We start from the raw sequence: 174020 nt of genomic DNA, 5'->3' as shown, positions 1-174020 counted from the left end.
TATAAAATTCTTGTTTCTAAAGTACCTCTTATAATATTTACTTACTTTAGAAATTATGAAACTTAAAGTTTAAAACTTTTATAAAATACCTCTTAATTTGGAGGAATCCATGTAGAACTTATATTCATATCTTCGATGCTCGTACCGAATAGACTCTATCTTACCATTCGCTCATCATTTAAATTCGTTATTTGCGAACGAAAAGGTATTATTATTCTGAACAAACTTCCGCTATTTTCTTCGCTATCTAATATAATTCTTGCATTATGCATTTCTAATATCGTTTTTACAATATAAAGTCCTAAACCTAAACCCGGCACTTGCCTTGTTCTTGATTTATCGACTCTATAAAACATATTAAAAATCTTTTTTAACTCTTTAGAAGGAATTCCAATTCCTGTATCTTCTATTTCTAATATAACGTCTTCATTTTCTCTGTACAACCTTAACCAAACAGTTTTTTCACCAGCTTCTTTTAAGCTTGTAAATTTGAAAGCATTATCTAAAAGATTATATACTGCTTGCAATAATCTGTCTTCATTTCCATATATATAAATATTGTCCGATATTTCTGAATTAAATTCAATTTTAGTTTTCTCTGCTACTATCTTAAAAAAATCATAAGCCTTTTTAATTGTTTTGGATAAGTTAAAAGAAGAAAACTTTTTCTCTTCGGCTATATTTTTCTCCATTCTTGCTATATCTAATAAATCATTGAACATCCTCGTAAGCCGAGAAGTTTCCTCTTCAATTTTTTTTAGCAGGATATAAATATCTTCACTTAAATTTTCTTCGCTTAATATAGTTTCTAAATATCCATTTATTATTGATAAAGGAGTCCTCATTTCATGAGACATAATAGTGAGAAATTCTTTTCTAAGATCTTCCAAATTTCTTTCTTTCGTAATATCTGTCAAAATAATGACTCTATAATTTTCAATATTTATAGATTTTATTTTACATTTAAAATATCTTTTCTCTGGATAATAAAAAGGTATTTCTTCCTCCATATCTTCATCTGATTTAAAACTTTTTATTGCTAAATCTATTAAATTATGATTATCCATAACCTCTGTTAAAGATCTTCCTACAAAATCCTCTGTTGTGAATATATTTATAGCCGTGAGATTTGCAAAATCTATTCTAATTGTATCAGATTGATGAAATGATACTAAAATTACCCCTTCTGAAAGCGTATCTAATATTGAAAATACATTTCTTCTTCTATACTTCTCAAATTTATACTTTTCCTCTAAATTTTTTATATAAGTATTTAATTGAAGTAATAAGAAATCATCTAAAGGATTTTTTATATTCAAGTTTAAAATTTTCAATAACTCGCTTTTTAGATTTTGATAGGATTTTTCTAATCTTTTTTTTCTTAAGTAAAGAAAGAAAACCACAATGATTAGCAAAATGATAATACCTATATATAAAGCATTCAAAAAAATTCACCTTTCTAAAAAATAATTAAAACATCCAAATACCTATTTAGCAATATTTATTTTATATTAAAGTAATTTTTGATTAACTTTAAAAAACGGCAGAGAAGATTATCCTCTGCCGAATTTTTTAAATATCTCTTTCCTTTCCAGGATCTCTGAATTTATAACCTTTTCCTCTGACAGTTATTATATATTTTGGATTAGAAGGATCTTCTTCAATTTTGGTTCTTAATCTTCTAATATGCACATCAACGGTTCTTGTGTCTCCATAATAATCATAACCCCATAATTTATCTAAAAGAACGTCTCTGCTAAAAACTTTACCTTCATTTTTTGCTAGGAAAACTAATAAATCGAACTCAAGGGGTGTAAGGCTAACCGGTTGATTCCTTACCCATACTTCTAATCTTTCAGTATCTATAACTAAGTCTTTAGCAGTTATTTTCTTGGGTCCTTCTTCTTTCATTTGTGCAGAAGCTGCTTGTCTCCTGAAAATACTTTTTATCCTTGCGATTAACTCTCTAACATTAAAAGGTTTCGTTACATAATCATCGCTTCCTAATTCCAAGCCAGCAACTTTATCAGCTGCATCATCTTTAGCACTTAGAATCAATACAGGTGTATTTTTATAATTTTCGTTGGATTTCAAAATTCTAATTAAATCAAATCCATCCATTGAACCAGGAAGCATTATGTCTACAATAAAGAAATCAGCATCTTTTTCCTCTAACTTCTTTAAAGCTTCATCTGCAGAAATAGCAGTGATTACTTCATAACCTTCTTTTGATAAATTTAAGGATAACATTTCAGAGATCGCTGGATCGTCTTCAACTATCATAAGAGTTTTTTTTGCCACTTTCTTTCCCCCCTTTGGGATGCAATATTTATAAATCTTTGGAATTTTCAAACACATTTAATCCTTTTAATTGTTGATTTATATATTTTCTTAACATTTTTTTGGAAACGATGTTTCTTGTTACTTCAAATTCAGCTATTTTATTTAATTCATCAAAAGCTTCTCCTTTAAAAAAAACTTTATTTGCAACTACCTCTGTAATCTTTAATTTTATAAATACCTTAAAAGAATACGGCGTAGGTGAAAGATGATCAATACTACTGTGTGAAACTACCGAAACATGTTCATCGTCTAAGACATCTTTTAACGTATAAAAACAGCATTTGTGGATTTCTCCAATTAATGCAGTAGTACTTAAAACATGAAAATTTTTTACCTCTTCATCTTCTTGCCACAAAAAACTGTCATCTTTTACTTTAAAAGAATAGTTAAACTCTTTATCTTTAAGCAAACTTATTCTTTCGAGCAATATATTCATACGTTACCACCTTCTCAGAAAGAGTGGTTTCATCCTCATTAGAATTTTCTACCGAATCTTTCAAATCTTCAATATCTTTATTTAAAAGGTCTTTTAATTCTTGACCAGAGATGGTTTCTTTCTTGAGTAAATATTTAGCAATTAGATGCAACTTTTCTTTATTTTCTAAAAGAATAGATTTAGCTTTTTCATAACTTTCGTTAATCAACCTCTTCACTTCAGAATCTAATTCTTTTGCTGTTTCATCGGAATAGTTTTTTTCTCTAAACAGTTCACGCGCTAAAAAAGTTTCTTCACTTTCTTCACTCCAAACAACAGGTCCTATTTTTTCACTCATACCTAATTCTGCAACCATTTTTCTTGCGAGGTCTGTGGCTCTTTTTAAATCATTCTCAGCTCCAGTCGTAATCTCGTTAAATACTATGTCTTCGGCTGCTCTGCCACCTAACATTATAGTTATTTCATCCAATATTTGTGATTTGCTCATGAGATACCTATCTTCAGTTGGCAATTGAAGTGTATAACCCAATGCAACGTATCCTCTTGGAATTATAGTAACTTTATGAACAGGATCAGCATTCGGTAAAAAGGAACCTATTATTGCATGACCAAGTTCATGATAAGCTACAACAGCTTTTTCTTCTTCAGATAATACTCTCGTTTTTCTCTCAGGGCCTGCAATGACTCTTTCAATAGCTTCTTCACAATCACTCATCGTAATATATTTTTTACCGTTTCTTGCAGCTAAAAAAGCAGCTTCATTAACTAAATTTTCCAAATCCGCCCCTGCAAAACCAGGTGTTGATCTTGCTAATACGTCTAAGTCTACATCATGAGATATTTTTTTCCCTCTAAAGTGTATTTTTAAAATCTCTTTTCTACCTTCAGCGTCAGGCAAGTCTATTACAACTTTTTTATCGAATCTACCAGGTCTTAGTAACGCTTTGTCTAAAACATCTGGCCTATTTGTTGCAGCCATAACAATTATACCTATACTCGGATCAAAACCATCCATTTCTACTAATATAGCATTTAAAGTTTGTTCTCTTTCATCATGCCCACCACCAAGACCCGCACCTCTTTGCCTTCCAACCGCATCTATTTCATCTATAAAAATTATAGCCGGTGCAGCTGATTTAGCTTGATTAAAAAGATCTCTTACTCTTGCAGCACCAACTCCTACGAATAGTTCTACAAAATCAGAACCACTTATATAAAAAAAAGGTACATCAGCTTCTCCCGCAACGGCACGTGCAAGCAATGTTTTTCCAGTACCCGGAGGACCAACCAAAAGTATTCCCTTTGGCATTCGCGCCCCTAACTTATTGAACGCTTTTGGATCCTTTAAAAATTTCACTATATCTATCAATTCTTCTTTTGCTTCTTTAACTCCAGCTACATCGTTAAAAGTAACTTTGGTTTTTTTAACATCGTACTTTTTAGCAGGACTTCTTATAAAACTCATTCCTTGATTTCCTGTACCTCTTGCCGGTCGAAGAAGTAGTGAGAATAACACTATAAGTAAAATTACGGGTAAAAGTATGGATAGAATAGAAACCCACCAACTGTTACCTATACTTGTTACATAATTAATTTTCACACCCTGACTCGCTAAACCATAGACAAATTGTTGATCTGTCAACAAATTTGGAGCATACGCTTTATAAAATAAACCCTTAATATCTTCTGCTCGAACATACCCAGAATCATCTATTTCTAAAGAGATGATTTCTTTGTTTTCAATTTTTTGCAAAAGGTCACTATATTGTATTTCCATGACGTTTTGGTTAACGATCAAACTACTAATACCAAAATATATGAACAACCCTATAATTATATAAATTATTAATAATCCAAAAATTCGCACACGGCTATTTTTTTGCAACTTAAAACCTCCTTATGTTTTGCTTATACTCACTTTAGAAATTATGAAACTTAAAGTTTAAATTTTTTATAAAATATCTCCCTGATTCTAATCCTCATTAATTGCTAATTTTTTACCTTTTTCGGTAATTGTACCGAAGGGAGGGGGAGAGGGCTCCGCCCTAGACCCATTGTAAACTCAAATGCTTATTTTTCAAAAATTCTCATTTCTAAAGTTCTTATTCTGCTTATTACGCCTTTGCTCCCAAACCATCGTAAAATAAAACGCTTATTTTCTGAAATTTTCTGTTCTCATTATGATTATGATTTTTTAATTATCAATAAATTATCCTTTTTTATTACTATAAATTTACTCAATCTCATTTTACCATCTTTTTTCATTTTGAGGGCCTTTTCTGTTTCTTCCATGTTTGGAGGATATTTATATGATTTTAAAAAAATCATTCTAAAAACTTCAACATCAAAAAAATCATGTTCCAATTTTTGAATAATTTCCTCTTTTTTAAAAATAACTCTTTCATGATATTTATTTTCAACATCTTTTCTATAATTCCAAGACAATTTAGCCAATCTAAAAAAACTTTCTTCATATTTTGGGTTTATTCCTTTTATTTTGGGAAGAATTTCATGTCTAATTTTATTTCGGGAATAGTCAAGTGAATAATTAAACACGTCTTCTACGAAATCTATACTATTAATTGTAACATAATTTGTTATTTCTTCCAAATCTACACACAACATTGGTTTTGCCAGATTTTCTTCTATGGGGGTTAATCCACCTATTCCATAAAAACCTGTACCACGTATAATCCTATACAAAATTGTTTCTGCTAAATCATTTTTATGATGAGCTGTTGCAATTTTATTATAATTAAGATCCCTTAATTTTTTATAAAAGAATTCGTATCTTAATGTTCTCCCCGCAACTTCTACACTTATTTTTTCTCTTTTAGCATATTCAAAAACATTTTTTCTTTCAGAAAAGAAGGGTATATTCAACTCTTCACATTTTTGTCTCACAAAAATCTCATCTTCTAAAGCTTCTTCTCTCATACCATGATTTAAATGGGCCACAGTTATTTCTAAGTCCATTATCTTTGAGATTTTGTTCATAGTATTTAATAACGACATTGAATCTTTACCACCAGAAATTCCTAATAGTATTTTATCATATTTGTTAAAAATTTTATAGTCTTTAATAAACTTCAAAATTTTTTTATCAAAACTTTGTAAAATCATAAAGTTCGCCTCTTTAATAAAAAACAAAAACGTCTTTATGGCGTTTTTTTATAATTTATTTAAAATTGGAGCCGGCGAAGGGATTTGAACCCCCAACCTACTCATTACGAATGAGCCGCTCTACCGTTGAGCTACGCCGGCAAAACAATCTTTAAAAAATCCTATACTTATTATACTACATAAATTTTTATTGTCAATTGGATACTTTACAAAAATGAATTTTTGTGATAAAATACTTTTGCATTGAACGTTGGGGACGTGGTGAAGTTGGTTATCATGCCGGTCTGTCACACCGGTGGCCGCGGGTTCGAGTCCCGTCGTCCCCGCCAAAAAAGGCGAACTAAATTTAGTTCGCCTTTTTTAAGTTTAATTTAATGTATGAATAATATTATTTTAATTAATCTAACATTTTTTATTATAAAATCATTTAAATATAACTTTGACTAAAATATGATATAATTAAATAACATAAATTTTACACTAATATTGTGTAAATTTATAAAGTTTAAATTTTAAAGTATTTAAATAACGGTTTAGATAGTTTAGAAAGAATTATTTTTTAAAAAATTTCAAATCTAAAAGATTGGTAAAGTTTTGACTTTAAAATTTTTAAAGCGAGCACAAATAATAATAATGATGAGTTAAAGGAGGATTAATATAAATGCAAAAACCAATTAATCATGATTTTTACATAGAGAGTTTTAATGAAATGGCTCAACTCTTTCAGGAAATAAATTGGAATGAAAGTGAAAAAGATTTCTTAGGTAAATTACTGAAAATAGCTATACGAATTATTCCGGAAGCTGAATGTGGTTCGATATGGTTAATTGAAGGTACTTTGTATAAAGCTGTAGTTGGGGAAGGATACGACGAAAATTTGATTATTAACATGGTGGTACCTTTCAATGAATCTTATATAAGTAAACACCTGGGTAAAGATATATTAGAAGTCCAAAATATTATTGATTATAACTCACCTGAAACAGGTTTGTATAAAATTAGTAAAATAATACACGAAAACAAAACTAATATGGTAACTTTAATAGCTGCTTTAAAAAATAAAGACGAAGTTATAGGACACATTTATATTGATAGTTTTAACATACCTTCTTTTGATGAAAGTTCTAAAAAATTATTAGAAATGTTTAGTAATTTAGCTTCAATCTTTTTAACTTTGAAGTTCCTTCGAGACTCCGAGAAAGAAAATAACGAGTTAAATGCTAACTATCTGAGTTTTATTAGCCATGAATTAAGAACGCCGCTGACTTCTATCATAGGTTTTGCAGAAACAATTTTAGAAAATGAGGATTTAGATAAAAAACAATTAAGAAATCTGATAAAAAAAATATTACTCTCCGCCAAACACATGAATTCCTTAATTAACGATATATCTACATATAATAAATTAAGCAGAGAAAGTAAACTGGAATTAGAAAAAGCAAATTTAAAAAGAATTATTTATGAAGTTTTGTCTATGCTGGAAGCATCTTCTTCACCAAACATCGAGATAGCTTTTGATTACCCAATAGATATACCTACCGATATTACTACAGACGTTACAAAGTTAAAACAAATTTTAGTAAATATCATTGAAAATGCTTTAAAATATACAAACAAAGGGCATGTAAAAATATATGTAAGGTATGACCCCCATACAAAACATTTTTTAATTGAAGTACAAGATACAGGACCAGGAATCCCTCAGGAAAATTTAAAAGATATATTTAAACCATTTGTTAGACTTTCAAAAGATAAACCTGGTAGTGGACTGGGGTTAGCTATTGTGAAAAGAAATATTGAAATTTTAAAGGGAAGTATAGAAGTAACTTCCGAAGTTGGCAAAGGAACTAATTTCAAAATAAAAATACCCCAATCTTTAGATCATATTTCAAAAAATAAAATTTAAAAATTATAGCTATTGCATAACTCTTCGAAGAAGTTTACAAATAAAACTTTTGAATTCTCACCTATCTTTAAAAGTCTATCCAAATTCTCAACTTTAATAAGTATCTTCTCTAAATATTCAATATCATACATTTTTTGTAGATTTAACTTATTTCCTTTATCTGTTTTAAAAGAAAAACCCAAAAAATTTGCTACTCGTTGTGAAGAAACCTCTGTTTTTTGACTTATTTTCATAATTTCTGGCCAAGTGTATTTTAATTTTTTTTCGGTGTTTAATATAACAGCATATAAATCCAAGAAATATCTAAAAATATAATTCGCTAAAGATATAGGAGAAAAATTAGGCATATTTATCACGGATTTAAATTTTTCAATTGTTATTGAAAAATTTTTTCTCGCCAAATCATAACAAAGTTCTTCATAAGAAGTTGTTGGAAAATAAGAGCATATATCTGTAACTTCTTTTAAACTGATAATATTATTATCTGAAAATATAAATAATTTTTTGATCTCTTCATACAAAAGTTCTTCTTTTTTCCCAATTAATTCTATTAATTTAACCGCTGCTTCTTTTTCTATTTTTTTATTAAAAACAGATGAAATCTCTTCAATATACTTTATCCATAATTCTTCTTGCCACGGTAGAGGCAAAATAAGTTCGTATTTTTCGTCAAAACTAATATTTTTTAGATACTTATTTTCTTTTTCAGCATCCAAAACAACAATTATTGGTAAAGAAGAATCTGCTTTTGAAATTAAATTTGAAATCCTTTCCTGTTGAGATAGTGGTAGATTATTGAACCCAGAAATAACTATCATCTTTTTCTCGAAAAAAAGTCCCAACATAGAGAAATGTTTATTAATATCTTCATCAGAATAAGTTTCTGAAGTTATTTTTATCTTTTCTATATTTTCACGATTTTTAAAAATTTCTTCTATTTTTATTTCTTTTTTTACTTTTGAATCACCTAATAATAATATCTTCTCCATTAATATTCATCTCACTTCCCCTAATAAATGTTAATAATTACCAATTTTAGAAATTTTAAAATTGTCTTTATATAAATCAAAATATTAGTCTTCAAAAATCTTTATTTTTAAAGTACTTAAATTATTATTTTAAGGTGTGAAGGTAGATAATATCTGATTCTTTTAAGCTTGTGAACGGATCTTTTGATTGAGTTATGATTCTGTCTCCATTTCCTGTTATTATTATATTTTTACTATCTATTCCTAAATTTAAAAGAACGTTAACGGCTTCAACGACCGAAAAATCCGTTAAATCAGGCATTATCCCTTCATAAAAAACTATCTTATTTTTGTTATCCACATATTCACTATCTTTGTAATATCTGTAAAAAATATTGGTAAGTATAGGTGCAGCTACTTCTCCTCCATAATATTCTTTTTGAGGATTGTCTATTATTACTAAAGCAGTATACTGAGGATTTGTTGCAGGTATAAAACCAGAAAATAAGGAATAATAACTTCCTTCAACATAACCTATTCCACTTTGGGCTTTTTGTGCAGTTCCTGTCTTTCCTGCTAATTTTAATCCCTCTTTATAAGCTTTTCGAGCCGTTCCATTTATAACTGTATAAGCCAACCAATCCTTAACTAAGTTTGAAGACGTTTCAGAAAATATTTGCTTACTTTTAACTTCTTTTTTTTCTAAAAATGTAGGACTAACATACTTACCATTGTTTGCAAGTGCATTAAAAGAAGCTACCAGCTGAATAGGCGTTACACCAATCCCTTGACCTAAAGCAATTTGATAAGGAGTAATTTCATACCAATTATTTGGAGAAGGTAAAACACCATTTATCTCGCCTTTAAACTCTATACCTGTCTTATTTCCAAAGCCTAAGTTTAATAGTTTTTCATATAACCACACATTTGAAAATTCTTCAAGAACTTGCTTCATTATTTTTGTTATAGCAACGTTTGAGGAATAAACTAAAGTTTCTTTTAATCCTATTTCTCCAAAACCATATCCTTGAGATTCTGTAACTCTAAAATTATTTTTACCTGTAGGATAATATTCATAACCCGAATAGTATCTATCGTTAGGTGTAATAATATTTTCATCAATCGCTAAGGCAACTAACAAGGGTTTTAAAGTAGAACCGGGTTCTATATAACCCATATAACCAATATTCCAAGGATATATAGATACGCTCGCTCTAATCTTACCTGTACTTGTTTCCATTATTATTACAATACCACCTTCAGCTGACTCTTCTATCACTGTCTTCATCAATTCTTCATAAGCAATTTGTTGCATTTTTAAGTCTATACTTAAAATTATCTCTTCATTGTTTTGTAGTGCACCAGATTCAAATAAAAAAGGTTCTATACCATAAACAGTTTTACCAAATTTACCTGTAACCTGGCCAAGAGTAAAAAGTTCGTTATATAAACGTTCAGTTACAGGATATATTCTTGAAAATTTGTTTAGTACACCTAAGCTCAAATAAGCTTCTTCATAAGAGTTATATGATCCCCATTTAATAAATTTTTTATTCTGCAATTCTTCGTCACCAAATTTTCTGTTTAAAATATATTTGTTTTCATCGTACTTACCACGCCTTTTCATATATTCTAAATCAATCCATGCTTCATATTTTTGTTGATTTGAAACAATAAAATGACCCTTGCTATCAACAAGGGTCGCATATTTATTGTTTTCTAAAAGACTGGATGAAAGTTCTCTAAAATCTGATTCTAAAGAATTGTTATATATGAAAGTTACTATCAATAAAAAAATGTATCCTGATATTAAAAGAAAACTAATAAGCTTTAATTTCAAATCCACTGTAATTCCTACTCCATAATATCTAAAATTTCAAGATACTTATCTATTTGATTGTCCATGGTATTTAAATGTTCTTCCAAAGACTTTATTTCCATCTGAGATTTAGAAATTATAGATTTGTAGTTTTCAATATTCTTTCCAAAATTCATAAAGATGGTAAGCCAGACACTTACCGTTAAAAATACTAAAAATACTAATATTATAAGAGCAATGTTAATAACTTTAACTTTTGATTTCGATCTTTCTAATCCCTGAGATTTTTCCAAATCTATCCTTTCCATATAAAATCCCCCATTCTATAATATTTCAAAGAGATTAAACATATTCAGCTACTCTTAATTTAGCGCTTCTACTACGAGGATTCGATTTCACTTCTTCATTAGAAGGACTAATAGGTTTAGGAGTTAAAAATTTGTATTTATTGTTATTTTTAAAATAATTTTTCACTATCCTATCTTCTAAAGAATGAAAACTTATAATAGCCACTCTTCCACCACTTTTTAAAAGTTCTTCAAATTTTTTAATAGTTTCTTCTACATTCTTTAGTTCATTATTTACTTCTATTCTAATTGCTTGGAAAGTTTTTGTCGCAAAATGTGTTTTTCTATTGTATATTTCTGAATTAGGAAGAGCTTTTTTTATAACGTTAACAAGATCCAGAGTTGTATTTATAGGCCTACTTCTTACTATACTTTTGGCAATAGCATGTGCAAAACGTTTTTCTTCTCCATATTCAAAAATTATTCTGCGTAATTCTTCTTCTTTATAATTATTAACTACATAATAAGCGTCTTTAGAGGATTCTGTATCCATTCTCATATCTAAAGGTTCATCTTTTAAAAAAGAAAAACCTCTATCTTCTCCTTTTAACTGAAAAGTAGAAACACCTAAATCCATCAAAAAACCATCAACTTTATTTATTCCTAATCCTTTTAAAATAATATCTATATCTTGATAAGATGACTTTATGAGAGTTATATTATTAAATTCTTTCAATCTTTGCTCTGCTATTTGAAGAACTTCGTAGTCGACATCTATACCAATAATTTTTGCTTTATTTTCACAAAAATCATTTAAAACTTTAATGTGTCCACCCTCGCCAGCGGTACAATCGACATAGATTCCATCCTTTTTTGTAACTAAAAATTTTATAGTTTCTTCAACCATGACACTTTTATGAAAATCTTCATATTTTCTAGTAATATTATTATACACCTTTTTTCTAAAAAACCTCCTCTTTAAAATTATTCCATCTCTTTAAAATTCTAAAACTTACTTTTCATTAATATTTTAGCCCCAAAATTTATATTTTAGCAAAAAAAAGTAATTCTTCTTCTAAAAATTCATCTATTTCACCATCTAATACAGCGTCTGCATTAGATGTTTCATAATTGGTTCTATGATCTTTGACTAACGTATAAGGATATAAAACGTATGATCTAATTTGATTACCCCACGATATATCTTTTACATCGCCTCTAATTTTTATCTTTTCTTCCAACATTTTTTGGTGTTCTATTTCATAAAGTTTGGCTTTTAAAATCTTTAAAGCTGTAGCTTTATTTTGATGTTGAGATCTTTCATTTTGAACAGCGACTACTATTCCTGTTGGTATATGCGTAATTCTAACTGCAGAATCTGTTTTATTTACATGCTGTCCACCTGCTCCACCAGCTCTATAGGTATCTATTTTTAAGTCTTCAAGTTTTATTTCGATGTTAATTTCTTCATCTATTTCTGGCATCACAGAAACTGAAGCAAAAGAAGTGTGCCTTCTTCCATTAGCATCGAAAGGAGATATCCTAACTAATCTATGAACACCTGTTTCGTATTTCAATTTTCCATAAACAAATGACCCCGAAATTTTAATGGTCACATTCTTTATACCTGCTTCTTCTCCTTCTTGAAAATCCAAAGTTTCAACTGGATAATCATGTTTTTCAGCCCATCTTGTATACATTCTTAAAAGCATAGAAGCCCAATCTTGAGATTCCGTTCCACCAGCACCAGGGTGAATTGTTAAAAAAGCGTTAGCATTATCATATTCATCAGATAACAACATTTTAAGTTCAAATTCATTTATCTTTTTTTCAACATCTTTTAGTATTTCTTCTACTTGTTCTATCATTTGTGGGTCTTCATCATAAAGAGCTATAGCTATTTCCAAATCTTCAAAAGAGTTTCGTAATTTTTTAAACTCTTCTACTTCGTCTTTTAAATTTTGTGATTTTTTCGATATTTTTTTCGCTTCTTCCTGATCCCCCCAAAATTCAGGCTTCATCATTATGGTATCTAATTCCTTTATTTCTTTTTCTTTTTTTTCTAAATTAAAAATTTCTATTAAATCTTCATATTTTTCTTTTAAATCATCTATTTTAACTTTTAATTCATATTCTATCAATCAGACCACCTCTTTTAATCTAGTCACTTATATTGTAAAAACTTTTATCTTTTTACTTTATATCTTTTTTTAATTTTATTAGACGAAGATTTCTGTTTTTCGTTCTGCGTATTTTTACTTTCCCCTACAGCAGAGAGATCATTGTGTACAAAATTTAAACTTGCGTAAACCTTTCTTGCTTCTTTCTCTTCTTTTTCTGGAGCCACTTTTATGATTCTCATTAGATAAGTTACTATATCTTCATATATATTATCAACCATTTCATCAAAAAGTAGGTAAGATTCTTTTTTAAATTCCATAACAGGATCTTTTTGCCCATAAGATCTAAGGCTAACAGCTTCTTTTAGTGCTTCAATAGAGTCAAGATGATGTCTCCATTTTTCATCTATTATTCTAAGCATTACAAATTTAGCTATTTTATTAAAATCTGATCCAAATTCTTCTTTTTTCTGTAGATATCTTTGCCAGAAAACTTTAAAAACTTCTTCTTTAATTTCTTCAGGCGTATTCCCTTTCAAATCTGCTATAATCATATATTGATGGAGTCTTTCAGAAAGGGTCTTTTTATCTACTTTTTCTTCTTCTTCATTCCAAGCATTATCAACCATTCTTTCTACAACATCATTTATAATTTCTTTAATGTGATCATCATAATTGTCAAGACTCAAAATCCAATCCCTGTGATTGTAAATAACTGAACGTTGCTTATCCATGACAGAATCGAATTCGTACAATCTTTTTCTTATTGAAAAATGAATACCTTCTACCTTTTTTTGAGCATCTCTTATAACATTACTCAGTAATTTATGTTCTATAGATTGACCTTCTTCTATTTTTAAAGTAGCCATAATGTTCTTCATTCGGTCGCCACCGAATAATCTTAAGATATCATCTTCAAAAGATAAAATAAATCTTGTTTCTCCAGGGTCCCCTTGTCTTCCTGATCTTCCTATAAGTTGATTGTCTATACGTCTACTTTCGTGTCTTTCTGTTCCTAAAACAAATAATCCTCCTAATTCTTTTACACCCTCACCTAATTTAATATCAGTTCCTCTACCAGCCATATTGGTAGCTATAGTTACAGCATTTTTTTCGCCAGCTTTTGCGATTATTTCTGCTTCTCTTTCATGATATTTGGCATTTAACACCTCATGAGGAATTCCTCTTTTTTTGAGTAAATTGCTTATTAATTCACTATTTTCTATGGAAGTAGTTCCCACCAAGACGGGTTGTCCTTTATTATACCTTTTTTCAATCTCATCTACTATTGCTTTATACTTTTCTTGCTTAGTTTTAAAAATAAGGTCATTTTTATCTTCTCTTATTACTGGTTCATTGGTAGGAATAACAACAACTTCTGTATTATAGATGGATTTAAATTCATCTTCTTCTGTCTTTGCAGTACCTGTCATTCCTGCTAACTTTTCATACATTCTAAAATAATTCTGAAAAGTTATTGTAGCAAAAGTTATACTTTCTTCTTTTATTTTTACTCCTTCTTTAGCTTCTATAGCTTGATGTAATCCTTCAGAATATCTTCTTCCTGGCAGTAGCCTTCCTGTAAATTCATCAACAATTATTACTTCCCCATCCTGAAGTATGTAATCTTTGTCCTTTTTGAAAAAAATTAAAGCTTTTAGAGCATTCAAAAGGTGAAACAAATATTTTATATTATTAGGATCGTATAAGTTCTCAATAGACAATAATTTTTCCGCCTTGCTTATACCTTCTTCTGTTAGCACCACTGTCTTTTGTTTTTCGTCTATTGTATAATCTTTATCTGGTATAAATCTTTTAGATAAGGATGCAAATCTTCTGTAAAGTTCAGAAGGCGTGTCTGAAGGTCCAGATATTATTAGAGGAGTCCTTGCTTCGTCTATAAGTATAGAGTCTGCTTCATCAACAATAACGTAATAATGATCTCTTTGAACCTTTTCGGAAATATCGTAAACAAGATTATCTCTTAAATAATCAAATCCAAATTCATTAGCAGTACCATAAGTTATATCCGCTTGGTAAGCCTTTTTTCTTTCTTCTTTATCCATATTTGCTTGAATATAACCAACTGTCAGCCCCAAGTATTCATAAACTGGCCCCATCCAATTAGCGTCTCTTTTCGCCAAATAGTCATTATGGGTCGCCAAATGAACGTTTTTACCAGTTAAAGCATTTAAATAAATAGGAAGAGTGGCAACAAGAGTTTTTCCTTCACCTGTTTTCATTTCGGTTATTTTTCCTTCATGAAGAGCCATACCTCCCATTATTTGAACGTCAAAATGTCTCATATTTATGGTTCTTCTTGCCGCTTCTCTTACTACTGCAAAAGCTTCTGGCAGAATATCATCTAACGTTTCACCTTGTTTTACCCTGTTTTTAAATTCTTCTGTTTTACCTTTTAATTCTATATCACTAAGTGATTTTATTCCCTTTTCTAAATCATTTATAATTTTCGTTTTCTTTTCATATTTTTTGAGCAGACTTTTATTTTTATCAATTAATCCAAAAAGCATAATCAAGTCACTCCTTTTTTAATATTACATATTATTAACATTCTATCGTATTTTAATTTTTATTTTATAAACATCGTTTTGCAAATACTCTTCTATTATTACCCAACTTTCTAAAGATCCATAGAAATTTTGATAAATATAATTGGAAAGATCCAAAACAGTTAAACTTAAAATTTCATCTTTATTATCAATATTTTTATAATATATAGAATTCTTAAATCTCGGTTTTTCAGATAAATACACATTCATACTATTTGGTTCAATGTTTGAAATTATAAATTCTTCATTTTGAGTATATAAATATAATTGCTCTCCAGATCTTTCATGAGTGAAAAGATAATAGTTGTATGTTCCTATCTTTCCTCGAGGTAAATTTCTTTGAATTATATAAGTACTTAACTTACTTTGATCTAAGGGGCTTTGAAAAAATAATGCAATTTCATTGTTTGTTATTCCAGTACTGCTCACTGCTACAAACTCTTCATAAACTATAATTTGCTTTAGATAATCTATAAAATATTCACTTTCTTCATCCACCGGAAGAAAAAAATTCCTAAAATACTGAGTAAAATCATCTTTTCTTACCAATTCAACCTTTAATGACTCTCCAAAAATCTTTTTATCTTCTAAAGAAGTAACACTAAATGTTTTATAATTTTTCCTATATTCTTTAGACTCAAATGTAGCTATTAAGGTTCGCGCTTCAGAAATAATAAAAAAATCCCAAAGATTATTTTGGCCCATCAAATTAATTGTTGAACCAGTTATAGTAAAATCAGGATTCATTTCGACATTAACAGGTGCCATATTTAAAAATATACCTTTTCCATCTTTTTCTATTAGAAATCTTTTACTCTCTAACGTATATATATTATCACTTATTTGTTTAGCTCCAAAGACTTTTTTGAAAATTTCGTCAAAAACTTCGTACTCCGTCGAATATATAGCTATACTACTTGAATCCATAATCAGGTTGTAGAGTAAATTAAAATAATTCGGATTAAAAATATCCTCAAAGGATATATTATTATCCATATAAATAACTATCGAGGAATTTAGGAAATTTTGAATATTATTACTCTTAGATTCCAAAGTCAAAGAAAAAAAATCCTTTATGAAATCTTGACCCAATCCTTCTTGCGAATTTATAAAACGAAAAACAGGAACTGTAGTATATATTTCATTGTATACATCAAATAAATTATTTACTTTAATTGTCGAAATTGAAAAAGATGAGATAAAAATAATTGTTGAATAAAATATAAAAAGAATTTTTTTTATATGTTATCGCCTCCCGGATTATTTCCTAACTTGAATCTTTCAACAAGTGAATGAAGTTTTGCTGATAATTTTTCTAATTCTTCCGCATTGCTATTAAGTCTTTTAGCTTCTTCAGCTTGTTTCTCCATGAACACCTTAATTTCTTTAAGCTTATCGTTAATTTCATTAGCGGATCTTGCAATTCTCTCCATCGCTGAACTCATTTCTTGTGTACTTGCACTTTGTTCCTGTGAACTCGCCGTAATGTTTTCTACGTTAGAGATCATATTATTGACTTCATCTTGTATCAAGTGAAATTGATCTTTTATACTTTCCGCTTCATGTGAAATATTAGTTATTGTGTTCACCGTTTTCTCAGTAGATTTATTAACTTCATTAGTTCCTTCTTTTACTTCTTCTAATATTCTTTCTATTTCTTTTGTCGCAACACTGCTATCTTCTGCCAGTTTTCTTATTTCATCTGCTACTACTGCAAATCCTCTTCCCGCTTCTCCGGCTCGAGCAGCTTCTATTGCTGCATTTAAAGCCAATAGATTTGTTTGCTCTGTTATTGAATTTATAGAATCAATTATTTTACCGATATTATCAACTTTTTCTAAAAGTTTTTTGACATTTTCTTTGGTATCTTCAGATTGTTCAGCACCTATTTCAATCTTCTCGAATATATTATTTATGTTTTTCATCCCTTTATTTACTTCATTTCGAGTTTTTTCTCCAGAATCTGATAACTCTTGTGCACCATTTGATAAACTTTGAGCAGAGGAAGCAACTTCTTCAATCCCTGAGGTTACCTCTTGTACAGAAGAAGCACTTTCTTCAGTTGATATCTCAATTTTTTCAATTTCTTCTAAAATTTTAACACTGTTTTTTCGGGATTCCATAGAAGTTTCCCCTAAAATTTTAGAAGACGCTTGTATTTCGTTTGAAGCATCTTTCAGTGTTTCAATAGTTCCTTTGTAACTATTAACAACTTTGTTGAAAGACTTAGCCATTTCACCGACTTCATCTTTAGAATTAGTTTCAAATTTCACGTCTAAATTACCCTCACCGAACTCAGCCAAAACTTTTGAAAATTCTTTTATAGGTTTAGATATACCATTACCTACCAAATAAGCTACTATTATCGCTATAATTATACCAATTATAGTTAATATAATTATCAATAAAGTAAGTTCGTTAATATCTTTGTACAACTCACTTTTAGGTAGATTTAAGAACATATTCCATCCATTAGCTAATTTTACATAATTTACAAGATAATTTTCTTCGTTTAAACTTTCTGAAAAATTACCATGTAAGTTTGTTTCTATTGAGTCTAAATATGGTAAAAGTTCTTCTTTTATATTTTGACCTGCCTCATAATTTGGATGATATATAATATCATAATTTTCATTAACTAAATACAAATTTGCACTTTCATATCCTAAATCTCTCTTAACCAAACTTTCAAAATATTCAACTGGAAAACTCATTCCAGCAACTCCCACAAAAGTTCCTCTTCCAGGGTCAAAATATGGTTCAGAATATGTTATGACGTTCATTTTTAAGTAATCGTCATAATAAATATCGCTCCAAATTCCTTCAGCTTTATCTCGAGCTTCAAAGAACCATTGATATTTTTTATTTTCAGGAACAAATATATCGTCCAATTTAACATATTCGTTTTTTATACTTTTATCTTCACTTTCCACGTAAAAAAGAGAATACAAGACTTTTGTACTTAGCATATCCGGATTAAAAACGATGAATGAATTTACATTTCCGTCGACCTTTAAAGAGAAATTTTTAGGAACATCTTTGGCTCTATCTAAGAACCTTATTACCTCACTATTTGAAAAACTAGCTAAAAAAACATCAAAACCCAGAAAAGCCGAATCAGCATAATTATCGACAATTGTTTCAATAATTTTTATTTGTGAATTAAGATCCGAAGCAATACTATTGCTCAAGTTTTGAGCGTTACTTAATACATGTTCCTCCAACAATATTGTGGACCTAAAAATTGAAATAAAGCTAATAACAGAAACTAATACAATAACTAACACGATGGATGTTAAAATTATTTTCGTACTTATCTTTTTCAATTTTTTGACCTCCTTTGAATTTAAATTACTCACTTTAGAAATTTCAAAATCTACCCTGAACCCACTTTAAATTCAAAAGTTTATTTTTAAAAAATTCTTATTTTTAAAATACCTAATTAAATGGAAACTCCCAAAGTTATCCTAACAAGGAACCCAATAAAAAATGTTAGACCAGCAACTCCTAAACTAATCCCAGCCATTTCCAAAAAACGGCTTTTAAAAGGCAACCCTTTAGCGACAGATATGTAAAAATTAAAAATTAAAATAATAAGTACAGCAATTATTAATGTTATGATTAAACTTATAAAATATTTATTGGGCATCAATAAGTATGGAAGTATTAAAAGAGCTACTGTGACTAAATAAGTAATGCCTGTATATAACGCTGACTTTAAAGCCCTCTCATCATTTTCTGCCCTTTTGGATAAATATTCAGAAGCTGCCATAGATAAAGAAGCGGCGATTCCTGTTATTAAACCTGAAGTTGCTATTAAAACGCCATTTTGAAGAGCAAAAGTTAATCCTGCCAAGGCTCCTGTTAATTCAACTAAGGCATCGTTTAATCCTAAAACAATAGAACCCACGTAATTTAGTCTTTCTTCTTCTATCATTTCTAATAATTCACGTTCATGCTTATCTTCATCTTCTTCTATTTTTTTTACTTCGGGGATAATGCCTGAAATTACATCATAAAAATATTGTGCATTTTTTTCTCCTGTTTCCATTAACTTCAAACTAAAAGTTAATCCGAAAATTTTTGACAATAAAAAATAAAATATGACTTTAAAAGAGTTGGGTTTGACCTCTCTTTTTGTATAACTTTTCCAAAAATTATAATGCTTTAATTCTTCTTGAGAAATAGTTTCTAAAACTTTTTTATTCTTTTCATCTTTTATAGAGTCAGATAATTTTTTATATATTAAATGCTCCGTTAATTCAACTTTTTGAAATCTTAACATTAACTTATTTAGTTTTGTGTTATCTTTAACTTTTTCTACCATATAGATCCCCTCTTTTACTATTTTATATACTATCTTTAGAAATCCTAAATCTTTTTTCAAAAATCCTTATTTTTAAAGTTCTCAAAATTTACAGTTATAAATAATTATAGCTTAATTTTTAGTTTTTTCATTAAAGTTTTCATATATTTTTTCAATCTCTTTTTCATATTCTTTAAAAATTTTTAATAATTTGGGATTGAATTGATCAGGTTGAGTTCTTGAATCACCATGTAGCAATATTTCTAAGGCTTGTTCATGCGAAAAAGCTTCCTTGTAACTTCTTTTTGATCTTAGCGCATCATATACATCAACAAGACCTACAATTTGAGCTTCAAGAGGTATTTGACCATTTCTTAATCTAAAAGGATAACCACTACCATCGTAACGTTCGTGATGATAGAGAGCAATTTTTTTGGCTGTTTCAAAGTATTCTCCTTCTAACAAATTTTCTGCATATAACGGATGTCTTCTTATTTCTTCCCATTCTTCCTCAGTTAATCCTCCATTTTTATTTAGTATTGAAGGTGAAATAAAAAGCTTTCCTACGTCATGTAGAGGAGCATAAATACGTATATTTTCTACTTCCTCAGAAGTAAACCCCATTTTCTCAGCCAAAAATGCCGACAATTCACTTACGCGATAAATGTGCATATAGCTATTTTCATCATGAGAATCAATAATAGTAGCTAATTTACTTGCAAAAGTTATATACGCTTTTTTAACTTCTTCAGTCTTTATTTTATTTATCAAAAAAGCTTTAGCCAAATTTATAATAGAGTCAAAAAAGCGCACAGATTCTTCCGTAAAAATTTTATCATTCTCTTGTTTAATGTCAAGCGATATATCTAAATAACTATCTCTACCTATTTTTAATGCTTTTAGCATGGTAGCTTTAATTGGTTTAGTGTATTGTTCCATTAAATCAACTATCTCTTGCGGCATCTTATTCTCATTAATAGACATTATGTTATAAATTATCTTTACTTCTTCTGTAAAAGCAGCATATTCTCTTTTCAAAGGCAAACTTTTTAACCCTTCTATATTATAGCCTACAGCTGCTAAAAATTTCCACGACTCCCCTTCTATAATAGATATACTTCCATAATCTGCTTCAGGAATTTCTGCTATCAACGTTTTCAAAAATTCTTCAAAAAATATTTCTATACCTAAGGATTCATTCCCAAGTTCGGAAATGATATTCAACAAATTTTGGATTCTGTAGTTCAAGCTTTCTATTTCTTTATAATTATTAGCAATTTCTTCATTTTGAGCAATCAGTTGTTCATTTGCTGAAGTTAATTGTTCGTTTGATGCTAACAACTCTTCATTAAAACTTTGAAGTTCTTCTTCTTTTTCTTCTACTTTTTTAAGCAGCACATTGAGCTTAACGTTCTGATACCTTATAATAAATATTATTACGGCTAAAAAGATTATAGAAATTATCATGCTAAAAAACAAAATAGGATAATTTTCAACTATGGAAGATGGTTTATTTAAAATGATAGAATCTTTAGGTAAAAAATTAATAGGTATGTTAAACTTTTGCAGTTCAGAATAATTAAATATATATTTATTTTCTGGTAAATAATATCTTTCTAAATCTTGTACTTTAGTCCCAGATAATAATTTTAAGGCAATTTTTCCTGCTTTACGACCTTGATCATAAGCATCTACAATTTTTCCTCCGATAACATTATAATTCATATAAACACTGGTGGTAGTATATATAGGAATACTTTGAAACTGTTCCATATACTTACCAATATAATCATTAGAATAATAATTTCCGTATGCATCTTTATTGAAACTAAGAAAAAGAACGATTGAATTTTCCGCAGGATTTTTAAGATTTTCTTCTATTTCCTCTAAAGAATTAGAAAGAAAAATAAAATTAATGTTTGGAAAATTAGGAATAATATCGTTTTTTAGCTCCTTTTGAAAAAGTAGGCTAGTTTTTGTATAACCATCAACTACTACATAAACATTTTGAATGTCTTTATGGAGTTTTAAAGCTAAGTTTAATGTTTCTTCAATTTCATGAACTTCAACAACACCACTTACATACTCTAATTTTTGTAATTCATATTCTTGATAATAATTTATTCCTGCAAATACTATAGGAGTTCCATCAAAAAATGAATTATAATTTTCTAATACAAAATCAAAAGCTGCATTATCTAAAGTAATAACAATATCAAACTTTGTATCTTTGTATTTTTTAGAAAAATATTCTCCAAATATAAAAACATTATTATTATATTCAAACCTTTTAGAATCCATATATTCTATATAAATATCTAAGTCTCTTTCGTTGTCTAAAATCGAAAATATACCTTTTAATTCTTGATCTGACCATGATAAACCTGTGCTATAAGAATTTAAAATAAGAACATTTTTATTAGCAAATATAAAGCGAACGTTGATAAGTAAAATCAATAAAAAAAGGATTCCAAGGTATTTTTTCACTTTTTATCCCCCTTCTTTAAACTTTTTATCTATTTTAATTATTATAACATTAAACATGGCTCTCAAACAAAAGAAATTTTTTATTATATTTTTATTCAAGGTATTTAACACAAAAATAATTAAATTTTAGTTTTTATGTAATGTATCTTTTTTATCATATAAGTAAAGTTGATAAAATTTATAGAGTTTAAAAAACACCGTAGTAAAAGTTTATGTTTTATGTATTTTAAGACTTTTCAACTTACTAATGTAAGGAGGGGGTAATATGTCTAAACCATGGTTGATAGTTGCCGGGATTTATCTTGTTATAATGGCTATTGCAGGATTTAGTGTGGCATCAATGCCAAATTGGCATGCATGGATAGATCTCATTGTAGGTATAATTTCCCTAGCTGTTGGTTTCATGGATAAAGGGAAGAAAAATTCAGCTACTTAGAATTAAGATTATTATAGATATTAAAAACAAGAAGGGCATATTAGGAAATGCCCTTCTTGTTTTGTGTTAAAATAAAGATGGAAGGAGTGATTTTTTTGCCATTTGATGGAATAGTTATGTATAAAATTTTAAACGAGATAAGGCCTAATATTATTGGAGATCGAATAAAAAATATATATCAGCCTGTAAACTATCAAGTATTGCTTCAATTTTCCCATTATTTCGTTTTATTTTCATTACAGAATCCTTCTTATCTCATTTTACTCTCTGAGAAACCAGATATTCCTATGCAACCAGGTAATTATGCGCAATATTTAAGAAAAAAACTAAGAAATGGAAAAGTATTGGACATTAAACAATTTGGATTAGACAGATTAGGTTTTTTCGAAATAGAAAGTTATGATGAAGAAACTTCTCAAAAAAGAAATTATAAACTTTTCTTTGAATTGATGGGAAGAAATTCTAATTTGATTTTGGTAAACCAAGAAGGAAAAATAGAAGAACCTTTTAGAAAAATTTATGATGAGTTTAGACCTTTAACACCTGGAATAAAATATATTCCATATTATGATGATTCTAAAATAAATCTTTTAGAAAAACAAATACAAGACATAGATATAAACTCTAATGATTTAATGGGATTTTCAAAAAAATCTTTAGAATTTCTTAAAATTGTAGGTGTTGAAAGATCACTAAAGGACCTTAAAGATCCTTATCTTTTTTTCTATATTGATGAAAATAAGTATGATATATCTGCGATAACTCCTGATAGTTTTAAATATATAAAATTAAATCCATCTGAAGCGTTACTCAAAGTCTTTCAAGAAAGAGCAAATCAGTCGAGAGTTTTAGAAACAAAAAAAGATTTAGAAAGACGAGTCAAAAGCCAAATTGAAAAATTAGAAAAAACAAAACAATTAATTTTAGAGGATATTTTAAAAGAGAATCAGTTAGAAGAATTAGAAAAAAATGGGCAGTTATTACAAACCTATCTTTACAAAATTAAAAAAGGCGAAAGATATGTAATAGTAAATGATTGGAGTAGCGGCAAAGAAGTTACTATCGAAGTAGATCCTCTTCTTTCGCCTCCTCAAAATTTAGAAAGATACTATAAGGAAATAAAAAGAACAAAGAAAAGGATAGAATTTGCTAAGAAAAGATTAAACGAGTTAGAATCAGAACTTAAATATTTATATCAACTTTTAGAAACTGTGGAATCTGCCGAAGATATAGGAACTTTAACAGAAATAAAAGAAGAAATGAGAGAGGTTGGTTTAATAGGAGAAACAAAAAAAAGCCAAAGAGAGAAAAGAGTTAAAACAACATACAGAAAATTTGAATACAATGGTTTTGAAATATTGATAGGCAAAAACAACAAACAAAATGATGAACTAACTCGAAGTGCAGCTAAAGAGGACCTTTGGTTACATACCCACGAAGTTCCAGGTTCTCATGTAATAATAAAATCTGCAGGAAAAAACATACCTGCAGAAGCTATCAGTTATGCTGCAAGATTGGCAGCAACTTTTTCACAGGCAAAAATGTCTTCTAATGTAGCAGTTGATTACACTCAAAAGAAAAATGTTTGGAAACCTAAAGGTGCAAAACCAGGTATGTGGCTTTATAAAAACTATGAAACTATAATAGTTGAACCGTTAAGAGATATACCATAATTGGACTTTAATCTTTGTATCCCAAAAGTTTTGAAATCTTTTTTGCACAATCTTTCACATAAAATATATATTTTTCTATTACCGGATCTTCTTTTTTAGAAGCACTCATTGAGATGCTAACAGCTGCATTTACCTTTTTATTATAATCAAATATGGGAGCGCCTATACAAAAAATACCATTTTCATTTTCTTCATTATCTATTGCGTAGCCCATTTTTTTTATCTGATTTAATTGCTTTTTTAATTCTAACGGAGCCGTCACTGTGTTTTTTCCTCTTTTTTCTAACTTTACTGTTTTTAAATACTCTTCTAATTCTTGTTCAGATAAATTGGCTAAAATTGCTTTCCCAAATCCAGTTGCATATAAATTCATTCTCATACCAATCCTGGAAAGCATAGGTAAACTGTTTGGCCCTTCTATCTTTTCTATATATACCCCTTCGTTACCATCTTTTACCACAAGATGAACGGTCTGACCTGTCTTAACCATTAAATCAACTAAATGGGGTTGGGACAGATCTCTAATATTTATCCTTTTTAAGATTATGCTCCCATATTCCACCAATTTAAAACTGGGAACATAAGTTCTATCTTTGTTTTTAGTTAAAAGTCCTCCTCGGTACAAATCATCCAAGTATTTATAGGCATTAGAAATCGACATATCAAATTCGCGAGTAATTTCTGTCGCACTTACTGGAGTGGGAGAATTAACAATATAATCAAGTATGGCTATAACATTTTTAATAGTTTGAATTAATATTCACCTACCTAAAAAATTATCTAAACATAATTATACTATATATTTTTAAATTAATAGAAAAAATTAATATTATTTATCTTGTAAATTCTTCATCATTTCCCAAAAAAGAATGAAGATCTTCCCACGTAGGTAGCCCTTCTACATCTCCCTTAACGGTCAGCGCAAAAGCGCCAGCAGCATTTGCTAATGTAACAGCATCTTTTAACGTATATCCCTTTATTAAACTTGCTAAAAACCCTGCAGCAAAAGCATCTCCTGCACCAATTGGATCCACTATTCTTTCAACCCTATATCCAGGAACATGAGTTATTTCATCTCTTGTTCCTAAATAAGCACCTTCCTTTCCAACTTTTAAAACAACTATCTTAGGACCAAGTAATAAAAATTTATTTAATATCTCTATTTCGTCGGACATTTCCAATAAGATTTTTGCCTCACTTAACCCTGGAAGTAATATATCTGATTTACTAACGATATCTAAAATAGTTTTTTTCATTTGTTCTTTATTGTTCCATACTTTTAACCTTATGTTTGGATCAAATACTATTTTTAAACCGTATTTTTTTGCTATTTCTACAGCTTTATAAACAGCCTTACAACAAGATTCACTTAAACCTGGAGTAATACCTGTTAAATGTAGATATTTTGCTTGAGCAATATAATCTTCGTTTAAATCATCTGGTGCTACAAAACTTGCAGCAGATCCTTTCCTGTAATAATAAATTTTACTTTCACCTACTTCTACTCTCTCTTTGAAGAAAACACCAGTTGGATGTTCTTCATCTCTTTTTACTTGTGAAACATCAACTCCTTCTCCCTTAATAAAAGATTCTACATAATCCCCAAACCCATCTTTACCTAATTTGCTTATCCAACCAACCTTTATTCCCAATCTTGAAAGCCCTATGGCCACATTTGATTCTGCACCACCAATGTGCTTATTAAATTGATAAATATATTTCAAAGGCCCTGTTTCAGTAGGAACAAAAAGAACCATGGTTTCTCCCAAAGTTACTACATCCATTATAATCACCCATTTCATTATTTATTTCAAATTCTATATTCTTGCTTTTTTAATTTTTTCAACAAATTTTCTCGCTGTTTCTTGAACTTCTTCATAATTACCATTTTGAACACCTTTTGTTAATTCCCCTCCAACTCCAACTGCTAAACAGCCAGCCTTAATCCAATCACCCACATTTTCAAGATTTACTCCTCCTGTTGGAATAATAGGAGCATACGGAAGAGGCCCTAAAATAGCTTTAACTACAGATGGACCAAAGGCACTACCAGGAAAAAGTTTTACAAAATCCGAACCTGATTCCATCGCTTCTATCACTTCTTTTATAGACATTGCACCCATCATTGTAACTTTTTGGTATCTATTACATAATTTGACGATTTCTGCGTTAAAATAAGGACTTACAAAAAATTCTGCTCCTGCCAACATAGCTATTCTTGCAGTCTCTGAATCAAGCACAGTACCTGCTCCAATAAGAATTTCATCATTTTGATAAGTCCTTTTAAGTTCTTCAATAACTTCTATAACTCCAGGCACAGTCATCGTTATTTCGACAACATCTATCCCTCCCCTTTTCACTGCATTCGCTATATTAAGGGCTTGTTCGGGAGAATTTGCTCTAATCACTGAAATTATTCCTGTATCAATTATCCGCTGCATCACTTTTAATTTTTTCATATGTACCTCCCATCAACAAAAACTTTTATTATTTTTATAAATTTTAAAAACTCAGCCTTATCAAAGTTTTAGTTTTAAACCTTTTTTAAAACACCTAAACAATTCTAATCTTGAACAAAATTTTATTTATTTAATTCAATCATTATTTTGACAGAAAAATGGGAGAAGGCTACACCCTCGACTCAATTTAAATTAAAACAATATTTTTACATATTGACGTGTTTTTTCTCTAAATGAAAGTTATTTTCTTATAATAAAATCGGTAAAATTATAAATAATGCAAGTTTATTTGTCAACATTAATTTGGGTTGATTAAAATAGTTTACAAACAATTATTTATGATTAATCATAAATAATTCCTTTTTCCCTAATTTTAGATATTAGATTTTTCCGGAATTTTAAGTCCTTTAACATGTCTTTCAATATATTTAGCAACTTCCATGTGATATTCACTTTCGTATTTAGTTAATATTTCAAAGAATCTGTTTCTAAAATCATACTTAGGATTCAACACAAATATATAAGAAACATGTAGAGTTTGTCTTGCATCATGATTATTTAAATATTCAATGGGTTTTAAATCTTTTGGTACTGAAAAAGGATCACACGAAAGGTGATAATATTTATCCATTTCTTCTCTCTTTTCAAGACATATTTTCCAAATTTCTTTAAAAAAGGCGGCATCTTTTTGCGCAATTATTTTAATAGCTTCTAAATAGCTTGTCCCAGAAGTTTTAAGATGATAGCTTCCCTTCGTTATTTCTCCTATATATGGGTAAATAGAAAATTTATCACTACCCGAATGAATCGAAAGCCTGTATCCAAAGTATTTAGCTATCTTATCGTGCTTTTTTATCGCTTTTTTGAATTCTTCAATATCACCTATATAATCAATTCCTTTTTGAAACTCTCCTGGAAATTTCGGCGCTAAAGTATCTATTGTAATTCCTTCATCATACAAATACTTAGAGATTAAAAAATGAGTTTTATCATCTGAAGGCATATCCGTTTCGTCTATTGAAATTTCAAAAGAGACTTCTTTTTTATTAACTTTTTCAAACTTCTTCCACACATCCACGACTCTTTCAATAACTCCCGAATAAGTAGCAACAATTTTTTCTAATTCTTCTTTGTCGTTATATTCTATCGCCATATCGCCTGCATAAAAAGACTTATTGTAAAATATCTCCAATAGCTGCTCTTTTAAAGGAGACTTACTATTATTCATATATTCTGAACAATCCAATGTCAACATCTTTATTCCTGAATCTAATGCATATTGTATTTCTTCATCGCTTTTTAAATGATCCCCGTCAAATCCACTATTTCCAACATAATTTTCCTCTACAAGAGCAAGCAAAACATCCTTTCTTACATCTTGAAAAGTCCTTCCAGTAAAGTTCAATTCTCTAATACTTTGTTGAGCGAAAACTGGAAAAAAGTCATAACTTTTAGCAACTTTAATATGTCCATTTGTTGCTAATCCTATTCTATCCCCTAATCCTAAAGAAACACCTTTTTTTGGTAATTTAGTAAACATTTCTATTATCCTCCTTAATCACAACTTCTTTGAAATCAATTCTTCTTTTATATATTTTTCAAAGGCAAAGGTAGCTGCGCCTGAAGCTGTTATATATTCACCTATTGAAGGTAATTCTAATTTAACCTCTCTGTTTGCATAGAATATGTTTTCTCTATAACTTCTTTCAACAGAGGTTTTTAGATATTTCCAGCCATAAGATACTCCTCCAGCAATATATACCTTTTCTGGATTTAAAATATTCACTAAAGAAGCGATCCCTATCCCCAAATAATAACCTGCTCTTTCAAAGGTTCTTATAGCATTTTCATCGCCATTTTCCGCTAATTTATACACAATACTTGAATCACAATTTCCTTCACAATTTAATTCTTTCCCAGATAACTCTTCATAAGTTTTCACTATAGCTTTACTAGAACTCTCTGTTTCTAAACATCCTTTTTTTCCACAATTACACTTTCTTCCATCAGAGTTAACAGTTATATGTCCCAACTCTCCTGCAGCATTTCTATAACCTCTCAATATTTTTCCATCACCAACAATACCAACTCCGATTCCTGGCCCAATATTAATAACACAAAAATCCTTTTCTTTGTAAGAATTATTAGAAATTAAACTTCTCGCCATCATAATAGTATTGTGATCTACATATGCGGGTAATTTAAATTCTTTTTTCATTATTTTTTTAACTTCAAAATTTTCGATATCTAAATTATGCGATCTTCTAACTACACCTCTTTCATAATCAATGTATCCGGGAAATGCCATACCTATTCCTTTGATATTAAATTTCCCAACAACAACTTGAATATTTTCATTTATTTGTTTTAGCAATAAATTATTTTTTTCTGATTTAAATCTTTTTGAATAAAGAATATCTCCCTTACCGTTTGAAACAATTACCCTTGAATAAGCAGAACCTACATCATAACCAAGAAACAAAAAATCTTCATAGTTAATATCCAGCAATACTCCTTTTTTACCAACTCGAGAAACTTCTTCACTCCCTACTTCCTTTAACACATTTTTTCTTATTAATAGATTAGTTATATAACTCACCGTTGAAGGCATTAGATTAGTTTCTCTTGCTATATTGGCCCTTGTCATAGGACCGTTGATTCTTAAGGATTCAAAAATTAATGCGGCATTATTTTCTTTCAAGGAAGACAACGATGCTTTTTTCATCTTTTATTTCCTCCAAATTCTACAATTGTTATTTGGTATTTTATCAAATAATTCTTCTTGAACCTAACATCTAATTTTTTTCAAAAAATAATTTCTTTGGCCTTTCGTAACAAATTTCTCTTACCAAATCAAACGCTTCTCGTGTTGGTATTTGACCTTTTTCGACCATTTCTCCAATAACGTTAGATAATTCCCTTCTAAACATTTCTGTTCTTGAACCGTAAGATATAAGTTTTCTGGAATCTGTTACCCATCCTGCTAAATCACTTAATAAATCAACTGTAGCAATATATTTTAGATACATTTCCATTCCAAAAGGACTATCGTTAAACCACCATGGAGTACCCAAACTAACATTTGGAAAAGCCCTTGCTATGCTAGATACAGTCGAAAATAAAGAAGGATCCAAACAATATATAACTATTTTGAGTTTTTCATCGTATTGATTTAGAAAGTATCTCAAGCCTTTTACCAAATCTACATTATTAGTTGAAATATCTCCACCTGCATCAGGACCTAACATACTGTACAATTTATCCCTATAATCTCTTACAGCTCCAATATGTAACTGCATGACCCAATTACTTTCGGCATTCATTTTTCCAAATTCGTGAAAAATAAAAGACTTAAAATCTGAAATTTCTTGACCTGTTAACTCTTTTCTTGAAATAGCTTTTTGATAAACCTCTTCTACTTTTGTTTTTTCTACCGGATAAGAAACAGGCTGAAATATTCCATGATCACTTGCAACGCAACCAAGATCTTCAAAATTTCTATGGCTTGTGTACAACGCTTTTAAAAAACCTTCAAATGTACCAACATCTTCTTTTGTTACCTCTCCTAATTTTTCTATAAACTCGGGCCACCCGTCTTTATCAATATTCATAACCTTATCTGGGCGCCAGGTCGGAAGAATTTTAATGCCTTCTATTTTTTTTGCTTTCTCATGATAAGAAAGATCTTCAGTAGGATCGTTTGTAGTACACATTACTTCTACATTCATCTTTTTCAAAAGTTGTTGAGGTTTCATACTCTCACTTTTTAACAATAAAGAAGTATCTTCCCATATTTTTTCAGCAGTATATTTTGAAATATTAACTTCAATTTTAAACATTCTTTTTAAATCAAGATGTATCCATTCGTAAGTAGGGTTTCCAACAAATTTAGGAAAAACTGTAGCCAAAGCCTTCCATTTTTCTTTATTAGAAGCTTTTCCTGTTATTTTATCTTCAGGAACTCCGGCTTTTCTCATTAATTCCCAAACATAATGATCAGTAGCTCCTTCTACCTGCCAAATATCTTGCCAACCTTTATTTTCTACTATTTCTTTAACATCTCCATGATTGTGTGCATCTAATATAGGCAGATCTTTTACTGATTCATATAATAATTTTGAAGTTTTATTTTGCAATAAATAATTTTCATCTAAAAATGCCAAAGTTATTCCTCCCATAATTAATAAATTTACTTATAATGTTCTTTCATTTCTTTATTAAATGGCAAATTGAATATTTCATCCCATAATTTAGGAATAGCATCGTAATCTTTTGTCCTTGGATCTCTTACTAAAACTTCTTCTAATATTTTTCTATCTCCAGTAATAAATGCCTCTAATGCCATTTCCATTCTTGTTATTCTTGGAATTAGATAATATTTTTTTATTTTTTCTGGTAAATCTGGTTCTATTTTTTCAGGAGTTATTCCACTTTTGTTAACTTTTACTGGAACTTCAACAACGACATCATTCGAAATACTCTTAATTGTCCCATTATTTAAAATATTTAAAAATAGTCTTGCTTCTACATTGTTTGTTAAAGCATTTATAAAAGGTATCTGTTGCTCTCCACTCATCTTTTCTTTAGGAAATTCCTCCGGCCATCCTTCAGTAATTTTTATCTTTGGATCTTTCGAAACTTGTATAATTAGTCTTTTTATTTGTCTTAATTCTTCATAGAATTTAGGTCTCTCTACTTCATTGTCTATACCCCCAAATTTTCCATACCATCTCTTTTTTGCTTCCAAACTATGATGATGTTTCCAAGTGCTATTTCTGGTTGTGTCTCCTATAGGTAATAATCCATAAAATTTGTACATGTCTATAACTGCAGGAGCTAAGTGAGTATCCCATGGATCTTTTGGTTCCCAGCTTTTTGATTTCTCTTCTATCCATTTGTCTAATATAGGGTACCCATCTTCACCTTTGTATATGAACCTATTCAACCAAATACCATGGTTTACTCCTGCTACTTGCCAATCTATTTCTTTTTCATCTAATCCTAACGTTTTAAAAATTTCATGAACTCCTCCAACTCCATGACAAAATCCTACAACTTTAACGTTTGTCAATCTTTTAATTAACTGCGTAATTTCCATAACAGGATTAGCTGTTTGTATAAGCCAAGCATTCGGACACACTTTTTCAACAGATTTGGCTATATCAAGCGACATCTTTAAATGATTATAATTCGTAAATGTATAATAATCAGAAACCATATTAAATTCCTGACTATCTATCCCTCTGTAATAACCATACTTTTCTGCAACATCTCTCATTATTTCATAATTAACGTATCCATCTTCATGACCAGATGCTCTATACAATGCAGTATTTATAACAAAATCAGCATCTTTAAGTGACTTTTCTCTATTAGTGGTTTTTTCAAATTTTAAATCCCCACCTATTTCTTGGGTATATCTTTTAGCTAAATTATCTACAGCATTTAATCTTTCTTCATCTATATCCATAAAAGACACTAAGCTTCCGTTTAACTCTTTTGTTTTAGCTAAATCTCCTACTAATTTAACTGTGTATCTTACACTACCTGCTCCTATAAAAGATATTTTGATTGACATCCGAACACCTCCAAATTTTACAAAATATAGTTTATTAAAATAGTTAAATTTTTAATTTTTTAAATTATTGCTTTTATTTTAGATTCATCACTATTTAATACTTTAATCCCCCTCCCATTAATCCTTTCATAAATAAGTTTTGAAAAAGCAAAAATATTATTAGAGTGGGAATTATAGAAAGAACAGCTAATGCTAAGACTTCATTCCATGCGACTCCATATTGACCTTGTAAACTTGAAAGAGCTAATTGAATAGTATAAAATTTACTTTCATTTATAACTATTAATGGCAGAATAAAATCATTCCATCTCCAAGTGAATGAAAATATCGATAAAGCAGCAATTAAAGGTTTTGAAAGAGGGACAACAATTCGGTTAAATATTTGGAATTCTGTCGCTCCATCAATTTTAGCGCTTTCTAAAAATTCATTAGGTATATCTTTCATGTACTGTACAGCGGCAAATGTACCTGTTGGAGTAAAGATTGCAGGAATGATCAAACCCCAAAGCGAATTCATTAACCCTAGTTTTCTAATAATAACAAACAATGGAACCATAGTGATTTGCGTCGTTATAAAAAGAGTAAGCATAATAGTATTTGATAAAAGATTTCTACCTTTAAATGAACCTTTGGCTAAACTGTATCCAATAGTTAAGCAAAGAATCACAGTAAAGATAGTGGAAATAATGGCTACAAATAATGTATTCCATAAATATCTCATAAAATCCATATTTTTAAAAATGTTAATATATCCTTCCAATGAAAAATCTTTTGGAAATATTGTAGGTGGATATTGATAAATTTCTCCAAGGGTTTTGAAAGACGACAATACTGTCCAAAATATGGGTATCATAAAAATAACAGCTAATATTATTACTATTATTTTACGTATCAAATAGTATCACCACTTTCTGTACTTTGTGCCTTTAGAGCAAAAACAGAAATCACGAAGACGATCATCAAAAAAACGAAACTTGCCGCAGATGCGTATCCAATTCTATAACTTGAAAAAGCTTGCTGATAAATATATAACGGTGTTACTGTGGTTGCATAACCAGGTCCGCCTGTGGTCATAATATATACTATAGTAAAATCTCTAAAACAATATGCAGTTGACAAAATTAAAACCAAAATATTTGTATTTTTTAGTAAAGGAAACGTTATTTTCCAAAACAATTGGATTTTATTTGCACCATCGACTATTGCCGCTTCATGGAGCTCTTGAGGAATATTTTGTAACCCTGTAATAAAAAGCATCATCATAAACCCAGTTAGCGTCCAAACTTGTACCAAGACTACAGAAAAAAGAGCAAAATTTGGATTTTCAAGCCATGATACAAGAGGCAAGCCTATTCTTATAAATATAGAATTTATTAATCCTGTATCAGTAGATAATAACCATTTCCACATAGTACCTCCAGCAACCATAGGTATCATATATGGCCAATAAAAAAAAGCTCTAAATATTTTGGAAAATTTATCTTCATTCTGTAAAAATGCTCCTAAAAGAAGAGATAATAAAAAGGTTATAGGAACAGATAAAAGAGTAAACTTAAAAGAGACGTATAGAGAATTCCAAAACCATTTATCCACAAATAAATGCTTAAAATTTTGGAATCCTACAAACTTCATTGGTCTCAACAAATCCCAAGAATAAAAAGATAGAATGATAATCAAAACTATTGGAACAAATGTAAATATTATAAAAAATATAAGGGAAGGTATCGAAAAAATAAATCTGTTTTTAATCCATTTTTGCACTCTTTAAAACCTCCGTTATAAAAGGAATTATTTATTTTCTTTAAAAATTAGAAAATCCACAATTTATATATGTTTTGTTAAATTTTTTCAAAAATACCTACTCGATTCTAATATTCACAAAATATGAATTCCTTTAACTTTTTCAATACACATCTCGAAGGAAAGAAAGAAGGTTTCAACCTGGACCTATTATAAATTCAAAAGCTTATTTTAAAGAATTTCTCATTTCTAAAGTCCCTAAAAAGAATATATACTTACTTTCAAAATTCTATAAGATTTATTGAAAATTAGTTCTATTCTTTGAATAAAGACATAATTACAAGTTAATCATAATCTTGTAAAAATAAACTATATGTAACCTCAAGATTTAACTCCTCTTCTACAAAAGAATCAATAATTTCTTCTTTATGTTAAATAAATGATAATTTAAAATTTTTCATTTTCACTTTTCAAATAGCTGTACGAATCTGTCTTTTATCCTTTCAGAAAAAATCATTTCTAAAATATCTACAAAATTTTAATAATTAAATTTTATGCTTTTGAAAAGATGACGATACTATGATTTTTCTTATAAAATATAGTCATTTGAATATAACATCTCTCAAGGCAAAGAGCCTTGAGAGATAATCCCTTACAGTCCTAAATCCTCCATGATTCTTTCATATTCTATTTTTATATTTGTTATTATCTCTTTTGCTGTTACATTTCCAGCAATTCCCAAAGATAATTGCTTTCTTATGGGTTCAGTTAATCTGCTCCACACTTCATTTGCTCTAGAAGTAGCTGTCCATACAGGTGCTCTTTCACCTAATTTTGCAAAAGTTTGAGCCCATTCATTCATCTGTTCATTTTCATAATCTATATAATGGTCTTCATATGCAGTTAAATAATATCCTGTTTTCATTAAACTAAGATATCCTTCTTCTTTATCAGCCATCCACATGATGAAATCAATGGCAGCATTCTCTTTTTCTGATTTCCCTGTTTGAAATGCGCCTAAGAAACTTCCTCCAGGTATGCCAAACCAATCTCTTATTTTAGGAAAAAAGGCAACATCATATTCTTTACCAGTAGTTTTGGAAATATCTATCGCATTTGACGCTTGCCAACTTCCTGACCAGTATGCAGCAGTTCTACCAGAATAAAAATCTTGATCAGCTGCTTGACCACTTAACCATTCAGCTTTTGGAATATAATTTTCTCTAAATAAATTAAGGAATTCATCAATTGCTTTTTCAGAATCTTCATAAGTGTCTAAAACAAAATTTAGATTTTCATCTAAAACTTTAATATTCCACAATGATAGATAACTAAAAAAACGGTCAGCTGAATAATCATAAGAAAGTGCATAAGGTATTTTATTAGTCTTTTTCAAATTGTCTAAAATTGATTTAAATTCGTCCCAAGTCCATGGTTCTTCTCTTTCCTCAGAAGGAGGATAGGATATACCAGCTTTTTTAAACATTTCTTTATTTACCCACAAGCCGTGAATGGTAAATTCTAAGGGAACTGCATGTACAACGTCTCCACTTCCTAAATAGACATTGGTAACATCATATATTGAATCTTTATATTCTTGTGGATCTAATCCGTACTTTTCCTTAATATATGGAGAAAGATTTATTAAGTATGGAGCGACTTGTGGAATATAAGCAGTAGTGACTTGAATCAAATCAGGTACTTCCCCGCTCATAATAGAAAGTGCTACCTTTTGCATGAAACCTCCATAATAAGGTAATACAACAACATCAATGTTAATTCCCGGATTTTCTTTTTCATAAATCTCAACAACTTTAGACATGTTCCTTCCCATTGTTGCGTCTCCAACATACATAGTTAAATCTACAGCCAAAGAAATAGATACGATAAAAACAGTTAGAATAATAAAACTAAATACTTTTTTCATACTTTCACCTCCAAAATCAAAAAATTTATTAATTCATTCTAAAATCGAATATATTTATAACCATTTTAAATCAATATAAATAAATAGTCAACTTTGATTTTACCTAATTAGAAATGATGATATGCAATTAAGATGAAATATTTTTGATTATTTTGACTTTCCTTACTTTTTATAAATTTTTCTAAAAGAAGTATAATTTAATTAGAGGTGATCAATATGAAATTAATATTATCCTTAATAATAAGCTATTTTATTGGTTCCATCCCATGGAGTTTTATATTTACAAAGATTTTTTCTGGCAAAGATTTAAGAAAGGTGGGAACAAAAAATGTTGGTGCAACAAACGCTTGGAAAGAAGCGGGACCTGTAGCTGGGATTTTATCTTTCGTTGGAGATTCCACAAAAGGCATTTTGGCAATTTTAATTGGGATGTTACTCGGTATAAGCAAAACTTGGTGGCCTTTATTCGCTTTAATAGCTATAATTGGGCATTCCTTTCCCATATGGTTAAAAGGTAAAGGTGGGGTTGGTGTAGCAGCTGCAGTAGGATCGTTTGTTATTTTATTTCCCTTAGAATCTGCTGCTTTTGGTATTTTAGCTGGAACATTATGGCTGACTTTTAAAAAAGGTATTATATTTATCTTGTCTTTGCTATGGCCGTTTGTTATTTTAATAGGATATTTGAGGGGAACTTTAGATCTGATAGGAACACTTTTAAGTATTATAATGGTATTATTTTTGTTCCTTAGAGGGATGGACAATTTAATAAAAAGCTTTGAAGAAGCTAAAGAACCTCTTAAAGATAACTTTGTTAGAAGAAAATTGTGGAGATACATGGGACTTTTATTTCCAACATTAGCTTATCCTCTGTGGGGAGCGATTGTTTTTAGATATATAGTTATTATAGCTGGCTTAATAGCTTTAATTTTGGAACTTCTGAGAAAATATTCAAAAGGAATAAATAATGTTTTGAAAAAGGTTTTTAAACCTGTTAGTAAAAGTGAAGAAGATTATAAAATTTCTGGAACAAGTTATTTCCTTATGGGTTGTGCGATAGCTGGGCTTTTCCCTATACCTTATTCTTTAATTTCTATAGTTATGTTGGTACTGGGTGATTCTTGGGCAGTTTTAGTTGGTAAGAAGTGGGGAAAGCATCAATGGTTACAAGGAAAATCAATTGAAGGAAGTATTGTTTGCTTTTTGATTTGTTTGGCATCAGGTGCGGTTTATATGAATTTGATAGGATCCCCTGTTAGTTATTTTATTTTAATTGTGGGTGCTCTATCTGCTACCATGGTTGAAGGCTTAGGTAATTGGTTAAACGATAATTTGACTATGGCTCCGATTTCGGCTCTTTGTATGTGGCTTTTTTCTTTACTTTAAAAATTCCCCGCGTTTTTTATAGCGGGGGAAACTTAACAAGGGGAGATTTAGAAGTTTTCGGTGTTTTCGGGAGGAAATATTTCATCCATAGGAGTTTCTTCTTCAGTAGGAGCCTCCAATGGTGTCGATGGTTCTAAAGGCATTTCAAAAAAATCTTCTATGAGAGTCTCTTGTGGCGTAGGCGCTACTCCTTCAGGAAATATGATTTGACCTGTTGAAGCATCTACTTGGACATTTATGTTGTCAAATTCTATTTCATAAATGGGGTTGCCCAGCTCATTTACTTTTAGTGTAACTGATATTAATTTGTTATCCGGAAAAGCCTCTGAACTCGTTTTTACAGCATCTTCTAAAGGTACTGTTACTATAGCTAAAATTCCTAAAGTTTCTTCGTCAAGTCCTTTCCCTTCTTTTGTATTTAATATTTCTCCTGTTACTTTATCTATTGTAATTTCGGTCCCATCATCAAGTATAAAAGTATAAGAACCTTTATCTCTTCCAAATACCCCTTTGTCACTCTTTATCGATACAATAGAATAACCAAGCCTTGTACTCTTAACAATTTCTATGAGTTGATCAATGGGCAATTTTGAAACTTCTTTTATAGGAGCTGGGACTTCTGGCGACATAGGAGGTTCTCCTACTGGAGGTTGTTCTGGTAGCTGTGCAAAAATAAAACTACCTGCCAAAAGAACTACGAGTATCATGATACCTAATGTCTTCTTTTGCATCTGTTTCACCTCCTTCCGTGAAAAATTTATAAGTTTTTATTTGCTTTCACTAAAAGTTTATTTTATTCAAATGAAATTGTTCTGAAATATCAATTAATCTATGATGAAAACTAAAAAATTTTTAAATAGGAAAAATTCGGTTTTTCATTAAATTTTAATTTTATTTTCATAAAATAAATTGGAGGTGATAATAATGAAAATTTTGGTGGTTGAAGATGAAGAAAAGCTTGCCAATATAATAAAAAGAGGCCTTACAGAGGAAGGATATTGTGTAGATGTTGCTTATGATGGAGAATCAGGAGAAGATTACGCAAAATTTGCTCCATATGACTTAATTATTTTAGATATTATGTTACCAAAAAAAGATGGAATAACTTTATGTAAAAATTTAAGAGAAGAAGGAATAAATGTTCCGATATTAATGCTCACAGCAAAAGATAGTATAGAAGACAGAGTAAAAGGACTTGATTCTGGTGCAGATGATTATCTCGTAAAACCATTTGATTTTAATGAATTATTCGCACGTGTAAGATCTTTACTAAGGAGGGAATCTTTTACTAAAAATCCAAAATTGCAAGTTGGAGACTTAGTTTTGGATACTTTAACCAGAGAAGTATGGAAAGGAGATAAGAAGATAAAATTGACACCTAAAGAGTATAATATATTAGAATATTTTATGAGAAATCCAAAAATAGTTGTAACTAGAACTATGTTGGAAGAAAAGATGTGGGATCTTGACTTTGAAGGTAGTTCAAACGTTATAGATGTGTATATACGAAGATTAAGGAAAAAGATTGATGACAAAGATGGAAGTATTATAGAAACTGTAAGAGGAGCTGGTTACAGGTTAAGAGCATCCTAAAATTTTTTAAAAGTATTAAATTTAAGTTGACTATTTGGTATATTTTTATCATGTTAATATTACTGCTTATATTTGGGCTGACTTCTTATTATGCCTTAAGTCATAGTCTTTTTGACAATATAGACAATTTGCTGTTAAATCGTATGGAAGATTTAAAAAATATTTTAGGCAACGCTGATAATATAGAAAATATAGAAAGTATAAGTCGTCTTCCAAATGAAATGATATATATATATAATTTAAATGGTAATTTAATAAGATTTTATGGCTTTTTTGTAGAATTAAAGAATGTATCACAGATTATTCAGAAAGTTGCTAACGGGGAAAGTTTTTTCTTTACCACAACTACTAATTTTAATTGGACTGGAAGATTTTATGCATCGGGAATAGAAATAGAAGATGGTTCATCGATAGTTATAATCATTGGAAGATTCATAGACGAAATAAACGATGTTTTATCTCGTTTGCAAATGATTTTGATATCAACAGGAGTTTTAGTAACATTATTGGGGGGAATAGGAGGATTATTTTTCGCAAATCGTTCTTTAAAACCTGTCGATAAGATCATAAATATCGCTCAAAATATAGAAGAGAATAATTTGAATGAAAGAATAGAGATAAAGAGCGAAGATGAATTGGGAAGATTGGCTGCCACTCTTAATCAAATGATTTCAAGGTTAGAAAAAGCTTTTGAGCAACAAAAACAATTTACAGCAGATGTTTCTCATGATTTAAGAACTCCTCTTTCTATAATTCAAGCTGAAGCGAGTTTATCTTTAAACAAAGATAGATCTGCACAAGAATATAGGAAATCTTTGGAACTAATTCAAGAAGAAGTATTATATATGTCTAATATTATAGACAAATTGCTTTTTTTGGCAAGAAGCGACAATAAAACTCAATTATATAATTTTGCACAGACGGAATTGAAAGATTTGATCTTAGAAGTTATGAGGAAAGTCGAACCTTTATATAAAAAAAAGGGCTTAGATTTGAAAATCAATAAATTAGAGGATTTAGTTGTAAAAGGCGATAGGGAAAAATTAAAAGAAGCGCTTTTGAATATTCTTGATAATTCGTTAAAATATACCGAAAAAGGAACAGTTTCTATTTCACTTTTTAAGAAAAGTGCGTTTGCGGTGCTATCTATTTCAGATACAGGTCAAGGAATACCAGAGCAAAATTTACCACATATATTTGATCGTTTCTATCGTGTTGATAAAGCTCGCACTCACAGTGAGAAAAGTACGGGGTTGGGATTAGCAATAGTTAAGGAGATTGTTGAAGCTCACGGAGGAAAAATAAAAGTTGAAAGCAAAGTCGGTGAAGGAAGTACGTTCTCAATATTTTTACCATTATTAAAATAAAAAGGCCTATAAAGGCCTTTTTAACTTCTTGCTACATATGTAGTATGTAATAACTCGTGTGACTTCTCACTTAGAGGTTCTCCTAAAAATTCTTCATATAATGCTTTAACAGCTGGATTTTCGTGAGACTTTCGTATAGGAAGAGATTTGTCAACTTCATATATTGCTTCCATTCTCTTTAAGAGTATTTCGTTGTTTGTCGGGATAGGCTGTCCTCCGCCTCCTATACATCCACCTGGACAAGCCATGAATTCAACAAAATGATATTCTTTTTCTCCATTTTTAATCATTTCAAGAACTTTCCTCGCATTCCCTAAGCCATTTACTACGGCTACGTTTACTTTTATACCATCTATTGCAATCGTTGCTTCTTTTATCCCTTTAATGCCTCTTACCGATTCAAAATCTAACTTTTCTAATTCTTTGCCGGTTATTGCTTCATAAGCCGTTCTTAAAGCTGCTTCCATAACACCTCCGGTGGCACCAAAAATCGCAGCTGCTCCTGAAGATATTCCTAATGGAATATCGTAATCTTCGGCTGGAAGATTCAGCAAATCTATTCCTGCTAATTTGAACATCTTTGCGAGTTCTCTTGTAGTTAGAACGTAATCAACATCACCCTTCATTTCGGGTCTTACTCTTTCAAATTTTTTTGCTGTACAAGGCATTATTGAAACAACAACCATTTTTTCTCTTGGCACTCCTATCTTATTTGCGTAATATGTTTTGGCAATCGCACCGAACATTTGTTGAGGAGATTTGCAAGTTGAAAGATTATCTATAAACTCAGGATAATTGTGTTCTATAAATTTTATCCATCCAGGACTACAAGATGTGAAAAGCGGAAGTTTACCACCATCTTTAAATCTTTCTATAAATTCATTTGCTTCTTCCATAATAGTAAGATCGGCTGAAAAATTAGTATCAAAAACTTTATCGAATCCCAACAGTCTCAATCCAGCAACCATCTGTTTTGTAGTAATACGACCTGGTTCAGCTCCAAACTCTTCAGCAATTGCGACTCTTACAGCAGGAGCTGTTTGTACAATAACAAATTTGTCTTTGTCAGAGAGTACATTCCATACTTGTTCTGTATGGTATACCTCGTGTAAAGCTCCTGTAGGACATTCTAATATGCATTGACCACAATTTGTACAATCAACGTTTCCCATACCTTTATCCATGAACGTTGTTACATAAGTATTAGGACCTCTGTTAGCAATTGTTAATATATTAACTGACTGAACTTCTGCACATTTTCTCACACATCTATTACAAACAATACATTTTTGAGGCTCCCGCACTATTGAATAGCTACTTTTATCTTCTGCAAGCCCATTAGAAATTGGCGGTACCCTTATTTCTGTTATACCAATTTCTCCCGCTATTTCTTTTATTTCACAACTGTTAGACTTTGAACAAGTCAAACAATTCAAATTACAAGTGATACCATGTGAAGCAACTATTAATTCCATGATTGTCTTCCTTGTTTTTCTAACTTTTTCTGAATGCGTAAAAATTTCCATTCCATCTGTTATTTTTGTAACACATGCGGGTTTTAATGTTCTTTCACCTTTCACTTCTACGGAACATAATCGACAACTACCAAAAGGTTCGAGTTTTTCTGAATAACAAAGCGTCGGAATTTTTATGTGGGCACTTTTTACTGCATCTAAAATACTCATTTCCTTGTCAAATTCATATTCTCTATTATTTATTTTAACTTTCATACAGTCACCTTCTTGTTATAGAATTTGTCAAAGAGTGATAAAATTAGGTTTAATGATGATTCTCCAAAACCACAACGTGCGGCAGAACTTACAGCTCCTTTAATATCTGAGATTATTTCTATTTCTTTGGAAGTTGGATATCCTCGTCTGTATATATCTGTTACAATTTTATTTATATTTTTATTACCTTCTCTACATGGAAAACAAGTTCCACAAGTTTCATCTCTAAAAAAATCAGATACATTTTTAGCTATTTCTAAGTAGTTTCTATCTTTTGAAACAACAATCATGCCTCCAGATCCAACATTACTCCCAATTTTTTGTAAATTTTCGTAAGTATAAGGAACGTCAATTTCTTCTTCTGTTAAAACTTCGGTAGATATACCTCCTGGTATAACAAAACCTAAACCACTTCCTTTAACTCCCCCAGCTAATTCGTTTATTATTTCTTTAACACTTAACTCTCCAAATTCTACCTCGTATACACCGGGTTTATTAACATCTCCGCTTATAGAAATTAACTTAGTTCCTCTGCTTCTTTCTGTACCCATTTCAGAATATATATTATCTTCATATTTCATAATTTCTGCTGCAGCAGCTAAAGTTTCTACGTTATTTACAACTGTGGGCTTACCAAAAAGTCCCTCAAAAACAGGCAATGGTGGCTTTATTCTTGATTTTCCTCTTTCACCTTCAATAGAATTTATTAACGATGTTTCATCCCCACAAACATAAGCGCCAGCACCTCTGACAAGTTTCAAATCAAATGAAAAATCTGAATTTAAAATGTTTTTGCCGAGAATATTTTTTTCATATAATTTTTCTATGGCGTTTCTCATAATCTTTATCGATTTAACGTATTCTCCTCTTATATATATGTAACCATACTTCGATCCTGTAGCATACGCACTAATTATGATGCCTTCTAAAACTTTAAAAGACAGATTTTCCATCAAAAACCTGTCTTTGAAAGTCCCAGGTTCTCCTTCATCGGCATTACAAATAACAAACTTTTCTTCATCTTGGATATTGTAAACTGTTTCCCACTTTATACCAGTTGGAAACCCTGCTCCGCCTCTTCCTCTTAAGCCACTTTCTTTTATTTTACTGATAACTTGTTGAGGTGTCATGTTCAAAGTTCTTTTTAAACCAGGAAAATCATAATTTTCTAAACTTTTTCCTAAATCAGTTTTTAAAAATATTTTTTCCATTGTTTGTCTATCCTCCTATTCCAGAGAATCAAGTATTTTTATAACTTTATTAGTAGTTAAGTGGGTATAATAAGTATCATTTACCATCATAACTGGACCTTCATCACAATGACCTAAACATTCAACAACCTCTAATGTAAATTTTTTGTCTTTCGTTGTTTGATTCTCTTCTACGTTAAGATATTCTTTAAGAGTTTTTAGCAATTCTACAGAATTATTCAATCTACAAGATACACTGTCACATATTCGAATAATGTACTTACCTGTAGGCTCTAAATGAAACATGGAGTAGAAACTTATAACGCCGTATAAATGGGCTTTTGGTATGTTCCTTTTTTTGGAAATTCTTAAAATGTCTTCTTCAGAAATAAAACCGTACGTTTCCTGAACATCATGCAATTCCTCAAGTAACTCTTTTTCATAATATTTTTCCACAAAAACACCTCCTAATATAAAATATTTTACTTACTTTAGAAATTCCAAAACCTAAGTTTTGCCAATATTTTAGTTTTAAATTTTTTCAAAAATACCTCCATAGCTCTAATCTTTACTAATTCTTAATTCTTTTAACTTTTTCGGTACTTGTACCGAGAGAGGGAAGGGGGCTCCGCCCTGGACCCATTTTAAATTCAAAAACTTATTTTTAAAAAATTTTCATTTCTAAAGTCCCTATAGAATATTTTACTGTCTTGAACCCATTATAAATTCAAATGCTTATTTTGTGAAAATCTTCATTTTTATTTTTTCGTTCTGGACTTTGATATTAAATAAGCTCCTATTCCAATTAATAAAACGCTCAAAACAATTTTGACAAAATTCCTAAAAAAGAAAGTTGAAGAAATTACCATACTTAGCACAATAAGTATTCCTACGACAATAAGTAGAGCTGCAATTAAAATCAAAATTGTTTTTCTGTCTGAATCTTCTAATTCCTGAATATGTTTATGATGTTCGGTTTCTGTATTATCATTTTGTTGTTCATTTTCAGAATAAACAGAATCTTTAGGTTCTAAGGGAATAACAAGAATAGCGATTATATATAACAAAATTCCAAAACCCCAAAGTAAAGAAAATACGATCCAAATAAGCCTAACAAGAACGGGATCAATTTCAAAATATTCTCCAATTCCTCCGCAAACTCCGGCTAATACTTTGTTTTTTCTTGATCTATACAGTCTTTTCATATTGTTCTCCTCTCTATATTTTTAACTTTCTTTAGAAATTATAAAAACCTATTTTTATATATGTTTTAAAATTAAATTTTTATAAAATGCCTCCTTAACTTTAATCCTTTTTACTCACTTTAGAAATTCCAAAATCCTTATTATATGTATATTTTAGCGTTGATTTTTTTACAAAATACCTCCCCGCCTCTAATCCTTACTAATTCTTAATTTCTTTGCCTTTTTCGGTACTTGTACCAAAGGAAGGGGGGAGAGGGCTCCGCCCTGGACCCATTTTAAATTCAAAAGCTTATTTTTAAAAAATTTTCATTTCTAAAGTCCCTATTTAATCCTTATCAGCTATGAATTTTTTCAATTTTTCGCTCCATTATCGAAGAAGAAGGAGTAGAGAGAGTTTCGTTTTCTATATTTCTTGACACTTGTACAAACATAAATTTAAACAGCAAAAAACATGTTTAGCTGATTTTATGAATCAATAAACCACTCCTTAATTTTGGTTCAAACCATGTGGATTTTGGAGGCATTATCTTGTTAGAATCTGCTACTTCAAAAAGCTGGTTCATTTGAGTTGGGTACATAGAAAATGCCACTTTCCAACCTTTTTCATCCACCCATTTCTCCAATTCTCCTATACCTTTTATACCACCAATGAAATATATTTTTGGGTCACTACGAGGATCTTCTATTGAAAGTACAGGTTCTAATATATATTTTTGCAGTATTTGTACATCAAGGTTTTCAACGGGATCGTTGCTTAATTGTCCTTTAAAGGTAAGTTTATACCATTCTTTTCTTAAATACATGCCGAAAGTATGCATTTCTTCAGGAGAATAATGAGGATGGGGTGCTTTTTCAATTTTAAAATATGTTTCTAATTTTTTCAAAAATTCTTCTTCTTTCAGTCCATTTAGATCTTTTACTATTCTATGGTAAGGAAGGATTCGCAGTTCGTCATGAGGAAAGATGGCGGCCATAAAGAAATTATACGGTTCATTTTCATCGTAGGAAGGATCTTTTTCTCTCATTATTTCTTGTACTCGGGAAGCTGCTGCAGCTCTATGATGTCCATCAACGATATATAAATAATCTATCTCTTCGAAAGATTTTTTCAATTTTTCAATGTTTTCTTTTTCTGATATTTTCCAGAGTTTATGATTTATGTTATTTTCATCACAAAAATTATAAAGTGGTTGCTTATTTTGAATAAGAGAATTTATTAAGTTCTTTATTTCTATTTTACTTTTGAAAGATAAAAAGACAGGTCCTGTTTGGGCTTTTAAATTCAGTATATGATTTGTTCTATCATCTTCTTTATCTTTCCTTGTTAACTCGTGTTTTTTTATTATTCCTTTTTTATATTCTTCAACACTCACTGTCGCAAAAAATCCCGTCTGGGAAATGCCTTGCCATATCTCTTGATAAATATAAAATGCTTCTTCATCGTCTTGTACTATAGAACCTCTTTCTAAAAAAGACTGAAAATTCTCTTTGGCTTTTTCGTAAGGATCTTCTTTAGGATTATCTTTTACTTCAACTTCAGCCCTCGTTACTTTTAGAAACGAATTGGGGTTTCTTTTTATAATTTCTTTTACTTCATCTTCTTCAAGAACATCGTATGGAGGACACGAAAAACATTGTTCTATTCCTTTAAAAGGTCGTAAAGCTTTAAAAGGTCTAATAATTGCCACAGTTACTACCTCCTCTTTACTAATCTTTCAAAATATTCATCCTGAATTTTAAACATTTTTTTTGCCTCTTCTTCAGAAACTTCATGATCGTAACCTATAATATGAAGAACTCCATGAATGAGTATGTAGAAAAATTCTTCTTCAAAGGTATTACCAAAATCACCTGCTTGCCTTTCTATACTTTCAACAGATATAACTATATCTCCTATGATAGATTGGCTTAATCCATAAGCAAAAGATAATACATCTGTAGGTTCATCTTTTCCTCTATACTTATTATAATTTTTAATCGTTTCATCGTCAGCTATTAATATATTTATTTCTGATTTTTTATCTCCAATTTCTTTTATTAAAATTGATTTTACTATTTCTTTGATTTTTTTTGAATTTATTTTTTTGATCTCTTGCTGATTAATTATATTTACCCTCATTCACGAACACCTTTTCATTCTTTTAATTCTTCTACGTCAATTTTTGGATAACTTATCCTTTTATGATTCATTTCTAAAATAGTTTTAACTATTCTTCCTTTAATCTTTTTTATTTCCCGTAATGTTAGCCCACAATCATCCAACTGGCCTTCTAAAAACAACGAATTAATTATTTCATCCAGTTTCTGATTAATTTCTATAGGATTTATCTCCTGCATAGAACGAGTTACCGCTTCTGACACATCACATATCATAAGGACAGCAGATTCTTTAAATTGGGGTATAGGACCTGGATATCTAAACATTGATGAATCCTTTATTCCTGTTTCTTGATAATATTCATTATAAAAAAACTGTTTTACTCTTGTTCCCTGGTGTTGAGAAATTATATCTTCTATCAAAACAGGTAAACGATATTTTTTTGCTAATTCTATTCCATATGTAACATGATTATTAAGAATAAGCGAGCTGAGTTTGGGACTTATATTAACATGTGGATTTTTAACTTTTTGGTTTTCTGAAAAAAATTGTGGCCTCCATATTTTTCCAATATCGTGAAAATACGCTGAAACTCTCGCTAAAGTACTATTCCCATTTATTGTTTCGGTGGCACTTTCAGCAAGATTTGAAATGATCATACTATGATAATAAGTACCAGGTGCTTTTAAAGATAATTCCTTTAAAAGAGGATTACTTAAATTTCCCAGTTCTAATAACCCTATTTCAGAGTAAACACGGGTCATGTATTCAAAAAAAGGAAGTATTCCCATTGTTATTAGAACACTAAAGAAATTAATTTCCAAAATTATTAAATAATCAAATACAGAATAATTAATATTAATTATATAAGAAAAAATCATTTGGGTTAACGAGGCTAAGATAAAAGGTAAAATAATTTCTATTCTCCTTTTTATTTTTCTTGAAAAAAAAGCTACGATAAATGCGGGCAAAAATAAAAAAAGCATGAATTTTAAATCAAAGCCAAATAAAATCCCAAAATATACAGAAAATATAAATCCTGCTAAAATTCCGACCTCATAATTTATAAGCAAAGTTACTATTAAAGTACTTAATATGGTTGATATAGCTACTATGTTTATGTATTTGTACACCAATAAGTTTAGAATAATATTTAAAAAAAGAGGCGTTAAAAAAGCCGCCCAATAATTTTTAGAATGTAATTTAAACAATTGGTTTTTTCTTAAAGCAAGTTCTACTATAAAAAACCATAGCGGTAAAAAAACTAAATTAAAAGAAATTTGAAAATAAAAAGTTATTCTATTATAAACTAAAATTTCTGTAAAAATAGATAACAAAATGAACAAAAATATTCTTAAAACAACTCCGCTATATTTATTATGAATATTATTCTTTTCATTATTGGATCTATTTTTTATACGTCTTTTTATAAATGAATATTTATTTTTCATTTTTTTCATACTTTTCATAAGCTTTTATTATATTTTTCACCAAAGGGTTTCTAACAACGTCGTCTTCTTTCAATTCAATAAATGTAATTCCTTTAATGTTCTCTCCTAAAATCTCTTTAACTGATAAGAGTCCAGAATCTTTCTTTTTTTCTAAATCTATTTGGGTAATATCTCCTGTAATAACCACCCTTGAATTGAATCCGATTCTTGTTAAAAACATTTTCATTTGTTGATAAGTAGTATTTTGAGCTTCATCTAATATGATAAAAGAATTATTTAAGGTTCTACCTCTCATATAAGCTAATGGTAATATTTCTATAATACCTCTTTCCCTATAAGAAATTAACCTATCAGAATCCATGAAATCTAAGAGAGCATCAAACAAAGGCTTAAGATAAGGATCTACTTTTTCGTATAATGTTCCTGGCAAAAATCCCAATTTCTCTCCAGCTTCTACCGCGGGTCGCGTTAAAATTAAACGTTGTACTTTACCTGCCCTTAAATAATCGACAGCCATTGCTACTGCCAAATAAGTTTTCCCCGTCCCAGCAGGGCCTATGCTGAAAACTATATCATTATTTTTTAATAATTCTATGTAATTAGCTTGTCCTTCTGTCTTTGCAAAGATTTTTGTTCCTACTATCTGAGTATTAACTACTTCTTTCATTGATTTTTGCTTTTTCTCGCTATTCTCTCCATTGCCATTGTTTTTATACCGAGAAACTATATATTGAAATTGATCCCAATCAAGCAATTGTCCTTCATCTAAAATTTCTAATAGTTCAGAAAATATTTTATAAGTCTTATCTACGGAATCTACATCTTTTCCTTCAATGTATATTTTTCTATCTTTGTAATGAATATCTACATTTAACTCTTTTTTCAAATACTTGGTCCTGCTATCATAAGCTCCAAATATTTCTATCGGTTCCACATTGTTAGGAATTGAAATCGTGTTTCTCAATATTTAATGTCCCTCCTTACACTTATAAAGTTTTACGAAACGTTAATTTACATATTTCCTAATTATTGTATAATACAATTCAATAATATTATATCACACAATTTATCAAAAATATTTTCTATGAAAAACTCTCTTTAAAAGGGGTTATAAGCATGTGGTATCCCGGTCATATTGAGAAAGCCAAAAAGATAATAAAAAATAATTTAAGTATAGTAAATGCTGTGATTGAAATTTTAGATGCACGAGCTCCTTATGCAAGTAGAGCTTATGAAGAAGAGCAACTTTTCAGGAATAAAAATAGAATAATTGTTCTGAACAAATACGATTTATGTGATAAGAAAAAAACTAAAGAATGGGAAAATTATTATAAGGCTAATGGAAATGAAGTTTTTTCACTAAGTCTTAAAAATCTAAATTTAAGAGAATTTTTTTTAAAAAAAATTGATCCTCTCATCCCAGAAAAATTTAATGAAAAGCGAATAATGATTGTCGGAATACCAAATGTAGGAAAATCAACTTTTATAAATAGACTAAAAGGTAAAAAAGCCGCAGCGGTTGGAAATGAGCCAGGAATTACAAGAGGCATTCAGTGGATAAATATCGGAGAAAAACTAAGAGTTTTAGATACTCCCGGAGTATTGTACCCAAAACTCTACAATAAAAATATTGTGAACAAATTGATTTTGATAGGTTCTTTAAAATCGGAGGATCATGAATTAGAAGAAGCTTTTAACTACGCATTTAATTTTTTGAGAATTGAGTATCCAGAAATTTTAAGCAAAGTACTCCTTAATTGGGAAGGCTGCAAAAATTCGTACGAGTTCATAGAACTTTTTTCTTTAAAAAGAAATTTCATAAAAAAAGGTGGAATCTTTGATTATGAAAGAGGCAGAAATATTTTTTTAAAGGAATTATCAGATGGTAAGTACGGTTGCATTACATATGAAACTCCTTCAGATTTTTAAAATAAAAATGCTGGTAAGAAATTACCAGCATTTTAAAACCTTTCAATAATTTTTATGTAGTCACCACTGTTTAATAAAGCTGCATTTGCTTCATCTATATCTACATGAAATTCTAATGCGAACTTCTCACTAACTCTTATTAAAACATCTTGAAAAATCAGTCTTCTTCCTTCTTTATTGCAATAAACTGATACTATATCTTTATCTTTTACTCCATAGTGTTCTGCATCAATTGGAAGCATATGTATATGCCTTTTAGCTATGATAACACCCTTATCTAAAACAACTTCTCCCTTTGGACCTTTTAGAGTAATTCCTGGAGTACCTTGTATATCTCCAGAGTCTCTTACTGGTGGAGTTATTCCTAATTTAAAGGAATCTGTTCGAGATATTTCAACTTGTGATTCTTTTCTTACAGGGCCTAATATTCTTACTTTTTGAAAAATACCCTTAGGTCCTATTAAATCAACACATTCATCACAAGCATACTGCCCCGGCTGACCAAGAGGTTTTATAGGTGTTAATTCATAATTTTCCCCAAAAAGTACCTCCAAGTGTTCTTGTGACAGATGAACATGTCTATTAGATACTCCAACTATTATACCTGGTTCTTTTAATTGCAAAATATACACCTCCACATTGATATTTTTACTCACTTAATAGACTTTCTAATAATAACTTTAAGCTCTTTCGGTTTTATTATTTCTGCTATTAAAGGCCCTCTTTTTATAGAAATCCAACCTCCCCCTGCTATTGCTATATCATTACCTTTATCTACTCTTAATACAATATTTTCAAAGTTAACTTTTTCATATTTAAAACTTGAATAATAAGGCGGAAACAGCACATCTCTATTTGTTAATAATTCATCTACTCTTTCTTGCTTTGCTCTATGTGTAGAGACACCTTCTGGATGGAATACTGTCATAATAGGGGGTAAATCGTTTATTCCATTTTCTATAACTTTTATCCAAAATAAACCGCTAATAAAAAGTACATTTCCTTTATTAACAGTAAAAGTTTTAGAAATAATCTTTTTGGAAGGTATCATTTTGACTTGAGAATAAATATCGAAAAAATCGCACAGCCGATCTTTTGTAAAAATTCCTGGGGTATCATAAAATTCTAAATCCATGTTATTTATTTTTGTTCTTAATACATTAAGTGTGGTTCCGGGATAAGAACTAACAGTTAAATTTTCTGCACCTAATTTTTTTAAAAAAGAAGATTTACCAACATTGACAACTCCTATTATTAAAGCTTTCTCCCTTTCTGATTTTATTAAAAGTTTTTTTGTTCTTTCCATTCCCACTCCATTTTTTACACTAATCATTCTAATATGTTCCTTAGGTATTTTTAAATCCGAATCTTTTATTCTTTCATACAACCATTCCTTCAATTGGGTGTAAGAAGTACTTCTTGGTAAAAGATCTATTTTGTTTACAACAAGAAAGACATTTTTCCCCTTTAATTTATCTAATATTTCTTTTCTAAAAGTACCTTCAAAATCAATAACATCGACAAGCCATATAACGGTTTTAAAATCTTTCAAGATTTTATCAATTTGACAAGAAAAATCCGAATCAATGTTTATAGGAAGCAGTTGATTATAATGCCTTAATTTAAAACATCTTTGACAAACTATTGGTTCATCATTTGCCAATTTTTCTATAATCACATTTTCAGGCACATAACCCGCTTTGTTGGGATCTTTACTTTGGATTTCTATGCCGCAACCTTCACATTTCATATAACAATCTTTCAACTCCTTGCGACTCTTTAGGTTTTACTTTGTAAAATAATTTTCTCATAAAATCATTGCTTATTATTGAAGACTATTTAAAAAATTAATCCCATTATCAATCCTATTTCTAAGGTAATGTTTTCTGGTTCCCAAACTTCTGCTACAATCTCATCACCATATTTAAGAAAGCTTATTTCAGATTTTTTAATATACCAAAAATTACTAAACAATGCCCCCAAAAATTCATATTTATCAAGTTCCTTTTCAATAAAAACCCGTGATTTTATACCAAAACCACTGTTTTGAACGTTCACTACATCGTTATAATAAGGGTTAAAATCACTTAAATGGCTTTTCTGCAACCCTTTTAAAAAGTAGTCAAATTCTAAGTTAAATCCATAAGTTTTACTACTTGAGAAATTGATGTTTGTTTCAAAGTTCAAGGGAATATACCAATATCTCGATTCTCTTTCGTATCCTCCATAATATACTTTTCCAAGATCGTCATTTAAATAGCGATATCCTATCCCCACCGAAGGTGTAAAACCAATTTTTGAATTTAACAAAAATTTCTTTCCTAAGGTAGCTTTTGTTTCCCATGCACAGTTAAAAATATTTTCTAAATATAGAGGTCTTCCATTCATAGTTCTTCCATTATAATTAACTTTTCCACAAGATATCCGCCCTAAATAATTGAATAAGAAATCATTAACATTATAAACATATGAATAAGATATACTTGTTATAAGTCCATATTCTTGCATAAATAACTTCCCTTCTTCATCGAATTCTTTATAATGAAAATGATATGATTCTATCGAAAGCTCAATATCAATATCTTCAAAAGATAAATTTTTAGAAAAAATTGAAGAAGGAGGGAAATAATAAAAAGATAAAAATATAATAAAAATAATTTTTATGATGAAATTAATTTTTATATATTCTATAATTATCACTTCCAAACTGGGTTTCACCCTGAATCAAACTTAAATTCAAAACATTGTTTTTCTAAAATCTTTATTTCTAAGCAGATATTTAAAAAAGGATCAAAATCTCATTATGCAATTTTATCATAAATTGCAACCGTAGCTTGTCAACTAATTTTTTTTATGTTATAATTAATACTACCAAATGGGGGATCGTCTAACGGCAGGACAGCGGACTCTGACTCCGCGAGTAGAGGTTCGAATCCTCTTCCCCCAGCCTACTACGAAAGGGATCTTTTTTAGATCCCTTTTTTTACATTTTCTTTTTTATTTCTTAATTTTTAGGCTTGTCTAACTTTTTTAAGAGTAGTATAATAGCAAAAGAGACAGTAAATTTTTTTCAGTGGGGACTTTAGAAATGAGAATTTTTTAAAAATAAGTATTTGAATTTACAACGGGTTCAGGGTGGAGCCCTCTCCCCCTCCCTTCGGTACAAGTACCGAAAAACTAAAGAAATTCATATTTTGCAAGGATTAGATAGAGATTTTATAAACGAAGATTTTCAGAAAATAAGCATTTGAGTTTACAATGGGTTCAGGGCGGAGCCCTCCCCTCTCTCCTTAGCTACATGTAGCGAAAAAGTTAAAAAATTAGGAATTAATTAGGACTAAAATATTGGCAAAATTTAAATTTTGAAATTTCTAAAGGCAGTAAAATTTTTTCAAATTTAGGAGGAAAAGTGATTATACCATTAAGCAAATTATTTATAGGTCAAAAAGGGAAAATACATAAACTATCTCTAAAAAGCGAAGATTTAAACAATCGTTTTATTTCTATGGGAATGATTCCTGGTAAAATGATTGAATTGGTTCATATTTCTCCTTTTGGAGATCCTTTAGTATTTAAAACAGGAGAAAGGAAACTTGTTTTAAGAAAATCTGAAGCAGCTAATATATTTGTAGAAGTAGAATACATAATAGAAAACTTGTTTGAAATAGAATCTGGTGATTATGAAGTTATTCATTTAGAGGGTGGAAGAACTTTTTATAAGGAAATGAAAAAAATGGGGATTTTGGAAGGAATTAAAATAAAAAAGGTAAACAAATATGGTAACAAAATTAGTGTAGAAATAAAAGGAGACACTTTCGAAATTGGAAGAGGAAAGGCTGAAAAAATCTTTTGTAAAAAGGTGGCATAGAAGATGAATTTTTTAGCTATAACAGAATATGCGCAAAAGAACAAAGAGGTTACATTTTCTGAAATTAAAGAGGAGTTTAACTTAACTGAAAGTGAAATCAATATTTTGATTCCCTTTTTTAGAACCATGGATGTTGGTATTCAAAATATAAATAAAATAGAGCCGGCATGTAATAAATGTCCCCTAATTGATGAGTGTAAAAAAGGTTTTTTTAAAAAATGTGAGTAGTAAAATATTTGTTTATTTAAAGGTACCCCTTTTAAAAATCCTATTCTTTAATAAGGATAATGTTGGGAGGAAATCCTATGGGCCATCATCATGATCACGTTGAAAATACTGTATTAACCGAAGACTCAGAATCAGAAATCTCAATAATTGGTAATCCGAATGTCGGAAAAACTTCTTTATTTAATGCTTTAACGGGAGCAAAACAATATGTTGCAAACTGGCCAGGAGTTACTGTTGAAAAAAAGGTTGGGACCTTCAAATATAAAGGAAAATCTTTTAAATTAGTTGATCTTCCTGGAGTATATACTCTTTCATCAAAAAGTGAAGATGAAAAAGTAGCTAAAGATTATATATTGAGCAAAGAATCTGAAATTGTTATTTTGGTTGCAGATGCACTGAACTTAGAGAGTTCTATGTTTTTATTGTTTCAATTAATTGAAATGGAAGTTAAAATTATCTTAGTGATAAATGCTATAGATGAAGCAAAAGAAAAAGGCAGAGTTATAGATACATCTCCCATTTCCAAAACTTTAAATATTCCTGTAATTCTTACTTCGGCAAGAACAGGTGAAGGCATAGAAAAATTGTTAGAAGAGGTATACAGCCTTTCAGGAACCAAGAATATAATAAAAAATAAAATCAAATATCCAGAACCTATAGAAAAATTTGTATATTATTTTCAAGAAAAAGCTTTTCAATATAAAGATATTGAAGCTAAGTACTATGGAGATCGCGAAAATAGATGGTTACCTATTTATTTGTTGGAGTTTGGAAACAATGATTTAGAACTACCAGAAACATTTATGGAAGATATCAGCGAAAAATTTGATTTAGCCGCTTTAAAAAATGAGTACCTGAATTGGAAATTCAACTTCATCTCTTACTTAGTAACTTCCTCAATAATAAAAGAGGGAATCGATTGGTCTTTAAGAGATATTTTAGATCATGTGTTTACTCACAAGGTTTTAGGAATATTGATATATATCTTTGCCTTATTTTCTGTATTTTCTTTAACTTTTAGCGTAGCTCAACCTTTGTCCGACTTATTAGAGAGTTCGTTTAATTTCTTAGGAAACTTTGCTTCTAATTATATAAATATTCCTTGGCTAAATTCTTTGATTGTAGATGGCATAATTGCAGGTGTTGGAGGTGTTTTAATTTTCTTACCTCAGATTTTTATTTTGTTTTTCTTTTTAGGATTCTTGGAAGAATCAGGATATTTGCCCAGAGCTGCTTTCCTTGTAGACAGAATTGCAAGAAACTTTGGTTTGAGTGGTAGATCTTTTATGTCTATAATTTTAGGCTTTGGATGTAATGTTCCGGCTATTATTTCTACAAAAACTATCGCTAACAAAAAAGAAAGATTAGCTCTTATACTTAGTCTTCCTTTTTCTTCATGTAGCGCAAGATTACCCGTGTATATAGTATTTATAAGTGCCTTTTTTTCAGCACATGCTGCAACTATCATGATGTTAGTATATTTGTCAAGTATAGCGTTAGTCTTAATATCCTCAAAATTCTTACAGATTTTCATAACACAAGCTGATGATATTCCTTTTACAATAGAATTACCAAGATTTAGAATGCCTACATTGAAAAATTTATCAATTTATACGTGGAACAGAGGTAAGCACTTTTTACAAAAGGCTGGGGGAGTAATATTTGTTGCCACTATTATTATCTGGACACTGTCTTTTTTCCCAAATTTTGGAGAAGATATAAACAATAGTTACGCAGCAGTCATAGGAAAGATTTTCGAACCGTTGACCCGTCATTTGGGTTGGGATTGGAGAATAAATACAGGCTTAGTTTTTGGTGTTGCAGCAAAGGAAATAGTCGTTTCTTCTTATTCTACCTTGTTTAATGTAGGTGAAGAGTCGTTAAGTTTTGCTTTGCAAAATTCTATTACCCCCGTTTCTGCTTTATCCTTGATATTCTTCGTTTTAACATATATTCCATGTTTTGCAACTTTAGCCACTATAAAGGCGGAAACTAACGGTTGGAAGTGGATGATTTTCAGCTTCTTCTACACCATTATAGTAGCTTATTTAATTGCAAATATCGTTTTCTTTATTGGAGGCATATTCCTATGAAAAATAAAAATTTGACTCTTTTTACAATTTCTATTTTATCCCTTATATTTTTAATTTTGAGTATCTCTAAAAATTTTTTTTATGTGTTTTCTTTTTTTGTTATATTTTTAACTTCTATATATGGTTTTTCAAGTAATTCAAAAATATGGTATCATAAATCGGCTCATATAATTGTATCTTCATTAATAGGTATTTTTTTGATGGCCTACGAAATTTTAAACATATTGTTTTCTTTAATTTCAGGAGAGCTTTTAAATATAAAATTAAATTTTTATGTTATAATATTTGGAGTTTTTAGCATTTTTATTGTTTATTTTGAACTGAGAGATTTAAACAAACAGCATAACCAGGAGGTTCAATAGCTGATGAAATATTTATCATCGCATGAAATTAGAGAAATGTTTTTGGCATTTTTTGAAAGTAAAGGACATAAAAGGTTTCCAAGTGCATCTTTGATACCGAACGATCCACAATTAATGTTTACAGTTGCTGGGATGGTACCTTTTAAGCCTATATTTTGGGGAAAAGTAGAGCCTACTTATACAAGAATTACTACGTGTCAAAAATGTATAAGAACGAATGATATAGAGAATGTGGGTAGAACTCCAAGACATCACACTTTTTTTGAGATGCTTGGAAATTTTTCTTTTGGAGATTATTTTAAAGAAGAAGCTATTGAATGGGCTTGGGAATTTTTAACTAAAGAATTAGAAATGCCAATTGAAAAATTATGGGTCTCTGTTTATGAAACAGATGAAGAGTCTTTTAATATTTGGAAATATAAAATAGGTGTTCCTGAAAACAAAATAATGAAGTTTGGTAAAGAAGACAATTGGTGGGGACCAGTTGGACCTACAGGCCCTTGTGGCCCGTGCTCTGAAATTTATTTTGACACAGGAAATTCTAAAAACTGTCAAGATCACGAAAACTGCACACCAGCTTGTGATTGTGGACGTTTTGTTGAAATATGGAATATCGTTTTCACAGAGTATTATAGTGATGAAAACGGCAATCTATCTCCTCTTCCTCGAAAGAATATAGACACCGGAGCAGGTTTTGAGAGAATCTGTGCAGCAGTTCAAGATGTTTATGATAATTTTAAGTCTGATTTGTTTAAAGAAATTATTGAAAAAATAGAAAAAACTTTTTCTGTAAAATTTGGCGAAGATTCTAATACAGACGTATCTATAAAAGTTATTGCCGATCATGTTAGAGCCATTGCTTTTTTGATCGCAGATGGGGTTATTCCTTCGAACGAGGCAAGAGGATATGTATTAAGAAGAATAATACGAAGAGCGGTTAGACATGGCACTCTTTTAGGATCGAAAGGTCCTTTTTTAAAAGATATACTTGAAACTGTTATTTGGAAAATGAGTGATGTTTATCCCGAACTTCTTGAAAAACGTGATTTGATTGAAAAAATTTCTAAAATAGAAGAAGAAAAGTTTTTTTCAACCTTAGAAAAAGGGGTTGAAAGGTTAAACACTATAATTTCTAACTTTGATAAAGGAAATACATTGCCCGGAAGCGTTGCTTTCGAACTTTACGATACGTATGGGTTCCCTGTGGATATTACAAAAGAAATCTTAGAAGAAAAAGGAATTAAGGTTAATGAAAAAGAATTCGAAGAACTTATGAACAAACAAAAAGAAATGGCAAGAGAAGCTTTAGGAAAAGTGGAATATGATGAATCAAATCCTGTTTACAAAAGATTATCAAAAATACTGTCAAAAACAGAGTTTATTGGTTATGAAGCTTTGCGCATCGAAGAAGAACTCAAAGCAATAATTAACAATGGGAATATTATTAATGAAGCTTTTGAGGGCGAAGAAGTTGAATTATTCTTTGCAAGATCTCCTTTTTATTCAGAAAAGGGAGGCCAAGTTTCAGACAAAGGCGTAATCGTCAACGATAAATTCATGGCTGAAGTAAATGATGTTCAAATGATTTCGGGTGAAATAATATCTCACTTTGTCAAGATAAAAAAAGGTAGTATAAAAACGGGAGAAAAAGTAGTTTTAGAGGTTAATGAAACTTTAAGAAAAGCTACTGAAAAAAATCATACTGCAACGCATCTTCTACATGCAGCATTGAGAAAAATTTTAGGTAATCATGTAAAACAAGCTGGTTCATATGTAGGACCTGAAAGGTTGAGATTTGATTTTTCACATTTTGAACCTTTAAGCAGGGAACAGATGTACCATATCGAATATTTGGTTAATGAACAGATTCAAAAAGCTATTCCTGTTGTTACTTATGTAAAAAGTTTAGAAGAAGCAAGAAATATGGATGTAGTAGCTTTATTTGAAGAAAAGTATGGAGATGTTGTAAGAGTCGTAGAAATTGGAGATTTTTCAAGAGAATTTTGTGGTGGAACCCATGTCTCTAATACAGGAGAAATAGGGATATTTAAAATCATTTCAGAATCCTCCGTATCTTCTGGGGTCAGGAGAATAGAAGCTTTAACTGGCATGGAAGGTTTAAATTTTGTAAATGGTCTTCAGGATACTATTGTTAAGATATCACAGATGTTAGACATACCGATATATAAAATTCAAGAAAAAATAGAAGATATTCTTCAAATATTGAAAACTCAAGAAAAGGAAATCAAGAAATTACAGTCCCAGTTAGCAACTAAGACTATTGAAAAATTAGTTGATAATCCAAAAATTATAAAGGGAGAAAAGGTAGTTGTTGGTATTTTAGAAAATTTAGAAAAAGATGTGCATGCTAATACAGCAGATGTTTTAATTCAAAAGTTAGGAAGAGGAGTCGTAATCCTTTTTAACAAAAATGAAGAAAACAACGTAAGTTTCATAGTTAAAGTTTCCAAAGAATTGACAAATAAATTCCATGCTGGAAATATAGCAAAAAAAATAGCTTTTTATTTAGGTGGTGGGGGTGGTGGAAGCCCTACTTTTGCTCAAGCTGGAGGTAAAAAAGTAAAAAAATTAGAAGAAGTTATCGATAATTTGGAAAATATTTTGGAGGAATAATTTTGCTTGCAATTTGTTTGTCTGGAGGTGGAGCTAAAGGAGCTGCACATGTAGGCGCTCTACTTGAATTAGAAAAAATGGGTTTAAAATTCGATATGATAGTAGGAAGTAGTATAGGTGCTTTAGTAGGAGCAGGTTATGCTATTTTGGGTAATGCTAAAGCATTGCATGAATATGCTTTAAGATTGCAAAAATTGACTTTTTTGAAAAAAACACCCTCTTCAAGGCAAATACCCTCTTTTATCGAATGTTTTGGAGCTAATTTGTTACCATCGACTTTGCCATCTTTCATATATTTTTGGCCTCTAAAAAGATTTTTAAAAGATTGGAAGTTCGAAAACTTGAAAATTAGATTTGCATGTACCGCAGTAGACATAGAAAATGGGGAATTAAAAATTTTTTTTGACGAAGGATATGTGCTGCCTGCTTTAAAAGCAAGCATGGCTATTCCAGGAGCTTTTAAACCCGTAAAGATTAATGGAAAAAAATACATAGATGGAGGAACTTTGGAAAACCTTCCCATATTGCCTGCTAAAATGTTAGGAGCAAAAAAGATAATAGGATTGAAACTTTTAGCCAAAAAGATCAAATATAATGAAATTAAAAGCGCTGCACAAGCGTTTGAAAGAATAGACAATATAAGGGAAAATATTATGGAAGATATATCTAAAGAAGATAATATAATTATTGAATTACCTACACAAGACTTCAACACATTAGACTTTACGCAAACTGAAAAATTAATAGAAATTGGTCAAAAAACAATTTTTGAAAATAAAGAATATATATTGGAGAATCTTTAATGATTTTAGTTACAGGTGGGTTTGGATGGAAAGGTATAGAGATAGTAGAAAAAATTAAAAATTTGAATTTTGAAAAATATGATAAAATAATAACAAATGGTTTTAGTGGGTTTGGTATATCTTGTATATTATTAAAAAAATTAAATGTTTTAGAAAATACGATCAAATATTTAAAACCTTATCTTAATATAATTGATAAAGATTATTTCTTCATAGGAAATATAAAAAATTGTATGAAACTTTCTCACAATTACGGAAATTTAGCCTATGAATTAAAAGAAGATAACGAATTAAAAATAGATTTGGAAATAGAATTGATAAATTTAAAAACAGAAGAAATAATTCTAAAAAAAGTTGGTAGTTTAAAAGAGGCTTTTTTTTATTCGACCCTTGTGCCTGGTTTGAGACCCCCTTTTAATGATTTTTATAATACAGCTTCTTTTACAAGAACCCCTTGTTATTCTTTATTAGAAATGAAAGACGAAGAAATAGAAATATACGAGATACCCTATGAGTATTATAAACATTCAACTATACAAAGATTGTATAAATCTATTCAAGTTATAAGAAGCAAATACTTTTATGAATTAGGAATTAATAAAGTTAAATCTAAAAATAGAGTAAGGGTCTTTGATTTAGGGGGAAATAATGAAAAAACTATTCAGAGTTAGAGTTGAAGATATTACTTTAAATAAATTCTATAACTGTTATCTTCTTTTGGATAATGAGGATGAAGTATATAGTTTTTTAAATAGTCTGAAAATAAAAGTTATCAACATTAATGTTGATAACTTTTATTTTTCATCAAAAAAATTAAATGTTGATAAAATGATAGTAATTGTTGATAACTTATACTTACTTGTAAACTCTGGATTAACTGTATTGGATGCTCTAAATTTTCTAGTTTTCAACGAAGAAGTTGATAAGTTCATAAAAGGTGTATTGTTCAAAAGTTATTTTCTATTGAGAGAAGGATTTGACTATAATAAAGCTTTTGATTTTTATGAACTTGATCAATATTTTATATACACGTTAAACATATCTAAAACAGAGGATTCCTTGAGAAAAAATCTTTCATATTTAAAAGATTATTATGAAAATGTAAAACTCTCAAAACTTTCTGCAGAAAAATCACTTATTTATCCCTTTATGGTGCTTTGTTCTATTATGATTTTATTAATTTTTTTAAATTTTTTAATTATTCCTCAGTTTTCTTCAATGCTTGATTATGAAATAAAAATTGAGTTATCAACATATTTGTTGATATTTATGTTTATAACTTTTTCGAATGGGTTGATAATTTTTTTATTAGGGAAAAAAAATGACATTATGTGGACAAAAGTTCCTATTTTAAAATTATTATACAAAAATTATATATTATATAAATTTACTCGAGATATTAACTTGCTATTGAAAAGTGGTTTAACAATTTACAATTCCTTAGAACTTGTTCTTTCTAACACAAAATCTCAATATATATTATCAAGGTTTTTAGGAGCGTCTATAGAAATAGAAAGCGGAAAAGATCTAAACGAAGTTTTTTCAAAAATAAAAGATATCAAAGAGTTTTCTTTGACAATGAGCCTTTCAAAATGGAAAGGAGATTACAAAGAGGTTTTCGATTTTTTAGAAAAGTTTTATTATGCATCTTTTAAAAACGCTGTAGAAAAAATTATGAAAATGCTTGAACCAACTCTAATTATATTTTTATCTATAATTGTGTTAAGCCTTGCATTTGAAATTTATTCAAATGTTTATTTAGGGGGAATTGGGTTTGAAATTTCATAATTCTAAGCAACTAAAAGAAGGATTTTTACTAATGGAATTGATAACAAATTTAGCTGTAGAAATACTGTTTTTTAGTACTATAGGCTTTTTTACAATATATCCTTTGCAAAGTTATTTTAATGCCCTTACAGAAAAATTCATTGCATCTGAAGTAGTTTATAAAACTCGAAGCGCTTCTATGCATTATGGAGACGATTACAATCTAAACGGTATATATTATACTCAAATAGTTCAGGGGAAAGTTAAATTTGTCACAATGGATATAACATACGAAATTGAGGGTTCACAAGCAAAAACTTTATTTTGGAGATATGGAAGGATAACGGGTCCAGGTGGAAGATTGGTAAACAAAGATAAAAAAACTATTTTCAATGTTGTGCCAGTTACAGGGGCTTTAACAAACCCGTAATATAGTGTTTTAGTAGACAAATATGAGAGAAAGAGGAAATATGATTAAATTCAATTATAAAGGAAAAAAAGTCTGTATAAATCATTTAGATTTATTCATAAAACCTTTCAAGAATGACTTTCAGTTAAGAAAGATTTACTTTGAAGAAATAAAAAATAAACTTATTGAGTTTAAAAAACTTTATTCCTCGGATACGAATTATTACCTTGTAATGTCGAAAAGAGATTATAGAAGATGTAAGTATTCTTTATTATATGATATATATCTTCCCGTTCAATCTATCATCTTGAAAAAGGTTTTAGAGTTGCCCGAAGGTAACTATATTGTTGGTACACCTTTCAACAATTATGAGTTTATAAGAAACAAAGAATTCGCCTTTTCTGGCTTACCTTCTAAAGAAGCAGCAACTTTTTTTATTGATAACGATGAATTGATTATTATCGCTAAAAGAAGCTTACAGGAGAAGAAAAATGTTTTTAATCGAATCTAATTTGAGAAAGATTATAAATTATTTATTGATAACAATTTTGGTAATTTTTTCTTTTATTTTGATACTCCGAATATATGATAAGTATAGTGAGTATTTAAATAATAAAAAATTTAAAGAATATGAACAACTTTCATATTTTAATTACTTATCTCAGTCAAAAAATCAAAGAAATGAAATACAAGAATTTTTAACTTTTTTAATAGAAAATGAATTTTATTTAATAGAATTCGATTATTCTTACTCCAATGGCCCAACTGCAAAAGTATCGGCACTTTTAGAATTAAATGAAAAAATTATTTCTAAATATTCAATCAATGAAATTTCAAAGTTAAAAATAGGCGAAAAATTTTACGTCGTTTTAGAAATCAAAAGGTAGACAACTAAAATGATTAGACATTATATAACAATAATATTTTTTTTGATCATCGCCATAATTTTTATATCAGACTATCAAATAGAGAGTCCTATGGAAAAATATACCTTATTAACAGAGAATCCTATAAGTAAGGACTGTGATTCTGAAAATCTGGTAAAGGAATTAGAAAAAATATTAAACACCGAGATGATTATAGAAAAATTATCCATTAAACGTAAAAATTACAGTTTGCTCGAGTTAAAAGATGAATTCGTTATCTCCTCCTCTTTTTCTTATCCACAATTTAACTATATTGCAGAAAATATCGATTCTTTAGAAGTTACAAAATATATAGCACTTAATAACTCAAACCTTTTTTCTTACTTTGAGATAGAATTAAACGAGCTCTGGAAATATAAAGATTCCTTACCAAAGTATGAAACTCAAGGAATCGAATTTGCAGGATATTTTAAAGACTCAAAAGGCGAGATTATAAGCTTTATATATTTTTATGATAGCCTTTTAAAACTTGCCATAGGAGACAAGCTTGGAGAAAATAAGGTAATTGCAGCTTTTAAAGATGGAATTTTATTAATAGATGAAGATGGCCAAATAAAAGCACTATATAAATAAAGTCTAAAGTAAGGTTTTAAATTTAAAAAGTAAAGATAACAAATTTGGACATCTGTTATTGAAAATTAAAGGAGAGGTTTTATGAACAAAAAATTAATATCTTTTTTGGTTTTACTAATTTATTCATCTATATTTTTTGGATTTTATATAGATTACGATTCTTCCAAAAATGCAAACTTTATTTCTTTCGAAACTGAAAGTAATTTTCAGTATTATTCTAATGATACTAAGACTATTTATAAAATTGTATTTATGGAAAATCTATTCGAAGACCAAAACATAAAAATAAAAAAAGGTCCCATTAAAGAAATTGTAACTTCTAAGAATACAGTTACCATAAAGTTGCTTTATCCTGCTAAAAGCGTTGAATTAAATGACGATAAAATTATTTTTTATGGATATTCACCTTATCAATTTCAAAATATAAATTTTGAAAAGTTAAAACTAAAAGATGCGATAGAAATGATTTTCAATTATGCAGGTTGGAATTGGATTAAAACAAGTGATGTACCTGATGTTGAATTGTCATTTAATACAAACGAAATTCATATTGAATATTTTTTAAGAATGTTGGAAGATATTTATAAGTTAAATATTATATTTTATGATAAAAAAACTGTACTTGTTGGAAAATCTAATGAGGCTTTTGAAAATGATCTGCCAATAATAGTTGAAAGTAAAACGGAAAAACAAGAAGAATTTGCCTTAGAAAGTTCTCCCATTTCTATAACTAAGTTAGAAATGCCCAACGAAAAAGTAGAAACTAAAGAAGAAGAACAATTATTATTTATTGAATCAGATTACGATTTAAATATTATTAAAGGACTTTTTAATTGTAAGGTCGCATCCTTTGGAGAAAGTTATTACGCCATTTTAGCAAAAGAAAGAGAGGCAAAACAAATTATAGAATTAGTGAATTTTCTTGACAATATATCCAAAAGCAATAAAGGAGAAATATCTCAACAAAATTTGGATTTATTTACATCTACATCAGTAAATCAAAATCTAAGTGAAAACACAAAAAATTTGAATCAGGTTAATTATATAATCGTAAAGTCAAATTATGATTTATCTTTTTTAACCCGAGTTATGGAAATAGATATCTATAATTTAGGGAACAATCTATTTTTTTTAAATGGAAATTTTGAATCTCTTCAAGCTTCTAAAGAGATAATTGAACTACTTAACAATGAGAATAAAGACATTGAAAGAACCTTTGATGAAGGTTCAAAAAATGAATCTGTACCCTTTATAAAAAAAGAACTTGTAGTTGTACCTTTTAAAATATCTGAAATTTTTGATAAAATATTAGTGAACCAAAAAATTACTTTTCAAAAAATCGATAATTATAAAGAAAAAGTTTTATATAGTTTGGAATTCGAAGAAGACAAACAAGATTTAATAGAAAATATTATAAAAACACTTTCATTAGAAGAAATACAGGGTGAAATTTATTTAAAAGATTTACTATTTTATGTGGGAAAATCCGAAAAAATAAATGTTATTTGTGACTTTGAAGAAAATAAAAAAGTGATGATTAATAATTTTAATTTAAATATGTCAACATTGATGCCTTATTTAGTTTCTCAAGGAATAATTTATGATTATATAGAAGAAAATACGATCAGATTCTTTGAAAACAAAAAATTATTAAAGTATGAAACCTTTGTCTTTTCTGGTCAAAACATAGATAAATTATCCATAGAAGAATTATATCTATTAATTAAGCAAAGAAATGGTATAATAGAGAGTAGCAAAGATAGTGCTTTTTTAGTTTCAAACCCCGTAGTATATGTAAATGAAGGTGAAACTGCATCTATAAGATCTGTATTGTCTGTTCCAATTTTCGACGAAGAAGGTAAGATTTCTTCTAAGATAGAATCTGGGTTTAAAATAGATGTAAAAGGCGATTATAATCATATTACTAAAATGGTAGATACCACTTTAGAAGTGAGTATTAGTGAATTGAAAAATCAAGAGAAGAATATTGTAGATGAAAGAAGTATTAAAAGTAATTTTATAATTCCAAATAGTGGTTTCATAAAATTAGGTGGTTTGAATTTTACAAATACAATAAAAAGTGAGAAAGGCATTCCTATTTTAAAGAATATACCAGTAATAGGAAAACTTTTCTCAACATATGATACAACTGAAAATATCTATGACTTAGTAATTCTTATTCATGTAGAGGTTTTAAATCAACCAGACGTGAAGGATCATTATTAAAAATTGTAAGCATCTACAAGAAAAGAAGGGATAAATTGTGAAGAGAAAAGCAGTAGTGGCAGGCACTTTTTATCCTTCAAACCCGCAAAAGTTAAAAAATACCCTTAAAAATTTTTACGGTGAAAATTTCAGTCCTGACACAAATCATATAATTTCACCGATGGGAATTATAACTCCCCATGCTGGTTATATATATTCTGGTGAAACAGCTGTGAAAGCCTATAAAAGAGTTTTTGAACAAGGTATTGCTAAAAGAGTAATTTTAATTGGCCCAAATCATACTGGATTAGGATCACCAATATCTTTGTTTGAAGAAGGAAGTTGGGAAACACCCCTTGGAACAATTGATGTAGATGATAAGGCTTGCCAAAAGATTATAAAAGATTTGAATTTAAGCAACGACCCATTCGCGCATTTTAAAGAACATAGTTTGGAAGTGCAATTACCTTTTTTACAATTTGTACTGAGCAATAATTTCAAAATAGTTCCTATATGCTTAATGGATCAGAGATTAGAAACTGCAAAAAAAATAGCGTATGTTATAAGAAACTTGCTGAAAGAAGGAGATTTAGTAATTGCTTCCACAGATATGAATCATTATGAGAATCATTTAACAACTATAGAAAAAGATAATAAAGTTATACAAGCAATTCAAAACATGGATGTAGAAGCAATGTATGATACAATAAAAAGATACAATATCACTATGTGTGGTTTTGGAGCAGTCGCTGCCCTACTAAATATAGGCTTTAAAAAAGTTGAAATAATTGATCATACTACAAGTGGTGACAAAAGTGGGGATTATAATGCCGTTGTGGGGTATTTATCAGCGGTTTTTGAAGGCTTCTGATTGAGTGTTTTAAAAACTTAAATAAAATAACGGAGGTGGACCTCATGTTAATAGAAACAGAATTAGGAACTATCGATATTAAAAATGAAGTGATTAAAGATTTAGTTTACAAGGCCGTTATAGAATCTTATGGAGCTGTTGAGATGTCGGGAAAACAGGGTTTTTTTGATAAAATATCAAGCTTATGGGCAAGAAGTGAAGATAAGGGAATTGATGTTACTGAAAGTGAAAATGGTTTGATAATAGATCTTTATTTGATCTTGGAACATGGACTTCCTATAAAAAAAGTAGCTATGAATATTCAAGAAAATGTTCATCACAGAATCAGTTCCATGATAAATTTTGGAAATATAAAGGTGAATGTAAATATAGCTGGCTTGAAGTATTGAGAGAAGGTGCTTTTTCATGAAAAGATATTTGAATGCTAAAGATTTATATATAGCTCTAAAAAAAGGTACTGAAGAATTGTCTAAAAACAAAGATGAAATTAATGCATTAAATGTTTTTCCAGTACCAGATGGTGATACCGGTAATAATATGTTGGCAGGAATGCTGGAAGCTTGCAAATGGATGGATGAAGTTGAAGATAAGAACAATATGAAAGAAATGATGGAAGCTTTGAGAAAGGGCTTATTGTTAGGTGCTCGAGGAAATTCGGGAGTAATACTATCACAGATTTTTAGAGGCATTACTGAAGTGTTTGAAAAAAAAAGCAGGATAAATACTCAGGATTTTATCAAAGCTTTTAACAATGCTAAGGAAAAAGCGTATAATGCTGTTATGAAACCTGTTGAAGGAACTATGTTAACGCTCATAAGAAGACTTTCAGAAAAGACACAGGAAACGATGCATGTGGAGAAAGATTTTTTGATTTTCTTCGATTACGTTGTTAAATATTCTTTTGAAATAGTTGAAGAAACTCCTAAGTATTTAAAGAAGTTACGTGATGCTAATGTAGTAGATGCTGGCGCAAAAGGACTTGCGTATATATTTAAAGGTATGAGAGATGCTATACATGGTGACACGGAAATATCCTTAACTGAATTGGAAGAAGCTTCTCCCGAACGTCTCGCTCAAATAGCATATGAAGAACTAGCTTTTCAGTATTGCACAGAAGCTATAGTTAAATTTAACAAAGTCCCGATAAAAAAAAGTGATTTAGAAGAAATTAGAGCTTTCTTAGAAAATATAGGTGATTCTATCGTTTTAGTTAATCAAGATGATATTTTAAAAACTCATGTTCATACTAATCATCCGGGGAGTGTTTTCGAAAAATTTCTTGAATATGGAGAATTGGTTAAAGTTAAAGTGGATAATATGAAAACTCAACATGAACACGTAATTGAAGAACAAAAAGCAGCTTCTCAAGAAATTATACATGCAACAGTTGCAGAAAATAACGATTCAAGAAACAAAAGGTGGGGTATAATTGCTGTTTCGCCCGGTAAAGGCATTTCCAAAATTTTTAAGAACTTGGGAGTAGACCAAATAATATTTGGTGGTCAAACAACCAATCCGAGTGTAAAAGATTTTGCAGATGCAATTAATAAGCTCCCTCAAAAAAAGGTTATTATTCTTCCTAACAATGCAAATATAATATTAGCAGCCGAAAAAGCCAGCGAATTGACAGATAAGGAAGTTATAGTTTTTCCTACTAAATATGTCCAAGAAGGCATAAGTGCCATGTTAGGTTTTGATGATAATCTTGAAAAAGAATATCTAATAGAATCTATGATGCAATATATTAAATCCGTAGTACCTATAGAAGTAACTTATGCAGTGAGAGATTCACAAATCAACGGAGAAAAAATAAAAAAAGGGGAATACTTAATTTTTGTAGGTAAAGAATTGAAGGCACATAGTAAAAACGTTTATAAGGAAACTGAAAAAGTAATAGAAGAACTTATAAAAAAAGGTTATGAAATTGTTACAATCATTTACGGTGACGGCGCTAAAAAAGAAAAAATAGATCAACTAATAAAAAATTTGAACAAAAAATATCCTAATATCGAAATTGAAGTTCATGAAGGCGGACAAATGCACTATCCTTTACTTATTTCGGTTGAATAACGGGGGTTATAAACTTTGTATATTCAAGATGTGATAATAACATTAGAAAAATTTTGGGCTGATCAGGGTTGTGTAATAGATCAGCCCTATGATTTAGAAATGGGGGCTGGAACTTACAGCCCTTCTACTTTTTTTCGTTCTTTAGGAAATACCCCATGGAAAGTGGCATATGCTCAGCCATGCCGTAGACCTACCGATGGGAGGTATGGAGAAAATCCTAATAGAATGCAAAGATTTTATCAGTATCAAGTAATTTTGAAACCATCACCAGAGGATGTTCAAGAAATATATTTAAATTCTTTAAATTCATTAGGTCTTAGTCCAAAAGATCATGATATAAGGTTTGTTGAGGACAATTGGGAATCTCCGACGCTTGGTGCGTGGGGAGTCGGTTGGGAGGTTTGGCTTGATGGTATGGAAATAACCCAATTTACTTATTTTCAGCAAATGGGAGGAATTACTTTACAATTTATCCCTGTAGAACTAACTTATGGTGTAGAAAGAATAGCTATGTATCTACAAGGTCTTGACAACGTCTACGAAACAAAGTGGAACAAAAATGTTAAGTACAAAGAAATATACAAAGAAAATGAAAGGCAGTTTTCAATATATAATTTTGAAGAGGCTGATGTTGATATGCTTCATTCTCTCTATGAAATGTACAAAAAAGAGTTTAAAAGATTAATCGTTAAAGATTTATATTTACCTGCTTACGATTATTTAGCTAAATCGGCGCATGTTTTTAACTTGTTAGATGCAAGAAATGCTATTAGCACAAATGAAAGACAGAAATATATTTTGGAAATAAGAAATATGGCAAAAAATTGTGCAGAACTTTACCAAAGAAGTTTAAAATTGGAGGTTATAAACGTTGAATAAAGCTTTATTCGAAATAGGTGTCGAAGATTTACCGCCAAGTGAATATGATAACATAATATATCAGTTAGAAGATAACCTCAAAAGGTCTTTTGAGAAAAATAAAATTACTTTTACACATTTTAAAACTTTTATCTCTCCAAGACGTTTTGGAATCTACATTGAAGGACTACCTGATAAGCAACCAGATCAAAAAGAAGAAAGAAAAGGACCACCAAAAAAGATATGCTTTGATGAAAAAAACAATCCCACTAACGCTCTTGAAGGTTTTTCGAAAAGTTTAGGGATAGATTTAGAAGAAATAAAATTTAAAAATATAAATGGTGTTGAATATGCCTTTGCTGAATTAATAAAAAAAGGTGAATTTATCAAAGATTTATTAAAAAGAATTTTTGCCGAGATTATAAACAATATGAATTTTAAAAAACCGATGAGATGGGGAAAAGGAGAATTTAGTTTTGTTAGACCAGTTCATTGGATTTTAGCTTTATACAACAAAGAAATCATAGATTTTGAACTTTTTGGAAAAAAATCAAGTAATGTAACAATTGGTCACCGTTTTTTTGGTAAAAAAATAGAGATAAAAGACATAGATAGTTTTTTTGACATTTTGAAAGAAAACTATGTGATTCCAACGCTGAATGAAAGACAAGAAAGGATAAAAAATCAAATAAACACGATAGAGAAAACTAACAATTTCACGGTACAATTGGAAAACCACGAAGACTTAGTGGAAGAAATTTCCAAGTTAACAGAATATCCTTCAGCTGTTTTAGGGAAATTTGATGAGAAGTACTTATTCTTACCCCAGGAAATAGCTACAATAGCTATAAAACATCATCAAAGAAGTTTTATTGCCAAAAAAAACAATAAACTTACGAATTATTTCATATCTTTTCAAGATGGTTTTGGAAGAGAGCAAAATGTAATTAAAGGTTACACTAGAGTAATTAATGCTCGTTTAGATGACGCTGCTTTTTACTACGAAGACGATTTAAAAGTTGATATAGAAAAGAGATTGGCTGAACTTAAAGATATAGTATATCAACAGGGACTCGGAAATTATAAAGAAAAAGTCGAAAGAATTTCTAAATTATCTATAGAAATAGCACAAAAACTTAACTTCAAAAAATTAGAAATTATAGAAAGAGCTGCAATGCTGTGCAAAATAGATATACCCTCGAAAATTGTTTATGAATTTCCTGAACTACAAGGTATCATGGGTAAAATTTATTTAAAATACAAAGGTGAAAATGAAGACGTTTATCAAACTGTTCAAGAACATTATAAACCTATTTCAGAAAATGGAGAAGTTTCAAATAATATAGTTGCTAATATTGTGTCTTTGGCTGATAAAATTGATGATTTGGTTGGATATTTTGGAATGAATAAAATTCCTTCCGGTTCAAAAGACCCTTTTGGTTTAAGAAGGAAAACTTTTGGAATCCTTAGAATATTAATTACATATGAGTGGGATCTTGATTTAAAAGAGCTTTTAATTCTTGCAGAGAAAAATTATTTTGATGCGGGTAAATCTGACGTTTCATTAGATGGAAAAGAAGAAATATTAAAAGATTTTATAAGTAGTAGATTAGAAACAATATTAGAAAAGGAAAACATTCCCAAAGAAGCTTCAAACGCTGTTTTGATAAACTGCTTTAGACCTTTGAGATCTTATCTATCAGCTAAAGCAATAAGCAAATATATAGACAAGGAAGAGTTTAAAAATTTTATAATCGCATTTCAAAGGATTAATAATATCTCTAAAAATCATTCGAGTTACGATTATGAAGGGCGTCTTTTTGTTGAAAAGGAAGAAAAATTATTGTTTCAAAGATATTTGGAAGTTAAAGCTGAATTTGAGAAATATATAAAACAATTGGATTATGAAAGCGCTATATTGACTCTTGTTTCTTTAAAAGAAGATATAGATAGATATTTTGATAATGTTTTTGTTATGTCACAAGATGAAGCTATTAGAATTAATAGGTTAAGTTTTTTAAAGAATTTATCGAGCCTTTTTTATGAAATCGGAGATATTGAAAAACTTTACAAAGGTTGAATATAAAGATAAGGTGTGTATAAATAAGATGGATTTGTTATACTATGAAAACTATAAAAATTGTAGTTATTTTGTACCTACGTATAAAAGAAAAGGAACATATTTTACGACTAGTATAGATGGTCTCCAAATCGAAGCAAATTATGAACCCTTGGAAAACGGTGTAATTAAGATAAGCAGATTTGGTAAAAATTTCAAAAAATCATATTGGCTTCACATATATGCCGCTTATTATCATTTCAAAGAAAAAGATGAAAATTTAAAAAGAATAATATTAGAAACTTTAAATGCTACTTACGAAGTAAACTATAGTGACATCTTACTTAGAGAAAAATGGATAAAAAAGGAACTCAATAACCTCAAAAATACCAGAAAAACTCATGGAAGCCATTGTAAATTTTGTAAAATAAAAAAATCTTGTCACTTGGAATTTCTAAAGCAAGGAGATTTTTCTGTAGTTCCAAACTTCAGCCAGCAAGTAGTTGAACAACTAAATAAAATGAATTTAGATCCTATAACTGTTATAGCTACTGATCAAATAGAAAAGTTAGACAAAAAATTTAGGAAACCTTTATATAACTTAAGATCTTTGATAAAAGATGAAACTTTTGTTGTTGGCAAGTACATTTTTCCGAATGATTATATTGTTTTTGACGTTGAAACTTATATGAACAAGGACTTTTTATTTGGATTTTTAGATAATGATGATTATTATCCTTTTTTTATAGGAAATAATGGTGCTAAAACTATTCATAAGATGATAGATTTTCTTTATTCGAAAGATAAGTTCCTGATTCATTACGACAAGAATGATATAAAAGCTTTAAATAAGTTTACATTTAATTATCCGGACCTTAAAGGTAAAATTAGGAAAATAATCTCAAAATCTGTAGATTTATTTGAGATTGTCAATGAAAATTATACTTTGCCTGTGGTTTCTTATTCATTAAAGGATATAAGCAAATATTTTGGTTTTGAATGGAAAACCGAATTAAATGGTTTTGCAGTTATTATTGAATATCGAGCTTATTTAAAAGGAGACAAAGAAGCTTTAAAAAGAATTTTTAAATATAATGAGCAAGATTGTAGAGCTACTAAATTAGTAATAGAAAAGTTAAAAAATATTACAAATAATGAAAATGCTTAAGTGAGGTTGCCGTTTTCTATGATTTTATTAGATATATTTACAACGTTTGCTCGCATTGGGAGTTTGACTTTTGGTGGTGGATATGCTATGCTCCCTATGATGCAAGAAGAATTAGTTAAAAAAAGAAAATGGGTTAGTGAAGAAGAGATAATAGATTATTACGCTATAGGTCAAAGTACTCCGGGAATAATAGCTATAAATACTGCAACGTTTGTGGGATATAAATTAAAAGGAGTTATAGGAGCCATTGTAGCCAGCTTAGGGATGGTATTTCCGTCTTTGGTTATAATTAGCATTATAGCTGCCTTTTTTCAGAAGTTTCAAGATTATACAATAGTTCAAAATGCATTTGGAGGAATACGCGTAGCTGTAATAGCTTTAATTCTAAATACAATAATTAATATGTGGAAAAAATCGGTTAAAGATTATATTGGTGTTATAGTATTTTTAATTTCTTTTTTAGGAGTTGCTCTTATTGACATTTCACCAGTTATAGTTATAATAATATCTTTTGCAGTTGGAAATATAATTAAATTAAACAAGGCTGATAGTAAATGATTTACTTAACTTTATTTTTTGAATTCTTCAAAATAGGTTTATTTTCTATAGGTGGGGGATTAGCAACTCTTCCTTTTCTGCAAGATCTTGTCGATAAGTATGGTTGGATAACCTCTCAAGAGCTTGCCGATATGATAGCAATATCGGAATCAACCCCTGGACCTATTGGTATAAATACAGCTACTTTTGTTGGCTTTAAGACTGCAGGTGTGTTTGGAGGGATATTGGCAACAATTGGGATAGTTACACCTTCAATAATAATAATTAGTTTGATAGCAAAATATTTTGGTAAAATAAATGAAAAACCACTTATAAAAAATGGCTTTTATACATTAAGGCCTGCTGTTATTGGATTAATTGGTGCTGCTGCTTATGAAGTTGCTAAAGTTTCTCTTTTAAATCTTAATCTTTTTTTAGAAACGAGCAAATTTTTTTCTCTATTTAATTACAAGGCGATTATTTTATTTGTAGTCATTATTTTTTTAATGAAGAAATTTAAGTTCCATCCTGTAATATATCTTGGAATAGCTGCTGTTATAGGTATTATATTTAAGTTCTAATTAAAAAAATATTTAATCTGCTAAAACCAAGACAAGGTGTATCATATCCTTGACTAAAAGTACCGAAAGTATTAATGTAATTACATGTAAAAACATTCTCCATGAGAGTTTCCAAATGAGAAGACACTTTATAAAAAATTTAACTCTACCACATATATAAATGAGATTTCAAGATTTCTAAAATGAGTAAAAATTTAACCATAGGGAGTTTATAAAATATGAAAAAAGGAAAGTTAATTGTTATTGAATCAGGTACCGATGCTAGCGGCAAAGCCACTCAAATCGAATTACTCTATAATCGATTAAAAAATGAAAACTTTCCCATCTTAAAGGCTGAATTTCCAAACTATAAAAGTGAATCTTCAAGCCTCATAAAAATGTACCTTAGAGGAGAATTTGGAGAAGATCCTGAATCAGTAAATCCCTATGCCGCTTCCACTTTTTTTGCTGTTGATAGGTTTGCAACTTATACGAAAGAATTAAAACAGTTTTATGAATCTGGAGTTACTATATTGTGTGACAGATATACTACTTCAAATATGATTTATCAGTCTTCAAAATTTGAAAATGAAAAAGATAAAGATAATTTTTTGGATTGGTTATGGGATTTAGAATTTAATAAATTTAATCTTCCTATTCCTTCTTATGTTATATTTTTGGATATTCCTCCGGAAATTAGTATTAACTTACTTAAAAAAAGAGTACAAAAAGTTGAGGGATTGGGAAAGTTAGACATACATGAAAACGATCTTAATTACATAAATAAAACATACAAAAACGCTAAATATATTGCTTATAAATATAATTGGAAGATAATAGATTGTTTAAAAAACAATAGAGAGTTAAAAACAATAGAAAAAATACACGAAGAAATATACTCGTTTTGGAAACAAATAAAAGATTAGGTGAGAAATATATGGCATTTGCTTTAGTTTACAAATTTGGATACTGGACGTTTCTTGTTTTAATCTATGCTGTTATAGCAATAACAATAGTTATATTAGAAAGGAAAAGGCCCGAAAAAACTATTAGTTGGCTTTTAGTATTTGCGGTATTTCCGTTAATAGGTTTTGGAGTTTATCTTTTTTTTGGAAGAAATTGGAAAAAGAAAAAGTTAACAAGTAATCTTTATTTAGATTATAATCATAGCATAACCGATAAAGAAAAAGAAAAACTTATGGAAGCGTTTGGTGAAAATATACCTGTAGAATATTTACAACTAATAACACTTCTAAAAAAGAATTCAAGATCTCCTTTGTTTTCTAACAATGAAGTAACAATTTTTAAGGATGGCAGGGAAAAATTTGGTTCTTTTTTTAAAGACATTGAAAATGCAAAAGAAAGTATACATTTAGAATACTATATCGTAAAAAGTGACGAAACAGGCGAAAAATTGAAAAATCTTCTTATAAAAAAAGCTATAGAAGGCGTAGAAATAAAGTTTATTATGGATAAAATCGGATCTGGCAGACTTAAAAAAAGTTATATTCAAGATTTAAAAAAAGCCGGTATAGATGTTGCTTTTTACACTTATTTTCTTTCTCCCGTTTTAAAATTTATAAATACGCAAGTAAATTATAGAAATCATAGAAAGATAGCTGTTATAGATGGCGAAATTGCTTATGTAGGCGGTATAAATATAGGAGATGAGTATATTGGAAATAGTGATCTTGGATATTGGAGAGATTTACATTTGAAAGTAATAGGTGAAGCAGTAAATGGGCTTCAAAAAGTTTTTTTAGAAGATTATTACAAAATAAAACAAATCGAGAGAAAAAATGAAAACCCTGAAGATTTAAAAAAATATTTCAAAAAACAAGAAAATATAGGAAATTCTTTATTACAAATAGCTGTGAGCGGACCAGAATCCGAATCTTCATCCATAATGCAAATGATCCATAAGATGATATCAATTGCAACAGATCATATTTATTTAGCTTCTCCTTATTTTATTCCAAATGAAAGTATTATTACTGATTTAAAAGTAGCTTCTCTTTCTGGAGTAAATGTAAAAATATTGTTCCCCGAAAAAGGAGATCATTTTTTAGTCTATTATGCTTCAAGAACTTATTTGGAAGAACTTGTAAAATATGGAGCAGAAGTATTTCTTTATCCTAAAGATAGATTTACGCATTCAAAGTTTGTGTCAATAGATGGTACAATATCCACTGTAGGAACAGCTAACTTAGATATTAGGAGCATGGATTTGAACTATGAAACAAATTTATTAATATTTGACAAAGAAAAAACTCAGGAAATTGAAAAAATTTTTTTTGACGATTTAAGTATAAGTACGAAAGTTTCTTTTGATTATTTTGATAAATTACCGTTACCAATTAAATTTACCGAAGCTTTTTGCAGAATCTTTTCAAATCTTTTGTAAAATTTTTATCTATTGACAAATCTAAGTTATTGGTGGTATAATTAAAAAAATTAATTTTAGTTGAATAGGAGATTACTATGAAAAAAATTTCATATGTACAAATCTTTAAGAATATTGATAATTTAAAGTTTGAAAATAAAAAACATTTTTACTTTTGGTATTGGAAAGACACCCAATTTGGTGCCTTCTGATACCTTTTCAGAAATTACAAGCAGAGGCTAAACAAATTGGGTGTCTACAAAAAGTAGACACCTTTTTTTATAAACGTAAGTTGACAAATCGGGGTCATAAAAAATTCAGGAGGTGTAACGATATGAAAAAAGTTGGAGTGATGTTGATAGTATTGTTATTATTCTCGATGGCATTTTCTGTAAAAATAGGTATTACCCAAATTGTTGATCATCCCGCTTTAAACAAAATCTATGACGGTATAGTAGACTATTTAAATGAATCTGGAGTAAAATTTGAAGTTGACCACCAAAGTGCTCAAAATAATTTTCAAAATGCAATTGCAATAGCCAATAAATTTAAAACAGATGTGGATATAATCGTTGCTATAGCAACTCCTTCTGCCCAAGCAGCGGCAACAACTATAAAAGATAAACCAGTTGTATTTAGTGCCGTTACAGATCCGATAAGTGCCGGGTTAATTCCAAAATGGGGTAAAAATCCTGGAAACGTCGTAGGAATAAGCGATATGGTACCAGTAGAAACACACGTTAACTTAATGAGAACCATATTTCCAGAAGCCAAAAATTTAGCGATACTTTACAATCCTGGTGAAGCCAATTCGGTATTTTTAGCTCAGGAAACGAAAAGAATTGCTCCAGCACTTAATTTTAAAGTTATAGAAATTACCGGAACAACTGTGAATGAACTTGTTACTTCGTTGAATGCTAACGCTAATAGAATAGATATTGCTTATCTATATACAGATAACCTTGTAGCCTCTTCAGCAGAAATTTTAGGTCAAATTTTTGATAAATTGGGTATCCCCGTTATTGCAGGAGATATAGACATAGCTAAAAATACTTCGGTTATAGGTTTCGGATTTAATTATTATCAAGTAGGTATAGAAACAGGAAAAATCGTGTTAGATCTTATAAACGGAAAGAAACCTTCTGAAATTGAATCAAGAATAGTTGGAGCAAACGCTTTAACTTTTTATATAAATTTAGATAGAGCAAAAAAACTTAATGTAAAGGTTCCTCAAGAATTTATAGATATAGCAGATGAAGTGGTAGGTAGTTTGTGAAAATCTAAATATTAATTATAATTCATAAAGCTTGCTCATAGGTTTTAAAATATGCAATTACCAAAGATTAGAATTGAGATTGATAAAACGAATTTTAGAATTTCTAAAGACAGTAACTGTAAAAGTTCTTTTTTTGGAGGAAAATTATGGATTTGATAGGAATTTTAGAACAAGGTCTCATAGCATCTCTTGTCGCAATGGGAGTCTTTATAAGTTTTAGAGTAATAGATCTTCCAGATTTAACCCCCGACGGTTCTTATGTTTTGGGTGGAGCCGTAACTGTCGCTTTTATGTATGCGGGATTGCCATGGATATTGTGTATGATTCTTGGAGGAATAATGGCAGGATTTTTTGGAATAATTACTGCTTTGATATATAACAAATTAAAAGTAAACGTGTTACTCGCAAGTATTCTTGTTATGACTATGCTTTATTCCATAAATATAAGAGTAATGAACGGTCCAAATATTTCCACTCCCAAAGAAATTAAGTCACAGCAAACAGCTTATTATACAGAAAAAACAAAATTAGACGATCTTTTAGGTATGAGTACTAACAAAGATTCTCAACAGACTATTCAAAACGATGAAAACAAAAGGACCCTCTCGCCATTTAGGGATAATTCTGGCTATAATTCAACTACTTTACTACTTTCTATTGTATTGATTTCATTTTTTATTACTATTATTTTTTTAAGGACAGAGTTTGGAATAGCTTTAAGAGGATATGGAAGTAATAAGTTAGGTATAAAAAACTTAGGCATAAATCCTGAAATGATGAGTATTATAGGTCTTTTTTTAGGAAACTTTTTTGCTGGTATATCCGGATCTTTATTTTCTATGTACGCAGGATTTTCTGATGTAAACATGGGTCAAGGAATCGTTGTTACTTCTTTAGCTGCCGTTATTCTTGGAGAAATAATATTTGGAAAAATGCATTTATTCTACAATATGTTGTGTCCATTAATAGGAGCCGTAGTTTATCAATTTTTATTAGCTTTAGCTATGAGATATGGTTATGTAATCGGATTCCAATCAAGCGATATGAAATTGATAACTTCTTTGTTTATTATTATAGTGATTGGTTTAAGGAGGGTTGAATTAAAAAAATGGTTGAGCTTAAGAACATCCGAGTAATTTATAATAAAAACAAAAATAATGAAAAAAGAGCTTTAGATGGCTTGAACCTAACTATAAAAAAAGGTGAATTTGTTACTATCATAGGACCAAATGGCGCGGGAAAAACCACTTTACTGAAGCTTCTAACAGGTGAAGTAGAATTAGAAAGCGGCCAATATACTCTGGGCACCAAAAACATAAAGAAGACCAAACCATATAAATTATTTAGAAATGTTGGAATAGTATATCAAGAACCTGATAGAGGTGTTTTCCCAGATCTTACTCTTGAAGAAAATCTTATTCTTGGTTCCAAAAAAGGAAACAGATTTTTTTCTTTTGGAAAATACCAAGGACTTGAGTTGATAAAATCTTTGAATATGGGTTTAGAAAATAGGCTAAAAACAAAGGTTAGTGAATTTTCCGGAGGTCAAAAACAAGCTCTTGCTATGATCCTTGCTTCGATAACAAAACCAGATCTACTTTTATTAGATGAACACACCGCTGCTTTAGATCCTAAAAATGTGGAAAAAGTGATGGACTTAACTTTGAAAATAAATAAAGAGTTAGGTTTGACAATTATTATGGTAACTCACAATATGAAAATAGTTGAAAAATATGCAAGTAGAATTGTCGAAATAAAAGATGGTAAAGTTACTAAAGATTTTGTATACGAAAGAACAGAAGAAAGCGGCTTAAAAGAAGAAGTGGTAGCTAATTAACAATCCTCATAAAAAGTTATGTGAGCACATTATCCCTATATAGGGATAATGTGTTTTTTTACATAAGTCAAACATTAATACAGTTTCACAATTTTTATATGATATAATAATAAAAACATAAAATTAAATTTTCTAAACCTTAGGGACTTTAGAAATAAGTTTTTGGATTTAGAGAGGGCCCAGCAGGAGCCGCATTTCTCTTTCTACAGGGATGTCATGCTTTCAACCTGAGAGCGTGTGACATATCTGTTGTTATACTTAGTTAAGATATAGTAATCATATTTTGGAATTTCCTAAGACAGTTTTTTTTAAATATTTATGCGAGGCTTGAACTATGAGTGTTAAAAAAATAGATGTTTACAAAGAGATAAATAATCCCAACAGAAATTTTTTTATTTCTGCGTCAGCAGGAACGGGGAAAACATATTTACTTACCCAATATTACATAAAAATCCTCGAAAAAAATTACCCCAATTCAGAAATTGTAGATAGAATTTTAGCTGTTACGTTTACCAACAAAGCTGCTTTAGAAATGAAAAGCCGGATAGTTGAGGCGCTTACTCAAAAATTGGAAGAAAAAGTCCCTTCTAATTATACTGCCTTGGAATGGTATAAATATTGGAATGAAATAAAAATAAATATGTCAAGATCGTGGATAAAAACCATAGATAGTTTTTGCTCCCGTATAATAAGAGAAAACAATGTCTCTATTGGTGTAGATCCTAATTTTTCTATCATTAGCGATTTTCAAAGGGATAGAGAAATTGAGAGATCGGTTAACTCTTCTGTAAGAGTGGCTTTAGAACTGTATCAGGATCAAGAGATTGATTGGATCAATCTTGTTTCAAAAAAAAGAAATGAGAATATTGAAAACTACATCAAAGAGTTATTAAAAGATAAGGAAAGATTTAAAGATACTTTTAAAAAGATTCTAAAAGAAAAAAGTATAGATGAAATAAGAGAAATGTTAAGCATAATCGTTCGTAATTGGAGACTGGAAATGTCGAGAGCAAAAATAGCAGATGAAATTGAATTAGCCGATGAAAATCTTTCTGCTATTTATGCTAATTTTTTATGGTTTATTAAGATAGTATCACTTATAGCTTCAGAGTTTTATATAGGATTGACTATCGATCTTTTTATGTATGATTTTAAAGGTGTTCTGGAAAAGGTTCTTGAGATATTAAACGATGATACTATACTCAAAAAATATCAAAATAAATTTAAGTATATCATAGTAGACGAATTTCAAGATACAAATTATTTACAAAAAGAGATTTTTGATAAACTTCATACTTCTAATAATTACTTTTTTTATGTAGGAGATAGGAAACAATCCATATATAGATTTAGAGGAGCAGATGTTTCGGTTTTTTCAAAAACTTTAACCCAAATAGAAAATTCAAGCGAAGAAGTAGCTGTAGGAGAATTGAAAACAAACAGAAGGTCTCACAGAGAAATAGTGGATTTTTCAAACTTTTTATCAAAAGAAGTGCTCTTCAAAAAAGAGAATATACAAATTGAAGAAATTGAGCCCATTTTATTAGACAACCTTTCTTTTAAAGAAGAGGATATATCTGAAGCAGAGTTAGCTCCTATGCAAGATGAAAAAATCCCCTCTCTGACTGATAACGATAAAAAAAGGGTTAAATTTATCTTGGTAGAAGATGACGAAGAGTTACATTTAGGAAATGCAGAGGAACGCATAAATATTGAAACGGAAGTAGTAGCTAAAGCAATAACAAGATTATTAGGTCAAGAACATGATTTTAGAATACGCAAAGATGGAAAAGCTACATACGAAAGAAGGAAAATCGAACCAAAAGATATCGCTATTCTTACTCGAGATATGAAAAATATAGAAGAACCACTCAGAAAAATTTTATCTAAATATGCAATTCCATTTTACATTGTAGGTAGTAAATCCTTTTATAATAAACCAGAAATTCAAGCTATATTTGCAGCCATGAGCTGTGTTCAAAACCCATATAACGACTATGAATTCGTAAAATATATGATGTCTGCGTTGGTAGGTTTGAGTTTGCAAGATTTATCAAAATTAATAAAAAATCGAAGCGGTAGTTTATTTGAAACTTTTGAAAAAATAAAAGAAAATTACTCTAAGGATATAGTAAATAGCTACGAAGTAATTAAAAAATATTCTGACCTTAAGTACTATCTACCTCCTTCAACAATTTTTAAAGGTATTATAAATGAAAATAATTATTTTCTAAAACTTTCTCTAACTAATGAACCTGAAAGTTCAATATCAAATGTCAGAAAACTTATAAATCAAGCTGAAGAATACAATAGAATAGCTAATTCTTTTTCTGAATTAATAAGATTTTTAAAAAAGGCTTCTGTTATCTCAGAAGAAGAAGCTTCTTTAGAAGACGAAACTTCTAACAGTGTCAAAGTAATGACCATTCATAAGTCTAAAGGTTTGGAATTTCCTATAGTCTTTTTAATTGGATTACATGATTCTTTAGAAAAAAAAATTAAAAAGCCTTATATAGAATTTTCTTTACCGGATACTGAAGGTAACAGATACTATATTTTGAAAAACATTTTCAAAGATACTTTAGAAAACACAGATAATTGGTTATTTAAATGGTTTAGAAATAACGATTTTTTGGAAAGAACAGAAACCCATAGAATCGCTTACGTTGGAATTACCAGAGCAAAAGATTTATTGATCCCCATTTTATTGAAAAATAGCAGGGCTTCTTCTATGACGGACCTTTTTTTAAATGCTTTAGATTCAGAAATAGATATAATCAACTTCAGAGATATTAAAGAAAAAAGTCTTGAAAAAAGTTATTTTAACGAGAACACTTTTAAAGAAATCCCCACACAAAACTTTGAAGATTTTAATTATCTTTCCTATAAAAAATACATAGCTCCTACTTATCTGATAAATGAATTAAAACCCTCTGAAGCGAAGTTAATTGAAGATATAGAAAATACAAATGAAGTCAAAACGTTATTCTCTGAACCAAAGAATATCTTCTCAGATGAAGAACGTTTATTTAAGGGATCCGAACTACATGATAAACTCCAAAGTGCTCAGAACTTAAGCCAAATTAGAAATATGACTGAAAATGGTGAATTACCCAAAGGATTTGATCAAATAGAGATAGTGAAAAAGGCTTTTACTCGAAATGCAAATACAATAATAAAGAACGAATGGCGGTTAATGAAATGTTTTTATTTCGAAGGTAAAAATTATATGCTTTTTGGCATACCCGATAAAGTAATAATTAAAAATAATGAAATAGAGATACTAGATTACAAGTACTCTGATTTAAAAGATAAAAAAAAGATAAATGATTATAAATTTCAAATTTTGTTTTATTTATACTTATTATCTGATTTTGGTATCCCTAAAGCTGGATACATATTGAGTATAAAAACTTTGAAAGAGCCCATAAAGATTGAATATGAACCAGATTTTGAAAAAGAATTAATAATAAGAATAACCAATCAATTGAAAGAAGGACATCAAAAATGAGAAACAACACACAAAAAATTAGAAGTAAACTTGGAAAAGCACCCGGAGAGTTAATATATACAGGTGAATTGAAACCTACTAAAGCTATTATAAATGTGGTTTCCTATAATCAATCACTTTACAAAGAAAGTGAAAATGTTGATGCTGAATCATTGAAAAATCTCGAACAAGATAGAATTCATTGGATAAACTTTCTTCATATTTCAGATTCTCAGAAACTCCAAGAAATAGGAACGATTTTTGGTATTCATAAATTAACCCTTGAAGATATAGTTAATATTAACCAAAGAACAAAGACAGAGTTTTATGAAAATTATATATATATCGTTATAAAAATATTATCAGGATTGAAGAAAGAAGATGAAGGATTAAAGCAATTAAGTATTGTTGTGAGAGATAATATTTTGATAACATTTTTTGAAGAAGAAAACTATATCGTTTCTCTACTTAAGAACAATTTAAAATCAAATGCAGGCAATATAAGAAATAAGGATATTGGATACTTAGTTTTTTCTTTATTAGACATAGTTGTGGATAGTTATTTTTCAAAGCTAAATTATTTTTCCATAGATATTGAAGAGGTAGATGAAAAAATTCCTGAAGACGTGACAGAGGATCTTTTTGTTAAACTAAAACAATTAAAAAAAGATATACTTAACTTTAGAAGGTATATAATTCCAATGAAAGACCTTATTTTTCAATTTCAACGAAAAGAAAAAGGTTTTATAAACGAAACAAATCAGATCTATTTTTTGGATTTATACGATCATACGATAAGAATAAATGAATCACTTGATTCCATGAGAGAAAGTTTATCTAATATGACTGACATTTATCTTTCAATAGTAAACAATCGATTAAACGAAATAATGAGAATATTGACGATCATTTCAACCATTTTTATTCCGCTTTCATTCATTGCGGGAATATATGGAATGAATTTTACTTACATGCCTGAATTAACCTTTAAATATGGATATTTCATAGTTTTGGGAGTTATGGCAACTATTGCTATAATAATGATCATTCTATTTAAAAGGAATAAATGGTTTTAGGATTTCTAAGTGAGTAAAAATTAGTTATAGGAGCTTTAGAATTAAAGATTTTTGAAAAATAAGCATTTGAATTTATAACGGGTCCAGGGCGGAACCCTCCCCCCTCTTTCGCTACACGTAGCAAAGAAATACAGAAATTAAGGATTAGTGGGAGAATTTTGGGATTTCTAAAGTGAGTAAAAATTAGTTAATCAAGGAGGAATTTTATATGAAAGAATCTATATTAAGAAGAATAGAAGACTTAAAAAATGAGATAATAGAAAGTTCTAAGAAGTTCATATCAATTAATTCGGTTAATCCGCGAGCTGGGGGCCCTGGTGAAAAAGAAGCCGCTGAGTGGTTAGAATCACTAATGAAAACTTGGAGATTTGATGAAATTAAAAGATATGACGCACCTGATGATGCCGTTGAAGAAGGTTATAGGCCAAATATTGTTTGCATATACAAAGGCAGTGAACCGAAAAGAACAATTTGGTTTATCACTCACATGGATAAAGTCCCAGCAGGAGATATAAGTTTATGGGAAACAGATCCGTTTGAACCTGTCGAAAAAGACGGAAAAATTTATGGTAGAGGTAGCGAAGATAACGGAGCTTCTTTAATTTCAACTATATTTGCCATTAAAAGCTTGATGGATTTAAAAATTAAACCAAAAGATAACATAGCTATAGCGTTAGTATCAGATGAAGAAACGGGATCTGAATACGGAATAAAATATTTGTTGAAGCAAGGTTTATTCAAAGAAGGAGATTGGTTCTATGTTCCCGATGCGGGAGAAAGCGACGGAAGTTTTATTGAAATTGCAGAAAAATCAATTATTTGGTTAAAGATTACCACCTTTGGCAAACAAGGACATGCTTCAATGCCAGATATTTCGATAAACGCTCATAGAGCAGGAATGGATTTTGCTTTGGCAGCTGATAAGTATGTTCATGAAAATTATAATTTGAAGGACGATTTATTTAACTTCCCTTACTCTTCTTTTGAACCTACCAAAAAAATAACTAACGTTGAAAATATAAATACAATCCCTGGAACGGATGTTGTATACTTTGATGGAAGAATTTTACCTAACTATGATGTAGAAGAAATCATCGAGAATTTAAGAACCCTTTCCAAAGAATATGAAAAAAAATGGAATGTGAAAATTAAAATAGAGGCAGAACATTTTGAGAAAGCTACTAAACCTACTCCAAAAGATCACCCAGCAGTAAATAAATTGATAGAGTCTATTCAAGAACTTAGAAGAATTGATGTGAAAGTTGGGGGAATTGGTGGTGGAACGTGTGCAGCTATAGTTAGAGCAGCGGGTTTTCCCGCCGTTGTTTGGTCAACTATAGATGGAACAGCTCATCAACCTAATGAATATGTAAAAATAGCTAATCTGATAAATGACACAAATGTTTTTGCTTATTTAATGTCAAAGTTATAATATTTATTTTTCTATTCTCATACACATATTGGGGGTTATAAGATGTACGTAAAGATTTGGCAGGATACTCACTTTGATACTATAGACTACAATGAAAAAGTAGAAAAAGCTATAGCAAAGTTAAAACAAGGTAGTGAAAATTTAATTATAATACGAAGAGACGGTACTCTTTATAATTTACTTACTCAAGGGGATTTGCCCATACTTGATACAATGGATCCATCTAAATCTCTTTTGGAAGTTTTAGATCCTACTGATAATTTTCTATTTGATGATGACCTTTTAGAAGATGCCTTACTTTTAATGATGGATAGCAAAATAAAAGTAGTACCCGTTGTTGATATAGAACTTTATCCTGTTGGCATTTTTGGATTCTTTCAAGTGTTGAAAGCTTTTAAAACTATCTCTGCTATGGATGAATCAGGTACAAGAGCAATTATTATCATAAGCGATTCACCAGGAGAATTGAACAAAGTACTCAATGTGTTTGCCTTGAAGAAAATCAATGTTTTATCCCTAATGACCGCAAAAATAAGTAAAGATAAAAGAATGGTCAGCTTAAAATTAGGTATAACAGATATTAACTATGTTTCAGATATATTGGACGAACAAAATATTGAGTATGAAGGTGTATATGAAGAGAAAGGAGGTCAAGAAAATTGAAAATTTCATTTGTATCTTTTGAAGTTTCTCCCTTCGTAAAGGTTGGAGGCTTAGCAGACGTTGCTGGAGCTCTACCAAAATATTTAAAAAAATTGGGTGAAGAATGCTATGTAATAATGCCTTTTCACAAAAATATAGAGGACAATTTCGATACTTCAAAATTCGAAATTGTAAAAAAAGATTTAGTTCCTGATTCACATAAATATAAAGCTCCTTTTTCTATATATAAGAGTTTTTTACCTGATTCCGACGTTAAAATCTATTTTCTAAAGACAGAAGGTTTATTTGATTCAGAAAATGTATACGAAGAAGAAAATATTTTTTTAAAAACCTCTTATTTTAGCGACATTGCTTTGAAAACCATAAAAGAAATTGAACCTGATACAAATATCGTTCATATTAATGATTGGCATACTTCACTTATTCCCGTTTACTTGAAAACAAATTATTTTGAAGATAAAGCACTTGGTAAGCTATCAACTCTTTTGACCATACACAATATTGGATATCAAGGAGTATTTGCACCAGAATTTATATTTCAGGCAGGTTTACCTGGCTATCTTTTTAATATCGATGCTTTGGAGTTCTATGGAAAAATCAATGTATTAAAAGGTGGCTTAATGTTTAGTGACATAATAAATACAGTTAGTCCCACATATGCAAAAGAAATACAAACAAGTGAATATGGCTATGGATTAGAAGGTATTTTAAAAATACGATCTGAAGATTTATACGGTGTAATTAATGGGATAGATTATAACATTTACAATCCCGAAACAGATCCCCATATATTTTATCCAATACGTACATATGAAGATAAACTTAATAATAAAATAAAATTGCAAGAATATTTGGAGCTTCCAATTAAAAAATATTCTACCCTAATTTCTTTTATTGGAAGATTGTTCGACCAAAAAGGATTAGACTTGATTTCAAATGTAATTAACTATTTTCTTCTTGCAGATGTTCAATTCGTGATGCTTGGAACAGGAGACAAAAAATACGAACGATTTTTAATTTCTTTAGAGGATTCTTTTCCAGAAAAAGTTTCTATTAACATTAAGTTCGATGCTGACCTTGCACAAAAAATTTATGCGGGTTCAGATATTTTTTTGATGCCCTCCCGGTATGAACCATGTGGACTTGGCCAGATGTATGCAATGAGATACGGCACTATTCCTGTGGTAAGATATACTGGAGGATTAGTAGATACAGTGCAAGAATATGACTCTGAAACAAAAAAAGGTACAGGCTTTGGATTTTATGATTATAGTGAAACAGATTTATTGTACACAATTTTAAAAGCTACCTACTACAATCAAAAGAAAGAAGAAGAATGGAAGATAATTTTTAAAAATTGCATGCAAGCTGATTTCTCTTATGAAAAAACTGCTAAAAGTTATGTAGAATTATATAAAAAAGCTATAGCAAAAAAATTTAATTGATTTTGCTTAAAAGAGTTAATTGATAATTGTACTACTAAATCTCATATAATAGACAACCTATATATACGATTGTCTCTAAATATAAGCGCTTTAGAAATGATGATTTTCAAAAAATAAAAATGAGGGTAAAAATATGATTGAATTAAGAAAAGATCCCATCACAAAAAGATGGGTTATAGTTTCCTCAGAACGATCAAAAAGACCCATGGACTTTAAAAAATCCCGAGAAGTACCTGACAACAATTTTTGTCCTTTTGATTATGGAAATGAATTTAGTACCCCACCGGAAGTTTTGGCTTTTAGAGAACCTTCTTCTCCTCCTAATTCTCCTGGTTGGTGGCTGAGAGTGGTTCCTAATAAATTCCCCGCATTAAGCCCTGATAATAGTTTAAAAAAACAAGGATTAGGCATATACGACCAGATATCTGGATATGGATATCATGAAGTAATCATAGAAACCCCGGAGCACAACGCATCTTGGGCTAAAATTTCTGAAAATCAAATTAGAGAAATAATTTGGGCTTACATTAAAAGATTCCAAGATATAAGAAAAGATAATAATATTAAGTACATTCAAATATTTAAAAACAAAGGAAAAGAAGCTGGAGCTTCGTTATCTCACCCACATTCTCAATTGATAGCTACACCTATAGTTCCTATAACTATAAGATCAGAAATAGAAGGTTCAAAGGCTTATTACGATTTTAGAGAAAGATGTGTATATTGTGATATTATAAATCAAGAATTAAAAGATAAAACAAGAATAGTTCTAAAAACAGATGACTTTATCGTAATGGAACCTTATGCTTCCCGATTCCCATATGAAACTTGGATTTTACCTACAAAACATTCTCATGATTTTGGTTCTTTAGAAACAAAACCTATATTAGTTGAAGAATTATCTAAAACCCTTTCCTGTATAGCAGAAAAATTTGAAAGAAGAATAGGGGATCCTCCATTTAATTTGTTTATACATACTTCCCCCTTCATTGAGGGTTTAGATGCTTATTATCATTGGCATATAGAAATAATTCCAAGGTTAACCAATATTGCAGGATTTGAATGGGGAACGGGATTTTATATCAATCATATATCCCCTGAACAGGCTTGCATCGACTTAACCGAAGAAAAAGATAAGCTTTATGCCAACTTTAAAAACGAAGGGTGGAAATAAAATGTTTAATTTAGAAGAAATATTTTATGAGTTTTCAGAAAAAAACGTTATTGAATTAATAGGAAAGATATCTTCTTTTCACAGAGCTAAAGGAAGTTTAGAATATTCACAAACTGTAAAAACAATAAGAAATTTTGTAGGATCATCTAATCTTTTTCTTTTTCCAATAGATAAAACATATAATAGCTGGAAGAGTCCTTTCAGTTGGAATTTAAAAGGAGGCTTCTTGAAATATTATAATGGTAAATATATAGTCTCTAATCTTTATTTAACCCCCATTTCTGCTATATTTTTATCAGATAAAACCAATGGAGTTGAAAAATTAAAAGTTTTTGATGTAGGAAGCGGGGAAAATGAAGAAGATTATAAGGACTTTGAAGAGGGTAACGCTGTTTTAGCTGAAGGGAATCCTCGAATAGTATATCATTACGCTGTAGAAAAGTTTGGAGCTAAATGTATATTAAATCATTACATGAGAAGTCAAGAAAAATCTATAGATCGAACTCCAGAATTATTGCCAGATACTGTTAATTACACTTCTTTTCCAGATTTCAAGAAAAAATATGCGTATGGTTATGCTCTCCCATACAATGAATTTCTAGAATTAAAAGAATCTATATCTAAAAAAGAAACGTATATAGAAGCATTCTTAGATTCCGACGAAGGCACAAATAATATAGAGGTTATCGAAAAAACATTGGGTAAACATACTGATAAACAGTCAATATTGCTAACTGCTCACTTGTGCCATCCAAAACCCGGTGCAAACGATAATGCAAGTGGTTCCGCTCTTTTAGCAGAAATAATGAGAGTATTAGAAAAATTTGAAGATACTTTGGATAGGCAAATAATTGGATTATGGGTACCCGAAATGTTTGGTACAGCAGCATACCTAACTAAAAAAGTCCCCAAAAATGCTTACGTTATAAACTTAGATATGGTAGGAGAGGATCAATTTAAGACAGGATCAACCTTGAATTTAACTCCATCACCTTGGTCGATACCTTCATTTTTAGCAGAATTACTTTTTATAAATTTAGAAAATCATTTTTTCAGATTATCCTTAGAAAAATACTCAGGAGGTTCTGATCACTATATCTTTTCTGATCCTAACATGAACATTCCAGCAGTGTCTTTGACAAATTGGCCTGATAGATACTATCATTCAAGTGAAGACACGGTAGACAAATGTTCAAAAGAAACAATAGAATGGATAGGAAAAGCCGTTCTGAAAACAATATACGATCTTTCCAACATGACAAAGGAAGTTTCAGCGCAAGTAGAAGGTAAGATAATTAACAATCATTTTAAATTTATTGCAGAAAAAAATAGCATAGTTGCAAATTATATAAATTATATAACCTATACAAAACTAAATCAACTATCAAAATATGCTGAAGTAGAAAAAGAATTACTTGACTTTTTTAAAGAAAAAGTTGATTTTGTTTTGATTCCTACTGAAAAAAGAAAAATAAGAAAAAACAAAGGTTCTATTTCAAACTCATGGCAAACAATCGAGGATATATTGTGGTTTAAATCGTCTAAAAACAAGGTCCCCAATTTAGATGACTTTTTTGATGAATTTTTAAACCTTTTTGAGCTTGGTTTTGCAAAAGAAGATGCTATCAATATTGCCAAATCTGAATTAAATATCAAAGAAGATGTACAATATGAATTAGAATATTATCTAAAGAGATTAAAAGAAGAAAATTTGATAGAAAATTCATATTTCTAAGAAAATTATAGCTAAATGAATTTAATTGCCTTTAAATATCCCTAATTCATAATAACTTTCTATAAATCCGCTTGATTATTTTATAAGTTTAATTTGTAATTATTTTATACTTACTTTTCTTAGTAAAGAAAGAAAGATAAACATCATTAAAGAGGCAAAAAATAGCTATATTAGGTAACAAACAATTAATGAGAAATATAAATGAAAAAACAATATTGAAAGAAATATTCTTAGAACAAAAGATTGATAGGGCTTCACTATCTAGGAAAACAGGATTAAGCGGTGGAACAGTGACTAAGATAGTCTCCGAACTTATACAAAAAGGTTTGATCAATGTGTTTGCGCCCCAGGATATATTAATAGGAGGAGAAGCAATAGAATTCTCTGACTACTTTTTAGAAAAAGCTGTAAACTTTGCAAAGGAAAATGCTTTTGGAAATTTAGGAGAACGTGTAATCTTTGATGTCGATGCTTTTGTACCAGAAGCTTGGACATTAGAAGGTGTATATCAAGTAATTCAAGAGGAGTTGTTCGATATTAAGGTTTAACATATGAATCGAAAAGATTTAGTAGTGACTTTAGAAATGAGAATTTTCTAAAAACGAAGTTTTGAAGCATATTCTAAATTATTCAACTTCTTTCCTTTCGGTAAAGCTTTTTTAAATAGTATTATAGTTTCTATTTCTATAACATTTATAAGTGTTCTTTCAGCGAGTATGGCAGCTTATGTATTTGCAAAGATTCCTTTTAAGAGTAGAGAATTCTTGTTCGGTTTATTTATTATCACTATGATGATACCTGGTAGTGTTACACTTATTACCAATTAATACTACGGAATATAAAATTGCTAAATACCTACGTAGGAATAGTGTTATATTCATTTTTTAATATCTTTGGTATTCTTTTATTGCGTCAGCATATTAAGAAAATACCTGACGATTCTTACGAAGCCTTAAAGGCCTGTATTATAGCTGGTCTCAATGTTTCTCTTTCAGGAAATCCTTTTTGGGGTTGGGATATTGCAGGTTTTAGTGGAGATCTTCCAGAAATTGATCTCTACAAGAGATCTTGTGAATTGGCAATTTTTACCCCTATATTTCAATTTCATTCTGAACATTCTGGAGATCCTGTTCCAAGTGCGGAAAGGTCACCTTGGAATATAGCGAAATATTATAATGATATAATCAAATACTCGATTTTTATAGATTTTGTGCTTCTTTAAGAATGAATTTGTCTCCCTATATTTTTCGAGAAGCAAAGTATAGTGTAGAAAATAGTGGGCCTCTTACTTATCCAACATGGTTGGAAAACTTTACGTTTTACGATCAGCCTTTATCATATTTTTTTGGAAGAGATATCATAGTTTTTCCAATGCTCGATAAAGAAAAAGAAGATAGAATAAAAATACCAAAAGGAGAATGACTAAGCTTATGGGATGGAAAATGGATTAATAGCGATGGTTCTCCTTTTACATATAAATGTTGTACTTATCATCCAGTATTTTTAAGAAAAGGAGCTATCATCCCTCTAAGTATAGAAAAATTTAAGGCTTTAGGAGAATCTCATTGTAATCAAGAATTTAATTCCATTTTAATAATCGATAAATTTGAAACATTCCGAATTAGTTTTAAAGAATTATTCTCAAAGAATAAAAAAGTTAAAAGAAGAATTTAATAAAGAAGACGCTTTGATAGGTATTGCAAAAAAAGGTAGAAAAGGTATTATTGGAATTGATTGGATAATTAAATAGCTTATTTTTGTTTTTTATTTTATAGCTTATAAATTTATTGTTTTAAATGATATAATATCTTTGATTTATTATTAAATTTTATATAAGAACTTTAGAAATGAAGAAATTTCTAAAAATAAGACTTTGAATTTAGAGTGGTTCAGGATGGAACCCTGTCGTTTTAGAATTCTTAAAGTAAGTAAATTTTATATTTTTAGGAGGAAATTTACGTGTTTAAAAAGATGCAAATCTCTAATATGACTACATTATACAAAAGTGGAACTCCTTTTAATACAGGTGCCGTTATTGTAGATATGGATAACAATAATTTTGAGCAGGTTTCAAATGTTACTTTTTTTACAATAGAAGAAGGAAGTAACGAAATAAGTTTTATTTATGAAATGGCAAAAGATGATGTTGTATATGGACTTGGTGAAACCTTAGGGGCTTTGAATAAAAGAGGTAAGCGTTACAGATTTTACGCTACAGATGACCCTGAACATACGCCTGAAAAGGAATCTTTGTACGGATCTCATCCTTTTATGATATTAGATGGAGAAAAGACTTTTGGAATATTTATCGATTACCCTTCAGAAATAATCTTTGATATTGGTTTTACTCACAAAGATATTTTGAAAATAACTATTTTTTCTAAAGATTTTGATTTATATATTTTTGACTGTGATGAAAAATTAACTATAATAAAAGAGTATTTCAATTTGACGGGTAAGCCATATATACCTCCAAAATGGGCTTTTGGGTATCAACAATCGAGATGGAGTTATTTTAGTGAGAAAGAAGTTAGAGAAGTTGCAAATAAATATAGAGAATTAGGAATCCCTTTGGATGTAATATATACAGATATAGATTATATGGATAGTTATAAAGTATTTACGATCAATAAAGAAACGTTTCCTAACTACGAAGGTATGGTAAAAGATTTAAAAGAAAAAGGAATAAAAGTCATTCCTATATTGGATCCTGGAGTGAAAATTGAAGAAGGTTACGAAGTATACGAAGAAGGAAAGAAAAACGGATACTTTTGTGTTGATAAAGATGGAAAGCCTTTTGTAACTGCTGTTTGGCCGGGATTAACACACTTCCCTGATTTTTTAAATTCGAAAGTTAGAAAGTGGTGGGGGCAAAAATATAAAGTATTTACAGATATGGGAATAAAAGGATTCTGGAACGATATGAACGAACCGTCTATATTTTATACCCCAAAAAGTTTAGATAAACTTTTTGACTTACTCAAAGATTTAGAAAAAAATAAAGAAGAGTTAGGAATTGAAGTATTCTTAGCAAAAGAGAGTTTCGCTAAAATTTCTAACAACAGAGAAGATTATAGAAGCTTTTATCATAAATTAGACGATGGAACCTTGATTAACCATGATTTAGTACATAATTTATATGGATTTAAAAATACTCAAGCAACTGCTGATGAAATGAAAGAATTATTACCCAATCAAAGAACATTATTACTATCAAGAAGTAGCTACCCAGGACTTCACAGAATAGCGTCAATTTGGATGGGAGATAATAAGTCTTGGTGGGAACATATTTTAGTCAATATAAGAATGCTACAATCATTAAACATGATGGGATTTTTTTATACAGGAGCTGATATAGGGGGATTTGGTGCAGATGCTTCTGCTGAATTAGTTGTAAGATGGATGGAACTCGGCGCATTCACACCATTTTTTAGAAATCACACAGCTCTTAATACAAGGCCACAAGAACCTTGGCAATTCGACGAAGAATCTCTGAATATTATGAGAGATATAGTAAGATTAAGGTATGCATTTTTACCTTACACTTATTCTGAATATATGAACTCGGTTAAAGATTCTAATCCATTTGTAAAACCGATATCATTTGTTTTCGAAAACCCAAGGTCAAAAGATATTGAAGATCAATATATGTATGGAGAATCCTTAATGGTAGCACCTGTTTATGAGCAAAACAAAAAAGGTAGATATGTACATTTACCCCAAGTAAAATGGTTAAATTGGACTGCTTCAAAGTATGAGGAAAGAAAGATGAAAGTATATGAACCTGGAGATTACTATATAAAAGCTGATTTATCGGAAATTCCACTCTTCATAAAAGAAAATAGTTTGATTGTTCTTTCTGAACCGATGAATTTTGTTGGAGAAAAAGATATAACTGAATTAACTGTTGCAGGTTTGGTTACAGATCACGCACTTTACAATTATTATGACGATGATGGGACAACCTACAATTTTGTTAAAGGTGACTTTGGAACTATAAAAATAGATGTCACAAAAGAAAGAAATGATTTCAAAATAGCTATAAAAAAGGACGACAAAAACAATATGTTAAAAATTAAAACTATTCATTTTGAAATATATGACAGTGACGGAAGTGTGGTCAAAAAAGATATGTTAATTTAATATAAAAACTTGGGATCTAATCCCAAGTTTTTATTTTTTATTCATTTATCCACTGATAAACTTCATCTTTACTTATAGTTGCCAATGCAATGTAGTTATCAGCTGCTCCATAATAGATATAATATTGATTTTTATATTCAACTAAAGCATCAGAAAAGACAACATTTGGCACTCCACCGAATACCTCCCAACTTTCTTTAGGTTCTAAAATAGGTTCTTCGCTTCTTTTTAAAACTTTTGATGGATCTTTTAAATCTAAGAGCATAAAACCAAGTCTATATATTGGTCTAATGTCATCTTGAACACCATGGTATAAAAACAACCATCCATAAGGTGTCTTTAAAGGAGGACCACCTGCACCAATCTTCAAATTATCCCAATACTTTTCACGTGGTGAGGCAACTTTTTTGTAATTATTCCAATGTATTAAATCATCTGAATATGCAAACCAAATATCGGGTTCTAATCTGTGGATTAATACATACTTTCCTTCGACTTTTTCTGGAAACAATGCGGCATCTTTGTTAGGACTTTCTGGTAAAACTATTCCATATCTTTCCCAGGTTATAAAGTTTTTTGTTGAAGCCATAGCAATACTAATGTTTTTTGGAGAGTAAGCTGTGTAACACATATAATATTTTCCTTTTAAATAAGTTATCCTGGGATCTTCTACTCCATACAATTCTGTTTGATCGGATGGTTCAAAAGCGGGTTTTTCCATTCTGTTAAAATGCACCCCATCTGCGCTTACAGCATATCCTATTCTTGAAACCATATCTTCTCCTTGAGCTCTGTACAACATATGAAAAATTTCTCCGTCGTATACTACAGCAGGATTAAAAACAAACCTTGATTCCCAAAGATGCATAGGGTTAGGCCCAAACAGAGGGTTTGCAGTATGTCTTTTTAATTTTAAGTTCAACATAAATCCCTTCCTTTCATATCTTGATTACTTTTATTTTAAAGACATTGAGATACCTTGCAAAAATGCTTTTCTAAATATTATAAATATTAAAACCATCGGTATAGTTTGAATAACTGAACCTGCCATTACAGGACCTATATATGCTCCATACTCATGATTGAAAGTAGCAAGCAAAACAGATAATGGCATTTTATAGTAATCTTGTATTACTATAAGAGGCCACATAAAATTATCCCATATTCCAATAAAAGTAAATAAACCTACAATTGCCATAACAGAATTATTTAAAGGAAGCATTATCCTAAAAATGATGAATAAATCTGAAGCTCCGTCTATTTTTGCTGCTTCTATATAATCATTAGGAGTGCCTTTAAAACTTTGAGTCATCATAAAAATACCCCAGCTGCTCATTATAAAAGGTATTATTAAAGCTCCATAAGAATTTAATAAATGTAAATTTCTTACAAGTATATACATGGGGATTGTAAACATAAAACCGGGAAAAACCATTTGAAAAATAAGAAAATTAAATATTCCCTCCCTTGCTTTAAATCTATATTTTGATAATGCAAATGCAATTATCGCAGAACTTATTAGAACACATACAGTTACAGTCACAGATACAAATAAACTGTTAAAAAATGCTCTTATAAAAGGTCTATTCATCCTTTCGGCACTTTCCAATATAAATTTAAAATGTTCCAAAGTAAATTTAGAAGGTAAAAACCTTGTGTAAATTTCCGCCGATGGCTTTACTGAAGCTAAAAATAGCCATAAATATGGATACAACCAAATTAGAGCTAAACCAAACATAACAATATGCAAAATAATATTACTTGTCTTTATTTTTTGATTTTTCATACTAAATCAACTTCTCTTTCCATAATTTTCCTCACAACCCAAATCATTCCAAAACTTATACCTGCTACAAATACAGCCATTGTTGCTGCATAAGTTGGATCCATTCTTTGAAAAGCAGTTGTTATCATATGCATCATGGGAGTCAGAGTACTTCTCATAGGACCTCCTCCTGTTATCATATAAGGTTCTGTAAATATTCCAAAGGCTAAAGTTATAGCTAAAACCATAACCATCACTATAGATGGATTTAATAGAGGAAGCGTAATTCTAAAAAATTTTGTTAAATTTCCGGCTCCATCTAACTCCGCTGCTTCGTACAAAGATTTTGGAATAGCAGTAAGACCCGCATATAATATCAATCCATAATATCCTATGAACTTCCAAATAACTATCAATGAAATTGAAAACATTGCCAATTGTGGACTTGTGAACCAAGGTATGGTTATTCCAAAAAGATTGTAAAGAGTTCTATTTATAGGACCATTTACAGAAAATAAATTTGAAAACATAATAGAATAGGCGACTCCTGATGACACATTTGCAACTAAGAAAGACAAAGCAACAAAGGTTTTACCAACTTTAAGTTTATTAAGAGCTATAGCAAAAAGTAAAGAACCCAGTAAAACAAGAGGAATATAATAGAGCATGAATCGGAACACATTACCAACAGTTTTCCAAAAAAGAGGGTCTGTTAAGACCCTCTGAATATTATATAAACCAGCAAATTTAGGAGTACCTACAAATTTCCATCTCGAAAAAAGGAGGATAAACAACCATACAAATGGATAACCCCAAAATATTGCAGTATATACAAGATATATCGAAGATATGCCTAAACCTTTTCTCGCTTCCCTTTTCGCTAAATTTGTCAACTTTTTAGCCATTATCTTCTCCTACCTTTACCAAAGGATTCTATTTATTGCCTTAACCGCATCATCCAAAGCCTTTTGCGGGCTTTTAAATCCATACATTAAGGGTTCCACTAACTCAACGGTCATTAAATCTTGTACATCAACTGTCATTGAAATTGTTGCTGGTGGAATAGCATAAGGAACGTATTTAGCATATTGAGCTGCTAAGGGGTTTTGATCCCAGAAATCTTTAAAAATATCGTTTGTGAGTAAGTCTTCTCTTGCAGGCGGCATCTTTGTGTATTCAAGCCATTTTAGATCGAAATCTTCTCTTGAAAAAACCCATTTTACAAAATCCCAAGCTTCTTTTGGATGTTTAGTTGTTTTAAAAATTACAAGTCCCTTTGCATCTGCAAAAGTGTAAATAGGTTCATCTTGAGGATAACTGTCAGGAACAGGTGGAGCAGAAATAACAATATCACTTACTATATCTGGAAATTGAGTTTGAGCAAAAGATATTTCCCAAGGACCTCTTAAACCTCCAGCTATAGCACCAATGTAGAAAGGATTAGAGCCAAGATCAACAGCTGTCCATTCGTTTCTAAACATAGTATTTATAAACTCTGCAACTTGCTTTCCAGCTTCATCGTTAAATGTTGCTCTACCCTTTGATGTATCTACATATGATTTTCCTCCACTTGCTGCGTAATAATAAGTAATAAAATCAAACCATCTATCCCACCAATTTCTTCCTTGAATAATTTGAACTGAATACCTTTCCTTTGGTATAACAAAATTTTTAGAAAATTCGTATATTTCACTGTAGGTTCTTGGTGGGTTTTCAAATCCAGCTTCCTTTAATAGAGAAGACCGCCACCACATCAAAATGGGATTTGAATAAATAGGTATTACATAATTCTTGCCATTTATTTGCCATCCTTCAATGATACTTCTCATCTTTCTTGTTTCAACCAATTCATCAAAGCCCTCAAGTTTATCTAATTCCATGAGCTGATCTATTTCAACTAATTGTGCAGCAAATCCTGAAAAAATATTTGTAGAAATATCAGGAGCTCTTCCAGATGCAATTGCTGTCAATATCGCTTCTTCAGAACTACCAGCTGCTGGAATAGTAGACCATTCAATATCTATTTCAGGATGTAAAGATTCATATTCCGCTACAACTTCTTTCCAAAAAGCTTCTTGCTGTGGATTTGGCGCTGTCCAGAACACAAGTTTTGTTTGAGACAAAGCAAATGTTGATATTAAAACTATTAACAATAATACTGATAACTTTTTCATACCATCTAACCTCCTTCTAAAAATTTTACTACCGTATCACTACACACTCATTTACTACTTTTGAATAGTACTTTCTCTTTCTACAAAAGTAGTAAAAAGAGATATGACAGCCGGATGAGGATTTTTACCGTTGATCAAATCTATCAACCTACTTACTGCAATGTTTCCCATTTCATATTTGAACACTTTTAAAGTAGATAATTTTGGCTCAGAAATAGAAGATGATATTATGTCATCGAATCCTATCAATTGAATATCATCTGGAACTTTAATTTTCATTTTTTTCAATTCGTCTAGAATTATTAAAGCTATTACATCATTTGAAGCAAAAATTATTTCTGGATTTTTTGACAAAGCTAAATTAAGAGCATAAAAAATTCCGTCTCGTGTTTCGTCACACTCGAATGTTTGAGGTAATAATCCTTTTTCAGACATAGCAGCGACATATCCTTCGTATCTATTTCTAAAACCATAAAAAGTTAAAGAACCATGTATATGAGCGATTTTTTTATAGCCTCTTTCTATTATTTTTTTAATTGCATAATAAGCTCCATCAAAACCATTAGAGATAATTGAATCCACCTTCATACTTGGAATATAATTATCCACCAAGACTTTAGGAATTTCCATGTTTTTTATACAACTTGGTAACTTATCTCCACCAATTATTAAAAGCCCCTCCGTTGATCGAATAAAATTTTTTTCACAGTTTTCAAAGGTTTTCAAACTTAAATTAATATTATTTTCTTTTGCGTAAGACTCTATTCCTGTTAAAACAGTTGAGTAGAATTCTCTAATTCCAAAAAGATCTTTCGTATTCAGAATCCTTTCGATTCTTTGACTAATTAAAATACCTATATTAAATGAGCTTCTTTTGTTGGCTAAATTTCTGGCAATTCCAGAAGGCTTATAATCCAATTCTTCTATAGCTCGAAGAACCGCTTCTTTTGCTTTATCGGACACACCATTTTTCCCATTTAAAACCCTTGAGACAGTTGCAATAGAGACTCCAGATAATTTTGCTACGTCATCTATTGTAGGCAATTTTTATTCCTCCTATCTGTAAGCGCTTACATAAAATTATATCATGAGACGAACAAAATATCAAGGGTAAATATAAGCAATTAAACGTAGTTATAGTAATTTATTTGTGTTTAGGTATAAATATCTAATTTTTAAATAAAAAAATAATTCTTACAACCAAACATGATTTTTTAAATTTGAATTTTGAAAGATTTTTTAAATTATATCTTTGTAATTCTTTTAAATTGTCTTTATTCCATTATAATCGTCTATAATCACATTTTGTTATTTTTTATATTTGTATTAAAATAAATATGAAAGCGCTTACAAATAAGATAAAATTTTAAAAGGGGGTAATAAAATGAGAAACCTAAGAGTACTTTTAGTAGTTTGTGTAACACTTTTATTAGCCATGTCAATTTTTTCAGCCGAAAAGATTGTAACAATAACTACTGAACAAAAAACAGGATTAGAAATACCTTACGTAATAACTTTTTCCGAATTATTGGATATAGTTGGAGAAGATTTCGATGCAAATTGGTATTCTATAAGAGTTAAAGATGCGACTAACAAAGATATTCCATATCAAATTGTTGATATTGACAAAAATGGAAAGATTTCTTCAAGCGATAAACTATTGTTCACTTTCAAAAAAGAAGCAAAGATCATTATCTCTGATGACTGGGATTTGGAATTGCTACAATTCGCTCCTGTTTTTACAATTGAAGAAAAAGATGGTGAGTATATAGTATCTGCTGACAATTTTACAGTAAAGGTAAATAACCATGGATTGGTTAGCTTTACTAAATTTAATAATGCAGAAGGAAATTTGTATAATGAACTGGGAACTGCGAGAATTGCTGGATGGTCTGGAAGCACTTACTATGTTGATGGAAAATTAGGTAAACATGTTGAAACTACTTCTGCAGGATTAAATGTAAAAGATTTAAAAATTTATGAGGCAGGTCCTGTCGCAGTATGTGTTCAATCTTTGCTATATTATGAAAATCTACCAGGGTTTAATCAAAAAATAACATCTTATATTTTTAAAACAGGAGATATCCTTGTAGAAAACGAATTTTCTTTTACTAATTATGTTGATATAATGAAGCTACAAGTCATGGCAACTGCTCCCCTCACAAGTTTAGATGACAGCTCTTTTCATATTCTTCCCATGTTTAGAAGAATGATTTGGGCGGAACAATTGGGAATCTCTCCTTATGAGTACTGGAAAGAAAGAGATGCAGTTAATATAGTTGGAGAAAATGCTTATATAGTTTTCCCAGCCATCGAGTCAATGAGACCTTTATGGTGGGGAGCAACCTATTGCTACGTTTCTATGGAAAATTGGAGAGCAAACTTCTCCGATAAATACGATCTGATAGCAGCAGAAATATTGCCCGAAAAACCTATTATTTATTCAGATCTTCAAAAATTTGTGTACGGAGATTTTTGGTTCTATGAAAGCAGAGAGTTCAGAGACGGAATATTTAGATGGGTACCTGGAGAACTAAACATTTATGAAGCCACAAAAGGTATCTTTGAAGATACCAACGAAGCCGATTGGATGATGAAGTTTAAGGCGGGAGATAAACTCACTTACACAAGATATTTTTCAATGTACTCAGCTAAAAATACTGAAGAAGCTATCAAACTTCTTGAAAATAGAACACATGAAATTCAAAGCTTAAAATTACTCATTAAATAATTAACGGAAAATATTTTATAAAAGGATAAAAACTTGTGATTAATTAATTAGGGTTTAGAGAGAAAACTCTCTAAACTCTTTCTTTAAATTAGATACTTTGGAAATAGTGTTTTGAATTTATAGTAGGTACGGGGCGAAGCCTTCCCCTAAATTCAAAGGAGGTTCAAAAGTGAAGAAGGAGTTATTAATCATGTTTTCATTGATATTTTTGTCCCTAATTTCTTTTGCTTTACCCGAAATAAATTTTAATCATTTGGAATTTTTAAGAGATGAATTTCAAGTAGAAGGGCAAACAAAAATAGGTTACTGGATTTATGCAGAAAAATTTGGTGATAAATATATCCATACAGAAGCTAAAGGAGAAGGAGTTACCTGTGTGGATGATGTAGCACGTGTCGCTATATTATACACAGAACTTTACAAAATCGACAATAAAGCGTTTTATTTGCAAAGAGCGAAAGAAGCTTTAGATTTTGTCATGGCTTTTCAAGATACAGACGGAGATTTTTATAATTTTGTTTTTTCAGATGGAAAAATAAACAAGCAAGGAATAACAAGTAGAAAATCAGCCAATTGGTGGGCGGCAAGAGCGTTTTGGTCTATTGCAAATGCCATAGAGATATTCGAAGTAGATAAAGAATTTCAAGAGCAACTGATAAATTCTGCAAAGTTATCGTACAATTTTTTGTCAAAAAGTTTAGACGAAAATTACTTTTTAAACCATAATTCAGATGTCTCATCGGTATTTTTACTGGGAGTTATAGAATATTATAAATATACGAAAGATGAAAAAGTTAAAGAATTAGCTGTTAAGGTAGGAGATTCTATTTTAAAAACACAAATATTAGAAGGATTTTTAACAGGTGCTTATAACGAAGGTGAAAATATTTTATTATGGCATAGTTGGGGCAGTAGGCAAGCAGAAGCTTTATTAGAGCTTTATAAAATTACTCAGGACCAGAGATACTTGGATTCTGCCGAAATTATTGCAGATGAATTTTATCCAGTATTACTTTCTTTGGGACCTATTTATGAAATAACCGAGTATATTAGATTATACCCTCAAATAGCTTATGCAGTCGAACCAATCATCTCTACTTTGACAAAATTATACGAAGTTACAAATGAAGAACAATACGCGTCTATGGCTGCCCTTTTTGGTGGGTTCTATGAAAGAAATAATCATTTGAATACTCCTATGTACGGACCGAACGGAGAAGGATACGATTCTTTGCATTCTGTATATATAAATAGTAATGCCGGTGCAGAGTCAACAATTTGTGCATTATTAAGTTTAGCAAGAATCAAAACTCTTCCTTCAGAGTTCCAAGAATTAACGCAAGCAATAATAATCTCTGGAAGGAAAGCCCATCTATTTGAGGTTGAAAAAATGAATACAGGAATATACAGTTTTACTCTCGAAAACATAAATAATGTGGTTCTGAAAACTGACGAAAGTATTAGAGTCAGACAAACTATAGATAACTTTTACCCGGGTACTTATGAAATATTTGTTAGTGGCATTTTTGAACCTAATACAAATTTTAAAGTAACATCGGGAGATCATTCCATCGAAGGAACTATAAAATCATCAAAAGACATAAATAGCTTGGGAGTAATAAACATGAATAAAAATGAGATAATATTATATTTCAAACCAGACAACGGCCACATATACATAGATCAAGTTATTTTAAAACCTATCGATCCTCTTTTTGTTTACAAGTTCAAAGATAATTACTATGAATTTACAAAAGAAGGCACAATACAAGTAGAATATGAACCAACGGAGATAAAAAGCCAGTATGTTCAAAAAGTAGAAGTATCTACCGAGAAAATAAATGAAAGCTATGTATTGAATTTAGATGAATTATTTAATAATGACGGGATAGTTAATTTCTCAAACAGGAAGTCAGGAAATTTTGATAACTTTGAGGGAGTTATAGGTGCAAAATATCCCGCAGAAGAGATTCAAAAATTATTAGAAAAGGATATTTATTATTTTGAAAATGAAGATGTTTATTTTAAGTTTAAAATCGAGGGTAAAGATAACTTAATTTGTACTTCTCAGGAAATATATTTAAAAGATTTTGAACAAATAGTAAATTACTTATATATAGTAGGTTCCAGTGATCACGGAAATTATGAAGGTACCTTGACAATAGTCTATGAAGACGAATTAATTGAAGAGCAACAGATATATTTTTCAGATTGGTGTCAACAACCATTTTATGGTGAAGAAGTGTTGATGGAATTAAGTTATAGATACGATAGCTTAGGAAATAAAGAAAATATTAATCCCAAACTTTACTTATTGAAAATTCCACTAAGAAACGTGCCGATAAATTCAATATATTTGCCTCAAATACCTACAATGCATATATTTGCGATTTCTGCAAAATAATAAGGTTACCAAAAATCTTTAAAACAGAGACTTCTTAAGTAGAAGAAGTCTCTGTTTTTGTATACAGTTAGGCAAATATGAAAATATGATATAATTGTAGCAAATATTAAATGTACATAAAAAATGTTAAAAAAAATAAATAATAAAAATTCGCGTTAAGTATAGGAGTTGATAGGGTAAAGAGGAGGAACTTTGATGGAAAAAAGAATGCTTGGAAAAACTAAAGAAGAATTGTCTATAATAGGATTAGATTTGAAAGAATTAATAAAGTTTGATGACTCTCAAGCAGTTAAAAATATTATAGAAAAGTTTATTCTAAACGGGGTAAATTTTTTTGAAATTTCTCCGGCATATAAAGAGTTAGATGAAAAAATAGTTTTTTGTATAAATCATCATAGAGACAAGCTTTTTATTTCTGGCAGAACAAAAGCACGTAATAGAAATGATGCTATAGAAGATATAAAACTTCTTTTAAATGAATTTAATTTGCAATACCTTGATCTTATTCAATTAGATGATGTCAAAAATGGCGAAGAAATTCAGACAATTTTTGGACCTGAAGGTGCGTTGGAGTTTTTGTTTGAAGCTAAGAATCAAGGGTTAATAAAATATGTAGGATTTTCTACTAATAAAGAAGAAATTGGTCTTAAACTTATTGACAGTTATGATTTTGATGTAGTTACTTTTCCCTTAGATTGGAAAAAATGGTATCTTGGAATTGGAGGAAGCTTATTATCAAAATCAAAGGAAAAAGAAATCGGAATAATCATTTATCAGAACTTTATAAAAAGGTTGTCTAAAGTAAATCATGAGAAAAAGATCTCTGAATTTGTATATATTCCTCAAGAATCCTACGAAGAAGTAGAAACACAACTTCGATTTTCTTTATCTAAACCTATTACGTCAGTATTATGTGCAAGTCATATCTCTATTTTAGAATGGCTTTTGAAAGCTGTCGATAACTTTACAACTTTAACTTTGTCTGAAGAAGAATTGCTAAGAAGAAACTGTCAGAGAATAGAATCAGCAATTAACTTTGGAGATGAAAATTTATAAAATGAAGAGAACAGAGTTTGTATCTGTGATGGGTGGAATAAATATTGATGTAAAAGGATATCCTTATGAATCCTTAGAACTAAGAACATCTAACCCAGGAACTGTGTTCTACTCTTCTGGTGGAGTGGCTCGAAATATTGCTCATAATTTATCAAAGTTGAGTATACCTGTAAAAATTTTTGGAGCTATTGGGAAAGATACTTTTGGAGAAATAATTTCAAAAGAATTAGAAAAATTAGGCATAATAACTAAAGGTATAAAAGTTTCAAACTCTTTTAAAACAGGAAGTTATTTAGCTATACTAAACGAAAAAAGAGATATGTATGTTTCCATTTCAGACATGGAAATATTAAGCGATGTTAATGAAGTATATATCGAGAAATGCAAGGACGACATATTAGAATCTAAAATATTATTTTTGGACACTAATTTAAATGTATCAGTTATTAATTATGCATTAAATTTAGTAAAAAGTAAAAATATACAAACAATTATAAATGCAGTATCAATAAAAAAAGCGAAAAAATTATTGCATGTGACTGAAAATATTGATTTTTTAACCATGAATTTTATAGAATTAGAATCTATTATGGGAAAAAATTTAGATTTCTACGAAAAAGATACTATAAAAGATAAATTAAAAGATACCTTTCCAAATGTATCAAATATAATAATTACAAACGGAGAATTAGGTATTTATTTTGTTGATAATTTTAAAAGAGAAATAGCATTTTTTCAAGTTGATGAATTAAGTGAAACAGAAATAGTTGATTCCAACGGAGCAGGGGATGCTTTTACAGCTGGAGTTATATACGGTCTTTATAAAAATGAAAGTATAGAAAATTGCATAACTTATGGTATTAATGCGTCAAGAATAACCCTAAAAAGTTTAAAAACCGTAGCCGATGAACTAAGTGAAACGTTAATAAAAAATAAAAATTAAATTAAAATTAAAATCATTTAATGGGTGTCGAAATATGGAAATTATGAATTTTGTTTTAAAACCACCAATAATAAAGTCTGATTACGTTTATCGTGAAAATCTTATAAATGAGATGCTTGAGAATAAAGAAAAAAAAGTGCTTCTTTTGAAAGCACCTTTTGGTTTTGGAAAAACAATTTCCTTAGGTATGTATTATGAAAAATTGAAAGAAAATAAGTTATGGATAAGTTGTCCAGAAAATTGTTTTGATTTCAATCAGTTATTGAATCATTTAATGCTTGGTTTAACTAAAATTGAAGATATTAAATTTAAGTGGGATTATTATGCTTACGATTATTTTAATGAAGAAGAAAAAGTAGGAATGTTATTAAGTGTTTTTTCCAAAATAAAAAGAAATGTGTATATTTTTTTTGATGGATTTGAAAATATTAAGATAACTGATGAGCTAAAGCCCATTTTAAATTTGCTAATTAATTTTTCGAATGAAAACATACACTTTATTTTTTCTTCTAAAGAAAGCCTTCCTATCTCTCTTTTAAAACTTGAAATGAACGATAATGTCTGTGTTTTTGAAGAAAATGATCTCAAATTTACTTTTGAAGAATTTGAAGAGTTTCTAAATAAGAGAAAAATAAAAATTAATAAAGAGACTCTTTTAAAATTATATTCAATATTTGATGGTTGGCCAGGTTTAATAATGATTTTTTCCGCTGCTATTTCGGAAAACAAACTATCTTTGGATAAATTAGATAAATACGAATTACCAATTACATATGATTTGACTTTATACCTGGATACTTTATTTAATACCCTTGATAAAAATTTATTAAAATTTTTATGTTTTATAAGTTTACTTAATAACATCGATATAAACATTTGCAAAAAATATTTTAACTTCAAAGATGAGATTGTAATTTTAGAATATTTAGAAAAACTGGTAGATTTACATTTTTTGGAAAAATTAGATGATCAAAATTATTATATTCCTGAAATTATAAAAAACTATCTAAGAAGTAAAATGCAAGATTCGGAAAAGGAAAAAATATATGAGGAACTCCAAAATATTTATAGAAAAGAAAATAATTTTATAGAACAATTTTACTGTATAATGCAGTTAGGAAATATAGAAGAAACTATAATTTTTTTTATGCAGCATTCAGAAGAGTTAATAAAAGATTTTCCATTTATTGAAAGTTGGTTGGATTCACTCCCACAATCAACTTTTGATAAATATTATATTTTACATTATTATAGAGGACTTGTAAAAGAGAAATACTCTAAATTTGATGAAGCACTTAATGATTACATTATTGCAAAACAAAATTTTGACAAGATTAATGAAAAAAACTTCTCTCTAATTGATATCGAAATTCAAATAATAGGTATTTATTGGCATAAGGAAGAATATGAAAAAGTTCGAGATTTGTGTATGGAATTACTGAAAAAAATCCGCCAGGAAAATGAGAATTATAAAATACCTTTGTATAATCTATTGGGGACAAGCTTATCTTATTTATCTAATTTAGATGATAGTGAAAAATATTTAAACGAGGCACTATTATTATGCGAAAAATATAAAAATACCGATATGAAACCTTGGATTTTAAATAATTTAGCTTATAATGTTTACCTGGTTAAAGGAGATCTTAAAAAAGCTGAAGAAAGTTACAATACTTCACTTGAAATTTTTAAAAATACAGAAGATATTTATGGAAAAGCCTTATTGTATGCTAACCTTACAGATTTTTATTTGGAAATTAATAATAAATCTAAAGCTCAACAAATGCTCAATTTCTTTAAGGAAATTTATTTAAAAACCCAAAATATTGCTTATTTACCTATAGAAAATATATTACAAGCAAAGATAGATCTTAGAAGCGGTAGTTTAAAAGAAGCAGATAAGCATTTAAAAGAAGCTGAAAGTTTCTCTTATCGATCAAAATTCTTAATGTCAAATTATCTTTCAGTACTGGCAGATTACTTATTTAAAGTGGGTAAAAGTGAAGAATCTCTATCGACCATCGATAAAGCAATAAAAATTGGCAGCACTTTCTTTAACAAATACCAAATACTGGATTTTGAACTACAAAAAGTTAATATACTGCTTTTTAGCGAGAAATATGAAAGCGCTCTGCCGATAATTGATAAAATTATTAAAACATCTTCCGAAGGGCAAACAAAATTAATATTAGCAGAAGCTTTATTCTATAAGATAGCTTTAAGTTATTTTCTAAGATTTTTAATGGTAGAAGAAGAACAAAACCTTTTCTTAGAACTTATTAAAAACAATGACTACTATTTTATATTTGACAAAAATCCTTATCTTTCAAAATATGTTCACAAAATTTTAGATGAAAAAATAGAAATGGATAGTATCAAAGAAGAAACTAAAAAAATTATTAATTCAGATAGTTTTATTGGAACCTTCTCAGAAAAAGAAAAATATTCGTATTTTCCGAAAGTATATCTTTTTGGAGAGTTCAAATTAGTCTTCGGTAATAACTTGTTGAGTATAAAAGATATAAAAAACAAGAAAGCTCTTGATCTCTTTAAATTTATTGTCTTGAATTTTGACAAATGGCTTTCTCAAGATATGATAATAGAATACTTCTGGAAAGATTTACCTTTCGATAAAGCACGTCAAACGTTATATGTTGCTCTTCACGACATTAGGAAAAAATTAAAAGAAATAGGATTAGAAGAAGAACTCATTATTTCTCAAAATAAAAACTATAAATTTAATAATCAAACCCCTTATTATTTAGATTACGAAGAGTTCCTAAATTCTTTTAAAGAAGCTACAAAATTATTCAATAATAAACTGTATCTTAAAGCAAAAGAAAAATATATATTAGCTAAAAACTTATATAATGTCGGTCTTTTACCTTCTAATATTTATGACGATTGGGCAATATCAAAAATTAATCATGCTCAAGAAATCTATCTACAAATATTATCAAAATTATATACTATCGAAAAAGGAAGCGATATAGAAAAATCTCGTATATTTTTAGAAGAATATCTAAACATTGATCCTTATTCATATGAAATGAATACAGAATATATTAAACTATTACTTATTGAAAGAGATGTTAAACGGGCTGTAAATTATTATAACTATGTAAAAGAACTATATTCAAAAGATTTAGGAATGGAGTTCCCTTCAAAAGAAATTTTGAATTTTATAAGTGAATTTCAAATATAAATTTCTAATAAAATTTTTAGTTTTAGATTTTTTTTAGATCCCCTTTATATAATGAAAATAAATTTATATAAAGGGGTGGTTATTATGAAAAAGAGGTTTATCTATTTTACTTTATTGTTTACCTGCGTCATTTTTATTTTGAGTGGATGTTCTTTGTTAGATTTTGGAGGATTATTTGGAGGAACAACAGGAACTGTTACTGGTATAGTTACAGATGCAACAAACGGTCAGCCTATTAATGGTGCAACTGTGAAGTCTGGAGATATTTCAGCAACAACAGGTGCAGATGGAAAGTATACTCTCAATAAAGTACCCACATCAAATACTACTATCCAAGCTTCTAAAAGTGGTTATATAGCATTATCTTATCCATTAAGTTTAGCAGAAAACGAACAAAAGGTTGTTAATTTTGCTCTTTCACCAGCGCTTAGTGCAAATGAGACGTTTAGAATCGTATTAACTTGGGGTCAAGATCCTCGTGATTTAGACAGTCATTTGCTTGTTCCAACTTCTGACTCAAATGCAAGTCAAGGGTATCATATCTATTATAACAACCGAGGAACAAATAATTCAGACCAGTATCCATATGCATATCTTGATATAGATGATACTACAAGCTTTGGTCCTGAAACAGTAACCATATATAGAAGATTGAATCAACCTTACAAATATTATGTACACCATTATGCGGGTACGGGGCAACTTAATACATCTTCAGCTGTAGTAAGTATTTATAATCAAAATGGATTAGTTAAAACATATAATGTTCCGAGTTCTGGCACGGGACTTTACTGGTATGTATTTGATATAACTGCAAACGGACAAATTGTTGATAGAAACGTAATTCAAGAAAATGCACCGACTTTATAACATTTTAGGGAACGAAAAAACCTCCAAAAACACCCTTATAGGGTGTTTTTGGTTTTTACTTTGCTAATTTCAATATATTTAAAACATCTTCTTTATAGAGTTTCACAAAATTTCCTAAAGGCCCCTTTTCTGTTGCTCTTTGTGCCATTTCTTCAAACCTGTCATCTGGTACTTTTAAGCCACTTAAAGTTATAGGTAAGTTTAACTCTTCGCTATAAAACTTCTCTAATCTTTTTATGCCTTCAAGAGCTGTTTTCTCAAGATTGAAAAAATCTGGCTCAACGTTCCAAACCCTGTTGGCATATTGAGCGAATCTATCTATATCATGCCTATATACATATTTCATCCAAGCTGGAAACAACACAGCAAGTCCAGCTCCATGAGCTACATCGTATAAACCACTAACTTCATGCTCTATATCATGTGTTGCCCAATCCTCTTCTCTACCTGTTCCCAAAAGTCCATTATGAGCAACTGTACCTGACCACATAATCTGGGCTCTTACCTCATAATTATATGGATCTTTTATAGCTAAAGGTGCATACTTTATTATTGTTTTCATAGTTGCTTCACTTAATCTATCAGTTAATTCAACATTCTTTGTATTAGTAAAGTAACGTTCCATAACATGAGTTAACATATCCACTGCACCAACAGCCGTTTGAAAAGGGGGCAGAGTATATGTCAATTCTGGATTCATTATAGCAAATACAGGTCTTAATATGTCATAATTTATGGCCTTTTTATACCATCCATCCTCATTTGTTATAACCGAACCCATGCTTGCTTCGCTGCCTGCAGCTGGTATTGTCAAAATAACTCCAACAGGGAGTGCTTCTTCCAACGTTCCTTTTCCTTCATACAATTCCCAAACATCACCTTTATATTTGACCCCAGCAGCTATAGCTTTTGCAGAATCTATTACACTTCCTCCCCCAACAGCAAGAATAAAATTAATATTTTCCTTCTTACATATATCTATACCTTTTCTGACTAAACTTAGTCTCGGATTTGGTTGAACACCACCAAGTTCAACAAATTCAACATCAGCCTTTTTCAAAGAATCAACAACTTTATCGTACAAGCCTATTTTTTTGATACTTTCTTGACCGTAATGAAACAAAACCTTATTAGAATATTTCTTAACTAATTCACCAACCTTTAATTCGGAGTTTTTCCCAAAAATTATCTTTGTAGGACTTACAAATTCAAAATCTAACATATTAACGACCTCCTTCGTCATATTTTTTACGCTTATTTACTATAGGGGAGTATTCATGAAAATTATACCATATAAAAAGAAAAATTTTTAATTAGTTGACAAGAAAAAGTATTAATTAAACTTTATATTTTATTTGATTTATACTCACTTTAGAAATTTCAAACTTGCTTTTATAAACGTTTTGGATTTTGCTTTTTCAAAAATACCTCATAGTGATTCGAACTTGCAGGTGTAAAGAAGAATCGAGAGTATTCCGTCACAAACCATTTTAAATTCAAAAGTTCATCTTTAAAAAGTTATCATTTCTAAAGTCTATATATTTGATTTAAATCTTTAAAAATGTTATAATATATATGAACAATTATTCAAATATTATATTGTGTTGGTGATTAAAATGGTTAAAAATATAAAAAAAGAAAAAAAATTAGATGTTTGTCAAACTCTTGAAATACATGAAGATGTTATAAAAAAGGTTAAAGAAAATACACCAAACGAAGAAGCTTTGAACATGCTATCAGAATTTTTTAAAATAATGGGGGATCAAACCCGAATAAAAATACTATATGCTTTATTTATTGCCAATGAGATGTGTGTTTGTGATATTTCAAATGTTCTTGATAAAACTCCCTCTGCAATTTCTCATCAATTAAGAATTTTAAGACAAGCTAAATTAGTTAAGTTTAGAAAAGAGGGAAAAGTCGTATACTATTCTCTGAGTGACGAACATGTAAAAGAAATCCTTGATGTAGGATTTTCACATATTAGAGAAAGCTAATTTATTTTTTATTTTATATGAACAGTTGAATAATTGTTCATATATTTTGTATTTATAGCGATTAAACTAAGGTTTTGAATTTAAAATGGGTCCAGGGCGAAGCCCTCCCCCTCTTTCTCGCTACACGTAACGAAAAAGTTAAAAAAATTAGGAATTAATAAGGATTAGAACTGAGGAGATACTTTTGAAAAAATTAAACATCAAAATATTTATAGAATATAAGTTTCATAATTTCTAAAGTGGGAAAAGTTTATAAGAAGGAGGAAACTCATGGAAAAGAAAGAGTTTTTACTTGAAGGCTTAAATTGTGCTAATTGTGCGACAAAAATAGAAGAAAACGTTAAAAAATTAGAAGGTGTTAACGAAGCGAACATAAATTTTGTTAATAAAACATTGACACTTAAAATAAGTAGCGAAATAAAACCCGAAGAAATAGAAAAAATAGTAAAAAAAGTTGAACCAGATGTAAAAATTTACGATAAAAATATACCAAAAAATAAATCTCAAAACGAAATTGAACAAAAAAATAATGCCTCAAAGGAATATGAAGATGAAGATGAAGTTGATAAAGCTGAAATAAGAAGACTACTTTTCAGTTTAACGTTCTTTATCTTAGCTTTACTGATTAAAGAACCTTTTGCTTTGAAACTATCTTTGTTTATTGTATCTTACTTAGTTTCTGGTTGGAAAGTTTTATTTCGTTCTTTTAAGAACATTTTAAATGGTACGATTTTTGATGAAACCTTTTTAATGAGTATAGCAACAATAGGTGCTTTCACCATAGGAGAATTCCCAGAAGCAGTGGGAGTTATGCTATTTTATGAATTTGGTGATTTTCTTCAAGATAAAGCTGTTGATAATTCAAGAAAATCCATAAAATCTTTATTAAATATGAGACCAACTTATGCCAATCTTTTGAAAGGAGATAAAGTATTAAAAGTATCTCCGGAAGAAGTGAAAGTAGGGCATCTCCTTTTAATTAATCCGGGAGAAAAAGTCCCTCTTGATGGAATCGTTGTAAAAGGCATATCTACTGTAGACACATCTGCTTTGACTGGAGAATCTGTTCCAAAAAGAGTTAAAGAAAATGATGAAGTTTTGAGTGGTTTTATAAATCTCAACGGCACTATTACAATAAGAGTTCAAAATGAATACAGTGAGTCAACATTCTCTAAAATTTTAGATATAGTAGAAAACGCTTCAAATAAAAAGGCTAAAACAGAAAAATTCATCACAAAATTTGCTAAATATTATACACCTGTCATTGTATTTTCAGCTATTGCTTTAGCCTTTATACCCCCTTTAATAGTTGGAGGAGCTTTTAGTCAGTGGTTGTATAGAGCCTTGATTTTTCTTGTAATATCTTGTCCATGTGCATTGGTTATTTCTATTCCTTTGATCTATTTCGCAGGAATTGGTAAACTTTCCAAGAAAGGCGTTCTTGTTAAAGGAGGAAACTACCTTGAAACTTTAAAAAATGTGGACACTATAATCTTTGATAAAACAGGGACATTAACAAAAGGACTATTTGAAGTATCCGAGATTAAACCTTTAAATGGTTTAAATGAAGAAGCTTTATTAAAAATAGCAGCCTATGCCGAAAGTCATTCTAATCATCCTATTGCAAAGTCCATTAAGGAATATTTTCATCATGAAATTGATGAAAATCTTATAAAAGAACATGAGGAAATAGCAGGGAAAGGTGTTATATCAAAAATAAACAATGATGATATATTAATTGGAAACAAAGAATTATTAGAAAAATACGGAATTGAAGTTCCTTCTTTTGATAGTTACGAGACTATAGTATATATAGCCATTAATAAAAATCTAGCAGGATATATAAAAATATCAGATAAAATTAAACCTATGGCAAAGGAAACAATTAAAGAATTAAAAAAATTGGGAATAAAAAAGACTGTCCTATTAACAGGAGATAATGAAAAAATTGGTAGGAACATCGCTTTAAACCTTGAAATAGACGAATATTATGCTAAACTCCTTCCAGAAGATAAAGTAAAACTATTAGAAAAATATTTGAAAGAAAAACCCTCAGTTGCCTTTATTGGAGATGGAATAAATGATGCACCCGTATTAGCAAGGGCTGATGTAGGAATAGCAATGGGAGGCTTGGGATCTGACGCCGCAATAGAAGCCTCAGATATTGTAATAATGGACGATGATCTTTCAAAATTAATAGATTTAATAAATGTTTCAAAAAAAACTGCAAGAATCTCTTGGCAAAATTTATCTTTTATTTTAACAATAAAGTTTTTGTTCCTTATTTTAGGGGCTTTAGGACTAACAAACATGTGGGGAGCGGTATTTGCTGATGTGGGTGTTACTCTACTAACTATTTTTAACTCTTTAAGAATTTTAAGATGATTATTTATTATCTATAAATCTTCAGAAATTTTGGCAATGACTTAACGGAATGTGATAAAATATTAATCCGTAAAGAAAAGAGCAAACTAAACCAAAAGAAAGAAAAATTTGCAAAAAAATTCTGTTTGAACTTATACTATGAAGTACCAAAAATAGAATAAACGAAAAGAGTGGAATGAACAGAGTGATAAAGTTATATTTAGCATACTATTTAGATGTTTTAAACGATAATCAATTGGAAGTAATAAGACATTTGGGTTTTGAAACTTATGAAAGAGAAGATATAAACAGATTTAGAAAAGAAGTAAAAAATAAAAGAGAAATTCTTGACGTTTTAAACGTTTTAAAAAATTTTGAAATAGTTCCTGGCTATTCTGTCCAGAAAAATGAAATTTATTACGACTTCGACGAAAACTCTTCTGAAAAAAATGAAATTATCTCGAATGAAGTGGGAAAAGAGTTTCTATTTTTTTTGCTCACATTATTAGAAAAAGAAAAAGAATCCATAGCAAAAAGTAGAGAAAAGTTGGGAAATATTATAGAATCTTTATCATATGATTATATGGTTCAAATGAATATATGGAATAAATACGGTTTTGCAAGGTTATATATTAAACAAGAAGATAAAGATATAGGTTTTCTTGATTTAATAAATAATTGGTACAAAACAGAACCAGAACAAGAAACATTCTTTAAAGACTTATTACAAGACAATAGAATAAAGACACTATCTAAATATTTCCAGAAAAAAGAAGGGTATGCTGCTATATAAATAAAAAATATTGTCAGAAAAACCATGTTTAAAGCGTTTAATCGCATTTCAGAGCGGTTAAACGCTTTTATTCTATTGTAATCATGAATAATAAGGTTTGAAGATTTTTGCAAAACGTTATAATATATTTATATACATGAAAAAAAATTCATAGGGAGGTTTTAAGATGTATAGAGTTGCAATATGGGGCTTCGGAGCTATGGGAAGTGGAATTGCACGAAATATCTTGAGCAAATATGAATTACAATTGGTTGGAGTTCACGATGTTAGAACAGAATATATAGGAAAAGATGTAGGAAATTTATTGGGATTGGAAAAAACAGGCGTAAAGGTCTACGATAATCCAATAGAAATGATTAAAAAAACTAATCCAGATCTTGTCGTTATAGCTACAAATTCCTTTATCTCTGTTGTAAAAGATCAGATTATTTCGATTTTAAAAGAAAACATAAATGTTATCACTATAGCTGAAGAAATGGCTCATCCTTTCTACACAAATTTTGAAGCAGCTAACGAGATCAATAACATAGCTATAAGACATAATGTATCTGTTTTGGGTACAGGAATAAACCCTGGTTTTGTTCTTGATACGTTGATTATAGCTTTAACCGGGGCATGCTTAAATGTTAAAAAAATAAAAGCTGCTCGAATAAACGATCTTTCACCTTTTGGGCCTACTGTTATGGAAACACAGGGAGTTGGAACTACCCCCGAAGAATTTGAAGAAGGATTAAAAAACGGAAAAATTGTGGGGCATATTGGTTTTGAACAATCCATACATATGATAGCTGAAGCATTGGGATGGAAGATAGATAATATTGAACAGGTCAGAGAACCAATAATTTCAAAGGCATTAAGAGAAACAAAATATGTCAAAGTTCAACCAGGAAATGTAGCAGGTTGCAGACATATAGCAAGAGCATATTCAAACGGTGAACTTGTAATAGAACTCGAACACCCTCAACAAGTACTCCCAGAAATTGAAAATGTTCAAACTGGAGATTATATAAATATTGAAGGGAATCCAAATATTTCGATGTCTATAAAACCAGAAATTCCTGGTGGAAAAGGTACTATAGCCATTGCAACAAATATGATTCCTTTAGTTGTTGAAGCTGATCCAGGACTTTTAACGATGGCCGATTTACCTGTTCCTAGATCACTGATCGGAGAAATTTATTAAAGGAGGAGCATATAAAATGCAAGCAAAAAAAGGTGATTGGGTACAAATCCACTTTATTGCTTTAAATCCAGAAGAAAGATCAGAGCATCTACCAGATGATACTAAGAAACTTCCACTTGAAATTAGAATTAAAGGTTTCCTAGAAGATAAAGAAGCCGAATTAAATGAAATTGTTACAATAAAAACACCAATTGGAAGATTAATTAAAGGAAGATTAGAAAAGATAAATCCAAGATATGAACATAATTTTGGAGAGCCTATACCAGAACTTTTGCATATTAATAGCGATATCTTAAAAATAGGTGATGTAGATGAGTAAATCTTACGAATCAATAATGCAAAGACAAGTAGAAATAATTAAAAAATCTGTGGGAGTTGATTATAACCAATACGAAATAGAAGGGATTGCTTTCGACTATGAAAGAATGATGCAAGACGCAGGTTACTCTATTGAAGAAATACAAAAAATACAACAAGAAACTGGAGTAGGTCAAACTCCATTGATAGAATTGAAAAACATAAACAAACTTGTAAAAAAACTATCTGAAAAAGGGAAAGGCGCAAGAATTTTTATAAAAGATGAGCAAACTAATCCTTCGGGTTCTTTTAAGGACAGAAGAGCCTCTATAAGCGTTTATAAAGCTAAAGAAATGGGATACAAAGGGGTTATAGCTGCAACAAGCGGAAATTATGGTGCTGCAGTAGCTTCTCAAGCTGCCAAAAGAGGATTAAAATCGATTATTGTTCAAGAATGTTTTGATTCAAAAGGTATTGGGCAACCAGAAATCTTAGAAAAAGAAAGAGCTTGTGCAGCTTATGGAAGTGAAGTGGTTCAAGTAAGTGTCGGTCCAGAACTTTTTTATTATACGTTGTTGTTACTTGATGAAACAGGTTTTTTCAATGCTTCTTTGTATTCTCCGTTTGGTATAGCAGGTATCGAAACCTTAGGCTGGGAGATAGCTTCACAGACCAAAAAAATGATTGGTAAATTCCCAGAAGTTGTGGTTAGTACACATGCAGGAGGAGGTTTAACAACAGGAACAGCAAGAGGATTGAGAAAAGCCGGTGCAACAAATACAAAAATAATTGGAGCAAGTGTAGATTTAAGAGGGCTTCACATGGCTTCAGATAGAGACTTTAATAGAAAATCCTTTACGACTGGGCATACTGGTTTTGGAATACCTTTTGCGGTATTCCCAGATAGATCAGATGTACCCAGAAACGCTGCACGTGTATTAAGATATATGGATCGATACGTACTCGTTACCCAAGGAGAGGTTTTTTATATTACTGAGCTACTTGCAAAACTTGAAGGTATTCAAAGAGGTCCTGCAGGTAATACTTCTTTAGCTGCTGCTTTCGCAATAGCAAAGGAAATGAACGAAGACGAAGTTATAGTTGTAAATGAAACCGAATATACCGGAGCAGGAAAACTACCAAGTGCGCAGCTGACGTTTGCAAAACAAAACGGGATAGAAATAAAAATAGGAGATCCAATAAAAGAAGATAAACCTGGTAAAAGAATAGTAATACCAAAACACCCTTCACAAATAGGTTATATAGAAATTCCTATGTTTCAATTAAAAGAATCTTATGTAAAAGAAATTGTTAAAAGATGGAATAAAAATACTTTCACCCAAAAAGAAATTGATTTTATAGCTGAGGATATAAGGGAAAATAAAAAAATTGTAAAGGATTTAATAGATAAAGTCCTTTTGGATTAAAAACATAATAATATGTCCTTTAGGAATAAGAATTTTATAAAAAATAAGCTTTTGAATTTATAACGGGTTCAGGGCAGAGCCCTCTCTCCCTTCCTTTGTTACGCGTAGCTAAAAAATTAAAAAATTCATAGTTAGTAAGGATTAGAGTCATTGAGGCGTTTTATAAAAAATTTAACAATAAAATATACAGAAAAAACAGTTTTTAAAATTTCTAAAGTGAGTAAAAAAATTAGAATTAAGGAGGTTTTTATGAAAGAGAGAATTGATGATTTTAAAGAAAGATCAATAAAGTTACAAAATATGACGAACGAAGAACTCGATGAATATTTTTGGAAATTGGTTGCTCAAGTAGTTGATCCTCTAATTGAATTAGCCAAAACACATACTTCTCCCTCTATTGAAAGATCTGTTTTATTAAGAATGGGATTTAACTCATTACAAGCAAAGGCTCTTGTAGATAAAATTTTAGAAGTAGGACTCTTATCAAAAGGAGCCGGAAATATTGTATACCAAATAGCCAAATTGAAAAATATTGACGTCATGAAAGCAGGAGAAGAACTATTAAAAGGTAACTATTGGGATGAAGCACAAAGTATCTTTAAAGGTGGCGATGCTCATGAAATTAAATCCGAATGAGAAGATTAAAATCGAAGAAATATTAAAAGACTTAAAAAATTACGTACCTAAAAGGAAGGGATGGACATGGAGAAAAAAACTTCCAGAAGGTACTAAAAAAAGCGATTTTGAATATTATCAAATAAGCGAAGATTTAAAAAACTCCGTTCCTTTACCTGCTTCACATTATTTTGACAACATAGACCCTCAACCCGAAACCATAATTACCTCAGAAATTGCTTCCGGAAGATTTGAAGAAGATATTAGAAGAATGAGAATGGCAGCATGGCATGGAGCTGACCACATAATGGTTATAAGAACTTTAGGACAAAGCCACATTGACGGACTAATTGAAGGAACTCCAGAAGGAATCGGAGGAATTCCTATAACAAGAAAACAACTAAGAGCTACAAGAAAAGCTCTCGATTTAATAGAAGAAGAAGTAGGAAGAGAAATTAATTTTCATAGCTATGTGTCAGGTGTTGCTGGACCTGAAATAGCCGTTTTATTTGCCGAAGAAGGAGTAAATGGAGCTCATCAAGACCCTCAGTACAACATTCTTTACAGAGGAATCAACCCTATTCGTTCTTTTGTAGATGCGGCTGTTGCAAAAAAAATAATGGCATCGGTAAATATGCTTCAAATTGATGGAGCACACAACGCAAATGCATCTGCTAAAAAATCAAGAAACGTGATGCCCGAACTTCTTGTTCAACATGCTATAAACTCACTTTATTCTGTTAAAGTAGGAATGAAAAAAGAAAATATTGCTTTATCTACTGTTCCTCCTGTTGTATCCCCTGCACCTGAATTTAGAATAAATTTGGTTTATGCTGTAACTTTAAGAGAACTATTTAAAGACTACAAATTTAGATCTCAAATGAACACAAGATACATTGAATCAGATTTATTTGATGCAACAAGAATACATGTTTTAAACACCGCAATTTCAAGATTAACTTCTGCAGATATTCAATCAACTATAACTCCAGATGAAGGACGTAACGTACCTTGGCATATTAATTCAATACGAGGTATTGAAACTGCAAAACATACTTTAATATCAATGGATGGAATTAAAAATTACGTAAAAATTAACGAAGAAAATATAAAAAAAGAAGTAAGAGAGCTTAAAATGAGAGCAATCCTTATGTTAGAAGAGATAATTGAAATGGGAGGATATTTTGAGGCTCTTGAAAATGGAATGTTTGTTGATAACGGATACTACCCGGAAAGAGCGGGAGACGGAATTGCAAGACCGAAAAATGGAGGAATTGCAGCTGCAACTGTTGTCCCTAGAGATAACGATTATATGGCACCAGTTTGTGAACATTTTGGATACAACAATTTACCTAAAGACATAGAAAAACCTTGCGACTTAATCGATGGTTGCACTTTACACAATAGAGAAAAGATACAATTTATAGATGAATTAGATGAAAATGATAATGTTGAAAAAAGACTTTCAGAAGTTAAAGAATATAAGGAACAAAACCTTATAAAGCCAGAAGTTGAATGGAGCTATGATGGATGGATACAATTGGATATGACCATACCAGAACCGCAAGCATATGCAGAAGCAGCCGCTATAGAAATATGTAATAAAATGGGTTTGGAAGAAATCCAAGTTATAGGAAAAAGTATTTTACACCCTTCAGAAGGTACTTACCTTGAATTGAAAGCAAAGGTTCCATTTTTTATAAAAAAAGATGAATTAGAATTGCCGAAGAAAACAGAAGTTATGAGCGATGAAGAACTTTTTGAATTCTTTAGTAAACAGAAAGTTAAAATCGTTGCGGGAACTATTGGTAATGATGAACACAACATAGGGATAAGGGAAATCCTCGATATAAAACATGGAGGTATTGAAAAATATGGAATATCTTACGTTTATCTTGGTACCTCTGTTCCACCAGAAAAAATTATAGATGCAGCAATAGAAGTTGGTGCACAAGCAGTTTTAGCTTCCATGATAGTAACGCATAACGACGTTCATATAGAAAATATGAAGAAGCTACACGAAATAGCTGTTGAAAAAGGTGTAAGGGATAAATTATTATTAATCGTAGGTGGTACGCAGATAACAAATGATTTAGCTGTAAGTAATTATATGGATGCGGGATTTGGAAGAGGAACAAAAGGAAATCATGTAGCGACTTTTCTAGCAAAAAAGTTAAAAGAGAAATTAGAATAACCAGGAAGAAATTCTTCCTGGTTATTTTTGGTTATTCTTTAACTTGACTTTGATATTTATTTTTAGGTTATAGTTAATTAAGCGTTTAAATTCAACTCTAAAAATATCTTAGTACTTCCTATTATTATCATCGTATTGATTATGAATTTCACAATTGTTCCTATAGGTATAACATTATTTAAATTATCTAAATACTCTTTTCTAAAAATAATTAAAGAATTTGTTTATACTTTCATAGGGGCAATATTACTTATAGCAGGAGCTCATGGAGGATTTATGGATATTGGTGCAAAGATTGGAACCTCTAAAATTAAACTAACAATCACTAATGGAACAAAAGTCCCAATTGTAAATATTCCTGTTGCTTTCAGTGAATTCCAATAGGTTTAGCTAACGAAAGTATATCCTTTTTATAAAAGCTTGTCCAAAAAGCATTTATAATAGGATAAAAACTAAAGATGTCAAAAAAATAATTGCAGGAATGGTAAAAATGAATCCCCAAATAGCTTTCTTTTTTTCTAAATTTATTGACTTTTTCAAGGAATCTCCCTCCAAAAAACAAGCGAGCTTTGCTCGCCTGATGAGAATTTTGAGCTAAATTTATTATTTATTTTTGTAGAAGCTCATTAGCTTTTCTTTTAAGAACATTTAATGCTTGCTCCGGAGTCGTAGTAGTTAACATAACTGATTCAATAGTTTCCCTAATTAGTTGCTCAAATTGAGGTCCCTTCAGATGAAGAGGAACCGAATGGGATTTCTCTAAATCAGACAAAAATACATCCGCATATGGATAATTTTTGAAAACCTCAGACTCCAAAAGAGTTTTCTTCGGTTGTATTAATCCACAGTTCATCAAATACTCATCAGAATGGCTAAGCATGAAATTAATAAATTTCCAAGCATATTCTTGTTTTTCCTTAGAACTTTCTGCATTCACCATATAATAATGTCCATAATAGTTACATTTAACTTCATTAACAGCATTTTCAAACACTGGGAAGGGTACTACCATCCATTCTTTGCTCTCATAAAAATCCGGATTTTGAGCTTTGATTCTATCTATTTGATATAAACCCAACATGCACATAGTAACTGTATTATTATCTCTATTGAATTTATTTCTTGCTGGCTGGTATGTTGGAGAACCCAAATTTTTGCCATTTAGGTCCCATTCTTTCATGAACTTAAGTGCTTTTAATCATGCATCATCATTTATTATGGCAGTTTGACCGTCTTCACTAAATAAGACCCCTCCGAGTTGTTCAACTAAAGGAAACCATTCCGTTTATATAGACTGGTAACTGATTAAATTGTTTTAATCAAGATTATAGGCAAATATATAAATATTTTAATGTATTTGGATGTTTTAAAAAGAAATTTGTTATTTATAAATGTTTTATGAAAATATAAAACTTTAATTTAAAAACTTTCTAAATTAATAATATTTTCTTTAAATGATTCTAATTTTATTTTATTCTTGTTTTTGTTTAATTTTTAGTGTAAAATAATAATGATATTCTTAGATTCTTTAGGACTTTATAGAAATTTTCAGAAAATGATCTTTTGAACTTTAAGGGTTCACGGCGGAGTGTTTCCCTTTGTTGGGACGAGTACCAAAAAGGTATTTTGTAAAAAATCAAAACTAAAATATATAATAAGGATTATGGAATTTCTAAAGTAAGTAATTAGATTCTCCAAAAGGAGGAAGACAAATGGAAATCGAAGTAGATATTAAAGCTTTAAAAAATGCTGTAGAACTAACGAACAACGCTGTATCAAAAAAGACCACAAATCCTATCTTATCTGGAGTAAAATTAGAAACCAAAGAAAATTTTTTACATATATATGCCACTGATTTACAAACCGGATTTCATAAATGGTTGAAAGTAGAAAATACTGATGGCGCTTTTGGTTGTGTTGTTGAACAAAGAATTTTTTTAGAAATATTGTCTAACCTTTCAGCTGAAAAGGCAAAGCTTTCTTTAGATAGTGTGTTAAAAATAAGTGCAGATAATTCAAACTTTAAACTCCCCATTATGGATCCAGAAGAATACCCCTCTTTAGTTTTCGATGTTCTTGGAAATTCTATAGTTATAGAAAGAAATATTATTTCAAACATGATAGATAAAGTAATATTTTGTGCTCAAAAAGATTCTTCCTCTCTTTCAAGAAACTTAAATGCAGTTTATTGGGATTTTAGAAAAGGCGGATTTTTGAATTTAGTTGCTTCAGATGGTTATAGATTAGCTCTCTCTGAAAAACAACTGGAAAATGAAAGTGTACTCTCTTCCTTTCTTTTATCTCTAAAAAGTATGGATGAATTGAGATCTATTTTGTCTTCTGCAAAAAGCGAAAAAATAAAGATCATTCAAAGTGGTTCTCAGGTACTTTTTGAATTTGAAGATGATGAAATAGAAGTGCTTTTTAATGTAGTAGAAGCTGAATATCCTGACTATTTAAAAATAATTCCGGGAAGTTTTATCACAAAGATTAAAACAAAAACATCCGATTTTTTAAATATCATGAAAAGGCTGTCAATAGCAGCAGGAAAGGATGAATATGCATTGTTAAACATAGAAGAAGGACATATTATATTTTATGCAAGTTCTCCGGATGTAGGAGAAGCAAGAGAAGAAATAGATGTAGAACAAGAAGGCAAAAACATTGAGATCGCATATTCTCCAAGATATTTTAGAGAGGCTTTAGAAAGAATAGAAACGGTTGAATTTGAATTTAATATCTCAGGAGAAGAAACGCCTACTATATTAAAGCCTTTCCAGGATGATAGTTATATGTTCATAATCATGCCAAAAAGGAAAGCCTAACATGTTAAAAATTGGGTTTGGTTATGATATTCATGCTTTGGTTAAAAATAGAAAGTTAATAATTGGCGGTGTTGAAGTAGAGCACCCATTAAAATTAGGATTAAGTGGACATTCGGATGCAGACGTTTTTTTCCATGCTCTTATAGATGCTATTTTAGGAATGTGTGGAGTAGGATCCATAGGAGATTTTTTCCCTGAAACGAAAGAGTACAAAGATGCAAATAGCGCTTTTCTTTTGGAAAAGATATTGAATTTGATAAACAATGAATACAGTTTCACAATAAACAATATAGATTCAACTATAATATCAAAAAGCATTGCAATCTCTCCTATCTCGTATCAAATAAAACGAAATGTTGCGAGAATATTAAAAATAGAAGAAAATCAAATTAATATAAAAGGGAAAAGTGGAAATGGATTAGGATCGGCTGGAACAGACGAAGGTATAGAAGTTTACTGTGTTATACTGGGTGATGTAAGTGAAATACAAAAAGATTCATAGCTTTGATTTATCAAAACAAGAAATGGTTAAAATTCAAAAAGACTTAGCAAAAAATTTACAAATATTTCCTTATGGAAACTGTCCCAAAATAGTAAGTGGAGTGGACCTTTCTTTTCAAAAGAATAAAGCTTTAGCAGTAATAGTAACTTTAGATTATAAAAATCTTACAATATTAGATGTCACTTTTGCAATTGACGAAGTGAAATTCCAATATATTCCGGGGTTACTTGCTTTCAGAGAACTTCCAATTTTTTTGAAGGCTTGGAAAAAATTAGAGATAGAACCTGATATTGTTTTCTTTGATGGTCAAGGCTATGCTCATCCAAGAAGAATGGGGATCGCTTCTCATGCATCTTTTTTTATTGAAAAACCCACAATAGGAATTGCGAAATCAAAACTAATAGGTAATTATCAAAATCCCGACTACAAAAAAGGAGAATATACATTTTTATATCATCAAGATGAAAAAATTGGCGTTGTTTTAAGGACCAAAGACAATGTAAAACCTGTTTTTATATCTCCTGGTAATTGGGTAGATTTTAACGATACGTTGGTATTTACATTAAATTTTGTTGGAAAGTACAGGATTCCCGAAATAACTCGGCAAGCTCACTTATATACTCAAACTTTAAAGCAGAGGTGACTTAGTTGACCCAAAAAGGTACCCGAAATTTTATTTTCTTTTTGATGATAATATTCTCAATGGTGATGAATACTCTTGCCCCACTAATGACTTCTATTCAGGAAAGATTCTCTGTTTCAATAGCTTTATCATCTACCTTACCTTTTATAAGTACTCTCGGAACTATGATTTCTAACTTTATAGGTAGTTTTTTTATATCTTCAATAGGATTCAAAAATTTTATTACAACAGCTATAGTCATTCAGATTATTGGTCTATTTTCATTTGCCACCGCCACAAACTTTTCAATGATTGTACTTTCAGTTTTTCTCTTGGGTTGTGCTACAGGTGCTTCATTTATGACATTAACAACTGTTTTCTCTCATCTGGATAGGAAAAATCAAAACTTCGGCTTTTTAAACGCTTGCTTTGGAATAGGTGGAATTATTGGACCTTTGATTGTTAGCTTATTTTTGTCCCTAAATTTTGACTTTAGGTTTATATATTTTATACATTTAGCTTTAGCAGTTTTCATTTTAATCGCAGTAACAGTATTTAAACCCATTCCAAATATAAAATACGAAACAATTAAAATCACAGAAGCGATCAGTATAGTAAAAAGAAAGTTTGTTTATTTATCTTTACTGATATTTTTACTATATTCTGGAACCGAAATTGGCATTATAACATGGAGCGCCAATTTATTTCACGATGTATTTGCTTACTCAAAAGAATTTTCTTCTATAATACTTAGTTTATTTTGGATAGTTTTTACATTCGGAAGGTTGATAACAGAGTTTTTAAATAAAAAACTAACAGAATTAGGTACTATAATCTATTTTTCCATTTCACTTATAATAAGTATAATATTATTATTAGTCTTTAGAAATTACATCTTTTTTTTATTTGTTGGGTTTAGTTTATCTCCGATTTTTCCAACTATTCAAAAATATTCCAATCAAAACCTTCCAGGAAGAATTTTAGGCTTGTACAATGGTCTCGCCTTTGGTGCAACTGGCATTGGAGCCATGATTATTTCAACAGCTATGGGAGTTATAGGTGATTTTAATTTTAATATCTCTTATATGATACCTTTTATAACCTTTAGTTTAATAATTTATATTACTCAAAAATTAAAACAAGTAAAATTATTAGAAAACTAATTTACACACAAATCATTTTTTCTAATGTTCATTAAAATTAGAAACTTTAGAAACAAAGATTTTCTAAAAATAAACGTTTGATTTATAATGGATTCAGAAGGAGCTTTTTCCCTTTTCTTTAGAATATATATCGTGCTTTTATAGAGGCATGCAACTTGTATGTTTCTAATGTACGATTTAGAAGTTATTTTATAAAAATTTAAATTTATAGAATATCTATAAAATATAAGTTTTAGAATTTCTAAAGACATCATAAAATATTAATAAGGAGTTTAAAATGAAATATTCCAAGATTAAAACTGGGTGCATTGATGGTTTTAAAGTCGAAAATATACTTGTCGAAATTGATATAAACTCCCGCTCAACTCTTCAAACGTTTAAAATTGTTGGCATGCCTTCCGCCTCGGTTTTAGAAAGCGAAAAAAGGGTAATAAGTGCAATTAGAAATATTGGGTTCAGAGTTCCAAATGGTTCCATTGTTGCTAACCTTTCTCCAACTTCTATGAGAAAAGAGGGGTCTCATTTTGATTTACCAATTGCAATATCTCTTCTTGAAGCTTCAGGACAAATAAAAGAACTTAACAAAAGTTTTTTTATATTTGGAGAATTAGGATTAAACGGTGAAGTAAGACCTGTTCCTGGTATAGCTTTGTTTCTTATGTATATTAAAGAAAGAGATCAACAAGCAAAATTTATAATACCAAGAGGGAACCAAGGAGAAAGTGTTTTTGTACCAAAGGAAGATGTTTATGTGATAGATAGTTTAAAAGATATTGAAAATTTATCTTTGGGTATAATGGATTGTTTTACTCCACAGTACGAGGAACCAGTTCAAACTCCTTTTATTGTTGATTTTCAAGAAATAAGGGGCCAAACTTTTGCAAAACGGGGAATGGAAATTGCAGCCAGTGGATTTCATAATGTTTTGATGAGAGGATCTCCTGGATCTGGAAAGACTATGATCGCTAAAAGAGTGCCTACAGTTTTACCAGATATGACAAGAGAAGAAATAATAGAGTCTACAATGATTTATTCAGTCGCTGGATACATGAACACTATAATAGATAAAAGACCTTTTAGAGCTCCGCATCATACTGCATCGACTTCTTCAATAGTCGGTGGGGGAGCCATTCCTAAACCTGGAGAAATAAGCTTAGCCCATAATGGAGTTTTGTTTATGGATGAATTTCCAGAGTACAGAACAGATGTCATAGAGTCGTTAAGACAGCCTTTGGAAGACGGAGAAGTAACAATTACTAGAGCCAAATCAGTTGCAAACTTCCCCGCAAAGTTTATGTTGATTGCTTCACAAAATCCATGCCCCTGTGGTTATTATGGAGATAAAGAAATAGAATGTTCTTGCTCTATGAATCAAATTATTAATTACAATAAAAAGGTATCTGGTCCGATTATGGATAGAATAGATATAAGAATAGAAGTTCCAAGAGTAAAGATTGAAGAGTTAATGTCCAAAGAAGATGGAGAAAGTTCAAAAAACATAAAAGATAGAGTTTCAAGAACCGCTGAAATTCAAATAAGAAGGCAAAATAAATTGAACGGTAAACTTACAAATAAAGAATTAAAAAGATACGCTTATCTTGAAGAAAAAGCGGAAGATTTTTTAAGAAAAGCGGCTATTAGTTTACAATTAACAGCAAGATCCGTAAACAGAATAATAAAGATATCTCGAACTATAGCAGATTCATTTGATTCAAAGTATATTGAAATATCTCATATATCAGAAGCACTCAATTACAGAGGAAGAAAGATACTTTAAACAGGAGGAAGATATTATTATGGGTAAATATTTTAAGAAAATTGTTGGAGAAAAATGTTATTTGTCTCCTATAGACCCTAACGATTATGAAAAATATACACAATGGTTAAATGATCCAGAAATTTACGAAAATCTTATGGTTACAGATAATATAATTTCTTTGCTGAAAGAAAAAGATATTTTAGAAAAAATGGCTAAAAGCAATGAGACTACCTTTGCTATAGTCGATATGTCGACAAATAACCTTATAGGGAATTGCGGCCTACATAATATTGATAATATAAACCAAACAGTAACTTTAGGAATTTTTATAGGAGATAAAGATTATTTATCAAAAGGCTACGGCACTGAAGCTGTAAAATTACTTGTAAATTATGGATTTGAATATTTAAATATGAATAATATTATGCTCAATACTTTTAGTTACAACAGAAGAGCTATAAAATGTTACGAAAAAGCTGGTTTTAAAGAATTCGGTAGAAGAAAACAAGCAAAATATTACAAAAACCAAAGATATGATATATTATACATGGAGATTTTGAGAGAAGATGTTTTTAATTCCTTTAAGAATTTATAACCCCAAGCGCAACGGAGGCTAATTTTGATTGAGCATTATCTGCCCGAGAAACCAACACTACCGGAACTTTAGCCCCAATTATTATTCCTGCAATATTTCCATTAGCCATATAAACAGCTGCTTTTCCCAAAAAGTTTCCTGAATGTATATCTGGAACCAATAAAATATCAGCTTTTCCTGCCACAGGACTTTTTATTTCTTTTATTGATGCAGCTTCTTCATTTATCGCATTATCAAGTGCTAAGGGCCCATCCACTATGCAATCCTTTATTTGCCCTCTTTTATTCATTTGAGTTAATATTGCAGCATCCTCTGTTTCAGGCATATCAGGATTAACGACTTCCACCGCACCCAAAACTGCAACCTTAGGAATTTCAATGTCGAGACTATTCGCAACTTTAAGTGCATTGTTTATAATTTGTACCTTCTGATTCAAATCAGGTTTTATAACCATTCCACCGTCTGTAATTATAATCAATCTATTTAAATTTTGTATATCTAAAACAGCAACATGCGAAAGTAAATTTTCATTTCTTAAACCCCATTCTTTATTTAAAATTGCTTTTAAAAGTTCAGAGGTTTTTATTTTACCTTTCATAATAAGATCTGCAGCTCCACTTGAAACAAGTCTTACTCCTATTTGTGCTGCTTGTTGAGAATTTTCTGCCTCTATAATGTCAAAGTCTTTATTTACAATTTTTAAATTATTTTGTATTTTTTCTTTATTGCCAATAAGAACGGGGCTAATAATCCCTTCTTCATAAGCATATGAAATAGCTTTGACAGCTTCAATATCTTCCGCTCCAATTAGAACAAGATTTTTCTTTTTCATGATTTTAGCCTTTTTAATGAGTTCTTTAAAGTTTCTCATACATTCAATCTCCTTAGAAAAAGCTATTTACTATGAATTTCTTTAGCTTCTTCGCTAAGTGTAACTAAAGAGAAAGGGCTCTGCCTTTGACCCAACTTTAAATTTAAAGGTTTTTTAAGAAAACCTCATTTCTAAAGTCGCTACAAAACTATATGCACTTTGATGTTAATAATTTTCGTTAGTAGCTTCCTCTATTATTGGTTTCTTCCAATTACCTAATTCTAAGAAAGCTAAAGCCAATAACATTGCTGCAAAATTACTTATAATCATAGCTATAAAAACACCTATATACCCATGAGTCTTTGAAAAGAAGACAACCAACGGGATTCTTATTCCCCACAGCCTAATTATATCTATTATAGTTGATTGAATAGTGTGCCCTGTTCCTCTTAATGCTCCCAAAAAAACCGATACAAGAGAAAAGAAGGGAAGTGAAAAAGAGACATATCTAAAAAATTCTTCTCCAACTTTAATTACTTCAGGATCATTTATAAAAAATTGAGTAATGTTTCTTCCAAACAAAAACATCATCATTGAAGCACTTCCCACAACTATAAATGTAGCAAGAGATGCTTTTTTTACAGATTCATTTGCTTTATCTGGCATATGAGCACCAACAAACTGTCCCACCATAGTTGCAAGAGCTAACGACATTCCACCAGCAAACATGGTTATTAAGTTATTCAACCTGTTCCCTATTCCATATCCACTGATAACAGTTTCTCCGAACTGAGCAATTACTCCCATAATAATAGCAAATCCAACAGCAGTAAAAGATTCGCCAATTGAAGAAGGTAATCCTACAGTTAATACCTTTTTTATGATTTTTTTATCAGGAAAAAAGTCTTTTATGTGAACTTTAAACCCTTCTTTTCCTTTGAATAAAACATATAAAAATGCGAAAGACATTGTAGCTTGAGAAATCATCGTTGCAAAAGCCGCACCAAAAACACCTAAATCAAGTACAAAGATAAACAATGGATCAAGAATTATATTTAATATCATAGAAATACCATTAAACTTTAAAGATATAATAGAATTTCCCCAACCTCTAAAAATACCCGCAACGGTTTGCATTAAAAAAGTAAAAGGAAGCCCTATTGCCATTAATTTTAAATAAACACTACTAAGCTCAAGTATTTCTCCCTGCAGATTCAATAAAGATAATAAAGGTTTATTAAAAATTAAAATTACAACCATTAGAGCAAGAGAAATCAAAACCATAACTAATAAAGTCTGAGCAGCGGATTTTTCCGCTTTTCGTTTATCTCCATATCCTGTATATTGTGCAACCAAAGAATTTCCTGCATAGGAAAAACCTGTTGAAAAAGACACAAATACAAAAATTAGAGGCCATACTACTGTTGGTACAGATAATTCGATAGCTCCTAATTTTCCCAAAAAGAAAGCGTCTGTAATATTATAAATCGCATGTATAATATTACCAAGAATTATTGGCCATGCCAAAGTAAATAATCCTTTCCATATTGACGTATTAAAAAGATCGACTTTTACACTTTCTTTTCCCTTCAACTTATCTTCACCTTTTTCTTCGACAAAATTAATTTGGTTTCCTTACTAATATCTTATCAAAAAAAATGATTTTCAATGTTAAAAAAAAGAAAAATATATTAATTTTAATCGGTATATTAAATTAATATATAGTATATTTTTTAGAATGAGATAAAGAAGACCTCTCTTCTCCTCCACCCTGACGTCATTATAAAAATTCAAGATACTATTTTAGAAATTATTGGTTTTTTACTTCTATTAATTTTAAGCCTATTCTTTTTCTTATTTTATCTATACTTATAATTTCAACTTCGACTATATCATTTATTTCGAGAACTTCGGATGGATGGTTAACAAATTTTTCTGATAAATTGGATTTATGTATAAGTCCATTTTCTTTTATTCCTAAATCCACAAAAGCTCCAAAATCAGTTATATTAGTTACTTTACCAGATAATCTCATTCCTTCTTTCAAATCTTCAAATTTCAAAATATCATCCATTAATTGTGGCTGTGGCATTTCATCTCTTGGATCTCTTCCCGGTTTTTGTATCTCCATTAGTATATCTTTGAGAGTATATTCTCCGACATCTAACTTTTTAGAAACTTCTTGGATTTTTTCTTGGTTGTTCAATAACTTAACAACTTCGTTCTTTAATGATTGCAACTTCTCTTTATCTTTTATGTCTTCTATCTTATATCCAAGCATATTAATCAAATTTTCAGCAACTTGATAACTTTCTGGATGAATCCCTGTCATTTCAAGAGGATTTTCACCCTCCACTATTCTTAAAAATCCTGCTGCTTGTTCAAAACTCTTTTCTCCAAAACCTTTAACTTTTAGGAGATCTTTCCTTTCTTTATAAGGACCATTTTCTTCTCGATATTTAATTATCTTTTGAGCTATAGTAGGAGTAATTCCAGAAACATGCTCAAGTAAAGCATAAGAAGCTGTATTTAAATTAACTCCAACACTGTTTACAACACTTTCCACCACAGCGTTAAGCTTTTCTTTCAATTTTTTCTGGTTCACATCGTGCTGATATTGCCCCACACCAAGAGATTTTGGATCTATTTTGACAAGCTCTGCAAGTGGATCTTGAACTCTTCTACCCAAACTGATAGCTCCCCTTACGGTTACGTCTTGATCGGGGAATTCTTCTTTCGCAAGTTTTGAGGCAGAGTATACTGAAGCTCCTGCTTCATTTACAAAAATATATTTTATTTTTAAATCATTTTTCTTAATTACATCTACTATAAATTGTTGAGTTTCACGTGAAGCTGTACCGTTTCCTATCGCAATTAAATTAAGTTTATGGTTATCAATCATTTTTAAAACTATTTTTTCCGCTCCTTCCACATCGTTTTGAGGAGGAACAGGATATATCGTATTATATTCAAGAAATTTCCCAAATTCATCCAAAGCAACGACTTTACAACCTGTTCTAAAACCCGGATCTATCGCAAGTATGCGTTTATTTTTTAAAGGGGGAGTTAAAAGCAACTGTCTCAAGTTTTTAGCAAAAAGCTCTATCGCATCCTCTTCGGCCTTTAAAGTGAGATTTTGCCTGATCTCTCTTTCTATTGATGGAGCTAACATATTCTTAAATCCGTAATCTAACCCTGCCAAGATTATTTCATCACAAATTTCATTGTTCGTTCTAAAATCTTGTTTTATTTTTTCAAGCCATAAATCGTTTATAACTAATTTAACGTTTAATATACCTTCTTTGTCTCCTCTATTTATCGCTAAAACTCTATAATTGGGTATTTTTGCAATTTCTTGCTTAAATTCATGGTATACATCGTATTTGGTAGGAACTTCTAAGAAATCTTTTTTCTTTTCGGTTTTAATAACACCATACTTTTCATAGTATTTTCTTAAACTTTCTCTATTTTCTTTATTATGAGCAAAATACTGTCCAATAATATAGGAAATACCTTCTGTAACTTTTTGTATTGTTTCATATCCTTCTGTAATAAATTCTTTGAACTCTTCTAAACTCTTTAAATTGCCGATAAGTACTTTGTTAGCAGCCGACTCCAATCCAGCTTCTATAGCTTTATCAGCGTTGGTCTTTTTTCTTTTCTTATAAGGAAGGTATAAATCTTCTAATTCAGTCATCTTTTTAGAATTAAGGATTTTTTCTTTCAATTCTTGTGTAAGTTTACCTTGTTCTTCTATACTTCTTAATACTGTATTCTTGTAATCTTCCAAGTTCTTATAATAATTATACAATTCTTCTATTTTTCTGATCTTTTCTTCGTCTAAATTACCGGTTCTTTCTTTTCTATAACGACTTATAAATGGAATTGTATTCCCATTATTTAAAAGTTCTACTGTATTTTCAACTTGAAATTTGTTAATATTAAGTTCTTCTGATATCGTAGTTATTATTTCCAATGCTGATCCTCCAAAATAATTAATTTTTATTGTCTTTAGAAATTCTGAAACTTAAGTTTGCCAAATCTTAGAACTCGTTACCTGTGACTGTTTTATGCCACAAACAGGGCAGTTTAACCAGTATAAATTAAAAGCCTCATTTTACAAAACGCTTCATTTCTAAAATCCTTATTTTATAATGCTATTGATTCTCCACTTCTTATATTACATAGAAAAATACAGAAAAAAAGTGACATATACTACCTGCCAAAACTATTAAATGCCAAAGAGCATGATGGTATGGAATTTTTCTCCAAATATAAAATATTGTGCCTAAGGTATATAAAATCCCTCCCGCTACTAACCAAAAAATACCCCACGGATCTAAGTTAGCAATCAAAGGTTCCATAGCAAAAACAACCAACCAACCCATAGCAATATATAAAAATGTTGATAAAATTCTAAACTTCTTAACAAAAAAGATTTTGAACACTATACCAACTGCAGCAAGTGCCCATACAATAGAAAATAAAATCCAGCCCAATTTATCTTTCAATATTATTAAAGTAAAGGGTGTATAAGTTCCCGCTATCAATATATAAATAGCACAATGATCAAAAATTTCGAATAAATCTTTTAATTTTTGATTTTGAAAGCTATGATATAAAGTTGAAGATAAATATAGAATAATAAGAGATGAACCGTAGATAATCGAACTCATAATGCTCCAAGGTTTTTTGTTAATAGCAGAAAATACAATTAATAAAACCAAAGCTATTATACTTAATAAAGCTCCTATCCCATGTATAACCGCATTAGCTACTTCTTCACCTATTGTAAAATCTTCTACATTATCTAAATCTTTCACAGATATACTCCTTCCGTTTTAATAATAAAACTCAAGAAAATATTACATGATTATTTTTTTGATTTGTTATTTTTTGTTTTTTCTTTCTTCTTTTTCGTCTTTACCTTTATTTTTGCTTCGGGAAATTCTTTCGCAAATATTTTCAGCTCATCTTCTTCGTATGGAACAAAATCTACTTCGGCTCTAATTTTATCGGTTCTAACTACCATAGCTTGTATTTTATCTCCTATTCTATATGTTTTTCCTGTCCTTTCGCCTATCAGTGAATTAGTTTTCTCATCATAATTGTAATGATCATCTCTAAGTTCTGATATATGAATCAATCCACTTATCATTTTTACAGGTATTTCGACAAATAACCCAAACTTTGTAACACCCGTTATATAAACTTCAAAAACATCTCCTTTGTGACGCGAGATATACTCTACCTTTTTCATATCTATTAAATCCCATTCAGCTTGATCCGCTATTCTTTCCCTTTCTGATGAATGTTTGGCTATCTTTGGAAGCAACTCTGAATACTGTTCAATTTGCTTCTGAGTTAGATTTCCCTTATGTTTTATAAATTCTTTTAATAATCTATGAACTACGAGATCTGGATACCTTCTTATAGGCGAAGTAAAATGAGTATAAGATTCAGAAGCAAGTCCAAAATGTCCAATATTTTCTTCAGAATATATAGCCCTTTTCATAGATCTTACAAGCATCATTTGAATATTTTTACTTAAAGGATGATTTTTTGTTTTATCCAATATATCTTGTAAAACTTTTGGGTTTATATTTTGAGTTAAATTAACTTTTATTCCCAACATATCGAGATAATTCTGCAACTGCAATAAAATATCTGCATCAGGATATTCGTGAATTCTGTATATAAAAGGTAATTCTTTTACGTCAAAGTATGAAGCTACTGTCTCATTGGCAAGTACCATAAATTCTTCAATCATCTTTTCAGAAATTCCTCTTTCAACAGGAAATATATCTTTTACATAACCTTTTTCATCAAACTCGAAATAAACTTCATTGCTTTCAATGTCTATTATAGATCCCCTTTCAACTCTTTTATTCCTAAGAATATCCATTAAATCTTTCATCATTTCAAGATCTTCCCTTAAAAAGCCTATTTCATCTTCGATTTCTTTTGATGGATTTTCAGACAAAAGATCATTTACTTTATTATAAGTCAACCGTTTTTTGCTTCTAATGACTCCATTATAGATTTTAGAATCAACTAAATTACCGTATTTATCTATTTCCATTATCAAAGACATTGTTAATCTGTCTTCACCTTCAACTAAGGAACAGATTTCGTTGGATAACTTAAAATGAAGCATTGGAATCACTGTATCAATTAAATAAACACTTGTTCCCCTGTTGAATGCTTCTTTATCAATTTCACTATTTTCTTTTACGTAGTGTGAGACATCAGCTATATGAACTCCAAGTAAATAATTCCCGTTTTTTAATTTTTTGATTCCAACAGCATCATCAAAGTCTTTAGCAGTATCACCATCAATAGTGAATATAGTTTCCTTTCTAAAGTCTTTTCTTCCTACCATGTCTTGTGGATAGACTTTTTCGGGGATCTTTTTTGCTTCTTCTAAAACTTCTTTCGAGAAATAGTTTGGTTCTGGTAGCTCATGTTTGAAAATAACTAAAGGAAGATCTATCGCGGGATCTTCTTTATCTCCCAACACATCTACTATTTCTACCTCAGGATTTTTAGTCGGAGACAGATATTTTATTATCTTCGCTCTTACTATCTGACCAGTTTTTGCTTGACCAATATTTTCGGGAGATACATAAAAATCTGTATTTATTTTTCCATCTATTGGTATAACAAAACCAAAAATCCCTTTTCTTTCGAATTCTCCAACAATGTACTTTAAGCCTCTTTTTAATATTTTGACTACTTTACCTTCTGGCAAGTTTCTCCATTTCCCTATAATTTCAACTAATACTACATCTTTATGAATGCTTATCCCTGAGTTCTCTACTTTTACAGCTATCTCGCTTCCATCTTCACACTCGACAAAAGCCATATGCCCACTTTTAGTAAATTCAATAGTACCAACTTTTATATTATTATCGATTTCTCTAAAGCGGCTTTGAGAATCTTTTATTAATTTCCCATCATTTTGAAGTCTTTTTAAAATTTTTCTAACATCGGATTTTTCTCTTTTTGTTTTAGCATTCACTTCATTATAAATTTCTTTTTGTAGCATAGGTTTTTCTTTAATTTTATTCAATATTTTTTGTTCAAAGTTTTTATCGCTCATTATTTTCCCTCTTTATTTTTTGTATATACTCACTTAAAAAATTCTAAAACCTAATTTGCCAACCTTCGTACTTGATACTTCTACCCAAAAGGCAAAGGGCCCCGCTTTGGACTCATTTTAAATTCAACTGCTTATTTTCTGAAAATTTTTATTTTTAAAATTTCTAAATATTTTATAATATCTTTAGAAATTAAAAATGCAAAACTTTTATGCAGAACTCAAATTTATATTATTTTTAATGTCTTAAATCTGGCTCGTAGAATGTTGCTAACTTAGGATTAAATACAAGCTTTACAGTTCCGACTGGTCCGTTTCTTTGCTTACCTATTATTAATTCTGCTTCATGAGGCTCGTTTAATATATTTTTTTCTTCTGTTTCTTTTTTTCTTTTGTAATAAGCATCTCGATACAAAAACATCACAAGATCCGCATCTTGTTCTATAGCTCCTGATTCTCTTAAATCACTCAATCTTGGCCTTTTATCTTCTCTTTGTTCAACGGCACGAGAAAGTTGTGACAAAGCAACTACAGTAATATTTAGTTCTCTGGCTAATAACTTTAATGAGCGTGAAATCTCTGTGATTTCCTGTTGGCGACTTTCGTAATTTCTTGATTTAGAACTCATTAATTGTAAATAATCTATAAAAATGACATCTATGCCATACTCCCTTTTCATTCTTCTGGATTTTGCACGAAGTAATCTCGGGGTTAAATCGGGCTCATCATCAAAAATTAAACGAGATTTTGATAACTCTCCCGCAGCTTGAACTAATTTCTCCCACTCTTCATCAGAAATTTGACCTGTTCTAACTTTTTGTAAATCTACCATCGCTTCTGAACATAAAATTCTGTTGGCTAATTGTTCCTTAGACATTTCGAGACTGAAAATAGCTACGGCAGCATCATGTTTAAGAGCAATTTTGGTAGCCAAATTAGCTGCAAAGGAAGATTTTCCCATTGAAGGTCTTGCCGCAACAATAACAAGTTCTGATCTATGAAACCCCGAAGTTATACGATCTAAAGAGTAGAATCCTGTTGGAATTCCTGTAACTATGTCTCCTTCGCCTCTTTGAACTCGATTTTTTAACTCTTCTATTTGTTCAAAGACTTCATGCATAACATTTGATAATATATCATAGGTTCTTGTTGCTCTCGCTTCCGCAATTGAAAAAATCCTCTTTTCTGCATATTCCAAAACTTCTTGAGCATCTCCAATATTTCTAACAGCATCAACTATTTCCGAAGAAGCGTTTATTAATGCTCGCATCAAAGCTTTCTCTTTTATAATTTGAACGTAATACATAACATTAGCTGTTGTAGGAACTACTTGTGCTAAATAAATAATTCCATCTTCTCCTCCAATTTTCTCTAAAAGATTTAACTCTCTTAACTTTTCAATAACAGATACTGTATCAACAGGATCACCTTTATCAAATAATTCTTCCATGCACTTAAAAATAAGTTTGTTATTTTCATAATAAAAGTCTTCCCATCTTATCTCCTCTATAATATCTGGTAAGACAGTAGGATCTAAAAAAATACTTCCTATAACAGATTCCTCAGCTTCTTTGCTGTTTGGAGGAACAAAAGACGTAATTTCCATACCAAGACACCTCTGTTAAATTATCAAACTTAATAAATAAGACAAAATAAAAATTCCCACACTGATTAAAAGAGCTATTATTCCTTTTCTATCAGTTTTTTTAACTTCTAAATCAGAACTTTTACTACCGCTTCTTATTAGTTTAGCAGATCTCCATAAAAATAATATTGAAATAATAAAAATAATTACTGCAATGACAAAAAGGGTGTTTATAAAAGCGAACATATTACAAAATCACCTTTTCAACATAAGGACTCGTAAAAGCTTTTAAAACCGAAGAATATCCAAGCTTAAATCTAATCTTATCTCCAACTTTGTAACTAATTGTAGACTCTGTAAGGTCTACAATGGCATGATCGCTACTTGCATGTAATATTTCGATATTTTCGTCGTCTAATGGCATAATTGAAGAAGGAGAAATATCTTGTTCTCCAACGGCCAAAATAGCCTTTAGTCTTTTACCTTTGTCTTCAAACTGTGGTTTACGTCCAAAAGCATCATAACCTATAGCCCCTTTTGGTATCGAAGGTTTTTCCTTTAATTCTATAATTTCTGCCTCTAAAATTATTGTATCTTGTCTTGTTCCAGGCACTTCTCTATTGTTTGTAGCATCTGTTCCACAAATAATTGATTCTCCCAACCTAAATTGATTTATACCTTCAGGCAAACTTTTATTTTCTATCAAAGGAAGTGCTGCAGTATTTCCACCAGAAACTATATACAAAGAATTCCCAAATTGTTCTTCTATTTTTATTTTAATATTTATCAATTCAGTCATATTATCTTTATCAGGAATAACCCCGCCAAAGCACCCTAAATTCGTTCCTATTCCCACAACGTCTATGCCTTTTATTCTCATTGCTTTAGAGATTTCATCTATCGCATCTTCAAGCCAGACTCCTTCTCTTAGATCACCCAAGTCTACCATATATATAACTTTTGAAATTTTATCAAAATTTTTAGATGCTTCGCCTAATTTATCTGCAACTTTCAATTCACTGATTAATGTATAATCAGCGTATTTTACAACATCATCAATTTCAGAAATCATAGGTATTCTTAATAGCATAAAAGGTCCGTTTATTCCAAAATTTTTCATATTCTTTATATTCTGAATTCTTGAATCTCCTATTATGTTAATACCAGAACTTTTAAGAATCTGAGCGACATAAGGTTCTCCACACGTTACTTTAGTAACCCCCACTATTTCAACCTTTGATTTTTCACATAAACTTTTTAAATATTTAGCATTTTCATAAATTCTATCAAGATAAATATAAATTTTTGGATACAAAAAATCTCTCTCCTTTTAATCAATATTTTTACTCACTTTAGAAATTTTAAAACTTAGTTTTTTCAAAAATCTCTTCATTATTCTAATTTGGATAATTTTCTAATTGCGTAATCAAGTTTAATTATTTTATGCATACAAATTTTCAATTTTGTTTTATTAAAGTCAACCATGTAAGCTTTTTCTACATATTTTCGTTATCTGTAAAGGAAAGGGAGCTTCTCTTTCTTTTTATTATACCAAACTCGCCGAATCATATTCTTCAGTAAAAATTGCGGGCAAACTTAGCCCGCAATTTTGAATTTTTCAAAATTTTTCAGTAAAAATCACGCTAAAATATCTAAATTGCTTCCTTCATACAGTGCACCAACAGTTCTCACTAACTTCATAGTTATTCCTGTTTGCTTATAAAGCATAAAAGAGGTTAGTTGTTTTATTTCATCTTTAGACATAACAGGAGCATTATTGCTATTATGAGACTGCGAGTTTACAACATTTTGAGTATAATTCTTCAAATACATTGGTTCATAAAGTTGAGATGATACTCCGCTAATCATTTTTATCACCTCTTTATTTTGCTAATAACAAATCTTTTATCTCTTTTTCATCTGCATTACTTTTTTCATATATCTCATTTAATTCATCGTTACTCATTTTACTAATTTTTTCAAGAAGCTCTGGTACTCCTGCATTTTTCCCAGGAACACATCCATCTTTCCCAATTTCACCTTTAACAAATGCTTTTGCAAAACCAGCACATCCTGGAAAACCACAAGAACCACAGTCTATACCGGGTAAAACTGCCCTAATTATTTCTGTTCGAGAATCCTCTTTGACTGCAAATTTCTTGGAGGCAAACGCCAAAAAAGCTCCTGCTACAAAACCTAATATTCCTAACAATAATAGAGAATTCACTATTGTAGACATTTGAGGTACCTCCTATAATTACTCTTCGTTTTTATTATAACATATTTTTGTTTTTTATCTCAAATTTTATTTGAGCAATTTTGTTGCAATTTGATTTATTTTTTTGCTGTCTGCTCTACCTTGAGCTTTTTTTATAGCTGATTTCATGACTTTTCCTAAATCCTTTATTGATTCACCATGTACATCTTCTATTGCCTCGCGAACTATTTTTTCGAGTTCTTCTTCAGAGAGTTCTTGGGGTAAATATGTTTTAATAACTTCTATTTCTTGTTCTTCTTTTTGGACTAAATCATTCCTCTGAGCTTTCTGGTATTGTTCTATGGAATCTTCTCTCATTTTTATTTGTTTCTTAATAACTTGTATGATTTCTTCTTCAGTTAACTCAGACCCTTTTTCAACTTCTTTGTTTTTTATTTCTGCTATTATTGATCTAACTGCGTTCAAGGCAAGTGAATTTTTTTCTTTTAAATATTTTTTTAAATCTTCATTAAGTTTTTCTTTTAACATATTATATAAACACCTCTTTTCTAACATAAATATATTCGCTTTAGAAATTCCAAAATCCTTATTATATGTATTTTTTAGATTCGATTTTTTTTACAAAATACCCTATCAGCTCTAATACTCACTAATTCTTAATTTCTTTACCATTTTCAGTACTTTTACCAAGGAAGGGAAAGAGGGCTGTGCCCTGGACCCATTTTAAATTCAAATGCTCATTTTTAGAAATTTCTCATTTTTAAAGTCCACATTTAATTCTTTTAACTTTTTCGCTACGTGTAACGAAGGAAGGGAAAGAGGGCTGTGCCCTGGACTCATTTTAAATTTAAATCTTATTTTTAGAAAATTATCATTTCTAAAGCAAGTATCATAAATATTTTTTGTAATCTTCTACAGTATCCAAATCTATAACAGTTCCTTCGTCATCAACCTCATAGAAAACTACTCTTTCTGGATGTGAACTCAAAAGAGTTCTAAGACCTCCAGGACCTTTTAAATCATATATATCTTTTATTTGACTTTTATGTACAACTAACGGATGTCCTCTCTTGTTTTTATAAACAGGTGCTAAAATGAGTACTCCTTCCTTAATTGCAAATTTTGCTAATTTATTATACGTCTCAATTGAAATTAAAGGCATATCTCCAAGCGTAAATAGTATATATTGACTATTATTTGGTACATTTTCAATACCTTTCCATACACTTGTTATCATACCTTTTTCATAACTATTATTCAACAAAATCTTAATCCGTGGATCTTTGTAATTTGAAAAGAAGGGAATTATCTGCTCATAATTCCCTCCTAAAACGACTCTAACCTCATCATCTACATAGCAACAATTTAAAACTGCTTTTAATACAGTTTCTAATACAGTACTATTCCTCCACGGAAGTACCTGCTTAGCCGTTCCCATTCTCATGGATTCGCCAGCAGCCAATATTACTGCAGTGAACATAAAAATTCCCTTCCACTTAAAATTTTAGAGCCATATAAAGTAAACTATGAAAATTGCACATAAAACATACACTAACCAATGCACTTCTTTTCCTTTACCTGTGAACAATTTTATTAAAGGATAGGTTATGAAACCTAAAGCTATTCCGTTTGATATGGAATAAGTCAAAGGCATTATTATCATTGCCAAAAAAGCTGGTAAAACTTCTGTAAAATCGCCCCATTTAATACTTTTTATATTGGACAACATCATTACTCCTACAATTATAAGAGCAGGCGCTGTTGCTGCACCGGGAACTATAGCAATAATTGGTTGAAAAAATAAAGAAAGAAAGAATAAAATAGCAACAACTATACCCGTAAGCCCAGTTCTTCCACCTTCTGAAACTCCAGAAGCAGATTCAACGTACGTTGTAACAGTACTTGTTCCAAAAAGAGCTCCTCCGGTTGTAGCAATAGCATCTGCTAAAAGTGCTTTATCAGCCTTTGGAAGAGAACCATCTTCTTTTAAAAATCCTGCTTGTTGACTAACTCCAACCAAAGTTCCGGCAGTATCAAAAAGATCAACAAACAAAAAAGAAATTAAAACTCCGATCATACTTATATTAAACGCAGAAGCAATATCAAGTTTAAACAAAACTTGTGACCAATCTGCCATTCTTGGCAGAGCGACTACTCCCTGAGGAGTTGGAGTTACTCCGTTAAAAAGTCCGATGATTGTTGCAATGATAATTCCTAACAATAATGCTCCTTTAACTCTCAAAGCGTGTAAAACTCCTGTGATTATTAATCCAAGGATTGCAACTAAAGCTGTTCCTGAAAATATGTCCCCCATTTTCACTAGTGTAGCAGGATCCGATACAACGATTCCTGCGTTCTGTAGACCTATGAAAGCTATAAATAAGCCTATACCTGAACTAATACCTGTTTTTAAACCCATTGGAATAGAATTAACTATCATTTGCCTAACAGGAGTAATACTCAATATGATAAATATTATACCTTCTAAGAAAACAATACCTAAAGCCGTCTGCCAAGGCACTCCCATACCAATAACAACAGAGTAAGCAAAAAAAGCATTTAATCCCATACCCGAAGCTAAAGCAAAAGGATAATTCGTTAGTAGAGCCATCATAACTGTTCCAAGAATAGCTCCCGCTATAGTTGCAATAAATACCCCATTAAAAGGCATCCCTGCATCACTTAGTATCGAAGGATTGACAAAAATAATATAAGCCATCGTCATAAAAGTTGTAATACCTGCCAAAACTTCTGTTCTTACGTTGGTACCGTTTTCTTTAAGTTTAAAAGTTCTTTCTAAAAAACCCTCTTTTTTAGAGCTTACTACCTTCGCCATAAACTTAAAACCCCCTTTTGAATTAGTTATTCCAAAACCAATGAAACAAAACAGTTATTATCAACATCATATAATCCTCTACATGTAATCTTTATTTCTGGAATAACCGGTAACCCCATAAAAGCTAAGGTCATAAAAGGACTGGCTAATTCTACTCCTAAGCTATTAACTATACTTTTTAGATTTCGAAGTTTTTCAGAAACAATCGAAATTGGTTCTGTAGATATTAATCCAGCTACAGGCAAAGCAATAAAATCTATGACTTTTCCATTATTAGTAACAACTATTCCACCTTGAAGTGCTTCTATCTTTTCTACAGCTATTTTCATATCAATAGAATTAGTTCCTAAGACGATTATATTATGAGAATCGTGAGCTATGGAACTTGCAATTGCCCCAGACTTTAATCCAAAACCTTTAATTAAACCCAACCCGATGTTGTTTGATCTTTTGAATCTTTCAACCACAGCTATTTTATTTATATTATATCTTGTGAACTCACTTTCTTCAAAATCATCTGGCAATGTAAATACTTCCATTTTTGTAACGATTTTATCTTTCTGTAAGGTCATAATTCTAAACTTTTTACCCTTTGGAATTTTAAACACTTCTTCTTTTAATTGTACAATATTTACAGAATGAAATATCTTTTCTGGCTTTTCTAAGCTATCTAATTGTGTTTCAAATAAAAATTGTCCATTTTTTGCAACTAACTTTCCATCTTTATAAACTTGTTTAATATTCAAATCTTTTAAATCATCTATTACAAGCAAATCGGCTTTATAGCCCGGAGCTAAAGCCCCAAGTTTATTCAATCCTAAAGCTCTTGCAGCATTTATCGTAGCAAGTTTAATTGCTTTAATCGGATTCATCCCCAATTTTATTGCTTTCTTAACTATAAAATTAATATGGCCTTCATTTATTAAGTCTTCTGGATGTCTATCATCTGTAGCAAAAAGAAAATATGACGCATTTTTATCGTTAATAGCTGGCAGTAAACTTTCAAGGTCTCGTGTAACTGAACCTTCCCTAACCATTACAAACATTCCCTTTGATACCTTTTCCAAAGCTTCATGAGACGTTGTTGTTTCGTGGTCGGCTTTTATCCCAGCTAATAGATAAGCATTCAAAGCTTCCCCTGTCAAGTTCGGTGCATGTCCATCGATAAAATAATCTTTCATAACCTCTAATTTATCCCAAATATATTTACGACCACTGATTACACCTTTGTAATCCATGACTTCTCCAAGGCCAAAAAAAGTATTTTCAGTAATCAATTGTTTAATTTTTTCGGCATCCAATATAGCTCCACCTGCATCAAAAGGTGTTACGGGTACACAGGAAGGAACCATTAAGTTAAAATTCCACGGTAATTTATTCCCTAATTTCAAAAAATATTCTATACCTGTTTCTCCTGCTACATTTGCAATTTCATGAGGATCTGCAACTATTGTTAAAGTTCCAAGAGGAATAACAACCTTAGCAAATTCTTCTATGCTAACCATAGCGCTTTCTAAATGAAGGTGCGCATCTATAAAAGCTGGAGATATATATTGCCCTTTAAGATCTATTTCTTTTTTGCCCGAGTAATTACCAAAACCTACAATTACACCTTTAGAAACCGCTAAGTCTTTTAATATAATTTCTTCATTGAACACATCCATTATTTTACCATTTTTAAAAACCAAATCTGCTTTTTCTTTTCCTAAGGCAACTGGCAATATATTCTTATTAGACATACGAAAAATCTCCTTTCACAGAGTAAGCGCATTGAAGTTACATCTTGTCACACAAAGACCACAACCGGAACACTTCTGATCATAAATTCTCACACTATGGACATTTTTCTCTAAATGAATGGCATCATACATGCAACTTCTTATACACAACCCACACTCAGTACAGTTTTCATCCTTAATATTAGGAATTATAATATCAAAATTCGGTTCCTTTTTGCTACTTTTTTGAGCGATTCCTCTTATATCGTTTAAAGAGTTGTATCCATGATCATTCAAATATTTTTCGATTTCATTAGCAATCTTTTCATAAATTTTTGACCCGTTTAATATAGCAGCGGTACAAACTTGGACAGCTTGAGCGCCTGCCATAATCATTTTAATTGCTTCTTTACCAGTTGTTATACCTCCAACACCTATTACGGGAATATTAACAGATCTTACTGCTTCAAAAACTGATCTCAAAGCTAAAGGAAAGATAGCTTGTCCTGAAAGCCAACCATACCCATTTTCACTGCCAAGCAAAGGTTTACCAGTGTCTAAATTAATATCCAACGTAGGTCCAAATGAATTTATTAATACTATACCATCGACACCTGCCTTTTCAGCTTCTTTAGAAAATGTTGGTATGTCTACCTGAGGGCTCAATTTCACCATAACTGGAAGGTTAGTTGATCCTTTAGCTGCCTTTATACTTTCAATCATTGGAGTTGGATCGTTTCCAAGATAATGAGTCGATAGTTCGAAAGCATTAGCAAATTTCTCTACCTTTGGAATAATTTCTTTAATTTGATCTGCTGTATATCCCACCCCAATTATTATTGGTAACCCTGTTTCAACGACTTTTGGATACTCTTGGTTTATCCATTGTTCAAGAGATAATTCAGACCACAACTCTGCGTTCATAAAACCACTTTTAACTTGAGCCATGTTAGGTTTTGGTACCTTTGCCGCAGTTACAGAAACTGTTTTTGTAACAATAGCTCCAGCTCCACCTTCTTTAGCTTTATGTGCAGATTCTCCATCCTTTACCGGAGGACCAGCTGCTGGCATAACAGGATTTTTGAGTAACATTGAGAACAAATTTACTGAAATATCAGCCATACAAGATCACCCCTTAAAAATAAACGATATTAATAACGTTTTCGTTTTTTGATAAATTACCTCTCTATTTTCTTGTGTAACCCTTAGTATTTCAACATCTTTTCTATTTCTTATCCGATCTAAAAACTCGTTTGATTCGTCTTTTATAACCCCTAATACAACTTTGTCATCTGATAAAACTTCTTCAATCTTTTTTTGAAAATCATAAGCTTTCAGTTCAAATCTTCCCAATTCATCCATTATGACAATATCTCTGTCTTCTAAATTAGAAAGAAAATTAACTCCTAATTTATTAAATACTTCAATATTTATTTCCCATTTTGAATTAATATCTTTCCTAAAAGCAAACCTATTAATTTCTGATTTTAACGAATTAAAACTTTTATTTATTTGACTTACTTCCACAAGATAAAAAGAAGTCCAAGCATTTTTATCCCCATCTCTAATTACCTCAAAACCACCTATTTTAAGGTTTAATTCTGAGACTAACTTGTTAATAATTTTGGATTTTCCAACACCTGGTTTACCTGTTAAAAAAATATTCTTTTTATACATCTACACGCCCTTTTTCTTTCAAGGCCTTTAATATCTTTTCTGGAGTAATTGGAAGTTCGTAAAATCGTACTCCTATCGCATTATATATTGCATCAGCAACAGCGGGAGAAGCGGCAATAATTGTAGGCTCTCCCACACCTTTTGCTCCAAACGGACCTATAGCGTCTTCGTTCTCTACCAATATCGAATGAAAATTTGGAATGTCCATGGAAGTTGGGACCAAATATCCCGTCATATTAGGATTTAAAGTAATTCCATTTTTAATAACTTGTTCTTCCATCAATGCCATACCTATTCCCTGAACAGTTCCTCCTTCAATTTGGCCTTCTACATTAACAGGATTTATAGCTTTACCACAATCTAATGCTGTATAAACATCTTTTACCTCAACGATTCCCGTATCAGTATCTACTTCAACATCTATAATCTGAGTCATAAAAGTATAAGCCACATAAACTTTTTCTGCTTGACCATTTTCAGCATCAGGAGGATAAGTTATTGGAAAATATGTTCCTTCTCCGTATAACTTTTCTCCTTTTTTTTCAACGATAGTTTTTAAATCCCAAAAAGTTAACGATCTTTCTGGATTATCATTGAGAAAAACTTTACCATCTTTAACAGTTAACTCGGGATAATTACTTCCAAATTCTAAACTTGCATAATAATAAATTTTTCCTAATAAATCTTCACAAGCTTGCTTGACCGCATTACCCGTAAAAGTAGTTTGACGAGTTGCTGATGTTGAGCCAGAGTTTTTTGTCTCATGAGTATCTCCTTGAATTATTTTCACTGTGCTTATAGGAACAGAAAGTATTTGAGCAGTTATTTGACTTAAAACAGTCAAGACTCCTTGTCCTACATCTGCAGCTGCAGTTCGTACTAAAACTGTTTTATCTTCTTTCAATTCAATTGTTGCGTGCGAATAATCCGGAAATCCCTCTCCATATCCATAACCAAACATTATTGTAGCCATGCCTCTACCTTTTTTCTTCATAGTTAACACCTTCTTTTCCTATCGCAAGCTTTACCGCTTCTTCAATTGTTTTAATAACGTTTACACTCTGCGTAAGCTTTTGACCATTGGGTGTTGTAGAACCAACTGTATAAGCATTTTTCAATCTCAATTCAATAGGACTCATCTTCAATTTTTCTGCCAAAATATTCATTTGAGACTCATATGCAAATGCCATTTGTGTTGTTCCAAATCCCCTCATAGCTCCCGCATATGTATTGTTCGTATAAACCGCATAAGATACCCCTTTTACATTGGGTACATTATATGGGCCTGTACAATGATACATTCCTTTATGAACAACTGCGGGACCACTTGAAGCATATGCTCCTGTGTCCCCAACGACTTCAACTTGCCACGCCTTAAGAATACCGTTTTTAGTAGCTCCTGTCTTGGCCTTTATATACAAAGGATGTCTTTTCGATTGAGCAATCATGGATTCTTCTCGTGTATAAGTCAATTTTACAGGATGCTTTGTAGAGATTGCTGCTAAAGCCAAATGAATATGAACAGAAATATCTTCTTTTCTACCAAAAGCACCTCCTATAATAGGTTGAATTATTCTTATTTTCTCCTTCGGTAGATTTAAAGCTTGTGCTATATCAGCTTGTGTATCATGTAACCACTGTGTTGCAGCCCATATAGTAATTACTCCGGTTTTTTCGTCATATGTTGCAACACCTGATTCTACTTGTAAAGGTAATTGATCAACATGTTGTGTCTTATATTCTCTTTCAATTATTACTTCTGATTCTTCAAATCCTTTTTTAATATCTCCCTTGTCTAAATAATGAGTAACTAGTATATTTCCTTTTTCATGAATCTTGGGAGCACCTTCTTGCATGGCCCTAAAAGGATCTGTAATCACTTCTAACTCTTTAATTTCAACGTTTATTAAATTAATAGCTTGAGTCGCTACTTCTTTGCTTTTAGCTACAACAATTGCAATCGCATCTCCCATAAACCTTGTTTTTTCACCTATACCAACCAAAACTGGTTGATCTTTTATTATCAATCCAAATTTTTTCAAGTTTGGAAAATCTTTTGCAGTGATTATTTTAACCACACCCGATAAAGATTCAGCCTTATTTGTATCTATTTTTTGTATGTAAGCATGCGGATGAGGAGCTCTTTTTATCTTCACATACAACATATCTTCAAAATATATATCATCAGGATAAATAGCGTTTCCTACTACTTTATCCTTAGCATCTACTTTAAACACATTTTCTCCAATATATTTATTCGGCTTCAACTTCTTCACCTCTTTTCGTTTCAAGAAACTTCCTTGAAGCTAATTTGACCGCATCGATAATTTTTTTATAACCAGTACACCTACATATATTTCCAGATAAGCCCCTTTTTATTTCTTCTTCTGTAGGATTTGGATTTTCATCCAAAAGTTTTTTAGTTGCTAAAATAAAACCAGGCGTGCAGAACCCACATTGTACTGCTCCTGTTTCTATAAAAGCTACCTGCACAGGGTGCATTTCATCATCTTTTACTAACCCTTCAATTGTAATTATGTCGGCTCCTTCTGCTTGATATGCTAAAACTAAGCAAGAAGTTACTAATTTATCGTTCATTATAACTGTACAAGCCCCGCATTCTCCTTTTCCGCAACCTTCTTTTGTTCCTGTTAACTTTAAATCGTCTCTAATCACATCTAAAAGTCGGGTAGTCGAATTAACGTCGCACGTTCTTTCTTCTCCATTTATTGTGAATTTTATCTTCAATCTACCCTCACCATCCTTTCTATTTCCTTTAATGAACTAATAGTAAGATTTTTAGCAACATCTTTCCGATATTCCTTTGTACCTCTTATATCATCTATCGGAGAGATACTTTTTGAAACAACATTGGCCAATTCTTCATAGTTCAATTCTTCCATTTTCTTTCCTACCATTAAACTGTTAAACTCTTCTACTTCAAAAGGAGTAGGCGCAACCGAACCAAGACAACATTTTGCTTTTTCTATCAATCCTTTGTCATTTAAAGAAATCACTAAAGCAAGAGTTATACTCGAAATAATTAGAGCTTTTCTTTTACCAACTTTAATCCATTTACCATATGTATTCTTTGAAAGAATAGGGATAACAATTTTTGTAACCAATTCGTCTTTTCTCAAAACATTCTTTTTGGGTCCAACAAAAAACTCTTTTGCTCTAACTCTCCTATCTCCGTCAGTCGAAGTTAATACAAAATACGCGTCATATGCCATTAATGGAGCTAATAAATCTCCGGCCGGCGAAGAAGTAACTATGTTTCCACCAATAGTTCCCATGTTTCTTATTTGTGGGGATCCTATATCCCATGCTGCTTGTCTAAGAACAGGAAAATATCTTTGAATAATCTCAGATTTTTCGAGTTCATCATGTGTAACAAGTGCCCCAATTTCTACTTTTTGATCTCTTATCTCAATCTTTTTCAATTCTTCAATATTTTTTAGATCTAACCATCTCTCAATTTTATACATACGACCGAAATAATCTACTAAAACATCTGTTCCACCTGCAATTACTTTAACAGCAGGAGCATAACGTTCTAATAATTCAACAGCTTCTTTTAAAGACATGGGTGCAAAATAATCTTTAAAATCAGAATCTTTCCCAGAAATTTCTTGCTTGTTGTATGGTTCTGCGTTTAATTCTTTCATAGTCTAAAATTGTCACCTCCTTGTTATCCATAAGAATCTTCCCATCGACCATGACCGTCGAAACCATTCCCCCATTCATACCAAAAAGAATATGTGAGTAAATGTTGTCCTTTTCTATAGGTGTAGGAGGAAAATAATCTACAATTATTAAGTCCGCTGGAAATCCTTCTTTCAACATTCCAACATTTATACCCAAAAGTTCTGAGGCAATTTTTTTATTATTTACAAAAACCATTCTGTAGACTTCATTTCCTCCAGCTTGAGGATCCTTCAATTCGTGTTTTTGTAGCAAATTAGCCACTTTTAAACTTTCAAACATGTCATGAGTATATCCATCTGTTCCTAAACCAACTAATATACCAGATTCAAACAATTGTTTTAATGGTGCTGTTCCCACAGCGTTATTCATATTTGATTCAGGATTGTGTATCAAATATGCTTCACTCTCTTTTAATAAAGGAATTTCTTCACTTTGTATGTGTACTCCATGAACTGCCAACGTATGAGGTCTCAAAATATTAAACTTCTTTAATCTATCAATTACACCTATGTATCCTCTTTGCACACTATCCTGCCAATCTTCTATTCCTTCTGCTACATGTACATGTAAAGGAACATTTAGGTGATCTGCTAAATCAGCAGCTTTTTTTAAGGTTTCGTCTTCGAGCGTAAAAGACGCATGGAGTCCAATTAACCCTTTTATTTTTTCTAAATTGGAATTTTTTAATTTTTCTATAAACCTTTCATTTTCTTTTAAAGCTGCTTCACCTTTTTTTCTACCATGTCTGTCAGAAACTTCAAAAGATAAATTAGCTCTTATGCCGCTTTCAATAACAGCATCAGTTATTATATCCAAACTTCCTTCTATGAAGTTAAAACTTGCATGGTGATCAAAAATCGTTGTAACTCCATTCTTTATACATTCAATTAGAGCATATATAGCACTATAGTAGATATCTTCTTCATTTAAAGTTTCATCGAGTCTCCACCATAACTTTTCCAAGATTTCTAAAAAATTTCTTGGAGGTTGATTAGTTTTCAAATCCATTCCTCTAGCAAAAGTACTATATAAATGTGTATGCGTATTTATTAATCCTGGCATTACAACTTTATTTTTCGCATCTTTAAAAGAAGCTTGCGGATATTTTTCTCTCATTTTTTCAGTTTTTCCTATTTCTTTTATTGTTTTACCTTCTATAACAACTGCCGCTTCATTAAAGATATTCATGTCTTCATCAAAACTTAAAATTTTAGCATTCCCTATTATGAGCATTGTCTACCCCCTACTCCTTTTTCTACAATTCGAACATAGCTTTAGAAATTCTATTGGCATTTTCTATTATCTTTTTTTCATCAACTTTAACTAACTGTCCTTCTCTTACAACAATCTCTCCATTAACTATTGTCATATCAACAATCTGTGTATCCCCTGTGTTTATAATTAAAGAAACAGGATCATATAATCCACCTGCGTAGCCTAATTTCTCAAAATCTATTAAAAACATATCGGCTGCTTTCCCTTCTTCTAAGCTCCCTACTTCTGGTTGGTTCAGAACTTCACTTCCACCTCGAGTTGCTATAGAAAAAACATCCTTAGCTGTCATAGCTTTTATTCCATATATCAAGCGACTCATTAAAAACGCAGCTTTCATTTCCAATATCATATTAGACGAATCGTTACTCGCACTTCCGTCAACTGCAAGGCTGACCTTTACACCCTTTTCAAGCATATATGGAACGTTGGCACCACCCGAAGCTAACTTCTGATTTGATACAGGACAATGTGCAATCCCTGTCTTGGTTCTTGCCAATCTTTCTATTTCTTCATGAGTAAAATGAACACCATGTGCATACCAAACATCGTTTCCTATCCATTCTAAACTTTCCATATATTCGAGCGGTCTCATCCCAAATTTTTCAAGGCAAAATTCTTCTTCATCTTTAGTTTCGGCAAGATGAGTATGGCTACAGACATTGCATTGTCTTGCTAATTTTATTGATTCTTTTAAAAGTTCTGAAGTAACAGAAAATGGAGAACAGGGAGCTAAAATTACTCGACTCATTGAAAAAGGAGAAGAATCATGAAACTTTTCTATAACTCTTTGAGAATCAGCAAGTATTTCTTTTTCACTTTGAACAACTGAGTCTGGTGGCAATCCGCCATCTTTTTCGCTTAAAGACATACTACCTCGACAACCATGTAATCTTATTCCTATTTCTTTAGCAGCATAAAATTCATTATCAAGCAAATTTGGAGGCTGATTCTTTGGAAAGACGTAATAATGGTCAACGGTGGTAGTACATCCAGTTTTCAATAGTTCTCCCGTCGCTACTAAAGTGCTGTAATACACAGCTTCGGGAGTTAATTTTGACCATATAGGATATAAAAATTTTAACCAATCGAATAGTTCTACATTTTGCACTTGCGGAATATTTCTTGTTAACGTTTGATAAAAATGATGATGAGTATTTATTAAACCAGGATAACATATGTAACTACTTCCATCTATAATCTCATCTATATTCTTATTACTTACATCTATATTTTCATCTATTTTTTCTATCTTATCATCTACAATTAAAATGCTGTACCCTTTTAATATACTACTGTTTTTATCCATAGTAACAATAGTATCTATATTTTTTATCAAAATATTTGACAACTTGAATCACCCTTTCACTTTCTTCGATACACTCTCTATCGCTTGAATTATTTGCTCGTATCCTGTACATCTACAAAGATTTCCTTCTATAGCTGTTTTTATATCCTCTCGAGAGGGATTAGAATTTTTGTCTAAGAGAGCTTTAGCTGACATTAACATTCCTGTGGTACAAAAACCGCATTGTATCGCATGGTAGTCTATAAAAGCTTGCTGAAGGGGATGTAAATTACCTTTATTTTCCAAACTTTCAGTAGTATAAACCTCATACCCATCAATTTGAGCCGTTAAAACCAAACAAGAATTCACTGCTTGTCCGTTCAAAATAACTGTACAAGCTCCACATTCTCCTACATCACAACCTTCTTTCACACTTTTCAAATTCAATTGATCTCTTAATGTATCTAAAAGCCTTTCTTTTGAAGTAACTTCTAAAACTTCTTTTTTACCGTTAACAAATAATGTGACAACTATATTTTTCATAGAAAGGTCCTCCTTAAAAATTCAACAATTCATTCATTGCTTTTTTTAATATTCCACCTAAAGCAGGCTTTTTGTAAGGTGTTGACCATCTTTCTCCTGTAATTGAAATCATCTCTTCTCCTATCTTTTGAGATAAATAATCTAAGTCTAATTGATTCCATGTTTTACCTTCAATTTCTCTTTCTAAATTTTTAAATCTTAATGGATATGGAGTGGCTGATCCAGGCACTATTCTTATATCTTCTATTTTTTTGTTTGCTTCGTCAATTTTTGCTATTAGAGCTAAATTTAACCTTGCTATATTCAATGCTTGTCTTCTTCCAATCTTTTGAAAATTGCCTTTATAACTTTCATCGAGCTTTGGTATTCTTATAGAAGTTATCAATTCATCATCTTTTTTACTTGTTTTGTAAGGACCAACAATAAATTCTTCTATAGGAACAAATCTCTTATCATCCATTGATTTCAATTCCAACTCAGCATTGAGAACCATCAAAGGTGGAACAAGGTCTGCTGCAGGAGAAGCATTGGATATGTTGCCCCCTATTGTGCCTCTATTTCTAATTTGAGGAGAACCGATGGTTTTAGCAGCGATTGCAAGTAATGGAAAGTATTTGTTTATTATAGGAGATTCAATTAACATTGTATGAGTAGTTAAAGGACCTATTTCTACAATATCTTCATACTCTTTTATAAAACGAAGTTCTTCGATATTTGATATATCGATAACATATGAAAATTCCCCTAATCTTGGACTTTCCTTGTGAATATCTACCAATAAATCTGTTCCACCCGCTAAAAGTTTTGAAAGCTTATAATTATGCATATAATTTATAGCTTCTTCTATATTCTTTGCAGATAAAAATTCAAATTCAATCATTTTTTCTTCCTTCCTTTTTTCAAAGAATGCCCTATTAAGACCTTTTCCAAATTTAAAGGTAACGACCGAATCCTTTTGCCGGTTGCTTGAGCAACAGCATTTGCAATAGCAGCGGCTCCAAGTTCTAAGGTTGGTTCTCCTACAGACTTTGCCCCATAAGGTCCATTAGGATCAGGATTTTCCACGATTATAGGAATAATTTCTGGCATATCTTTAGAAGTTGGTATCAAATACTCATCAAAATTAGTACTCTCAATATAACCATCTTCAGTAATCACTTCTTCCATAATACCGTATCCAATTCCCATTACTACCCCACCATAAATTTGACCTAAAACTGTAGCTGGATTTATTGCCCTTCCAACATCATGTGCTGCTACCATTCTAAGAACTTTTATTTCTCCTGTATTTATATCAACTTCCACTTCTGCAATTTGACATCCGTACACATAGGTAAAATAAGGTTTTCCTTGACCTGTTTCTTCATCCCAAGTAATCTCTGGAGACTTATACCATCCATAAGAATACAAAGGCACACCATCATTAACTGCTTCTAAAACAACTTTTTGAAAAGATTTAAATTCTTCGTTGTTGGGAGAATAAACTTTATCGTTTTTAAATTTCATTTCTGAATAGGGAAGATTATACTTTCTTATCAAAAAATCTGACAAACGTTTTTTGAGATTCTTTGCTGCTTCAGAACATGCATTGCCTCCTACCAATGTCGATCTGGAAGCTACCGTTGAACCACTGTCTGGAGAAATCAAAGTATCTACAACCATAAAATTTATTCTATTTATATCTATTCCTAACTCTTCGGCAACAATTTGAGAAAATACGGTTTTCAAACCCTGTCCATTTTCCGCTAAACCACTATACAAAACAACAGTTCCATCTTTTTGGATGTTCAATACTATACCAGCTGCATCCACTGCTTCAGCACCTAAACTGCATCCCCTATAGCTTATAGCCATTCCTATACCTCTTCTTTTATCTCCCTTTTGAGGTTTGGAATATTCCTTATATTTCTCTAAAAAATTTATCTCTTTTACCGCTTTTTCTATAACTTCTTCGAGGCTTACATAATGATTGTCAAGAACCTGACCGCTTGCTGTAACAGAATTGTTGTGAAAGATATTTTTTAATCTTAATTCTATAGGGCTCATACCCAAAATTTCCGCAAGTTCATCCATTAGAGATTCTTGAGCAAATATTACTTGAGGTGAACCGTATCCTCTCATAGCTCCTGTATAGACGTTGTTTGTGTAAAACCCATAGGTATCAGTTTTAACATTTGGAACTTCGTACGGCCCAGTAGCTTGCACAACAGATCTCCATGTAACAAAAGGTGTTTGACACGCATAAGCGCCACTATCTGCGATCGCTTCTATTTCCATAGCCATTAATTTTCCATCTTTTGTTGCACCAACTTTGTACTTCATTCTATAGGGATGTCTTTTATAACTTTCTATAATAGACTCTTCCCTTGAATTTTTTAATTTCACGGGGCGATTTGTCTTCAAAGCTAAAACGGCAGCTCTACAGGCCATGGAAGATATAATTTCATCTTTTCCACCAAAAGAACCACCAATATGATTTTGAATTATTCTAACTTGGTTTAAACCAACCTTTAACACACTCGCGACAGCATTTCTACAGGCAAATGGATTTTGGATAGAACCATATATAGTAACCATAGTATTATTTTCATAAGGTACGGCTATAACTACTTCTGGCTCCAAATAAGAATGCTCAACAAATTGGGTTTGATATTCTCTTTCTATTACTACATCAGAATTTTTAAACCCTTCTTCTATATCACCTTTTCTCAATTTATGATGTATAACTTCGTTATTATTCTTTTCAGGATGTATTGGAGATGATTCTCTTGCTTCTATAGGATCAAAAATCCCTGAAATTTCTTCGTATTCAACGTAAATCTTTTCTATTGCTTTTTGCGCAGCTTCCCATGATTCCGCTGCTACAACTGCTATCCCGTCACCTATATAATAAGTTCTTTCTTTTGCTAAAACCTGTTGATCAGGAACGATTACTCCAAACTCATTGTTTGGAATATCTTTTGATGTAATAATAGCTTTTACTCCAGCTACTTTTTCAGCCTCTTCAAGATTTATCTTAACTATCTTAGCTGAAGGGTACTTACTTCTTAAAACTTTCGCATACAACATATTTGGAAAGTCTAAATCGTCCGCAAATTTTGCTTTTCCAGTAACTTTTTCATATGCATCGATTCGTGGTCGTGGTTTATTAACATTCTCAAAAATTTTTACACACCTCCTTTACGGTCTGCCGCCCATAGTTAAAGCCATTATTGCTTTCGCTGTATGTAATCGATTTTCAGCTTCATCATAAATTATCGAATGTGGACCATCTATAACCACATCTGTCACTTCTTTTCCCCTATCTGCAGGCATAGCATGCATATACAACACATCCTTGTCTGCTAAGGACATCCTTCTTTCATCACATATCCAATCTTTATGTTTTTCAAGATTTTCTTTCATCAATCTTTTCCCTTCTTCTGAATCGGGATCTTCAACTCCTAAAAATCCTCCCCAATTTTTTGGGATAACAATTTGTGCACCTTCAAAAGCTTCATCCATATTGTCGGTTATTTTTAAACTTCCACCATACATTTTTGCGTTTTCTTCGGCTTGTCTTAAAATTTCTGGCATTAAAGGAAATTCTTTTGGATGGGCTATTGTAACATCCATACCATACCTTGTAAATAATAACGCTTGAGTCTGTGGTACTGATAAAGGTTTAGCATGAGACGTGGCATAAGCCCATGAAATAGTGACCTTGAGATGTTTTAAATCATTACCACATTTTTCTTTTATTGTCATTAAATCTGCCAACCCTTGCATAGGATGATAAATATCGTCTTGCAAATTAAGAACAGGTACGTCAGCATATTTTGCCACTTCTCTTAAATATTTATTACCAATTCCAAAAAAACAGTTTCTGATAGCAATCGCATGACCAAATCTACTTAAAACAATGGCTGTATCTTTGGCAGACTCACCATGAGATAATTGCATTTTGTCTGGAGTTAAATCATGTGCGTGACCGCCAAGTTGGGTTATACCAGCCTCAATAGAATTTCGAGTCCTTGTAGATTGTTCAAAAAACATCATAAAAACGGTTTTTGCTCTCAACAAATGATCTGTTGGCTCTCCTAAAGCAAATCTCAGCTTAAGTTCTTTTGATAAATCAAAAACTGTTTCTAATTCTTCTTTAGTCCATTCTTGTGTGGTTATAAAATCCTTTCCCCTAAAAAGTGTGTTCATATTTTGACCTCCAAATTAATTTAATAATTAGTTTTGATGAACTTTCCAAAGCCTTTTTCACCTTTAAACTCTCCGTTTTTAACGATAACTTTACCTCTTAATATTGTCATTATTGGCATCCCTTCAACTTCAAACCCATTAAATGGTGTGTATCCACATTTTGAGTGAGTTATTTTATCTGTCAGAACAACTTTAATATGAGGATCAAAAATGACTAAATCTGCATCAGAACCTTCTGATATAGTTCCTTTTCGTGGAAAAAGTTTATAAATTTTTGCGGGATTAGTTGAAAGAAGATCTACCAATTTGTTAACATTTACTATACCTCTTTTAACTCCATACGTATACACGAGAGGTAAAAGCGTTTCTACACCTGCAATACCCGGAAAAATATCCAAAGAATTTTTGCCTTGAAATTTTTGTTCCTTACTATAAGCACAATGATCTGTAGCTATTACATCTATAACTCCATCTTTTATTCCATTCCACAGAGCCTGATTATCTTCCTTTTCACGCAAAGGTGGAGTCATAAGAAATAATCTTGCCCTTTCTCCTTCTAATACCTCTCTTGTTAATAAAAGATAATGAGGACAAGTTTCAACATATAAATTAAAAGTATCATTGGCCTCAAAATTTTTAAATTCTTTTATAACTTCATAACCTTTTTTAGAAGAAAGGTGTACTATGTAAAGAGAACCTCCAACTTTTTTTGCTAACTTACACATATTTCTAACAGCTTTTTCCTCTGCCTGATCAGATCTGATATCAGGGTGATAACAAACATCAAGCTTATTCTCAAAAGCATATTTCGAAATATTTCTTTGAATAATTTCATCATCTTCTGCATGAACAGCTACAATCAAATCATTTTCTCTTGCTTTTTTAAACAAAGGTTCCCATTTTTCCTGAGATAACATATATATATCTTTGTAAGTTGTAAAAGCTTTCAAACTCGAAATCCCATAATTTCGAAGTTCTTTTAATTGATAATCATCTTTAATAGGATCAAATTCGTCGTTAATTACCATGTGAAAATGAAAATCTATTACAGCGTCATATGTTTCTTTGAATCTTTTGTTCAAACCGTATATTAAAGAACCATTTTCTATATCCGCAAAATCAATATGTGTAGTAACTCCTCCAAAAGCCGCAGATCGCCCACCCCAATAAAAATCATCAACAGTTACCGTTCCTCTGGAATGTAAACTAAAATGTGTGTGACTATCTATAACGCCAGGCAAAACTAATTTACCTTCCGCGTCTATAACTTCTTCATTCTCCAGCGGCTTTAAATTATAATTAATCTCAACAATTTTTTCATCTTTTATTCTAATATCTTTTTTTTCACTTTTCTCAGAGGTTACGACCATTCCGTTTTTTATCAACAAAAGATTCATCCCCTTAATTTTCAGACATACTTTTGAACATAAGTTTTAGGTATAGCAGCATACATAGCAGCAGCTTTAACCAATTCACTTTTCCATGTTTTTTCGTTTGGAGCATGAGCTTGATCTTCATGTCCAGGCCCAAATCCAACACAAGGTATACCATATCTTCCCATAATCGAGACTCCATTGGTAGAAAACGTCCATTTGTCCACAAATGGTTCCTTGTCAAATAGATCTTCATAAACATCCACTAAAGTTTTACATGCAGGATGACTTTTTTCCAAAACCCAAGATGGAAAGTATGCTTGACTCGGATAAACCAGGCCCGTATAAGAAGGCTTATCGTAACCGTACAATTCAACATCTACTCTGTATTTTTTCGATGAAGGCAAATTTTTGATTTCTTCTAACGCATGTTCCCATGTTTCTCCCCAAGTAAGTCTTCTATCAATCGAAATTGAACAACCATCTGCAACAGCACATCGAGAAGGCGATGAAGAAAATATCTCAGAAACAGTTAAGCTCCCTTTCCCCAAAAAATTGTCTTCTTTTAAACATGTGTGTAGTACCTTCAATTCATTTACGATATCTGCCATTTTATATATAGCATTATCTCCTCTTTCTGGAGCAGAGCCGTGACAACTAATACCGTGTGTCGTCACTTTTATTTCCATTCTACCTCTTTGACCTCTATACACATTACAAGAGGTAGGTTCCGTAATGACTACAAATTCAGGTTTGATATGGTCTTTTTCTATAATGTATTGCCAACAAAGTCCATCACAATCTTCTTCTTGAACAGTACCTGTAATTAAAAGAGTATAATCATCACTTAAATCAAGTTCTTTAATAATTTTCGCTGCATACACCATCGATGCCATTCCACCTTCTTGGTCACTCGCACCTCTACCAACAATAATTTCATCATCTTCGTAACCCTTATATGGATCGTAATTCCACAAATTAATATCGCCAATACCTACAGTATCGACGTGTGCATCCATCGCAATCAAATGTTTCCCTGTACCAATATACCCCAATATATTTCCCATCGGGTCTATGTCTATTCTGTCGAAACCGACTTTCTCCATTTCTTCTTTTATTCTTAAGATAACTTCTTTTTCTTGACCACTTTCACTTGGAATTGCAATCATATCCCTTAGGAACTTTGACATATCTTTTTTATATTCTTCAGATTTTGACAAAATTTTTTTGTAGTCCATATAAAGCTAAGCCTCCTTACATTTTTAATTACCATATTGACATCATAGATCATAACTTTCAAGTAATTCTGATAACTCTTTAAAATCAGGATTTACAATTAAAGGTCTACCCACAGCTTTTTCAGCGTTTTTTATATCCTTTAAACCATTTCCAGTAATAACAGCCGCAATACTTTCATAATGCTTAATTATTCCTAATTCCACTGCTTTTTTAATTCCGGCAAGCCCGGCAACACCTGCAGGCTCGCCGAAAATCCCCACTCTTTTACCCAAAACTTTCATCATATTTAATATTTCATCATCACTAACGTTAATCATATCCCCCTTGGATTCTTTTACAGCTTTAATTGCTTTTATATAATTTCGTGGCTTTCCAACTGCTATACTATCTGCAATGGTATTTTCCGGAACAACTATCAAATCATTTCCGCTTCTAAACGCCTGTGTTATTGGTGCGCATCCTTGTGCCTGCACTCCTAATAACTTTGGCATTTTATCTATAAACCCTATTTGTTTTAAATCATACAAACCTTTCCATGCCCCAGCTATAGTACAGCCATCCCCAACTGAATAAACCAACCAATCCGGCATATCCCAATTCAACTGTTCAGCAAATTCTATTGAAGAAGTCTTTTTACCTTCAACTAAATATGGATTTATGGCTGCATTCCTGTTGTACCATCCCCACTTTTTTATAGCTTCTTCAGATAAATAAAAAGTTTCTTCATACGTACTCTTCACAGAAATTACAACCGCACCAAAAATTAAAAGTTGAGTAACTTTACCTATAGGAGCACGTTCAGGAACAAAAATTACCGCTCTCATGTCATTTCCCATAGAAGCAATATTACCAGCTAGCGAAGACGCTGCATTCCCTGTCGATGCACATGATACAACTTTCTTTCCTGCCTCCTGTGCTTTAACAACTGCAACAGCTGATGCACGATCTTTTAAAGAACCAGTAGGATTTAAACCATCATCTTTGATATATAAAGTCTCAATCCCTAAATCTTTTGCAAGAGTTTTAACTGTATATAAAGGAGTCCATCCGATTCTCAAAAGGGGTTTAGGGGTATCTGATTCTACCGGTAATAACGGAGTATATCTCCAAATTGAAAAATCTTTGTTTGATTTCAAAATTTCTTTGTTCCAGTCTCTTTTTATCTTTTCATAATCATACTCTACATCTAATATCCCCTTTTCACCACAAAGAGGACAAAGATATTGTGTGGGAAGAGCTTCATATTTTTCTCCACAATTGATGCATACTAAATTTTTAACGTATTTCAAAATAAGGTCCTCCTTAGAAATTATGAAACTTATATTTTATAAATTTTTTTAAATTTATGTTTTTCAAAAATACCTCCACTATTTTAATTTTGACCTATTCTTAATTTCTTTAACTTTTTCGCTTCTTATAGCGAAGAAGGGGGAAAGGGCTCCGCCCTGGACCCGCTATAAATTCAAATGCTTATTTTCTGAAAAATTATATTTTCTAAAGTCTCTACATAATTCCCACTAATTCTTTATTTCTTTAACTTTTTCGCTACTTGTAGCGAAGAAGGGGGAAAGGGCTCCGCCCTGGACCCGCTATAAATTCAAATGCTTATTTTCTGAAAAATTATATTTTCTAAAGTCTCTACATAATTCTCACTAATTCTTAATTTCTTTAACTTTTTCGCTACTTGTAGCGAAGAAGGGGGAGAGGGCTCCGCCCAGAACTCATTTAAAATTCAAAACTTCGTTTTTAGAAAATTTTCCATTTCTAAAATTCTTAATATTAAAGTTACTTCAGTAAGCCTGTCCTTTCGTTAAAGTTCATTATTAACGCATCTATTTTCTCGACAATTTCTGATAAATGTCCCCAATATTCTTCGCTGTTGTACCATTGTTCATTCAATTCACTCAAATCTTTGCCTTGTTGTTCAATCCATGTATAATATTTCAAATTGTGAATCCTTTTTCTATCGTTATAGTTAAGTTCCTGCATATAATCAGTTTTTATACCTATAAGATGCTCAAAGTAATCTATAGCTGCTTGCTTTTCACTGTACTCTCCATACTGATTTCTTAATTCTTGAAGTCTTGAACCATATAACTCCATTGAATCTGTGAACACAGTCATAACGATATCGTTCTCAGTTAATTCGTAATATTTAGAAAATTTGATAGCACCAAGGGTATTCGCTATAGAAGAAATCCCTAAACAAGAAAGATTTTCAACCAATTCGGAATTAACACCTTGTTTTTTCAAAAATTTTTTACCAGCAGGTTCGTTAAAAAGTCTTATTAAATTAATAGCATCATTATCATCGATATCTATTACCATATCAGTATTTTTCACGTTGTGAATCCACGGGACATGTTTATCCCCGATGCCTTCGATCCTGTGGGCCCCATATCCGTTATACAATAGAGTAGGACATTGTAAAGCTTCACCAACAGCTAACTTACTATTTGGAAAGATCTCTTTTAAATACTCACCAGATCCCATAGTCCCAGAAGAGCCAGAAGTAAAAACTGCGCCACTTAACTTATCGTTTTCACCCATTAATTCTGTTAACACTTCTCGCATCGCATACCCTGTTACTTCATGATGCCATAATCTGTTTCCCATTTCATCAAACTGATTAAAAACAACAATTTTATCTCCAAATTTGGCTTTTAGCTCATTACACTTATCGAAAATTTCTTTGACATTACTTTCGCTGCCAGGAGTACTTATAACCTCTCCAGCAACCTTAGAAAGCCATTCAAACCTTTCTTTACTCATACCTTCTGGTAATATAGCTATAGATTCACATCCTAAAAGTTGTGCGTTATAAGCTCCTCCACGACAATAATTACCTGTAGAAGGCCAAACAGCTTTTTGTGTAGTAGGATCAAATTGTCCTGTTACTAACTTTGGAACCAAGCATCCAAAAGTCGCACCAACCTTATGCGATCCCGTTGGAAACCACTTTCCTACTAGCGCTACTATCCGAGCTTTAACCCCTGTAAGTTCGGGTGGCAATTCCATATAGTTGACCTTTCCAAATAATCCACCTTTTTCTTTAGGTTCATTTTTCCAGGTTATTCTAAACAGATTGTATGAATTAATATCCCACAAACCTATATTTTTTAATTCATTTCTTATTTTTTGAGGTATTAATTCAGGATTCCTCATCTGTTCTATTGTTGGAATAATTATGTTCTTTTCTTTTGCCCTTTCTAAAACCTTAACTAAAACCTCTTCATTTACTGTTAAATCAATCATGATTAACCTCCAATTAAAAAAATTATTACTCAATTAAAAATTCAAACTTTCTTTTTTAAAAATTATTAATTTTCAAAGTGGCTAAAAATATTTAAGATACCTCAAATTTTTTTACCAATTAAATAACTTTGTTTTCTGAATATTATACTACTTTCTAAACGAAATTGTAAAATGATTTTTAAAGATTTAAAAGTTATTAATTACTTTTAATTTAGGATATTTCTTTTTAATTAAGTATATTTAATAATTTTAAAAATATCCTTTTATTATTTTAAAAAGCAAATTACTGACTTTACTTTCGTTTAACTTATTAATATTGACAATTGTAATACTATTTGTTATAATTTTAAACGAGAAATTATCACATTTTTTTAATTTTTTGAGTTATAAGATCTGATCTTTTTCTACTATTTTGCTACTTAAAGCCTTTTCTTCTTATCCTTTCCAATATGAAAGTTGGAAGTTCGTTTTTATAATATTTGTGATTTTTGTAATTTGAAAAATTTGTTTTTTCAAATAGACACTTTAGAAATAGAGCGTTTTGAAAAATAATATTTTGAATTTATAATGGGCTCAGGGCGAAGTCCTCTCCTCTTCCCTTCGGTACAAATACCGAAGAAGTTAAAGAAATTCATAGTTAGTAAATATTAGAGTTATGGAGTTATTTTTATAAAAATTTAACTCTAAACAATATATAAAAGGCAGATTTTATAATTTCTAAAGCAAACATGTTTTTCAAATCAAAGGAGGATGAAAGAGGATGAAGGTAAAAAGAATATTTTTTGTAATGTTAATTGTTTCTTTGTTTATGTCTTCGAGTTTTTCGGCAATTTTCGGAAAATCTAACAATTCTTGGAAAGACGGAACTTACATTGGATATTCTGATGCATCTGATAGAACTTACACAAAAGCTGTTGTAAAGATAAAAAAAGGGAAAATTGTTGAAGTCATACTTGAAGAAATCAATATTCCTACAGGATTACCTAAAGACGAAAATTATCCATGGCAACCATGGCAAGAAGCTATGAAAGAGTTGCCAAAGAGATTTGTCGAAGTAAATGGTTCTGAAATAGACGTATTTACAGGTGCAACTCACTCTTCTGAAATGGCAATTCAAGCTGTTGAAAGAGCGCTAAAGAGAGCTGAAGGTTTTGAAGGAGTAATAGATGGCATTTACGTTGGTCACTCTCAAATATCTTCAAGAAATGATAGAGCTAATGCAATAATAATTGTAAAAGAAGGAAAAATAACGGAAGTAGTTTTAAATGAGTATCAAGATATATATAACACGGTAAAACCTAAAGAAAAGGATAGCTATCCATACGAACCTTTCCATCAAGCAAAAGAAGAAATAGCAAAAAAAATATTAGAAAAAGGTAGTCTTCCTGTTGATATATACACAGGTGCAACCAGTAGCTCAAATATGTGGATGGAAGCTGTTGAGGATGCGATGGAAAAAGCGGGATTTAAATTTTAAGTTAATTTTTTATTAAAACAAAAAGGGCTTAAAGCCCTTTTTATTTTTGGTTATTATATTTTTATCTTCGTTTGTAAAATCCTATATAATTCTTGATTTCTTTAACTTTTTCGCTACGTATAACGAAAGAGAGGGGAAGGGCTCTGCCCTGGACCCATTTTAAATTCAAATGCTCATTTTCTGAAAATTATCATTTCTAAAGTTCCTGTCTAACTAAGAATTTTTTTAACTTCTTCGCTACATGTAGCTAAAGAGGGGAGAGGGCTCTGCCCTGACCCCGTCATAAATTCAAATACTTATTTTTAAAAACACTTTATTTCTAAAATCCTATATAATTCTTGATTTCTTTAACTTTTTCGCTACATGTAACGAAAAAGAGGGGAAGGGCTCTGCCATTTCCCTTCTACAAAAAGTTGGATGCGCTGTATTATAATTTAAGAAAATAAATGGTATCATAATTAAAAAAGAATAGCTTTTAGGAGGAAGTTTTTTGAATAATTCTGTTAAAAAGATGATTTTAGATTTAAAAAATCTGATTAATCAATATATTACAAATGATCAAGACCTTTCCCTACAGGTCATGTTGAGTTTAGTTTTTATAAAAATTTTAGAGGTAAAGGGTCTAACGAAAGATTCTCAAAAAATCTTTAATAATCAAAATTCTATGCAAAACCTTTTAAATATATTTTTTTCTCGCATATGTTTTTTGAATGAAACTCTTGGATACTTCTATAACATAATGGAAATTGAAGGCAAAATCTCATGCGAATTTATTGAAGAAGCATCAAAAATACTCAATACAGTACAAACTGAAGACTGGAAAAAAGAAGAAATAATCGCTTGGAGTTATGAACATTACAATCACGATTCTAAAAATAATTCAGAAGTTACGTCACAATTTTATACTCCAGATTGGATCGTTGAATACTTAATAGAGAATACTTTTGTCAAACATTATGCAAATAATACTAATTTTGATATTGAAACCATAAAAATTATAGATCCGGCTTGTGGATGCGGAAACTTTATTATTGCTTTGTATGATTCTTTAAAAGAAGCTTATTTAAATAGAGGTTATTCTTCTAAAAAAGCCTGTCAAAATATTATTTCAAAGAATTTATATGGAGTTGATAAAGATAGCAAAGCTGCCGAAATTACAAGAAAGATTTTAAAGTTAAAGATTTTAGAAGATGGCGTAAGAGAACCTATAGAACCTAATATCGCTATAGTTTTCAAACAAAATAGCGATATTGGACTTCTTGAAAAGTTAGAAGTATTAGGAAGTTTAATCACAAAAAAAGATCTAACCCTTATAAAAGATTTAAGGCTGGAAGACAAAGATTTGATTAAACTAATAGAAATTTTATCTCTTAAATATGATATAGTATTAACAAATCCTCCGTATATAGACTCGTCTGATTATGATGAGCAACTCAAAAAATATATAGATCAAGATTACAAAAAATTTAGAAAAAACCTATATGCCTGCTTTATAATAAAAAGCTACGAACTTTTGAAAAACGAAGGTTTTGTTGGCATGATAACACCTCAAACTTTTATGTTTATAAGTAGTTATGAAAAAACTAGAAAATTTATAATTGATAATTTTAATATAGATAAATTAGTTCATTTCGATTTAGGGGGAGTTTTTGAAGAAGCTCTTATTGATACTGCGATGTTTGTCTTAAAAAAGACATCAGGAGAAGATTTTGGAGAATTCATAGATTTAACGTCTTTCAAGAGAAAAGACTCAAAAAAACATGCTCTAATGGAAATATGGAAAAAAAGAAATCAAGAATATATTTCACGATATGTATACCATGTAGATAAAAATAGGTTTTTAAAAGTTCCAAGATATCCTTTTATATATTGGATAAGTGATGAAATCTTATCAATATTTGAATATAAACCTTTGAATAAGTTTGCAGATGTAAGACAAGGTATAGCTACAGGCGATAACAAAAAGTTTTTAAGATATTTTTGGGAAGTAAAAAGAGATGATATTAGTTTTAATTACAACGAAGATCATAAAAAATGGGTACCATATGCTAAAGGTGGACCTTACAACAAATGGTATGGCAATCTATGGTGGGTTATTGCTTTTGATGAAGAGAATTACAATCTTTTAAATAATATGGGAAACAACCTTCCAAATAAAAAATATTATTTTAAAAAAGGTATAACCTATACGATGACTACTTCTAAAGGCTCAACTTTTAGATATTTACCTGAAAATTTTTTGTTTGATTGTAAAGGAAGCTCAATATTTTTTAAGAATGACGCTTTAATATTTAGATTTTTGGGAATACTTAACAATAGTCTTTTTTCTTATCTTGAAAGGTTTATTGCCGGAAGCGTTGACCTTGAAGTAGGAGATCTGAAAAAGTTACCTATTCCAGAAAGTATCTTTAAAAAAAGTGTTGAAACAAAAAATTTGGAGATACTTTCTAAGTTGAATATCACTATTAAAAAACAAAATACCGAGATATATCCTACAGAATGGCATTTTAACAAAGATCTTATAAAAAATGTTTCTAAATTTTCTGAGTTTGTTTATACTAAAAACGCTCTTGATACTTACCTTTTGCTTTCTGAAGGATTAATAGATATTTTAATATTAAAGTTGTACAATCTGAATGTAAAAAACTTCCAAGAAATATACTCGAGTGAAAAGGTTCCGTGGGCTTTTTATCCTATAGTTGACAAAAAAGATTTTAACTTTTTACCTTCTTTGGTATCTCTAATTAAAGAGGATTTTTTGATAGAAATGGCTTTAAGTTCTGAAGATATAAAATATATAGAAAAAGTTTTGAAAGATTTTTATAGTGAAAAAATGTCAATTATTCAAGTCCAGTTTAATCAAAATAATAAAAATAATCAAAGGCAACACAAAAAAGCTTACCTAAATAATATAGAAAATATGTGCGAAGAAACTTCTTGCAATCCTATTAGCGTTTTTAAAGAGTTCCATAATGATGATAAGCTTTCAAAAGAATTAGCTATTTTAAAAATAGATTATGAGATACAACATTATCTTTTAAATTCTTCAAAAGGTTTTATTCCTATGGGCTTTGATAAAAATAATGAAGAACATTTTTTATATTCTTTGTTTAAAGAAGAAGAAATTAGCTTAATTGAAAATCTTCTTCATATGAATCTAAGAGAATATATAATTAAAGAGTATCTTGAAAATCATGAAAAATTATATAAAAATGTTCCTTTGGTGTGGAAAATTGGGTTAAGGAACTGTTGTTTTTTTATTCATTTTCACAATTTAACTGAAATTACAAAAATGAATATTTTGGAGTTTTTAAAAAATCATAAAACATTTAAAAATAAAAAAGAAGTCTTAACAACAATAAGCTCAAAAAATTTTGATATAAATATTGAAGATGGGGTATTGAAAAATAAAAAGAAATTTTTTAAAAATCTTTAATTATATTGGAGGCGGTAACATATGGAGAATGGTTCAATCATCCAAAAGATACTAAACTCTCCGTGGGGGATAACTACAGAAGGAATTCCGGTAGAATTATTCACTTTAACTAACAACAACGGACTAATAGCTAAAATTACTAATTATGGTGCTACATTGGTGGGATTATATGTCCCTGATAAAAAAGGGTATTTAGAAGATATAGTTTTGGGATTTGATTCTGTTAGTGATTATGAGAAGTTCACCCCTCAAAATCCTTATTTTGGGGCAACTGTTGGAAGATACGCCAATAGGATTGCTAATGGACAATTTGTATTGAATGGAAAAACTTACACTTTGGCACAAAATGACGGTTCTAATCACTTGCATGGTGGTTTAAAAGGTTTTCAAAAACATGTATTTCAAGCTATTCCTATGTTATCACCAGAAGGTCCATCAATTCGATTTAAATATTTAAGTCACGACGGGGATGAAGGATACCCTGGAAATTTAAAAGCAAGCATAACCTATACTTTAACCAACAATAATGAGTTAAAGATTTGTTATTACGCTACTACTGATAAAACAACTATTATTAATTTAACTAACCATAGTTATTTTAATTTAGCAGGAGAAGGCAACGGTAATATTCTTGAACATAAATTATTATTAGAAGCTGACAACTATACACCAGTAAACGCTTCTTTAATTCCTACTGGTGAAATTAAGTCTGTAAAAGGTACACCTTTTGACTTCACAACCTCTAAAATCATTGGAAATCAGATTGAAAAATTAGAAGGTGATTCTTCAAAAGGTTTTGACCATAATTTTGTTCTTAATAAAAAACAAAATGTTTTTGGATTAGCGGCAAGAGTAGAAGAACCTATTAGTGGAAGAATTATGGAAATATACACAACTGAGCCAGGATTGCAATTTTACACAGGTAACAAGGTTAATACGTGGGGAAAAGAAGGAAAATTTTATGCTAAATATTCTGGATTTGCTGTAGAAACTCAACATTTTCCTGACTCTCCTAACAAACCTAATTTCCCTTCAACAGTTTTGAAACCCGATGAAGTATATCAATCGGTAACAGTATACAAATTTTTAATAAAATGATACGAAAGCCGCTCTTTCTGAGCGGCTTATTTGTTAGCTTTTACTATCAAATCTGTTATCAATTTAGCAAATTGATGTTTGTCATCTATATCTAACCCTTCTCTTAGTAAGGCTTGGTTATACAATATCTCTGAATAATCTTTTAACTCTTGCGAATCTGGATCTTTTTGATAAATTTCTTGCAAAATCCTAAAAATCTCATGGTTGGGGTTCAATTCTAAAACTTTTTCTGCTTCAAAGGGCAATTGCTCTAAATTTTTCAACGTTCTTTCCATTTTTAAAGATATCGCTTCATTCGCACTCACTATACAAGCGGGCGATTCTTTAAGTTTATTCGTCAGTCTAACTTCTTTTACTTTATCTTTTAAATGTTCTTTTATCTTGCTTAGTAAATCTTTACTTTCTTCTTGCTTTTTTTGAATATTTTCATCTTTAATGTCTGCACTACTTATCGATTTAAACTCTTTTCCTTGGTAATCATGCATTAATTTTATTAAAAATTCGTCTATTTCATCTGTTAAATACAAAACTTCATAACCTTTATCTCTTATTGCCTCCATTTGAGGTAACTTTTCTATATCTTCTATAGTTTGTCCAACAGCGTAATATATATAATTTCCTTGATCTTCCTTTATTCTCTCAACATATTCTTTTAAAGTAATTTTTTCTTTATCTGATAAAGAACTATCGAATAAAAGAAGATCTTGAATCTTTTCTCTTTCCTGGATGTTTTGATATAATCCCGCTTTTATAACTCTTCCGAATTCATTCCAAAATTCTATGTATTTATCTCTTTGATTTTCTAATTTTGATTTAAGTGTTTCTAAGATCTTTTTTTCGATATTTTTTCTAATTATGCTTAACTGCTTACTTTTTTGGAGTATCTCTCTTGAAATATTTAAAGAAAAGTCAGGTGAATCAACTAAACCTTTAACAAATGATAAGTAATCAGGAATCAATTCTTCGCAGTTTTCCATGATAAATACGTTCTTTGAATAAAGACTTAAACCTTTTTTGTATTCTTTGCTGTAAAAGGTAAAAGGTAACTTTGAGGGTATATACAATAAAGCAACGAACTGAATAGTAGTACCTTCAGCTTTAAAGTGAATTACTTCAAAGGGATCGTTCCAATCATAAAACGTTTCTTTGTAAAATTCGTTATATTCTTCTTGTGTGATTTCTTCTTTATTTTTGTTCCAAAGAGGAATCATTGAGTTGAGTATTCTTTCGCTAATTTTTGTCTTACCTTCTTCGATTTCTTCTTCCCATTTCATCTTTATTGGATACTTTATATAATTCGAATACTTTTTAACTAATTCTTGGATTTTATATTGGTCTAAGTAATTTTCATCTTCTTCTAAATCATCTTTTAAATCTAAAATAATTTTTGTCCCTCTTGTACTTTTTTCACATTCTTCTATAGAATACGTTCCACTTCCGTCTGATTCCCATCTAACGGCTTTTTCTTCATTCCATTTTCGCGTTTCTACAGTTACTTTTTTAGCAACCATGAAAGCAGAATAAAATCCTACTCCAAATTGTCCTATTAAATCAAGGGCAACTTTTTCGGATTCTGCTTCTTTTAATTTCTTAAGAAAGCTTTGAGTTCCAGATTTTGCAATGGTTCCTAAATTTTCAATTACCTCATCGTAAGACATGCCTATCCCATTATCTTCTATTATTAATCTTTTATTTTCTTTATCAATTTGAATTTTAATTTGGAGTTCAGTATCTCCGTCTAAAATAGAAGGATCTTTCAAAGATTCAAACCGCATCTTATCCAACGCATCAGAAGCGTTAGAAATCAATTCTCTTAAAAAGATGTCTTTATGAGTATATATAGAATTTATCATAAGATTGAGTAATTGTTTGGTCTCTGTTTGAAACTCTTTTACTTCTGGCATTTTTTATTACCTCCTAATTTACAGTTAATAGTCACTTTAGTTATAAATTATAAAATTCATATTCTATAAATGTTTTGACGTTTAGTTTTTTCAAAAATACCTCCTCAACTCTAATCCTTACAGAATATGAATTTCTTTAACTTTTTTGCTACGTATATCTAAGGAGAGGGGAGAGGGCTCCGCCCTGGACCCTTTTTAAATTCAAAAGCTCATTTTTAAAAACTTCTCATTTCTAAAGTACCTATACAGTTAATACTAAACCCACTTTAAATTCAAATGCTTACTTTTGGAAATTTTATCACTCTTAACCATTATTTGCTAATAATAATTATATCATAATGTTAGCTACTTTAATTTATTTTAAATATTTCATAACTTTATTTTTAATAAAATTAATTTTTTATTTACAAATAATTTATATTTATTTTTTGATTTTTATTATTAAACTGTAGAATTTTTGTGATTAATTTGATAAAATAATAGATAGCTTATTTGATTATTTAGGAGATGATTTAGTGTTTGAACTGAAATTCGTGTTAAGAAGTTTTAAAAAGAAGGGATTCGTCAGTTTTCTATTAATTTTAGGAGCTATAATTCCTTCTCTTCTAACTGTCTCCTCCCTTTCTCTTAATGATTCAATAGCATCATATAGAGCTTTTCAATTAAAAGAAAATTTTGGTGAAGCCGATTCTTATATAATGAATTCAAGGTCTTCTTTGTTTTTTTCTTTTCCTTTATCTGAATTTTTATTGAATGATCTAAAAGAAAATCGATTGGTTAAAAACATTTTGCCTGTTTCTGAAAGTATGGGAAGAATTGAAAAAGAAGGCGCTTTTTTAGAAACATTAGTTATAGCTACAAATAAAGACGACATATCAAATTTTACGGGCAAAGAAATTGATCTAACTCCGGGAAATGCTGTTATAAGCGAGAAAATTGCTTTGGATCTTGGCTTAAAAGAAGGAGACTCAATAATTCTTCATATGCCAGGTGGAAGTGCTAATTTAAAAGTTTCCTATATAGGAGAAGAAGGCTTTTTAAACTTTAGAGGAGAGTTAGCACAGTACCCGGGTTCTGTTTTTGTATCTTTAGAAGATTTTCAAGGAAATACTATTTATCCCTCAAAAGCTTATATAGATTTTATAGACGATACAAATTTTTCTTATTCTGAATTTAATTTACCTGCAAATATGGTTTTAGTTAATATGAAAGAAAATTTTATGAATTCAACGACGAATGTAATATTAGGATATATTGTTTTCGCTTTCAATTCTTTTTCGCTTTTAGCGGGAATAATTTTAATTATAGTTTTTGGAAATACTTTTGTTAATGAACAAGAAAAAAATATAGGAATTTTAAGAATTTTTGGATTAAAAAGAAATCGGCTTTTGAATATTTTTATTATTCAAGTATTTCTATATTTTGGGTTAGCTTCTGTTATAGGGTGTCTTTTAGGAACTCAGATAGGGAAATTACTTTTAAATAGTTTTTCTGGAATAGCCTCTGGAATAATGTTTGAATCCTTAGGCAGTTTTACTTCTATTCCGTACGTTGTAAATGCAAGAACAATTATAATTGGCATTTTAATAGGCATTTTAATACCATTTTTCATTTTTCTAAGAAAAGCTATAATTATCACGAAAAATCCTCCTATAGAATCTCTAAGAAAAGATGTTGAAGAATATGTACCTGTTTCAGGAACTACTTTTTTTGCCGTTATTTTATTGATTTCTGGTATTATAACTTTAATATTTGGTAAATCATTTGCATTATTAGGAATCATATTAATTTCTTTAGGTTGTACATTTTTATTTAAAAATCCTTTTCTTAACATAACTATTTCTTTAACTCTAATGCTTTTAAGTAAGACACTTTTTAGTTTGTCTTCAAATTCTCTATCTTTTAATTTTATTTTTCAAAGAGCTATTTTGTTTGCGGTTATTTCTATTCTTTTTTTCACTTCTATAATACCTATTTTAAAAAAATTAACTAAATTATTCGTATCAAAAAAATCGTTCCCTTTTCTTTTAGGTTTTTCCTACATCGAAAGGTTCCCAATAAAAATTTTAATGTTATCTTTGATGTTTGGAATAGTTATATTCGGTTTGATAGTTATTGCTTCTATACCTTCAAATTTGGTAAAATTTGTTGATTCTATTACTGAAGAAGGATTATTTGGCTATAATTATGTTGTTGTTTCTAATCCTTTTAAAAATCTTTTTGTCAGTCAAGATATAGAAGTTTATGATGGTATACAAAACCCTTCGAAGGTTCAAGCAGCTTTACTTGATTCTGAGCTTATTGTCTTTGTAGATGATACATTCCTTGAATCTGCAACTATACCTTCAGAGTCTTATACCGATTGGAGAGAACAACTAAAGGAGAAAGGAACTATAATGTTTGGAAAATTCAGAGATGATGAAAATATTCCTGAAAAAGTTGAGGGGAGTTATACTTCTTTTTTCCCATTCGGAGGAAATTCTCGAATTTCTTACGAAGTCATAGGTTATTTCGAATTAAAAGATATAATTCTTCCAGTTAAATATGTTGCCCATATTAACAACAAACCAAATAATGTTAAAACTGTAAATTTACTTATGGGAAAAGTAGACGAACAAACAGCAAGTCGCTTGAATGAGCTTTATATGTCAAATTTTTATTATCCAATATTTTTAGAAAAAGAACTAAAAATTATTTTTGCAGGGGTAGACAACATAGTTACTTTAGCTACAAATATGCTTTATATCGGCCTTATAAGTGGTTTTTCAGGCTTGGCACTTTATTCTGTAAGGTCTTACATACTTAGAAAACGTATAATAGGTACTCTTAGAGCTATTGGCTCTCATTCTAATGACATAATAATTGGTTTTCTAATTGAAAATTTTAGTATTGTTTCTATAGGTTCTTTGATTGGACTATTTGGTGGTTACTTGGTAGCAAGAGATCTAATATTTGCAATATTCCAATTTTTAGGCACCGTAGATTTTTATTTTCCTGTAATGCAAATTGGTAGTATAATATTATCAGTGTTTTTGATGT

General features: G+C 30.3%; 144 protein-coding genes and 3 tRNA genes (1 of these 147 only partly in view). 71 read left to right on the top strand and 76 right to left on the bottom strand.

Annotated features, from left to right (window positions below; translation table 11 throughout):
* Positions 1–155 precede the first annotated feature (155 nt).
* The 6 genes from X924_RS02460 to X924_RS02435 form a co-directional block, all read right to left on the bottom strand.
* Positions 156–1445 (bottom strand): cell wall metabolism sensor histidine kinase WalK, encoded by a 1290-nt coding sequence (locus X924_RS02460; RefSeq protein WP_121957360.1) that lies wholly within the window; start codon positions 1443–1445, stop codon positions 156–158.
* A 127-nt stretch (positions 1446–1572) separates the two neighbouring features.
* On the bottom strand, positions 1573–2301 hold the full coding sequence (locus X924_RS02455; RefSeq protein WP_121957359.1) for a response regulator transcription factor: 729 nt from the start codon (positions 2299–2301) through the stop codon (positions 1573–1575).
* 28 nt (positions 2302–2329) lie between these two features.
* A complete protein-coding gene (locus tag X924_RS02450; protein WP_121957358.1) occupies positions 2330–2779 on the bottom strand; it encodes a thioesterase family protein in 450 nt (149 codons plus the stop codon).
* The gene (gene ftsH, locus X924_RS02445; protein ID WP_121957357.1) at positions 2745–4664 is read right to left on the bottom strand and encodes an ATP-dependent zinc metalloprotease FtsH; all 1920 of its coding nucleotides are present in this window, start codon (positions 4662–4664) and stop codon (positions 2745–2747) included. The genes X924_RS02450 and ftsH overlap by 35 nt, the downstream gene beginning before the upstream one ends.
* Positions 4665–4963: 299 nt before the next feature.
* A complete protein-coding gene (gene tilS / locus X924_RS02440; RefSeq protein WP_121957356.1) occupies positions 4964–5902 on the bottom strand; it encodes a tRNA lysidine(34) synthetase TilS in 939 nt (312 codons plus the stop codon).
* A 66-nt stretch (positions 5903–5968) separates the two neighbouring features.
* Positions 5969–6043 (bottom strand) — tRNA-Thr (locus X924_RS02435).
* A gap of 111 nt (positions 6044–6154) precedes the next feature.
* Between X924_RS02435 and X924_RS02430 the strand changes: the two genes are divergently transcribed.
* Together X924_RS02430 and X924_RS02425 are read left to right on the top strand one after the other, a co-directional pair.
* Positions 6155–6231: transfer RNA gene (locus X924_RS02430), tRNA-Asp, on the top strand.
* A gap of 332 nt (positions 6232–6563) precedes the next feature.
* Entirely contained in the window at positions 6564–7808 is a 1245-nt protein-coding gene (locus X924_RS02425; RefSeq protein ID WP_121957355.1) for a HAMP domain-containing sensor histidine kinase, read from the top strand.
* Here the strand turns inward: X924_RS02425 and X924_RS02420 are convergent.
* The 10 genes from X924_RS02420 to X924_RS02375 form a co-directional block, all read right to left on the bottom strand.
* Positions 7805–8797 (bottom strand): hypothetical protein, encoded by a 993-nt coding sequence (locus tag X924_RS02420; RefSeq protein WP_121957354.1) that lies wholly within the window; start codon positions 8795–8797, stop codon positions 7805–7807. The two genes, X924_RS02425 and X924_RS02420, sit on opposite strands and share 4 nt — an antisense overlap.
* Positions 8798–8921: 124 nt before the next feature.
* Positions 8922–10622, bottom strand: a complete 1701-nt coding sequence (locus X924_RS02415) for a penicillin-binding transpeptidase domain-containing protein (RefSeq protein WP_121957353.1) — start codon at positions 10620–10622, stop codon at positions 8922–8924.
* An 8-nt stretch (positions 10623–10630) separates the two neighbouring features.
* The gene (locus tag X924_RS02410) at positions 10631–10903 is read right to left on the bottom strand and encodes a hypothetical protein (RefSeq protein WP_121957352.1); all 273 of its coding nucleotides are present in this window, start codon (positions 10901–10903) and stop codon (positions 10631–10633) included.
* A 34-nt stretch (positions 10904–10937) separates the two neighbouring features.
* Positions 10938–11825, bottom strand: a complete 888-nt coding sequence (rsmH, locus tag X924_RS02405) for a 16S rRNA (cytosine(1402)-N(4))-methyltransferase RsmH (RefSeq protein ID WP_121957426.1) — start codon at positions 11823–11825, stop codon at positions 10938–10940.
* Between the two features lie 100 nt (positions 11826–11925).
* Positions 11926–13023, bottom strand: a complete 1098-nt coding sequence (gene prfB, locus X924_RS02400; protein WP_121957351.1) for a peptide chain release factor 2 — start codon at positions 13021–13023, stop codon at positions 11926–11928.
* Between the two features lie 44 nt (positions 13024–13067).
* Positions 13068–15533: a preprotein translocase subunit SecA gene (secA, locus tag X924_RS02395; RefSeq protein WP_121957350.1), complete on the bottom strand. Its 2466-nt coding sequence runs from the start codon at positions 15531–15533 to the stop codon at positions 13068–13070.
* Between the two features lie 42 nt (positions 15534–15575).
* Entirely contained in the window at positions 15576–16568 is a 993-nt protein-coding gene (locus tag X924_RS02390) for a hypothetical protein (RefSeq protein ID WP_146255658.1), read from the bottom strand.
* Positions 16569–16810: 242 nt separating this feature from the next.
* Positions 16811–18898: a methyl-accepting chemotaxis protein gene (locus tag X924_RS02385; RefSeq protein WP_146255657.1), complete on the bottom strand. Its 2088-nt coding sequence runs from the start codon at positions 18896–18898 to the stop codon at positions 16811–16813.
* A gap of 116 nt (positions 18899–19014) precedes the next feature.
* On the bottom strand, positions 19015–19899 hold the full coding sequence (locus tag X924_RS02380; protein ID WP_121957347.1) for a VIT1/CCC1 transporter family protein: 885 nt from the start codon (positions 19897–19899) through the stop codon (positions 19015–19017).
* 111 nt (positions 19900–20010) lie between these two features.
* A complete protein-coding gene (locus X924_RS02375; RefSeq protein ID WP_121957346.1) occupies positions 20011–22365 on the bottom strand; it encodes an ABC transporter substrate binding protein in 2355 nt (784 codons plus the stop codon).
* Positions 22366–22630: 265 nt separating this feature from the next.
* On the opposite strand from X924_RS02375, the gene X924_RS10105 reads away from it, so the two are divergent.
* Both X924_RS10105 and X924_RS02370 read left to right on the top strand, forming a co-directional pair.
* The gene (locus X924_RS10105) at positions 22631–22801 is read left to right on the top strand and encodes a hypothetical protein (protein ID WP_158245283.1); all 171 of its coding nucleotides are present in this window, start codon (positions 22631–22633) and stop codon (positions 22799–22801) included.
* 95 nt (positions 22802–22896) lie between these two features.
* Entirely contained in the window at positions 22897–24474 is a 1578-nt protein-coding gene (locus X924_RS02370) for an NFACT family protein (protein ID WP_158245282.1), read from the top strand.
* A 7-nt stretch (positions 24475–24481) separates the two neighbouring features.
* Here the strand turns inward: X924_RS02370 and X924_RS02365 are convergent, their stop codons facing one another.
* From X924_RS02365 to X924_RS02320, 10 genes are all read right to left on the bottom strand, one after another.
* Complete coding sequence (locus X924_RS02365; RefSeq protein ID WP_255398000.1) at positions 24482–25207, bottom strand: IclR family transcriptional regulator; 726 nt, start codon at positions 25205–25207, stop codon at positions 24482–24484.
* 100 nt (positions 25208–25307) lie between these two features.
* Entirely contained in the window at positions 25308–26258 is a 951-nt protein-coding gene (locus X924_RS02360) for a sugar kinase (protein ID WP_199172610.1), read from the bottom strand.
* Between the two features lie 33 nt (positions 26259–26291).
* The gene (locus X924_RS02355) at positions 26292–26933 is read right to left on the bottom strand and encodes a bifunctional 2-keto-4-hydroxyglutarate aldolase/2-keto-3-deoxy-6-phosphogluconate aldolase (RefSeq protein WP_121957343.1); all 642 of its coding nucleotides are present in this window, start codon (positions 26931–26933) and stop codon (positions 26292–26294) included.
* 373 nt (positions 26934–27306) lie between these two features.
* Positions 27307–28473: a tagaturonate epimerase family protein gene (locus X924_RS02350; protein WP_121957342.1), complete on the bottom strand. Its 1167-nt coding sequence runs from the start codon at positions 28471–28473 to the stop codon at positions 27307–27309.
* Positions 28474–28491: 18 nt separating this feature from the next.
* Positions 28492–29658, bottom strand: coding sequence for an ROK family protein (locus X924_RS02345; protein ID WP_121957341.1), 1167 nt, complete (start codon positions 29656–29658; stop codon positions 28492–28494).
* Positions 29659–29728: 70 nt separating this feature from the next.
* Positions 29729–31096 carry a glucuronate isomerase gene (uxaC, locus tag X924_RS02340; protein ID WP_121957340.1) on the bottom strand — a complete coding sequence of 456 codons (1368 nt, stop codon included), beginning with the start codon at positions 31094–31096 and terminating at the stop codon, positions 29729–29731.
* Between the two features lie 26 nt (positions 31097–31122).
* On the bottom strand, positions 31123–32511 hold the full coding sequence (aglA, locus tag X924_RS02335) for an alpha-glucosidase AglA (RefSeq protein ID WP_121957339.1): 1389 nt from the start codon (positions 32509–32511) through the stop codon (positions 31123–31125).
* 94 nt (positions 32512–32605) lie between these two features.
* The gene (locus X924_RS02330; protein ID WP_199172609.1) at positions 32606–33406 is read right to left on the bottom strand and encodes a carbohydrate ABC transporter permease; all 801 of its coding nucleotides are present in this window, start codon (positions 33404–33406) and stop codon (positions 32606–32608) included.
* Positions 33403–34272, bottom strand: a complete 870-nt coding sequence (locus tag X924_RS02325) for a carbohydrate ABC transporter permease (protein WP_121957338.1) — start codon at positions 34270–34272, stop codon at positions 33403–33405. The genes X924_RS02330 and X924_RS02325 overlap by 4 nt, the downstream gene beginning before the upstream one ends.
* Before the next feature lie 631 nt (positions 34273–34903).
* On the bottom strand, positions 34904–36178 hold the full coding sequence (locus X924_RS02320; protein ID WP_121957337.1) for an ABC transporter substrate-binding protein: 1275 nt from the start codon (positions 36176–36178) through the stop codon (positions 34904–34906).
* Positions 36179–36394: 216 nt separating this feature from the next.
* Here X924_RS02320 and X924_RS02315 point away from each other — a divergent pair, with 216 nt between their 5' ends.
* Complete coding sequence (locus X924_RS02315; RefSeq protein WP_121957336.1) at positions 36395–37561, top strand: glycerol-3-phosphate acyltransferase; 1167 nt, start codon at positions 36395–36397, stop codon at positions 37559–37561.
* A 47-nt stretch (positions 37562–37608) separates the two neighbouring features.
* Here X924_RS02315 and X924_RS02310 read toward each other — a convergent pair whose 3' ends face one another.
* On the bottom strand, positions 37609–38292 hold the full coding sequence (locus X924_RS02310) for a PepSY domain-containing protein (protein WP_121957335.1): 684 nt from the start codon (positions 38290–38292) through the stop codon (positions 37609–37611).
* A 193-nt stretch (positions 38293–38485) separates the two neighbouring features.
* Between X924_RS02310 and X924_RS02305 the strand changes: the two genes are divergently transcribed.
* Both X924_RS02305 and X924_RS02300 read left to right on the top strand, forming a co-directional pair.
* Positions 38486–39154, top strand: coding sequence for a response regulator transcription factor (locus X924_RS02305; RefSeq protein ID WP_121957334.1), 669 nt, complete (start codon positions 38486–38488; stop codon positions 39152–39154).
* A 50-nt stretch (positions 39155–39204) separates the two neighbouring features.
* On the top strand, positions 39205–40521 hold the full coding sequence (locus X924_RS02300; protein ID WP_146255656.1) for a cell wall metabolism sensor histidine kinase WalK: 1317 nt from the start codon (positions 39205–39207) through the stop codon (positions 40519–40521).
* Between the two features lie 20 nt (positions 40522–40541).
* On the opposite strand, the gene X924_RS02295 is transcribed toward X924_RS02300, so the two are convergent.
* The 8 genes from X924_RS02295 to X924_RS02260 all read right to left on the bottom strand — a co-directional run bounded on the left by X924_RS02295 (position 40542) and on the right by X924_RS02260 (position 49159).
* A complete protein-coding gene (locus tag X924_RS02295; protein WP_121957332.1) occupies positions 40542–42251 on the bottom strand; it encodes an NADH-dependent [FeFe] hydrogenase, group A6 in 1710 nt (569 codons plus the stop codon).
* On the bottom strand, positions 42248–43462 hold the full coding sequence (locus tag X924_RS02290; protein WP_121957331.1) for an NADH-quinone oxidoreductase subunit F: 1215 nt from the start codon (positions 43460–43462) through the stop codon (positions 42248–42250). Before X924_RS02290 ends, X924_RS02295 begins: the two co-directional genes overlap by 4 nt.
* 15 nt (positions 43463–43477) lie before the next feature.
* The gene (locus X924_RS02285) at positions 43478–43897 is read right to left on the bottom strand and encodes an NAD(P)H-dependent oxidoreductase subunit E (RefSeq protein WP_121957330.1); all 420 of its coding nucleotides are present in this window, start codon (positions 43895–43897) and stop codon (positions 43478–43480) included.
* Positions 43898–44199: 302 nt separating this feature from the next.
* Complete coding sequence (locus X924_RS02280) at positions 44200–44646, bottom strand: PspC domain-containing protein (protein WP_121957329.1); 447 nt, start codon at positions 44644–44646, stop codon at positions 44200–44202.
* A 455-nt stretch (positions 44647–45101) separates the two neighbouring features.
* Positions 45102–46334, bottom strand: coding sequence for a DUF1015 domain-containing protein (locus tag X924_RS02275; protein ID WP_121957328.1), 1233 nt, complete (start codon positions 46332–46334; stop codon positions 45102–45104).
* 5 nt (positions 46335–46339) lie between these two features.
* Positions 46340–46765, bottom strand: coding sequence for an rRNA maturation RNase YbeY (ybeY, locus tag X924_RS02270; protein WP_121957327.1), 426 nt, complete (start codon positions 46763–46765; stop codon positions 46340–46342).
* Positions 46766–46779: 14 nt separating this feature from the next.
* Positions 46780–48195: an HDIG domain-containing metalloprotein gene (locus X924_RS02265; protein WP_121957423.1), complete on the bottom strand. Its 1416-nt coding sequence runs from the start codon at positions 48193–48195 to the stop codon at positions 46780–46782.
* The gene (locus tag X924_RS02260; RefSeq protein WP_121957326.1) at positions 48185–49159 is read right to left on the bottom strand and encodes a PhoH family protein; all 975 of its coding nucleotides are present in this window, start codon (positions 49157–49159) and stop codon (positions 48185–48187) included. The genes X924_RS02265 and X924_RS02260 overlap by 11 nt, the downstream gene beginning before the upstream one ends.
* A 152-nt stretch (positions 49160–49311) precedes the next feature.
* Here X924_RS02260 and ylqF point away from each other — a divergent pair, with 152 nt between their 5' ends.
* Positions 49312–50124, top strand: a complete 813-nt coding sequence (gene ylqF, locus X924_RS02255; protein ID WP_121957325.1) for a ribosome biogenesis GTPase YlqF — start codon at positions 49312–49314, stop codon at positions 50122–50124.
* 32 nt (positions 50125–50156) lie between these two features.
* Here the strand turns inward: ylqF and X924_RS02250 are convergent, their stop codons facing one another.
* The 3 genes from X924_RS02250 to X924_RS02240 all read right to left on the bottom strand — a co-directional run bounded on the left by X924_RS02250 (position 50157) and on the right by X924_RS02240 (position 52830).
* Entirely contained in the window at positions 50157–50780 is a 624-nt protein-coding gene (locus X924_RS02250) for a phosphate propanoyltransferase (protein WP_369826009.1), read from the bottom strand.
* Positions 50777–51874: a GTPase gene (locus tag X924_RS02245; protein ID WP_121957323.1), complete on the bottom strand. Its 1098-nt coding sequence runs from the start codon at positions 51872–51874 to the stop codon at positions 50777–50779. The genes X924_RS02250 and X924_RS02245 overlap by 4 nt, the downstream gene beginning before the upstream one ends.
* An 89-nt stretch (positions 51875–51963) precedes the next feature.
* Entirely contained in the window at positions 51964–52830 is an 867-nt protein-coding gene (locus tag X924_RS02240) for a hypothetical protein (RefSeq protein WP_121957322.1), read from the bottom strand.
* Positions 52831–53000: 170 nt separating this feature from the next.
* Between X924_RS02240 and X924_RS02235 the strand changes: the two genes are divergently transcribed.
* From X924_RS02235 to X924_RS02050, 38 genes are all read left to right on the top strand, one after another.
* Positions 53001–53071 (top strand) — tRNA-Gln (locus tag X924_RS02235).
* Positions 53072–53533: 462 nt separating this feature from the next.
* Complete coding sequence (locus X924_RS02230; RefSeq protein WP_121957321.1) at positions 53534–53992, top strand: FeoA family protein; 459 nt, start codon at positions 53534–53536, stop codon at positions 53990–53992.
* A 3-nt stretch (positions 53993–53995) separates the two neighbouring features.
* Positions 53996–54220 (top strand): hypothetical protein, encoded by a 225-nt coding sequence (locus tag X924_RS02225; protein WP_121957320.1) that lies wholly within the window; start codon positions 53996–53998, stop codon positions 54218–54220.
* A gap of 77 nt (positions 54221–54297) precedes the next feature.
* The gene (gene feoB / locus X924_RS02220) at positions 54298–56313 is read left to right on the top strand and encodes a ferrous iron transport protein B (protein WP_121957319.1); all 2016 of its coding nucleotides are present in this window, start codon (positions 54298–54300) and stop codon (positions 56311–56313) included.
* A complete protein-coding gene (locus X924_RS02215) occupies positions 56310–56675 on the top strand; it encodes a hypothetical protein (protein ID WP_121957318.1) in 366 nt (121 codons plus the stop codon). Before feoB ends, X924_RS02215 begins: the two co-directional genes overlap by 4 nt.
* Positions 56676–56678: 3 nt before the next feature.
* Entirely contained in the window at positions 56679–59309 is a 2631-nt protein-coding gene (gene alaS, locus X924_RS02210) for an alanine--tRNA ligase (RefSeq protein WP_121957317.1), read from the top strand.
* Positions 59310–59311: 2 nt separating this feature from the next.
* Positions 59312–60112 carry a patatin-like phospholipase family protein gene (locus tag X924_RS02205; protein WP_158245281.1) on the top strand — a complete coding sequence of 267 codons (801 nt, stop codon included), beginning with the start codon at positions 59312–59314 and terminating at the stop codon, positions 60110–60112.
* A complete protein-coding gene (locus tag X924_RS02200; RefSeq protein WP_121957315.1) occupies positions 60112–60783 on the top strand; it encodes a hypothetical protein in 672 nt (223 codons plus the stop codon). Before X924_RS02205 ends, X924_RS02200 begins: the two co-directional genes overlap by 1 nt.
* Complete coding sequence (locus X924_RS02195) at positions 60761–61900, top strand: type II secretion system F family protein (RefSeq protein WP_121957314.1); 1140 nt, start codon at positions 60761–60763, stop codon at positions 61898–61900. Before X924_RS02200 ends, X924_RS02195 begins: the two co-directional genes overlap by 23 nt.
* Complete coding sequence (locus X924_RS02190; protein ID WP_121957313.1) at positions 61887–62309, top strand: hypothetical protein; 423 nt, start codon at positions 61887–61889, stop codon at positions 62307–62309. Before X924_RS02195 ends, X924_RS02190 begins: the two co-directional genes overlap by 14 nt.
* A gap of 40 nt (positions 62310–62349) precedes the next feature.
* Entirely contained in the window at positions 62350–62799 is a 450-nt protein-coding gene (locus X924_RS02185; RefSeq protein ID WP_121957312.1) for a hypothetical protein, read from the top strand.
* The gene (locus X924_RS02180) at positions 62780–63175 is read left to right on the top strand and encodes a hypothetical protein (protein WP_121957311.1); all 396 of its coding nucleotides are present in this window, start codon (positions 62780–62782) and stop codon (positions 63173–63175) included. The genes X924_RS02185 and X924_RS02180 overlap by 20 nt, the downstream gene beginning before the upstream one ends.
* A gap of 90 nt (positions 63176–63265) precedes the next feature.
* The gene (locus X924_RS02175) at positions 63266–63787 is read left to right on the top strand and encodes a hypothetical protein (RefSeq protein WP_146255655.1); all 522 of its coding nucleotides are present in this window, start codon (positions 63266–63268) and stop codon (positions 63785–63787) included.
* Positions 63788–63868: 81 nt separating this feature from the next.
* On the top strand, positions 63869–66013 hold the full coding sequence (locus X924_RS02170) for a hypothetical protein (RefSeq protein WP_121957309.1): 2145 nt from the start codon (positions 63869–63871) through the stop codon (positions 66011–66013).
* A 37-nt stretch (positions 66014–66050) separates the two neighbouring features.
* Complete coding sequence (gene amrB / locus X924_RS02165) at positions 66051–66863, top strand: AmmeMemoRadiSam system protein B (protein WP_233186556.1); 813 nt, start codon at positions 66051–66053, stop codon at positions 66861–66863.
* Positions 66864–66907: 44 nt separating this feature from the next.
* A complete protein-coding gene (locus X924_RS02160; RefSeq protein WP_121957307.1) occupies positions 66908–67252 on the top strand; it encodes an Asp23/Gls24 family envelope stress response protein in 345 nt (114 codons plus the stop codon).
* 16 nt (positions 67253–67268) lie between these two features.
* Positions 67269–68933 (top strand): DAK2 domain-containing protein, encoded by a 1665-nt coding sequence (locus tag X924_RS02155; RefSeq protein WP_121957306.1) that lies wholly within the window; start codon positions 67269–67271, stop codon positions 68931–68933.
* 15 nt (positions 68934–68948) lie between these two features.
* Positions 68949–69812, top strand: coding sequence for a glycine--tRNA ligase subunit alpha (locus X924_RS02150; protein ID WP_121957305.1), 864 nt, complete (start codon positions 68949–68951; stop codon positions 69810–69812).
* On the top strand, positions 69805–71871 hold the full coding sequence (gene glyS / locus X924_RS02145; RefSeq protein WP_121957304.1) for a glycine--tRNA ligase subunit beta: 2067 nt from the start codon (positions 69805–69807) through the stop codon (positions 71869–71871). The genes X924_RS02150 and glyS overlap by 8 nt, the downstream gene beginning before the upstream one ends.
* 28 nt (positions 71872–71899) lie before the next feature.
* Positions 71900–73018: a TM0106 family RecB-like putative nuclease gene (locus X924_RS02140; protein ID WP_158245280.1), complete on the top strand. Its 1119-nt coding sequence runs from the start codon at positions 71900–71902 to the stop codon at positions 73016–73018.
* Positions 73019–73036: 18 nt separating this feature from the next.
* The gene (locus tag X924_RS02135; RefSeq protein WP_121957302.1) at positions 73037–73576 is read left to right on the top strand and encodes a chromate transporter; all 540 of its coding nucleotides are present in this window, start codon (positions 73037–73039) and stop codon (positions 73574–73576) included.
* Positions 73573–74136 carry a chromate transporter gene (locus X924_RS02130; protein ID WP_121957301.1) on the top strand — a complete coding sequence of 188 codons (564 nt, stop codon included), beginning with the start codon at positions 73573–73575 and terminating at the stop codon, positions 74134–74136. Before X924_RS02135 ends, X924_RS02130 begins: the two co-directional genes overlap by 4 nt.
* A gap of 218 nt (positions 74137–74354) precedes the next feature.
* A complete protein-coding gene (locus tag X924_RS02125; protein ID WP_121957300.1) occupies positions 74355–75041 on the top strand; it encodes a thymidylate kinase in 687 nt (228 codons plus the stop codon).
* 11 nt (positions 75042–75052) lie between these two features.
* Positions 75053–76519, top strand: a complete 1467-nt coding sequence (cls, locus tag X924_RS02120; protein WP_121957422.1) for a cardiolipin synthase — start codon at positions 75053–75055, stop codon at positions 76517–76519.
* A 313-nt stretch (positions 76520–76832) separates the two neighbouring features.
* Complete coding sequence (locus tag X924_RS02115) at positions 76833–77774, top strand: ABC transporter substrate-binding protein (RefSeq protein WP_121957299.1); 942 nt, start codon at positions 76833–76835, stop codon at positions 77772–77774.
* 146 nt (positions 77775–77920) lie between these two features.
* Positions 77921–78910: an ABC transporter permease gene (locus tag X924_RS02110; protein WP_121957298.1), complete on the top strand. Its 990-nt coding sequence runs from the start codon at positions 77921–77923 to the stop codon at positions 78908–78910.
* Entirely contained in the window at positions 78883–79611 is a 729-nt protein-coding gene (locus X924_RS02105; protein ID WP_121957297.1) for an ABC transporter ATP-binding protein, read from the top strand. The genes X924_RS02110 and X924_RS02105 overlap by 28 nt, the downstream gene beginning before the upstream one ends.
* Positions 79612–79945: 334 nt before the next feature.
* On the top strand, positions 79946–83122 hold the full coding sequence (locus X924_RS02100) for an exodeoxyribonuclease V subunit beta (RefSeq protein WP_121957296.1): 3177 nt from the start codon (positions 79946–79948) through the stop codon (positions 83120–83122).
* Positions 83119–84177: a magnesium/cobalt transporter CorA gene (corA, locus tag X924_RS02095; RefSeq protein ID WP_121957295.1), complete on the top strand. Its 1059-nt coding sequence runs from the start codon at positions 83119–83121 to the stop codon at positions 84175–84177. The genes X924_RS02100 and corA overlap by 4 nt, the downstream gene beginning before the upstream one ends.
* Positions 84178–84385: 208 nt before the next feature.
* Entirely contained in the window at positions 84386–85609 is a 1224-nt protein-coding gene (locus tag X924_RS02090) for a M20 family metallo-hydrolase (protein ID WP_121957294.1), read from the top strand.
* A 42-nt stretch (positions 85610–85651) separates the two neighbouring features.
* Complete coding sequence (locus X924_RS02085) at positions 85652–86272, top strand: CBS domain-containing protein (protein WP_121957293.1); 621 nt, start codon at positions 85652–85654, stop codon at positions 86270–86272.
* Positions 86269–87717, top strand: a complete 1449-nt coding sequence (locus X924_RS02080; RefSeq protein ID WP_121957292.1) for a glycogen synthase — start codon at positions 86269–86271, stop codon at positions 87715–87717. The genes X924_RS02085 and X924_RS02080 overlap by 4 nt, the downstream gene beginning before the upstream one ends.
* A 133-nt stretch (positions 87718–87850) precedes the next feature.
* Positions 87851–88891 carry a galactose-1-phosphate uridylyltransferase gene (galT, locus tag X924_RS02075; protein WP_121957291.1) on the top strand — a complete coding sequence of 347 codons (1041 nt, stop codon included), beginning with the start codon at positions 87851–87853 and terminating at the stop codon, positions 88889–88891.
* A 1-nt stretch (position 88892) separates the two neighbouring features.
* Positions 88893–90626 carry a DUF4910 domain-containing protein gene (locus X924_RS02070; RefSeq protein WP_158245279.1) on the top strand — a complete coding sequence of 578 codons (1734 nt, stop codon included), beginning with the start codon at positions 88893–88895 and terminating at the stop codon, positions 90624–90626.
* Positions 90627–90814: 188 nt separating this feature from the next.
* Positions 90815–91174 (top strand): winged helix-turn-helix domain-containing protein, encoded by a 360-nt coding sequence (locus X924_RS02065; protein ID WP_121957289.1) that lies wholly within the window; start codon positions 90815–90817, stop codon positions 91172–91174.
* 320 nt (positions 91175–91494) lie between these two features.
* On the top strand, positions 91495–91848 hold the full coding sequence (locus X924_RS02060; protein ID WP_158245278.1) for a TIM-barrel domain-containing protein: 354 nt from the start codon (positions 91495–91497) through the stop codon (positions 91846–91848).
* A gap of 2 nt (positions 91849–91850) precedes the next feature.
* The gene (locus X924_RS02055) at positions 91851–92048 is read left to right on the top strand and encodes a hypothetical protein (protein ID WP_121957287.1); all 198 of its coding nucleotides are present in this window, start codon (positions 91851–91853) and stop codon (positions 92046–92048) included.
* Positions 92049–92585: 537 nt separating this feature from the next.
* A complete protein-coding gene (locus X924_RS02050; protein ID WP_121957286.1) occupies positions 92586–94769 on the top strand; it encodes a TIM-barrel domain-containing protein in 2184 nt (727 codons plus the stop codon).
* A gap of 37 nt (positions 94770–94806) precedes the next feature.
* Here X924_RS02050 and X924_RS02045 read toward each other — a convergent pair whose 3' ends face one another.
* The 5 genes from X924_RS02045 to X924_RS02025 are packed head-to-tail and all read right to left on the bottom strand — an operon-like array spanning position 94807 to position 99752.
* Positions 94807–95691, bottom strand: a complete 885-nt coding sequence (locus X924_RS02045; protein WP_121957421.1) for a glycosidase — start codon at positions 95689–95691, stop codon at positions 94807–94809.
* Positions 95692–95724: 33 nt separating this feature from the next.
* Positions 95725–96555: a carbohydrate ABC transporter permease gene (locus tag X924_RS02040; RefSeq protein ID WP_121957285.1), complete on the bottom strand. Its 831-nt coding sequence runs from the start codon at positions 96553–96555 to the stop codon at positions 95725–95727.
* The gene (locus tag X924_RS02035) at positions 96552–97439 is read right to left on the bottom strand and encodes a carbohydrate ABC transporter permease (protein WP_121957284.1); all 888 of its coding nucleotides are present in this window, start codon (positions 97437–97439) and stop codon (positions 96552–96554) included. The genes X924_RS02040 and X924_RS02035 overlap by 4 nt, the downstream gene beginning before the upstream one ends.
* Before the next feature lie 15 nt (positions 97440–97454).
* Positions 97455–98708, bottom strand: coding sequence for an extracellular solute-binding protein (locus X924_RS02030; RefSeq protein WP_121957283.1), 1254 nt, complete (start codon positions 98706–98708; stop codon positions 97455–97457).
* 54 nt (positions 98709–98762) lie between these two features.
* Complete coding sequence (locus tag X924_RS02025; protein ID WP_121957282.1) at positions 98763–99752, bottom strand: LacI family DNA-binding transcriptional regulator; 990 nt, start codon at positions 99750–99752, stop codon at positions 98763–98765.
* Between the two features lie 340 nt (positions 99753–100092).
* On the opposite strand from X924_RS02025, the gene X924_RS02020 reads away from it, so the two are divergent.
* The 6 genes from X924_RS02020 to X924_RS01995 all read left to right on the top strand — a co-directional run bounded on the left by X924_RS02020 (position 100093) and on the right by X924_RS01995 (position 109917).
* Complete coding sequence (locus X924_RS02020) at positions 100093–101439, top strand: hypothetical protein (RefSeq protein ID WP_121957281.1); 1347 nt, start codon at positions 100093–100095, stop codon at positions 101437–101439.
* Between the two features lie 169 nt (positions 101440–101608).
* Positions 101609–103843, top strand: coding sequence for a beta-L-arabinofuranosidase domain-containing protein (locus X924_RS02015; protein WP_121957280.1), 2235 nt, complete (start codon positions 101609–101611; stop codon positions 103841–103843).
* Positions 103844–104038: 195 nt separating this feature from the next.
* Positions 104039–104899, top strand: coding sequence for an aldo/keto reductase (locus X924_RS02010; protein WP_121957279.1), 861 nt, complete (start codon positions 104039–104041; stop codon positions 104897–104899).
* Between the two features lies 1 nt (position 104900).
* On the top strand, positions 104901–105842 hold the full coding sequence (locus X924_RS02005; RefSeq protein WP_158245277.1) for a carbohydrate kinase family protein: 942 nt from the start codon (positions 104901–104903) through the stop codon (positions 105840–105842).
* Between the two features lie 34 nt (positions 105843–105876).
* On the top strand, positions 105877–109047 hold the full coding sequence (locus tag X924_RS02000) for a tetratricopeptide repeat protein (protein WP_121957277.1): 3171 nt from the start codon (positions 105877–105879) through the stop codon (positions 109045–109047).
* A gap of 84 nt (positions 109048–109131) precedes the next feature.
* Complete coding sequence (locus X924_RS01995) at positions 109132–109917, top strand: carboxypeptidase regulatory-like domain-containing protein (RefSeq protein WP_158245276.1); 786 nt, start codon at positions 109132–109134, stop codon at positions 109915–109917.
* Positions 109918–109972: 55 nt separating this feature from the next.
* Here X924_RS01995 and X924_RS01990 read toward each other — a convergent pair whose 3' ends face one another.
* Complete coding sequence (locus X924_RS01990) at positions 109973–111139, bottom strand: iron-containing alcohol dehydrogenase (protein ID WP_121957275.1); 1167 nt, start codon at positions 111137–111139, stop codon at positions 109973–109975.
* A gap of 394 nt (positions 111140–111533) precedes the next feature.
* Between X924_RS01990 and X924_RS01985 the strand changes: the two genes are divergently transcribed.
* The 9 genes from X924_RS01985 to X924_RS10060 all read left to right on the top strand — a co-directional run bounded on the left by X924_RS01985 (position 111534) and on the right by X924_RS10060 (position 121171).
* Positions 111534–111914: a metalloregulator ArsR/SmtB family transcription factor gene (locus X924_RS01985; protein WP_199172608.1), complete on the top strand. Its 381-nt coding sequence runs from the start codon at positions 111534–111536 to the stop codon at positions 111912–111914.
* A gap of 270 nt (positions 111915–112184) precedes the next feature.
* Positions 112185–114299: a heavy metal translocating P-type ATPase gene (locus tag X924_RS01980; protein WP_121957274.1), complete on the top strand. Its 2115-nt coding sequence runs from the start codon at positions 112185–112187 to the stop codon at positions 114297–114299.
* 184 nt (positions 114300–114483) lie between these two features.
* Positions 114484–115071, top strand: coding sequence for a hypothetical protein (locus tag X924_RS01975; RefSeq protein ID WP_121957273.1), 588 nt, complete (start codon positions 114484–114486; stop codon positions 115069–115071).
* A gap of 166 nt (positions 115072–115237) precedes the next feature.
* The gene (gene ord / locus X924_RS01970; protein WP_121957272.1) at positions 115238–116254 is read left to right on the top strand and encodes a 2,4-diaminopentanoate dehydrogenase; all 1017 of its coding nucleotides are present in this window, start codon (positions 115238–115240) and stop codon (positions 116252–116254) included.
* 16 nt (positions 116255–116270) lie between these two features.
* Positions 116271–116573 carry a 2-amino-4-oxopentanoate thiolase subunit OrtA gene (ortA, locus tag X924_RS01965; protein ID WP_121957271.1) on the top strand — a complete coding sequence of 101 codons (303 nt, stop codon included), beginning with the start codon at positions 116271–116273 and terminating at the stop codon, positions 116571–116573.
* Positions 116566–117978: a 2-amino-4-oxopentanoate thiolase subunit OrtB gene (ortB, locus tag X924_RS01960; RefSeq protein ID WP_121957270.1), complete on the top strand. Its 1413-nt coding sequence runs from the start codon at positions 116566–116568 to the stop codon at positions 117976–117978. Before ortA ends, ortB begins: the two co-directional genes overlap by 8 nt.
* Positions 117979–118227: 249 nt before the next feature.
* On the top strand, positions 118228–118614 hold the full coding sequence (locus X924_RS01955; protein WP_121957269.1) for an ornithine aminomutase subunit alpha: 387 nt from the start codon (positions 118228–118230) through the stop codon (positions 118612–118614).
* Positions 118595–120787, top strand: a complete 2193-nt coding sequence (gene oraE / locus X924_RS01950) for a D-ornithine 4,5-aminomutase subunit OraE (protein WP_121957268.1) — start codon at positions 118595–118597, stop codon at positions 120785–120787. Before X924_RS01955 ends, oraE begins: the two co-directional genes overlap by 20 nt.
* 141 nt (positions 120788–120928) lie before the next feature.
* Entirely contained in the window at positions 120929–121171 is a 243-nt protein-coding gene (locus tag X924_RS10060) for a DUF1538 family protein (RefSeq protein ID WP_146255653.1), read from the top strand.
* 223 nt (positions 121172–121394) lie between these two features.
* Here X924_RS10060 and X924_RS01945 read toward each other — a convergent pair whose 3' ends face one another.
* Positions 121395–121967, bottom strand: coding sequence for an extracellular solute-binding protein (locus X924_RS01945; protein ID WP_121957267.1), 573 nt, complete (start codon positions 121965–121967; stop codon positions 121395–121397).
* A 532-nt stretch (positions 121968–122499) separates the two neighbouring features.
* Here X924_RS01945 and dnaN point away from each other — a divergent pair.
* From dnaN to X924_RS01915, 6 genes are all read left to right on the top strand, one after another.
* Positions 122500–123612, top strand: a complete 1113-nt coding sequence (gene dnaN, locus X924_RS01940; protein WP_121957266.1) for a DNA polymerase III subunit beta — start codon at positions 122500–122502, stop codon at positions 123610–123612.
* A gap of 1 nt (position 123613) precedes the next feature.
* Entirely contained in the window at positions 123614–124114 is a 501-nt protein-coding gene (gene ispF / locus X924_RS01935) for a 2-C-methyl-D-erythritol 2,4-cyclodiphosphate synthase (RefSeq protein ID WP_121957265.1), read from the top strand.
* Positions 124092–124757: an endonuclease V gene (gene nfi / locus X924_RS01930; protein ID WP_121957264.1), complete on the top strand. Its 666-nt coding sequence runs from the start codon at positions 124092–124094 to the stop codon at positions 124755–124757. The genes ispF and nfi overlap by 23 nt, the downstream gene beginning before the upstream one ends.
* Positions 124758–124762: 5 nt before the next feature.
* Positions 124763–125899 carry a sugar MFS transporter gene (locus tag X924_RS01925; RefSeq protein ID WP_121957263.1) on the top strand — a complete coding sequence of 379 codons (1137 nt, stop codon included), beginning with the start codon at positions 124763–124765 and terminating at the stop codon, positions 125897–125899.
* 277 nt (positions 125900–126176) lie between these two features.
* Positions 126177–127676 carry a YifB family Mg chelatase-like AAA ATPase gene (locus X924_RS01920; RefSeq protein ID WP_121957262.1) on the top strand — a complete coding sequence of 500 codons (1500 nt, stop codon included), beginning with the start codon at positions 126177–126179 and terminating at the stop codon, positions 127674–127676.
* A gap of 19 nt (positions 127677–127695) precedes the next feature.
* Complete coding sequence (locus X924_RS01915) at positions 127696–128253, top strand: GNAT family N-acetyltransferase (RefSeq protein WP_121957261.1); 558 nt, start codon at positions 127696–127698, stop codon at positions 128251–128253.
* Here X924_RS01915 and X924_RS01910 read toward each other — a convergent pair.
* From X924_RS01910 to X924_RS01765, 30 genes are all read right to left on the bottom strand, one after another.
* The gene (locus X924_RS01910) at positions 128240–129124 is read right to left on the bottom strand and encodes a bifunctional enoyl-CoA hydratase/phosphate acetyltransferase (protein ID WP_121957260.1); all 885 of its coding nucleotides are present in this window, start codon (positions 129122–129124) and stop codon (positions 128240–128242) included. The genes X924_RS01915 and X924_RS01910 overlap by 14 nt on opposite strands.
* Positions 129125–129289: 165 nt before the next feature.
* The gene (locus X924_RS01905; protein WP_158245275.1) at positions 129290–130657 is read right to left on the bottom strand and encodes an MATE family efflux transporter; all 1368 of its coding nucleotides are present in this window, start codon (positions 130655–130657) and stop codon (positions 129290–129292) included.
* Between the two features lie 217 nt (positions 130658–130874).
* Positions 130875–133040 (bottom strand): Tex family protein, encoded by a 2166-nt coding sequence (locus X924_RS01900; RefSeq protein WP_121957258.1) that lies wholly within the window; start codon positions 133038–133040, stop codon positions 130875–130877.
* A 199-nt stretch (positions 133041–133239) separates the two neighbouring features.
* Positions 133240–133887: a hemolysin III family protein gene (locus X924_RS01895; protein WP_121957257.1), complete on the bottom strand. Its 648-nt coding sequence runs from the start codon at positions 133885–133887 to the stop codon at positions 133240–133242.
* Positions 133888–133937: 50 nt separating this feature from the next.
* On the bottom strand, positions 133938–136166 hold the full coding sequence (gene rnr / locus X924_RS01890) for a ribonuclease R (protein ID WP_121957256.1): 2229 nt from the start codon (positions 136164–136166) through the stop codon (positions 133938–133940).
* A gap of 235 nt (positions 136167–136401) precedes the next feature.
* Positions 136402–137769 (bottom strand): replicative DNA helicase, encoded by a 1368-nt coding sequence (dnaB, locus tag X924_RS01885; RefSeq protein WP_121957255.1) that lies wholly within the window; start codon positions 137767–137769, stop codon positions 136402–136404.
* 15 nt (positions 137770–137784) lie between these two features.
* A complete protein-coding gene (locus X924_RS01880; RefSeq protein ID WP_121957254.1) occupies positions 137785–137994 on the bottom strand; it encodes a hypothetical protein in 210 nt (69 codons plus the stop codon).
* Position 137995: 1 nt separating this feature from the next.
* Complete coding sequence (locus X924_RS01875; protein ID WP_121957253.1) at positions 137996–139063, bottom strand: alanine/ornithine racemase family PLP-dependent enzyme; 1068 nt, start codon at positions 139061–139063, stop codon at positions 137996–137998.
* A 323-nt stretch (positions 139064–139386) separates the two neighbouring features.
* Entirely contained in the window at positions 139387–139617 is a 231-nt protein-coding gene (locus tag X924_RS01870) for a hypothetical protein (protein ID WP_121957252.1), read from the bottom strand.
* Positions 139618–139630: 13 nt separating this feature from the next.
* Complete coding sequence (locus X924_RS01865; protein ID WP_121957251.1) at positions 139631–139987, bottom strand: RnfABCDGE type electron transport complex subunit B; 357 nt, start codon at positions 139985–139987, stop codon at positions 139631–139633.
* Positions 139988–140053: 66 nt separating this feature from the next.
* Positions 140054–140494, bottom strand: coding sequence for a GatB/YqeY domain-containing protein (locus X924_RS01860; RefSeq protein WP_121957250.1), 441 nt, complete (start codon positions 140492–140494; stop codon positions 140054–140056).
* A 361-nt stretch (positions 140495–140855) separates the two neighbouring features.
* On the bottom strand, positions 140856–141446 hold the full coding sequence (locus tag X924_RS01855; protein ID WP_121957249.1) for an NTP transferase domain-containing protein: 591 nt from the start codon (positions 141444–141446) through the stop codon (positions 140856–140858).
* A gap of 24 nt (positions 141447–141470) precedes the next feature.
* Positions 141471–142802 carry an NCS2 family permease gene (locus tag X924_RS01850; protein WP_121957248.1) on the bottom strand — a complete coding sequence of 444 codons (1332 nt, stop codon included), beginning with the start codon at positions 142800–142802 and terminating at the stop codon, positions 141471–141473.
* Between the two features lie 26 nt (positions 142803–142828).
* Complete coding sequence (gene ade / locus X924_RS01845; protein ID WP_121957247.1) at positions 142829–144541, bottom strand: adenine deaminase; 1713 nt, start codon at positions 144539–144541, stop codon at positions 142829–142831.
* A 15-nt stretch (positions 144542–144556) separates the two neighbouring features.
* Positions 144557–145642, bottom strand: a complete 1086-nt coding sequence (locus tag X924_RS01840) for a 4Fe-4S dicluster domain-containing protein (protein WP_121957246.1) — start codon at positions 145640–145642, stop codon at positions 144557–144559.
* 6 nt (positions 145643–145648) lie between these two features.
* Entirely contained in the window at positions 145649–146197 is a 549-nt protein-coding gene (locus tag X924_RS01835; protein WP_121957245.1) for a nucleoside-triphosphatase, read from the bottom strand.
* Positions 146190–147191, bottom strand: coding sequence for a xanthine dehydrogenase family protein molybdopterin-binding subunit (locus tag X924_RS10370; RefSeq protein ID WP_121957244.1), 1002 nt, complete (start codon positions 147189–147191; stop codon positions 146190–146192). The genes X924_RS01835 and X924_RS10370 overlap by 8 nt, the downstream gene beginning before the upstream one ends.
* Positions 147175–148464 (bottom strand): xanthine dehydrogenase family protein molybdopterin-binding subunit, encoded by a 1290-nt coding sequence (locus X924_RS10365; protein WP_121957243.1) that lies wholly within the window; start codon positions 148462–148464, stop codon positions 147175–147177. The genes X924_RS10370 and X924_RS10365 overlap by 17 nt, the downstream gene beginning before the upstream one ends.
* Complete coding sequence (locus X924_RS01820; RefSeq protein ID WP_121957242.1) at positions 148451–148945, bottom strand: (2Fe-2S)-binding protein; 495 nt, start codon at positions 148943–148945, stop codon at positions 148451–148453. The genes X924_RS10365 and X924_RS01820 overlap by 14 nt, the downstream gene beginning before the upstream one ends.
* Positions 148942–149865 (bottom strand): xanthine dehydrogenase family protein subunit M, encoded by a 924-nt coding sequence (locus X924_RS01815; protein ID WP_121957241.1) that lies wholly within the window; start codon positions 149863–149865, stop codon positions 148942–148944. Before X924_RS01815 ends, X924_RS01820 begins: the two co-directional genes overlap by 4 nt.
* On the bottom strand, positions 149807–151138 hold the full coding sequence (gene ssnA / locus X924_RS01810; protein ID WP_121957240.1) for a putative aminohydrolase SsnA: 1332 nt from the start codon (positions 151136–151138) through the stop codon (positions 149807–149809). The genes X924_RS01815 and ssnA overlap by 59 nt, the downstream gene beginning before the upstream one ends.
* 22 nt (positions 151139–151160) lie before the next feature.
* Positions 151161–152528: an 8-oxoguanine deaminase gene (locus X924_RS01805; protein WP_121957239.1), complete on the bottom strand. Its 1368-nt coding sequence runs from the start codon at positions 152526–152528 to the stop codon at positions 151161–151163.
* A gap of 6 nt (positions 152529–152534) precedes the next feature.
* Positions 152535–153008 (bottom strand): (2Fe-2S)-binding protein, encoded by a 474-nt coding sequence (locus X924_RS01800; protein ID WP_121957238.1) that lies wholly within the window; start codon positions 153006–153008, stop codon positions 152535–152537.
* A 13-nt stretch (positions 153009–153021) separates the two neighbouring features.
* Positions 153022–153888 carry a xanthine dehydrogenase family protein subunit M gene (locus X924_RS01795; protein WP_121957237.1) on the bottom strand — a complete coding sequence of 289 codons (867 nt, stop codon included), beginning with the start codon at positions 153886–153888 and terminating at the stop codon, positions 153022–153024.
* Positions 153885–156077, bottom strand: coding sequence for a xanthine dehydrogenase family protein molybdopterin-binding subunit (locus X924_RS01790; RefSeq protein ID WP_199172607.1), 2193 nt, complete (start codon positions 156075–156077; stop codon positions 153885–153887). The genes X924_RS01795 and X924_RS01790 overlap by 4 nt, the downstream gene beginning before the upstream one ends.
* Before the next feature lie 111 nt (positions 156078–156188).
* Entirely contained in the window at positions 156189–157199 is a 1011-nt protein-coding gene (locus X924_RS01785) for an ornithine carbamoyltransferase (protein WP_121957235.1), read from the bottom strand.
* Positions 157200–157219: 20 nt separating this feature from the next.
* Positions 157220–158587: a dihydropyrimidinase gene (gene hydA, locus X924_RS01780; protein ID WP_121957234.1), complete on the bottom strand. Its 1368-nt coding sequence runs from the start codon at positions 158585–158587 to the stop codon at positions 157220–157222.
* Between the two features lie 20 nt (positions 158588–158607).
* Positions 158608–159810 (bottom strand): YgeY family selenium metabolism-linked hydrolase, encoded by a 1203-nt coding sequence (locus X924_RS01775; protein ID WP_121957233.1) that lies wholly within the window; start codon positions 159808–159810, stop codon positions 158608–158610.
* 42 nt (positions 159811–159852) lie between these two features.
* Positions 159853–161100: a threonine synthase gene (thrC, locus tag X924_RS01770; RefSeq protein ID WP_121957232.1), complete on the bottom strand. Its 1248-nt coding sequence runs from the start codon at positions 161098–161100 to the stop codon at positions 159853–159855.
* A gap of 496 nt (positions 161101–161596) precedes the next feature.
* Positions 161597–163066 (bottom strand): pyridoxal-phosphate dependent enzyme, encoded by a 1470-nt coding sequence (locus tag X924_RS01765; RefSeq protein WP_121957231.1) that lies wholly within the window; start codon positions 163064–163066, stop codon positions 161597–161599.
* A gap of 760 nt (positions 163067–163826) precedes the next feature.
* On the opposite strand from X924_RS01765, the gene X924_RS01760 reads away from it, so the two are divergent.
* From X924_RS01760 to X924_RS01750, 3 genes are all read left to right on the top strand, one after another.
* Positions 163827–164543, top strand: a complete 717-nt coding sequence (locus X924_RS01760; protein ID WP_121957230.1) for an FMN-binding protein — start codon at positions 163827–163829, stop codon at positions 164541–164543.
* 490 nt (positions 164544–165033) lie between these two features.
* Positions 165034–167979 (top strand): Eco57I restriction-modification methylase domain-containing protein, encoded by a 2946-nt coding sequence (locus X924_RS01755; RefSeq protein WP_121957229.1) that lies wholly within the window; start codon positions 165034–165036, stop codon positions 167977–167979.
* Between the two features lie 21 nt (positions 167980–168000).
* Positions 168001–169077, top strand: a complete 1077-nt coding sequence (locus X924_RS01750; protein ID WP_121957228.1) for an aldose epimerase family protein — start codon at positions 168001–168003, stop codon at positions 169075–169077.
* A gap of 26 nt (positions 169078–169103) precedes the next feature.
* On the opposite strand, the gene htpG is transcribed toward X924_RS01750, so the two are convergent.
* Entirely contained in the window at positions 169104–170981 is a 1878-nt protein-coding gene (htpG, locus tag X924_RS01745; RefSeq protein WP_121957227.1) for a molecular chaperone HtpG, read from the bottom strand.
* A 515-nt stretch (positions 170982–171496) separates the two neighbouring features.
* On the opposite strand from htpG, the gene X924_RS01740 reads away from it, so the two are divergent.
* Positions 171497–174020, top strand: the 5' portion of a protein-coding gene (locus X924_RS01740; RefSeq protein ID WP_121957226.1) for an FtsX-like permease family protein. It continues 77 nt past the right edge of the window; the window shows 2524 of its 2601 coding nt (coding positions 1–2524); the start codon lies at positions 171497–171499; its stop codon lies off the right edge, out of view.

The sequence above is a fragment of the Petrotoga sp. 9PWA.NaAc.5.4 genome (assembly GCF_002895485.1).
Lineage (GTDB): Bacteria > Thermotogota > Thermotogae > Petrotogales > Petrotogaceae > AZRK01.
Note: the sequence above shows the minus strand (reverse complement) of the source record. Positions and strands in the feature narration are given on the sequence as shown.

Excerpts from the sequence above, each read along its gene's own strand:
- X924_RS02450 (WP_121957358.1), bottom strand. The coding sequence starts at position 2,779 with ATGAATATATTGCTCGAAAGAATAAGTTTGCTTAAAGATAAAGAGTTT.
- tilS (WP_121957356.1), bottom strand. The coding sequence starts at position 5,902 with ATGATTTTACAAAGTTTTGATAAAAAAATTTTGAAGTTTATTAAAGAC.
- X924_RS02425 (WP_121957355.1), top strand. The coding sequence starts at position 6,564 with ATGCAAAAACCAATTAATCATGATTTTTACATAGAGAGTTTTAATGAA.
- X924_RS02420 (WP_121957354.1), bottom strand. The coding sequence starts at position 8,797 with ATGGAGAAGATATTATTATTAGGTGATTCAAAAGTAAAAAAAGAAATA.
- X924_RS02410 (WP_121957352.1), bottom strand. The coding sequence starts at position 10,903 with ATGGAAAGGATAGATTTGGAAAAATCTCAGGGATTAGAAAGATCGAAA.
- secA (WP_121957350.1), bottom strand. The coding sequence starts at position 15,533 with ATGCTTTTTGGATTAATTGATAAAAATAAAAGTCTGCTCAAAAAATAT.
- X924_RS02390 (WP_146255658.1), bottom strand. The coding sequence starts at position 16,568 with ATGGATAATAATATATCCTTTGAGGATATTTTTAATCCGAATTATTTT.
- X924_RS02380 (WP_121957347.1), bottom strand. The coding sequence starts at position 19,899 with ATGGTAGAAAAAGTTAAAGATAACACAAAACTAAATAAGTTAATGTTA.
- X924_RS10105 (WP_158245283.1), top strand. The coding sequence starts at position 22,631 with ATGTCTAAACCATGGTTGATAGTTGCCGGGATTTATCTTGTTATAATG.
- X924_RS02360 (WP_199172610.1), bottom strand. The coding sequence starts at position 26,258 with ATGGATGTAGTAACTTTGGGAGAAACCATGGTTCTTTTTGTTCCTACT.
- X924_RS02355 (WP_121957343.1), bottom strand. The coding sequence starts at position 26,933 with ATGAAAAAATTAAAAGTGATGCAGCGGATAATTGATACAGGAATAATT.
- X924_RS02350 (WP_121957342.1), bottom strand. The coding sequence starts at position 28,473 with ATGTTTACTAAATTACCAAAAAAAGGTGTTTCTTTAGGATTAGGGGAT.
- X924_RS02345 (WP_121957341.1), bottom strand. The coding sequence starts at position 29,658 with ATGAAAAAAGCATCGTTGTCTTCCTTGAAAGAAAATAATGCCGCATTA.
- aglA (WP_121957339.1), bottom strand. The coding sequence starts at position 32,511 with ATGTCAATCAAAATATCTTTTATAGGAGCAGGTAGTGTAAGATACACA.
- X924_RS02320 (WP_121957337.1), bottom strand. The coding sequence starts at position 36,178 with ATGAAAAAAGTATTTAGTTTTATTATTCTAACTGTTTTTATCGTATCT.
- X924_RS02315 (WP_121957336.1), top strand. The coding sequence starts at position 36,395 with ATGAAATTAATATTATCCTTAATAATAAGCTATTTTATTGGTTCCATC.
- X924_RS02310 (WP_121957335.1), bottom strand. The coding sequence starts at position 38,292 with ATGCAAAAGAAGACATTAGGTATCATGATACTCGTAGTTCTTTTGGCA.
- X924_RS02305 (WP_121957334.1), top strand. The coding sequence starts at position 38,486 with ATGAAAATTTTGGTGGTTGAAGATGAAGAAAAGCTTGCCAATATAATA.
- X924_RS02300 (WP_146255656.1), top strand. The coding sequence starts at position 39,205 with ATGTTAATATTACTGCTTATATTTGGGCTGACTTCTTATTATGCCTTA.
- X924_RS02295 (WP_121957332.1), bottom strand. The coding sequence starts at position 42,251 with ATGAAAGTTAAAATAAATAATAGAGAATATGAATTTGACAAGGAAATG.
- X924_RS02290 (WP_121957331.1), bottom strand. The coding sequence starts at position 43,462 with ATGGAAAAAATATTTTTAAAAACTGATTTAGGAAAAAGTTTAGAAAAT.
- X924_RS02280 (WP_121957329.1), bottom strand. The coding sequence starts at position 44,646 with ATGAAAAGACTGTATAGATCAAGAAAAAACAAAGTATTAGCCGGAGTT.
- ybeY (WP_121957327.1), bottom strand. The coding sequence starts at position 46,765 with ATGAGGGTAAATATAATTAATCAGCAAGAGATCAAAAAAATAAATTCA.
- X924_RS02265 (WP_121957423.1), bottom strand. The coding sequence starts at position 48,195 with ATGAAAAATAAATATTCATTTATAAAAAGACGTATAAAAAATAGATCC.
- ylqF (WP_121957325.1), top strand. The coding sequence starts at position 49,312 with ATGTGGTATCCCGGTCATATTGAGAAAGCCAAAAAGATAATAAAAAAT.
- X924_RS02245 (WP_121957323.1), bottom strand. The coding sequence starts at position 51,874 with ATGAAATGTGAAGGTTGCGGCATAGAAATCCAAAGTAAAGATCCCAAC.
- X924_RS02225 (WP_121957320.1), top strand. The coding sequence starts at position 53,996 with ATGAATTTTTTAGCTATAACAGAATATGCGCAAAAGAACAAAGAGGTT.
- feoB (WP_121957319.1), top strand. The coding sequence starts at position 54,298 with ATGGGCCATCATCATGATCACGTTGAAAATACTGTATTAACCGAAGAC.
- X924_RS02215 (WP_121957318.1), top strand. The coding sequence starts at position 56,310 with ATGAAAAATAAAAATTTGACTCTTTTTACAATTTCTATTTTATCCCTT.
- alaS (WP_121957317.1), top strand. The coding sequence starts at position 56,679 with ATGAAATATTTATCATCGCATGAAATTAGAGAAATGTTTTTGGCATTT.
- X924_RS02200 (WP_121957315.1), top strand. The coding sequence starts at position 60,112 with ATGATTTTAGTTACAGGTGGGTTTGGATGGAAAGGTATAGAGATAGTA.
- X924_RS02195 (WP_121957314.1), top strand. The coding sequence starts at position 60,761 with ATGAAAAAACTATTCAGAGTTAGAGTTGAAGATATTACTTTAAATAAA.
- X924_RS02185 (WP_121957312.1), top strand. The coding sequence starts at position 62,350 with ATGATTAAATTCAATTATAAAGGAAAAAAAGTCTGTATAAATCATTTA.
- X924_RS02180 (WP_121957311.1), top strand. The coding sequence starts at position 62,780 with ATGTTTTTAATCGAATCTAATTTGAGAAAGATTATAAATTATTTATTG.
- X924_RS02175 (WP_146255655.1), top strand. The coding sequence starts at position 63,266 with ATGGAAAAATATACCTTATTAACAGAGAATCCTATAAGTAAGGACTGT.
- X924_RS02170 (WP_121957309.1), top strand. The coding sequence starts at position 63,869 with ATGAACAAAAAATTAATATCTTTTTTGGTTTTACTAATTTATTCATCT.
- X924_RS02160 (WP_121957307.1), top strand. The coding sequence starts at position 66,908 with ATGTTAATAGAAACAGAATTAGGAACTATCGATATTAAAAATGAAGTG.
- X924_RS02155 (WP_121957306.1), top strand. The coding sequence starts at position 67,269 with ATGAAAAGATATTTGAATGCTAAAGATTTATATATAGCTCTAAAAAAA.
- X924_RS02140 (WP_158245280.1), top strand. The coding sequence starts at position 71,900 with ATGGATTTGTTATACTATGAAAACTATAAAAATTGTAGTTATTTTGTA.
- X924_RS02135 (WP_121957302.1), top strand. The coding sequence starts at position 73,037 with ATGATTTTATTAGATATATTTACAACGTTTGCTCGCATTGGGAGTTTG.
- X924_RS02130 (WP_121957301.1), top strand. The coding sequence starts at position 73,573 with ATGATTTACTTAACTTTATTTTTTGAATTCTTCAAAATAGGTTTATTT.
- X924_RS02125 (WP_121957300.1), top strand. The coding sequence starts at position 74,355 with ATGAAAAAAGGAAAGTTAATTGTTATTGAATCAGGTACCGATGCTAGC.
- cls (WP_121957422.1), top strand. The coding sequence starts at position 75,053 with ATGGCATTTGCTTTAGTTTACAAATTTGGATACTGGACGTTTCTTGTT.
- X924_RS02115 (WP_121957299.1), top strand. The coding sequence starts at position 76,833 with ATGAAAAAAGTTGGAGTGATGTTGATAGTATTGTTATTATTCTCGATG.
- X924_RS02110 (WP_121957298.1), top strand. The coding sequence starts at position 77,921 with ATGGATTTGATAGGAATTTTAGAACAAGGTCTCATAGCATCTCTTGTC.
- X924_RS02105 (WP_121957297.1), top strand. The coding sequence starts at position 78,883 with ATGGTTGAGCTTAAGAACATCCGAGTAATTTATAATAAAAACAAAAAT.
- X924_RS02100 (WP_121957296.1), top strand. The coding sequence starts at position 79,946 with ATGAGTGTTAAAAAAATAGATGTTTACAAAGAGATAAATAATCCCAAC.
- corA (WP_121957295.1), top strand. The coding sequence starts at position 83,119 with ATGAGAAACAACACACAAAAAATTAGAAGTAAACTTGGAAAAGCACCC.
- X924_RS02090 (WP_121957294.1), top strand. The coding sequence starts at position 84,386 with ATGAAAGAATCTATATTAAGAAGAATAGAAGACTTAAAAAATGAGATA.
- X924_RS02085 (WP_121957293.1), top strand. The coding sequence starts at position 85,652 with ATGTACGTAAAGATTTGGCAGGATACTCACTTTGATACTATAGACTAC.
- galT (WP_121957291.1), top strand. The coding sequence starts at position 87,851 with ATGATTGAATTAAGAAAAGATCCCATCACAAAAAGATGGGTTATAGTT.
- X924_RS02070 (WP_158245279.1), top strand. The coding sequence starts at position 88,893 with ATGTTTAATTTAGAAGAAATATTTTATGAGTTTTCAGAAAAAAACGTT.
- X924_RS02065 (WP_121957289.1), top strand. The coding sequence starts at position 90,815 with ATGAGAAATATAAATGAAAAAACAATATTGAAAGAAATATTCTTAGAA.
- X924_RS02055 (WP_121957287.1), top strand. The coding sequence starts at position 91,851 with ATGAATTTGTCTCCCTATATTTTTCGAGAAGCAAAGTATAGTGTAGAA.
- X924_RS02040 (WP_121957285.1), bottom strand. The coding sequence starts at position 96,555 with ATGAAAAATCAAAAAATAAAGACAAGTAATATTATTTTGCATATTGTT.
- X924_RS02035 (WP_121957284.1), bottom strand. The coding sequence starts at position 97,439 with ATGGCTAAAAAGTTGACAAATTTAGCGAAAAGGGAAGCGAGAAAAGGT.
- X924_RS02030 (WP_121957283.1), bottom strand. The coding sequence starts at position 98,708 with ATGAAAAAGTTATCAGTATTATTGTTAATAGTTTTAATATCAACATTT.
- X924_RS02020 (WP_121957281.1), top strand. The coding sequence starts at position 100,093 with ATGAGAAACCTAAGAGTACTTTTAGTAGTTTGTGTAACACTTTTATTA.
- X924_RS02010 (WP_121957279.1), top strand. The coding sequence starts at position 104,039 with ATGGAAAAAAGAATGCTTGGAAAAACTAAAGAAGAATTGTCTATAATA.
- X924_RS02005 (WP_158245277.1), top strand. The coding sequence starts at position 104,901 with ATGAAGAGAACAGAGTTTGTATCTGTGATGGGTGGAATAAATATTGAT.
- X924_RS02000 (WP_121957277.1), top strand. The coding sequence starts at position 105,877 with ATGGAAATTATGAATTTTGTTTTAAAACCACCAATAATAAAGTCTGAT.
- X924_RS01995 (WP_158245276.1), top strand. The coding sequence starts at position 109,132 with ATGAAAAAGAGGTTTATCTATTTTACTTTATTGTTTACCTGCGTCATT.
- X924_RS01990 (WP_121957275.1), bottom strand. The coding sequence starts at position 111,139 with ATGTTAGATTTTGAATTTGTAAGTCCTACAAAGATAATTTTTGGGAAA.
- X924_RS01985 (WP_199172608.1), top strand. The coding sequence starts at position 111,534 with ATGGTTAAAAATATAAAAAAAGAAAAAAAATTAGATGTTTGTCAAACT.
- X924_RS01980 (WP_121957274.1), top strand. The coding sequence starts at position 112,185 with ATGGAAAAGAAAGAGTTTTTACTTGAAGGCTTAAATTGTGCTAATTGT.
- ord (WP_121957272.1), top strand. The coding sequence starts at position 115,238 with ATGTATAGAGTTGCAATATGGGGCTTCGGAGCTATGGGAAGTGGAATT.
- ortA (WP_121957271.1), top strand. The coding sequence starts at position 116,271 with ATGCAAGCAAAAAAAGGTGATTGGGTACAAATCCACTTTATTGCTTTA.
- ortB (WP_121957270.1), top strand. The coding sequence starts at position 116,566 with ATGAGTAAATCTTACGAATCAATAATGCAAAGACAAGTAGAAATAATT.
- X924_RS01955 (WP_121957269.1), top strand. The coding sequence starts at position 118,228 with ATGAAAGAGAGAATTGATGATTTTAAAGAAAGATCAATAAAGTTACAA.
- oraE (WP_121957268.1), top strand. The coding sequence starts at position 118,595 with ATGAAATTAAATCCGAATGAGAAGATTAAAATCGAAGAAATATTAAAA.
- X924_RS10060 (WP_146255653.1), top strand. The coding sequence starts at position 120,929 with ATGAATTTCACAATTGTTCCTATAGGTATAACATTATTTAAATTATCT.
- X924_RS01945 (WP_121957267.1), bottom strand. The coding sequence starts at position 121,967 with ATGAAAGAATGGGACCTAAATGGCAAAAATTTGGGTTCTCCAACATAC.
- dnaN (WP_121957266.1), top strand. The coding sequence starts at position 122,500 with ATGGAAATCGAAGTAGATATTAAAGCTTTAAAAAATGCTGTAGAACTA.
- ispF (WP_121957265.1), top strand. The coding sequence starts at position 123,614 with ATGTTAAAAATTGGGTTTGGTTATGATATTCATGCTTTGGTTAAAAAT.
- X924_RS01920 (WP_121957262.1), top strand. The coding sequence starts at position 126,177 with ATGAAATATTCCAAGATTAAAACTGGGTGCATTGATGGTTTTAAAGTC.
- X924_RS01915 (WP_121957261.1), top strand. The coding sequence starts at position 127,696 with ATGGGTAAATATTTTAAGAAAATTGTTGGAGAAAAATGTTATTTGTCT.
- X924_RS01910 (WP_121957260.1), bottom strand. The coding sequence starts at position 129,124 with ATGAGAAACTTTAAAGAACTCATTAAAAAGGCTAAAATCATGAAAAAG.
- rnr (WP_121957256.1), bottom strand. The coding sequence starts at position 136,166 with ATGAGCGATAAAAACTTTGAACAAAAAATATTGAATAAAATTAAAGAA.
- dnaB (WP_121957255.1), bottom strand. The coding sequence starts at position 137,769 with ATGGAAATTACGTCTTTTGTTCCTCCAAACAGCAAAGAAGCTGAGGAA.
- X924_RS01880 (WP_121957254.1), bottom strand. The coding sequence starts at position 137,994 with ATGTTCGCTTTTATAAACACCCTTTTTGTCATTGCAGTAATTATTTTT.
- X924_RS01870 (WP_121957252.1), bottom strand. The coding sequence starts at position 139,617 with ATGATTAGCGGAGTATCATCTCAACTTTATGAACCAATGTATTTGAAG.
- X924_RS01865 (WP_121957251.1), bottom strand. The coding sequence starts at position 139,987 with ATGTCTACAATAGTGAATTCTCTATTATTGTTAGGAATATTAGGTTTT.
- X924_RS01860 (WP_121957250.1), bottom strand. The coding sequence starts at position 140,494 with ATGTTAAAAGAAAAACTTAATGAAGATTTAAAAAAATATTTAAAAGAA.
- X924_RS01855 (WP_121957249.1), bottom strand. The coding sequence starts at position 141,446 with ATGTTCACTGCAGTAATATTGGCTGCTGGCGAATCCATGAGAATGGGA.
- X924_RS01850 (WP_121957248.1), bottom strand. The coding sequence starts at position 142,802 with ATGGCGAAGGTAGTAAGCTCTAAAAAAGAGGGTTTTTTAGAAAGAACT.
- ade (WP_121957247.1), bottom strand. The coding sequence starts at position 144,541 with ATGTCTAATAAGAATATATTGCCAGTTGCCTTAGGAAAAGAAAAAGCA.
- X924_RS01840 (WP_121957246.1), bottom strand. The coding sequence starts at position 145,642 with ATGGCTGATATTTCAGTAAATTTGTTCTCAATGTTACTCAAAAATCCT.
- X924_RS01835 (WP_121957245.1), bottom strand. The coding sequence starts at position 146,197 with ATGTATAAAAAGAATATTTTTTTAACAGGTAAACCAGGTGTTGGAAAA.
- X924_RS10370 (WP_121957244.1), bottom strand. The coding sequence starts at position 147,191 with ATGAAGAAAAAAGGTAGAGGCATGGCTACAATAATGTTTGGTTATGGA.
- X924_RS01815 (WP_121957241.1), bottom strand. The coding sequence starts at position 149,865 with ATGAAAGAATTAAACGCAGAACCATACAACAAGCAAGAAATTTCTGGG.
- ssnA (WP_121957240.1), bottom strand. The coding sequence starts at position 151,138 with ATGCTCATAATAGGGAATGCTAAAATTTTAAGTTTTGATGAAGACATG.
- X924_RS01800 (WP_121957238.1), bottom strand. The coding sequence starts at position 153,008 with ATGAAAAATATAGTTGTCACATTATTTGTTAACGGTAAAAAAGAAGTT.
- X924_RS01795 (WP_121957237.1), bottom strand. The coding sequence starts at position 153,888 with ATGATTGAATTTGAATTTTTATCTGCAAAGAATATAGAAGAAGCTATA.
- X924_RS01790 (WP_199172607.1), bottom strand. The coding sequence starts at position 156,077 with ATGTTGTATGCGAAAGTTTTAAGAAGTAAGTACCCTTCAGCTAAGATA.
- X924_RS01785 (WP_121957235.1), bottom strand. The coding sequence starts at position 157,199 with ATGAACACACTTTTTAGGGGAAAGGATTTTATAACCACACAAGAATGG.
- X924_RS01775 (WP_121957233.1), bottom strand. The coding sequence starts at position 159,810 with ATGGACTACAAAAAAATTTTGTCAAAATCTGAAGAATATAAAAAAGAT.
- X924_RS01765 (WP_121957231.1), bottom strand. The coding sequence starts at position 163,066 with ATGATTGATTTAACAGTAAATGAAGAGGTTTTAGTTAAGGTTTTAGAA.
- X924_RS01760 (WP_121957230.1), top strand. The coding sequence starts at position 163,827 with ATGAAGGTAAAAAGAATATTTTTTGTAATGTTAATTGTTTCTTTGTTT.
- X924_RS01750 (WP_121957228.1), top strand. The coding sequence starts at position 168,001 with ATGGAGAATGGTTCAATCATCCAAAAGATACTAAACTCTCCGTGGGGG.
- htpG (WP_121957227.1), bottom strand. The coding sequence starts at position 170,981 with ATGCCAGAAGTAAAAGAGTTTCAAACAGAGACCAAACAATTACTCAAT.